This window comes from Agrobacterium tumefaciens, assembly GCF_013337285.1.
GTDB lineage: Bacteria > Pseudomonadota > Alphaproteobacteria > Rhizobiales > Rhizobiaceae > Agrobacterium > Agrobacterium burrii.
Map to the genome: position 1 here is coordinate 671,784 of NZ_SUPW01000002.1, position 208,781 is coordinate 880,564.

The 208,781-nt window shown below is 59.3% G+C and carries 202 protein-coding genes, 4 tRNA genes, 1 pseudogene and 1 riboswitch (1 of these 208 only partly in view); of the genes and pseudogenes, 112 read left to right on the forward strand and 95 right to left on the reverse strand.

Translation table 11 applies throughout. The features are described from left to right. From rpsE to rplQ, 9 genes are all read left to right on the forward strand, one after another. A protein-coding gene (gene rpsE / locus FCH38_RS09110; RefSeq protein WP_149897265.1) for a 30S ribosomal protein S5 crosses the window boundary here: on the forward strand, positions 1-199 show its end. 371 nt of this gene lie to the left of the window's left edge; 199 of the gene's 570 nt are visible here — the last part of the coding sequence; its start codon lies off the left edge, out of view; it ends in the stop codon at positions 197-199. A gap of 11 nt (positions 200-210) precedes the next feature. After that, positions 211-417 carry a 50S ribosomal protein L30 gene (rpmD, locus tag FCH38_RS09115; protein WP_003495212.1) on the forward strand — a complete coding sequence of 69 codons (207 nt, stop codon included), beginning with the start codon at positions 211-213 and terminating at the stop codon, positions 415-417. 16 nt (positions 418-433) lie between these two features. Next, entirely contained in the window at positions 434-913 is a 480-nt protein-coding gene (gene rplO / locus FCH38_RS09120; protein WP_046798172.1) for a 50S ribosomal protein L15, read from the forward strand. A 334-nt stretch (positions 914-1,247) separates the two neighbouring features. Beyond that, a complete protein-coding gene (gene secY, locus FCH38_RS09125; protein WP_149897266.1) occupies positions 1,248-2,588 on the forward strand; it encodes a preprotein translocase subunit SecY in 1,341 nt (446 codons plus the stop codon). Continuing rightward, positions 2,585-3,175, forward strand: coding sequence for an adenylate kinase (locus tag FCH38_RS09130; RefSeq protein ID WP_153514102.1), 591 nt, complete (start codon positions 2,585-2,587; stop codon positions 3,173-3,175). Before secY ends, FCH38_RS09130 begins: the two co-directional genes overlap by 4 nt. A 306-nt stretch (positions 3,176-3,481) precedes the next feature. Then, the gene (gene rpsM / locus FCH38_RS09135) at positions 3,482-3,850 is read left to right on the forward strand and encodes a 30S ribosomal protein S13 (protein WP_003507791.1); all 369 of its coding nucleotides are present in this window, start codon (positions 3,482-3,484) and stop codon (positions 3,848-3,850) included. Positions 3,851-3,988: 138 nt separating this feature from the next. Then, complete coding sequence (gene rpsK / locus FCH38_RS09140) at positions 3,989-4,378, forward strand: 30S ribosomal protein S11 (protein ID WP_003495225.1); 390 nt, start codon at positions 3,989-3,991, stop codon at positions 4,376-4,378. Between the two features lie 195 nt (positions 4,379-4,573). After that, positions 4,574-5,584, forward strand: a complete 1,011-nt coding sequence (locus FCH38_RS09145) for a DNA-directed RNA polymerase subunit alpha (RefSeq protein ID WP_003495228.1) — start codon at positions 4,574-4,576, stop codon at positions 5,582-5,584. A gap of 120 nt (positions 5,585-5,704) precedes the next feature. Beyond that, on the forward strand, positions 5,705-6,130 hold the full coding sequence (gene rplQ, locus FCH38_RS09150) for a 50S ribosomal protein L17 (protein WP_149897268.1): 426 nt from the start codon (positions 5,705-5,707) through the stop codon (positions 6,128-6,130). A gap of 64 nt (positions 6,131-6,194) precedes the next feature. Here rplQ and FCH38_RS09155 read toward each other — a convergent pair whose 3' ends face one another. The 3 genes from FCH38_RS09155 to msrP all read right to left on the reverse strand — a co-directional run bounded on the left by FCH38_RS09155 (position 6,195) and on the right by msrP (position 8,977). Beyond that, on the reverse strand, positions 6,195-7,238 hold the full coding sequence (locus FCH38_RS09155) for a ParA family protein (RefSeq protein ID WP_236776580.1): 1,044 nt from the start codon (positions 7,236-7,238) through the stop codon (positions 6,195-6,197). 135 nt (positions 7,239-7,373) lie between these two features. Continuing rightward, on the reverse strand, positions 7,374-8,033 hold the full coding sequence (msrQ, locus tag FCH38_RS09160) for a protein-methionine-sulfoxide reductase heme-binding subunit MsrQ (RefSeq protein ID WP_174373657.1): 660 nt from the start codon (positions 8,031-8,033) through the stop codon (positions 7,374-7,376). 2 nt (positions 8,034-8,035) lie between these two features. Next, the gene (gene msrP / locus FCH38_RS09165; RefSeq protein WP_174373534.1) at positions 8,036-8,977 is read right to left on the reverse strand and encodes a protein-methionine-sulfoxide reductase catalytic subunit MsrP; all 942 of its coding nucleotides are present in this window, start codon (positions 8,975-8,977) and stop codon (positions 8,036-8,038) included. A 313-nt stretch (positions 8,978-9,290) separates the two neighbouring features. Here msrP and ilvD point away from each other — a divergent pair, with 313 nt between their 5' ends. Both ilvD and FCH38_RS09175 read left to right on the forward strand, forming a co-directional pair. Then, the gene (ilvD, locus tag FCH38_RS09170) at positions 9,291-11,126 is read left to right on the forward strand and encodes a dihydroxy-acid dehydratase (RefSeq protein WP_174373535.1); all 1,836 of its coding nucleotides are present in this window, start codon (positions 9,291-9,293) and stop codon (positions 11,124-11,126) included. A gap of 433 nt (positions 11,127-11,559) precedes the next feature. After that, a complete protein-coding gene (locus FCH38_RS09175; protein ID WP_149898079.1) occupies positions 11,560-12,561 on the forward strand; it encodes a serine hydrolase domain-containing protein in 1,002 nt (333 codons plus the stop codon). 13 nt (positions 12,562-12,574) lie between these two features. Here FCH38_RS09175 and FCH38_RS09180 read toward each other — a convergent pair whose 3' ends face one another. Beyond that, positions 12,575-12,928 (reverse strand): lysozyme inhibitor LprI family protein, encoded by a 354-nt coding sequence (locus FCH38_RS09180; protein ID WP_174373536.1) that lies wholly within the window; start codon positions 12,926-12,928, stop codon positions 12,575-12,577. A gap of 172 nt (positions 12,929-13,100) precedes the next feature. On the opposite strand from FCH38_RS09180, the gene FCH38_RS09185 reads away from it, so the two are divergent. Together FCH38_RS09185 and FCH38_RS09190 are read left to right on the forward strand one after the other, a co-directional pair. Next, a complete protein-coding gene (locus FCH38_RS09185) occupies positions 13,101-14,507 on the forward strand; it encodes a DegQ family serine endoprotease (RefSeq protein WP_174373537.1) in 1,407 nt (468 codons plus the stop codon). Continuing rightward, positions 14,504-15,820: a replication-associated recombination protein A gene (locus FCH38_RS09190; RefSeq protein WP_174373538.1), complete on the forward strand. Its 1,317-nt coding sequence runs from the start codon at positions 14,504-14,506 to the stop codon at positions 15,818-15,820. The genes FCH38_RS09185 and FCH38_RS09190 overlap by 4 nt, the downstream gene beginning before the upstream one ends. 80 nt (positions 15,821-15,900) lie before the next feature. Here the strand turns inward: FCH38_RS09190 and FCH38_RS09195 are convergent, their stop codons facing one another. Further along, a complete protein-coding gene (locus FCH38_RS09195) occupies positions 15,901-16,215 on the reverse strand; it encodes a DUF1883 domain-containing protein (protein ID WP_149897276.1) in 315 nt (104 codons plus the stop codon). A gap of 241 nt (positions 16,216-16,456) precedes the next feature. Here FCH38_RS09195 and FCH38_RS09200 point away from each other — a divergent pair, with 241 nt between their 5' ends. The 5 genes from FCH38_RS09200 (at position 16,457) to FCH38_RS09220 (ending at position 22,807) form a co-directional block, all read left to right on the forward strand. Next, positions 16,457-18,271: a methyl-accepting chemotaxis protein gene (locus FCH38_RS09200; RefSeq protein WP_153514093.1), complete on the forward strand. Its 1,815-nt coding sequence runs from the start codon at positions 16,457-16,459 to the stop codon at positions 18,269-18,271. A gap of 307 nt (positions 18,272-18,578) precedes the next feature. Further along, positions 18,579-19,880: an extensin family protein gene (locus tag FCH38_RS09205; RefSeq protein ID WP_174373539.1), complete on the forward strand. Its 1,302-nt coding sequence runs from the start codon at positions 18,579-18,581 to the stop codon at positions 19,878-19,880. A gap of 316 nt (positions 19,881-20,196) precedes the next feature. Further along, complete coding sequence (locus FCH38_RS09210) at positions 20,197-21,018, forward strand: sulfite exporter TauE/SafE family protein (protein WP_149897279.1); 822 nt, start codon at positions 20,197-20,199, stop codon at positions 21,016-21,018. A 104-nt stretch (positions 21,019-21,122) separates the two neighbouring features. After that, positions 21,123-22,049, forward strand: a complete 927-nt coding sequence (locus FCH38_RS09215) for an ABC transporter ATP-binding protein (RefSeq protein ID WP_174373540.1) — start codon at positions 21,123-21,125, stop codon at positions 22,047-22,049. Beyond that, a complete protein-coding gene (locus FCH38_RS09220; RefSeq protein ID WP_174373541.1) occupies positions 22,046-22,807 on the forward strand; it encodes an ABC transporter permease in 762 nt (253 codons plus the stop codon). Before FCH38_RS09215 ends, FCH38_RS09220 begins: the two co-directional genes overlap by 4 nt. 166 nt (positions 22,808-22,973) lie before the next feature. On the opposite strand, the gene FCH38_RS09225 is transcribed toward FCH38_RS09220, so the two are convergent. The 5 genes from FCH38_RS09225 to FCH38_RS09245 all read right to left on the reverse strand — a co-directional run bounded on the left by FCH38_RS09225 (position 22,974) and on the right by FCH38_RS09245 (position 28,122). Continuing rightward, positions 22,974-23,759: an SDR family oxidoreductase gene (locus FCH38_RS09225; RefSeq protein WP_174373542.1), complete on the reverse strand. Its 786-nt coding sequence runs from the start codon at positions 23,757-23,759 to the stop codon at positions 22,974-22,976. A 24-nt stretch (positions 23,760-23,783) separates the two neighbouring features. Further along, positions 23,784-24,743 carry a sugar-binding transcriptional regulator gene (locus tag FCH38_RS09230; protein ID WP_174373543.1) on the reverse strand — a complete coding sequence of 320 codons (960 nt, stop codon included), beginning with the start codon at positions 24,741-24,743 and terminating at the stop codon, positions 23,784-23,786. Positions 24,744-24,763: 20 nt separating this feature from the next. After that, on the reverse strand, positions 24,764-26,233 hold the full coding sequence (locus tag FCH38_RS09235) for an FGGY family carbohydrate kinase (protein WP_174373544.1): 1,470 nt from the start codon (positions 26,231-26,233) through the stop codon (positions 24,764-24,766). Positions 26,234-26,356: 123 nt separating this feature from the next. Beyond that, entirely contained in the window at positions 26,357-27,313 is a 957-nt protein-coding gene (locus tag FCH38_RS09240; RefSeq protein WP_174373545.1) for a transketolase family protein, read from the reverse strand. Beyond that, complete coding sequence (locus FCH38_RS09245) at positions 27,313-28,122, reverse strand: transketolase (RefSeq protein WP_174373546.1); 810 nt, start codon at positions 28,120-28,122, stop codon at positions 27,313-27,315. The genes FCH38_RS09240 and FCH38_RS09245 overlap by 1 nt, the downstream gene beginning before the upstream one ends. 441 nt (positions 28,123-28,563) lie before the next feature. Here FCH38_RS09245 and FCH38_RS09250 point away from each other — a divergent pair, with 441 nt between their 5' ends. The 4 genes from FCH38_RS09250 (at position 28,564) to FCH38_RS09265 (ending at position 33,005) form a co-directional block, all read left to right on the forward strand. After that, positions 28,564-29,544: an ABC transporter permease gene (locus FCH38_RS09250; RefSeq protein WP_149897286.1), complete on the forward strand. Its 981-nt coding sequence runs from the start codon at positions 28,564-28,566 to the stop codon at positions 29,542-29,544. A 131-nt stretch (positions 29,545-29,675) separates the two neighbouring features. Continuing rightward, positions 29,676-30,605, forward strand: a complete 930-nt coding sequence (locus tag FCH38_RS09255) for a sugar ABC transporter substrate-binding protein (RefSeq protein WP_149897287.1) — start codon at positions 29,676-29,678, stop codon at positions 30,603-30,605. 118 nt (positions 30,606-30,723) lie between these two features. Beyond that, positions 30,724-32,202 (forward strand): sugar ABC transporter ATP-binding protein, encoded by a 1,479-nt coding sequence (locus tag FCH38_RS09260; protein ID WP_174373547.1) that lies wholly within the window; start codon positions 30,724-30,726, stop codon positions 32,200-32,202. A gap of 14 nt (positions 32,203-32,216) precedes the next feature. Beyond that, complete coding sequence (locus FCH38_RS09265) at positions 32,217-33,005, forward strand: SDR family oxidoreductase (protein ID WP_092773227.1); 789 nt, start codon at positions 32,217-32,219, stop codon at positions 33,003-33,005. A 225-nt stretch (positions 33,006-33,230) separates the two neighbouring features. Here the strand turns inward: FCH38_RS09265 and ribB are convergent, their stop codons facing one another. The 4 genes from ribB to FCH38_RS09285 form a co-directional block, all read right to left on the reverse strand. Beyond that, positions 33,231-33,872 carry a 3,4-dihydroxy-2-butanone-4-phosphate synthase gene (ribB, locus tag FCH38_RS09270; RefSeq protein ID WP_174373548.1) on the reverse strand — a complete coding sequence of 214 codons (642 nt, stop codon included), beginning with the start codon at positions 33,870-33,872 and terminating at the stop codon, positions 33,231-33,233. Positions 33,873-33,993: 121 nt separating this feature from the next. Next, positions 33,994-34,144: riboswitch (FMN riboswitch) on the reverse strand. 160 nt (positions 34,145-34,304) lie between these two features. After that, entirely contained in the window at positions 34,305-35,012 is a 708-nt protein-coding gene (locus FCH38_RS09275; RefSeq protein ID WP_174373549.1) for a TIGR02281 family clan AA aspartic protease, read from the reverse strand. Further along, the gene (locus FCH38_RS09280) at positions 35,009-35,200 is read right to left on the reverse strand and encodes a DUF1289 domain-containing protein (RefSeq protein WP_174373550.1); all 192 of its coding nucleotides are present in this window, start codon (positions 35,198-35,200) and stop codon (positions 35,009-35,011) included. The genes FCH38_RS09275 and FCH38_RS09280 overlap by 4 nt, the downstream gene beginning before the upstream one ends. A gap of 19 nt (positions 35,201-35,219) precedes the next feature. Then, positions 35,220-36,005: an adenosylcobinamide-GDP ribazoletransferase gene (locus FCH38_RS09285; protein ID WP_210267138.1), complete on the reverse strand. Its 786-nt coding sequence runs from the start codon at positions 36,003-36,005 to the stop codon at positions 35,220-35,222. Positions 36,006-36,158: 153 nt separating this feature from the next. Between FCH38_RS09285 and cobT the strand changes: the two genes are divergently transcribed. Together cobT and FCH38_RS09295 are read left to right on the forward strand one after the other, a co-directional pair. After that, positions 36,159-37,193 carry a nicotinate-nucleotide--dimethylbenzimidazole phosphoribosyltransferase gene (cobT, locus tag FCH38_RS09290; RefSeq protein WP_174373552.1) on the forward strand — a complete coding sequence of 345 codons (1,035 nt, stop codon included), beginning with the start codon at positions 36,159-36,161 and terminating at the stop codon, positions 37,191-37,193. 8 nt (positions 37,194-37,201) lie between these two features. Next, positions 37,202-37,606 (forward strand): diacylglycerol kinase, encoded by a 405-nt coding sequence (locus tag FCH38_RS09295; protein ID WP_149897295.1) that lies wholly within the window; start codon positions 37,202-37,204, stop codon positions 37,604-37,606. Positions 37,607-37,618: 12 nt separating this feature from the next. On the opposite strand, the gene pdhS2 is transcribed toward FCH38_RS09295, so the two are convergent. Then, positions 37,619-39,154, reverse strand: a complete 1,536-nt coding sequence (gene pdhS2, locus FCH38_RS09300; RefSeq protein WP_174373553.1) for a two-component system sensor histidine kinase PdhS2 — start codon at positions 39,152-39,154, stop codon at positions 37,619-37,621. A gap of 107 nt (positions 39,155-39,261) precedes the next feature. On the opposite strand from pdhS2, the gene FCH38_RS09305 reads away from it, so the two are divergent. The 3 genes from FCH38_RS09305 (at position 39,262) to FCH38_RS09315 (ending at position 41,060) form a co-directional block, all read left to right on the forward strand. Next, on the forward strand, positions 39,262-39,855 hold the full coding sequence (locus FCH38_RS09305; protein WP_153514082.1) for a thermonuclease family protein: 594 nt from the start codon (positions 39,262-39,264) through the stop codon (positions 39,853-39,855). Further along, a complete protein-coding gene (locus FCH38_RS09310) occupies positions 39,848-40,501 on the forward strand; it encodes a uracil-DNA glycosylase family protein (protein ID WP_174373554.1) in 654 nt (217 codons plus the stop codon). The genes FCH38_RS09305 and FCH38_RS09310 overlap by 8 nt, the downstream gene beginning before the upstream one ends. 70 nt (positions 40,502-40,571) lie before the next feature. Continuing rightward, the gene (locus tag FCH38_RS09315; RefSeq protein ID WP_003507846.1) at positions 40,572-41,060 is read left to right on the forward strand and encodes an Lrp/AsnC family transcriptional regulator; all 489 of its coding nucleotides are present in this window, start codon (positions 40,572-40,574) and stop codon (positions 41,058-41,060) included. Positions 41,061-41,370: 310 nt separating this feature from the next. Here the strand turns inward: FCH38_RS09315 and FCH38_RS09320 are convergent, their stop codons facing one another. From FCH38_RS09320 to FCH38_RS09340, 5 genes are all read right to left on the reverse strand, one after another. Further along, positions 41,371-42,195 (reverse strand): methyltransferase domain-containing protein, encoded by an 825-nt coding sequence (locus FCH38_RS09320; protein ID WP_174373555.1) that lies wholly within the window; start codon positions 42,193-42,195, stop codon positions 41,371-41,373. An 83-nt stretch (positions 42,196-42,278) separates the two neighbouring features. Further along, complete coding sequence (locus tag FCH38_RS09325) at positions 42,279-42,545, reverse strand: usg protein (RefSeq protein ID WP_142840668.1); 267 nt, start codon at positions 42,543-42,545, stop codon at positions 42,279-42,281. A 168-nt stretch (positions 42,546-42,713) separates the two neighbouring features. Next, positions 42,714-43,544 carry an ABC transporter permease gene (locus FCH38_RS09330; protein WP_149897299.1) on the reverse strand — a complete coding sequence of 277 codons (831 nt, stop codon included), beginning with the start codon at positions 43,542-43,544 and terminating at the stop codon, positions 42,714-42,716. Next, positions 43,541-44,344 carry an ABC transporter permease gene (locus FCH38_RS09335; RefSeq protein WP_153514079.1) on the reverse strand — a complete coding sequence of 268 codons (804 nt, stop codon included), beginning with the start codon at positions 44,342-44,344 and terminating at the stop codon, positions 43,541-43,543. The genes FCH38_RS09330 and FCH38_RS09335 overlap by 4 nt, the downstream gene beginning before the upstream one ends. 113 nt (positions 44,345-44,457) lie before the next feature. Then, on the reverse strand, positions 44,458-45,231 hold the full coding sequence (locus tag FCH38_RS09340; RefSeq protein WP_149897301.1) for an ABC transporter substrate-binding protein: 774 nt from the start codon (positions 45,229-45,231) through the stop codon (positions 44,458-44,460). Between the two features lie 341 nt (positions 45,232-45,572). Here FCH38_RS09340 and FCH38_RS09345 point away from each other — a divergent pair, with 341 nt between their 5' ends. Beyond that, positions 45,573-47,768 carry an OmpA family protein gene (locus FCH38_RS09345; protein ID WP_174373556.1) on the forward strand — a complete coding sequence of 732 codons (2,196 nt, stop codon included), beginning with the start codon at positions 45,573-45,575 and terminating at the stop codon, positions 47,766-47,768. A gap of 624 nt (positions 47,769-48,392) precedes the next feature. Here the strand turns inward: FCH38_RS09345 and FCH38_RS09350 are convergent. Beyond that, on the reverse strand, positions 48,393-49,316 hold the full coding sequence (locus FCH38_RS09350; RefSeq protein ID WP_174373557.1) for a pseudouridine-5'-phosphate glycosidase: 924 nt from the start codon (positions 49,314-49,316) through the stop codon (positions 48,393-48,395). 32 nt (positions 49,317-49,348) lie between these two features. Continuing rightward, the gene (locus FCH38_RS09355) at positions 49,349-50,290 is read right to left on the reverse strand and encodes a PfkB family carbohydrate kinase (RefSeq protein ID WP_174373558.1); all 942 of its coding nucleotides are present in this window, start codon (positions 50,288-50,290) and stop codon (positions 49,349-49,351) included. Positions 50,291-50,536: 246 nt separating this feature from the next. On the opposite strand from FCH38_RS09355, the gene recA reads away from it, so the two are divergent. The 3 genes from recA (at position 50,537) to FCH38_RS09370 (ending at position 55,014) form a co-directional block, all read left to right on the forward strand. Beyond that, entirely contained in the window at positions 50,537-51,628 is a 1,092-nt protein-coding gene (gene recA / locus FCH38_RS09360; RefSeq protein WP_174373559.1) for a recombinase RecA, read from the forward strand. 230 nt (positions 51,629-51,858) lie between these two features. Next, a complete protein-coding gene (alaS, locus tag FCH38_RS09365; protein ID WP_174373560.1) occupies positions 51,859-54,522 on the forward strand; it encodes an alanine--tRNA ligase in 2,664 nt (887 codons plus the stop codon). A 108-nt stretch (positions 54,523-54,630) separates the two neighbouring features. Next, positions 54,631-55,014: a VOC family protein gene (locus tag FCH38_RS09370; RefSeq protein WP_174373561.1), complete on the forward strand. Its 384-nt coding sequence runs from the start codon at positions 54,631-54,633 to the stop codon at positions 55,012-55,014. 73 nt (positions 55,015-55,087) lie between these two features. Here the strand turns inward: FCH38_RS09370 and FCH38_RS09375 are convergent, their stop codons facing one another. Then, positions 55,088-55,714: a glutathione S-transferase family protein gene (locus FCH38_RS09375; protein ID WP_149897309.1), complete on the reverse strand. Its 627-nt coding sequence runs from the start codon at positions 55,712-55,714 to the stop codon at positions 55,088-55,090. Between the two features lie 650 nt (positions 55,715-56,364). After that, on the reverse strand, positions 56,365-57,579 hold the full coding sequence (locus tag FCH38_RS09380; RefSeq protein WP_149897312.1) for an NADP-dependent isocitrate dehydrogenase: 1,215 nt from the start codon (positions 57,577-57,579) through the stop codon (positions 56,365-56,367). 215 nt (positions 57,580-57,794) lie between these two features. Here FCH38_RS09380 and FCH38_RS09385 point away from each other — a divergent pair, with 215 nt between their 5' ends. The 8 genes from FCH38_RS09385 (at position 57,795) to FCH38_RS09420 (ending at position 64,714) form a co-directional block, all read left to right on the forward strand. Then, positions 57,795-58,325 carry a hypothetical protein gene (locus FCH38_RS09385; protein ID WP_174373562.1) on the forward strand — a complete coding sequence of 177 codons (531 nt, stop codon included), beginning with the start codon at positions 57,795-57,797 and terminating at the stop codon, positions 58,323-58,325. A 278-nt stretch (positions 58,326-58,603) separates the two neighbouring features. After that, a complete protein-coding gene (locus tag FCH38_RS09390; RefSeq protein ID WP_174373563.1) occupies positions 58,604-59,431 on the forward strand; it encodes an RNA methyltransferase in 828 nt (275 codons plus the stop codon). Then, the gene (gene murI / locus FCH38_RS09395; protein ID WP_174373564.1) at positions 59,415-60,236 is read left to right on the forward strand and encodes a glutamate racemase; all 822 of its coding nucleotides are present in this window, start codon (positions 59,415-59,417) and stop codon (positions 60,234-60,236) included. The genes FCH38_RS09390 and murI overlap by 17 nt, the downstream gene beginning before the upstream one ends. Positions 60,237-60,628: 392 nt before the next feature. Beyond that, on the forward strand, positions 60,629-60,868 hold the full coding sequence (locus tag FCH38_RS09400) for a hypothetical protein (protein WP_153514068.1): 240 nt from the start codon (positions 60,629-60,631) through the stop codon (positions 60,866-60,868). A gap of 108 nt (positions 60,869-60,976) precedes the next feature. Continuing rightward, the gene (locus tag FCH38_RS09405; RefSeq protein ID WP_174373565.1) at positions 60,977-61,465 is read left to right on the forward strand and encodes a GNAT family N-acetyltransferase; all 489 of its coding nucleotides are present in this window, start codon (positions 60,977-60,979) and stop codon (positions 61,463-61,465) included. A 46-nt stretch (positions 61,466-61,511) separates the two neighbouring features. Beyond that, positions 61,512-62,150, forward strand: a complete 639-nt coding sequence (locus FCH38_RS09410) for a LysE family translocator (protein ID WP_153514066.1) — start codon at positions 61,512-61,514, stop codon at positions 62,148-62,150. A gap of 33 nt (positions 62,151-62,183) precedes the next feature. Beyond that, positions 62,184-63,071, forward strand: coding sequence for an EamA family transporter (locus FCH38_RS09415; RefSeq protein WP_174373566.1), 888 nt, complete (start codon positions 62,184-62,186; stop codon positions 63,069-63,071). Positions 63,072-63,199: 128 nt separating this feature from the next. Beyond that, complete coding sequence (locus FCH38_RS09420) at positions 63,200-64,714, forward strand: helicase HerA domain-containing protein (RefSeq protein ID WP_174373567.1); 1,515 nt, start codon at positions 63,200-63,202, stop codon at positions 64,712-64,714. A gap of 3 nt (positions 64,715-64,717) precedes the next feature. Here FCH38_RS09420 and FCH38_RS09425 read toward each other — a convergent pair whose 3' ends face one another. Both FCH38_RS09425 and FCH38_RS09430 read right to left on the reverse strand, forming a co-directional pair. After that, a complete protein-coding gene (locus FCH38_RS09425) occupies positions 64,718-65,290 on the reverse strand; it encodes a hypothetical protein (protein WP_236776581.1) in 573 nt (190 codons plus the stop codon). A 70-nt stretch (positions 65,291-65,360) separates the two neighbouring features. Then, entirely contained in the window at positions 65,361-66,344 is a 984-nt protein-coding gene (locus tag FCH38_RS09430; protein ID WP_174373569.1) for a TerC family protein, read from the reverse strand. A 452-nt stretch (positions 66,345-66,796) separates the two neighbouring features. Between FCH38_RS09430 and rpsD the strand changes: the two genes are divergently transcribed. From rpsD to FCH38_RS09455, 5 genes are all read left to right on the forward strand, one after another. Continuing rightward, positions 66,797-67,414 (forward strand): 30S ribosomal protein S4, encoded by a 618-nt coding sequence (gene rpsD / locus FCH38_RS09435; protein WP_046798221.1) that lies wholly within the window; start codon positions 66,797-66,799, stop codon positions 67,412-67,414. Between the two features lie 69 nt (positions 67,415-67,483). After that, a complete protein-coding gene (locus tag FCH38_RS09440; RefSeq protein ID WP_127757991.1) occupies positions 67,484-68,413 on the forward strand; it encodes a glutaminase in 930 nt (309 codons plus the stop codon). 61 nt (positions 68,414-68,474) lie between these two features. Continuing rightward, entirely contained in the window at positions 68,475-69,413 is a 939-nt protein-coding gene (ttcA, locus tag FCH38_RS09445) for a tRNA 2-thiocytidine(32) synthetase TtcA (protein ID WP_174373570.1), read from the forward strand. Positions 69,414-69,432: 19 nt separating this feature from the next. Continuing rightward, a complete protein-coding gene (locus FCH38_RS09450) occupies positions 69,433-70,260 on the forward strand; it encodes an inositol monophosphatase family protein (RefSeq protein WP_174373571.1) in 828 nt (275 codons plus the stop codon). Between the two features lie 30 nt (positions 70,261-70,290). After that, positions 70,291-71,115 (forward strand): inositol monophosphatase family protein, encoded by an 825-nt coding sequence (locus FCH38_RS09455; RefSeq protein ID WP_174373572.1) that lies wholly within the window; start codon positions 70,291-70,293, stop codon positions 71,113-71,115. A gap of 73 nt (positions 71,116-71,188) precedes the next feature. On the opposite strand, the gene FCH38_RS09460 is transcribed toward FCH38_RS09455, so the two are convergent. From FCH38_RS09460 to FCH38_RS09470, 3 genes are all read right to left on the reverse strand, one after another. Beyond that, positions 71,189-72,397: a multidrug effflux MFS transporter gene (locus FCH38_RS09460; protein WP_174373658.1), complete on the reverse strand. Its 1,209-nt coding sequence runs from the start codon at positions 72,395-72,397 to the stop codon at positions 71,189-71,191. Between the two features lie 134 nt (positions 72,398-72,531). Beyond that, positions 72,532-72,867, reverse strand: a complete 336-nt coding sequence (grxD, locus tag FCH38_RS09465) for a Grx4 family monothiol glutaredoxin (protein ID WP_174373573.1) — start codon at positions 72,865-72,867, stop codon at positions 72,532-72,534. Positions 72,868-73,014: 147 nt separating this feature from the next. Continuing rightward, positions 73,015-73,263: a hypothetical protein gene (locus tag FCH38_RS09470; RefSeq protein ID WP_174373574.1), complete on the reverse strand. Its 249-nt coding sequence runs from the start codon at positions 73,261-73,263 to the stop codon at positions 73,015-73,017. A gap of 111 nt (positions 73,264-73,374) precedes the next feature. Here FCH38_RS09470 and FCH38_RS09475 point away from each other — a divergent pair, with 111 nt between their 5' ends. After that, positions 73,375-74,523: a hypothetical protein gene (locus FCH38_RS09475; protein WP_174373575.1), complete on the forward strand. Its 1,149-nt coding sequence runs from the start codon at positions 73,375-73,377 to the stop codon at positions 74,521-74,523. Positions 74,524-74,657: 134 nt separating this feature from the next. On the opposite strand, the gene FCH38_RS09480 is transcribed toward FCH38_RS09475, so the two are convergent. The 3 genes from FCH38_RS09480 to FCH38_RS09490 all read right to left on the reverse strand — a co-directional run bounded on the left by FCH38_RS09480 (position 74,658) and on the right by FCH38_RS09490 (position 78,715). Beyond that, positions 74,658-74,891, reverse strand: a complete 234-nt coding sequence (locus tag FCH38_RS09480) for a BolA/IbaG family iron-sulfur metabolism protein (protein WP_003507909.1) — start codon at positions 74,889-74,891, stop codon at positions 74,658-74,660. Positions 74,892-74,907: 16 nt separating this feature from the next. Continuing rightward, positions 74,908-77,142: a phosphoribosylformylglycinamidine synthase subunit PurL gene (purL, locus tag FCH38_RS09485; protein WP_174373576.1), complete on the reverse strand. Its 2,235-nt coding sequence runs from the start codon at positions 77,140-77,142 to the stop codon at positions 74,908-74,910. A gap of 154 nt (positions 77,143-77,296) precedes the next feature. Further along, positions 77,297-78,715 (reverse strand): PLP-dependent aminotransferase family protein, encoded by a 1,419-nt coding sequence (locus FCH38_RS09490; RefSeq protein WP_174373577.1) that lies wholly within the window; start codon positions 78,713-78,715, stop codon positions 77,297-77,299. Between the two features lie 93 nt (positions 78,716-78,808). Between FCH38_RS09490 and FCH38_RS09495 the strand changes: the two genes are divergently transcribed. After that, positions 78,809-79,114, forward strand: coding sequence for a DUF1127 domain-containing protein (locus FCH38_RS09495; RefSeq protein ID WP_149897328.1), 306 nt, complete (start codon positions 78,809-78,811; stop codon positions 79,112-79,114). A 248-nt stretch (positions 79,115-79,362) separates the two neighbouring features. Here FCH38_RS09495 and FCH38_RS09500 read toward each other — a convergent pair whose 3' ends face one another. From FCH38_RS09500 to FCH38_RS09560, 13 genes and pseudogenes are all read right to left on the reverse strand, one after another. Next, a complete protein-coding gene (locus FCH38_RS09500; protein WP_174373578.1) occupies positions 79,363-79,767 on the reverse strand; it encodes a hypothetical protein in 405 nt (134 codons plus the stop codon). A 78-nt stretch (positions 79,768-79,845) separates the two neighbouring features. Further along, a complete protein-coding gene (gene purQ, locus FCH38_RS09505) occupies positions 79,846-80,517 on the reverse strand; it encodes a phosphoribosylformylglycinamidine synthase subunit PurQ (RefSeq protein WP_174373579.1) in 672 nt (223 codons plus the stop codon). A gap of 20 nt (positions 80,518-80,537) precedes the next feature. Continuing rightward, positions 80,538-80,780 carry a phosphoribosylformylglycinamidine synthase subunit PurS gene (purS, locus tag FCH38_RS09510; RefSeq protein ID WP_003507918.1) on the reverse strand — a complete coding sequence of 81 codons (243 nt, stop codon included), beginning with the start codon at positions 80,778-80,780 and terminating at the stop codon, positions 80,538-80,540. 55 nt (positions 80,781-80,835) lie between these two features. Next, a complete protein-coding gene (gene purC / locus FCH38_RS09515; protein ID WP_006314097.1) occupies positions 80,836-81,600 on the reverse strand; it encodes a phosphoribosylaminoimidazolesuccinocarboxamide synthase in 765 nt (254 codons plus the stop codon). A 194-nt stretch (positions 81,601-81,794) separates the two neighbouring features. Continuing rightward, entirely contained in the window at positions 81,795-82,358 is a 564-nt protein-coding gene (locus FCH38_RS09520) for an alpha/beta hydrolase (protein WP_149897333.1), read from the reverse strand. Positions 82,359-82,428: 70 nt separating this feature from the next. Then, a complete protein-coding gene (gene purB, locus FCH38_RS09525; RefSeq protein WP_174373580.1) occupies positions 82,429-83,736 on the reverse strand; it encodes an adenylosuccinate lyase in 1,308 nt (435 codons plus the stop codon). A gap of 105 nt (positions 83,737-83,841) precedes the next feature. Continuing rightward, positions 83,842-84,348, reverse strand: coding sequence for a hypothetical protein (locus FCH38_RS09530; RefSeq protein WP_174373581.1), 507 nt, complete (start codon positions 84,346-84,348; stop codon positions 83,842-83,844). 55 nt (positions 84,349-84,403) lie between these two features. After that, positions 84,404-85,081, reverse strand: a complete 678-nt coding sequence (gene rpe, locus FCH38_RS09535; protein WP_174373582.1) for a ribulose-phosphate 3-epimerase — start codon at positions 85,079-85,081, stop codon at positions 84,404-84,406. A gap of 132 nt (positions 85,082-85,213) precedes the next feature. After that, positions 85,214-86,340, reverse strand: a pseudogene (locus tag FCH38_RS09540) (ABC transporter substrate-binding protein). An 843-nt stretch (positions 86,341-87,183) separates the two neighbouring features. Next, positions 87,184-87,603: an NUDIX domain-containing protein gene (locus FCH38_RS09545; protein WP_174373584.1), complete on the reverse strand. Its 420-nt coding sequence runs from the start codon at positions 87,601-87,603 to the stop codon at positions 87,184-87,186. Between the two features lie 13 nt (positions 87,604-87,616). Further along, positions 87,617-89,128: a DEAD/DEAH box helicase gene (locus tag FCH38_RS09550; protein WP_149897339.1), complete on the reverse strand. Its 1,512-nt coding sequence runs from the start codon at positions 89,126-89,128 to the stop codon at positions 87,617-87,619. Between the two features lie 219 nt (positions 89,129-89,347). Then, complete coding sequence (locus FCH38_RS09555) at positions 89,348-90,646, reverse strand: M23 family metallopeptidase (protein WP_174373585.1); 1,299 nt, start codon at positions 90,644-90,646, stop codon at positions 89,348-89,350. 224 nt (positions 90,647-90,870) lie between these two features. Then, on the reverse strand, positions 90,871-91,338 hold the full coding sequence (locus tag FCH38_RS09560; RefSeq protein WP_149897341.1) for a peroxiredoxin: 468 nt from the start codon (positions 91,336-91,338) through the stop codon (positions 90,871-90,873). Positions 91,339-91,574: 236 nt separating this feature from the next. On the opposite strand from FCH38_RS09560, the gene FCH38_RS09565 reads away from it, so the two are divergent. Further along, a complete protein-coding gene (locus tag FCH38_RS09565; RefSeq protein ID WP_174373586.1) occupies positions 91,575-94,958 on the forward strand; it encodes a DUF3971 domain-containing protein in 3,384 nt (1,127 codons plus the stop codon). 46 nt (positions 94,959-95,004) lie between these two features. Here FCH38_RS09565 and tyrS read toward each other — a convergent pair whose 3' ends face one another. After that, complete coding sequence (gene tyrS, locus FCH38_RS09570) at positions 95,005-96,258, reverse strand: tyrosine--tRNA ligase (protein WP_153514044.1); 1,254 nt, start codon at positions 96,256-96,258, stop codon at positions 95,005-95,007. A 149-nt stretch (positions 96,259-96,407) separates the two neighbouring features. Here tyrS and FCH38_RS09575 point away from each other — a divergent pair, with 149 nt between their 5' ends. Continuing rightward, positions 96,408-97,532 (forward strand): anhydro-N-acetylmuramic acid kinase, encoded by a 1,125-nt coding sequence (locus tag FCH38_RS09575; RefSeq protein ID WP_174373587.1) that lies wholly within the window; start codon positions 96,408-96,410, stop codon positions 97,530-97,532. A 240-nt stretch (positions 97,533-97,772) separates the two neighbouring features. Here FCH38_RS09575 and FCH38_RS09580 read toward each other — a convergent pair whose 3' ends face one another. Continuing rightward, positions 97,773-98,450, reverse strand: a complete 678-nt coding sequence (locus FCH38_RS09580) for an alpha/beta hydrolase (protein ID WP_149897345.1) — start codon at positions 98,448-98,450, stop codon at positions 97,773-97,775. A 211-nt stretch (positions 98,451-98,661) separates the two neighbouring features. Here FCH38_RS09580 and FCH38_RS09585 point away from each other — a divergent pair, with 211 nt between their 5' ends. The 7 genes from FCH38_RS09585 (at position 98,662) to sufA (ending at position 105,782) form a co-directional block, all read left to right on the forward strand. Next, on the forward strand, positions 98,662-99,831 hold the full coding sequence (locus FCH38_RS09585) for a cysteine desulfurase family protein (protein WP_174373588.1): 1,170 nt from the start codon (positions 98,662-98,664) through the stop codon (positions 99,829-99,831). 198 nt (positions 99,832-100,029) lie between these two features. Beyond that, a complete protein-coding gene (sufB, locus tag FCH38_RS09590) occupies positions 100,030-101,499 on the forward strand; it encodes a Fe-S cluster assembly protein SufB (protein WP_149897347.1) in 1,470 nt (489 codons plus the stop codon). A 72-nt stretch (positions 101,500-101,571) separates the two neighbouring features. Further along, entirely contained in the window at positions 101,572-102,327 is a 756-nt protein-coding gene (gene sufC, locus FCH38_RS09595; RefSeq protein ID WP_149897348.1) for a Fe-S cluster assembly ATPase SufC, read from the forward strand. A gap of 23 nt (positions 102,328-102,350) precedes the next feature. Then, positions 102,351-103,622 (forward strand): Fe-S cluster assembly protein SufD, encoded by a 1,272-nt coding sequence (gene sufD / locus FCH38_RS09600; RefSeq protein WP_174373589.1) that lies wholly within the window; start codon positions 102,351-102,353, stop codon positions 103,620-103,622. Beyond that, on the forward strand, positions 103,615-104,865 hold the full coding sequence (locus FCH38_RS09605; RefSeq protein WP_174373590.1) for a cysteine desulfurase: 1,251 nt from the start codon (positions 103,615-103,617) through the stop codon (positions 104,863-104,865). Before sufD ends, FCH38_RS09605 begins: the two co-directional genes overlap by 8 nt. Before the next feature lie 37 nt (positions 104,866-104,902). Beyond that, the gene (locus tag FCH38_RS09610; protein ID WP_174373659.1) at positions 104,903-105,286 is read left to right on the forward strand and encodes an SUF system Fe-S cluster assembly protein; all 384 of its coding nucleotides are present in this window, start codon (positions 104,903-104,905) and stop codon (positions 105,284-105,286) included. A gap of 106 nt (positions 105,287-105,392) precedes the next feature. Continuing rightward, positions 105,393-105,782 (forward strand): Fe-S cluster assembly scaffold SufA, encoded by a 390-nt coding sequence (sufA, locus tag FCH38_RS09615; protein ID WP_149897351.1) that lies wholly within the window; start codon positions 105,393-105,395, stop codon positions 105,780-105,782. A gap of 172 nt (positions 105,783-105,954) precedes the next feature. On the opposite strand, the gene FCH38_RS09620 is transcribed toward sufA, so the two are convergent. The 3 genes from FCH38_RS09620 to FCH38_RS09630 are packed head-to-tail and all read right to left on the reverse strand — an operon-like array spanning position 105,955 to position 109,185. Continuing rightward, a complete protein-coding gene (locus FCH38_RS09620; RefSeq protein ID WP_149897352.1) occupies positions 105,955-107,163 on the reverse strand; it encodes an ABC transporter permease in 1,209 nt (402 codons plus the stop codon). Beyond that, positions 107,153-107,872 carry an ABC transporter ATP-binding protein gene (locus tag FCH38_RS09625; RefSeq protein ID WP_149897353.1) on the reverse strand — a complete coding sequence of 240 codons (720 nt, stop codon included), beginning with the start codon at positions 107,870-107,872 and terminating at the stop codon, positions 107,153-107,155. Before FCH38_RS09625 ends, FCH38_RS09620 begins: the two co-directional genes overlap by 11 nt. Before the next feature lie 14 nt (positions 107,873-107,886). Further along, the gene (locus tag FCH38_RS09630) at positions 107,887-109,185 is read right to left on the reverse strand and encodes an efflux RND transporter periplasmic adaptor subunit (RefSeq protein ID WP_174373591.1); all 1,299 of its coding nucleotides are present in this window, start codon (positions 109,183-109,185) and stop codon (positions 107,887-107,889) included. Positions 109,186-109,422: 237 nt separating this feature from the next. On the opposite strand from FCH38_RS09630, the gene FCH38_RS09635 reads away from it, so the two are divergent. From FCH38_RS09635 to FCH38_RS09640, 3 genes are all read left to right on the forward strand, one after another. Then, entirely contained in the window at positions 109,423-109,578 is a 156-nt protein-coding gene (locus FCH38_RS09635; protein ID WP_174373592.1) for a hypothetical protein, read from the forward strand. Between the two features lie 216 nt (positions 109,579-109,794). Further along, positions 109,795-110,184, forward strand: coding sequence for a hypothetical protein (locus FCH38_RS23585; protein WP_153514236.1), 390 nt, complete (start codon positions 109,795-109,797; stop codon positions 110,182-110,184). 118 nt (positions 110,185-110,302) lie between these two features. After that, positions 110,303-110,521 (forward strand): hypothetical protein, encoded by a 219-nt coding sequence (locus FCH38_RS09640; protein ID WP_174373593.1) that lies wholly within the window; start codon positions 110,303-110,305, stop codon positions 110,519-110,521. 55 nt (positions 110,522-110,576) lie between these two features. Here FCH38_RS09640 and FCH38_RS09645 read toward each other — a convergent pair. Together FCH38_RS09645 and FCH38_RS09650 are read right to left on the reverse strand one after the other, a co-directional pair. Next, positions 110,577-110,653: transfer RNA gene (locus FCH38_RS09645), tRNA-Arg, on the reverse strand. Positions 110,654-110,703: 50 nt separating this feature from the next. After that, positions 110,704-111,009 carry an ETC complex I subunit gene (locus FCH38_RS09650; protein WP_149897356.1) on the reverse strand — a complete coding sequence of 102 codons (306 nt, stop codon included), beginning with the start codon at positions 111,007-111,009 and terminating at the stop codon, positions 110,704-110,706. A 265-nt stretch (positions 111,010-111,274) separates the two neighbouring features. On the opposite strand from FCH38_RS09650, the gene FCH38_RS09655 reads away from it, so the two are divergent. Both FCH38_RS09655 and FCH38_RS09660 read left to right on the forward strand, forming a co-directional pair. After that, positions 111,275-111,351 (forward strand) — tRNA-Pro (locus tag FCH38_RS09655). Between the two features lie 366 nt (positions 111,352-111,717). Continuing rightward, positions 111,718-112,182: a translation initiation factor 2 gene (locus tag FCH38_RS09660; RefSeq protein WP_174373594.1), complete on the forward strand. Its 465-nt coding sequence runs from the start codon at positions 111,718-111,720 to the stop codon at positions 112,180-112,182. A gap of 47 nt (positions 112,183-112,229) precedes the next feature. Here the strand turns inward: FCH38_RS09660 and FCH38_RS09665 are convergent, their stop codons facing one another. Together FCH38_RS09665 and FCH38_RS09670 are read right to left on the reverse strand one after the other, a co-directional pair. Beyond that, positions 112,230-113,372, reverse strand: a complete 1,143-nt coding sequence (locus tag FCH38_RS09665; RefSeq protein WP_174373595.1) for a ceramide glucosyltransferase — start codon at positions 113,370-113,372, stop codon at positions 112,230-112,232. 215 nt (positions 113,373-113,587) lie between these two features. After that, a complete protein-coding gene (locus tag FCH38_RS09670; protein WP_035224285.1) occupies positions 113,588-113,857 on the reverse strand; it encodes a DUF982 domain-containing protein in 270 nt (89 codons plus the stop codon). A gap of 213 nt (positions 113,858-114,070) precedes the next feature. Between FCH38_RS09670 and FCH38_RS09675 the strand changes: the two genes are divergently transcribed. Next, the gene (locus tag FCH38_RS09675) at positions 114,071-114,319 is read left to right on the forward strand and encodes a BON domain-containing protein (RefSeq protein WP_052819726.1); all 249 of its coding nucleotides are present in this window, start codon (positions 114,071-114,073) and stop codon (positions 114,317-114,319) included. Positions 114,320-114,379: 60 nt separating this feature from the next. On the opposite strand, the gene FCH38_RS09680 is transcribed toward FCH38_RS09675, so the two are convergent. Both FCH38_RS09680 and FCH38_RS09685 read right to left on the reverse strand, forming a co-directional pair. After that, a complete protein-coding gene (locus tag FCH38_RS09680; protein ID WP_174373596.1) occupies positions 114,380-114,862 on the reverse strand; it encodes a DUF192 domain-containing protein in 483 nt (160 codons plus the stop codon). Next, on the reverse strand, positions 114,862-115,440 hold the full coding sequence (locus tag FCH38_RS09685) for a cold-shock protein (protein ID WP_153514034.1): 579 nt from the start codon (positions 115,438-115,440) through the stop codon (positions 114,862-114,864). Before FCH38_RS09685 ends, FCH38_RS09680 begins: the two co-directional genes overlap by 1 nt. A 192-nt stretch (positions 115,441-115,632) precedes the next feature. Between FCH38_RS09685 and FCH38_RS09690 the strand changes: the two genes are divergently transcribed. The 3 genes from FCH38_RS09690 to FCH38_RS09700 all read left to right on the forward strand — a co-directional run bounded on the left by FCH38_RS09690 (position 115,633) and on the right by FCH38_RS09700 (position 118,379). Further along, positions 115,633-116,073: a VOC family protein gene (locus FCH38_RS09690; RefSeq protein WP_153514033.1), complete on the forward strand. Its 441-nt coding sequence runs from the start codon at positions 115,633-115,635 to the stop codon at positions 116,071-116,073. A gap of 158 nt (positions 116,074-116,231) precedes the next feature. Next, the gene (locus FCH38_RS09695; protein WP_174373597.1) at positions 116,232-117,476 is read left to right on the forward strand and encodes a YcbK family protein; all 1,245 of its coding nucleotides are present in this window, start codon (positions 116,232-116,234) and stop codon (positions 117,474-117,476) included. Between the two features lie 159 nt (positions 117,477-117,635). After that, positions 117,636-118,379 (forward strand): glycosyltransferase family 25 protein, encoded by a 744-nt coding sequence (locus FCH38_RS09700; protein ID WP_174373598.1) that lies wholly within the window; start codon positions 117,636-117,638, stop codon positions 118,377-118,379. A gap of 196 nt (positions 118,380-118,575) precedes the next feature. On the opposite strand, the gene FCH38_RS09705 is transcribed toward FCH38_RS09700, so the two are convergent. Further along, a tRNA-Lys gene (locus tag FCH38_RS09705) sits at positions 118,576-118,651 on the reverse strand. A gap of 281 nt (positions 118,652-118,932) precedes the next feature. Here FCH38_RS09705 and FCH38_RS09710 point away from each other — a divergent pair. Together FCH38_RS09710 and FCH38_RS09715 are read left to right on the forward strand one after the other, a co-directional pair. Then, positions 118,933-119,679, forward strand: coding sequence for a cytochrome c biogenesis CcdA family protein (locus FCH38_RS09710; protein ID WP_149897361.1), 747 nt, complete (start codon positions 118,933-118,935; stop codon positions 119,677-119,679). Positions 119,680-119,808: 129 nt separating this feature from the next. Then, positions 119,809-120,747 carry an AEC family transporter gene (locus FCH38_RS09715; protein ID WP_149897362.1) on the forward strand — a complete coding sequence of 313 codons (939 nt, stop codon included), beginning with the start codon at positions 119,809-119,811 and terminating at the stop codon, positions 120,745-120,747. Here FCH38_RS09715 and FCH38_RS09720 read toward each other — a convergent pair. Continuing rightward, the gene (locus tag FCH38_RS09720) at positions 120,731-121,939 is read right to left on the reverse strand and encodes a UbiH/UbiF family hydroxylase (RefSeq protein ID WP_174373599.1); all 1,209 of its coding nucleotides are present in this window, start codon (positions 121,937-121,939) and stop codon (positions 120,731-120,733) included. The two genes, FCH38_RS09715 and FCH38_RS09720, sit on opposite strands and share 17 nt — an antisense overlap. Positions 121,940-122,148: 209 nt before the next feature. Between FCH38_RS09720 and pcsA the strand changes: the two genes are divergently transcribed. The 12 genes from pcsA (at position 122,149) to FCH38_RS09780 (ending at position 134,115) form a co-directional block, all read left to right on the forward strand. Then, positions 122,149-122,874, forward strand: coding sequence for a phosphatidylcholine synthase (gene pcsA / locus FCH38_RS09725; protein WP_149897364.1), 726 nt, complete (start codon positions 122,149-122,151; stop codon positions 122,872-122,874). A 212-nt stretch (positions 122,875-123,086) separates the two neighbouring features. After that, complete coding sequence (locus tag FCH38_RS09730; RefSeq protein ID WP_174373660.1) at positions 123,087-124,643, forward strand: ABC transporter ATP-binding protein; 1,557 nt, start codon at positions 123,087-123,089, stop codon at positions 124,641-124,643. Then, the gene (locus FCH38_RS09735; RefSeq protein ID WP_149897365.1) at positions 124,633-125,724 is read left to right on the forward strand and encodes an ABC transporter permease; all 1,092 of its coding nucleotides are present in this window, start codon (positions 124,633-124,635) and stop codon (positions 125,722-125,724) included. Before FCH38_RS09730 ends, FCH38_RS09735 begins: the two co-directional genes overlap by 11 nt. Continuing rightward, positions 125,724-126,644 carry an ABC transporter permease gene (locus tag FCH38_RS09740; protein WP_174373600.1) on the forward strand — a complete coding sequence of 307 codons (921 nt, stop codon included), beginning with the start codon at positions 125,724-125,726 and terminating at the stop codon, positions 126,642-126,644. Before FCH38_RS09735 ends, FCH38_RS09740 begins: the two co-directional genes overlap by 1 nt. A 38-nt stretch (positions 126,645-126,682) precedes the next feature. Further along, complete coding sequence (locus tag FCH38_RS09745) at positions 126,683-127,756, forward strand: BMP family ABC transporter substrate-binding protein (RefSeq protein ID WP_149897367.1); 1,074 nt, start codon at positions 126,683-126,685, stop codon at positions 127,754-127,756. Between the two features lie 232 nt (positions 127,757-127,988). After that, a complete protein-coding gene (locus FCH38_RS09750; RefSeq protein WP_149898092.1) occupies positions 127,989-128,723 on the forward strand; it encodes a FadR/GntR family transcriptional regulator in 735 nt (244 codons plus the stop codon). A gap of 213 nt (positions 128,724-128,936) precedes the next feature. Beyond that, a complete protein-coding gene (gene glmU, locus FCH38_RS09755) occupies positions 128,937-130,298 on the forward strand; it encodes a bifunctional UDP-N-acetylglucosamine diphosphorylase/glucosamine-1-phosphate N-acetyltransferase GlmU (RefSeq protein WP_174373601.1) in 1,362 nt (453 codons plus the stop codon). A gap of 102 nt (positions 130,299-130,400) precedes the next feature. Continuing rightward, complete coding sequence (gene glmS, locus FCH38_RS09760) at positions 130,401-132,227, forward strand: glutamine--fructose-6-phosphate transaminase (isomerizing) (RefSeq protein WP_174373602.1); 1,827 nt, start codon at positions 130,401-130,403, stop codon at positions 132,225-132,227. Beyond that, complete coding sequence (locus FCH38_RS09765) at positions 132,224-132,727, forward strand: GNAT family N-acetyltransferase (RefSeq protein ID WP_174373603.1); 504 nt, start codon at positions 132,224-132,226, stop codon at positions 132,725-132,727. The genes glmS and FCH38_RS09765 overlap by 4 nt, the downstream gene beginning before the upstream one ends. Before the next feature lie 13 nt (positions 132,728-132,740). Beyond that, positions 132,741-133,409, forward strand: coding sequence for a DUF502 domain-containing protein (locus tag FCH38_RS09770; protein WP_149897371.1), 669 nt, complete (start codon positions 132,741-132,743; stop codon positions 133,407-133,409). Positions 133,410-133,579: 170 nt separating this feature from the next. Further along, positions 133,580-133,828 carry a CopG family ribbon-helix-helix protein gene (locus FCH38_RS09775; protein ID WP_423753167.1) on the forward strand — a complete coding sequence of 83 codons (249 nt, stop codon included), beginning with the start codon at positions 133,580-133,582 and terminating at the stop codon, positions 133,826-133,828. Beyond that, positions 133,825-134,115: a type II toxin-antitoxin system RelE/ParE family toxin gene (locus FCH38_RS09780; RefSeq protein ID WP_153513975.1), complete on the forward strand. Its 291-nt coding sequence runs from the start codon at positions 133,825-133,827 to the stop codon at positions 134,113-134,115. Before FCH38_RS09775 ends, FCH38_RS09780 begins: the two co-directional genes overlap by 4 nt. 25 nt (positions 134,116-134,140) lie before the next feature. Here FCH38_RS09780 and FCH38_RS09785 read toward each other — a convergent pair whose 3' ends face one another. Both FCH38_RS09785 and recG read right to left on the reverse strand, forming a co-directional pair. Beyond that, positions 134,141-134,413, reverse strand: coding sequence for a hypothetical protein (locus tag FCH38_RS09785; RefSeq protein WP_149897374.1), 273 nt, complete (start codon positions 134,411-134,413; stop codon positions 134,141-134,143). 14 nt (positions 134,414-134,427) lie between these two features. Next, the gene (gene recG / locus FCH38_RS09790; protein WP_174373604.1) at positions 134,428-136,533 is read right to left on the reverse strand and encodes an ATP-dependent DNA helicase RecG; all 2,106 of its coding nucleotides are present in this window, start codon (positions 136,531-136,533) and stop codon (positions 134,428-134,430) included. A gap of 188 nt (positions 136,534-136,721) precedes the next feature. On the opposite strand from recG, the gene FCH38_RS09795 reads away from it, so the two are divergent. The 3 genes from FCH38_RS09795 to FCH38_RS09805 all read left to right on the forward strand — a co-directional run bounded on the left by FCH38_RS09795 (position 136,722) and on the right by FCH38_RS09805 (position 141,332). Beyond that, positions 136,722-137,033, forward strand: a complete 312-nt coding sequence (locus tag FCH38_RS09795; RefSeq protein WP_174373605.1) for a succinate dehydrogenase assembly factor 2 — start codon at positions 136,722-136,724, stop codon at positions 137,031-137,033. A gap of 3 nt (positions 137,034-137,036) precedes the next feature. Beyond that, positions 137,037-140,534: a transcription-repair coupling factor gene (gene mfd, locus FCH38_RS09800; protein WP_174373606.1), complete on the forward strand. Its 3,498-nt coding sequence runs from the start codon at positions 137,037-137,039 to the stop codon at positions 140,532-140,534. Between the two features lie 459 nt (positions 140,535-140,993). Continuing rightward, positions 140,994-141,332: a hypothetical protein gene (locus FCH38_RS09805; protein ID WP_174373607.1), complete on the forward strand. Its 339-nt coding sequence runs from the start codon at positions 140,994-140,996 to the stop codon at positions 141,330-141,332. 47 nt (positions 141,333-141,379) lie between these two features. Here FCH38_RS09805 and FCH38_RS09810 read toward each other — a convergent pair whose 3' ends face one another. From FCH38_RS09810 to FCH38_RS09820, 3 genes are read right to left on the reverse strand one after another with little or no spacing between them, the layout of a single operon-like run. Further along, the gene (locus FCH38_RS09810; RefSeq protein WP_174373608.1) at positions 141,380-142,321 is read right to left on the reverse strand and encodes an EamA family transporter; all 942 of its coding nucleotides are present in this window, start codon (positions 142,319-142,321) and stop codon (positions 141,380-141,382) included. A 52-nt stretch (positions 142,322-142,373) separates the two neighbouring features. Beyond that, positions 142,374-143,042 (reverse strand): DsbA family oxidoreductase, encoded by a 669-nt coding sequence (locus FCH38_RS09815; protein WP_149897380.1) that lies wholly within the window; start codon positions 143,040-143,042, stop codon positions 142,374-142,376. A gap of 35 nt (positions 143,043-143,077) precedes the next feature. After that, positions 143,078-144,925 carry an extracellular solute-binding protein gene (locus tag FCH38_RS09820; protein WP_174373609.1) on the reverse strand — a complete coding sequence of 616 codons (1,848 nt, stop codon included), beginning with the start codon at positions 144,923-144,925 and terminating at the stop codon, positions 143,078-143,080. 325 nt (positions 144,926-145,250) lie between these two features. Between FCH38_RS09820 and FCH38_RS09825 the strand changes: the two genes are divergently transcribed. Further along, entirely contained in the window at positions 145,251-145,907 is a 657-nt protein-coding gene (locus FCH38_RS09825) for an invasion associated locus B family protein (RefSeq protein ID WP_142840062.1), read from the forward strand. A 90-nt stretch (positions 145,908-145,997) separates the two neighbouring features. Here FCH38_RS09825 and hspQ read toward each other — a convergent pair whose 3' ends face one another. From hspQ to FCH38_RS09845, 4 genes are all read right to left on the reverse strand, one after another. Next, positions 145,998-146,327: a heat shock protein HspQ gene (gene hspQ, locus FCH38_RS09830; RefSeq protein ID WP_149897382.1), complete on the reverse strand. Its 330-nt coding sequence runs from the start codon at positions 146,325-146,327 to the stop codon at positions 145,998-146,000. Positions 146,328-146,416: 89 nt separating this feature from the next. Next, positions 146,417-147,337, reverse strand: a complete 921-nt coding sequence (locus tag FCH38_RS09835; protein ID WP_174373610.1) for a DMT family transporter — start codon at positions 147,335-147,337, stop codon at positions 146,417-146,419. Positions 147,338-147,433: 96 nt separating this feature from the next. Further along, positions 147,434-148,843, reverse strand: coding sequence for a type I glutamate--ammonia ligase (gene glnA / locus FCH38_RS09840; protein WP_149897384.1), 1,410 nt, complete (start codon positions 148,841-148,843; stop codon positions 147,434-147,436). Between the two features lie 72 nt (positions 148,844-148,915). Then, positions 148,916-149,254, reverse strand: coding sequence for a P-II family nitrogen regulator (locus tag FCH38_RS09845; protein WP_003508042.1), 339 nt, complete (start codon positions 149,252-149,254; stop codon positions 148,916-148,918). A 358-nt stretch (positions 149,255-149,612) separates the two neighbouring features. Here FCH38_RS09845 and FCH38_RS09850 point away from each other — a divergent pair, with 358 nt between their 5' ends. Further along, positions 149,613-151,103, forward strand: coding sequence for an NAD(P)H-hydrate dehydratase (locus FCH38_RS09850; RefSeq protein WP_174373611.1), 1,491 nt, complete (start codon positions 149,613-149,615; stop codon positions 151,101-151,103). A 10-nt stretch (positions 151,104-151,113) separates the two neighbouring features. Here the strand turns inward: FCH38_RS09850 and FCH38_RS23635 are convergent, their stop codons facing one another. Both FCH38_RS23635 and FCH38_RS09860 read right to left on the reverse strand, forming a co-directional pair. After that, a complete protein-coding gene (locus FCH38_RS23635) occupies positions 151,114-152,154 on the reverse strand; it encodes a GlxA family transcriptional regulator (protein ID WP_149897386.1) in 1,041 nt (346 codons plus the stop codon). A gap of 271 nt (positions 152,155-152,425) precedes the next feature. Further along, positions 152,426-152,644: a DUF1127 domain-containing protein gene (locus FCH38_RS09860; protein ID WP_149897387.1), complete on the reverse strand. Its 219-nt coding sequence runs from the start codon at positions 152,642-152,644 to the stop codon at positions 152,426-152,428. 242 nt (positions 152,645-152,886) lie between these two features. Here FCH38_RS09860 and FCH38_RS09865 point away from each other — a divergent pair, with 242 nt between their 5' ends. Continuing rightward, positions 152,887-153,825, forward strand: coding sequence for a LysR family transcriptional regulator (locus tag FCH38_RS09865; protein WP_174373612.1), 939 nt, complete (start codon positions 152,887-152,889; stop codon positions 153,823-153,825). A 51-nt stretch (positions 153,826-153,876) separates the two neighbouring features. Here FCH38_RS09865 and FCH38_RS09870 read toward each other — a convergent pair whose 3' ends face one another. Both FCH38_RS09870 and FCH38_RS09875 read right to left on the reverse strand, forming a co-directional pair. Continuing rightward, positions 153,877-154,797, reverse strand: coding sequence for a methylenetetrahydrofolate reductase (locus FCH38_RS09870; RefSeq protein ID WP_174373613.1), 921 nt, complete (start codon positions 154,795-154,797; stop codon positions 153,877-153,879). 88 nt (positions 154,798-154,885) lie between these two features. Beyond that, positions 154,886-155,662, reverse strand: coding sequence for a formyl transferase (locus tag FCH38_RS09875; RefSeq protein WP_174373661.1), 777 nt, complete (start codon positions 155,660-155,662; stop codon positions 154,886-154,888). Positions 155,663-155,852: 190 nt separating this feature from the next. Between FCH38_RS09875 and FCH38_RS09880 the strand changes: the two genes are divergently transcribed. Both FCH38_RS09880 and FCH38_RS09885 read left to right on the forward strand, forming a co-directional pair. After that, a complete protein-coding gene (locus FCH38_RS09880; RefSeq protein WP_149897390.1) occupies positions 155,853-156,014 on the forward strand; it encodes an entericidin A/B family lipoprotein in 162 nt (53 codons plus the stop codon). 106 nt (positions 156,015-156,120) lie between these two features. Next, positions 156,121-156,885: a phosphodiester glycosidase family protein gene (locus FCH38_RS09885; RefSeq protein WP_174373614.1), complete on the forward strand. Its 765-nt coding sequence runs from the start codon at positions 156,121-156,123 to the stop codon at positions 156,883-156,885. 9 nt (positions 156,886-156,894) lie between these two features. Here FCH38_RS09885 and FCH38_RS09890 read toward each other — a convergent pair whose 3' ends face one another. After that, positions 156,895-157,245, reverse strand: a complete 351-nt coding sequence (locus FCH38_RS09890) for a hypothetical protein (RefSeq protein WP_149897392.1) — start codon at positions 157,243-157,245, stop codon at positions 156,895-156,897. Between the two features lie 407 nt (positions 157,246-157,652). Beyond that, the gene (locus tag FCH38_RS09895) at positions 157,653-157,958 is read right to left on the reverse strand and encodes a hypothetical protein (RefSeq protein WP_174373615.1); all 306 of its coding nucleotides are present in this window, start codon (positions 157,956-157,958) and stop codon (positions 157,653-157,655) included. Between FCH38_RS09895 and FCH38_RS09900 the strand changes: the two genes are divergently transcribed. Next, complete coding sequence (locus FCH38_RS09900) at positions 157,957-159,360, forward strand: L-serine ammonia-lyase (protein ID WP_174373616.1); 1,404 nt, start codon at positions 157,957-157,959, stop codon at positions 159,358-159,360. The genes FCH38_RS09895 and FCH38_RS09900 overlap by 2 nt on opposite strands. Positions 159,361-159,425: 65 nt before the next feature. Then, positions 159,426-159,863: a DUF1489 family protein gene (locus FCH38_RS09905; protein ID WP_153513962.1), complete on the forward strand. Its 438-nt coding sequence runs from the start codon at positions 159,426-159,428 to the stop codon at positions 159,861-159,863. An 89-nt stretch (positions 159,864-159,952) separates the two neighbouring features. Here the strand turns inward: FCH38_RS09905 and FCH38_RS09910 are convergent, their stop codons facing one another. From FCH38_RS09910 to FCH38_RS09925, 4 genes are all read right to left on the reverse strand, one after another. Then, positions 159,953-160,558: a transglutaminase-like cysteine peptidase gene (locus tag FCH38_RS09910; RefSeq protein ID WP_046798293.1), complete on the reverse strand. Its 606-nt coding sequence runs from the start codon at positions 160,556-160,558 to the stop codon at positions 159,953-159,955. Between the two features lie 175 nt (positions 160,559-160,733). After that, positions 160,734-160,970, reverse strand: coding sequence for a hypothetical protein (locus tag FCH38_RS09915; protein ID WP_153513961.1), 237 nt, complete (start codon positions 160,968-160,970; stop codon positions 160,734-160,736). A 362-nt stretch (positions 160,971-161,332) separates the two neighbouring features. After that, positions 161,333-161,950: a PilZ domain-containing protein gene (locus FCH38_RS09920; RefSeq protein ID WP_174373617.1), complete on the reverse strand. Its 618-nt coding sequence runs from the start codon at positions 161,948-161,950 to the stop codon at positions 161,333-161,335. Positions 161,951-162,134: 184 nt separating this feature from the next. Beyond that, the gene (locus tag FCH38_RS09925) at positions 162,135-162,692 is read right to left on the reverse strand and encodes a PAS domain-containing protein (RefSeq protein ID WP_153513959.1); all 558 of its coding nucleotides are present in this window, start codon (positions 162,690-162,692) and stop codon (positions 162,135-162,137) included. A gap of 356 nt (positions 162,693-163,048) precedes the next feature. On the opposite strand from FCH38_RS09925, the gene FCH38_RS09930 reads away from it, so the two are divergent. Further along, on the forward strand, positions 163,049-163,786 hold the full coding sequence (locus FCH38_RS09930) for a rhomboid family intramembrane serine protease (RefSeq protein WP_153513958.1): 738 nt from the start codon (positions 163,049-163,051) through the stop codon (positions 163,784-163,786). 200 nt (positions 163,787-163,986) lie between these two features. Then, positions 163,987-164,421 carry a CBS domain-containing protein gene (locus FCH38_RS09935; RefSeq protein WP_149897399.1) on the forward strand — a complete coding sequence of 145 codons (435 nt, stop codon included), beginning with the start codon at positions 163,987-163,989 and terminating at the stop codon, positions 164,419-164,421. 106 nt (positions 164,422-164,527) lie between these two features. On the opposite strand, the gene FCH38_RS09940 is transcribed toward FCH38_RS09935, so the two are convergent. The 3 genes from FCH38_RS09940 to folE form a co-directional block, all read right to left on the reverse strand. Further along, on the reverse strand, positions 164,528-165,463 hold the full coding sequence (locus FCH38_RS09940) for a patatin-like phospholipase family protein (protein WP_153513957.1): 936 nt from the start codon (positions 165,461-165,463) through the stop codon (positions 164,528-164,530). Positions 165,464-165,557: 94 nt separating this feature from the next. Beyond that, positions 165,558-166,010 carry a phosphoribosyl-AMP cyclohydrolase gene (gene hisI, locus FCH38_RS09945; RefSeq protein WP_149897401.1) on the reverse strand — a complete coding sequence of 151 codons (453 nt, stop codon included), beginning with the start codon at positions 166,008-166,010 and terminating at the stop codon, positions 165,558-165,560. A 126-nt stretch (positions 166,011-166,136) separates the two neighbouring features. Further along, complete coding sequence (folE, locus tag FCH38_RS09950) at positions 166,137-166,763, reverse strand: GTP cyclohydrolase I FolE (RefSeq protein ID WP_046798300.1); 627 nt, start codon at positions 166,761-166,763, stop codon at positions 166,137-166,139. Positions 166,764-167,044: 281 nt separating this feature from the next. On the opposite strand from folE, the gene FCH38_RS09955 reads away from it, so the two are divergent. The 4 genes from FCH38_RS09955 (at position 167,045) to thrS (ending at position 170,505) form a co-directional block, all read left to right on the forward strand. Next, positions 167,045-167,491, forward strand: coding sequence for an iron-sulfur cluster assembly scaffold protein (locus tag FCH38_RS09955; RefSeq protein ID WP_174373618.1), 447 nt, complete (start codon positions 167,045-167,047; stop codon positions 167,489-167,491). Positions 167,492-167,494: 3 nt separating this feature from the next. Further along, complete coding sequence (gene yidD / locus FCH38_RS09960) at positions 167,495-167,851, forward strand: membrane protein insertion efficiency factor YidD (RefSeq protein ID WP_174373619.1); 357 nt, start codon at positions 167,495-167,497, stop codon at positions 167,849-167,851. Then, positions 167,848-168,372 (forward strand): DUF1697 domain-containing protein, encoded by a 525-nt coding sequence (locus tag FCH38_RS09965; protein ID WP_174373620.1) that lies wholly within the window; start codon positions 167,848-167,850, stop codon positions 168,370-168,372. The genes yidD and FCH38_RS09965 overlap by 4 nt, the downstream gene beginning before the upstream one ends. 129 nt (positions 168,373-168,501) lie before the next feature. After that, positions 168,502-170,505 carry a threonine--tRNA ligase gene (thrS, locus tag FCH38_RS09970; RefSeq protein WP_149897405.1) on the forward strand — a complete coding sequence of 668 codons (2,004 nt, stop codon included), beginning with the start codon at positions 168,502-168,504 and terminating at the stop codon, positions 170,503-170,505. Between the two features lie 194 nt (positions 170,506-170,699). Here the strand turns inward: thrS and FCH38_RS09975 are convergent, their stop codons facing one another. Further along, complete coding sequence (locus tag FCH38_RS09975) at positions 170,700-171,692, reverse strand: hypothetical protein (RefSeq protein WP_149897406.1); 993 nt, start codon at positions 171,690-171,692, stop codon at positions 170,700-170,702. Between the two features lie 110 nt (positions 171,693-171,802). On the opposite strand from FCH38_RS09975, the gene FCH38_RS09980 reads away from it, so the two are divergent. From FCH38_RS09980 to FCH38_RS09990, 3 genes are all read left to right on the forward strand, one after another. Continuing rightward, positions 171,803-172,384, forward strand: coding sequence for a nitroreductase family protein (locus tag FCH38_RS09980; RefSeq protein ID WP_174373621.1), 582 nt, complete (start codon positions 171,803-171,805; stop codon positions 172,382-172,384). Next, on the forward strand, positions 172,384-172,995 hold the full coding sequence (locus FCH38_RS09985; protein WP_153513951.1) for a flavin reductase family protein: 612 nt from the start codon (positions 172,384-172,386) through the stop codon (positions 172,993-172,995). Before FCH38_RS09980 ends, FCH38_RS09985 begins: the two co-directional genes overlap by 1 nt. A gap of 112 nt (positions 172,996-173,107) precedes the next feature. Further along, positions 173,108-174,262, forward strand: coding sequence for a DUF2336 domain-containing protein (locus tag FCH38_RS09990; RefSeq protein WP_153513950.1), 1,155 nt, complete (start codon positions 173,108-173,110; stop codon positions 174,260-174,262). A 3-nt stretch (positions 174,263-174,265) separates the two neighbouring features. Here the strand turns inward: FCH38_RS09990 and FCH38_RS09995 are convergent, their stop codons facing one another. Then, positions 174,266-174,700 (reverse strand): hypothetical protein, encoded by a 435-nt coding sequence (locus FCH38_RS09995; protein WP_174373622.1) that lies wholly within the window; start codon positions 174,698-174,700, stop codon positions 174,266-174,268. Between the two features lie 105 nt (positions 174,701-174,805). Here FCH38_RS09995 and FCH38_RS10000 point away from each other — a divergent pair, with 105 nt between their 5' ends. After that, positions 174,806-175,261 (forward strand): GNAT family N-acetyltransferase, encoded by a 456-nt coding sequence (locus FCH38_RS10000; RefSeq protein WP_149897411.1) that lies wholly within the window; start codon positions 174,806-174,808, stop codon positions 175,259-175,261. A 247-nt stretch (positions 175,262-175,508) separates the two neighbouring features. On the opposite strand, the gene FCH38_RS10005 is transcribed toward FCH38_RS10000, so the two are convergent. Further along, positions 175,509-176,747: an AI-2E family transporter gene (locus FCH38_RS10005; RefSeq protein ID WP_174373623.1), complete on the reverse strand. Its 1,239-nt coding sequence runs from the start codon at positions 176,745-176,747 to the stop codon at positions 175,509-175,511. Between the two features lie 231 nt (positions 176,748-176,978). On the opposite strand from FCH38_RS10005, the gene FCH38_RS10010 reads away from it, so the two are divergent. Then, on the forward strand, positions 176,979-178,712 hold the full coding sequence (locus FCH38_RS10010; RefSeq protein ID WP_153513946.1) for an ABC transporter ATP-binding protein: 1,734 nt from the start codon (positions 176,979-176,981) through the stop codon (positions 178,710-178,712). Positions 178,713-178,745: 33 nt separating this feature from the next. On the opposite strand, the gene FCH38_RS10015 is transcribed toward FCH38_RS10010, so the two are convergent. Together FCH38_RS10015 and FCH38_RS10020 are read right to left on the reverse strand one after the other, a co-directional pair. After that, positions 178,746-178,973, reverse strand: a complete 228-nt coding sequence (locus tag FCH38_RS10015) for a hypothetical protein (RefSeq protein WP_153513945.1) — start codon at positions 178,971-178,973, stop codon at positions 178,746-178,748. 197 nt (positions 178,974-179,170) lie between these two features. After that, positions 179,171-179,536 carry a VOC family protein gene (locus FCH38_RS10020; RefSeq protein ID WP_174373624.1) on the reverse strand — a complete coding sequence of 122 codons (366 nt, stop codon included), beginning with the start codon at positions 179,534-179,536 and terminating at the stop codon, positions 179,171-179,173. A 325-nt stretch (positions 179,537-179,861) separates the two neighbouring features. Here FCH38_RS10020 and FCH38_RS10025 point away from each other — a divergent pair, with 325 nt between their 5' ends. Further along, positions 179,862-181,187 carry an Nramp family divalent metal transporter gene (locus FCH38_RS10025; protein ID WP_174373625.1) on the forward strand — a complete coding sequence of 442 codons (1,326 nt, stop codon included), beginning with the start codon at positions 179,862-179,864 and terminating at the stop codon, positions 181,185-181,187. A gap of 6 nt (positions 181,188-181,193) precedes the next feature. On the opposite strand, the gene FCH38_RS10030 is transcribed toward FCH38_RS10025, so the two are convergent. From FCH38_RS10030 to FCH38_RS10055, 6 genes are all read right to left on the reverse strand, one after another. Continuing rightward, complete coding sequence (locus FCH38_RS10030) at positions 181,194-181,526, reverse strand: helix-turn-helix domain-containing protein (protein ID WP_174373626.1); 333 nt, start codon at positions 181,524-181,526, stop codon at positions 181,194-181,196. After that, entirely contained in the window at positions 181,516-181,794 is a 279-nt protein-coding gene (locus FCH38_RS10035) for a BrnT family toxin (protein WP_149897417.1), read from the reverse strand. Before FCH38_RS10035 ends, FCH38_RS10030 begins: the two co-directional genes overlap by 11 nt. A 114-nt stretch (positions 181,795-181,908) precedes the next feature. After that, positions 181,909-185,727: a vitamin B12-dependent ribonucleotide reductase gene (locus FCH38_RS10040; protein ID WP_174373627.1), complete on the reverse strand. Its 3,819-nt coding sequence runs from the start codon at positions 185,725-185,727 to the stop codon at positions 181,909-181,911. 675 nt (positions 185,728-186,402) lie between these two features. Then, positions 186,403-186,900 carry a xanthine phosphoribosyltransferase gene (gene gpt, locus FCH38_RS10045; protein WP_174373628.1) on the reverse strand — a complete coding sequence of 166 codons (498 nt, stop codon included), beginning with the start codon at positions 186,898-186,900 and terminating at the stop codon, positions 186,403-186,405. A gap of 288 nt (positions 186,901-187,188) precedes the next feature. After that, the gene (locus FCH38_RS10050) at positions 187,189-188,034 is read right to left on the reverse strand and encodes a universal stress protein (protein WP_174373629.1); all 846 of its coding nucleotides are present in this window, start codon (positions 188,032-188,034) and stop codon (positions 187,189-187,191) included. A gap of 205 nt (positions 188,035-188,239) precedes the next feature. Then, positions 188,240-189,031 (reverse strand): competence/damage-inducible protein A, encoded by a 792-nt coding sequence (locus FCH38_RS10055; RefSeq protein ID WP_174373662.1) that lies wholly within the window; start codon positions 189,029-189,031, stop codon positions 188,240-188,242. 276 nt (positions 189,032-189,307) lie between these two features. Here FCH38_RS10055 and wrbA point away from each other — a divergent pair, with 276 nt between their 5' ends. Next, complete coding sequence (wrbA, locus tag FCH38_RS10060) at positions 189,308-189,907, forward strand: NAD(P)H:quinone oxidoreductase type IV (RefSeq protein ID WP_174373630.1); 600 nt, start codon at positions 189,308-189,310, stop codon at positions 189,905-189,907. A 617-nt stretch (positions 189,908-190,524) separates the two neighbouring features. Here wrbA and FCH38_RS10065 read toward each other — a convergent pair. Both FCH38_RS10065 and FCH38_RS10070 read right to left on the reverse strand, forming a co-directional pair. Continuing rightward, positions 190,525-190,770, reverse strand: coding sequence for a DUF982 domain-containing protein (locus FCH38_RS10065; protein ID WP_046798319.1), 246 nt, complete (start codon positions 190,768-190,770; stop codon positions 190,525-190,527). Positions 190,771-190,853: 83 nt separating this feature from the next. Continuing rightward, positions 190,854-191,159, reverse strand: a complete 306-nt coding sequence (locus FCH38_RS10070) for a hypothetical protein (RefSeq protein WP_149897451.1) — start codon at positions 191,157-191,159, stop codon at positions 190,854-190,856. A 719-nt stretch (positions 191,160-191,878) separates the two neighbouring features. Here FCH38_RS10070 and FCH38_RS10075 point away from each other — a divergent pair. From FCH38_RS10075 to exoR, 8 genes are all read left to right on the forward strand, one after another. Then, complete coding sequence (locus FCH38_RS10075) at positions 191,879-192,031, forward strand: DUF3309 family protein (protein ID WP_084687064.1); 153 nt, start codon at positions 191,879-191,881, stop codon at positions 192,029-192,031. Positions 192,032-192,270: 239 nt separating this feature from the next. Next, positions 192,271-192,344 (forward strand) — tRNA-Cys (locus FCH38_RS10080). A 245-nt stretch (positions 192,345-192,589) separates the two neighbouring features. Continuing rightward, on the forward strand, positions 192,590-193,261 hold the full coding sequence (locus tag FCH38_RS10085; protein ID WP_174373631.1) for a protein-L-isoaspartate O-methyltransferase family protein: 672 nt from the start codon (positions 192,590-192,592) through the stop codon (positions 193,259-193,261). Positions 193,262-193,673: 412 nt separating this feature from the next. Further along, the gene (popZ, locus tag FCH38_RS10090) at positions 193,674-194,639 is read left to right on the forward strand and encodes a cell division protein PopZ (RefSeq protein WP_174373632.1); all 966 of its coding nucleotides are present in this window, start codon (positions 193,674-193,676) and stop codon (positions 194,637-194,639) included. Positions 194,640-194,860: 221 nt separating this feature from the next. Next, a complete protein-coding gene (locus FCH38_RS10095) occupies positions 194,861-197,704 on the forward strand; it encodes a valine--tRNA ligase (protein WP_174373633.1) in 2,844 nt (947 codons plus the stop codon). Between the two features lie 453 nt (positions 197,705-198,157). After that, positions 198,158-199,441, forward strand: a complete 1,284-nt coding sequence (locus tag FCH38_RS10100) for an outer membrane protein transport protein (protein WP_149897454.1) — start codon at positions 198,158-198,160, stop codon at positions 199,439-199,441. A gap of 268 nt (positions 199,442-199,709) precedes the next feature. Beyond that, positions 199,710-200,012, forward strand: coding sequence for a hypothetical protein (locus FCH38_RS10105; RefSeq protein ID WP_236776582.1), 303 nt, complete (start codon positions 199,710-199,712; stop codon positions 200,010-200,012). Next, on the forward strand, positions 200,006-200,800 hold the full coding sequence (exoR, locus tag FCH38_RS10110) for an exopolysaccharide production regulator ExoR (RefSeq protein WP_149897455.1): 795 nt from the start codon (positions 200,006-200,008) through the stop codon (positions 200,798-200,800). The genes FCH38_RS10105 and exoR overlap by 7 nt, the downstream gene beginning before the upstream one ends. Positions 200,801-200,845: 45 nt before the next feature. Here exoR and xth read toward each other — a convergent pair whose 3' ends face one another. Together xth and erpA are read right to left on the reverse strand one after the other, a co-directional pair. Continuing rightward, positions 200,846-201,643, reverse strand: coding sequence for an exodeoxyribonuclease III (gene xth / locus FCH38_RS10115; RefSeq protein ID WP_174373634.1), 798 nt, complete (start codon positions 201,641-201,643; stop codon positions 200,846-200,848). Positions 201,644-201,966: 323 nt separating this feature from the next. Continuing rightward, complete coding sequence (gene erpA, locus FCH38_RS10120) at positions 201,967-202,299, reverse strand: iron-sulfur cluster insertion protein ErpA (protein ID WP_149897457.1); 333 nt, start codon at positions 202,297-202,299, stop codon at positions 201,967-201,969. A 226-nt stretch (positions 202,300-202,525) separates the two neighbouring features. Between erpA and FCH38_RS10125 the strand changes: the two genes are divergently transcribed. The 3 genes from FCH38_RS10125 (at position 202,526) to FCH38_RS10135 (ending at position 208,709) form a co-directional block, all read left to right on the forward strand. After that, entirely contained in the window at positions 202,526-203,743 is a 1,218-nt protein-coding gene (locus FCH38_RS10125) for a deoxyguanosinetriphosphate triphosphohydrolase (RefSeq protein ID WP_174373635.1), read from the forward strand. A gap of 76 nt (positions 203,744-203,819) precedes the next feature. Next, complete coding sequence (argS, locus tag FCH38_RS10130; RefSeq protein WP_174373636.1) at positions 203,820-205,577, forward strand: arginine--tRNA ligase; 1,758 nt, start codon at positions 203,820-203,822, stop codon at positions 205,575-205,577. Between the two features lie 66 nt (positions 205,578-205,643). Next, positions 205,644-208,709 carry an SPOR domain-containing protein gene (locus FCH38_RS10135; RefSeq protein ID WP_174373637.1) on the forward strand — a complete coding sequence of 1,022 codons (3,066 nt, stop codon included), beginning with the start codon at positions 205,644-205,646 and terminating at the stop codon, positions 208,707-208,709. Positions 208,710-208,781: the final 72 nt, after the last annotated feature.

Here is a 208,781-nt window from a genome sequence, read left to right on the forward strand (position 1 = left end):
TGCTGTTTTCGAAACGCTGGGCGTTCATGACGTCGTTGCGAAGTCGACCGGTTCCTCGAACCCTTACAACATGGTTCGTGCAACGTTCGACGCTCTGAAGCATCAGGTTCATCCGAAGGACATCGCTGCACAGCGCGGTCTGAAGTTTGCGACCCTTCAGGCTCGCCGCGCCGCGTCCGGCAACGCTTCTGAAGAATAAGGAGCTGGATCATGGCCAAGAAAACTACTGAAGCCAAGAAGACTGTCACGGTCGAACAGATCGGCAGCCCTATTCGCCGCCCGGCAATCCAGCGTCAGACGCTGGTCGGTCTGGGTCTCAACAAGATGCATCGTCAGCGCACCCTGGAAGATACTCCGGCGGTTCGCGGCATGATCCGTGCGGTCCAGCATCTCGTTCGCGTCGTTGACGAGAAGTGAGACGGAGTAACCTATCATGAAACTCAATGAAATCAGAGACAACGAAGGCTCCTCCAAGGACCGTATCCGCGTAGGTCGCGGTATCGGTTCTGGCAAGGGCAAGACCGGTGGTCGCGGTGTGAAGGGTCAGAAGGCTCGTTCGGGCGTCGCCATCAACGGCTTCGAAGGCGGTCAGATGCCAATCTACCGTCGTCTGCCGAAGCGCGGCTTTAACAACATCTTCGGTTCCGAATATGCTGTTGTGTCGCTCGGCCGCATCCAGACCGCCATCGACGCCAAGAAGCTCGACGCTTCCGCAACGATCGATGCTGCTGCTCTCAAGGCAGCCGGCGTCATCCGCCGCGTCAAGGACGGCGTTCGCATTCTCGCCGACGGCGAGCTGAAGGCCAAGGTTGCCTTCGAAGTTGCCGGTGCTTCCAAGCCCGCACTCGAAAAGATTGAGAAGGCCGGCGGCTCTATCAAGCTTCTCGTGGTTGCAGCCGAAGCTTCCGAGTAATATATAGACTTCAGGCGCCCGGGGTTTCGTGCTCCGGGCGTCTGTGCTCCCTGGCTTATGTTGCTTTCGATCTAAATCGATTTAGAGATGCATCATGGCAAACTCTTCGCGGTGCAGCTGTTATGCGCGCCGCTTGCGGCATAAAGTGCTGCAGGGAGAGCCTCACAGTTCTTGAACTTCCGTAGGGGAGGGGATAGGACATAAAAAAACAGGGTGAGGCATGATGGCGGCGCAAAGCCGTGTTCGTCCGAAGCCCGGTTTTTGAACCGGTATCTTTTAGACCTTTCCGCATCGGTCGGTTTTGCTGGCTGGCAAGGGTCATTCGGAGAAATTTATGGCGTCCGCAGCGGAACAACTGGCTTCGAACCTGAATTTTTCGACCTTCGCTAAGGCGGAGGATCTGAAAAAGCGTCTCTGGTTTACTCTTGCCGCACTTCTCGTCTACCGTCTTGGCACCCATATTCCGCTTCCGGGCCTGAACCCCGAAGCCTATGCGCAGGCCTTCCAGGGCCAGGCCAACGGTATTCTTGGTCTTTTCAACATGTTTGCGGGTGGCGCTGTCGAGCGCATGGCGATCTTCGCCCTCGGCATCATGCCTTACATCTCCGCTTCGATCATCGTGCAGCTCATGACCTCGGTCGTGCCCTCGCTCGAAGCGTTGAAGAAAGAAGGCGAAGCCGGCCGCAAGATCATCAACCAGTACACTCGTTACGGTACGGTGCTGCTCGGCACGCTGCAGGCCTATGGCATTGCAGTCGGCCTTGAAAGCGGCAGTGGCCTTGTGGTCGATCCGGGCTGGTTCTTCCGCGTCTCCACCGTCATCACGCTGCTCGGCGGCACGATGTTCCTGATGTGGCTCGGCGAACAGATCACCTCGCGTGGTATCGGCAACGGTATTTCGCTTATCATCTTCGCCGGTATTGCCGCAGGCCTGCCCAAGGCGCTTGCCGGCACCCTGGAACTCGGCCGCACCGGTGCGCTGTCGACGCCGCTCATTCTCATGGTCGTCATCGTCGCCATCGGCGTTATCGCGCTGATCGTCTTTGTGGAACGCGCCCAGCGTCGCCTGTTGATACAATATCCGAAGCGACAGGTCGGCAACCGGATGTTCCAGGGCGATACCTCGCATCTGCCGCTGAAGCTGAACACCGCCGGCGTCATTCCCGCGATCTTCGCATCCTCGCTGCTGCTTCTGCCGGCGACGGCTGCCGGTTTCGCCGGAAACACCAATCTGCCGTCCTGGGCGACCGCGATCATTGCGTCGCTGCAGCATGGGCAGCCGCTGTTCATGGCGCTCTACGGCCTGCTGATCGCGTTCTTCGCGTTTTTCTACACGGCTATCGTCTTCAATCCGAAGGACACGGCCGATAACCTCAAGAAGCATGGCGGCTTCATTCCGGGCATTCGTCCGGGTGAGCGCACCGCGGAGTACATCGATTACGTCCTGACCCGTATCACGGTGGTCGGCGCGGTTTATCTGGTCTTCGTGTGTATCCTTCCTGAGACACTTATCGCACGCACGGGCATTCCATTAGCCCTTGGTGGTACTTCGCTTTTGATCGTTGTCAGTGTAACTCTGGACACGGTTGCGCAAATTCAGGGCCACCTGATCGCGCAGCAATATGAAGGGCTGATCAAGAAGTCGAAGTTGCGTGGAGGAAAGAGGGGACGATGAGACTGATATTTTTGGGTCCGCCGGGTGCGGGCAAGGGAACCCAGGCCAAGCGGCTGACTGACAAGTACGGGATCCCGCAGCTTTCAACCGGTGACATGCTTCGCGCTGCGGTTAGCGCGGGCACCGAAATCGGCAAACGAGCCAAGGCCGTCATGGACGCCGGCGGGCTGGTTTCCGACGATATCGTCAATCAGATCGTTTCCGAACGCATCGAAGAGCCCGACTGTGCCAAGGGCTTTATTCTCGACGGCTATCCGCGCACGGTTCCGCAGGCCAAGGCGCTTGCCGAGAACATGCGCAAGAAGAATCTTGCCCTTGATGCCGTCATTGAACTGAAGGTGGACGAAGAGGCGTTGATTCGCCGAATCGAAAACCGCGTCGCGGAAACCATTGCCGCCGGCGGCACTGTTCGTTCGGACGATAATCCGGAAGCTTTCCGCAAGCGGCTGACGGAATATCGCGAGAAGACAGCGCCTTTGTCGAGCTATTACAGCGAGCAGGGCGAGCTAGTGACGCTGGATGGCATGGCGGATGTCGATGCCGTGACCGAGGCTATCGAAAACGTTCTCGAAAAGGCCTCTGCCTAAGGCTGGGGCGGGGTGGCAAAATCTGCTGGCGATTTTCGCCCGATTTGCCACTCTCATGATCTAGCTCATCCTTTGGATAGCAAAAGAATCTTGGCGGAGCCGGTTGCTTTTTTGCGCTGATTCCGTTAAACACCGCGCCAACTCGCGACATCCCAAGCGACTGGCGCGGATTTCCCTTAGGGAAGGGAGATCCGGGTACGGTCGTTTTGACCTGTCACGGACATCAATTTTGAACTGGCGGCCCTGTTGGTCGCTCGACTGGAATCACCACTTGCCGGATGGCAACTGGAACCAAGGAGAAAAGACGTGGCACGTATCGCTGGCGTCAACATCCCGACTGCGAAGCGCGTTGTTATTGCGCTGACCTATATTCACGGGATTGGTCCGAAATTCGCGCAGGAAATCATGGACAAGGTCGGTCTTCCGGCTGACAAGCGCGTTCATCAGCTGACGGATGCTGAAGTTCTTCAGATCCGCGAAGCCATCGACCGCGACTATCAGGTCGAAGGCGACCTTCGTCGCGACACGTCGATGAACATCAAGCGTTTGATGGACCTCGGCTGCTACCGCGGCCTGCGTCACCGTCGTGGCCTTCCGGTCCGCGGTCAGCGCACGCACACCAACGCCCGCACCCGTAAGGGTCCGGCGAAGGCTATCGCTGGTAAGAAGAAGTAATTTTCCGGTTCTCCGGAAAGGGGAGGCTGGTGCAGTCCGCGCCAGCCTTTCTGAGTTTGGCGTGAAGCTCGGATACGGGTCGATCGCCGGTGTAGCCGCTGGTGTTACGGCGGTGAAGAGATCAATGAAAGGTATACAATGGCCAAGGAAGCCGCACGCGTCCGCCGTCGCGAACGCAAAAATATCACGTCGGGCGTCGCGCACGTCAACTCGACCTTCAACAACACGATGATCACCATCACCGACGCACAGGGCAATGCCATTGCCTGGTCGTCTGCTGGTGCCAAGGGCTTCAAGGGTTCGCGCAAGTCGACCCCGTTTGCTGCCCAGATCGCTGCTGAAGATTGCGCGAAGAAGGCTCAGGAACACGGCATGAAGTCGCTTGAAGTTGAAGTTTGCGGTCCGGGTTCCGGCCGTGAATCGGCACTTCGCGCTCTGCAGGCTGCCGGTTTCATGATCACTTCCATTCGCGACGTGACGCCGATCCCGCACAATGGTTGCCGTCCGCGCAAGAAGCGCCGCGTCTGACGCGACCGTGGTTCGGAAATTCCGCCTTACCTCAGGTCTGGCGGAATTTTCGTGTATCTGGCGTGTGCGCGTCGATTTCGATCGACGGACTTGCGCTCAAGAACCCACTGATGAACCACTGAATTAGGTTCCTCTCGGTGTTTTCATGCTCGGTCCGTCACGATTGGATGGTGGCGGCGAACGGAAGGTTTAAAGATGATTCAGAAGAACTGGCAGGAACTTATCAAGCCGAACAAGGTCGAGTTCACCTCGTCCAGCCGCACCAAGGCAACGCTGGTTGCCGAGCCGCTGGAACGTGGTTTCGGTCTTACCCTCGGCAACGCGCTGCGTCGCGTTCTGTTGTCTTCCCTGCGTGGCGCCGCTGTAACGGCCGTGCAGATCGACGGTGTCCTGCATGAATTCTCCTCCATCCCCGGCGTTCGGGAAGATGTGACGGATATCGTGCTCAACATCAAGGAAATCGCCATCAAGATGGATGGCGACGATTCCAAGCGCATGGTCGTGCGCAAGCAGGGTCCGGGTGCCGTGACTGCTGGTGACATCCAGACGGTTGGCGACATTGAGATCCTGAACCCCGACCACGTGATCTGCACGCTGGATGATGGCGCTGAAATCCGCATGGAATTCACCGTCAACAACGGCAAGGGTTACGTCCCGGCTGAGCGCAACCGCGCGGAAGATGCCCCGATCGGCCTCATTCCGGTGGACAGCCTCTATTCTCCGGTCAAGAAAGTGTCCTACAAGGTGGAAAACACCCGTGAAGGTCAGGTTCTCGACTATGACAAGCTGATCATGACGATCGAGACCAACGGTTCGGTTTCCGGCGAAGACGCCGTTGCCTTCGCCGCTCGCATTCTTCAGGACCAGCTGGGCGTCTTCGTCAACTTCGACGAGCCGCAGAAGGAAGCAGAAGAAGAATCGGTTACCGAACTCGCGTTCAACCCGGCGCTTCTCAAGAAGGTCGACGAGCTTGAGCTGTCGGTTCGTTCGGCAAACTGCCTGAAGAACGACAACATCGTCTATATCGGCGACCTGATCCAGAAGACCGAAGCCGAAATGCTCCGCACGCCGAACTTTGGTCGCAAGTCGCTGAACGAAATCAAGGAAGTTCTCGCTTCCATGGGTCTGCACCTCGGCATGGAAGTGCCGGCATGGCCGCCAGAGAACATCGAAGATCTCGCAAAGCGTTACGAAGACCAATATTAACAAGCAAAAAAGGCAGACCCTTTAAAGACTGCCTTTCCCCGTCAAACAGCAGATAAGTCATCTGCATGTGCCAGGAAACGGCAGGCCCTAAAAGGAAACCTGCGTAGAAGGAGAATAGCAATGCGCCACGGTAATTCAGGCCGCAAGCTCAATAGAACCGCCAGCCACCGCAAGGCAATGTTTGCCAACATGGCTGCTTCGCTCATCACCCATGAGCAGATCGTCACCACCCTTCCGAAGGCGAAGGAAATCCGTCCGATCGTCGAGCGTCTCGTGACCCTCGGCAAGCGCGGCGACCTGCACGCTCGTCGTCAGGCGATCTCGCAGATCAAGGATCAGGATGCCGTTCGCAAGCTGTTCGACGCGATCGCTTCGCGTTACGCAACCCGCAACGGCGGCTACCTGCGTATCATGAAGGCCGGCTACCGCCAGGGCGACAACGCGGCTCTCGCCGTCGTTGAATTCGTCGAGCGCGACGTCGACGCCAAGGGCGCAGCCGACAAGGCTCGCGTTGCCGCTGAGATCGCTGCTGCTGAAGCTGCATAAGGTCTGACGCCTTTGGGCGTCGTGAGTTAAAAAGCCGGGCGAGAGATCGCCCGGCTTTTTTGCGTTATAGTAGCGATATCAGATAGTCGAGTTCACGTTCGTAGTTGGTTTTTGATTGATTAACCTGAAGACGCTTTCCGTCATCCACCGAATGGAATGCTCCCACTTTTAGCTGCGGAATCGGAATACTAAGAGCGCCGCTGATGCGGCCAGCCGACATAAAATCGTCTGTAATTGCGAAGGCGTCAGCGGGATCGTCAAAATCAAAAAGATGTGGATACTCACTGGCTACTGCGTAAGCTCGCTCTATGTACATTTGAGACGCCATGTCTTTTACGCCGGCTTTGTTACTTCGTGCCCCGACCATTGTCATAACGATTGACGCAACTTTTGGAGCCGGCAGCCCGCCGGCGCGGTCTGCCCAAATATTGAAATCGCTCGTGGGGGACGAGAGCATATCCAAAGTTAATTTCAAGGAGTCGATAGAGTGTTCATCGACACGGACCGGAATGATGATTGCGTCGGATGCACACCAAGCAAGATGGGTGGCCCCTGCGTAAAACGGACTGCAATCCATTAATGCAAGTTCACAATCCTTTATTTTCATTTCCTCTTTCAGTATCTTCTCAAGACTTAAAAGAATATTTCTCGCCGCCCTCTCATTATTTGCCGCCATTGCTTGCTGCAATTGTTGGTATAGAGATGATGGAAAAGAAAAAAGGGAAGAATCTCCGGGAATGAAGTAGCTAGCTTTCCCGCCTTTGAAGCTGTCATTTATTTTGCTGATTAAGTAAGATATATCTACAGGTATATCTCCAAATGCCGGACCGAGAACGACGGGACGCAGAGCGTTTCCTATTGCTACAGAGTAGTCTTCATCCCTCATTATTACTTCGGTAAAATTTTTCTGTGGACATAAGTCGACCGCAAGAGTTGATTTAAACCTTGATAGAAGATAGGTTATGTTAAAAGAAAGAGTTGATTTACCTATTCCTCCACGTAGATTTGATACACAATAACGTTGATACTTAAAATTTCCGACCTTCTCGACGTTTTCCGCAATGGAGCGTTCGTGATTTTCTATTATTTTGGTCAAGCCCGTTGGCATTTTATTCTCCTAGGCAAATTTATGGTGCTTCGCAGCCTCACATTTTATTGCAGGTCGTGTTTAATTTTGCAAGTCTTAAGATACTGCGCAGGTTCGTCTTGGTTTCGCAGGTTTTACGTCTGAGGGGAGCTTGCACTATTTTGTAGGGCGTGGGTGGCGTAGTTGCCTACCCTTCCTATTGGTCAGTGCCCGGACGTTTGGCCGCACCAGCCGATACCCGAGCAACACCACCATCGTGCTGATATAAAACACCGGCTCCAGCGTGATTGACTTCCGCGCCAGCACGAAATGCAGCACGCCGACGATGAGCACGAGATAGACAAGCTTGTGCAACGTGTTCCAGCGGTTGCCAAGCTTGCGGATGGACCAGCGGTTGGAGGTCAGCGCCAGCGGTGTGAGCATGGCAAGTCCGGCCATGCCGAGCATGATATAGGGCCGCTTCAATATATCGCCGGCGATGGAACTGAAGACCAGCCCGCGATCGAGAACCAGATAGACGGTGAAATGCGCCAGCACGTAATAAAAGGCGACCAGACCCAAAGCACGGCGATAGGCGATGAGGTTGATGTTGAACAGGTCGCGCAGCGGCGTGACCAGCAATCCGATGCACAGGAACCGCAGCGCCCAGATGCCGAGCAGGTGCTCGAAATCCTTGACCGGATTAAAGCCGAGGCCGCCGGTTGCGGCGAGATAGAAATACCAGATGCCGGGACAGAGGCCGATCACATAGACCAGCCAGATGGCCGCCGGCTGGTAACGCTTCGGCAGCGAGGGAAGCGACAGGGCGAAGGCCATGGTCAATAGTTCGCTTTCAGATCCAGGCCGGTATAAAGGCTCGCCACATCGTCATACCCGTTGAACATCAGGGTAGGGCGGTTCTGGGTACCGAAAAAGCCGCCTTCGCCGATGCGCTGTTCCGTCGCCTGGCTCCAGCGCGGATGGTCCACATGCGGATTGACGTTGGAATAAAAGCCGTATTCGCGGGCGTTGGAGTTTTTCCAGGTCGTTTCCGGCTGTTTTTCGACCAGCGAAATCTTGACGATGGATTTGATGCCCTTGAAACCGTATTTCCATGGAACGACGAGCCGGATCGGCGCACCATTCTGGTTCGGCAGCGTTTCTCCGTAAAGGCCAACGGCCAGCAGGGTCAGCGGGTGGCGCGCCTCATCGAGGCGCAGGCCTTCGATATAGGGCCAGGACAGGGGCTGGAACAGACCGCGCTGGCCCGGCATCTCGTCCGGCCGGACTACGGTTTCGAAGGTGACGTATTTCGCGCTGCCAAGCGGCTCCACCTTGTCGAGCAGGCTTGCAAGCGGAAAACCGATCCACGGAATGACCATCGACCAGCCCTCGACGCAGCGCATGCGATAGGTACGCTCCTCCAGCGGATATTTCATCAGCTCTTCAATGCCGAATTCCTGCGGTTTGGAGACGAGGCCGTCCACCTTCACCGTCCACGGGGTGGGTTTGAACTTGCCGGAGTTTTCCTTCGGGTCGGATTTCCCGACGCCGAATTCGTAGAAATTATTGTAGCTGGTGACGGCGTCGAGCGGGGTGAGCTTTTCATCCAGCTTGTACGCGCCGGGTTTTACGGAAAGCGGCGCGGCGATCGCTTCGCGGCCCGCAAGCCCGATTGCCGCCAGCCCCGCCGCCGTGCCGAGGAAGCCGCGTCGGGACAGGTAGATATTCTTCGGCGTGATTTCGCTTGAGACGATCAGAGGCGGACGATAGGCGGACATTTCAATCTCCACAAAAGCCGGGCGCGTCGGCGATAAATCGATTATGATAGCCTATACGGCTGCTGCACAGATATGTTTCAGTGCTGTGCGTAAAAACTGCGGCCGGGCGGCACAAATCGCGCATTTGTGATGGTAAGCCACCCGCTATGTGCAGTTGGAGACAAGCGTACCGTACCGAACCGTACTGTTTTGCCCGAAGGTGACAGTGACAGGGCTTGCGGTTTGCGCTAGAAAAACCGCAAAATAGGGCAGGAGTTGTTTTGACCGCGCTGCGGACATGCGCTCTTCTGCCCAAGAGATCGAGGAAAACACCATGCCAGCCTATCGTTCCAGAACCACCACCCATGGCCGCAACATGGCGGGCGCGCGCGGCCTTTGGCGCGCCACCGGCATGAAGGATAGCGATTTCGGCAAGCCGATCATTGCCGTAGTCAACTCCTTCACACAGTTCGTGCCGGGCCATGTGCATCTCAAGGATCTTGGCCAGCTGGTTGCCCGCGAGATTGAAGCGGCGGGTGGTGTCGCCAAGGAATTCAACACGATTGCGGTTGATGATGGCATCGCCATGGGCCATGACGGCATGCTCTATTCGCTGCCGTCGCGCGAGATCATCGCTGACTCGGTCGAATATATGGTCAATGCCCATTGCGCCGACGCGATGGTGTGCATTTCCAACTGCGACAAGATCACCCCCGGCATGCTGAATGCGGCGATGCGCCTCAACATTCCCGCCGTTTTCGTTTCCGGCGGTCCGATGGAAGCGGGCAAGGTCGTGCTGCATGGCAAGACGGTGGCGCTCGATCTGGTTGACGCCATGGTGGCTGCCGCCGACGACAAGATTTCCGACGAGGACGTGGCGGTCATCGAGCGTTCCGCTTGCCCGACCTGCGGTTCCTGTTCGGGCATGTTCACCGCCAATTCCATGAACTGTCTGACCGAGGCTCTGGGCTTGTCCTTGCCCGGCAATGGCTCGACGCTCGCCACCCATTCGGATCGCAAGCGGCTGTTCGTCGAGGCCGGTCATCTGATCGTCGATCTGGCTCGCCGTTATTACGAGCAGGATGACGAAACCGTTCTGCCGCGCACCATCGCCAACAAGGCGGCGTTTGAAAACGCCATGTCGCTGGATATCGCCATGGGCGGCTCCACCAACACGGTTCTGCATATTCTGGCTGCTGCGCATGAGGGCGGTGTCGATTTCGGCATGGAGGACATCGACCGTCTTTCCCGCAAGGTTCCGTGCCTTTCCAAGGTCGCGCCGGCCAAGCAGGACGTGCATATGGAAGACGTTCACCGCGCTGGCGGCATCATGCGCATTCTCGGCGAGCTGGAGCGTGGCGGTCTCATCAATCGCGATACCTACACGGTGCATGAGGCGACGCTGGGCGACGCCATCGACCGCTGGGATATTACCCGTACCAACAGCGAAACGGTGCGCCAGTTCTTCAAGGCGGCCCCCGGCGGCGTGCCGACGCAGGTGGCTTTCAGCCAGTCATCGCGCTGGGACGATCTGGATACCGACAGCGATAACGGCGTTATCCGCTCGGTTGAGAAGCCTTTCTCCAAGGATGGCGGTCTGGCCGTCCTTTACGGCAATATCGCGCTTGATGGCTGCATCGTGAAAACGGCGGGTGTCGATGAGTCCATCCTGAAATTCAACGGTTCGGCTGTCGTTTACGAAAGCCAGGACGCGGCGGTGAAGGGCATTCTCGGCAACGAGGTCAAGGCCGGCGATGTCGTCGTCATCCGTTATGAAGGGCCGAAGGGCGGACCGGGCATGCAGGAAATGCTCTATCCGACCAGCTATCTGAAATCCAAGGGCCTCGGCAAAGCCTGCGCTCTCATCACCGACGGTCGTTTTTCTGGTGGCACGTCAGGCCTCTCCATCGGCCATGCTTCGCCGGAAGCGGCACAGGGCGGCGCAATCGGCCTCGTGCGTCAGGGTGACCTGATCGAGATCGACATTCCCAACCGCACCATCAACCTGAAGGTGACTGATGCGGAACTGGCAGCGCGCCGGGCCGAGCAGGAAGCACTGGGCTGGAAGCCGGTGGCACCGCGCAAGCGCAATGTCACGACGGCGTTGAAGGCCTATGCGGCCTTTGCGTCGAGCGCGGACAAGGGCGCGGTGCGGATTTTGCCGGAGTAACGTTTGGTCTTGGTCGTGGAGGTACTCAACCGCCCCGTCGCGCGGGGCGGCTAAAACCTGATAACAAAGGTTGAAAACCTCTCCTCCGTCATGCTCGGGCCTGTCCCGAACATCTGCAACCGGTTGATTTTACGCGGCGTTGATAGATCCTCGGGACAAGCCCGAGGATGACGTCGAATGTGACGTGAGACTTACCATCGTTCAATCAGCCGCTCTCCGAGCGGCTTTTTGCTGTCCTCAAATAGGTGGTGTGCTGCGTTCACAAACAGATTCAATTGCCTCAGAAGGTGATTCTCCATCTTCGTTCAACATTCTGTTTTGAAATAATAAATTCGAATTTATCAGCTCGCCGCCGGCCATGCCGCAGTCACATTGGAGTGATGTTCGTCCATCCGCTCTTTTCCCGGACGCAGCGATGCCTAACTTCAATCTCATGAAAAGACGAACCGCACTCGCCCTTATCGCCTCCCTGCCTTTTGCCCCGCTTGCCCGCGCGCAGACCGCCAGCAATGCCGCCAGTTTCGACCCGTTATTGAGGGAGGCAGATGCGCTTTCCAGCCTCAAGGCTGTCATCGTCAGTATTGATGGCGAGGAGATTGCCAGCCGTGCCTATCACGGCGCGAGCCTCACCGGCTCCGCCAACATCAAATCAGCCTCGAAATCCGTCATTTCGGCGCTGGTTGGTATGGCTATCGACAAGAAGATACTATCGGGTGCCGATCAGCCGATCGCCACCATTCTGCGTAGTGATTTTCCGCAAAACCCCGATCCGCGTCTGGAGAGGATCACCATTGGCAATCTTCTGTCCATGCAATCGGGTCTGGAGCGCATGTCCGGGCCGAATTACGGTCGCTGGGTTGCCAGCCGCAACTGGGTGCGTATGGCGCTGGGTTCCGGTTTTGCCGGAGAACCTGATGGTGGCATGCTTTATTCCACCGGTTCAACGCATCTGCTTTCGGCGATATTGACCAAAGCCTCCGGTCGCTCGACGCTGGCTCTGGCCCGTGACTGGTTTCGGCCGCTCGAGCGGTTTACCATCGGCGGCTGGGAGCGTGATCCGCAGGGCATCTATCTCGGCGGCAATCAGATGGCGATGACGGCGCGGTCGTTGCTGGCATTCGGCGAACTGTACCGGCGTGGCGGCGTGACGCCGGACGGTGAACGGCTGATATCGCAGGGCTGGATCGATCAATCCTGGCAGCAGCGCACCAATTCCGTCTTCAATGGTGATGGTTATGGCTATTGCTGGTTCATCAAGGAGATGGCTGGCGAGCAGGTTTATTATGCCTGGGGTTATGGCGGGCAGATGCTTTACATCGTTCCCGCCAAACGGCTTTCCGTGGTCATGACGTCGCGCGAAGACGCGCCTTCAGCCCGAACCGGTTATCGCGATCAGCTGCACGGGCTGATGGAGAATATCATTCGGGCAGCCTGACTGGCGTTGCCAGTCACAGCGGCCTGTTGATGCTTTGGAAGGCTTCTCCGAGCTTCGTCATCCGCTCCTCATAAGCTTTTGTCAGGCAGGCGACGTCAGCTGCGCATTCCTGCCGTTTCTTCAGCCACTGGCTCTGTTCGTCGCGCAGCGCATCGCGCGAGCCCATGGCCATCAGCTGGGTGAGGATGTCGAAGGTGGTGGCCATTTTCACATCCTGGTCGTTCAGGGAGCGGTTGTCGCAGATCGCCTTTTCGTCGGCTGCGAGATCAGTCTTCGTGCAATCGAAGCTGGCAGCGGCGGCGGGCGAACCGAACGTGGAGACGCAGAGTAGGAGGCCGCAGGCGAGAAAAGTCTGTTTCAGATGCATGGATCGTTTCTTTCAAGGACAATCGATGCCGATGAAACCAAAAAGGGGCGTCGGTGGTTCCAATCTCCGGAACCGGCCTGCACAGGGAAAAGGCTGGCCATCATCTTGCCGCTCTTTGCTTTACAGGCTTTGGCGTTATAACTCCATCTTACTGATGACGATGAGGAATCACATGCGAAGCGTGTTGAAGTATCTGTCCACCGGCTTTCTCGCCGCGCTCATTCTCTTGCCAGCGGGCGCTCAGGCGCAGGACAACAAGACCGTGCCGGCAAGCCAAACGGAAATGCAGCTTTCCTTCGCGCCGCTGGTCAAGCGCACCGCAGGAGCTGTGGTGAACGTCTATGCCGAGCGCGTCGTGCAGCGGCGTCTGTCGCCTTTTGCCGGCGACCCGTTCTTCGAGCAGTTCTTCGGCCAGCAGATGCCGAACCGCACGGAAAAACAGTCGTCGCTCGGCTCGGGCGTGATCGTGACCGCCGGCGGCCTGGTGGTGACCAACAATCACGTCATTGATGGCGCTGACGATATCAAGGTGGCGTTGGCGGATGGACGCGAGTTCTCCTCCAAGGTGCTGATGAAGGACGACCGCATCGATCTCGCCATTCTGCAGATCGATGCGAAGGAACAGTTCCCGGTGTTGTCGCTTGGCAATTCGGACGCCATCGAAGTCGGTGATCTGGTGCTGGCCATCGGCAACCCCTTCGGTGTCGGCCAGACGGTGACGAGCGGTATCGTTTCGGGTCTGGCGCGCAACCAGGTGACACAGGGCGATTTCGGCTTCTTCATCCAGACTGACGCTTCCATCAACCCCGGCAATTCCGGTGGTGCGCTGATGAACATGGCCGGTGAGCTGATCGGCATCAACACGGCAATCTTTTCCAAGGGCGGCGGGTCTAACGGCATCGGCTTTGCCATTCCTGCCAACCTCGTCCGCGTGTTCGTCGCTGCGGCTGAGCGCGGAGACGCCAATTTCCAACGCCCCTATATTGGCGCGACTTTCGATCCCGTGACGTCTGATGTCGCCGAGGCGCTCGGTCTGCATCGCGCCCGTGGTGCACTCGTCGTCAGTGTCGTCAAGGACGGCCCGGCGGAGAAGGCGGGTATCGAGCCGGGACAGGTCGTCACTGCCGTCAACGGTTTCGAGGTCGAGCATCCCGACGCTCTTGGTTATCGCCTGACGACGGCGGGCATCGGTAAATCTGCCGAGCTTACCGTGATGGACAAGGGCAAAGAAAAGAAGCTGACCATCGCACTGGACACGGCGCCGGAAACCGCGCCGCGTGATGAACGCCTGATCGAGGGCCGCAACCCCTTCGCCGGTGCGACCGTTGCCAATCTTTCGCCGAAGCTTGCCGATGAGTTGCGTATGCCGTCGCAGGTGACGGGCGTCGTCATCACCGATGTGAAGCGCGGTTCCCCGGCCTATCGTGTCGGTTTCCAGCCGAAGGATGTCATTCTGTCGCTGAATGGTTCGGATATCGGCTCCACGGCGGCGGTCGAGAAGGCGCTGGATGACAATCCCGGCTTCTGGCGGGTGGAAATCCTGCGTGACGGGCAGCGTATCCGGCAGTTCCTGCGATGAGTGATGACCTCTTTGCCCCGCAAGTGCCTGTCGAGGTCGCCAATCGGCGGCCTCTTGCCGATCGCCTGCGTCCCAAAACGCTGGCGGAGGTAAGTGGGCAGCCGCATCTGACGGGCGAAGAGGGCGTGCTGCGCCGGATGATTGACAGCGGCTCCTTGGGGTCGATGATCTTCTGGGGGCCGCCCGGAACCGGCAAGACCACGGTTGCCCGCCTGCTTTCCGGTGAGGCGGGACTGGCTTTCGAGCAGATATCGGCGATCTTTTCCGGTGTCGCAGATCTCAAGAAGGTGTTCGAAGGCGCGCGGACACGTCGGATGAACGGTCGGCAGACGCTGTTGTTCGTTGACGAGATACACCGCTTCAACCGCGCCCAGCAGGATAGCTTTCTGCCGGTCATGGAGGATGGCACCATCATCCTGGTGGGCGCAACCACCGAAAATCCGTCCTTCGAACTCAACGCCGCTCTTTTGTCGCGGGCGCGGGTGCTGACATTTGGTTCGCATGATGAGGATAGTCTCAGTGAACTTCTGAAACGAGCTGAGGAGGCGGAGAGCAAACCCCTGCCACTGACGGAGGAGGCGCGGGCGAGCCTGATCCGCATGGCGGATGGCGATGGTCGCGCCGTACTGACACTTGCCGAAGAGGTTTGGCGCGCGGCGAGGAAGGACGAGACTTTTGACACCGAAGGGCTGACGCGCATCGTGCAGCGCCGTGCTCCGCTTTACGACAAGGGCCAGGACGGTCACTATAATCTCATTTCGGCGCTGCATAAATCGGTTCGCGGCTCTGACCCGGACGCGGCGCTTTATTACCTGGCCCGCATGTTCGATGCCGGCGAAGACCCGCTTTATCTGGGGCGGCGGCTGGTGCGCATGGCAGTGGAGGATATCGGCCTTGCCGATCCGCAGGCGCTTGCCGTCTGCAATGCCGCCAAGGATGCCTATGATTATCTCGGCTCGCCTGAAGGCGAACTGGCGCTGGCTCAGGCCTGCGTTTATCTCGCCACCGCGCCGAAATCCAACGCCGTTTATACCGCTTTCAAATCGGCGATGCGCGCGGCCAAGGAAAACGGCTCGCTGGTGCCGCCGAAACATATTCTCAACGCACCGACCAAGCTCATGAAGGGCGAGGGTTACGGCGATGGCTACCGTTACGACCATGACGAGCCGGACGCCTTTTCGGGGCAGGATTATTTCCCGGAGAAAATGGGCCGTACGACCTTTTACGATCCGCCCGACCGGGGTTTTGAGCGGGAAATCCGCAAGCGTCTCGACTGGTGGGCGAAGCTGCGCCGCGAGCGTGGATCGCGTTAAGCGGCATTCTTCACAAACAGATTCATGTGCTTGGCAAAAAGAGTCGCAAAGCGGCGCTATCTCTTTGTTTATTAAAGAAATCAGGATGCTTTGCGATGCGGCGCGACCTGCGGCTGCGCCGGCAGCATCTTAACCGAGGATTCCGCCAGGCCGTTTTGTCCTTCGGCGTCGATTATCAGATGCCAGTGCAATGTTTCGGGAATGGTGATGCGCACCGGCGATTTTTTCGCGACGCCGCCGAGATATTTGAAGTCGAGCAATTCGGTGAAGCGCTGGAAATTCGCACCCGTCATCAGCCGGACGTTGTTAATGGCGGACAGGGACACTTCAATGACCGTGCCGGCTCGCAATTCCTTGAGATCATAATGCGTAAAGCGGAAATTCGGCCGTGCCATCGCGCGCCTCCCTGTACCCGTATTTCGGTCAAAGAGAATAGGGCCTCACGGTTAACGGCGTCTTTAAAGTCCTCCGACCCCGCTCGAAAATTGCAGCCTGTCGTGCCGGTTTCGAACGGTTTGACGATAAGGCCGATGTCTATGGAAATAATACCAACGTATAATATGTGTATTTAATAATAATAAATTTTTAGCCTTTAACATCGCCTGATCGAAGTGTCGTCAATGGTGTTGGGGGAACATGAAAAACGTCACGATATCTATGCGCCTTTATGCGCTTGTCGCATTGTTTCTGGCAATATTGACCGCAGCGCTGACGTTCAGCCTGTTCGAGACCTTCCATGAGATGGAACGTGAGCGCAAAGCCGGGCTTGCGTCGATGAACGAAACCGCGGTCGCCATTCTCGAGCAATATTATCGTCTGGAGCAGAGCGGTAGCTTGACACGGGAAGCCGCGCAGCAGCAGGCCAAGACGACGATCGCGGCGATGCGTTATGGCAAGGGTAGCGGTTATTTCTGGATCAACGATATGCATCCCAAAATGGTGATGCATCCGATCAAGCCTGAAATGAACGGCACCGATCTTACCGCCAACAAGGACCCGAACGGCAAGGCGCTGTTCGTCGAATTCGTGAACACGGTGAAGGCGGGCGGTCAGGGTTTTGTCGATTATTACTGGCCGAAGCCCGGCGCGCCGGACCCGGTCGAGAAATTCTCCCATGTCGCCGGTTTTGCGCCCTGGGGCTGGATCGTTGGCACCGGCGTTTATGTCGACGATCTGGAAGCGGTGTTCTGGAACGATGCCTATTTCAACATCGGTCTGTGCGTTCTGTCTGCCCTTCTGGTCATCGGCGTGGCTGCCGCCGTCGTGCGCAGCGTGACGCGGCCGATCGACCTGATCCGCCAGAGCATGAAGCGGATCGCCGATGGTGACGGCGCGGCCGAAATCCAGTTTGCTGACCGCCGCAACGAAATCGGCGCGATTGCCAAGACACTTTTGGTCTTGCGTGACAGCGTCAATGAGCGCAGCGCCCTGCAGGCCCGTGAGGCTGACCAGCAGCGGGCACTGGAAGAGGCGCGGCGAGGCAATGAAACGGTTCTCCGCTCGGCATCCGAACGTCAGGCCCACGCCATGACCCAGCTCGGCAATTCGCTGGAGGCGCTTGCCAATGGCGATCTGACCGTTGAGCTTGCCGATATCGGCGCGGATTATGAAAAATTGCGCATGGATTTCAATCGTGCAGTCGGCGCGTTGCACGGCGCCATCGAGGCGATTGCCCGAACCGGCCATGTCGTCAATGACAGCGCCTCCGATATCAGCGGCGCGACCGGCAATCTCTCGCGCCGGACCGAACAGCAGGCGGCGGCTCTGGAGGAGACGGCGGCGGCTCTCGATGAGATTACCGCCACGGTGCGCACGGCTTCCGAGCGGGCCAATGAGGCGCGGCAGATGGTGCAGGACACGAAAACCAGCGCCGGCCGCTCAGGCGAGATCGTTCGCAACGCCGTTGATGCCATGGGCCGTATCGAAGATTCCTCCAAACGCATCGGGCAGATCATCTCCGTCATCGACGAAATCGCCTTCCAGACCAACCTTCTGGCGCTGAATGCCGGTGTCGAGGCCGCACGGGCCGGCGAGGCGGGACGCGGTTTTGCCGTGGTGGCGCAGGAGGTGCGTGAACTGGCGCAACGCTCGGCCAATGCCGCCAAGGAGATCAAGACCCTGATCAATCGCTCTGCAGAAGAGGTTGGCGGCGGCGTGGCGCTCGTTCGTTCGACGGGCGATGCGCTGGACGAGATCATGGCGCTGGTCAACCGTGTCGACGGCCACGTCAACTCCATCGCCACGGCGGCGCGCGAACAGGCGACCGGCCTGCAGGAGATCAACACTTCCGTCAACCACATGGACCAGATGACGCAGCAGAACGCCGCCATGGTGGAAGAGACGACGGCGGCCAGCCAGACGCTGGCCGAGGAAAGCCAGCAGCTGCGCTCGCTGCTTTCCCGTTTCGAACTGGGGCATGGGGCAGGGCGCGAGGTTTCTCGGGCGGCTTGATTTATCTATATGAGATAGCGAGAAGGGCGCGGCTTTGGCTGCGCCCTTAGCTTGTTGACGGACCTTCAACCACGCCTCGTAAAATCAATCGGTTGCAGATGCTCGGGACAGGACCGAGTATTACGGCGGAGAGGTCTTCAAACTTTCTCTTCTCCACGGATGCGGCTTGGCCGGGCTTTTGCATCAGATGGACCGCAAAACTAGCCATTCGTTATTTCCGGCAACCAATAAGGTTTCGTTTACCTCATTTCTTTAAAATTTGACCTGTATTGCCGCGATTGCGGCCGCTGAAGGTACAGGTTCTCGTATGGCGTATGTTTCCCTTCCGCGTCGTCTTGTGACGTTGCTGATGATTTCCACGGTCATGGTGTCTTGTTCGGCGGAAGGCCTCGTTCCACCGGCGGAGGTGGATGGCACCACGCGTGTCAGCGCCATAAGGTCGTCGCGGCAGCAGGGCTACAGCGCACCGCCGGGTGCGGTCTACCAGGCCGAGCGGGCCGGGCAGGCCACCGATTATCCCGCAGCCGTGTCGCAGCCGATGCCGGAGCCTTACGCTTCGCAGGATCCCCTGCTGCAATCGCCGCAGGGCGGGCAGGGTTATTCCACACTCGATACCCAGCATCAGGCGCGTATGGCCGCCAGCGGTCACAGCGCCCAGACGCAGACCATGCCAGCGCAGCCCATGCAGAACCAGACCATGTCCTCGCAGTCGCAGTCGATGGCTGACAGTCAGATGGCCGAAGGCGAGGCCGGGGTGAACATGGATTCCATGCTGGGCGTGGAACCGGTTCGCGGGCTTGCGGAAGAGCAGGATGCCGATATTGCCGAGGGTGTTTCGGAGCAGCCGGTTGTGGATGGTATCGGCACCGACAATCCGGTGGCCGTCTCTCCTCCTCGCCGACAGCAGGGCGCCAGTCAATCACGGCTGATCCCGCCGCCACCGGTTGGCTCGTCTTCCCGCCGCCAGCCGGTGGAGGAGGTTGCCATGCTGATGCCAAATGATCCGATGGCGCGTGGTGGGCAAAGCAACCGGTCGTCCATGCCTCCCGGCATCATGCCTTCCTCGGAAGTTGCCTGCCGCACCGAGCTGCGCCGTCTTGGCGTCGCTTTCCGCGATGTGGCGCGTATCGCCGACGGCCCGACCTGCGGCATCGATTATCCGATCGAACTTAGCGGACTTGCCAGCGGCGTCGCCATCCGTCCGGCGGTGAAGCTCAATTGCCAGGTCACGCTCGCCTTCGCAAAATGGGTGAAGTTCGAACTCGTGCCATCCTCGCGCTTCCGTTACCTCTCCGGCGTTGGCCGCATCACGCCGATGGGTGGTTACTCCTGCCGCAAGATGAATTCGCGCTCCAGCAACCCCTGGTCCGAACATGCACGTGGCAACGCCATCGATATCGGCACCATCACGCTCAAGAACGGCAAGGAAATCGACGTTCGCAGCAAGAACTTCTTTGCCTTCCGGGAGAAAGCGCTACTGAAGGCGGTGAGGTCCGATAGCTGCAAATATTTCTCGACCGTTCTCGGGCCGGGCAGCGATCCCAATCACTGGAACCATTTCCACTTCGACCTGCGCACCCGCAAGTCGGGATACAGGCATTGCGATTAAATCGTCCTGCCGGGGTAGATTTGAAGGTTGCCGAGGGCCGTGACAAAGTTTGAAAATCTCTCCTCCGTCATCCATGGCGGCACAAAAAAAGACCGGCCCGAAGGCCGGTGAAGAAGACTGCCTTATCGGGGGGATATCGGCGTCTTTGCAAGGGCATGCAATGGGACATGGTCCCAAGAAGCGGTCCATCCGGTGCGGATTTTGCGGCAAAAGACATCGCGCCGTACTAACCTGCGGCAAACATGGCTTGCCGCCCTTTTCTGATACGCTATGAGCGTCACATGTTTGTGACAACGGCCCCCGGGAGCCTGCTTTGATGCCGCCTGTTTCAGAGATAATGGCGTTTGCCGTGGCGCTTGCGGCGGCGGGTGTGGTCGCGGGGCTTCTGGCGGGGCTGTTCGGTATTGGCGGCGGCGCGGTTCTGGTGCCGGTCTTTTACCATGTCTTCGGGCTTCTTGATGTGCCCGAGGCGGTGCGCATGCATCTTTCGCTCGGTACATCGCTTGCCATTATCGTGCCGACCTCCATCCGTTCGTTTCTGACGCATCGCCAGAAGGGCGCGGTCGATATCGACCTTCTGCGAGGCTGGATCATTGCCGTGCCGCTTGGCACCATCCTCGCATCTGTCGTGGCTGCTCACGCTTCCAGTGTCGCGCTGCGGCTGATCTTCGCCTTCATCGCGCTTGCGCTGGCCTTCCGGATGATCGTCAACCGGGCAAGCTGGCATCTCGGCTCCGACCTGCCGCAAAATCCAACCCGGTTTGCCGTCGGCACCGGCATCGGCCTTCTCTCCGGCCTGATGGGCGTGGGTGGCGGGGTGATGAACAATACTTTCATGACGCTTTATGGACGCACCATCCATCAGGCGGTCGCCACGTCTTCGGGTGTCGGTGTGCTGATTTCGCTGCCGGGGCTGCTGGGTTACATCTGGGCCGGCTGGGGTGATGCGGGGCTACCGCCATTTTCGACCGGCTTCATCAACTGGATCGCCGTGGTGCTTTTGATCCCCATTACGCTGCTTGTCGCGCCATATGGCGCGCGACTGGCGCATGCGCTCAGCAAAAAGCAGCTGGAGCGGGCCTTCGGGGTATTTCTGGTCTTCGTCGCGGCGCAGTTTTTCTACAGCGTCTACGGCTGATTTTCCCTGATCGCCGAACGCAGTGTTCAGCCCGCCGGGCTGGCATTTGCGCCTCCCACGGCCTATATGGCGTGCATCTTACTCGGTTTTTCGAAAGATTCGCGATGAATGCCATTGTTTCGATACGGAATCTGACCAAATCCTACGCAAATGGCTTTCAGGCGCTCAAAGGCGTCAGCCTCGATATCAGAGAGGGGGAAATCCTCGCTCTTCTGGGTCCAAACGGTGCCGGAAAAACAACGCTGATCTCCATCGTTTGTGGTCTCGTTAATCCGGGAGAAGGTTCCGTTTTCGTTGGCGGGCATGATGTGGTGAAGGATTTTCGCCAGACCCGCGCCCTGATCGGCCTCGTGCCGCAGGAGCTGACGACGGATATGTTCGAGACCGTATGGAACACGGTAAGCTTCTCGCGCGGCCTGCACGGGCAAAAGAAGAACCCGCAACTGATCGAAAGCGTTCTGAGGTCCCTGTCCTTGTGGGACAAGAAGGACAACATGCTGCGGGAGCTTTCCGGCGGTATGAAACGGCGCGTGCTGATCGCCAAGGCGCTTGCGCATGAGCCGAAGGTACTGTTCCTCGACGAGCCGACCGCCGGCGTGGACGTGACCCTGCGCCGCGACATGTGGAATGTCGTTTCCGAGCTGTGCACCAAGGGCGTCACCATCATTTTGACCACGCACTACATCGAGGAAGCGGAAGAAATCGCCGACCGCGTTGGCGTCATCAATGGCGGCGAATTGCTGTTGGTGGAAGAGAAAACAGCGCTGATGAAGAAGCTCGGCCGCAAGCAGCTTTTCCTCGAGCTTGCGCAGCCGGTGGAGCAACTGCCTGATAGCCTTGCATCTTTCGGTCTGACGCTTTCGGATGATCGTTGTACGCTCACCTATGAAATCGAGGACAATGGCGAGCAGGGACGCATCGCCGATCTTCTGGGCGCTCTTTCCGCCGCCAACATCCATTTCAAGGATATTTCCACGCGGCAGAGTTCGCTTGAGGATATCTTCGTTTCGCTGGTGGGAGGCCAGAAATGAATTTCGAAGCCATCAAGTCCATCTATCTGTTCGAAATGGCACGCACGCGGCGCACACTGCTGCAGAGCGTGATTTCGCCGGTCATCTCAACATCGCTTTATTTCATTGTGTTCGGAACCGCGATCGGTTCGCGGATTCAGGAGGTTGGCGGGGTTTCCTATGGCGCTTTCATAACACCCGGCCTGATCATGCTGACGCTGTTGACCCAATGTATCAGCAACGGCTCCTTCGGCATCTATTTCCCGAAATTCACCGGAACGGTCTATGAGATATTGTCCGCGCCCGTCTCGATGACGGAAATTGTCGCCGGTTATGTCGGGGCGGCGGCGACCAAGGGGCTGATGATCGGCACGATCATCCTGATAACGGCCACCTTCTTCGTGGATATCCACATTGCTCATCCGTTCATGATGGTGCTGTTCTTCGTGCTGACGGCCATCAGTTTCAGCCTGTTCGGCTTCATCATCGGCATCTGGGCGACGAATTTCGAGCAGCTGAACCTCATTCCCATGCTGGTGGTGCCGCCGCTGACGTTCCTTGGTGGCAGCTTCTATTCCATCGACATGCTGCCGCCCTTCTGGCAGACGGTCAGCCACTTCAATCCGGTGCTGTACCTCATCAGCGGTTTCCGCTGGAGCTTCTTCGAGATCGCCGACGTCAATCCGGTGATCAGCCTTGCGATGATCACGCTGTTTCTGGCGGTTTGCCTCGGTGTTGTCGCCTGGATGTTCAAGACGGGTTACCGGCTGCGCAACTGACGGCATCGGCTTTCCCCCTCATTCCTGTGCTCGTCACAGGAATCCAGCCGACGCGCGTCTGCGCGGCGGGAAGAACCCTTCCAGCCCAAGGACTTGGGCTGGCTGGATCCCCGTGACGAGCACAGGGATGAGGGAAGGTTGCTCAGCACCCATTCCCAGACAAGTCTTACGACATGATCAATCCGCCGTCGACATTGATCGTCTGGCCGGTGATGTAAGCGGCATCGTCGGAGGCCAGAAACGCCACCAGTGCGGCGACTTCGGCGGGCGTTCCGGCGCGACGCATGGGGATGTTGCGCACCCATTCGGCCATCAACTCGCCGGGCTTGTATTCGCCGAGCATCTGGCCCCAGACGCGGTCATTATAGTCCCACATTTCGGTATGGATGATGCCGGGGCAAATGGCGTTGACGGTGATGCCCTCAGGCGCCAGTTCCTTGGCGAGACTTTGCGTCAGGCCGATGACGCCGAATTTCGATGCGGCATAATGCGGGGTGTAGATGAAACCCTGTCGCGCCTGGCCGGAGGCGGTATTGACGAGGCGGCCCTTGGTGCCGCTTTCGCGGAAGCGGCGGATCGCCTCCTGGCAGCAGAGGAACGCTCCCTTGGTGTTGACGTCTAGATTGAAATCCCACTGTTCCTGCGTCAGATCCTCGATCTTTGAGATGGTAATGACGCCGGCGTTCTGGACGGAGATGGAAAGCGCGCCGATCGCGTCTTCCGCAGCGCCATAGGCGTCGCGCACCGCTGCGGCATCGCGGACATCGAGGATGACGCCATGGGTGGCTGCGCCGGTTTCGTCCGCCAGTTTTTTGGCGGCGTCATGCGTGTCCTTGTCGACAGAGGCGATGGCGACTTTCGCGCCTTCCTCGGCAAAACGGCGGGCGATGCCGTAACCGATGCCCTTGTTGCCTCCGGTCACGAATACGGATTGACCTTCAAAGCGCCTCATGTCTCCTCCTTTATGGGATTTTGGCTATGTTTGCGTGCCGACCAGTCGTTCGGCGGTGAATTTATCAGTGACGAGCACGTCGATCACGCCGGTTCGCAAGGCACCGGCAATCGCCTCGGTCTTTTTCGAACCGCCGGCCAGCGCAATGACGCGGTCGACATTGGAGAGGTTTTCCAGCGGCAGGCCGATGACTCGGTCGTCGAGCGGCGTCTTTACCGGCTTGCCGTCCTTGTCGAAGAAGCGTAGCGAGATGTCGCCAACGGCACCTGCCTGCGCGAGATCGGCGAGTTCCTTGGCGGAAAAGATGTTGCCGGAGCGGGCCAGAAGCTCCGACGGTTCGACCGCGCCGACGCCGACAATGGCGAGCGTGATCGACCCGAAGAGATCGATGGTTTCGCGCACGAAGGGATCGGCGAGCATCAAGAGCTTGGCTTCGCGCGAGGTGGCGACGCCCGGCACGGGCAGCAGCTTCGGTTCGGCCTCCGTCAGCCGCGCCAGCCGCGTGGTGATCTGGGTCGCATGCGTCTGCACGGAAGGATCGCCCATGCCGCCCAGCGTCTGGACGATATAACGCGCCTTGGCGCCCTTCAGCGGGTGGATATTTTCCACCATCTTGAAGATCGTCTGGCTCCAGCTGGAGACACCGATGATCTCGTTCTGCGACAGCGTCACCTCGAGGAAATGCGCCGCCGCTTCGCCGATGCGGGCCATGATCGCGCCGTCGCGATCTTCGCTGCAATCGACGACGATGGCTTCCGGCAGGTCGAAACGGTCGCGCAACTGGGTTTCCAGATCGCTATAGGTGCCGGGCGGCGGAATGATGCTGGTGCGGACAATGCCTTCCGCTTCGGCACGCTTCAACATGCGCGAGACGGTGGCCTGCGACAGGTTGAGATGCTGCGCAATTTCCGCCTGTCGACGGTGTTCGCTGAAATACATCTGCGCCACGCGGGATATCATTCGAAGTTCGTTGATCCTGCCCATAAGCCCTCCATGGTGAATTTTTATTCACCATTACCCGAGGTTACGGGCAAGGTCGAGCGGGCAATCGCGTCGCGCCAGACGCCGAGCCGCTGGCTGCCATCGACGGTCGAAGGCGCAATGGCATTGCCCTGACTGTTCAGCGCGGCGATGGCGTCGAGATCGCTCCAGAGTCCGAGAGCAAGGCCGGCAAGATAGGCAGCGCCAAGCGCGGAAGCTTCCGGCGCATCGCGCTGGATGACGGTGTGTTGCAGCATATCGGCGACGCATTGCATCAGGAAGCGGTTCTGGCTTGGCCCGCCATCCACGAACAGCCGTCCAAAGCCGGAAGGCGATTGTGCGCGCATGGCGGCAAAGACGTCATGGACCTGAAAGGCGATGGAATCGGTGACGGCGCGGGCCATCTGGGCGCGGCTGGTGCTGAAATTGATTTGCGAAAACAATGCGCGGGCATTCGTGTCCCAATACGGCGCGCCAAGGCCGACAAAGGCCGGCACGAAACCCGGACCTTGCGGTTCGGCCGTGGCGGCCAGTTCCACGAGTGCAGCGACATCGGGCAGGCCGAGGATATCCGCCATCCACGGCAGCGAGGCGGCCGAGACGAGAATATTGCCTTCGAAAGCGAAAGTCGGCTTGCCGCCCAGCCGCCAGGCAACTGTCGTGGTAATGCCGCGTTGCGGCGCGATGAAATGCGGCAGCGTCGTCATGACCGAGGAGCCGGTGCCGAAGGTCACCTTGCCGTCGCCGGGGTTGAAAGCGCCGTGGCCGAAGAGAGCGGCGTGGCTGTCGCCGATGGCGGCGAGGATCGGCGTGCCGTCCTTGATGCCGGGAACGCCTGATGTCACGCCGAAATCACCGCTGCTGTCGCGTAAGTGCGGCAGCGCGTTGATGTCGATGCCGAACAGGTCGCAAAGCTCGTCGCTCCAGACCTGCCGGTTGAGATCCAGCACCTGGCTGCGGGCGGCATTGGAAGCATCGCAGGCATGCACCTTGCCGCCCGTGAAGCAATGGATCAGCCAGCTGTCGATGGTGCCGAGGCGAAGTTTGCGGCCCTTCGGCGCGCGCTCCAGCAGCCAGCGCATTTTCGCGCCGGGAAACATCGGGTCGATGGGCAGGCCGGTCAGCGCCATGACGTGCTCGGAATGGCCCTTTTCGATCAGGTCTGCGCAGTCCTGCGCCGTGCGGCGGCATTGCCAGCTCAAAACCGGGCCGAGCGGTTCGCCGGTTTCACCGTCCCAGATGGTCACCGATTCGCGCTGGTTGGAAATGGCGATGGCTTCGATGCTGATGTCGGAGGGTGCTGCCGCAAGGCAGGCGGAAATCGCTTCGCGCACCGAGGCCCAGATGCGGTTCGGCTCCTGTTCCACCCAGCCGGGCTGTGGATAGGTAATGCCAACCGGCGATGAACCGCGCGCCAGTAACTCTCCGGTTTCCGAAACGAGAATGGCCTTGGAATTGGTGGTGCCCTGATCGATGGACAGAATAGCGCGCATCACTGTGTTCTCTCGTCTGCGGCGGTCATTTTCACACGGGCCTCTTCGTTTAAGAAGGTGCCCGCGTCCTAAAAGAAGTCGCCGCGCATCCGAAGACACGCGACGACCCCCTGGGAGGAGACTTTATTTTCTCTTGATCAGCACTTGGGCCGCATCCGCAATGGCTTCAGGGGCCATGCCGAATTGATCCAGCAGCCATTCCGCCGAGCCGGTATGGGCAAAGACGCCGGGAACGCCAAGGCGTTTCATCGGCACAGGAGCCTGATCGACCACGACTTCGGCGATGGCCGAACCGAGGCCGCCGAAGATCGAATGTTCTTCAGCCGTCAGGATTGCACCGGTTTCGTTCGCCGCCGCGACGATGGCCGCTTCGTCGATGGGGCGAACGGTCGCCATGTTCAGCACGCGGGCTTTGATGCCGCGGCTGGCGAGAATATCGGCGGCCTTGACGATGCGGTGGGTCAGCGTGCCGTTGGCGATCAGCGTCAGGTCGGAGCCTTCACGCAGCAGATTGGCGCGGCCGAGTTCGAAGACGTGGCCTTCGGGTAGAAGATCCGGCACGCCGACGCGCGACAGGCGCAGGAAGCAGGGGCCGGCATATTCCGCCGCCCATTTGACGGCGGCTGCGGTTTCGATGCGGTCGCATGGGGCGATAACGGGCAGGTTCGGCAGAACGCGGGTCCAGGCGAAATCCTCGATGGAGTGATGTGTCGGTCCCAGCTCGCCATAGGCCATGCCGGAGGATATGCCGATCAGCTTCACATTGGCGTTGGAATAGGCAAGGTCAGCCTTGATCTGCTCCAGCGCGCGGCCGGTGAGGAAGCAGGATGCGCCGCAGACGAAGGGCAGTTGGCCGCCATTGGCAAGGCCTGCGCCGACGCCGACCATGTTTTGTTCGGCGATGCCGACATTGATCAGGCGCTCGGGGAATTTCGACTTGAAGCCGCCAAGCTTCGAGGAACCGACCGAATCGTTGCAGACGGCGACGACCTTGTCATTGTTGGCGGCCAGCGCCTCCAGCGTTTCGGCGAAGGCGTCGCGGCAGTCATAAAGTTTGGCGGCGGTTACGGGCGCGTTCATCACAATGCCTCCGAAAGTTCTTTGACGGCAATTTCATACTGTTCCTTGCTCGGAACCTTGTGGTGCCAGTCGACACGGTCCTGCATGAAGGAAATACCGTGGCCTTTATTGGTGTGGGCGACGATGCAATGCGGCCGGGTGCCGCGATGCTCCAGTGCGGACACGACTTCCGCCATGGCGTTGCCGTTGATTTCGCTGACTTCCCAGCCGAAAGCCTCGATCTTGGGGCGAAGCGGTGCGACATCGTTGGTGTCGGCAATGGCCGCACCCTGCTGAAAGCGATTGTGATCGATGATCAGCGTCAGATTGTTCAGGCCGAATTGCGCGGCGGACATAATGGCTTCCCAGTTGGAGCCTTCCTGCATCTCGCCGTCGCCGGTCATCACATAGGTATGGTAGTCCGCACCCGAAAGCTTGGCTGCCGTGGCCATGCCGACGGCAACCGGCAACCCGTGGCCGAGCGGGCCGGTATTGGTTTCCACGCCCGGCACCTTGTTACAGTTCGGATGGCCGTTGAGGCGGGAATTCGGCTTGAGGAACGTCGAGATTTCCTCTTCCGGAATGAAACCGCGCTTGGCCAGCGTCACATAAAGCGCGCAGGCCGTGTGGCCCTTCGACAGCACGAAACGGTCGCGGGCAGGGTTCTTCGGATCATCCGGCCAGATGCGCAATACGCGGAAATAAAGGGCGGTCATGATGTCGATAGCCGACAATTCGCCGCCGATATGGCCGGCGCCCGCTTCGAAAACAGCCTGCAGGTCGCGCAGGCGGATCTGGCGCGCAATGCGCTCTAGCTCTGTGGGCTGCATGGGATCCTCTTCAAAACATGCGTGTGAATATTTATACAGCTGTTTATATAATTGCAGACTTGGCGTTTCTGTCAAGATGCAATTATGGATTCTCGTGTTTCAGCCCACGTCATTCCTTCCCGACGCGAGGCATGATTTCATGGCGGCGAGCCTCGCGGCGGCCTCGTTCCTGTACTGGTCAAAGGAATTCGGCCAGCTCAAGCCCTTGGGTTGGAAGGTCTATTTTCGCCGTGCACACCCGCACAGGCTGGATTCTTGTGGCAGGCACAGCAATGGGGTCGGCAAGCGCCAGTCTCAAGCCGCCGTGTCTTCCGCCGTGGTCCATCCCGCTATCCAAGCCTATTGACAAGCTTCTCCTAACTGGCTTATGCATGTTTCACCGATGATGAATAATTATTCTAATCGGTTTAAAAAATACAAGACAGTCACTCGGGAGGAGCCATGTCCGCGCTTGAACGCAATGAGGGGGTCACGCACACCAGAAGCCCGCTTGCCTGGTTAAGCGGTGCGACCGGACCTCTTTTGGGCCTGTTGCTGCTGTGTGTGTTCCTCACCTTCACCAGCGAAAACTTCCTGTCGCTTCGAAACGGCCTGAACATTCTCGACCAGATCACGGTTCTCGGCATCATGGCCGTCGGCATGACCTTCGTCATTCTGCTCGGCGGCATCGATTTGTCTGTCGGTTCGGTTCTGGCGTTGTCGATGATGATCATGGGCTGGACGGCCAATGTGGCCGGCATGCCCATGGGCATGGCCATCGTGCTGGCGCTGATCGCCTCTGCCGCCTGCGGTCTTGTGGTCGGTATTCTCGTGACCGCCTTCCGGGTTCCGGCCTTCATCGCCACGCTTGCGATGATGTCGGTGGCGCGCGGTCTTGCCAATATGATCACGGACGGCCAGCAGATCGTCGGTTTCCCCGACTGGTTCATGATGCTGGCGATTGACCGTCATTTCGGCGTGCTGACGGCCACCGTGTTGCTGATGCTGGTCGTGGTGCTGGTGACCTGGCTTTTCCTGCGCTTCCGCTCCGAAGGCCGTACCGTTTATGCGGTGGGCGGCAATCCGGAAGTGGCGCGTCTTGCCGGCATCAACGTGCCGCTGGTGACGATCTGCGTTTATGTCGCCTGTGCGGTTCTTGCGGGTCTTGCCGGCATCGTGCTCGCCGCGCGTCTCGACTCGGTGCAGCCCTCCAGCGGTTTCGGTTACGAGCTGGATACGATCGCGGCCGTGGTCATCGGCGGAACCTCGCTTTCGGGCGGTGCGGGCGGCATTGGCGGAACGCTGATCGGCGTGCTGATCATTGGCGTGCTGCGCAACGGCCTCAATCTTCTCAACGTTTCTCCCTTTTTGCAGCAGGTCATCATCGGTGTCGTCATCGTGCTGGCCGTGGGCGCTGAAACGCTGCGCCGCCGCAGAAGCTGAATTTGCCTGCGGACGGTGATGAGCCGTCCGTGCAAAAACCAACCCTTCCAATATGGAAGGCGTGGAAAAAGGCCGGAGGGGAGGAGGTTCGATCTGCCCCCGGTTTCAATCAACAAACGGAGGAAATAATAATGAAATTTTCACGCATTCTGCTGACATCCGCCGCCCTTCTCGCCCTGTCGCTCGGCTCTGCCAACGCCGCCGAAGTCAAGAAGATCGGCCTTGCCGTCGCCAATTTGCAGGCGAACTTCTTCAACCAGATCAAGCAGGCCGTTGAAGCCGAAGCCAAGACGCGCGGCATTTCCGTCGTCACGGTCGACGCCAAGGGCGATGGCCCGACGCAGGTCAACCAGATCCAGGATCTGCTGACCCAGAATATCGACGCGCTGATCTATATTCCGGCTGGCGCTGCTGCCGCGACCGTTCCGGTGAAGCTTGCCAAGGCCGCCGGCGTTCCGGTCATCAACATCGACCGCAATGCCGATGGCGCACCGGGCGATACCTTCCTTGCCACCGATTCCGTCGCTTCCGCCAAGAGCGTCTGCGATTACATCATCAAGCAGGCCGGTGGTGCGGGCAAGATGGTCATCATCCACGGTCAGAAGGGCACGACGCCGGAAGTGGACCGCACCAAGGGCTGCATGGAATCGGTCAAGGCCAATGCCGGCGTGAAGGTGGTTGCCGAACAGTGGTCCAACATGTGGAGCCAGGACGAAGGCTTCCAGATCATGCAGAACCTTTTGCAGGCCAATCCTGACGTCTCCATCGTCTTTGCGCAGGCCGATGGTCTGGCGCTTGGCGCGGCGCAGGCAATCAAGGTTGCCAACCCTTCGCAGAAAATCGTCGTCGGCGGTTTCGATGGCGACACGGCAGCGCTTGAAGCGCTGAAGAACGGCGTCTTCGACGTGACCGCGACGCAGCAGACCCAGAAAATGGGCCGCATGGCTGTCGAAATGGCAGTCAAGATCGTCGGCGGTGAGAAGGTGCCGGCCGTGCAGCTCTCCGATGCGACGCTGACTACCAAGGAAAACGTCGAAGGCTTTATCGCCAACCATCCCTGATATCTCTGCCCCCGCGTGTCCGTTGGATGCGCGGGGTTATCATTGTTTCGTCTTTACGCAATTCGGACGCAAAGCTGCGGCCTCTGTCCGCTGTGAATGCTCCCTGGGAGGTCCCGTCATGCGCGAGCCGGTTCTTTCGCTCCGTGGCATCAGCAAACGTTACGGTCCGCTCGAGGTTCTGAAGGCCGTCGATCTCGACGTCTATCCGGGCGAGGTGGTGGCCTTGCTGGGTGAAAACGGCGCGGGCAAGTCCACGCTGTCAGGCATTATTGCGGGGTCGCGCGAGCCGTCCGAAGGCAAGATGACCTGGCTTGGTCAGCCTTACGCGCCGGCATCGCCGCGCGAGGCGATCGACAAGGGCATCGTTCTCATCCATCAGGAGCTGAAGCTTCTGCCGGAGCTTTCCATCGCTGAAAACGTCTTCATCGGCCGCTGGCTCATGAAAAACGGCGTTGTCGACAATGCCGAGATGGTGCGCAGAGCCCAGCAGCAGCTGGCGCGCCTCAATCTTCACATTCCCGCCACCCGCAAGGTTGGCGGCCTTTCGACCGCGAACCAGCAGCTGATCGAGATCGCCAAAGCGCTGGCGCTCGATGCCAAGCTCCTGATCCTCGACGAGCCGACGGCGGCACTCGGTGGCGCGGAAACGCAGGCGCTGTTCGAGCAGGTGCGCAAGCTGCGCGCCGAGGGCGTTGGCATCATCTACATTTCCCACCGCATGGAAGAAATCAGACAGATCACCGACCGCATCGTCGTGCTACGCGACGGCGAGCGGGTGCATGAGTTTGCCGACAGCGCCACTCCGGTGCGCACCATCGTCGAAAGCATGGTCGGCCGGTCGCTGGAACGCCTGTTCCCGGCATTGCCGGAACCGCAGGACAGGGTGGTGCTGGAGGTCAAGGGGCTGACCGGCGCGAACAACGCGTTCCGCGATATCAGCTTCGGCGTCCGCGCCGGCGAAATCCTCGGCATTGCCGGCCTGATCGGTGCGGGGCGCACCGAACTGGTCCGCGCCATTTCCGGTGCCGATCCGACGAGCGCGGGTGAGGTGCTGCTGGATGGCAAGGTGCTGACGCTGAAAAGCCCGGCGGATGCCATAGAGAAGGGCATCGTCATGGTGCCGGAAGACCGCAAGCTGCAGGGGCTCGTGGTGGAGCACGAGATCGGTGAAAACCTGATCTACGCCAATCTCGACCGCGTTGGCACGGGCTGGATCACGCCGCGCATCAAGCGCGCCTTTACCAAGGAAGCTATCGCCAAATTCGGGGTCAAGGGCCGCAGCGAACAGCCGGCGTCGGATCTTTCCGGCGGCAACCAGCAGAAGGTGGTCATCGCCAAATGGCTTGCCCGCAATCCGCGTGTGGTGGTGCTGGACGAGCCGACGCGCGGCATCGATGTCGGCGCGCGCGCTGGCATCTACGATATCATCGTCGGTCTGGCGAAAGACGGCGTGGCCGTTATCGTCGTCAGCTCCGATCTGGAGGAAGTGCTGGGCGTTTCGAACCGCATCCTCGTGCTTGCGCAGGGAAAACAGGCCGGCATCCTTAACCGCGACGACGCCAACGACGTCTCGGTCATGGAACTGGCAACCATCTGAAGAAGGAAATAGCGATGTCCACCATCACGCTCAACGCGCCGAAACTGTTCGATCTTTCCGGTCAGGTGGCGCTTGTCACCGGCGCCGGTTCCGGCATCGGCCAGCGGATCGCCATGGGGCTTGCCCAGTCCGGCGCCAATGTCGCGCTGCTTGATCGCCGTACCGATGACGGTCTGGCGCAGACGGCCGATTTCATCGCCAAAGCCGGGCGCAAGTCGATCCAGATTGCGGCAGATGTCACCAGCAAGCAGGCGCTCACGGATGCAGTTGCCCGCACGCAAGCCGAACTCGGCGCGCTTTCGCTCGCCGTCAACGCTGCCGGCATCGCCAATGCCAATCCCGCCGAGGAGATGGAGGAAAGCCAGTTCCAGACGATGATGGACATCAACCTGAAGGGCGTTTTCCTCTCCTGCCAGGCCGAAGCCAACGCCATGTTGAAGAATGGCCGTGGCGCAATCGTCAACATCGCCTCCATGTCCGGCGTCATCGTCAATCGTGGGCTGATGCAGTGCCACTACAACGCCTCGAAGGCCGGCGTCATCCACATGTCCAAATCCATGGCGATGGAGTGGGTAGGGCGCGGCATTCGCGTCAACACTATCTCGCCGGGCTATACCGCAACGCCGATGAACACGCGGCCGGAAATGGTGCACCAGACCAAGCTCTTCGAAGAGCAGACGCCGATGCAGCGTATGGCGGGCGTGGACGAAATGGTCGGCCCGGCGATCTTCCTGCTGTCGGATGCGGCGAGCTTCGTGACGGGCGTGGACCTGCTGGTGGATGGCGGTTTCTGCTGCTGGTAGGGTTTGGCATGGTAGCCAGCTTCAACGGCTGATGACGTTTGAAAAGTTTACGGTCGTCATCCTCGGGCTTGTCCAGGGGATCTGCAACGTATTGATTTTGTTGACGTGTTTAGATCCTTGGGACAAGCCCAAGGATGACGTCGCGATAAGAGGTTAGGTCTACTACCTCGAATTTTACGCCCGGCTTCAGCCGGGCGTTTTCGTATTCACAATACGAGCAGCAGATCAGGCGACCTGCTTCTGCACCACGTCCTCGACAACCTCGCCCTTCAGATAAGAGACAAGGTCCTTGATCGTCACGACGAGCAGGCCGTGGCGTTCGGCGAAGACTTCGAGCTGGGGCAGGCGGGCCATGGTGCCGTCGTCATTGGCGACTTCACAGATGGTGCCGGACGGGAATTTTCCGGCAAGACGGCAGAGATCGACGGCGGCTTCCGTGTGGCCGGTGCGGCCAAGCACACCGTCCGGGTTGGCGCGCAGCGGGAAGATATGGCCGGGGCGGGCGAAGTCTTCCGGGCGGGAGTCTTCCGACACCAGCGCACGCACTGTCTTTGCCCGGTCGGCGGCGGAAATGCCTGTGGTGGTGCCCGGAATATAGTCCACCGAGACGGTGAAGGCCGTTTTGAGGGATTCGGTATTGCGCGACACCATCAGCGGAATGTCGAGGGCATCGAGACGTTCACCCGGCAGGGCAACGCAGATCAGCCCGCGCGCATGGTTCATCATGAAGGCGATCTGCTGCGGTGTGATGCTGTCGGAGGCGGCGATGATATCGCCTTCGTTTTCGCGGTCTTCGTCGTCGACCACAATCACCATCTCGCCACGGGAAATGGCGTCGATCGCGTCTTCAATTTTAGCAATGGTCATTCTATTTCAAGCCTTTCAAGGGGTTATGCCGTTTTGCGGCATTTTCGCGCTTCAAGAAGCGCCAAATATCCCTTGGGCGAACAATGCAATGCGAAGCCCACGGAGCGCGGGCGTCTTTATGCCTTGTCCTCTTCCATCCGGACTATACCGTCGGCTCCGGCCTCTCACCGGATCTGCTGACCTTCCGGCTTTGGAGACCGGAAGCGCTCGCGGGCTCCGGGACAAGTCCCGATACCGCCGGTGGGGAATTGCACCCCGCCCTGAGAACATCACCAACATAAATTATCAAATGGGAAGGAATCAAGGGGGAATGCTCTGCCGGTCCCGACGTTGGTGAAAAGAATATCCCGATTGCGTGCAAAGGGAGGTATTCTTTTCCGCGGCCAATGGCCAATCTGGAGCAGCGGGAATGATCTTCAAAAACGCCAAGGTTTAGCGGTCGCGTAACCGCAACTCATCGGTCTGCATCTGCAGCGAGCCGAGCGTCGACAGGAAGCTCATGCCGAGCAGGCTTTGGCCCAATTGGCCGTCCTGGGCGACGAGGGCGGGGATGTTGCGCCGCACGATCGGGCCGATGCCGATTTCCGACAGGGTGACGGGGGCTGCCGCCGTCCGGCCGTTGGCGGTCATGACCGGTACGGTATAGCGCAAGCTGCCCGTGTCGATGCCGATGGCGGCGGCATCCGCATTGGCCAGCACCACGGAGCTTGCGCCGGTATCGACGAGCATGTGGATGGTCTTGCCGTTAACGCCGACATTCGCCTCGAAATGGCCGCTCATCGATTTATGCAGCACGATTTCCTGTTCGCCGCCTGATGTCGTCACCACCACGGCGCGGCCGGGCATCAGGCCGCCCAAGAGCCGGTCGCCGAAGGATTGCAGGTCGTAGCGATAGAGATAGAGCGAGACGAGGCCGAGGATGATGACGAGCCAGACGGCGAGTTGCCTCATGACGGTGCCGAAGCCGCCGCGTCTGCCGGCCAGAATGCCGACCGAGAGGAGACCGGCAATGGGCAACAGATAGAGGGCCTGTGCGAATTGATCATTATCGATGCCGAAGGTGCGGCCACCGTCATGATTGACGAGAAGCAGGCCGAGACCGACGGCCAGCAGGAGGAGAACGATGGTCAGCCTGTTCATGCGGTATGCGTCTCCTTGGCGGTCTCGCTCAAATTTACCAGTCTTTGCGGCAGCGCCTGCATGATCGCGCGGCGCTTCTCGTCGCTATAGCCTGCCCAGCCGCCGATCTCCTCCAGCGTGCGGCCGCAGCCGATGCAGAGGCTGTTGGTCGCGTCGAGGGAGCAGATATGAATGCAGGGTGTTTCCATGATGATCTATATCAGGCCGTCATGCCGCAAGGGCAAGGGCGACGAGAGTAACGATCTCCGTGATCTGCTGGCAGGCGCCGATGGTGTCGCCGGTATGACCGCCGATCTTGCTGGCGCAGAGCCTGCCGAACAGCATGGCGGACAGGCAGGCGACGACAAGAACGGCCGCTATCGACAGCAAGGGCAGGGCGTGCAGCGTGAAGAGCGCGAAGAGCAGCAGCCCGGTCGCAAGCGCGATGTTGCGCTCGATTTTGCCGGGCTGGCCGGCGTTGGCGGCGATGCCGGAGGTCTTTGCGGCGGGCAGGGCCTGCCAGTGCCACACCATCAGGGCGCGGCTCATCACCGCTGCTGCGATCAGGCCGGCGGCGGCTGTCTTGGCGGGCAGGGTCTCGATCAGCGATGCGAGTGCCGTGGCGCGCAGCGCGAACGAGAGGATCATGGCGATGGCGCCATAGCTGCCGATGCGGCTGTCCTTCATGATCTCAAGCGTTCGCGCCTTGTCCTTGCCTGCGCCGAAACCATCGGCCATATCGGCCAGCCCGTCTTCGTGCAGCGCACCCGTGATGAGCGCCGTGAGCGCGATGGCGAGCCAGCCGGTGAGCTGCGGCGAGGCATCGAAGGCCGCGAAAATCACCACCAGAAAAGCGGCGGGCAGGGCGATCAGCAGGCCAGCAGCCGGAAAGACGCGGGCGGTGCGGCGCATCGAGATGCCGTCGCCATCCCCGAAAAAGCGCGACGGGACCGGCAGGCGGCTGAGAAAAGCAACGGAATGCACGACATCTGTTATAAAATCCCCGGCCTTCATGCTCTCTCCGTTGTCGTCACTGCATTTCCGGTTGTTCCGGGGCGCATCCGCGATTATGAGAGGCGCAACAAAGACCGATTTGCCGGAAAACACAAGTTCCGGACGCGCGCGCCTTTTGCGCGCGCCAACCCGATGACGAGAGAGACCGATACCATGAGCATGAGCGGATTGCCCTTCGATGATTTCCGCGCGCTGCTGCGCGAGCTTCCCGGCCCGGATGCGCACGCGCTGGTGGCGGCCAAGGAGCGCAATGCGCAGCTGACCAAGCCTGCCGGTTCGCTCGGTCGCCTGGAAGAGATCGCCATGTGGCTTGCCGCATGGTCCGGTCGTTCGCCTGCCGTTACCCGCCCGCTGGTGGCGATCTTCGCCGGTAATCATGGCGTCACCCGCCACGGCGTGACGCCTTATCCGACGTCGGTGACGCAGCAGATGGTGGAGAATTTCGCGGCGGGCGGTGCTGCGATCAACCAGATCTGTGTCGCCAACGATCTTGGCCTCAAAATATTCGACCTCGCGCTCGATTACCCCACTGGCGACATCACCTGCGAACCCGCCCTTTCCGAGCGCGATTGCGCGGCGACCATGGCCTTCGGCATGGAGGCGATTGCCGGTGGCACCGATCTTCTTTGCGTGGGTGAAATGGGCATCGGCAACACCACGATTGCGGCGGCGATCAATCTGGCGCTTTACGGCGGCACCGCCGAAGAGTGGACCGGTCCCGGCACAGGCTCGGAAGGCGAGGTCATGGCCCGCAAGATCGCGGCGGTGAAGGCTGCCGTCGAGTTCCACAAGGACCACCTGTCCGACCCGCTCGAAATCATGCGCCGCCTTGGCGGGCGCGAGATTGCGGCGATTGCCGGTGCCATCCTCGCCGCCCGCGTGCAGCGCATTCCCGTGCTGATCGACGGTTATGTGGCAACTGCCGCTGCCGCTCTCTTGAAGGCCGCCAATTCTTCGGCGCTCGACCATTGCCTGATCGGCCATGTCTCTGGCGAACCCGGCCATCTGGCAGCCGTCGAAAAGCTCGGCAAGACGCCGCTTCTGGCGCTTGGCATGCGGCTGGGTGAGGGCACGGGTGCGGCTCTGGCCGCCGGTATCGTCAAGGCTGCGGCTGCCTGCCATTCCGGCATGGCGACCTTTGAAGCGGCGGGTGTGGATACCCACATCAGCCCCCGTACCGATCATTGAGGTCAAAGATGGACGCGACGCCGCACAAGAAGCAACCCGAACCCGTCTTCCGCAAGGAGAAGGGCTGGCGGCATCTGTTCGCTGCGGCCCGCTATTCCGTGCAGGGACTGGGCCGGCTGTGGCAGGAAGCGGCGTTCCGGCATGAGGTTCTGGCTTTCGGCGTCGGGCTTACCCTGCTTCTGGTCGTCGGCGCGCCGTTTGCGCATCTCCTCGTCTTTACGGTTTTGATGCTGCTGCTGTTTGCGGTCGAAGCGCTCAATACCGCGATCGAGGAACTGGTGGACCGCATCTCGCCGGAAATTTCCTCGGTCGGACGACATGCCAAGGATCTCGGCTCCTTCGCCGTCTTCTGCCTGTTGATGGCGAACGGATTTTTTGTGCTTTATTCGCTGGTGACGACGCTGTTCTTCTGAGGCGTTAAGCCCTTATGCGAAGGACCGGCGGCGCGGCTGGATCGCGTGGGTTTCTTCCACGGCCGGCAGGCTCTGCAATACGCGTTTTGCCGGCAGGATGGCGATGCCTTCGGTGCCTTCGCGCAGCTTCGATTTCAGGATGAACTGGCCGTCATGCTTGGCGAGAATGGCCTGAACGATGGGCAGGCCAAGCCCGGTTCCCTGTTCGGCGCTTTTAATGGCGATCGATCCCTGACCGAAGGCGGACAGGACAATCGGAATTTCGTCCTCGGGAATGCCGGGGCCGTTATCCTTGATCGACACATATTGCCCGCCGCCCGCCGTCCAGCCCGCTTTCACAAGAATTTCGCCGCCCTGGGGCGTGAATTTCACGGCGTTGGAGAGAAGGTTGAGGATGACCTGCCGGATCGCTTTTTCATCCGCCCAGACCTGTGGCAGGCTGCCTTCGAACTGCTGCGAAATCCTGATGGTCTTGGCGCGGGCGCGAAGCTGGATCATGCCGATGCAATCCTCGGCGATTTCCAGCATCGAGATGGATTCCTCATTGAGATCATAGCGACCGGCCTCGATGCGCGACAGGTCGAGGATTTCGTTGATGAGATCGAGCAGATGCTGACCGGAGCGATGGATATCGCCGGAATATTCCTTGTAGAGCGGATTGTTGAGCGGACCCAGCACTTCTGACGCCATGACCTCGGAGAAGCCGAGAATGGCGTTGAGCGGGGTGCGCAGCTCATGCGACATGGAGGCGAGAAAACGCGATTTGGCCAGATTGGCCTCTTCCGCGCGCCGCCGCGCCTCATCCGAAACCGAGTTGGCGACTTCGAGTTCGGCGATCAGGTCGTCCTTTTCCGTCTGGGAAGAGAGCAGTTTGACGCTGGTCTGGTAGAGCCGGCTGGTGATGCGATGACAGAACAGGATCGCCATGCCGAACATCAGCGCAAGGCCGAGATCGAAGGGACTACGCGAGATGGCCGAGGTGACGCAGAGCGCTGCCAGCACTGGCAGGAAAGTCATGAACGTCGCCCGCCGCAGCATGAAATTGGCCATGGCGGTCAGCGAAAGCGCGATCAGCAGCGTTGCGCCCTTGAAGAAGAGAACGAGCGTCGGGTCGTTGCGCACCGGTTCGGCCAGTGCGAACATGGCCCATGCGCAGCCGATGAGGATCTGCATGCCGAGGAAGAGATTTCTCCAGTGCTGGAGATTTTCGGCCGTGATCTCCTGTTTCGCTGCCCGTTTTGCCAGTATCAGCGACATGGCATGGAAGCTCAGCGCAGCCAGCGACCAGACGATCAGGCCGATGTCACGGGTGATGTAAAGGCCGATGATGGAGGCGAGTACAATGAAGAGCGGCATGATCATCGCGCCCTGAAGGGCTTCGGCGATGTGCATGGTCAGCATTTCGCGTTCATAGGCGTCACTTCCGCCAGCACCTTGCTGCAGGCGTTCACGCGTCGTCTTCACCGTGTCGAAAACCGCCTTGTTGCGGTGTTTTTTCGAGCGGTCGACGATGATCTTGTCGGTGGACGTGCTGACGCTTTTACTCATTGTTACAACGCAGGTGACATGAACCCTTGCAGGCTACGCTTAAAATCTTAAGAAGATGCTGCCGTGAAAGGATTTGTTTGCCATTTCTGACAAGGGTTTGTTGTTACATGGGACGAAACGGAGGCAGGCGCAGGGGTTTTTCGGCGTTCCGCGACGGCGGGCTGTTTCTTGCTGCGGTTTTTCTCGGCATCCTGATTGCCGCCAAGCTCGATCAGATCAACAGCGAGACCTATGGCGGCCGTTTCTTCGTAATCGACGGCGATACGCTTTCAAAGGGAGAAGAGCGGTTTCGTCTGCTGGGCATCGATGCGCCCGAACTGTCGCAGACATGCCGGCGGGGCGCTGAGACCTGGCCCTGCGGGGAGGAGGCGCGCCGTGTGCTGCAACGGCTGGTCGTGGCGCAGAATTTTTCCTGTTCCGGCAGTTCGAGGGACCGTTACGGGCGGCTGCTCGTTTATTGCGCTGCCGGCGGCAGGGATGTTTCGGCGGACATGGTGTCGGCGGGTTTTGCCGTCGCCTCCGGTTATTTCCAGTTTTCTGGCGAACAGGCGGCGGCGCGCCGGGAGGCGCGGGGCATCTGGGCGGGAGAATTCGAAAAACCTTCGCAATGGCGGCGTGAGCACCGCGCAGCGGATATCGAGACACCGGCGGCCGGTTTCCTGACCGTCATCCGCCATCTTCTGGGATGGTCGCATGGCTGAGCTGGTCCAATCCATGCCAAGGTTTGATGATGGGCTGGATGAGTTGCGCGGCGAGATTGCCCGCTGTCGCATCTGTCGTGACGCGCCTGTCAGGGGCATGACCGATTGCCTGCCGCATGAACCGCGGCCGGTGGTTGTCATGTCGAAGAAGGCCCGCATCCTGATTGCCGGGCAGGCGCCGGGGCTGCGTGTGCACGAGACGGGACTGCCCTTTAATGACGCTTCCGGCGACAGGCTTCGGCAATGGCTGAATGTCGACCGCGAGACCTTTTATGATCTCGACCGCTTCACCATCGTGCCCATGGGCTTCTGTTTTCCGGGTTATGACGACAAGGGCAGCGACCTGCCGCCGCGGCGCGAATGTGCGCCTGCATGGCGTGAGCGGGTGATGCCGGCGATGCCACAGGTGGAGCTGATCCTTGCTGTCGGCCAATATGCGCAGGCTTTTCATCTGGGCGAAAGGCGGCGCAGAACCATGACCGAAACCGTGCAGAACTGGCGCGGCTACCTGCATGCCAATTCCGGCCCCGGCATTTTACCTCTGCCGCACCCCAGCTGGCGCAATACCGGCTGGCTGAAAAAGAACCTGTGGTTCACGCAGGAGCTGCTTCCGGTTCTGCGACAACATGTGGAAATGCGGCTTTAGTGAAACAATTTTCTGTTTTTCTGCGAAAATTAGTGTATTGAAAGGAAATTAATTCAGGAGGGTAGACGCATTGGATCGCCTAGACCGTAAGATTTTACGCATTCTGCAAGAGGATTCCACGCTGGCCGTCGCTGATCTGGCGAAAAAGGTCGGACTTTCCACGACGCCCTGTTGGCGGCGTATCCAGAAGATGGAAGAGGACGGCGTCATCCGCCGGCGCGTGGCGCTGCTCGATCCGGTCAAGGTCAACACCAAGGTCACGGTTTTCGTCTCCATCCGCACGGCCTCCCATTCCATCGAATGGCTGAAGCGCTTCTCCGAGGTGGTTTCCGAATTTCCGGAGGTCGTCGAATTTTACCGCATGAGCGGCGATGTCGATTATCTCCTGCGCGTCGTCGTTCCTGACATTGCGGCCTATGACGCCTTCTACAAGCGGATGATCGCCAAGATCGAAATTCGCGATGTTTCTTCGGCCTTCGCGATGGAGCAGATCAAATATACGACGGAACTGCCGCTTGATTACATGCTGCTGGATAATCCCAAATCTGGCGAGGAGTGACGCGCCGCTCATCCGGTTTTTGAGCAATGCCCTTTCCGGTTGCCGGGGAGGGCTTTTTTATTGCCGCGACGGAAAGTCGAATCTCTTCAATCGGCTGGGCGATCTTGATGAGATATTGATTCAGCACGGCGGAGTTGGTCGCATTGGGTCGAGCGGACGCCACTTGTTTCTTCTCCCCGCCGGGGAGAAGTCCGCGGCAGCGGGATGAGGGGGCAAGGGTGCGGTTTATCGCTGGCGTTGCCCCCTCATCCGACCCTTCGGGCCACCTTCTCCCCGGCGGGGAGAAGAAATATGCCGAAATGCCGAGTTATCAGCCCTTGAGCTTGGCAATCACCAGATGGCCCGGTGTCGGGTTGCCGTCCTGCATGCGGACATTGATGTCGGTGACTTCGATGATATCGAAACCCGTCGCCGCCAGCCTTTCGCGGACATAGTTTTCCGCATGGGCGAAACGGTGGTGCGGGCCGACCATGTAGGGGCGTCCGGCGAGGATGGCTTCGTCCAGGGTTTCCGACGAGAAGATCAGCAGGCCGCCGGCATTGAGGTTTTCGGCGGCACCGAAAAACAGCGGTTCCAGCGCGCCGAGATAGGGCAGCACGTCGGTTGCGGTGATGATATCGAAGGGCTCGTCGTCATTATCCTCAAGGAAATCCTCGGCTTCGGCGACGTAAAGCGTCTCGTAAAGGTCCTTCTCATGGGCCAGTTCGACCATGTTTTCGGAGATATCGATGCCGGTGATGTCCTCAGCCATGTCGCGCAACGCTTCGCCGGTGAGGCCGGTGCCGCAGCCGAGATCGAGCAGGCGCTTGAAGGGGCCGAGATTGAGCGTCTGCAAGCGCTGGCGCACCATCATCGGCACAGCATAACCGAGTTGTTCGACAAGAATATCCTCGAAGGCTTCGGCGTGCTGGTCGAACAGGGTTTCGACATAGGCGTCGGGTGCTTTTGACGGCTGTTCGCCCCGGCCCATGGCGGCGATGCGCACGGCGGCACCGCCGTGATCTTCCGGGTCGATGGCCAGAACTTCCTGATAGGCTTTTACCGCCGCATCCACATCGCCGGCTTTTTCAAGCGCAAGCGCGCGGTTATAGGCTTCGGCAAGCGCTTCTTCGTCGATTTTCTGGTTCTTCGTCATCGTGCGGTATCCATAACGTCTTCAGTTGACGTTTGCTGTAAGCCGCAACGGTGGTTGGCGCAACGTTTATGTGGGAACAGTTTTCAGTGGATGATGAACTCCCCTTTCAGCGCGCGCCATTCCTGCGCCGAGATTACCTGCCGGTGCACGTAGCGGACGGAGTGTAGCGGTCCGTCGAGCTTTTCCTGCCAGAATTTGAGGAAACCGTGCATTTCGGGAAAATCCGGGGCGAGATCGTAGTCCTGCCAGACATAGGTCTGCAGAACCAGCGGATGGTCCGGCATGCGGTAGAATATCTGGGCGGTGGTGAGGCCGTAGCCTCTCAGCATCATTTCCATGTCCTTGTTCATGACGGCGGTTCCCGTTTCCATGATTGCCGATCACAGCGTTGCCGCTGTATCTGACATGGGAACACGACAGGGTTAATCCAACCTTGCCAAAGCCATGGGCTGTCACAAAATAGTTATATTTTTCAAAATGTTGGCAGCCTCAGTTGATGAGTGCTGCCAAGCTTCGGCCTAACGCTTGAGGTGGCGCGTCAGGCGGGCTTCCAGCCAGGCCCAGACATGTCTCAGCGTCTCGACGATCGTCAGGTAGAAGATCGCGGCCCAGAGATAGGCCTGATAGTCGAATGTGCGGGAAAAGGCGTAGCGGGTCTGTCCCATCAGGTCGAAGACCGTGACGATGGAGACAACTGCTGAACCCTTGATCATCAGGATGATCTCATTGCCATAGGGACGCAGCGCGACGATCAAGGCCTGCGGCAGGATGACCTTGCGGAAGGTGATGAATTTCGAAATGCCGAGCGAGGCCGCGCCCTCATGCTGGCCGAGCGGCACGCTGCGGATTGCGCCGCGCAGGATTTCGGCCTGATAGGCGGCGGTGTTGAGGGTTAGCGACAGCAGGCCGCAATACCATGCCTCGCGGAAGAACCACCACAGACCAACGGCTTCCAGTTGCGGGCGAAAGCTGCCGAGGCCGTAATAGATCAGGAAAAGCTGTGCCAGAAGCGGCGTGCTGCGGAAGACGTAGACATAGGCATAGGCCAGTGCGCCGAGGATGCGGTTTTTCGACATGCGTGCGAAGGCAATCGGCACCGAAAGGATTGCGCCGAGAATGATCGAACTGCCGACCAGCGTGATGGTGGTGATGAGGCCGTCTATATAACGCGGCCCGTAGCGCTCGAACTTTGCCCAGTCCCATCCTTCGATCATGGCGAAGAGCAGCCCGGCGGCGAGTAGCAGCCAAAGCGTGATGACGGCGATGCCGACGATACGCGATATGTTGAGCGGTTTGTCTGCAATGGCCGGGGCAGGGCGCGGCGGGATGAGTTCCTGGATGTGGCTCACCGGCTTACCTCCGACTTGCGCGACCAGCGATCGATGAAACCGATCCCGATGGAAGAGAGAAGGGCCAGAATAAGGTAGAGCAGGCAGGCGATGCCGTAGAAGAAGAAGGCTTCCTTGCTGACGCGGGCGGCGATGCCGGTCTGGCGGACGATATCGGCAAGGCCGATGATGGAGACGTAGGAGGTGTCTTTCAGCAGGATGACCCAGAGATTGGTCATGCCGGGGAGGGCGATCCTGACCAGTTGCGGTATAATGATGAGCACCATGGTGCGGCCGCGAGACAGGCCAAGGGCGTGGCCCGCCTCATATTGACCCTTGGGAATGGCCTTGAAGGCGGAAAGCAGCACTTCGGAGGCATAGGATGAAAACACCACTGATAGCGCGACCATGCCGGCCACGAAGGCGTTGATCTCGACCGGCCCGGTGATGCCGACGTAACCTGCCATCGATTGCAGCAGCATCTGAATGCCGTAGTAGACGATGAAGAGCGTCAGCAGTTCCGGCAGGCCGCGGAAGATGGTTGTATATATGCCGGTCGCCAGCCGCAGCGACTTTTCCTCCGACTGCGCCGCAAGCGCGATGAGGAAGCCGATCAGCAGCCCGACGGGCAGGGTGGCAAGCGCCAGCGAGATCGTGACCTTGACGCCGAAAGCGATTTCATCGCCCCAGCCTGCGTCGCCACACGCAACAAGGGTGCCGTTTCCGAGAAGCGAGAAGAGACCGACCGGACCGCAAAATGGGTCGAGAAGTGTCGAGACATAGGTCCAGAACGCACCTATGGCGGAAAATGCTCCGCTCATGCCAGTTTTCCCCCGCGGTCTTAAGCCGCCGTGATTGTTATAGTGACGTTTTCAAACAAAAATGGCGGAAGGGCAAGCCTTCCGCCACCAGATTTCAACAGACGTCGTGCCGGTTACTGGCCGTAAACGTCGAAATCGAAGTATTTCTTGTTGATTTCCTGATATTTGCCGTTGGCGCGAATACCGGCGATGGCGGCGGTGAATTTATCGGCGAGCGCCGTGTCACCCTTGCGCACGGCAACGCCTGCACCGTTGCCGTTGATCTCGACGTCAACCGGAAGCGGCGTCAGGATCTTGCAGCACTTGCCGGCGTCCGTCTTCAGCCATTCCGAAAGCACGACGATATCGTCGATGACGGCGTCGATACGGCCATTGGCGATGTCGAGCTTATATTCGTCGGCGGTCGGATACATCTTCACATCGGCATCCGGAAAATGCTTTTCGGCATAGTTGGAGTGGGTGGTGGAACCCTGTGCGCCGAGCGACTTGCCCTTCAGGTCGTCGACCGACTTGATCGGCGAATCCTTCGGCACGGCGATGGCCGGCGGGGTGTTGTAATATTTCTTGGAGAAGTCGACCTTCTCGAGACGCTCTGGCGTGATCGACATGGACGCGATGATGGCATCGAACTTCTTGGCCTGCAGGGCCGGAATGATGCCGTCCCAGTCATTGGTGACGAAGGTGCATTCGGCTTTCATCTCGACGCAGAGCGCCTTGGCGATGTCGATGTCGAAGCCGGTCAGCGTGCCGTCGGCTTCAAGATTATTGAAGGGCGGGTAGGCGCCTTCGGTGCCGATGACGATCTTGTCCTGCGCAAGGGCGGCACCTGAAAACAGCGAGATGGCGGCAATCGATACGGCTGCGAGCAGACGGGTGGAAATAGGCATTTCGATCCTCTCTTTTGGTCGTTCATCCGCAGTCTGTTGTTGTTTTCAGTGCGGACGCCTTGAGCGCAGGGCACGGCGGGATGTTTTTTGTTTCCCGGGGCCTTCAGCGCTTGCGGCAATTATTCATCCGGTTGGTCAAAAAATGCAACTGCAATATTAGTCACCGCGATTGTGCCGCAGAGCTTTCACGAAAACGCCTTGATCTGTTCATTTCCGGTACACAAGGCTTTGGTCATCATGGGAACCGAAGTGTGTGGCAGGCGTTGTCCAGCGCCTGCATGCGCAGCCGGGACGTCGCGATAGCGCGCGCCGATAAGACAAGGCAAATGAGGAAGCACCGAATGCTGAAGAAGAACACATTGCTGACGGGGGTGGTTTTCCCCCTCATGTCGCTGGCAATCGCCGTGGAGCCGGCCTCCGCCGGTTTTGCCGGAGCCGCGCGGGCGCAGGCACAGATGCCCCAGACGCAGAGCCCGATGATTCTGGCGCAGGCGCAGCCGGAAGGGCAGGTCGCCGAAGAACAGAACCCGGAAGAACTTCTGCGCAAGCAGCGCCAGCAGGCCGAAGAGGCGCAGCCCAAACCTGAACCCAAGGCTGAAGCCCCCGCCGAGCCGCGTCCTGAGCCCAAAGCTGAGCCGAAGCGCGAGCCTCAGCGCGAACCAGAGCCCAAACCCGAACCAGAGCCCAAGCGTGAACCGGAGCCGAAACGCGAAGCTCCTCCGGAGCCGAAGGCCGAGGCGCGTCCTGAACCAGCACCTGCGGAACAGAACGCAGAAGAACCTGCACGTCGCCCAGAACGTGCCCAGGAGCCACAGCCGGAAGGCGAACCGAAGCCCGCCCGCAAGCGCCCCGAGCCGGCACCTGACGCAGCCCCTGCCGAGCAGGCACCGAAGGAACGTCCGCGCAAACCTGAGCGTGCCAAGGAGCCCGCGGCCGAAGAGCCCGCCAAGCGTCCTGAATCAGCCGAGCCAGCAGCAAAGCCGCCGGTAGAAGCGCCTGCGCCGAAGGCTGAGCCGGCCGAAAAGGCGGTTCCGGAGAAAAAACCAGCAGCGCCTGAACCCGCTGCCAAGGAAGCACCCGTTCCGACCGAAGCGCCGACACCGGCACGTCCGCCGGCACCGGAGGCGCAGCCCAATCCTGCTCCCGGTCAGCAGCCTTCTGAAAAGCCGCCGGTCGAAGGACAGGGCAAGACCGAGCCCGCAGCCCCGCTGCCCGGCACGCCTGCGCCTGTGCCAAACGGCGCGACCACCGGACAGGCACCTGCCGGCGAGCCCGTGCCCAATCAGGTTGCCATTCCGCAGACCGAAGCACCGCCAATGACGAAGCAGGAGCTGGACAAGGCCAAGGCGGTTGCCAAGGACCCATCCAAGACCGCCGATACCGTCATCCTGCCGGTGGACAAAGGGGCGGCCGTTCTCGACAGCGACAAGGAAGTGGAACGCTCCGGCAACAATCAGGCCCGCGAGCAACGCCGCCGCGAGCGTGAGCAGGCCGGTGACGTGAAGGTTCCGACATCAGACGCCGAAGCGCAGCGCGCCGGGGCTGCCGAAGGCAAGGCCCCGCCGCCGCCCGTGAAGATGGAGGCCATCACCTCCCAGCAGGGCGAGCGTATCGACCGTCGTCCGCAATATGAGCGGCCGGAAGGCGTGCGCGAATGGCAGCCACGTGAGGGCCGCCCGCGCGACCGGGATCGTGACCGCGATGCGCCGATCATCCTGCAATTCGGCGACCGTGTCGTGGTGCGTGGCGATGACAATCAGCGCTTCATCCGTGATGGCGGCGAGCCTTATTACGAGCGTCTGCCGGGCGGTCGTGTCCGCGAAACCGTTGAACGTCGCGATGGCACCCAGGTGGTGACGATCCGCAACCGTTATGGCGACGTCATCCAGCGCTCGCGCATCGATGATCGTGGCCGCGAATATGTGCTGTTCTATGCGCCCGAGCTGATGGACGAGCCTGACCGCGATTACGTTTATCGCGATCCCGGCCTCGACCTGCCGCCGATGCGTCTGCGCATCCCGGTTCGCGACTATATCATCGACACGTCGAGCGATCCGGACCGCGATTATTACCGCTTCCTGGAGCAGCCGCCGGTCGAGCCCGTAGAGCGTGTCTATTCGCTGGATGAGGTGCGTTATTCGGCCCGTATCCGCGACAAGGTGCGCCGTATCGACCTCGATACGATCACCTTCGCCACGGGAAGCTCCGACATTCCGATGGCGCAGGCCCGCTCGCTGCGCAAGGTGGCGGATGCGATCAACAAGGCGCTGAAAAAGAACCCGGCGGAAACCTTCCTGATCGAAGGCCATACGGACGCTGTCGGTTCGGATGAAAGCAACCTCGTGCTTTCCGATGAACGCGCCGCCTCTGTCGCTAACGTCATGACCGATGTCTACGGCATTCCGCCGGAAAACCTCGCGACGCAAGGCTATGGCGAGCGTTACCTGAAGGTCCAGACGCTCGGCCCGGAACAGCAGAACCGCCGCGTCACCATCCGCCGCGTCACGCCGCTGGTGAAGCCGGTCGCCCAGAACTGATTGGGTTGAGGAACTGAAAAGAAAACGACCCGGAAAGCTTGCGCTTTCCGGGTCGTGGCATTTATTCAAACCACATCGATATTGTGGTTGCCCACGGCCTTAGAACCAATTCGAAAACGGCAAAAATCGCAAGAATGATTAGGCTGGATACGACCTGCCTTAGGTAATAACCAAGTTGGATATCATAAGCGGTGAAAAGCCATTTTTCGACGATCGAGTAAAATATGAGGGTTAAAATAACGACAGGGATTAAATAATATTCGGGCATCTTCTTCTAATACGTTTCGGCTAAGCGCTATCGGCGTCAATAAAATCAGCATGTGGTATTTTATATTCTAGATCGAAGTATAAGGACATCTCGCCCGAGATGTCGTCAATCATTTTTTCTGTTTTGAGACGGCCAACGAAATTGAATGCGATGAACGGATTAGTGGCGGACGCGATGTCCGGCGAGACTGGACAGCACCCTGCCGTGAAAGAATTTCATCAATCCATATACAAGAAGGGTCAAACCACAAAAAATCGGCACTGTCGCAGACAGTGCCGACCTGTTTTCCCGTCGTCCGCTATGGTCGAAAGGCCGTTGGCTTCAGCTTTTTAGCGTTTTCATGACTACTGCGCGGATCAGTCCAGCGCCACTGCGATCTCCGCCGCCAGCCGTGCATTGTTGCGCACCAGCGCGATATTGGTCTCGAGGCTGCGACCATCCGTCAGCCGGAAGATATCGCCGAGAAGATAGGGCGTGACCGCCTTGCCGGTGATGTCGTCGCGCTCGGCGTGGGAAATGGCGCGGTTGATGTAGATGTCCATCTCCTCGCGCGGGATTTCGTCTTCTTCCGGCACGGGATTGGCGATGAGCATGCCGCCATCGATGCCGAGCTGTTCGCGGGTCACCTGGAAATTGGCGATCGCCGCCGGGCTGTTGAGCGAAAGCGGGCTCGCCAGGCCGGAGGAGCGCGACCAGAAGGCGGGGAATTCTTCCGAGCCGAAGGTGACGACCGGCACGCCGTTGGTTTCGAGAACCTCCAGCGTCTTCGGGATGTCGAGAATGGCCTTGGCGCCGGCGCAGACGACGATAACGCCCGTCTTGGCAAGCTCGGTCAGGTCGGCGGAGATGTCGAAGGTCTCCTCCGCGCCCTTGTGCACGCCGCCAATGCCGCCGGTGGCGAAAACGCGGATGCCGGCGCGGGCGGCGGCTATCATCGTCGCAGCCACCGTGGTGGCGCCGGTGCGGCGTTCGGCAATTGCGAAGGCGATATCGGCGCGCGAAACCTTCATGGCGTTGGTGGTCTGGGCCAGTGCTTCCAGCTGGTCCTTTTCCAAACCGATATGCAGGGTGCCGTGAATGACGGCGATGGTGGCCGGAACCGCACCCTGATCGCGGATGATCTGCTCGACGCTTTCCGCCATCTCGATATTGCCGGGATAGGGCATGCCATGGGTGATGATGGTCGATTCAAGTGCGACGATCGGCGCGCCGCGCTGCTTGGCGGCGGCAACCTCTTGCGAATAAACGATGGGCAGGAGCGGGGAGATGGGGCGGGTCATTCTGTTTGTTCCAGGTTCTCTAATAAACGGGTTCATGCCAGCATTTCTGCCATGGGGACAAGCCCCAACATCGTCTCGACACTGTCTTTTGACAGGTCTTGGGCAGTGGCGAAAGGCGATTGCACAGTGATGGCTGCTGCTGCCGCGCCCACTCGCAGGGCTTGCGCGATGGTTTTACCCTCGGTGATCGCCGCGAGATAACCCGACGCCATGGCGTCGCCGGCACCGGTCACATCTTTCACTTCGCGAATGAGGGGAGGGTTGAGGGTTGCGGTTTCCGTTTCATTAAAAGCCACCACCTCACTTGCACCGCGGGTAACGACGCCGCCGGCAAGCCCGGCCTGGCGCAGAATGTCGGGCCAGTCGCGGACATTTTCCGCCGTCTGGCCGGTCAGTGCGCGGGCCTCCGCCTCGTTCATGAAAAGAATGTCGATATCGGCAAGCGCACCCTTCAGCTTCACCGCCTTGGCGGGTGAAATGGCGATGGCTGCCAGCGGCTTTTCGCAGGCGCGGGCGATGAGGCCGAGTGCGGTCAGCGTGTCTTCCGGCAGATTGGCGTCGCAGAGCAGAAAGTCGCTCGCAGTAATCGCCTCGCGCACGGAGCGCACTTTCAGGCGGCGTGGGGTGAAGAGCCTGTAGAGGTCCATATCGGCAAGGGCGATGACCAGATTGCCGTCGCGCTCCAAAATGGCGGTATAGCTTGGCGTGCGGCGGTCGAGGAAAATGAAGGGCGTGTCTTCGACGCCTGCCTGCCTTGCCGCTTCCGCCACCGCTTCACCAGTCACGTCGCCGCCGCGTGGCGCGATGATGCGGACGGCAAAACCGAGCCGGGCAAGGTTGCGCGCCGCGTTGAAACCGCCGCCGCCTGCCTCTTCCATCCACGAGCCGGGATTGCTGGCGCCTGGTGCTGTTTCCGTCTCGATCATGCCACGCCTGTCGATATGCGCACCGCCCAGAACGAGTATTTTCTTCACGCTTGCGTTTCCCTCTTTCACGGATCGAAAGGCACCACGATTCGGCCGGATCCTGTATTCATCCACCTTTCTATCCGGTTTGGGGCGATTGGCCGGGTCGGAAAAAACAAAGGCAGAACAAACCACTTATCGTTATTTGTTTTCAATATGCTGGCCGCGCCTTGCGAAATGAGAACAAATAGAGTACATACCATTTCAATACTGCTTCATTGCCTGCGTGGCTTCAATAACCTAAAGGTGTTTCGGATGGCACAAAATTCTTTGCGTCTCGTAGAGGATAAATCGGTGGACAAAAGCAAGGCACTGGAAGCGGCTCTCTCCCAGATCGAACGCTCGTTCGGCAAGGGATCGATCATGAAGCTCGGTTCCAATGAAAATGTGGTTGAGGTGGAGACCGTTTCGACGGGTTCGCTCAGCCTCGATATCGCGCTCGGCATCGGCGGTTTGCCGAAGGGGCGTATCATTGAAATTTACGGCCCGGAAAGCTCCGGTAAAACGACGCTGGCGTTGCAGACGATTGCGGAGGCCCAGAAAAAGGGCGGTATCTGCGCTTTCGTGGATGCCGAACACGCGCTCGATCCGGTCTATGCCCGCAAGCTCGGCGTGGATTTGCAGAGCCTCTTGATCTCGCAGCCGGATACCGGCGAACAGGCGCTGGAAATCACCGACACGCTGGTACGTTCCGGTGCGGTCGATGTTCTCGTCATTGATTCGGTGGCGGCGCTGACGCCGCGTGCGGAAATCGAAGGTGAGATGGGCGATAGCCTGCCGGGTCTTCAGGCCCGTCTGATGAGCCAGGCGCTGCGCAAACTGACGGCGTCGATCTCCAAGTCGAAGTGCATGGTGATCTTCATCAACCAGATCCGCATGAAGATCGGCGTCATGTTCGGTTCGCCGGAAACGACGACGGGCGGCAACGCGCTGAAGTTCTACGCCTCGGTGCGCCTCGACATTCGCCGCATCGGTGCCGTCAAGGAACGCGAAGAGGTTGTCGGCAACCAGACGCGTGTGAAGGTCGTCAAGAACAAAATGGCGCCGCCCTTCAAGCAAGTTGAATTCGATATCATGTATGGCGAAGGCGTTTCCAAGACCGGCGAGCTTGTCGATCTCGGCGTGAAGGCCGGTATCGTCGAGAAGTCCGGTGCATGGTTTTCCTATAACAGCCAGCGTCTGGGGCAGGGGCGTGAAAATGCCAAGTCCTTCCTGCGCGACAATCCGGATACGGCAAACGAGATCGAGCTGGCGTTGCGCCAGAATGCCGGTCTGATCGCCGACCGCTTCCTGCAGAATGGCGGTCCTGACGCCGGCGAAGGCGACGACGGCTCCGACGAGGGCTGATGTATTTCGCGAAAGTCCTGATGTCGCCGTCCGGGGATGTCGCGAAACTGGTATAGTTCAAAAGGGCCGTGTGATTTCCCGTCGCGCGGCCCTTTTTGTTTGCCTGTGCGCCTTCACGCGCCTGCATGGCTGGACAGGGCAGGATGTGGACGATAAAAGCCATTAATTTTGCAATATAGCCATCCTTTGTGATGGCAATGATGGACTCCAGCTGTGAGCGGTGTGTGGGCATGAGCGGTGTAAATGAAATTCGGTCGACCTTTCTCGACTACTTCAAAAAGAACGGACACGAGATCGTGCCCTCCAGCCCGCTGGTGCCGCGCAACGATCCGACGCTGATGTTCACCAATGCCGGCATGGTGCAGTTCAAGAACGTCTTCACCGGTCTTGAAAGCCGTCCTTATTCCACGGCCGCTTCGGCGCAGAAATGCGTGCGCGCCGGCGGCAAGCATAACGATCTGGACAATGTCGGTTATACCGCCCGTCACCATACCTTCTTCGAAATGCTCGGCAATTTCTCCTTCGGCGATTATTTCAAGGAAGAGGCGATCACCCACGCCTGGAACCTGATTACGAAGGAATTCGGCATCGACCGCAATCGTCTGCTGGTCACGGTCTATCACACCGACGACGAGGCCTTTAATCTCTGGAAGAAGATCGCCGGTTTCTCCGACGACCGCATCATCCGCATTGCGACCAGCGACAATTTCTGGGCGATGGGCGATACCGGTCCCTGCGGTCCCTGTTCGGAAATCTTCTATGACCATGGCGATCATATCTGGGGCGGCCCGCCCGGTTCGCCGGACGAAGACGGCGACCGGTTCATCGAAATCTGGAACCTCGTCTTCATGCAATATGAGCAGCTGACGAAGGAAGAGCGCATCGATCTGCCACGCCCGTCGATCGATACCGGCATGGGGCTGGAGCGCGTTTCGGCACTGCTTCAGGGCAAACATGACAATTACGATACGGATCTGTTCCGCGCGCTGATTTCCGCTTCCGTCGAGGCGACCGGGGTTCCGGCCGAGGGCGACAACCGCGCCAGCCACCGGGTCATTGCCGATCACCTGCGCTCGTCCGCCTTCCTGATTGCCGATGGCGTTTTGCCGTCGAGCGAAGGTCGCGGTTACGTTCTGCGCCGCATCATGCGCCGCGCCATGCGCCATGCCGAGCTTTTGGGCTCGCGCGAGCCGCTGATCTACAGGCTGTTGCCTGCACTGATCCAGCAGATGGGCCGTGCCTATCCCGAACTGGTTCGCGCCGAGGCGCTGATTTCCGAGACGCTGAAGCTTGAGGAAACCCGTTTCCGCAAGACGCTGGACCGCGGCCTGTCGCTGTTGTCTGACGCGACCTCGACCCTGCACAAGGGTGATATGCTGGACGGTGAAACCGCCTTCAAGCTCTACGACACCTATGGTTTCCCGCTCGATCTGACACAGGACGCGCTGCGCGCCCGCGAAATCGGCGTGGATATTTCCGGTTTCACCGATGCGATGCAGCGCCAGAAGGCGGAAGCCCGCTCGCACTGGGCCGGCTCCGGCGACAAGGCGACCGAAACCGTCTGGTTCGAGCTGAAGGAGAAGCTCGGCGCAACTGAATTCCTGGGATACGACACCGAAAGCGCCGAAGGCGTCATTCAGGCGATCGTCAGGGATGGCAAAGAGGTGGACAGCGCGGTCGAAGGCGAGACGGTGCATATTGTCGTCAACCAGACCCCTTTCTATGGCGAGTCGGGCGGCCAGATGGGTGACACTGGCGTGATCGTCGGCGACAATGGCGCTTTTGACGTTTCCGGCACGCAGAAAAAAGGCGAAGGCCTGTTCGTACATTCCGGCACGGTTTCCAAGGGTGGATTGAAGGTCAACGAGGCCGTGCAGCTGACGGTCGATCACGATCGCCGCTCGCGCCTGCGCGCCAACCACTCCGCAACCCATCTGCTGCATGAAGCGCTGCGCGAAGTGCTCGGTACCCATGTGGCCCAGAAGGGTTCGCTGGTCGCGCCGGAGCGCCTGCGCTTCGACGTTTCGCATCCCAAGCCGATGTCGGCCGAGGAGCTGAAGGTCGTCGAGGATATGGCAAACGAGATCGTGCTGCAGAACTCGCCGGTCGTCACCCGCCTGATGAGCGTCGATGACGCCATTGCCGAGGGCGCCATGGCGCTGTTCGGTGAAAAATACGGCGACGAGGTTCGTGTGGTGTCGATGGGCACCGGCCTTCATGGCGCAAAAGCCAACCGTCCCTATTCCGTCGAACTCTGCGGTGGCACCCATGTGGCGGCAACCGGTCAGATCGGCCTTATCCGCATTCTCGGTGAAAGCGCCGTCGGTTCGGGCGTGCGCCGTCTGGAAGCCGTCACCGGTCAGGGCGCGCTTGCCTATCTGGCCGAGCAGGACGAGCGGGTGAAGGCTCTGGCTTCGTCGCTGAAGGTTCAGCCGGGCGACGTGCTGTCGCGTGTCGAAGCCCTGCTTGACGAGCGCAAGAAGCTCGAGCGTGAGCTTGCAGATGCCCGCAAGAAGCTCGCCATGGGCGGCGGTTCGTCGGATGCTGGCGCAAACGAGGTCCAACAAGTTGCAGGCGTCAATTTCCTCGCCAAATCCCTTGCTGGCATCGATGCCAAGGATTTGAAGGGTCTTGCCGATGAGGCCAAGGCCACTCTCGGTTCTGGCGTCGTGCTGCTGATTGCGGTTTCCGAAGACGGCAAGGCAAGTGCTGTCGCCGCCGTGACCGAAGATCTGACGGCCCGTTTCAGTGCCGTCGATATCGTCCGCACCGCTTCCGCCGCACTTGGCGGCAAGGGCGGCGGCGGTCGCCCGGATATGGCGCAGGCCGGCGGCCCGGATGGTACCAAGGCGCAGGAGGCCATCGAAGCGGTGGCCGCGGCACTGGCGGCCTGATCTTGAAAGATTGAGGAAGGCGGGGTTTTACCCCGCCTTTTTTAATTCTGCGCTGAGGCTTGCGAGAGATGGCATGGACCATCGAGCGCTGAAGACGGGGAGGAAGGCATGCGCTTTGTAAATCCCATCCCTTTCGTGCGCGATATAGACCGCTCCACGGCGTTTTATCGTGACCGGCTCGGCCTCCGAATATTGCGTGACTTCGGGAATTTCGTTCTCTTTGAGGGCGGCTTCGCCATCCATGAAGGGCGGTCGCTCGAGGAGACGGTCTGGCAGACGCCATCAGAGGCGGAAGAGCCATATGGCAGGCGAAACCTGCTGCTGTATTTCGAGCATGCGGATGTCGAGGCGGCTTTTCGAAATATCGCGCCGTATGTCGAGCTTATCGATCCTCTTGAACCGCAGGCTTGGGGGCAGAGAGTATTCCGCTTTTATGATCCGGACGGCCATGCAATCGAGGTCGGAGAACCACTCGTTCAATCCGATGAATAGACCCGCCGCAAAGATCGACCCTATGGGCGATTTCGGACGGGCCACCGTCGTTCTTCGCAATACCGTAGGACGATTATCCCGTCGCCTGTAAATCCCTCGCCGCGTCTTCATCAAGCTGGGCAGCGCGCTTGAAGGCCGGACGTTCGGTGAGATGCGCCATGTAGTCGATGAAGGCCGGGCGTTTTTCGATCGTGCCGAAGTGTAGTCCCCAACCGATATGAGCACCGACATAAACATCGGCTGCGGTGAAAAGATCGCCGGCGATGAAGCGGTTTTCACTGACGGCGCGCTCAAGCGTGTTCATCACATCCGCATAGCTGCCGCAGCCCGCCATACGCAGTTTTTCCTTCGGCACTTCGAAACCCATCGCCTTCATGCTGGCCGCCATTTCCAGCGGACCGGCGGCAAAAAACATCCAGCGGTAATAAAGCCCGCGCGCCTTCGGCGTCGGCGCAAGGTTCGCGCCGGGAAAGGCATCGGCGAGATAGGCGCAGATCGCAGCGGCCTCGGTGACGATGGTGTCGCCGTGTTTGATGGCCGGCACCTTGGCCATCGGGTTTATCAGCCGGTAGGCGGGCGATTTCATCGAGGTTTCGAAACTCAATATTTCCGTTTTATACGGAACGCCCACTTCTTCGAGCATCCAGCGCGCGATGCGTCCGCGCGACATGGGATTGGTGTAGAAGATCAACTCACTCATAGTCCTGCCTCCCCAAGCAAAATCGCCGCAGCCTCATGGGGAAACCCTGCGGGTCCCTCACTGGCGCGGTGTGTTTTTATAATCCGCAGCATCATTCTCACGTTCCTTGAAGATCGCACTGACGCTGCGGTAAGTTTTGACTGCGCCGGGTAAGTTATCTTAAGTAGATGCTGTTTCAGCTTTGTCTTATTGTTGTGCTGGCCACGGCACGGTCCAGAATCGAAGTCTGCGCCTAGTGCAACGTCTAATCAAGATACTGTGAACAAAAAAAGAAAACCGGGCGTTGCGGCCCGGTTTTCCAGTTTTTCCCACATTTTTTCTGATGCGGCCCAGATAGAAGGAGCTTATGCCTCTGGTCGGGTTGCTCAATCGGGTAGCGGCGGCAGAAGCCGGTGATGATGCGGCGCTTGGGACGTTTCTGGCGGAAAAAGGCCCCGTGACCACGTCATGCCGAAGCTTGAGGTGTATTTTGAGGCGCTGAAAAACGCGGTTTCATATGCGCTGATACGCTGGGCGCAATCGGTCTTCCAGCGCAGGAGGAGATGAGGGCGCGCTCGGCCCATGCCGCGGCGCTGACGTTTCAGCTTTATGGCGCAAAGAAAAAACCCGGCGCGCTGAGGCCGGGTTTTAACGTCACTGAGTGAAGAGGCTTAAGCCGCCATCGCCGTCTTGAGGTTTTCGTCGATCTTGTCGAGGAAGGCGGTGGTGGAGAGCCAGGGCTGGTCCGGACCGATGAGCAGGGCCAGATCCTTGGTCATGAAGCCGCTTTCGACGGTGTCGACGCAGACGGTCTCGAGCGTTGTCGCGAACTTTGCGAGTTCGGCATTGTCATCCAGCTTGGCGCGGTGGGCAAGGCCACGGGTCCAGGCGAAGATCGAGGCGATCGAGTTGGTCGAGGTTTCCTGACCCTTCTGATGCTGGCGATAGTGGCGCGTTACCGTGCCGTGTGCAGCTTCCGCTTCGACCGTGCGGCCATCCGGAGACAGCAGAACCGAGGTCATCAGGCCCAGCGAGCCGAAGCCCTGCGCAACCGTATCGGACTGCACGTCGCCATCGTAGTTCTTGCAGGCCCAGACGTAGCCGCCGGACCACTTGAGCGCGGAAGCAACCATGTCGTCGATCAGGCGGTGTTCGTAGGTAATGCCGACTTCGTCGAACTTCGCCTTGAACTCGGTCTGGTAGACTTCTTCGAAGATATCCTTGAAGCGGCCGTCATAGGCCTTGAGGATGGTGTTCTTGGTGGACAGGTAAACCGGCCATTTGCGCATCAGGCCGTACATCATGGATGCGCGGGCGAATTCGCGGATGGATTCATCGAGGTTGTACATGGCCAGTGCGACACCGGCGCTCGGGGCGTCGAAAACGTCCTTTTCGATGACCGTTCCGTCTTCACCGACGAATTTGATCGTCAGCTTGCCCTTGCCGGGGAACTTGAAATCGGTGGCCTTGTACTGGTCGCCGAAAGCGTGGCGGCCGACGACGATCGGCTTGGTCCAGCCGGGAACGAGGCGCGGAACGTTCTTGCAGATGATCGGCTCGCGGAAGATGACGCCGCCCAGAATGTTGCGGATCGTGCCGTTCGGGCTCTTCCACATCTGCTTCAGGCCGAATTCCTCGACACGCTGCTCATCCGGCGTGATCGTGGCGCACTTGATGCCGACGCCATGCTTCTTGATGGCATGCGCCGCATCGATGGTGACCTGGTCGTTGGTGGCATCGCGGTTTTCAACCGAGAGGTCGTAATATTCGATGTCGAGATCGAGGTAAGGCAGGATCAGCTTGTCCTTGATCAACTGCCAGATGATACGGGTCATTTCGTCGCCGTCGAGATCGACGACCGGATTGGCTACCTTGATCTTTGCCATGAATTCCTCACCTTCGAAGCTGTGGCGCCTGTTGACGCCGGTATTCGGAAAAATATCCGGTCGGGCTATAGCATCGCGAGCGTCTGAGGCAAAGCCATGGGGGGCGCTTTTTTGGCGCACCGCAATAACGCTTTGCGCATTGCCAAACCACAATGCCGGAATACAGTCAGGCGAATCGCTTCGCCCGCGTGTCGGGCCTATCCCGGGATCACATCATGCGGAATATTCTGCTTCTGACTGCCGCCGTCCTCTTTTCCCACAGCGCCCTTGCGGCCGGGCCTGCCGATCCCGTTCAGAAGGTGATGGATATTACCGTCAAGAACTGGTCCGGTGATGCCGAGAACTGGAAATACATTTTCGATGAGGACATGCTGACCAGCCTGTTCAGCAAGGATTTCGTGACGCAATATCGCGAAGCATCCAAGAAGCCGGCCTACGAGGCGGAAAGCGGCGAGACCGGCGATCCCTTCGGTTACGATGTGGTCACGAACTCGCAGGACGGCTGCCCGCTGGCCGATGTTTCGGTAACGCCGGGTGCCGTGAAGGATGGCGTGACGGATGTGACGGCGAAGTTCAAGCTCTGGGCCTGCATGGACGAAGCGGAGATGAAGGCGACGGTCGATGAAGTGCATTTCGATGTTATCGAGGAAGACGGGCGGCCGGTGATCAGCGACATTCACCGGGTCGGTGACGAGGGCCGGGATTCGCTGCGCGAAGAGATGGCGACGATCATCAAGGGGGAGTGACGGTCGAGTTTTGGCCGGTCGAGAGTGATGCGAGGCTTCGCCACACTCCGCGTCATCCTCGGGCTTGACCCGAGGATCTATTGATTTCAACGGGTTATGGATCCTCGGGTCAAGCCCGAGGATGACGGGTTAGCGGTTTTGCTCTCATCTTCAGCAAACTTGAGCGGGGTGTGCGCTCCCTCCGACTTTGATTTTCGCGCCGATCTGTGCCAGTGAGGCGCGCTTTAGAGCATCGGGCTAAAAATCGATGCGGCGCTTCAAGAAACTGGAACATGACGATGGCAGGCACTAACAGCGAGCTTGAACTTCTGGCGGAAGGCCCGGCGATCATTCTGGTCGAACCGCAGCTCGGCGAAAATATCGGCATGGTGGCGCGGGCGATGGCCAATTTCGGCCTCTCCGAATTGCGTCTGGTCAATCCGCGTGATGGCTGGCCGAGCGAGAAGGCGCGCGCCGCCGCCTCCAAGGCCGATCATGTCATCGATGGGACAAAGGTGTTCGAGACGCTGGAAGAGGCGATCAAGGATCTCAATTTCGTTTATGCCACCACCGCGCGGGAGCGTTACGGGTTCAAGCCGGTGCGCGCGCCGGTGACCGCCGCCGCGACGCTGCGGACAAAATTCAAGGCTGGCGAAAAGACCGGCATCCTGTTCGGGCGCGAGCGCTGGGGGCTTTCCAATGAGGAAGTGGCGCTGGCTGACGAGATCGTGACATTTCCGGTCAATCCCGCCTTTGCCTCGCTCAACATCGCGCAGGCCGTGCTGTTGATGTCCTATGAGTGGATGAAGTCAGGCATGGACGATCTGGACGAGACGCTTTTCCAGTCCGTCGAGCAGCGGCCTTCCACCAAGGAGCAGGTGTTCGGCCTGTTCGAACATCTCGAGGAAGTGCTGGATGCGCGCGGTTATTTTCATCCGCCCGAAAAAAAGCCCAGAATGGTCGACAATCTGCGCGCCGTGATGTCGAGACGCGGGTTTTCCGAGCAGGAAATCAGCGTTTTCCGTGGTGTGCTCAATACGCTCGACCGTTTTCCCCGCCGTTGGTCGAAACAGACCGGCAGGGTAGAACCGGCACAGGAGATGGGGGAGAATGCTGAAGACGAGTGAAGCGGCGGCCGATGTGCTGAAACCGGTGCTGGTGTTCGATTCCGGCATTGGCGGGCTGACCGTGCTGCGCGAGGCGCGCGTGCTGATGCCCGAACGTGGTTTCATCTATGTGGCCGACGATGCGGGTTTTCCGTATGGCGGCTGGGAAGAAGAGGCGCTGACGGCGCGTATTCTTTCGCTGTTCGAAACGCTGCTTGAAGATTACAGCCCCGAAGTTTGCATCATCGCCTGCAACACCGCCTTCACGCTGGCCGGGGCCGATCTTCGGGCGCGGTTTCCCGACATGACCTTCGTCGGCACCGTTCCGGCGATCAAGCCGGCTGCGGAGCGCACCCGCTCCGGTCTCGTCTCCGTGCTGGCGACGCCCGGCACCGTCAAGCGGGCCTATACGCGCGATCTCATCCAGTCCTTCGCCACACAGTGCCATGTCCGTCTCGTGGGCTCTGAAAATCTGGCGCGCATGGCGGAAAGCTGGATCAGGGGTGAGCCGGTTTCGGACGCAGCGGTGCTTGCCGAAATTGAGCCCTGCTTCATCGACAGCGACGGCAAGCGCACCGATATCGTCGTTCTCGCCTGTACCCACTATCCCTTCATGGCCAACGTGTTTCGCCGGCTGGCGCCATGGCCGGTGGACTGGCTCGATCCGGCCGAGGCGATTGCGAGGCGCGCGCGCCATCTTGTGCCGCTGCCGCAGGATGCGGAACATCCAGATGGTTTCGACTTCGCCGTCTTCACGTCAGGCAAGCCGGATTTCGCCACGCGGCGGCTGATGCAGGGTTTTGGCCTCAGCGTTTCGGCGGTCTGAGTTTCACGGTCTTAGTTGCTGTTGTATTTTTGCATCTGTTCCGCTTGATTTTTGCAATTCGAGATTGCGACCACTTGCCGCGTCCGGCATCTCGTGTAAGATGCCTCTCGTCTGTAATCGCTATAAAAGGAGGCGTGGAATGACTGACAATTTTAATATGCGCCTTAACGGCATGTCTGGCACTTCCGGCATGGTCATCTGCGGTTATATGCCCCGAGGCATCACCCTCCGATAAGGCTTATTGCCTGATTTCCTTGCCGTTTGGCACTTTCACTTCGTTCGACATCTGAAATTGTGCGTTCGCGTGGCTCCGTTGCTGCGCCCGTCGTTCCAGCATGTCGTTTTCCATCGATAAAGGACCTGGCCGCTTCGCTGCGCCGGGATGGATTTCCATGCAGAAAAATCAACCATTGGTAGCATATGCGCTGCCGGATGCGGTCGACCGCTTGTTCGTCACGTTCGGCGTCTGGAAAACCCTAAAAGCGGTTCTTGTCGCGGCAATGGTGCCGCGTACGCCGCCGACGGATATCGCTGATTTACCCGGCCGTCTGCTGGATGATATCGGCCTCCAGCCCTCTGAGCGGAAGGTGCGTCGGGACTGGGCGCCACCTTACTGGGCGCCGCGGTTTTGATTGGGGTAGCTGTGCTTCGCCGGCCTGTAAGGTTCGGCGAAGCTGTCTACCGGTTTTATGAAACCGTCACGATCCCGTGCTTTCGTCGTGTTTTTGGAGTGGAATTTTATGCGAATCCGAAAAGTCGTGGCGACCGATATCGAGCTGCTTTGCCCTGTATTTGTCGATATGGAGCGGCATTACGAGGGGGCCGGCGCGATTGGCGAGGCGGCGGTGCGGACCCGTCTCGGACGATTTTTACACTCCAGCCACGGTATCATGCTTGTTGCTGCCGATGACGGCGCTTTGGGTATTCTCTCGATGTTCGAGATGTTTCCCGGCGTGGCGTTGCGGCCGGTCTGGTTCATGAAGGAACTTTACGTTGCAGAATGGGCGAGGGGGCGTGGTGTCGGTGAAGCGCTGATCCGTGAGGCGGCAAAAATTGTCGTCGAACAGGGCGGTTCGCGGCTCGATTTCACCACCGGTCGCGACAATAGCGGTGCGCAACGGTTTTATAACCGCGTTGGCGCAAACGAGGTGGAGTGCGTTTTCCTTCGCTTCGACGAGACTGCGCTTGCGCGTCTTGCCGAGCAGGAAACGGAGCTCTTGCCAGAGTAAGATTTCCGTGGCTTGCTCACCGCATTGAGTGAAGGGAGATTTCATCATGCCGTTGGAGAACTGGCTGGCCTTCGTGGCCGCATCCGCCATCATGCTCGCCATTCCGGGACCGACGATCCTGCTGGTGATTTCTTACGCGCTCGGTCATGGCCGCAAGGCGAGCACGGCGACGGTAACAGGTGTCGCGCTGGGTGATTTTACCGCCATGACCGCCTCCATGCTGGGGCTTGGGGCGCTGCTTGCCACATCGGCGGCGCTGTTCACCGGCCTGAAATGGATCGGGGCGGCTTACCTCATCTATCTCGGCATCAAGCTGTGGCGTTCGCCGGTCAGCGGCGAAGGCGCGGATGGCAAGGGTGTGACGGGCCGTGAAAGGCCGCTTAAAATCTTCCTGCATGCCTATATCGTCACGGCGCTGAACCCAAAGAGCATCGTGTTCTTCGTGGCCTTCCTGCCGCAGTTTCTGGTGCCGACGCTGCCCTTCTGGCCGCAGGTGCTGATTTTCGAAGCGACATTCCTGGTGCTTGCCACCTTGAATGCAGCGCTTTATGGACTGCTGGCAAGTGCCGCCCGCAACACGATCCGCAAACCGAAGGTTCAGCGCATCGTCAACCGCACGGGCGGCGGTCTCCTGATTGGTGCCGGTCTTGTCGCCTTCGCATGGAAGAGGACTGCTGCATCGTAAAGGCTTCGTGAGAGCCAATACCGGATATACAGCATGGCATTGCCGCATATACTTCTCGCCCTGATCACCGTGTTTTTGTGGGGCTTCAACTTCGTCGCCATCAAGATCGGCGTCACCGACATGCCGCCTTTGTTCCTGACGGGGTTACGCTATCTCTGTGCGGCCGTGCCGTTGGTTTTCTTCCTGCCGAAACCGAATGTGCCGTGGCGGCATATGATCGTATACGGCATGGCGATGGGCTTTTTTCAGTTCGGCCTGCTTTATCCGGCCATCAAGCTCGGCCTGCCCGCCGGGCTTGCCTCGCTGGTCATGCAGTCGCAGGCGTTTTTCACGCTGGCGCTTGCCGTCGTGTTCCTCGGCGAGCGGCCTTTGCCCTCGCAGGTCATGGGCGCGGTCATCGCCTTCGGTGGGCTGGCCGTGATCGGCGCGGAGCGCATGACGATGGCGGCCTTCGTGCCGTTGTTGATGGGCGTCGGCTCGGCGATCGCCTGGGCTGTCGGCAATATCGTCAACCGGCGGATCGGTCAGGTGAATGCGGTCTCCTTCGTCGCATGGACCAGCCTTGTGCCTGTTCTGCCGCTGGTGGCGCTTTCGCTTGTCGTGGAAGGACCGGGCGCGATTGCCGAGGGTCTTGCCAATGCGACGGCGACGACGGCTCTTGTGGTCGTTTATATGGCCTATGGGGCAACGATTGTCGGCGCGGGCATCTGGAGCTATCTGTTTTTGCGGTATCCGGCCGGAACCGTTGCGCCGTTTTCGCTGCTGGTGCCGGTGGTCGGTTTCATCAGCGCCTATCTCGCTTTTGCGGAGCATATCACCCTCTTCGAAGTGCTGGGCGCCGGGCTGGTCATTCTGGGCCTGGTACTGAACGTATTCGGACGCCGCATCGCCCTGTCGCGGTTGTGGACCCGGCCTGCCTAGGGGCCGCACGCAATTGCCTGTGCATTATCGGGATGTGACAGACGCAACCGGCGTTTTTTTGGTAAAGAGCATGTTCGGCCGCCGCCAAGGGAATCGGCCGTATCAGATGCAGCACGAGGAATTGAACATTGCAGGTCGGCATCGACATGGGAACTCTATCGGGCGGGCAGCAGGCCAAGCTCGATATTGAGGAATTGCTTGCGACGCGTTTGCTGGTTCAGGGCAATTCCGGTTCCGGCAAGTCGCATCTTCTGCGCCGGCTGCTGGAACAATCGGCGCAATGGGTGCAGCAGGTCATCATCGATCCCGAGGGCGATTTTGTTACGCTGTCCGACAAATTCGGCCACGTGGTGGTGGATGGCGAGCGCACGGAAGCCGAGCTTGCCGGCATCGCCAACCGCATTCGTCAGCATCGCGTCTCCTGCGTGCTGACGCTCGAAGGCCTTGATGTCGAACAGCAGATGCGGGCCGCAGCCGCCTTCCTCAATGGCCTGTTCGATGCCGATCGCGAATTCTGGTATCCGGTGCTTGTCGTGGTGGATGAGGCGCAGATGTTTGCGCCCTCCGTCGCCGGCGAGGTGACGGAAGATGCCCGCAAGGCGTCGCTGGGGGCCATGACCAATCTGATGTGCCGTGGCCGCAAACGCGGGCTTGCCGGCGTCATCGCCACGCAGCGATTGGCCAAGCTCGCCAAGAACGTGGCGGCGGAAGCCTCGAACTTCCTGATGGGCCGTACCTTCCTTGATATCGACATGGCGCGCGCTGCCGATCTGCTCGGCATGGACCGGCGGCAGGCGGAAATGTTCCGCGATTTGCAGCGTGGCAATTTCGTGGCGCTCGGCCCGGCGCTGTCGCGCCGCCCGCTACCCATCGTCATCGGGGCGGTGGAAACCTCGGCGCGCTCCTCTTCGCCGAAGCTGATGCCGCTGCCGGATGCACCACAGGATGTGGAAGACCTGATCTTCACGCCTGACCCGGAAGAGTTCACGCGCGCCGCCGTGCGCCGCACGCCGCCGGCACCACGCCCGACCACAGATATTCTTGCAGAATTGTCCCGCTCCACCCCCGCCGCCGTCGGCCCCTCCACGGACCAGCCACGCGCCGGCCAGGTTGAAATGACGCCGGAGGACCGTGAGGAGAAGATTACGGCCGTGCTCGTCGAAATTCTCGACGATCCGCAATCGGCCTATCGTACCGACGCCGTGCTTTATCAGGACTTTCTGGTGCGCGCCCGTATGCGCCGCATTCCCGGCACGCCGATGACGCTGGCGGAATTCCGCCGGCAGGTGGCGATTGCCCGCTCCGGCGTGGATGCGGCGATGGCGGCCAGCGAAGGCTGGGAAAAGGCGCTGGAGCTGTCGATGTCGGTTTCCGACGATCTGCAGGGCGTTTTCCTGCTGCTGGTGAAGGCGGCGCTGGGAGAGGAGCCTTGCCCGTCAGACGCCCGTATCGCCCGTGCTTATGGCACCCATTCTGCCCGTCGCGCGCGGCGCCTTCTCGGTTATTTCGAGGAGAAGGAACTCGTCGTGGTGCATGCCGATTTCTCCGGAAAGCGCATCGTGGCTTTCCCCGATCTCGACGCAAAAACCGCACCCGGCGATGCGGATGCGGCGGAGGATGATGCAAGGCTTGCGGCGGAGTAATCGCTATTCTGCAAAAAGCCGCATTGCGGAGCCGATTGTCGTGTAGAGACCGACAAGGCTGAGGGCCAGGATGCAAACCAAAGAGACGATCACCAATATCGAGGTCATGCGATGCGACCGTTGATAGGGACGAGCGTCGATATCCGTTTGTATTGGAAGGATGTGGGAGAGCTGCGCCGCGGTCCACCCGCTGCGTTCGAATTCCGGCGAAGCGATAAACTCCGCCAGATGCCGTTGCCGTCTCATGGAAGAGGGCAACTGCGCCAGAAAGCGTTGCGGTTCGCGCCTGTCATTTCTTGAGAGGAAGATATCAATCGCTTCCCGGAAGCGCTCGTCCCTTGCGCCCGAGCAGAACAACATACGCCCCGCTTCGATGAGATCATTCATCTCAAGCAGCACTTCGCCATATTTTTGAAAGAGCGCCAGATTGACTTCAGGATGGCTAAGCCTTCCTTGAAGGATTTCCTTCGCACGCCAGAATTTCTGTTCGGAAATGGCCTGATCTACGGGTTCAAAGGTCATTTTAACGCAATGAGTTTCTATATTGGAGCAAATAGATTTTCGTCTCGGCAGCAATAGTATGAAGTTTATATTTTCACTATCAAAAAAGAAAGAGGAGGCGTCACCGCCTCCTCCTTGCTCATCACTACTCGACAGCCTTCACTTCTTTCCGCGTCGCAATCAGCGAACCGATGATGCCGGTTGCGAGGATGGCGACGGTGACACCGAGCGAGACGGCCGGCGGGATCTTGGCGATGCCGAGCATGTCCGCGACGAAAATCTTCGAGCCGACGAAGACCAGAACCGCAGCCAGCGCATATTTTAGATAAGCGAAGCGGTGGATCAGGGCGGCGAGCGCGAAATAGAGGGCGCGCAGGCCAAGGATCGCGAAGATGTTCGAGGTGTAGACGATAAACGGATCGGTGGTGATCGCGAAGATCGCCGGGATCGAATCGACCGCGAAGATAAGGTCGGCGATTTCGACCATGATGAGCGCCAGAAACAGCGGCGTCACGAAGGTCTTCAGCTTGCCGGTGGTTTCATCCGTCTCCTTGACGAAGAATTTCTCACCATGCAGCCTGTCTGTCACCGGCAGGCGGTTGCGCAGGAATTTCAGGATGCGGTTGTTGCCGATGTCGTTCTCGTCATGGTCGGAGGAGAACAGCATCTTGAGGCCCGTGAAGACAAGGAAGGCCGCAAAGATATAAAGCACCCAGTGGAAGTTTTCGACGATGGCAGCACCGCCGGCGATCATGATGCCGCGCAGAACGATGACGCCGAGGATACCCCACAGCAGCACGCGGTGCTGATATTGGCGGGGAATGGCGAAATAGGAGAAGATCATGGCGATGATGAAGATATTGTCCATCGCCAGGCTTTTTTCGACCACGAAGCCGGTGACATATTCCATCGCCGACTGCTGGCCGGACTGATACCAGATCCAGCCGCCGAAGGCCAAGCCGATGGCGATGTAAAAGCCGGACATCAGCAGGCTTTCACGGATGCCGATTTCCTTGGAGTTCTTATGCAGGACGCCGAGATCGAGCGCCAGGAGGCCAAGGACGAGAGAAATGAAGACAGCCCACATCCAAGTGGGGGTACCGAGAAAATCGTTGAGGAGGAACTCCATCAGTCAACCTTTAGCCGGACGAGGTTGGCTTTGCGGATGGGGAACGTGTGTCAAGAATATACGTGGGCCCCAACCTAAAGAAACTCGACATCACGTGTTGTCCGGTAACACGTCAGAGGGGCCCGAGTTCTGATCACGATGGGTAGGTAGGTGGCCACTTATCCTTTTCAAGGGCAGGCTTGAGAAAAAAAGCGGCGGGCGTTGTTTGACAAATTTGTAAAACGTGTTTAGAAGCCGCCCCAACGCCGGGCAGTGATGTCCGGTGTGTTTTGTTGGTTGCCTTGCAGTTTAATAGCTGACGTTTGGCGGTCAATATCACCGACATGTCCCGTGGTTTCTCCATTTGCATGTGAGAAGCCTGTCAGAGGCCCTGAAACGGGCTTCAGAGGAGGGCGTGTTTCCTTAAACCGGTTTGGTAACAGACCGGCATAACCTTTTGAGAAGGAAATACGATGAGCAAGCGCGAATCGGCCAAGTACAAAATCGACCGCCGCATGGGCGAAAACATCTGGGGTCGTCCGAAGTCCCCGGTAAACCGCCGCGAATACGGCCCGGGCCAGCACGGCCAGCGCCGCAAGGGCAAGATGAGCGACTTCGGCACGCAGCTGCGCGCCAAGCAGAAGCTCAAGGGCTACTACGGCGAACTGCGCGAAAAGCAGTTCCGCGCCACCTTCGACGAAGCAAACCGTCGTAAGGGCGATACTTCTGAAAACCTGATCGGCCTGCTCGAGTCGCGTCTGGACGCCATCGTCTACCGCGCCAAGTTCGTTCCGACCGTTTTCGCATCGCGTCAGTTCATCAACCATGGCCACGTCACGGTCAACGGCGTTCGCGTCAACATCGGTTCTTACCGTTGCAAGGCTGGCGACGTTATCGAAGTTCGTCAGAAGTCCAAGCAGCTGGTTACGGTTCTCGAAGCCGTTCAGCTCGCTGAGCGTGACGTTCCCGACTACATCGAAGTCGACCACAACAAGATGGTTGCGACCTACGCCCGCGTTCCGTCGCTTTCTGACGTTCCGTACCCGGTCGTCATGGAACCGCATCTGGTCGTCGAATTCTACTCGCGTTAATCGACGCGTTTCAGTATTGAGAAAGCCGCCCCTCGGGGCGGCTTTTTTGTTTGCTGGGGAAGGCTTTGCATGCAGGACATTCAGGCGATCGTCGATTCCATTTACGACAGCATGCTGCCGCGGCTGGGTGAGGGGAAGGTTGCGGATTACATTCCCGAACTTGCCAAGGTCGATCCCAACCAGTTCGGCATCGCCATCACCACCGTCGATGGAACCACTTATACGGCCGGCAATGCACTTGTGCCGTTTTCGATCCAGAGTATCTCCAAGGTCTTCATGCTGACGCTGGCGCTCGGCAAGGCCGGTGAGACGGTGTGGAACCGGGTGGGGCGTGAACCTTCAGGCTCTTCCTTCAACTCCATCGTCCAGCTGGAACATGAGCACGGTATTCCGCGCAATCCCTTCGTGAATGCCGGCGCGATCGTGGTGACCGATATCGTTCTTTCCGGCCACCAGCCGCGCGAGGCGATCGGCGAGCTTCTGCGCTTCGTGCGTTACCTCGCGGACGATGATACGATCAGCATTGACGATACGGTGGCGAAATCCGAGCAGGCGACGGGTTTCCGCAATTTTGCGCTTGCCAATTTCATGCGCTCCTTCGGCAATCTGCATCATCCCGTGGAACATACGCTCGGCGTTTATTTCCATCAGTGCGCACTCTCGATGACCTGCGCGCAGCTTTCCCGCGCCGGCCTCTTCCTCGCCAATCGCGGCCGCAATCCCCTGACGGGTCACACCGTGGTCTCCGACCGCCGCGCAAGGCGCATCAATGCGCTGATGCTGACCTGCGGCCATTATGACGGATCGGGCGATTTCGCCTATCATGTCGGCCTGCCGGGCAAGAGCGGCGTCGGCGGCGGCATCATGGCCGTGGCGCCGGGCAATGCGTCGATTGCGGTCTGGTCGCCGGGTCTCAACAAGGTCGGCAATTCGGCGCTCGGGTCACAGGCGCTGGAATTGCTGGCGACGAAAACCGGCTGGTCGGTATTCGGGGCTTGATATTGCCGGCGGATGGGGGCATTGCCTGCATGAAGAACGGCAGTCGTGCCGGAGCGAGCGGATGATGAACATTCTCACCAAGATCGATGATTTTGTAGATCAGGCCGGGGCCGACCAGATCGGGGCGGATCAGGACGCGTCCGAGGAAAACGGCAGCTCGCATCCCCTGTTCGACAATGCTCCGCGTTCGGTCTCGTTCAACAAGCTGCGCAAGCGGCTGCTGCGCAATGTGCGGCAGGCGTTTGAAGATTTCGGCATGCTGAACGGCCAGAAGCGCTGGCTTGTCGGTCTTTCCGGCGGCAAGGACAGCTATGGTCTTCTGGCGCTGCTGCTCGATCTGAAGTGGCGCGGCCTCTTGCCGGTGGAGCTTGTCGCCTGCAATCTGGATCAGGGCCAGCCGAATTTTCCCAAGCACGTCCTGCCGGAGTATCTGGCGAAGATCGGCGTGGCCCATCGTATCGAATATCGCGATACCTATTCAATCGTGAAGGAAAAGGTGCCTTCCGGCGGCACTTACTGTTCGCTCTGTTCGCGTCTGCGGCGCGGCAATCTCTACCGCATCGCGCGGGAGGAGGGCTGCGATGCGCTGCTGCTTGGCCATCACCGCGAGGATATTCTCGAAACCTTCTTCATGAATTTCTTCCATGGCGGCCGGCTGGCCGGCATGCCGGCAAAGCTGATGAATGACGAGGGCGACCTGATGGTCATGCGGCCGCTGGCCTATTGCGCCGAGGACGATATGGCGAAATTCGCCGCCGCGATGGAATTCCCGATCATTCCCTGCGACCTCTGCGGCTCACAGGACGGGCTTCAGCGCAATGCGATGAAGGAGATGCTGGCGGATATCGAAAGGCGCATGCCGGGCCGCAAGGACGTGATGTTGCGGGCGCTTGCCCATGTGAACCCGTCGCATCTGCTCGATCCGAAGCTTTTTGATTTCTCGGCGCTTGCTGTCACCGGGGCGTCACCTGAAGAGCGTAGGGAGGCCAGCCCTCCCTGATGAAGAAGTGCCCCGCGCCATGAGCCTTTCCGACAAAGATATCGAATTCCTCGTTTCCACCGTCGCCGCTGCCGGCGCGAATGAAATTATGCCCCGCTTCCGCAATTTGAGCGCAGGCGCGATCTCCGAAAAGACCTCCGCCGTCGATCTCGTCACCGAGGCCGATATTCTGGCGGAAAAGGCGATTACCGCCGCGCTGCTTGCACGGTTTCCAAAGGCCCATATCGTCGGTGAAGAGACCTATGAGGCGGACCCGTCCGTCATCCCCGCTCTTGCCGATGCGCCGCTTGCCTTCGTGATCGATCCCATCGACGGCACGTTCAATTACGCCTCCGGCTTTCCCGCTTTCGGCACGCTGCTTGCGGTCACCGTCAAGGGTGAGACGGTGGCGGGTATCATCCACGATCCTGTCATGGGCGATACCATCGTCGCGCTCAAAGGCGAGGGGGCCTACCTCAATCGCAAGAACGGCTCGCAGGCCAGGCTCAAGGTCGCGGATCCCGTGCCATTGTCCGAAATGGTCGGCATCTTTTCCTGGGGCCACAGCCATGAGGATCGCCGTCCTGTCATTGCCGCCAATATGGCGAAGATAAAGATGGCGCTTTCGATCAATTGCTCGGCGCATGAATATTGGCTTGCCTCAGCCGGCAAGCTGCATTTCATCGGTCATGAAAAGCTGATGCCCTGGGATCACCTTGCCGGTGTTCTCGTCCATCAGGAGGCGGGTGGCTATACGGCCCGTTTCGACAACACGCCCTACCGGCCGGGACAGACGGCAGGCGGCATCCTGTCGGCACCCGACAAGGAAAGCTGGAAGATGCTGCGACGGGAAATCGTCGCCTTATAAGATTGATGCTCAGACAGAAGGATATCGCCCATGGCCATCGAACTCGACATCGCCTCTCTTGCCAATGCGCTTCAGGAGGCGGCAGCAGTGGAAATCCTGCCGCGGTTCCGTAATCTGGGCGAAGGCGACGTCAGAATAAAGACCGAAGCGATCGATCTCGTCACCGAGGCCGACGAGGCTGCCGAGCGGCTGATCCGCGCCCGCGTGCAGGACATCATGCCTGATGCACTGTTCATCGGTGAAGAGGCGGTTGCGGCTGATCCGTCTCTACTCGGCAAGCTTGCCGACGCCGATCTTGCCGTGGTGGTCGATCCGATCGACGGCACCTTTAATTTCGCTTCCGGCCTGCCGTTGTTCGGCGTGATGATGAGCGTCATCTCCAAGGGCGAGACCGTTGCCGGCCTGATCTTCGATCCGATGGGCAATGACTGGGCGATTGCCGAAAAAGGCTCCGGCGCATGGCTTTGCGCCGCCGATGGCTCGCAGACGCAGATGTCGGTCGTGACAGCGCCGCACCTGTCGCAGATGGTCGGCATCGCCAATACCGGTTATTTCGATGTGGAGACACGCCGCAAGATTTTGATGAACCTTGCGGATGTGCGGCTCTTCACGAGCTATCGCTGCGCGGCGCATGAATACCGCCTGTTCTGCGGCGGCCACATGCATTTCCTGATGTATAACAAGCTGATGCCCTGGGACCATCTAGCCGGCACGCTGCTTTCACAGGAAGCAGGCGCTTATGCCGCCCGGCTTGACGGTTCGCCTTACCTGCCCCGCCATGTGGATGGCGGGTTGCTGCTGGCGCCGGATCAGGAGACATGGGAGCTGCTGCGCGAGAAGATTTTTACGGTGTGATAGCCGCTCGGCTGTATTCAACAAAGAGGGCGCGGAACAGAATTCCGCGCCCTTTTTATGTGTCCGTTGCCCGTTAATGCGTCGGCTTGTTGTGGGCCTGAAACAGCACACCCTTTTCACCGATCAGCACGAAGATCAAGCCGATGATCGAGACGACGAAGAAGCCGGCCACCATCGGTAGCGCCGTGCCGTCGAAAGCCTGACCGATGCCGGCACCGATCAGCGAGCCGCCGACGGTTCCCATGAAGCCGATGACGGAGGAGGCCGTGCCGGCGACATGGCCGAGCGGCTCCATGGCCAGCGAGTTGAAGTTCGAGCCGATCCAGCCGAACTGGAACATGGCAAATGCGAAGAACACGATGAAGATGGGGAAGGGCATCGGCTCCGGCCCGAATATCTGCACCAGCAACCACACGAAGGTGATGGCGATGAAGCCGAGCAGCGATCCGTGCGACAGCTTGCGCATGCCGAACCTGCCGACAAGCCTTGCATTGATGAAGGATGAGAAGGCCATGAACAGGGCAACGCCGGCGAAGGCCGCCGCAAACCATGCGCCGAGGCCATAAATGCCCTTATAGACCTGTTCAGCCGAATTGATGAAGCCGAACAGCGCGCCGAAGATGAAGGTGCTCGAAAGCGTGTAGCAGAGCGCGATACGGTTGGTGAGCACGATCTTGAAGCCGCCAAGCACCGAGCGGGCGGTGAAGGGACGGACATCGTCGGGATGCAATGTTTCCGGCAGGCGGAAATACATCCAGGCCGTCACGACGACGGCGATGCCGGCCATGAAGGCGAAGATCAGATGCCAGTTGCCGAAGAACAGCACGATCTGGCCGGTGCCGGGTGCGATGACCGGGACGACCATGAACACCATCATGATCAGCGACATGACTTCGGCCATCTGCCGGCCGCCATAGATGTCGCGCACGATGGAAATGGTAATGACGCGCGTTGCCGCCGAACCGATGCCCTGAATGAAGCGCAGGACCAAAAGCCCGGCAAATGACGGCACGAAGACCACGGCAATGGCTGAAACGATGTAGATCGCCAGCCCGACAAGCATCGGCGTGCGGCGTCCGAAACGGTCCGAAATCGGGCCATAAAGAAGCTGGGCGATGCCGAAGCCCAGAAGATAAGTGGAAATGACGTATTGGCGGCTGTTTTCATTGACGACGCCCAGGGATGCGCCGATTTCCTGAAGACCGGGCAGCATGATGTCGATGGCGAGCGCATTCAGCGCCATCAGCATCGCGGCCAGCGCGATAAATTCCGTGCGCCCCATCGAAATGGTGCGGGAGGTGGATTGTGAAAGTTCTGTCACAGGATTGCCCCAAAAAGAACGGCAAAGGCGTTGCATGAAGCAACGCCTGGCATAAATTTCTGACAATCAGGGTGGGCCGGATGAACCGGCCGAAATCAGGCCGCGCCGCGGACGCTGATACCCTGTTCTTGGAAGTGGGCTTGCAACTCGCCGGACTGGAACATCTCTTTTACAATGTCACAGCCGCCGAGGAATTCGCCCTTGACGTAGAGCTGCGGGATGGTCGGCCAGTTGGAATAGTCCTTGATACCCTGACGGATGTCGGCATCGGCAAGCACGTTGATGCCTTTGTAGTCGACGCCGAGATAATCGAGAATCTGTACCACCTGACCGGAAAAACCGCACTGCGGAAATTGCGGGGTGCCCTTCATGAAAAGAACGATGTCGTTGCTCTTCACTTCACTGTCGATCATGTCGTTAATGCCGCTCATAGGCTTATTCCTTTCACATGCGGTTCAAGGCCGCTGCTTTCTGTTCGTTCCTAAATAACATGTCGCCGCGCGATTTCCACCCGTCGGGCGGAAAAAATGCAACAGTGTTGCAGTGCATGACACGCCAAAAAAGTGGTTTGCGGTGCCTCAGCGATGTCTCTGCCGGCTGCGGGCGGCGGCGGTGCGTCTTTTGCTCACCTGTTTCTTGGCCGGCTTGCTTTTGGTCGCGCCACCGAGCGCGGCTTCCAGAACGGAACCGACGATGCCGCCGGCGAGGGAGCCGGTGTTTTTTGTCCGGCGTGTGCGGCGGGTTTTGCGGATACCGGTCTTGGTGAGGATTTCAGACAGCGCGCCCTTGACGACGCCGTTGAGCAATTGATCGACGATGCCAGACAATTTTTCCCCGCCAATAAATAAATCATATTTCCGTCGTGATTTTTACTATACGTGCATCGCCCACTGTATCAAGCGATCCTTTCGGGTGTCTCCAGCCCTGAAGGTTTAAGCATGCCGACCGTCAAGTCTCGACTTGTTCTCTATTTTCCCGGTTTCGATCCGCTTGACGCGGCCGCCCATCACCTGCGTTACCAGCGGGCGGCGGCGCTGGCCGGCAAGACATGGGATGTCGGCTATGCGGTGGGGGGGCTTGAGACTACGTCGGCGGGTGAAGCATTCATGGTAGAGGCGTCGGCTGGTGACTGGCGGACGCGCTCCACGATCTTCATCTACGATCATAATGCGGTGATATCGCGCCTGCGGCATGCGCCCGTCTGGCGGCAGATCGGGCTGGGCTTTGCGGCTGCGGCCGGTATTGTCGCGGAAGGCGGGGCAGGGCGGTATCTTCGCCACGCCTGGCGGTTCGGCCTATTCTTCATCTTCCCGTTCCTGCTGATGCTGGTGGGCGGTGCGCTTGCTGTGGGTATTGCCCTGTCGCCATGGCTGTTCAGTTTGCCGCTCTGGTTGCTTGCGATCAGTCTTCCCGCCGCCACCTTGTTTTTCGTGAAGGCGTTTCTGCCTTTCGCGGAGCGGTTTCACACGTTGCATCTTTACGCCGACTGGCGGTTTGCGCTGGCCGTTGGCCGTGATGAGCCGATTGCCCGCGACTGGATCGAGGAAAAGGCGGCGCTGGTTCTCAAGGCGCTGGAACAACCTTCGGAGGAGGTTCTGGTCGTGTCGCACAGCATGGGGGCCAGTCTGGCGCTCGCCGTGATCGGTCGCGTGCTGGAACTGAAGCCAGAAGCGCTCAATGGCCGCAACCTGTCTTTCGCGACGCTGGGCGGTGCTGCCCTGCAATGCGCGCTGCTGTCGAGTGCGGACAGGCTTCGTGAGAGCGTGGGTAAGATCGCTCGTCACCCGGAAGTGACATGGTTCGATATTCAGTGCCTGACCGATCCTATCCACCTCTACCGGTGCAACACCGTGGCCCTGACCGGCCACAAAGACGCACCGCAGCCGAAGATCGTGCCGATCCGTTTCAAGCATTCGCTTTCGCCGGAGCGTTATAAAAAGAACAAGCGCAACTTCCTGCGCATGCACCGGCAATATGTTCTTGGGCCGGATCGCAGATCCGGTTACGATTTTACCCTGCTGACCGCCGGGCCTTTGCCGGCCGCGACCTTCGCCGATCTGGATTCACAGAGCCCGCCTGCCTTATAAGCGGCGTTTGCCATTCCACCTGATGTGAAAAGGCCCGCGTGAGAGTGTCACGCGGGCCTTTGATTTAGTCCGGAGCCTTTATGCGTCGGCGGGACAGTGAGACTGTCTCGCCGGAACCGCTTTCCCGGCCGCAATCATTCGGGAGCCGAGGTCTGCAGGGCAAGGGCGTGCAGAACGCCGCCCATATTGCCCTTCAGCGCGTCATAGACCATCTGGTGCTGCTGCACGCGGGTCTTGCCCTTGAATGCTTCCGCAACGACTTCCGCCGCGTAATGATCGCCATCACCGGCCAGATCGCGGATCGTGACCTTTGCCCCGGGAATTCCCGCCTTAATCATGTCTTCAATGTCGCCGGGTTTCATGGGCATGGTGTTTCTCCTTAATTCATTCTGCGGCGAGCAAAGTTTCGCCGTCCATGAATTGAGGGAACCACGATTCATGGGCCAAGTGCAATTCTTTAATCTCGACGGCGCGCGCCGTGCCCAGCTTTACGCTTGCACCACCGGTGACGCCGATTGCCGTGCAGGAAACGCCGGCTGCCTTGGCAGCCGCCTGCACCTTGTCGAGATCGGTCTTCTTCACCGTCAGGACATAACGGCCCTGATCTTCACCATAGAAGGTGAGGACCGGATTATGGCCTTCGACCGCATCGATCGTCGCGCCGATGCCAGAGGAAATCGCCATTTCGGCAACCGCAAGGGCGAGGCCGCCCGAAGAGCAATCGTGCACGGCGGTGGTGAGGCCTTCGGTGATGAGACCACGGACGAAATCGCCATTCTGCTTTTCAGCAGCCAGATCGACATGCGGCGCCGGGCCATCGGTGCGGCCATGGATATCACGCATGTAAACCGACTGAGCGATGTGGGTGCCGAGACCGGCAGGCGCGCCGATGAGCAGCACGACTTCGTCAGCGGCGGCAAAACGGATGCGTGCCATGCGGCCCCAATCCTTCAGGAGGCCAACGCCGCCGATGGTGGGGGTGGGCAGGATCGCCTGGCCATTGGTCTCGTTATAGAGCGAGACGTTGCCGGAAACGATCGGGAATTCCAAGACGCGGCAGGCCTCGCCGATGCCCTTGATGGCGTGGACCAGCTGGCTCATGATCTCGGGCTTTTCCGGATTGCCGAAGTTCAGGTTGTCGGTGGCCGCCAGCGGCAGAGCACCTGTCGCGGTGATGTTGCGCCAGCATTCGGCGACCGCCTGCTTGCCGCCTTCGAAGGCATCGGCCTCGACATAACGCGGCGTTACGTCGGAGGAGAAAGCGAGCGCCTTCTTGTCGTGGCCTTCGACGCGCACCACACCGGCATCGCCACCCGGCAACTGCAGGGAATTGCCCTGGATCAGCGTGTCATACTGTTCGTAAACCCAGCGGCGCGAGGAGTTATTGGCCGAACCAATGAGCGACACCAGCGCATCGGCTATATCGGCTGCGGGAATGTCGGTTTCCGCCAGAGGTGCCGGCACCTTGGCGGGCGTCCATGGGCGGTCATATTCGGGAGCCTCGTCGCCGAGTTCCTTGATCGGCAGGTTGGCGACTTCCTCGCCATTGTGAATGACGCGGAAACGCAGATCATCGGTGGTCTTGCCGACGATGGCGAAGTCCAGACCCCACTTGACGAAGATCGCCTTTGCGACTTCTTCCTTCGAGGGTTCGAGAACCATGAGCATACGCTCCTGGCTTTCCGACAGCATCATTTCGTAAGCCGTCATGCGCTCTTCGCGCACCGGCACGGCATTGAGGTCGAGTTCGATACCGAGATCGCCTTTGGCGCCCATTTCGACGGCGGAGCAGGTGAGGCCGGCGGCACCCATGTCCTGAATGGCGATGACCGCTCCGGTCTTCATCAGCTCAAGGCAGGCTTCCAGCAGGCACTTTTCGGTGAAGGGGTCTCCGACCTGAACCGTCGGGCGCTTTTCTTCGATGGATTCGTCGAATTCGGCAGAAGCCATGGTCGCGCCGCCAACGCCGTCACGGCCGGTCTTTGCGCCGAGATAAACGACCGGCAGGCCGACGCCCTTGGCTTCCGACAGGAAGATCGCATTGGACTTGGCAAGGCCGGCTGCGAAGGCGTTGACGAGGATATTGCCGTTATAGCGCGGATCGAATTCCACTTCGCCGCCGACAGTCGGCACGCCGAAGGAATTGCCGTAACCGCCGACACCGGCGACGACACCGGCCACGAGGTGGCGGGTCTTCGGATGATCGGGTGCGCCGAAGCGCAGCGCATTCATGGCGGCGATGGGGCGGGCGCCCATGGTAAAGACGTCACGCAGGATGCCGCCGACGCCGGTCGCGGCACCCTGATAGGGCTCGATATAGGACGGGTGGTTGTGGCTCTCCATCTTGAAGACGACGCAGTCGCCGTCATCGATATCGACAACGCCGGCGTTCTCGCCGGGGCCTTGAATGACGCGGGGTCCCGTGGTCGGCAGGGTCTTCAGCCACTTCTTGGAAGACTTGTAGGAGCAGTGCTCGTTCCACATGGCCGAGAAGATGCCAAGCTCGGTAAAGCTCGGTTCCCGTCCGATCAGGTCGAGGATACGCTGGTATTCGTCGGGCTTCAGCCCGTGGGATGCAACGAGTTCCGGGGTGATCTTGATGGAGTTTGAGATAGACATAGGTCTCACGCGGTTCGAGCCGAGGAAAGTTTCCGGTTCTTTAGCGCAAGAGGCTGGATCGTGCGACAGGAAAATGCGCCGCTTTGCCCGCTAATTGGCGGTTTGTGCCGATATTAGCGACCTGCAGGTGGTGCCCGCAGGGCCGTGGCAGGGATCAGGCCACGCTTTCATAGCCGGCTGAACCATTATCGAGCAGGTGACGAAGAATGCTGAAGCCGTGTGTCAGTTCCTCGCGGCTGGAAGGGCCGGAAAAGCTGATGCGGACGCGATGGAAGACCTTTTCCGTTCGCCCGGCCTTGAACTCGTCCTCGTCGTCGATCAGCACGCCCTCCTTCATCGCCGCATTGCGGAAGGTGCCGGAAAGCCAGGGTTCAGGCAGCCGCAGCCACAGGAAGGCGATATCGGGCAGCGAGTTGAAATCCAGCCCGGCAAAGACGCGTCTGGCGATCGCCTCGCGCTGGTTGATCTCGGCGATACAATCCTTGCGGATGTCATCGGCGTCGCCGCTATTGACGAGACGTGCATTCAATTCGGCGAGCATGAAGGGCAATCCACCCGTCATCATCGAATGGGAAATCCGGATACGCGAGGAATATTGCGCCGGGCAGGCGACCCAGCCGCCGCGGACACCGGCGGCGACGGATTTCGACAGGCCGCCGACCACGAAGGTGATATCGGGCGCGAATTCGGCGATCAGCGGAATCGCCTCGCGGGTCATCGCCCCATAGAGATTGTCTTCCACGATCCATACGCCGTATCGGCGGGCGATCTCGGCAATGGCGCGGCGGCGTTCTTCCGGCAGGGTGGCGCAGGTGGGGTTCTGGCCTGCTGACATCAGGAAGATCATTTTCGGGTGCTGCTGGGCGCAGACGCGTTCGAAATCGTCAGGGACGATGCCGTTTTCGTCTACTTCCACCAGTGTCACCCGCCGGCCTGCAAGCCCGGCACTGCGGCTGATATGGGAATAGGTCAACGGTTCGAAGACGATGCGGTCCCCCGGCGCCGTCATCGCCGTCACCACGCTCATCACCGCCGCATGGGCGCCGAGCGTCGAGACGATATTTTCCGGCTTTGGCGACCAGCCGTTCTGGGAAAGCCAGCGGACACCCGCCATACACCAGTTATCGGGGAACGAACGGGCGTAATTGGTGATGTCGCTGGTGTGCTCTCGGGTGACGGCCTCGATGTGCCTGGCGATCAGCGCGCTCTGGCCGACATCCGGTGCCGCGGTCGTGTTCAGCCGGAATTCGGCGCTGGCGTCTATGGCGTGGCGCGTGCTGCCAAAGGCTGCTGCCACCGGTTCCAGTCGCGACGAGGGGGCAGGGGTCTTGCGCTCGTTGACATAGGTGCCGCGGCCGACCTCGCCGCTGACGAGACCACGTTCATGAATCAGCGCATAGGCGCGGCTGATTGTCCCGATTGTCACGCCGAGATCATAGGCGAGATTGCGCTGCGGCGGCAATTTTGCGCCGGCCTGCAACACGCCGTCGGAAATCGCGCACTCGATGCTGTCGGCAAGGCGGAGATAAATCGGGCCGTTGCCCGCTGCGATGTCAGGAAGCCAATTTGTCATGGTGACAATTTATGCATTGTATCTGTCGGTAAGTCAATTGTATTTATTGGCTGCATTCAACGGTGACAATCACACGGAGACAATAGGTGCAATATGCGCAAGATGGATCAATACCTTTCGACAGCGGATACGCTTTATCCTGATGGCTACGAACGGGAACGCGTGTTCCGCGATGCCGGCGACATGGTCGCACCGGCGCCCTTTCCGGCCAAGATCGCCCGCACGCTTATTGGTCGCCTGATTATGGGCATGTCGCACTGGCAGCAGAAACGACGGGGGCGGCTCGCCTTGCGGGAACTGCCCGACGATCTTCTGGAGGATATCGGCGTTACGCGGGACGAGGCCTTGAAGGAGGCCGCGAAATCGCAGCTTTTCTCCTGGCCGTCGCGGTCTTTGTAATTTTTGTCGAAGAGCGGTGCCTTCTTTCCCCGGTGCCATCAAGCCATTCGGCAGCCCGCCACGCCACTCCCAACCGGCGTCGGCGGGTTTTTTTATGCGTTTACACGGGGATGCAGGCAAACGGCCAAAACAATTCTCCGTCATCCTCGGACGTGTCCCGAAGATCTGCAACATATCGATTTTGTTGACGTGCTTAGGCCCTCGGACAAGCCCGAGGATGACGTTCTTGGCGTAGATATATGCCTAAATCAGCAGCCCTTGCCGCCGTTCGCCCAGCGCTTGACATCGGTTGAGATGCGGCCGGAGATGGCCTCGTTCATCGCGGGTCCGAAAGCGTCAAGCTTTGCCGGATTGCCTTCTGCCTGAACGACCAGCATGGGGCGCGATTCCGGGCTGTTGCGCGGTACGAGCAGGATGCGCGGACGGCCGGAGAAGGAGTTGAGTTCCGGGGCCAGACGATAGGCCTTGAACGCCGCATCGCCCGATTTGAACCAGCAGGCATTTGCGCCAAGAGCAATCCGTTCCATCGTCGGCAGGGCCGCACGGGATACGGAGGCGGCCGGCTGCGGTTTCGGCTGGCAGGCGGCGAGCGCTACTGCTGCGAGCAGCAATCCGGTGGCTTTGTAGGCATTGTGGCGAAGAAGACGAGGCATCAGGTCATCCAGAAGAGAAGCCGAAACTTAGCCGAAAGCCGGCATTAAAAAAGGCGGGCTCAAAGCCCGCCCGGTCTGTCAGGCTGCGATGACGCCGAGTGCGGAGGCGAAGAGGCCGCGGCCATCATTGCCGCCATGGGCGGCTTCGATGAGGTTTTCCGGATGCGGCATCATGCCAAGCACATTGCCCCTGGCGTTGATGACGCCGGCAATATCGTTCATCGAGCCGTTTGGATTGGTGCCTTGCGCATAACGGAACACGACCTGGCCGTTGTCTTCGACGGACTTCAACTCATCCGTATCGAGGAAGTAATTGCCGTCGTGATGGGCGACGGGGCAGCGCAGGATCTGGCCCTGGTCATAGGCGCGGGTGAATTCGGTGTCGTTGTTGATGACTTCGAGCTTCACTTCACGGCAGACAAATTTCAGCGAGGCGTTGCGCATCAAAGCACCCGGCAGCATGCCCGCCTCGACCAGAATCTGGAAACCGTTGCAGACGCCGAGAACCTTGACGCCCTGTTCGGCCTTTTCGCGAATGGCCTGCATGACCGGCATGCGCGCCGCAATCGCGCCGCAACGCAGATAGTCACCATAGGAAAAGCCGCCCGGAATGACGATCAGGTCGACATCAGGAATATCCGTTTCCGTCTGCCAGATGGTGACGGGCGCGCTTCCGGAGATTTTCGTCAGCGCGGCGATCATGTCGCGGTCGCGGTTGAGGCCGGGAAGTTGGACGACAGCGGATTTCATGGACGGCGGCTCCTTGGGCTTCAGAGAATGGCGATGGCGTAGTTTTCGATGACCGTATTGGCCAGCAGCTTTTCGCACATTGCCTTCAGGTCGGTTTCGGCCTTGGCCTTGTCGGCGCCTTCCAGTTCCAGATCGAAGACCTTGCCCTGACGGACATGGCCGACGCCGCCGAAACCGAGGCTGCCGAGCGCGCCTTCAATTGCCTTGCCCTGCGGATCGAGAACGCCGTTCTTCAGCGTAACAGTCACCCGTGCCTTGATCACCTGATCTTCTCCTGATTTTACCTTGCGGTGTCGATATTACTTCACGAGGCCGATATTACTTTACCAGGACAGGGCCGGTGCCGCGGATCGGTTCGTTTTCATTGATGATGCCGAGACGGCGCGCCACTTCGGAATAGGCTTCCACAAGTCCGCCCAGATCGCGGCGGAACAGGTCCTTGTCCATCTTTTTCTGGGTCTCGATGTCCCAGAGGCGGCAGCTGTCCGGTGAAATCTCGTCGGCGAGAATGATGCGCATCATGTCGCCTTCGAACAGACGGCCGCATTCGATCTTGAAATCGACGAGCTGGATGCCGACGCCGAGGAACAGGCCGGAGAGGAAGTCGTTGACGCGGATGGCAAGCGCCATGATGTCGTCAAGCTCGGCGGGGTTGGCCCAGCCGAAAGCCGTGATGTGCTCTTCGGAGACCATCGGGTCTTCCAGCTCGTCGGACTTGTAATAAAACTCGATGATGGAGCGCGGCAGGACCACGCCTTCTTCGATGCCGAGGCGCTTGGACAGCGAGCCGGCGGCGACATTGCGCACGACGATCTCGAGCGGGATCATTTCCACTTCCTTGATCAACTGCTCGCGCATGTTGAGGCGGCGGATGAAGTGAGTGGGAATGCCGATCTTGTTCAGATGTGTGAAGACGTATTCGCAGATACGGTTATTCAACACACCCTTGCCGTCGATGACTTCGTGCTTTTTCTTGTTGAAGGCGGTCGCATCGTCCTTGAAGAACTGGATAAGCGTGCCTGGCTCCGGACCTTCGTAAAGGATCTTGGCCTTGCCTTCGTAAATACGGCGGCGACGGTTCATGATAGCAGGTCTCTTGGTTGACGCCGATTCTGGCGGCGTTAAGTTTGGTCTTTGAAGCGGTCCCTTAAAGGAAAAGACTGCATTCTACAATGAGGCGCGCCGATCTTCCCTTCAATTCTTGTGTCGGGCCATGAAGCAACGACGTCAGGCATGGAACGGCCAAGGCATGACATGGCGCGCCTTTGCCCGGATCGTCAGGTCTCGGGCGTCTTCAGGCGGCTCAGGAACTGGGCAAACACCATGCCGCCTTCGGGCCACGGGCCATGGCCGGACTCGGCGTTGATGTGGCCGGACATGCCGGCATCCACCAGCATCGAGCCCCAGGCGGCAGCAATGTCGTCGGCATGTTCGTAAGTGCCGAAGGGATCGTTGCGGCTGGCGATGGTGATGGTCGGAAACGGCAGCGGATCGCGCGGATAAGGCCCAAAGGTCATCAGGTGTTTTGGCCGGATATCCGGATTGGCGACATCGGGTGGGGCGACAAAAACGGCACCTGCGACCTTATGGGCGATCTCAGGCAGAGCATGGATCACGGTCGGCACACCGAGCGAATGGGCAACCAGCACGACGGGCTTGGTAGCGGCGTTCACCTCTTCCACCAGCCGCGCCACCCAGTCTTCCTTCACGGGCTTGGTCCACTCGGCCTGCTCGACCCGGCGCGCGGTGGATAGCTTGCGCTCCCAGCGGGTCTGCCAGTGGTCGGGGCCGGAATTGGTGTAACCGGGTACGATGAGGATATCTACTTCTGAAACTTTCATGCGCCCATATCTGTGCTTTGATGCCGTCGCGATCAAGACCGCGACGGCATTAACTTTGGAGACCCCAAAATTACGCCTTGCCGAAGACGCGGGCGAAGATCGTGTCGACGTGCTTGGTGTGGTAACCGAGGTCGAACTTTTCGCGGATCACGTCTTCAGGCAGCGCTGCGCGCACTTCCTCGTCGCCCAGCAGTTCCTCCAGGAAATCCGCGCCCTGTTCCCAGACCCGCATGGCGTTGCGCTGTACCAGACGGTAAGCGTCCTCACGGGAAACGCCGGCCTGTGTCAGCGCCAGGAGAACGCGCTGCGAATGCACGAGGCCGCGGAACTTGTTCATGTTCTTCAGCATGTTGTCCGGGTAGATCACCAGCTTTTCGATGACGCCGGCAAGGCGGTTCAGCGCGAAATCGAGCGTGACGGTCGTATCGGGGCCGATGGCGCGCTCCACGGAGGAGTGGCTGATGTCGCGCTCGTGCCAGAGAGCCACGTTTTCCATGGCCGGGACGACGGACATGCGCACCAGACGGGCAAGGCCGGTCAGGTTTTCGGTCAGCACCGGGTTGCGCTTGTGCGGCATGGCCGACGAACCCTTCTGGCCCGGAGAGAAGAACTCTTCGGCTTCCAGAACCTCGGTGCGCTGCATGTGGCGGATTTCGATGGCGACGTTTTCTATCGATGAGGCGATGACGCCGAGAACGGCGAAGAACATGGCGTGACGGTCACGCGGGATGACCTGCGTGGAAACCGGCTCCGGCGTCAGGCCAAGCTTTTCGCAGACATGTTCCTCAACGCGCGGGTCGATGTTGGCGAAGGTGCCGACCGCACCGGAGATTGCGCCGGTGGCGATCTCGGCGCGGGCATTGACGAGGCGCTCGCGGTTGCGGTGCATCTCGGCGTAGAAGCGGGCGAAGGTCAGGCCCATCGTGGTGGGTTCCGCATGGATGCCGTGGCTGCGGCCGATGCGCACCGTGTCCTTGTGCTCAAAGGCGCGGGTCTTCAGGGCGGCAAGCACGCGGTCCATATCGGCAAGCAGCAGATCGGCGGCGCGGACGAGCTGAATGTTGAACGTGGTGTCGAGCACGTCGGAGGAGGTCATGCCCTGATGCACGAAGCGGCTGTCGGGACCGACGAATTCGGCGAGATGGGTCAGGAACGCGATGACGTCGTGCTTGGTGACGGCCTCGATCTCATCGATGCGGGCGACGTCGAAGGTGGCGCTGCCGCCCTTTTCCCAGATCGTCTGGGCCGCCGATTTCGGAATGACGCCGAGGTCGGCCAGCGCGTCACAGGCATATGCCTCGATCTCGAACCAGATGCGGAATTTTGTTTCCGGCGACCAGATGGCGACCATTTCCGGTCGGGAGTAACGAGGGATCATGGCAATGACTTTCTTCGTAGAGAGGATTGGCTTCGTAGAGAGGCTTGGCTTTGCGGGAGTTTTGCTGCCCGTTTAGCAAAGTGTTCCGGTAATCTCAATCTAAAGCTACATGGCTCGATGCGCCCGTCGGCAAAGGATTGCGCCCGCCAGCGCCAGCGGAACGACGGCAAACGGAAAATAGAGGCCGAGGCCGAGAATGCAAAATTGGTAGATCGCGCCGAGCGAGGTGAATATCTGCTGGAAAAACCAGATGCGCGAAAAGGCTGGCGCGTGCCACTGCGCATAAAAGATGCGGTACTGGAAAGCGAAAAATGCCGCTGCGACCGCCAGGGTGAAGAATGCGATGGCGAAGCAGCTTGCCGCAAAGCGCAAGGGCAGGCTGGCAGAGGCGGGCAGGGAGCGCAGCGCCACCATGGCCAGCGGCCAGCCGAGAAGGCCGCCGCAGAAGAACAGCAGAGTGATTTCGGCGGCATGGTCGGTTTCCAGCCGGTTTCGGAGATAGAGACCGAGAGCGGCGGTGGCCGCCGAACAGACGGCCCAGACAAGCGGGGCGAGGAGCGGGAACAGCGATGCCGATATTGTATTGCGGAAATCCTGCCTGTCGCTGTCCATCAAGCCCTCATCCAAACGCCCCGTCGTCCTGCTTCCGGCGTGTTCGCTGCGTGGATCAGGACCTTCCGGCCTCTGCCGCCGTGCGCAACAACGATACCGTCTTGCGGTAGTCTTCGACGCCATCACCCTTGAAGACCGCTGAGCCGGCCACCAGCGCATTGGCGCCGGCGGCGATGATCGCGCCGGCTGTCTGCGCCGTGACGCCGCCATCCACTTCAAGTTCGATCGGCCGGTCGCCGATCATCGCCTTTGCGGCGCGAATCTTGTCGAGCATGGCGGGAATGAATTTCTGGCCGCCGAAACCGGGATTGACGCTCATGATCAGGATGAGATCGACATCATCAAGCACGTTTTCGATGACGGAAAGCGGCGTGGCGGGATTGAGCGTCACGCCGGCCTTCCGGCCGAGTGTACGGATTGTCTGCAACGACCGATGCAGATGCGGCCCGGCCTCCGCATGCACGGTGATGCTGTCGCAACCGGCCTTGGCGAAGGCTTCGAGATAGGGATCAACGGGGGCGATCATCAGGTGGCAATCGAAAAAGGCATTGCTGTGCGGGCGAAGCGCCTTGATAACATCTGGCCCGAACGAGATATTGGGGACGAAATGACCGTCCATGACGTCGAGATGGATCCAGTCGGCACCCGCTTCCGTGACATCGGCGACCTCCTGTCCGAGCTTGGCGAAATTGGCAGCCAGGATCGACGGGGCTATCCGGATGGGCAGGGACATGGGGCAAACTCCTCTCGACGCGTTGCGTAAGCTGCCTTTAGCATCAAGTATCCGGGTTTGAAACGGCCTGCCGCGCGGTTGCCGGCGGTTTTCAGTATCGCGTCTTCAAATTTCCCGTAGCAACGGCTCTACCTATTGTTTTTCGGCTTTGTCCGCCGGTTCGAAGCGCTGGCCGTTCCAGCGCTGCAGACGGTAGGGATTGTCCGAAAGCTCGTGCGAGGGATTGAAACCCAGATCGCCGATCACGGTTTTGAAGGCGGTGCCGGTCGCCAAAATTTCCGGCGCGGGTTTTGACTGCGCCTGCGCCGCTTCCGCGAGCGCTGCTGTCAGTTCTGCGGCCGCATAGGCGGGCAGAACATAGCCTTCCGGTTCGATGCCGGCGGCGCGCAATTCACCGCTGACGGCCTGTGCCGATGGCAATGTGTCATAGGCCGGGCGGGTGATGGCGAGCACATTTGCCGTGAGTGCTACGGGGGCGTTCGCCGCATTCATGGCGTCACCGCTCATGATGGTGAGGGGAATGTTCTCGGAGCTGGCATCCCGGGCGACAATGGCAACATCGTTGCGTTCCGCGCCGATGAAGACATGGGTGATGCCGGTTCGCGCCAGCCGGCGCACCAGTGCTACCTGCTGTTCCTGGTTGGGGCGCATCGTGTCGGTGAAGGTGGGTTTCAGCCCGTTTTCCTCCAGCTTCGAGCGAATCCTGTCGACGAGTTCGCGGCTGTAGATCGTACCGTCATCCACAAGTGCGATCGAGTGTCCTTTCCAGTCGCGCAGGATGATTTCCGCTGCCCTTTCCGATTCGGCCCTTTCCGAAGGGGCGAGGCGGAAAAGCGGCCAGCCGTATTTCAAAGCATCTTCCATCAGGATAGGTGCGCGGCTGGAGAGCGTGATGGCCGGGATGGCGGCCGCCTTCAGCGGCGGCAGAACGTCCTTGAGCGTTTCGGTGCACAGGAAACCGATTGCTGCGCTGACCTTGGCGGCAACAAGGCCATCAGCAACGGCGCCGCCGCTGCCATCTTCGCAGCTTTCATGGATTTCGACGACATCAAGCCCAAGTTTGGCGGCAGCGGCCTTCGCACCCTGCCGTACCTGCTGCCCCAGAAGCTCATATGGCCCGTTCTGCGGAGCAACAATGCCGATCGACGCCGCGCTTGCTGAGCCCGCAAAGGCAAAACCGGCGATGATCGTTAGCAGGCGAAGTGAAAGCATGACGTGCGCGAAATCCTGTTGTCCCGCTTGATGTTTATCGGCAACAAACGGTTTTCCAAAGGAAAAATCGCCGCAACCCCAGCATAATCGCATATCGTGCTGCGCGAGGCGACAGTTTGCATCGCCAGTTGTCCGATTCAGGGAAGCAGGGTCTCAAGACACGTTGGGGTTGTTTCTATCCAATATAATTGCGCGCTACTGTCTTCATGGCGGATTGATTTTTGCGGATCGGCAAGTCGCTCTTGCAACGTGCGAAGGAAGAAGTATCTCCATTGCTTGTTGAGAGGATTTTTACTTTATAAAACTGTAACATCCGGTGCGTATAAGCACAGTTTAGCAATGGCATGTTTGCCGTTTTGCCCTTTAAAGTGCAGATGCGAAATGTGCACATTTTATTTTCATATATTTAAATTATTGATATTTAACGTAAAAATTCACGTTTTCCGTCTTCCGTTGATTTTTCTTCGTGTCTTTTTTCGCATTTGCGAGAAGATTTGCTTGACGGAAAGTAAATGTTTAGCTTAGATATACGTGTTTCAGGGGACGACTGAAATTGGCTGTAACAAGCCTCGGAAAGTGTTCCGATTATAAGCACTGCCAGACTATATTACATTCTATATTATATTATTTTCATTACGTATAAACCGCTTCGGGAAACTGGGGCGGTTTTTTACATGAAGCTAATTTAAGCAATTTAAAATTGAATTTGAAAAGCTTCACGCAAAGCTGTTCTCTTATTATTATATTTTCCGAAAAGAAATCGCTCTGCCGGATTGCCTTCATTGTAGGCAGGCGAGACTGCCGCCATTTTCGACCCTCCCGTTCCGGATTGACAGACCAGCGTCACCTGCGGCGGCGGCGCGCTTGTCGGTCCCTTATTCGGCTCTGTTTCAGGATTTCAGGGCGGCCAGCGCGTCTTTCGCGAAGGCGGAAATGGGTGCGGGAAGATTGTCGGGATAAAACCAGCCGATATCGGAAAGCTTGTCCGGTTCGGTCAATGCCGGCTCGCCGTGCGTATCGTGGGCGACGAAGATCAGCGACACCCAATGGTGCCGCTCTTCGGTGTTGATATATTCGCTGTGACAGAGAAATTCGACCTTGCCGATTGTCAGCCCGGTTTCTTCTTCGGCCTCTCGCCTTGCTGCAGCGAGGGAGGATTCGAGGTGATCCACCTTACCGCCCGGAATACTCCAGTATCCGGCTTCCGGCGCTTTCAGGCGCCGGCAAAGAAGCAACTGGCCATCGCGCAATATCGCAAGGCCAACGCCGACACCCGGAAAATCGAGCCCTGGTTTGATTGTCGGCGTCATATTGGTACTGGCCTCAACCCTTGGCGTTGGCCACGATCAGCATGAAGGCGGGAATGTCGTCGCCAAAGCCGACAGGGGTCGGGCCATCATCATGGTCGCGATAGTGGCGGCGGCGCTCGCGGTTGTCGTCATTGGCGTGCAGCGGATTACGGGTATTGCGGTCGGAATTGCGCGGCGTCTTTTCCGGTCTGCGTTCTGCTTTCACCTTGTCGTCTCCGTGAGCCACGATCTCGGTAACCGCAGCGGATTGTGCATCCTGATTGATGTTTTCGACCGGCGACGTGGCCGTGTCGCGACGGTTTCTGTCGCGGCCCCTGCCGCCACGTTCCTTGCTACCTCTGCTGCTGCGGCCGGAATTGCTCTCAAAGCTTTCCATGGGCGCGGGGAGAGTGGAAAGGTCACCGCTCAGCCACTCGATCTTTTCGCCGATCAGCTTTTCGATCGCGTCGAGATATTTCGCGTCGCTTCTGGTGACGATGGTGAAGGCCTTGCCCGAACGGCCCGCACGGCCGGTGCGGCCAATACGGTGGACATAGTCTTCAGCATGGATGGGAACGTCGAAGTTGAAGACGTGGCTGACATCGGGGATATCAAGTCCGCGCGCTGCAACGTCAGAGGCGACGAGCAGCGTCAGATTGCCGTCCCGGAAGTTCTGCAGCATCGTGGTGCGCGAACGCTGGTCCATATCGCCATGCAGTGCGCCGACGGAAAAGCCGTGACGGTCGAGCGAACGGAACAGTTCTGCGACATCCTTCTTGCGATTGCAGAAAATGATGGCGTTCTTGAGTTCGGCCTCTTCGGCGCGGACGAGATCGCGCAGGACCGCGCGCTTCTCATAGTCCTTGTTATGCGCAGCCACGATTTGCTGGGTCACGGTTTTCGCTGTGGAAGAGGGCTTGGCGACCTCGATACGCTCGGGGTTCTGAAGGAAGCGGTCGGCGAGCTTCTGGATTTCCGGCGGCATGGTGGCCGAAAAGAACAGCGTTTGCCGGGTAAAGGGAATCATCTTCACGATGCGTTCGATATCGGGAATGAAGCCCATGTCCAGCATGCGGTCGGCTTCGTCGATGACGAGGATTTCCACGCCGGTCATCAACAGCTTGCCGCGCTCGCAATGGTCAAGAAGGCGGCCGGGGGTGCAGATGAGAACATCGGCGCCACGCTCGAGCTTGCGATCCTGATCTTCAAACGAAACGCCGCCGATAAGCAGGGCGACGTTCAGCTTGTGATTCTTGCCGTATTTCTCGAAGTTCTCCGCCACCTGCGCTGCAAGCTCGCGGGTCGGCTCGAGGATCAGTGTGCGCGGCATTCTGGCGCGTGCGCGACCCTTTTCGAGCAGGGTGAGCATCGGCAGCACGAAGGACGCGGTTTTGCCCGTACCGGTCTGTGCGATACCGCAGATATCACGCTTTTCGAGAGCGGGCGGAATGGCGCCAGCCTGAATGGGTGTCGGCGTCGTGTAGCCGGCATCTGCAATAGCGGAAAGAACTTTTTGGCTCAGGCCAAGATCAGAGAATGTTGTCAAAGGAAGAACTTTTTCCGTTCTGGTTCGGTAAGAACACCTGCGTGCCGCTGCGACACTTGCAAAGACTTGGCGCGGGGATATGCCCAAATTGCCGGAAAGTCAAGGAAACAACGGGAAATGCGCGCGAAACGTCGCGGTTCTGACGAGGCTTTTTGGCCTGTGGCGCGGTTTCGGCCGATTTATCGTAAAAAGCGCAAAAAAAGCGTTAAAATAGGGCCATCATTTTAGATAGGTTTTCAGCTCCGCCCCGGCGACCAGAAACCGCATCGGATCGACGGGCGTATCGTTGCGGCGCACCTCGTAATGCACATGCGGACCGGTCGAACGACCGGTGCTGCCGGCGCGGCCGATTATATCGCCGGCCTCGACTTTTTCACCGGCCTTAACGAGGATCGCGGAGAGATGGCCGAATCGCGTCGAGACGCCCTGACCGTGATCGATCTCGACCATATTGCCGTAACCGCCGGAATTTTCCGCCACCGTCACCTTGCCCGCGCCGGTGGCTTTGACGTCCGCGCCGGTTTCGGCGCGAAAGTCGATGCCGGTATGCAAAGCGGGCCGCCCCAGAAACGGATCCATCCGGTTACCGAACCGGCTGGTTATCGTTCTGCCGGGAGCGGGGTTGCCGAAGGGCAGGGCGGTTGCGGTTTCCTTGACGATGTCCAGCCGGTTCAGCGCATTGTCGAGATTGGTCAGCGACAGGTTGAACGGGTCGGTTTCGCTGCGTTCGGGCGCCGCATAGGGACCGCCGATATCGTCCGTGCCGCTTTCGTCGATTTTCAATCCGGCCTGCCGGATGATGTCCTGCATCGCGCTTGCCTTGTCTTCGGCATCGTTGGTCAGCCTGGCGATGCGCGATATCTGCTGGCGCTCGATATCCTTCAGCGAAATTGTCACTTTGGAAAATACCCGATCGGCCCGGTCCGACGGTGTTTCGCCGGATTGAGGCACGTAGGCGGCGCGTCTATCGGTTGCGGCGGGCTCTTCCCGCTGCGACTTGCGCGGCGCCATCAGCGTTTCAATTGCTGAAAGTCCGCCCGTCAGGTCGGCGCGTTTTTCCGGCGCCATGGCGTTTGAAAGGGAAGAGGGCGCGGCCGGTGTGGCGGCGATGCCGGAATTTTCGGCGCGCTCCAGCAACTCGCTCATGCGCCCGTGTCTGGAGGTCAGTGCCGCCTGCTGTTCCAGCAGCTTTTCCACTTTCTTTTCAACAACCTGCTGGTCAAGCAATTGCCGGGAGGTGACGCGGTCGACCTGCGCCCTGAGCGCTGCGATACGGTCTTCATAATCATTCTGCATGCGGGTCTGGCGCGCCATGGTCGCACCTATCAGGTCGTCACGCAGGATAAGGTAGCCGGTGGCGCCGAGATAGCCGAGCGAAAACAGGCCAATGGTGCAGCCGGCAAGAGCGGCCATCCACGGCCGAATGGTCATATGCCGAACCTTCTCGCCGCTCGCCAGAATAAGGACGTGCTGCGGCCGCTTTTTGCCGAATACCCGGTTTTCCGCTGTATCAGTCAAAATCTCTCTCCGGACTGGCCGATTTCTCACAGGAAATCATAATTCGTTAAGGTTAACGAAGTTTTGCCGGAAGCAATTTTCAGCGCTTGTGTTGCGTTGCCGAGAGCGGTTTTGGCTGTGGCTGACGGCGGTCAGCGAGCGGCAAAAGGACGGCGTCAGGCCGGCCTCGCCACACCGCGCCGCGAGATGATTTTGAAAGGGGGCGTCACACGACAGCTTCGCCTTTAGAGTTTGCGTGCAGCCTCAAGCACGGCCTGTGCGTGGCCCGCAACCTTCACCTTGTTCCAGATTTCCGCGATTCTGCCGTCCGGCGCGACGAGGACAGTGGTGCGTTCGACACCCATGTATTTCTTGCCATACATGCTTTTTTCCTTCCACACGCCGTAAGCTTCGAGCGCCTTTCTCTCCTCGTCGGAGGCCAGCATGACGGACAGCGCGTGTTTTGCGGCAAATTTGTCGTGGCTTTTGACGCTATCAGGGGAAATGCCGATGACGACGGCATTGGCGGCCTCGAATTCGCCGCCCAGCGCGCTGAAGTCGATCGCTTCTGCGGTGCAGCCCGAAGTATCGTCCTTCGGGTAGAAATAGAGAATGACGGCCTTGCCTTGAAGTTTGGACAATGTCACCGTTCCTTCACCGTTGCGGGGCAAAGTAAAATCCGGAGCAGGGCTGCCAATCGTCAAGTCTGTCATAATCTACCTTTCTTTCGCCGGGATGTTGAGTGAAAGTCGCCACATTCGATATATAGCGAAACCGCGCGTCGTCCAGATCACGATTGAGATTTCAGGCCGAATTCACCTGTAATCTGAATCGTCATCTGGGTTAAGGAACTTAGAGCGGCGTTCCAGACGAAAACCGCTTACACTTTTCGCCATCCCGCTGCGGTGTTGCGGCGAAACAAAAGCTATTCAGGGGCAAGCACGGGCGTATGGCTGAAGTCAGGGGTGAAAAGGTCAAGTTTGGCAGGCGCGATATCATTGCCCTGCACGATCTCCCTTCGGCACAGGCCGAAGATCCCATCATCGTGCATTGCCCGGCACCGCGTTCCATGGCGCGCGCCTTTATCAAGATTTTCGCGGCTCTCTTTGTGCTGGCCTTCCTCTCCATCGGCGGCATCATTGTTTCCGTCGAGACGGGATCGATCGACAAGACGCTTTCCAGCCAGGCGCAACAGGCGCTGGAGAGGGCGCTTGGGCCGCACTACAGCGCCCGGATCGGGTCGTCTGCCATACGGTTCTCCACCGGGCTGCGGCTGGCGCTGGTGGCTGAGGATGTGGATATCGTCGAGAAGGAATCCGGCCAGCATCTGAGCCGGGCGCGGGCGATCGGCATGGCGCTCGATCCGCTTGCGCTGCTGATCGGCCGCATCTCGGTGCAAAGCCTTGAAGCCGACGGTATGGAACTCGATACGGCGCTTTTGCCCAAGGGCAACGGTTTTGATCTTTCCAATATCAAGCTCGACGCCGTACCGCAGCAATTGCAGGGGGCGTTCCAGCAACTCGACAAACTCGCCCAGGCTTTCCTCAGCAGCGGGACCGAAGAAATCGATATTTCCAGCGTTTCGCTGCATCTGCCGCCCGGTGAGCTTGGAAAGCCGCGCACCATCGAGATACGCGAGCTGTCGCTGACACCCGACCAGCAAGGCGGTTATTCGCTTGATGGCGAGACGCTGTTTAACGGTGAAATCGCCAGCGTCTCGCTCAAGACATCGGGATCGGGCGGTATGATCGATGGCTTCCAGGCCCGGATCGACGGTTTTGATATCAGCCCGTTCCTTGAAAAATTCGATCCGGAAGGCAATCTGCACGAGGGGCTGAACGTCAAGACCGGTGTCAGCATCGTCGCCCGCCGCGCCGTCGAAGGGCATGAGCCGAGGCTCGACGTCGCGGTCGGCATGGGCAATGGAACGCTTTTGATCGGTGGCGAGGCGCAGCCATTTACGGCGGGCACCGTCAATGCGCGCTATGATTTTCAAAAAAGCACCCTTGTGATCGAAAATTCGCGGGTGGATCTGGGTCGAACCATCATTCCGGTCACAGGCGAAATCAGGGATACGGAAGAGGGTTTCGGTCTTTCGCTGCGGATAGACAACGGGATTGCCTCATCCGAGGCCTCTGGTGAGGAGCCGGTTTCCTTCAACGTGAAGGCGGATGGACAGTATACGGCGGCTACAAAGCAGCTTGAGGTGCCCTCGCTTTACGTCAGCGGCCCGCTGGGAGACATGGCGGGATCGCTGAAACTCCGCTTCGGAGTAGGGTCGCCCGAAATCAGCTTCGTGGGACAAATCCCGAAAATGGAGGCTACGGCCGTCAAGCAGCTCTGGCCGTTCTGGATGGCGCACAAGCCGCGTGAATGGGTGGTATCCAACCTTTATGGCGGCACGGTCACCAATGGCTCTATTGCGGTCTTCATTCCACAGGGGCGGATGTGCGGCCCCGGTTGTCCGCTGGTGCTCGGCGAAAGCGAAATGCAGATCCGCTTTGATATCGACGATACGCGGCTCAACACCACCGGCGATATTCCACCGCTGCGTGATGTCGATGCGCATTTCAATATGGTCGGCGGCGGCATGACCGTCGACATTGAGCGGGCGACATCCTATTTCCCGTCCAACCGGTCGCTTGCGCTGGAGAATAGCCGGTTCCTCATCTCCAACGTATATGACAAGCCACTGCTTGGAAATGTCGAGTTGAATGTTGCCGGTGCGGCCGACGCCGTTGCCGAGCTTGCGACGCTGAAGCCGATCAACGCGTTGAAGGATACGCAGTTCAAACCGGAAGATTTCACCGGTGACGTGAAGGCCAGTGCGAAGCTGACCGTCGGTTTGCTGTCCAGCCAGAACCCGCCTGCGCCGGTGTGGACGGCCGATCTGGACCTGAAGAACCTGTCGCTGACGAAGCCCTTTGCCGGCCACAAGGTGACGGCACTTGACGGTTTCATGGCGTTGAACGACCGGCAGCTCAAGCTTCAGGGCAAGGGCCGTGTGGACGACGTGCCGATGGATATCGAGATGACGGAGCCGGTGCGCAAGAACGGCGATGTCCCCCCGACGCTTTCACTAAAGGCGACCTTGAACGAAACGCAGGTCGCCAAGCTTGCGCCGGAACTGTCTTCGGTTCTTGGTGGTACGACGGTGCTGGAAGTCGATGGCGCGGATTCGAAACGTCAGGATATCCGGCTCGATCTGACCAAAGCGTCGATCATTCTGCCAGGGCTTGGCTGGAGCAAGGGCATCGGCATTCCGGCAAAAGCCGCCTTCACCACCGAGACGGTGGATGGCCGCACGACGATCAGTGATTTCTCCCTCGACGGGGACGGTTTCGGCGCAGCCGGCGATATTGCCTTCAGCAAGAACGGGCTGATTTCAGCCGATCTCAGCCGTGTGCAGCTGTCGCCCTCCGACAACTACGCCGTTTCTGTCGCGGCGTCCAAAAACGGCTATATCATCAACGCCTCGGGAAAATCGGCGGATGTCCGGCCGTTCCTTTCGAAACTGCGCAGTTCTTCCGGCAGCGGTGACGGCACATCGCGCTCGCAGCCCTCGCTTGCCATCAAGACGCAATTCGACAAGGTTTATGGTTTCAACGACGAAATCCTTGGCAATGTCAGTTCCGATATCAGCGTGCGCGACGGCAAGGTGCGTTCGATCGATTTTCGCGGCGTGACCGGCAACGGCCAGGCGGTGGTGGCGCAGACCACCAATCGCGGCGCGACGGGAACCGTGACGCTGACCAGCAGCGATGCCGGTTCCCTTGCCCGTTTCGCCAATATCTACAGTCGCATCCGCGGCGGCCTTCTCAATCTGGCGCTGACGACCGCCAATGGCAGCGACTGGAGCGGTTCGCTGGACCTGCGCAATTTCGCCGTGGTCAACGAGGCGAAGTTGCAGGACATCGTCACCACACCGGCGGGTGACGACGGCAGGAGCCTCAACAATGCAGTTCGCCGCAACATCGATGTCAGCTCGGAAAAGTTCCAGCGCGGTTTTGCCCGGCTCGTTTACGTCAATGGTTCGGTTGCGGTGGAAAACGGCGTGGTGCGCGGCGAGCAGATCGGCGCGACCTTCCAGGGGCTCTTGAAGGACCAGAACGGCCGCATGGACATGACCGGCACCTTCATGCCTGCTTATGGCCTGAACCGTCTGTTCGGCGAGTTGCCGTTCATCGGTATCATTCTCGGCAACGGCCGCGACCGGGGCCTGCTCGGCATCACCTTCAAGCTTTCCGGCCAGACTGACCAGCCGAAGCTGACGATCAACCCGTTGTCGCTGATCGCGCCGGGTGTTTTCCGGCAAATCTTCGAGTTCCAATAAAAAGGGCCGCTTTCGCGGCCCTCGATAACAGGTTTGGTGCGAGCTTTTACGCCGGGCGAACCAGAACATGCTTCTTTTTGCCGACCGAAAGCTTGATGACGCCGTCGCCGGTCACTTCACCGGTGCCGATCATCTGGCGCTCATCCGAAACGCCCTGGTCGTTGATCTTCACCGCGCCGCCCTGAACGTGGCGGCGGGCTTCGCCGTTCGAGCCGGCAAGGCCGGCGCGGACGATGAGCGACAGGACGCCGACGCCGGCTTCGAGTTCGGAGGCCGGAACCTCGATGGAGGGCAGGTTTTCAGCCAGCGCGCCTTCCTCGAAAGTCTTGCGCGCGGTTTCAGCAGCCTCTTCGGCTGCGGCGCGACCGTGCAGGATCGCCGTTACTTCCGTTGCGAGGATTTTCTTCGCTTCGTTGATTTCCGAGCCGCCAAGCGCTGCAATGCGGGCGATCTCATCCATCGGCAGCGTGGTGAAGAGCTTGGCGAAGCGAACCACGTCCGCATCTTCTGTGTTGCGCCAGTATTGCCAAAAATCATAGACCGGCAGCAGATCCTTGTTCAGCCACACGGCACCTGATGCCGACTTGCCCATCTTCGCACCCGAAGAGGTGGTCAGAAGCGGCGAGGTCAGCGCGTAAAGCTGCGGTGTCCCCATGCGGTGACCGAGGTCGATGCCGTTGATGATGTTGCCCCACTGGTCCGAGCCGCCCATCTGCAGCCGGCAACCGGTGCGCTGGTTCAGCTCCACGTAATCGTAGGCCTGCAGGATCATGTAGTTGAATTCGAGGAAGGACAGCGACTGTTCGCGGTCGAGACGCGTCTTCACGCTGTCGAAGGACAGCATGCGGTTGACCGAGAAATGGCGGCCGACATCGCGCAGGAATTCGAGGTAGTTCAGGCCGCGCAACCAGTCGGCATTGTTGATCATCAGCGCCGGGTTTTCCGCGCGGTCGTAATCGAGGTAGTTGGCGAAGACATGCTTGAGCGAGGTGATATTGTCCTCGATCATGTCGATCGTCATCAGCTTGCGGGCCTCTTCCTTGAAGGAGGGGTCGCCCACCATGCCGGTGCCGCCGCCCATCAGCGAGATCGGCTGGTGACCGGTCTTCTGCATCCAGTGCAGCATCATGATCTGGGTGAGGTGGCCGACATGCAAACTCGAGGCTGTCGGGTCATAGCCGATATAGGCGGTCACGGTTTCCTTGGCGAACAGTTCGTCGAGACCCGACTCGTCGGAGATCTGGTGAATGAAGCCGCGCTCGTCGAGCGTGCGGAGGAAATCGGACTTGAACCTGGACATGACCTTTTTCTTTCTGGTTTGATCTTTGCTGTCATTGAAAGCCAATGAACGCCGGGGGCTTTACCATTGTTTTTTGAAATGTGCACCCGTTTCGGCCATGAATATGAGGATTCACGTCATCATGATTCGATATTGCAAGGGAGCGGCGCGTGGGCGAGGTCAAAACGGCAATCGGGCTGATGAGCGGCACATCGATGGACGGTATCGATATCGCCCTGTTGCGCACGGACGGCGAAAGCGTGGTCCGGCACGGGCCGAGCGGTTATTTTCCCTATGATCCCGGTCTGCGCGCCATCTGGCAAAAGGCGCTGGTCACGGCCAAATCCATTCGTGAACGGCGTGAACGCCCCGGCGATCTTGGTGACGCCGAGCGCAAGCTGACGCTTGCCCATGCGGCGGCGGTCAAATCCTTTCTCCATCGTCACCGGCTTCAGCCTGGCGATATCGACGTCATCGGTTTTCACGGCCAGACGGTGCTGCATCGGCCGGACGAGGCGCTGACGGTGCAGATCGGCGACGGCGCGCTGCTGGCGGAAGAAGTTGCCATCGATGTGGTCTATGACATGCGCGCCAATGACATGGCGCATGGCGGGCAGGGCGCGCCGCTCATTCCAGCCTATCACATGGCGCTTTCCGCCAATCTGCCGGACGGGTTTGAAACGCCCGCCGTTTTCGTCAATATCGGCGGTATCTCCAACCTCACCTATATCGGCGAGGGCGGCCGGCTTGCCGCTTTCGACAGCGGCCCCGGCAATATGCTGATCGACCAGTGGATCGAGGCGCATACGGGGAAAGCCTTCGATAAGGGCGGCAGAACGGCGGCGGGCGGCAGCGTCGTTTCCTCGCTGGTGAAGCGCTACATGGAAAGCCCGTTCTTCTCGGCCAATATCCGCCGCTCGCTCGACCGCAGCGATTTTGTGCCGCCGCAGAAGGGTGAGGTGTCGCTTGCTGATGGCGCGCGCACGCTGGCGCATCTGACGGGTGCGGCGATCCTCAAATCGGCAGGCTATCTGCCGGAGGGGGCGAGGACTTATGTGGTTTGCGGGGGCGGGCGGCTCAATCCGGTCATCATGGAAGAGTTTGCGAACCTTGCTGCGAAACAGGGCGCGAAGGTCATCGCGGCGGAAGAGGCGGGTTTTGATGGCGGGGCGATGGAGGCGGAGGCCTGGGCCTATCTGGCGGTGCGCTCGCTTAAAGGTCTGCCGCTGACCTATCCCGGTACGACGGGGGTGAAGGAGCCGGTGACGGGTGGGGTTTTTGTGCGATCCCCATGAAGATCATAATATAAGACGGTGGGTGGGGCTTACCCCCCTCTGTCCTGCCGGACATCTCCCCCACAAGGAGGGAGATCGAATCGTGGCGACCTTCCGGCCATCTTTAACCTAGCAGTGTAGTCGAGGAGCAGGCCCCTTGCCGATCTCCCCACCTGTGGGGGAGATGCCCGGCAGGGCAGAGGGGGGTAAGCCCCACCCGCCATCGATAACCGTGACCTGCCTAAACTATACGCCCCAAAATCACCGAATACGCTTCGCTGCCGGTTCCGGCACCAGCTCACCATTCAGGCGACGGTCGAGATAATCCTCGCATTCGCCCATCAGCTCATCCACCTTGCCGTTGAAGAAGTGGTTGGCGCCGGGAAGGGTGCGGTGGGTGATGAGGATGCCCTTCTGGGTCTTCAGCTTTTCGACCAGACCGTTGACGTCCTTTTCAGGCGCGACCTTGTCGGCATCGCCATTGATGATGAGGCCGGAGGACGGGCAGGGAGCGAGGAAGGAGAAGTCGTAGGTGTTGGGCTGCGGCGCAATCGACATGAAGCCTTCGATTTCCGGGCGGCGCATCAAAAGCTGCATGCCGATCCAGGAGCCGAAGGAATAACCGGCGACCCAACAGCTTTTCGAATCAGGATGCAGGCTCTGCACCCAGTCGAGAGCGGAAGCGGCGTCGGAAAGCTCGCCCGCACCGTGGTCGAACTCGCCCTGGCTGCGGCCGATGGAGCGGAAATTGAACCGGAGCGTCGTGAAACCACGCTTCTGGAAAAGATAGAACAGCTGATAGACGATCTGGTTGTTCATCGTGCCGCCGAACTGCGGGTGCGGATGAAGAATGATCGCTATCGGCGCGCTCTTTTCCTTGGAGGGTTGATAACGGCCTTCGAGGCGACCCGCAGGGCCGTTAAAGATGACTTCGGGCATAGGTACTCCGGTCGTGTTTTTTCATTCTCCAACCGCATTCTTCAGATGAGAAGACTTGACGAACTGTGTCATCTTTTCTAGAACGCAGTTTAGAATAATTCGAAACTTTGCGTGTGCTTAAGCACTCGGGTCGTGTCATAAGGCAAGCGCAACTGTAATTTCAAGAAAAATGCGTTTTTGCGCATTGAAGATTGGATAAAGCCTCACCGCCATGACGGTTTTGACGCGTACATATATGGACTTTAACGCCACGGCGCCGCTTTTGCCCGCCGTGCGGGATGTTCTTGTGTCCGCGCTCGAGGTTGCCGGCAACCCGTCCTCCGTTCATCGGGAAGGGCGCGCGGCCCGCGCCGCCATCGAGACTGCCCGCCGTGAGGTTGCGGCGCTTGCGGGTGCGCAGGCTGCCCATGTCACCTTCACCAGCGGGGCGACGGAAGCTGCCAATCTGGTGCTGACACCGGAATTCAAGATGGGGCGCGCTCCTGTCCGCTATAGTCGTCTTTACGTCTCCGCCATCGAGCATCCCGCGTTTCGCGAAGGCGGACGGTTCGCCAAGGTTGACGTTACGGAAATTCCCGTTACGTCAGTGGGCGTGATTGATCTTGCGGCACTTCAAGCGCTGTTGTCTTCCCACGACACGTCCACCGGCTTGCCGATGGTCGCCTGCATGCTGGTGAATAATGAGACGGGCATTCTTCAACCCGTGGCGGAAGCGGCGCGGCTGGTGCATGCGGCTGGCGGATTGATGGTTGTTGACGCCGTACAGGCCGCTGGACGGGTTCCGCTCGATATCAATGCTCTCGATGCCGATTTTCTCGTCATCTCATCCCACAAGCTCGGTGGTCCCAAGGGCGGCGGCGCTCTCATTTCGCGCGGCGAGGTGATGATGCCGAAGCCGCTGATCCATGGCGGCGGGCAGGAAAAGGGACATCGCTCGGGTACGGAAAATACCCTGTCCGTCATCGGTTTTGGTGCCGCTGCCGCTGTTGCGGCCCGGAATGTGGAGATTGAAGCGGCGCGTCTTGGCGCTCTGCGGGCACGGCTGGAAGACGGCATGCGGATGAGTGCGCCTGACGTGATCATTCACGGCGAGGATGTTGCCCGCGTCGGCAATACCACATTTTTCACTCTGCCGGGCCTGAAGGCGGAGACGGGGCAGATCGCCTTCGATATCGAAGGTATCGCGCTGTCTGCCGGTTCGGCCTGCTCATCCGGCAAGGTGGGGGAAAGCCATGTGCTGAGCGCGATGGCGCGCGATCCGAAGCTCGGCGCGCTCCGGATTTCGCTTGGCCATGCGACTGACGAGGCGGACATAGAACGGACGCTTGCGGCGTTCACGAAAATTGCCGGGCGGCGCAAGCTTTCCGGTCAGGCCGCGTAAAATGCGGCAAAGAATTGCGGAATCGCAAATTTCCGCTTGCCGGGATGTGTGAAAAGCGCCATCCCGCACCTACATGGGTATAAGCTCCGCCCCGGCTGACGGCTCGGAACGATTTGCCCGAAGATCAATAAGGCGGCTTTCCGCCTTGATACGTTGACAAGCCACCGGACCTTGGCTCCGGCGAGATTGGAGAACGACATGGCAGCGGTTCAGGAAACGATCGATCAGGTACGCCAGATCGATGTGGACCAGTATAAATACGGCTTCGAGACAAACATCGAAGTCGACAAGGCCCCCAAGGGCCTTTCGGAAGAGGTGATCCGCTTCATCTCAGCCAAGAAGCAGGAGCCGGAATGGATGCTGGAATGGCGTCTTGAGGCTTACCAGCGCTGGCTGACGATGGAAGAGCCAACCTGGGCGCGGGTCAATTACCCAAAGATCGACTTCAACGATCTCTATTATTACGCTGCGCCGAAAAGCACGCCCGGCCCGAAGTCGCTGGACGAGGTCGATCCGGAGCTGCTGAAGGTTTACGAGAAGCTCGGCATTCCGCTGAAGGAACAGGAAATCCTCGCCGGCGTCGAACAGCGCAAGGTTGCGGTGGATGCCGTGTTCGATAGCGTGTCCGTCGTCACCACCTTCAAGGCGGAACTGGCGAAAGCCGGCGTGATCTTCATGTCGATTTCCGAAGCGATCCGCGAATATCCTGACCTGGTGAAGAAATATATCGGTTCTGTTGTTCCGCCGACGGATAATTTTTACGCGACGCTGAATACGGCTGTCTTCACCGACGGTTCCTTCGTGTTCGTGCCGAAGGGTGTTCGCTGCCCGATGGAGCTTTCCACCTATTTCCGCATCAATGAGAAGAACACCGGCCAGTTCGAGCGCACGCTGATCATCGCCGAAGAGGGGGCTTACGTCTCCTATCTGGAAGGCTGCACCGCACCGCAGCGCGACGAGAACCAGCTTCACGCCGCCGTGGTCGAACTCGTGGCGCTTGACGATGCCGAAATCAAATATTCGACCGTCCAGAACTGGTATCCCGGCGACAAGGACGGCAAGGGCGGCATCTACAACTTCGTGACCAAGCGCGGCGATTGCCGTGGCGACCGCTCGAAGATTTCGTGGACGCAGGTGGAAACCGGCTCGGCGATTACCTGGAAATACCCGTCCTGCATTCTGCGCGGTGACGACAGCCGTGGCGAATTCTATTCGATCGCGGTTTCCAACGGCCATCAGCAGATCGACAGTGGCACCAAGATGATCCATCTCGGCAAGAACACGTCGAGCCGCATCATTGCCAAGGGCATTGCTGCCGGTTTTTCGGAAAACGTTTATCGCGGTCAGGTCTCGGCTCACCGCAAGGCGACCAACACGCGCAACTTCACGCAGTGCGACAGTCTGCTGATCGGCGACAAGTGCGGCGCGCATACCGTGCCTTATATCGAGGCGAAGAATTCCTCGGCGCATTTCGAGCACGAGGCGACGACGTCGAAGATTTCCGAAGACCAGCTGTTCTACTGCCTGCAGCGCGGCATCCCGGAGGAAGCGGCGATCGCGCTGATCGTCAACGGCTTCGTGAAGGAAGTCATTCAGGAACTGCCGATGGAATTTGCCGTGGAAGCGCAGAAGCTGATTGGCATTTCGCTGGAAGGTTCGGTCGGCTGATCTCCGTCCAAATACGCAATTGAGTGCGCGATATTCGCGCACCTTCGCCCACACAATTCTTAGGATAAATCCATGCTTGAAATCATCGACCTGCACGCAAAGATCGCCGATACCGAAACCGAGATTATCAAGGGCCTGAACCTGAAGGTTGCCGCTGGTGAAGTTGCCGCCATCATGGGGCCGAACGGTTCCGGCAAGTCGACGCTGTCCTACATCCTGTCGGGCCGCGAAGACTACGAAGTCACCTCCGGTGACATTCTTTACAACGGCGAAAGCATTCTGGAACTGGATGCTGCCGAGCGTGCGGCCAAGGGTATTTTCCTAGCCTTCCAGTATCCGGTCGAAATTCCGGGCGTCGCCACCATGCAGTTCCTGAAGGTTGCGATGAACGAGCAGCGCAAGGCGCGCGGCGAGTCCGAGCTGACGACGCCGGATTTCATCCGCCGCGTCAAGGAAGCCGCTGGCGATCTGAAGATCGACATGGACATGCTGAAGCGTCCGCTGAATGTCGGCTTCTCCGGTGGTGAGAAGAAGCGCGCCGAAATCCTGCAGATGGCGCTTCTGGAGCCGAAGCTCTGCGTTCTCGACGAAACCGATAGCGGCCTCGACATCGACGCGCTGAAAATCGTGGCTGACGGCGTCAACGCGCTGAAGTCGCCGGATCGCGCCGTCGTGGTCATCACCCACTATCAGCGTCTGCTGGATTACATCGTACCGGACAGCGTCCACGTCCTCTACAAGGGCAAGATCATCCGTTCGGGCGACAAGGCTCTGGCGCTTGAACTGGAAAACAATGGCTACGCCGACATCATCGGTGAAGCGGCCTGATTGAAGGCCAGGAGGTGATGTCCATGAACATTCAAGCTACCAACCGGCTGACGCCAGCGGAAACCGCGCTGGTCGACGCCTATACCGCCAAGTTCAGCGAGCTGCCCGGTGACGGTGCTGTTGTCGCTGCCCGCGACGTGCTGTTCGACGATCTGAAGACCGGTGGTCTTCCGACACGCCGCATCGAGGCGTGGCACTATACCGATCTGAAAAGCCTGCTGCGTGCCGTTCCGGAAGACCGGCCCGCGCCGGTTATAGAGAAGCATGCGCCGACGGTTGCCGGCTCTCTGGTTGCCTATATGCAGCATGGCACGGCCGATATCGGCAAGATCGAAGACGTCAGCATTTCGCGCTTTGCCGACAGGCTGCTCGACGGTTCCGCCGCCGCAGGCCTTGCGGAAGCCAGCAAGGACGACGTGATTGGCCGCATCAACGGCAGCTTCGTGCGTGATGGTCTGGTGCTCGACATTCCGGCCGATGCCGATATCGAAAAGCCGATCGAATTGCAGGCCGTCCATGGCGCGGGTCAGATTCACAGCCGCTTCCCGGTCCGCTTCGGCAAGGGTTCCAAGGCAACCGTCATTGAGCGTCACCTTTCGGTGACTTCGGATGCTGCTTTCGTTTCCTCCGTTACCGACATTGTCATCGAAGACGGCGCGGAAGCGACGTGGATCATCCTGCAAAGCCAAGGTGCGGCCGATATCCATCTCGGCCAGCTGCGCATGAAAATCGGCGCGGATGCCAAGGTTCGCATTTTCATCATCAATGCCGGCGGGAAGCTGGTGCGGCAGGAGCTACGCATCGACGTGGAAGGCGAGGGCACTGACCTCATCGTTCGCGGCGTCAACCTGTTGGGCGGCGAAACGCATACGGACGTGACGATGGTTCTTGGCCACAACGTGCCGAACACGACCTCGACGGAAGTGTTCCGCAACGTGGTGTTCGATCGCGCCAAGGGCATTTTCCAGGGCATGATCCGGGTTGCGCCCGATGCCCAGAAGACTGATGCGAAGATGGCCTGCAACACGCTGCTGATGTCCGATGACGGGGAGTTCTCGGCAAAGCCTGAGCTTGAAATCTTCGCTGACGACGTTCAGTGCGGTCACGGCGCGACGGTTGCCGATATCGACGACAACCATCTCTATTACCTGATGGCGCGCGGCGTGCCGCGGGCCAAGGCGCGGGCAATGCTCGTCAACGCCTTCGTCGCCGAGATCGTCGAGGAACTGGAAGAAGAAAATCTGGTAGAGGCGCTGGAGGCCATCATCTCCGGCTGGCTGGAACATCATGCCTGAGAGCGAACGCGCCGCATTGGCGGCCCCTTATGACGTCGATACCGTGCGCAAGGATTTTCCGATCCTGTCGCGCGAGGTCTATGGCAAGCCGCTGGTCTATCTCGACAACGGCGCGTCCGCTCAAAAACCGCGGGTGGTGATCGATGCCGTTTCGCATGCTTATGCGAACGAATATGCCAATGTGCATCGCGGCCTGCATTTCCTCTCCAATGCCGCAACCGACGCCTATGAGGCGGCGCGCGAAAAGGTGCGCCGTTTCCTCAACGCCGGTTCGGTGGACGAGATCGTCTTCACCAAATCCTCCACCGAGGCGATCAATACGGTGGCCTACGGTTACGGCATGCCCAAGATCGGCGAGGGCGACGAGATCGTCATCTCGATTATGGAGCACCACTCCAACATCGTGCCATGGCATTTCATCCGCGAGCGGCAGGGCGCCAAGCTGGTCTGGGTGCCTGTTGATGATGACGGCGCGTTTCACATCGAGGCTTTCGAAAAGAGCCTGACGGAGCGCACCAAACTCGTCGCCATCACCCATATGTCGAATGCGCTCGGCACCATCGTTCCGGTCAAGGAAATCTGCCGCATCGCCCATGAGCGTGGCATTCCGGTGCTGGTCGACGGTAGCCAGGGTGCGGTTCACATGCCGGTGGATGTGCGCGATATCGATTGCGACTGGTATGTCATGACCGGCCACAAGCTTTACGGTCCCTCGGGCATCGGCGTGCTTTACGGCAAGGCGGACCGGTTGCGCGAGATGCGGCCGTTCCAGGGCGGCGGCGAGATGATCCTCGACGTCTCCGAAGACAATGTGACCTATAACGAACCGCCGCACCGTTTCGAAGCGGGCACGCCGCCCATCGTGCAGGCGATCGGGCTTGGTTACGCGCTTGACTATATGGACAATCTCGGCCGTGCCGCGATTGCGGCACATGAGGCCGATCTTGCGGCTTACGCGACTGAGCGGCTGCGCGAGATCAATTCGCTGCGCATCATCGGCAATGCGCCTGACAAGGGCGGCATCTTCTCCTTTGAGCTTGCGGGCATCCATGCCCATGACGTCTCGATGGTGATCGACCGGCGCGGCGTTGCCGTGCGTGCCGGCACCCATTGCGCCATGCCGCTCTTGAAACGGTTCGGTGTCACCTCCACATGCCGGGCATCGTTCGGCCTTTACAATACCCGCGCCGAAGTAGATCGTCTTGTTGAGGCGCTGGACTATGCGCGCAAATTTTTCGCCTGATATCGGCATAGATGAGATCAGGATTGAGGATCAGACCATGACTGCGGAAGCCACTGCAAAGACACCCGATGCGACCGAAGAAACGGCAAAGCCGTCTTCCATTCCGCCCGAGGAACTGGCGCGTCTCAGCGACGACGTGATCTCGGCGCTGAAAACCGTCTACGACCCGGAAATCCCGGCCGATATTTTCGAACTCGGTCTGATCTACAAGATCGACATCGAAGATGACCGGATGGTCAAAATCGTCATGACGCTGACAGCGCCCGGCTGCCCGGTTGCCGGCGAAATGCCGGGCTGGGTGGAAAACGCGGTTGGTGCTGTCGAAGGCGTTTCCGGCGTTGACGTGTCGATGACATTCGATCCGCCGTGGACGCCGGAACGCATGTCGGAAGAAGCGCAGGTCGCCGTCGGCTGGTACTGACGCGATTTTGACAGGTGTCATCTCTTGATGACACTGTCAGGCGCACTTAAATTGAATTCCATAAGCATCGAGCCTTGAACTCGATTGTCGAAGGAGAATTAGGCCCATGGGCTTTGCGATCATGACCATGACCGGGGCTGCCGCCTCGCGCGTTAAAGCAATCGTCGATAATTCCGGTCCGGATGCCAAGGGCGTGCGCGTCGGCATCAAGAAGGGTGGCTGCGCGGGCATGGAATATACCATCGACCTCGTGACCGAAGCGGATGGCAAGGACGATCTGGTTGAATTCGATGGCGCGAAGGTCTGGGTTCAACCTTCCGCCGTGCTCTATCTGCTCGGCACGCAGATGGATTTCGAAGTGACCAAGATGCGCTCCGGTTTCACCTTCAACAATCCGAACCAGACATCGGCCTGCGGCTGTGGCGAGTCGGTTGAGCTGAAGCCCGCCGATCTGGCGGCGCTGGCGAAGCAGCGTGAGGCTGAGGCCAGCGTTTAATTTGATGCGGCTTCCACCACACCCTCGACGTCATCCTCGGGCTTGACCCGAGGATCCATCCCCGTCAAATTTTATGAGACGTTCTTAGATCCTCGGGTCAAGCCCGAGGACGACGGAGGAGAGGTTTTGCTCCACTCCCGCATGAATCGACTGCCGCCTGAAATCCCATCCATCACTCGTGCCTGAGCGCCTCGATCGGGCTTAAACTCGCCGCCCGCCGCGCTGGAAAATAGCCGAAAATCACTCCAATCGCCGCCGAAAAGGCAAAGGCGAGGAAGATAATCGACGGGCTGGTGACGAAGGGGACGTTGAGGAAGCTGACGACGCTGTAAGCCAGCCCGAGGCCGGTCAGGATGCCGACGAGGCCGCCGAAGGCCGACAGCATGACGGCTTCCACCAGAAACTGCGTCAGCACCTGTTTTTCCAGCGCACCGATGGCGAGGCGAATGCCGATTTCGCGGGTGCGCTCCGTCACAGAGACCAGCATGATGTTCATGATGCCGATGCCGCCGACCAGAAGGCTGACGGCCGCGACCGCGCCTAAGAGACCGGTCAGCAGCGTCGTTGTGCCGGTCATGGCCGAGGCAATCTGCGTCATGTCGTTGACGGTGAAATCATCCTCGCGGCCGATGTTGATGCGGCGGCGCTCGCGCAGCAGGTTCTGCAGGTCGCTCTGCACCTTGGCGGTTGAAACGCCATCCTGTGCCGAAACCATGATCGAGGAAATGGTGGTGGTGCCGCCGATGCGCCGCTGATGAATTTTCAGCGGCATGATGATCGTGTCGTCCTGATCGTCACCGAGACCGGATTGGCCCTTTCGAGCCAGAACGCCAATAACGGGACAGGAGATATTGCTGACGCGGACCGTCTGTCCCACCGGGTTTTCCGCGCCGAACAGTTCCTGCCGCACCGTTTCGCCGATGATGCAGCCGATCTGGCCGCCGCGATCTTCTGCAGGCTGGAAATCGCGGCCGAGTGCGATGGTCCAATCCTGCGCGATCAGGTAATCATTGGTGGTGCCGATGACGCTTGTCTGGTGGTTCTTGCCGCCGAAAATGACCGTCGCGGCGGAGCTGCGGTTTTGCGGCGCGACGGCGCGGATGCCTGATATCTGGTTGCGGATGGCCTCGACATCGCGGTCATCGAAACGTTTCGCCTCTGTGCTGGCGCGGCCGGGGCCGAACTGGCCGGGGCGCACGAACAGCATGTTGGTGCCGAGCCGCGACAATTCCGATTTCACCTGCTCCGTGGTGCCATTGCCGATGGTGACCATGGCGATGACGGCTGCCACACCAATGACGACGCCGAGCACGGTGAGGAAGGAGCGCAAAAGGTTACGGCTGATGGCGCGCAGCGCCAGACGCGACGTTTCAAAGAACATCGGAGCTCTCCTTTTTGTCCACAGCGCTATCGGAGGCGAGATGCCCGTCGACGAAGCGCAGCAGTCGCCCCGCATGGGCGGCGATATCCTCTTCATGCGTGACCATGACGACCGTGATGCCCCTGTCGCGATTGAGCGCCGTTATCAGTTCCATGATCTCGTTGCTGGTTTTCGTATCAAGATTGCCGGTCGGCTCGTCGGCCAGAAGCAGGGCAGGGCGGGTGACAATGGCCCGCGCAATGGCCACACGCTGCTGCTGGCCGCCGGAAAGCTCCTGGGTGGTGTGATCCTCGCGGCCCTTCAAACCCACCTGTGCCAGTGCCTCCATGGCACGAGCGCGCCGTTCAGACGCCTTCATGCCGCGATAGACCAGTGGCAGCTCGACATTTTCCACCGCTGAGGTACGCGACAGAAGATTGAAGCCCTGAAACACGAAGCCCAGCATGTGGCGGCGCAACAGCGTCAGGTGCTCATTGTCGAAGCCGCTGGTCGGCACGCCCTGAAACAGATATTCGCCAGCTGTTGGCACATCCAGACAGCCGATAATGTTCATCGAGGTAGATTTGCCCGAGCCTGACGGCCCCATGATGGCGACGAATTCCTTCTCGTGGATCGACAGGCTGACGCCATCGAGCGCGCGAATGGTTGCTTCGCCGCGGCCATATTGCTTGACGACGTTGCGGAATTCAATGAGCGGCGGCTGTTGCATCAGGTTTTCCTCCGTCAGCCGGCGTTGCGGGCCGTTGCGTCGGTAATCACCAGATCATCGGCTTTCAGTTCGCCTGATTTTACCACGGTATGCTGGCCGTCGGTGGAGCCGGTTTCGATGGCGACCGAGACCGGATTGTTGTTGCGCAGCACCCAGACCGTTCTTTTGCCCGTCGCGGCCTGACCCGCATCGCGGTTCTGCGACCGGCCCATGCGGGGCGGGCGGAACAGGCTCATCAACCCGCCGCCACGGGAGGCGGATTCGCGCGGCGGCGTATAACGAAGCGCCGAATTCGGCACCAGAAGCGTGTCCTTGATTTCCTCGACGATGATATTGGCGGTTGCCGTCATGCCGGGGCGAAGCAGCAGCTCCTCATTATTGACAGTCAATATGCCCTTGTAGGTCACGACATTGGATACGGTTTCGGAGGCGAAACGCACGGTTTCGATCTCGGCCGGGAAGCTGCGGTCGGGATAGGCATCGACATTGAATGTCGCTTTCTGCCCGGTCTCGACCTTGCCGACATCAGCCTCATCCACCGAGACCTGCAATTCCATGTGGCGCAGATCGCCGGCGATGGTGAAGAGAACTGGGGCGTTAAGCGAGGAGGCGACAGTGGCGCCCGGATCGACGCTGCGGGTGAGGATGACGCCATCGATGGGCGAAACGATCTTGGCCTTGCCGAGATTGACCTCGGCGAGCCGGAGGTCTGCCTCGGCTGAAAGCACGGTCGCCTCGTTGACCTGCAGCGTGGCGGCAGCGGCATCATGGCTGAACTGCGCCGCATCCAGATCCTGCTGGCTGGAGACCCGGTTCTGCACGAGGGACCGCAGACGCTCCATGGATGTCTTTGCCGAACCAAGATCGGCGCGCGCCTTCAGCACGTTGGCCTTGGCGGAGGCGAGCTTGGCGCGGGCGCTCTGCACGTCGGCCTCCAGCTTGTTGGTGTCGAGTTCGGCCAGAATATCGCCGGACTTTACCGGGGTATTGTAGGTGACGTTGACCTTGCGCACCGTGCCGGACAATTCGCTCGATATATCGACCTGATCGGTTGGCTGGACCGAGCCGGTGGAGGTGACGATAACGGAAAGATCACCCTGTTTTGCCGGTTCGGTGACATAATTATAGGCGACGCCTGCGGCACGCGACTGGTAATAATAACCGAGGCCGCCGCCGATCAGCACGATGGCAGCCACGACATAAAGATACCGACGCGATTTCTTCTTCCTGCCGGATCTGTTCGTGCCCAGAATCTCCCGCAGATCGGGCTGGCTGTTTTCCGTGTCACGGCCTTGGCTGTTGGCGTCATTCATTCTCGTCACCTGCAAAATTCAAAACACCACAGGGGATTGTCGCCACCCCGTGTTTTCCGCTCGGTCCATTGCTATTTGTATTCCTCTGATTGTGGGAAGTGACATAGCTTGCCCCAAGGGTGAAGTGAAAACTTGGTAATATTTATGATAGTTCTGGTCTGTTAGAGATAATTCCGGAAAGGCCGATGCCACCTGTACGGCAGAGGCTTCAGCAGCGACATTCAGGACGATGATAGAATGAACGACAATGTGGTGAAGTTCCGCAAACCGGTGCCGCCGAAAAAACCGCGCGAACCGCTGGGGCCGAAAGCGAAGAAGGCGCTGACGATTGCGGTTGTTATCGCGTTTTTTGTGGCGGCTTGGGGGTATTTCACGCTGATGGGGCAGGGGTAGGGCGAGAGGGCCGGCGTTGCGCTCTTGCTTGGGTAAGGCGCAAATATGCAAATCGGCTAAAGCGGGTGTCTCTGGAGACGATTAGACTTACGGGGTATCGCCGCTGATTTTAATGATGGTTATTAGCCCGAAGCGGTCAAGTCATTAGCTGTTCAAGCTTCATCATGATAAGTGACTACGCATCGCCAAACTCACTTTTTCAGAGAGATATTCTTAATGAAGTGCCTGCGAATCTATGCCTCACCAGATGGCGAGTCTCATTTCGATGAAATCGAATTGCCAACAACGAAGGGATCAGTTCATCCCGACGCCGTTCCATTTGATGTGACTGCCAGTTATCCCGCCTCTCGCGTCCGGATTACCCACATCCCGGCAGGAATGAGAGAAGTTGGCTGGCATGGAGTGCCCGAGCCGGTCCTTACGGTTAGGCTTGACGGTTCCGTTGAGTACGAGACCAGCGACGGGGAGGTCCGCCATGTGTCAGCGGGTAGTTTTGTGCTAGTCGCAGACACACATGGCAGAGGCCATCTTTCGCGACATTCTCCAGAAGCCCAGACCGTCATTTGGATTTCATTGCCAAACGGTCTTGAACTTCCTTCGCAGTAATTACTGTTTCTGGCGCAACACCACCCGTACGATAATTTGCTGTCGCGGCTGTAAAAGCCACTTGCCAGCGGGTTCATACCCAATACCCTTATCAACACGGCTAAGGGAGGTGGGTTACATGAGCGACTTTCGCAACAGTCTGTTTTTTCCGATCACGCTCTTGATTTGCGGGGTGGCCGCGTTTTTTCTCTTCCTTTACGTGACTGGCCACGATCCGGATGAGCGACCTCTGACCTTGGTCGAGTGGATTATAGGCGGAATGCTGATCGGACCGGGCTTTGGTTATCTCCTGCGATGGAGAAAGATTAGGAATAGCCGAGGTGCAAGCCCGGACTGATATCGTGTCTGCGATAGGATCCAAACCCGTTATCTATGGAGAATGTGAGAAGCGGTGGCGACCCCTGCAGGATTCGAACCTGCGACATTCGACTTAGAAGGTCGACGCTCTATCCAGCTGAGCTAAGGGGCCGTTGTGCCGGGCTATGTTGCTCCGGCTGAAAATCGTTCAGCGTGTCTTCTTCAGTGCGTCCAGGGCTGGGTGCGGCTGAAACGGAAATTGTCGGTGTAGGATACCACCTTGCGGGTCGCTTCCTTCGGCAGGATGACGCGGTATTCGATGCCCTTGCGCTGCGCGTAGGCTTCGGCCTGTTCCTGTGTTTCGAATGTCAGCTTGACCTGCTGCTTCATGTCGGAACTGGAGGTGTATCCCATGATCGGGTCGATCTTGCGCGGAACTTCGGCGTCGAATTCCAGAACCCAGACATTGGTCTTCGCCGTGCCGGATTGCATGGCGGTTTTTGCAGGGCGGTAAATCTTCGCAGACATGTCGAAACTGCTCCGGTTGGGCGGCGGGGCGTAACACCCCGGATTATTCTTCACGTACCTGAATAGAATAACCAAATCGTGTCAGGAACGCTGAATTTGGAATGGACTGACTTCCTGTGAGAGTCAAGATGATTATCCCCTGCTTTCCGTTGGCGGTCTTGCCGCATCATCACCGTGTTCTGCCAATCACGGTAATGCTGAACAAAGATGAATTTCCCTGTTGCGGACTTCATATGAACCGTGTATTCCCCAGCCATCGCCTCGGCGGAGTGTAGCGCAGTCTGGTAGCGCATCTGGTTTGGGACCAGAGGGTCGGGAGTTCGAATCTCTCCACTCCGACCATTTTCAAAATCCCCTTTTATCAGTGCTTTGCATTGCTTTCTTCAAGCGATGTATTCAGTTGCGTTTTCGGCTTGTCGATCCTGTATCCGAGCCCCCTTCGGCGTCGGCCGGTTACCTCTCAATTTCCCCATAAACCCGCAAGCCCGATGTGTGCGGGCGTGCGCCGCGCCGTCTCTATCAACTGTTCGGCGCTCCTCTCTGAGTGGCTGCATTCGGTTAAAAGCAACTTATTCGAATATCTTAAATAATAGTAATTTAATTTTTTATAATATATTTAAGATTGTTTTCTGTGAATATTGATATTATTTATTCGAAATACTACTTTTATTGCTGCATGTATTAAGCGTTTTTATTTTTGGAGATATAATGTTTAAGTTTATTTTTACTATTTCAGCCGCCGCTTTGCTTTCGTCTTGTGGCTCCATTACGCGTGGAACCGAAGAGGCGGTGACGATCATTTCGGAACCGCCGGATGCGGTTATCACCACATCGCTCGGGCAATCATGCCCTAAGTCTCCATGTACGCTGGTGGTCAAGCGTAACCAGAGTTTGATCGCCCATGCTGAAAAGCCTGGCTACGAAAAAGGCTCTGTCGCCATTAATACGAAAATGAGCGGCAAGGGAACGTTGGGTTTGGCCGGCAATGTGATCGCCGGAGGTTTGATCGGTGTCGCCATTGATGGCGCGACCGGGGCGGGGCTCGACCATTATCCCAATCCCGCGACGATCGTGTTGAAGCCGATTTCGATTTCCAAGGCAAAGCAAAAGCCGGTGACAAAACCGAAGCCCGTCAAAACTGCTCCCGCCAAGCCGTCCGTTCCGACGTCGTGAAGATAATCTGCGGCTCGCCATCCATGGCGGGCCGCCTTGGTCTCAGATCAATCCGCCGAAGGCCCGGCCAAAGTGCTCTCCGCCGTGCCTATCGTCATGACATTGCCGCGCCAGGCCACGGCGCTGCCGATCCAGCTGCGCGCCCAGACGACGGGCATGATCATATCCCGGGCGATCATGGCGGGCAGCGTATAGAGGGATAATGGCCAGCGGTTGAGCGCTGCGAGCACCAGTTCCGGGACATACATGATGGCAAGCACGGCAAAAGCGGTGATGGCGAGGTTCATGTCCATCATCGCAGCGGCAGCGAGCGCGAAGAGCAGCGGGGGAAGCGCGCCGGTGAGGATTTCCGGTGCGAAATATTGCGGGAAGGTCACGCGCCTCAGCCGCGCCCAGCGGGTCTGGCGCGACCAGATTTCACTGGGATGGCGCTGGCCGAGCGGCTGTTCGAAAGGCGGCGTGACCAGATGCACCCTGCGGCCGGCGTTTCGGACCAGTTTGGTCGAGGCGGCGTCTTCGGCGATTTCGGCGGCGAGCGCGCGGATGCCGCCATGGTCTTCAAGGAAGGGTTTGTTCCACAACATCGACTTGCCCTGCGCGAAACCGATGCCGATCGCTTCCGCCGCATATTGCCAGCGGCCCTGCGAGCCGTTGAGGAAAGCGCATTCCACATGCGCCCAGAAGCCCGCCGGACGTGAGCCGAGGGGCGGCGAGCAGACCAGCCCGCTATCCGGCCGCCAGGCCGACATCATGGTCGCTACATAGGATTTCGGCATCAGCACGTTCGAATCGGCAAGGATGACCCATTCATGCCGGGCGGCGCGCCAGCCCTTGACGCAATTGTTCAGTTTCGGATTGGCGCTGATGCGGTCGTCGCCGATGAGAACCTGTGCCGAAATCGTCGGGAAGGCAGCACTTGTCCGGCGTACCTCATCGATCACCGGATCGAATTCATCGGCAACGCAGAACAGCAACTCGTAGTCCGGCCAATCGAGTTCGAAAGCCCGCGACAGCGTCAGCGGGGTGAAGTTTTCCACGCCGCGCAACGGCACCACGATAGAGACCGGCGGCCTTTGCCGCACAAGCACGTTTTCCGTGTCGCGCCGCCTCAGGCGCCAGCCGGCCAGAACGATGCCGAGAAGATTGAAGGCAAGCAGCAGAATTGCGCAAAGGGCAAAGACAGTTTCCATGCTGGCCAGTTCCACTCCCTAGCTTGCAGCGGTTCACCCGCCAACCGATTCCATGGAATTCGTCTTTGCCGATTATAACGTTTAGGTGACAGTTACATGTCATCATCGGCGGGCGGGCAGGCTGCGTGGCGCGGGAAAAGGCGCTTAAGCATCTGGCGTATCGCAAAGAAAAGCCCTTCGTGGAGAAGGGCCCAATCGTCACCATGGCATGAACTTTAGTGGATGTTCAGAATATGCGCGTGACTGCTTGCGACGAGAAACGATTCTCGGGCTTTTTCGATGTCGCACCTGCCGGCGATAGCATCGAGGCAGTTTCTGCGCGCTTCTTCATATTCCGGCCCATGTTCTTCCGGCCAGCGGTACATCAGCATGTCCAGCGCCACCAGCGGGCTGTAGATTTCCACGGCGACGCACAGCGGCAGGTGGATCGCCACCGGCTTCATCCACGAGGCGTGGTGACACGGCTCGGTTCTGTTTATCAGCATATCATTCTCCTCCCTGTTTCAAGTGCCTTGAGGGCTGTTCTCTCTCCCATGCGCGTAATGCCCGCCTCACGAAATGGTTCCCGATCACCTAAAATGTGATCGATTGGGGGGTTCCAATTTTCCAAGATGAATGGAAGATGAACGAAATGATGAACCGGAGATGAACGAAACCGCTATTGGCGCGTTGTAATGTCCATAAGAAGGAGAACGCACATGTTCAATCTGTCAGGCATTCAGGAGAGCTTTTTTGGAGACCGCATGGCTGGCGTATGCCAGGCGATCACCTCGGCGCTCGCCTTCGAAACGGGGCTTGAAAAGTCGCGTATTTCCGCAAGCGTCGAAAATGACGTGATCTATCTTGAAGGCACGGCCGATTCTGTCGAGGCGATCGATATCGCCATCAATCTTGCCGCATCTATTTCCAATTGCCGGATTTTGAGTCATATCGAGCCGGTTTACTGAACATTGCACCGGCCGGGCGAAACATCGTCCGGCTCATTCAGATGCAATAACGCGGCAATGTCATTTCCGGTTGCCGATTTGCCCGCTGCGGACCATATCGCCCGGCTTGATGCCATAGCGTTTTGCGGTGCCGCCATTCAACTCGAGCACAAATTTGACCGGACCACGGGAGCTGATGATCGCTTCCGAGTGTGGAACCGCGTTTTCATGAATGTGGGTGATTCGCCCGTCGCGGGCGATGAACAGCATGTCGAGCGGGATGAGCGTGTTGCGCATCCACATGGCCACGTCGCGTTCCTGCCCGAAATCGAACAGCATGCCGTTTTCCAGCGGCATGGATTTGCGGAACATCAATCCCTGTTCGCGCTGCGCATTGTTCACCGCCAGTTCCGCAGTGAAGTCTTGGTTTTTTCCTGAGGTGGTTTCTATCGTCAGCGGCTCGGACGTGAAGGTCTGTTGCTGAGCCTGCGCGGTGCCGGCGAGCGTGAAAAAAAGAAGCGCCATCACGGCGCTCTTCACGATATTTCCCAACAGGGCGGTCATCAGTGCGACATCCCGATTGAGACGGGGTTGTCGGGGTGGATTTCCGCCGCCATCAAGCCCTTGTCGCCATCACCGAAACGCACCAGCACAACCTGGCCCGGGCGAAGTTCCGTCAGGCCGAAACGGCGCAGCGTTTCCATATGCACGAAAATATCTTCGGTTCCTTCACCGCGCGTCAAAAAGCCGAAACCCTTGGTGCGGTTGAACCACTTGACGATGACGCGCTCAAGTCCGCTCGACGCCGTTACCTGCACATGGGTGCGCACCGGCGGCAGCTGCGAGGGGTGAATGGCGGTCGACTGATCCATCGACAGGATGCGGAAAGCCTGAAAGCCACGGTCGCGCCGCTGGATGAGGGCGACGATTCGGGTGCCCTCCAGAATGGTCTGGTATCCATCCCGGCGCAGGCAGGAAACGTGCAGCAGCACATCCTGCATGCCATTATCCGGCACGATGAAGCCGAAACCCTTGGCGACGTCGAACCATTTCACGACGCCGGTGATTTCGGTCAGGTCGACGGCATCGCCCGAAAGGTCCTCGACATCGACTATCGTTTTCGATGACATCCTATCAGCCATATCCTGCCAACCCCTCAAATACGCGCCATACACCGGTCAACTGATTCCTGTTTACCAGATTAACATCTTGGTAACGGTTTCACGCAAGCCCTAGTTTTTGATTTGCGTAGCTGCTTTTATGTCGCCGTCCTTGTCTGGGGCTTGCCATCATGCGTTTAACGGCTCCGGACCCTTGTATTGGAGAGGAATATAATGCGGTATCTGCACACGATGGTTCGCGTCAAAGACCTTGGCGAATCAATGAAATTCTATTGCGACCTGCTGGGTCTCGAGGAAATACGCCGAATCGAAAACGAAAAAGGCCGATTCACTCTGGTGTTTCTTGCAGCGCGCGATGACATTGCTGCGGCTAAGGAAAAAAAAGCGCCGAGCCTCGAACTCACCTATAATTGGGACACCGAAGATTACACTGGCGGCCGCAATTTCGGCCATCTGGCCTATGAGGTCGACAATATCTACGACTTCTGCGCCAGGCTTCAGCAGAATGGCATCGTGATCAACCGGCCGCCGCGTGACGGGCACATGGCCTTCGTCCGTTCGCCTGACGGTATTTCCTTCGAGATTCTGCAGAAGGGCGAAAGCCTCGCACCAGCCGAACCGTGGATATCTATGCAGAATACCGGTTCCTGGTAAGGGATTTTCCCGGCCAATAGCGGCGTTTTCGGGCGCTCTTGCCTTGTCCCGACGGGATGAGGCATAGTCCGCGAATCGAAACGGTCCGTCCCGTTTGGGAAAAGCACACGATTCCGTTCCCGTGCTGCTGTTGGAAATGCAAGATACGGAGGCCACCCATGAAAACTGTCGAGGGCGCGAAAGGACGCGTTTCCTGTCAGCGTCTCGTCATTGCGGTTTCGCTGCTGGGGCTTTCCGGCTGCGTTTCGGCGGTGACGGATGACGAGATGGCCGCCAATACCAAAAAGCCGGCAATTGCCGCACAACAGCATCCGCAGACGGCCGCAGCGGCCGTCGCCGCGCCTGCGGCTGGCGCTCAGCCGGGGCATTATGTTGACCCTGCCGTTGCATCGGCGTCCGGCGGGGCCATGCCCGTCCAGCCGCAGACATCGGGTGGCCCGGCGCAGGTTTATGGTGCCGCCGCCGATATTGGCGGGCTGACGACGCAGCCCACGGCAATTTCCGCCGGTACATCCAGCATCTATTCCACCGCCCGCGCGGCAGTGCCTTCGGTTGCGACGGATGGTTCCGCCGCCGCGCCATCGCAGCGGATCATCCCCGCCGTCAGCAGCGTTTATTCAGCGCCGGCGCAGCCGCAACTCCAGCCGCAACCAGCCTCCGCGCCAGTTCCGCTACCGGTAGCGGAACAGCATAGCGAAAACCGCCAGTCTGTTCCGACACCCGCACCACAACAGCTTGCAGCCGCCGCCGCTGCGCAACCCGCAGCAAACGCGGTGCCCGCAGGTGAGAAACAGGAAAGCGAAGGCACGGGCGTAACGCTTGCGGCATTTTTCGCCGGCGCCGCCAAAAAACGGCTGCCGAAAATGATCGAAAACGGTGCCGCTGCAAATACCGAGGTTGCGGCGCTATCGGGCGCAGCGGACCGGACGATGGGTATTGCGCTTTCCGGTCGCTCGATGATGTCTGAGGAATTTGACGATGCGCATCTCGAAGATGAGGATGACCAGCCCACCGGCCTGATGAAGCTTGCGTCGCTCTCCGGCCTGACCCGTGTTTCCCCCAATGGTCTTTTCCTGCAGACGGATAATGTCGAAGTCGGCTGTTTCAAGCCGGAACTGGTCCGCATGATCAAGGACGTCGAGCGGCATTATAACAGCCCGGCCATCGTCACCTCGGGCTATCGGCCGCCAAAGGGCGTGAGGCAGGGTTCCAAGCACTATACCTGCGATGCCGCTGACATCCAGATCAAGGGCGTCTCCAAGTGGGAACTTGCCACCTATCTGCGTTCCCTGCCTGAGCGCGGTGGCGTCGGCACCTATTGCCACACCGAATCGGTTCATATGGATACGGGCGAGCCGAGAGACTGGAACTGGCGTTGCCGCCGCACTGCCGCGCGCAAATAAAAACCAGCGACTCCATGCGTTTCGGGGCTGAAACTTCCTGCCCCGTAAATCCCGGTATTCCGCCTGACGAGATGGCGCCTTTTCGGTGTGCGAATGGACGTCGCACGCGCCTTGCTATAGGAGACGGTCTCCCGTCTTCATGCGCATGGTGTGTTCTGAATGCTGCCGATTTCCACTTTCCCCATCTACATCATTTCCATTGCGCGAGCGCGGGCGCGGCTTGAGAAGATGCTGGAGGGCGCTGTCGGGCTCGGGCTGGATCTGCGCCCGGTGGAAGGTGTCGACGGCAAGACTGTTCCACCCGCCGAATGGACGGATTTCGACCGGCGCGGTTTCGAGCTGCGCAATGGCCGCCATGCGCTCGCCGGTGAATATGGCTGCTATGCCAGCCATATAAAGGCACTGGAGATATTCCTTGCCACCGATGCGCCGGTGGCTGTCATCGTCGAGGACGATGTTGCCTTCACCCCGGAGTTTTCGGAACGGGTCCAGGCAATGGTTGCGATAATGCCGGAAAACGCGATCGTCAAACTGACCAATCATCGCCGCAGCGGTTTCAAGAGCCGGAAAACCAGCGCGCTTGGCGATACGCTTGGCCGCTGCATCTATGGCCCGCAGGGATCATCCGCCTGCTACATCATTTCGCGGGGCGGGGCGGAGCGCTTTCTCAAAACGGCAAGGGTGATGACGCTGCCTTTCGACCGCGCCCTGGAATGCGGCTGGGGCTATGGCACGCAAGTTTATGTCACCGACAAGGATTTCCTGCCATTCGGCGACCCGGACACGCTGGTCGGCACCCGCGCCGAATATCGCGGCAGCAAGTTCGCCCGCATCAAACGGATTCCGGCTTATCTCTCGAGCTTCTATGACAATATTGCGCGGTATATTTATGTCTATCGTTAGCGTGGCGGGCAGGGCTGTTCACGCGCAGGCTGCATGATCGGGTTTCACCTTAGAGCCTGAATTGGCGAAAGAACAATGAGACGGGCGCGGTTATTTCTGCGCTCCGAAATTGCTGGCGCAGATGTCCAAGACACGACGACGCCAAGCTCTCTGTATCGACAAGTCTCTGTAAATTAACGGGAAAATAAATCTGAGGTGGTGAGAGCGCAGGGATTCGAACCCTGGACCTACTGATTAAAAGTCAGTTGCTCTACCGGCTGAGCTACGCTCTCCCGTGTCGGGGCTGATTTGCCCTTCGGAAGTGCGCGGAACATAGGTAGAGCGATCCGTTCGGTCAACCCAAAAAAAGCGCTTTCGACAATCAATCTGGTTTTTTTTGTCGCACCCCCAAAAAGGTGATTGGAGAGAGGGGGCGGCTGGGGATAAAACCGGCTTCAGGCGTGTCGGGCAAACGGGTGAAATCGTTTTGCAGCAATGACATGCACGAAAATGAAGCGTGAAGTGCGGGCGAATCTTCAAAATCGCGGCGGCTTTGCGGGATGCGGAGTTCTTCTTGTCGATTGCCGATATTTCCCTGTTCAGCGCGCTCCTGGCCGGCGCTCTTTCGTTTCTGTCGCCCTGTGTGCTGCCGCTGGTGCCACCCTATCTCTGTTATATGGCCGGTGTTTCCGTCGAGCAGTTCAAGACGGAGGAGACCGCGCCGCGGCCGGAGATTCGCAGGGCCGTGATGTTCTCGGCTTTCTTCTTCACCCTCGGTTTCGCTACTGTTTTCGTGGCGCTGGGGGCAGGCGCCTCGACGATCGGCACGTTGCTGCGACAGAATCTCGATATTCTCGCCAAGATCGGCGGTTTCATCATTATCCTCATGGGCCTGAATTTTCTCGGCGTGTTCCGCATCGGCCTGTTTTCGCGCGAGGCGCGGTTTCAGGGGGCGGGCAAACCGGCCACGCTTTCCGGCGCCTATGTGATGGGCCTTGCCTTCGCCTTCGGCTGGACGCCCTGTATCGGTCCGGTTCTGGGGGCCATTCTCGGTGTTGCCGCGTCGCGTGAAACGGTTGGTGACGGCGCGATGCTGCTTGCGGTCTATTCGCTCGGCCTTGCCGTACCGTTCTGGATTGCGGCGGCATTTTCCGGTTCCTTCATGCGCTTCCTCGTGCGCTTCCGCCGCCATCTCGGTCTCGTCGAAAAGGTGATGGGTGTGCTTTTGGTGCTTACCGGTATCGCTTTCATGTCCGGTTTTATCACCAATGTGGCGATCTGGTTCCAGGAGACCTTTCCGATCCTGATGAAAATCGGCTAAGCCTCTCGCGGACTTGGAGCATTTCCGCTTTTCTCCGAAACGCGAAAACGCTCTACCTCTTTGTTTTACGCATTTTCCGGACGTAAAACCGCGACGCACTTTTGACGGAAATGCTCTTGAGGAACGACCGTGGCTGATATCGTTGGATTGCTGTTGCCGTTTTTCGGCCTGATCTTCATCGGTTACGGCGCGGCGCGGATAACAAAACAGCCGGTCGAGGCGATGGGCTGGCTGAACACCTTCATCATCTATGCGGCCTTACCGGCGCTGTTTTTCAAGCTGGTGTCGAAAACGCCGGTGGAAGAACTGGCGCGCATGGATTTCGTGGCCGCCAGCCTTGCCTGCACCTATGGCATTTTTCTGCTGGTGTTCCTGATCGGCCGGTTCGTCCGCAAGAACAGCCTCGCCGAAACGACGATCCAGAGTTTCGCGGCAAGTTACGGTAATATTGGTTACATGGGACCGGGGCTTGCGCTTCTGGCGCTTGGCGAAAAGGCGGCAGTGCCGGTGGCGCTGATCGTCTGCCTTGAAAACGCCGCGCATTTCATCGTCGCGCCGGCGATGATGGCGGTTGCGGGCGGCGACAAGCGCTCGGCTGGAAGGCTTGCGCTGGATGTGGCGCGCAAGGTCATTACCCATCCGTTCATCGTCTCGGTGATTGCCGGATTTCTCGCCGCTTCGCTGTCATGGCAGCCGCCGGAGGCGGTGCAGCGGCTTGTCGATTATCTGGCGCAATCGGCAGCGCCCTGCGCGCTGTTTGCCATGGGCGTGACGCTGGCGCTTCGGCCGATGAAGCGCGTGCCGGTGGAGATCAGCTATATCGTGCCGGCCAAGCTGATCCTGCATCCGCTCGCTGCCTATCTGGTCCTGTCGTCGCTCGGGCGGTTCGAACCGGTGTGGATCTATTCCGCCGTTCTGCTTGCTGCGCTACCGACCGCGACGAATGTCTTCGTTATCGGTCAACAATATCACGTCTGGCAGGAGCGGGCGTCGGCAACGATCCTGATTTCGACGCTGCTGTCGGTCTTCACGCTGACCGGCGTGGTGTATTTCATCCAGCCTTTTTGAAGCTGCCGAACAGCAGCGAGGGCAGGGCCTTCAGCCCGCGCCCCGGCTCGATGCCTTCGCGCATCACCATGCTTCTGAGCGTGCCGATGCCGGAGAGGACATGCAGACCAGCCGCGCGCGCCATCTGCACCGGCAGGAAATCGGAAAGCAGCGAGCGATTGAGGAGATCGACACTGAGGGTGCGGGTGTAGACATCCGCCCGTCGTTTGCGGTCGAAACTGTTGCCGGCGTCCGCCGCAATCGGTCGGTCGGAGACGGCGCCCAGCAGTTCCGTCAGAGCGATAATGTCGCGCAGGCTGAGGTTCAGCCCCTGCGCGCCGATGGGCGGAAAACCATGCGCCGCCTCGCCGATCAGGGCCACGCGGCCCTTGCCGAAACGATGCGCCGTCATGGAAGACAGCGGCCATGCCTGCACGCTGTCCTCCACGGTAACAGCGCCGAGCATGGATTGCATGCGTTCCTCGACCTTCAGGCTCAAGGCTTCCAGCGGCAGCGCCGTCAGTTCTTCCGCCTGCTGTGGCGTGACGACCCAGACGAGGCTGGAGCGGTCGCCGGGCAGGGGAACCTGTGTGAAAGGTCCGGTCGGCGTGTGGAACTCCGTCGAGACATTGCCGTGCGGCCGGCTGTGGCCGAAATTCAGGACGATGGCGGTCTGCGGATAGGACCAGGATTTGACGCCGATGCCCGCCGCATCCCGCACCATCGATTTCCTGCCATCCGCGCCGATCAGGAAATCGGCGGAGAGCGTTTCACCATCGCCAAGCGTTACCGTGACGCGGTCGTTGCCGACGTCGATCGTCCCGGCCACGGTGTCGAGGCGGGTGATATTGTGTTCCTGTTCGACAGCTTCGCCAAGCACGCCCAGAAGCGCTTCGTTGGGAATGTTCCAACCGAAGGCGTCGAGCCCGATTTCGGAGGAGCGGAACTGCACCGTCGGCGCGCGCAGCAGGCGGTCGGTGCCGTCGATGATCTGCATGGTGGAAAGACGAGCGGCGGAAGGGGCGATGCGCGACCACAGGCCGAGACGGTCCATGAAACGGATCGACTGATCCATCAGCGCCGTGGTGCGCCGGTCCTTCCTGTCGCTTGAAGGTGCGATGAGCGCCACGTGGCGGCCGGCCCGGGCGAGTGCTATGGCCGCGATCTGGCCCGCAAGTCCCGCACCGGTGATGGCGATATCGAAGTGTCTCATGGTCCTGATCCGTTGTTATTTCCAGAGCATCATAGAGGCTTTGCGCAGGTAAATCCACTTGGACGCCGCAACATCCGGGCGCAAACATTCGTTGGTTGCGCCACTATATTAGTCTTAGGATAAGCGGATTGAGCCGGTTGCAAAGCGTGGTGAATGGCCGCATACCGGAATGAACAGGGCGGATAAAAAGCGGGGCGCAGACGCTGACCATGAAAATTTTCAACTACAAGCGTGTTCCCTACGCGGAAATCCGCGCCTTTTCCGTGCATATGCTGACGGCATCCGGTTCGTTCCTGGCTTTTCTCGGCGTCGTCGCGGCTGCCGAACACCGTTTCGTCGATATGTTCTGGTGGCTGGGGCTTGCGCTGCTGGTCGATGGTATCGACGGACCCATCGCCCGCAAGGTGCGGGTGAAGGAAGTTCTGCCCAACTGGTCCGGCGACACGCTCGACAACATCATCGACTACGTGACCTATGTGCTTCTGCCCGCCTTTGCGCTTTATCAGAGCGGCATGATCGGCGAGCCGCTATCCTTCGTTGCCGCCGGCATGATCGTAGTGTCGAGCGCCATTTATTATGCCGATATGGGCATGAAGACGGATGAATATTTTTTCTCGGGCTTCCCGGTGGTTTGGAACATGGTGGTTTTCACCCTGTTCGTTCTGGATGCCAGCGCCACCACGGCTATGACCGTCGTTACCGTTTCGGTGTTTCTGACGTTCCTGCCGATCAATTTCCTGCATCCGGTGCGGGTGAAGCGGCTGCGGCCGCTCAATCTGGCTGTCGTGTTCGTCTGGTGCGCGCTCGGGGGTTATGCATTGCTGATGCATTTTGAAACGCCGACATGGGCGGTGATCGCATTCACGGCGAGCGGCATCTATCTTTATTGCATCGGGGGAATATTGCAGTTTTTCCCTGCGCTCGGCGCGAAATAAGAAAAAGGTAAAGCCGTTTATTGCTTGTGCAAATTGCATTTAAGCAACTGCTTTTTATGTTGTGCGCAGCAGCAAAACAGTTATCAATAAATCATGGTCGCGCAGCATTGCATACGCATTGCCACGGGATTGGGAACAATGACCACGGTTGTTAAAAATGCTTCGAAGAAGGCATGGACGGCCGGTGAAAGAGGGAACTCGTGACTGGAACTTTGGCGCCAGAGGCCGTGCCTCTCCTGTCCGTTCGCAAGCTGACCAAGCTGTTCGGCAATTTTGCCGCCTGCAACGGCATCGATCTTGATATTGCGCCGGGCGAAATCCATGCGCTTCTGGGTGAAAACGGCGCGGGCAAGTCCACGCTGGTCAAGATGCTGTTCGGCGTCCTTGCGCCGACAGAAGGCGACATCATCTGGCAGGGCCAGCCGGTTTCCGTGGGCTCGCCCAGCGAGGCCCGCAGGCTCGGTATCGGCATGGTGTTCCAGCATTTTTCGCTGTTCGAGGCGCTGACGGTCGCTGAAAACATCGCCCTTTCGCTCGATCCGAAAATTTCTCTGAAGGAAATCACCAGGGAAGCGGAAACGCTGTCGCGGGCCTATGGCCTGCCGCTCGATCCCAATGCGCATGTGGCCGATCTTTCGGTCGGCGAGCGCCAGCGCATCGAGATCGTCCGCGCCTTGTTGCAGAACCCGCGCCTGATCATTCTTGATGAGCCGACCTCGGTTTTGACGCCGCAGGAGGCTGACAAGCTGTTCGAGACGCTGGCAAAGCTGAAGGCCGAAGGCCGATCGGTGCTGTATATCAGCCACCGCCTCGAAGAGGTGCAGCGCATCTGTGATCGCGCCACTGTCCTGCGTCACGGCAAGGTGACGGGTGCGTGTGATCCGCGCAAGGAAACGCCGGCATCTCTGGCGCGCATGATGGTTGGCAGCGATGTCGCAAGCGTTTCGCGGGCAACGGGTGAAGCGCTTGGCGCGCCGCAGATTGAAGTCATGGCGCTTTCGGTCGCGCCGCGCACGCCTTTTGCCGTGGCCTTGAAATCGATTTCCATGAATGTGCGCGCCGGAGAAGTGCTGGCGATTGCCGGTGTGGCCGGCAACGGGCAGGGCGAACTGTTCGACGCGCTTTCGGGCGAATATCCCGTCTATAATAATGACGCCATCCATCTGCGCGGCAAGGCGGTTGGCCGCATCGGCATCAATGGCCGCCGGCTGATGGGTGCTGGTTTCGTGCCGGAGGAGCGCCATGGCCATGCCGCCGTTCCGGGCATGAGCCTTTCCGACAATCTTTTGCTGGCGCGGGCGCGCTCCGACCGCAAGGCGTTTCTGACGGGCGGTTTTCTGCGCATCATCCGCGGCTCGGTCATCAAGACGGCGGCGCGGCGCATTTCGGAAACCATGGATGTGCGCAAAAGCGGGGCCGATCCGCTGGCGGGATCGCTTTCCGGCGGCAACCTGCAGAAATTCATCGTCGGGCGCGAGCTTGATCGTCAGCCGGCGGTGCTGGTGGTCAACCAGCCGACCTGGGGTGTGGATGCCGGTGCTGCAAGCCGTATCCGCCAGGCGCTGGTCGATCTCGCCAAGGCCGGCTCGGCCGTCATCGTCATCAGCCAGGATCTCGATGAAATCTTCGAGGTCGCCACCAATATCGCGGTCATTTCCGACGGCAAGCTCTCAGAGGCCCATCCGGTGGAAGATATGACGCTTGAAAAGATCGGCCTGCTGATGGGCGGCATCCATACACATTCGGGAGCCGCCCAGCATGCGCATTGAGCTTGAAAAACGGGCAGGCGTCTCGAAGCTATTCACCCTGCTTTCGCCGCTTCTGGCGCTGGTGCTGACGCTGCTCGTCGGCGCGATCATGTTCGCCATGCTTGGCAAAAATCCGGCCCACGCGCTTTACGCCTTTTTTGTCGAGCCGTTGCTGGAGGTTTGGTCGCTGCATGAGCTGGCGATCAAGGCCGCACCGCTGATCCTGATCGGCGTCGGCCTGTCGATCTGTTATCGCTCCAATAACTGGAATATCGGCGCGGAGGGGCAATTCACCATCGGCGCGATTACCGGTTCCATCCTGCCGGTGCTTTATCCCGACTGGCATTCGCCGCTCATCCTGCCGTTGATGATGGTGATGGGCGCTGTCGGCGGGGCGCTTTATGCCGGTATTCCGGCGCTGTTAAAGACGAAGTTCAACACCAATGAAATCCTCGTCAGCCTGATGCTGGTCTATGTCGCGCAGCTCTTCCTCGACTGGCTGACGCGCGGCATCTGGCGCGATCCCGGCGGTTACAACTTTCCGCAGACAAAGGCATTCAACGACAGCGCCGTTTTGCCGGAAATGCTGGCGTCGGGCCGGGCGCATTGGGGTTTCGTTTTTGCCATCGTTGCGGCCATCGCGTTGTGGTTCATGATGCGCTACATGCTCAAGGGCTTTGAAGTTACCGTGCTTGGCCAATCGGCGCGGGCCGGGCGCTTTGCCGGTTTCTCCTCCAGCCGCATGGTGTGGTTTTCGCTGCTGCTATCGGGCGCGCTGGCCGGGCTTGCGGGCATTTCGGAAGCTTCCGGTTCCATCGGCCATCTCCAGCCCAGCATTTCGCCGGGTTATGGTTTCACCGCCATCATCGTCGCCTTTCTCGGCCGCCTTAATCCGCTTGGCATCATCCTTTCCGGGCTGGTGCTGGCGCTGACCTATCTCGGGGGTGAGGCGGCACAGCTTTCGATCGGTGTGTCGGACAAGGTGACACGGGTGTTTCAGGGGCTGATGCTGTTCTTCGTTCTGTCCTGCGATACGCTGATTTTCTACCGCATCCGGGTCGTTTTCGCCGGCAAGGCGCATCACAAGCAAGGAGCGGCATGATGGATATGCTTCAGGCCATTCTCCTAACCGTCATCACCGCCGCGACGCCGCTAGTCATCGCCGCTTCGGGCGAGCTGGTGGTGGAGCGCTCGGGCGTGCTCAATCTCGGTGTTGAGGGCATGATGATCATGGGCGCGGTCTGCGCTTTCGCGGCCTCTCATATGACGGGTTCCCCCTATCTCGGCATTCTGGCCGGCATCGCCTCCGGGGCGGTATTTTCGCTGCTTTTCGGTTTCCTGACGCTGACGCTTGTCACCAACCAGGTGGCGACGGGGCTGGCGCTCACCATTCTCGGGCTTGGCGTTTCCGGCATGCTGGGTGAAAGCTTTGTCGGTCTGCCTGGCATCAAGCTACAGCCCATCGTGTTTCCGGTTTTGTCGGAAATCCCCTTTTTCGGTCCGCTGCTGTTCCGGCAGGATCTGATCTTCTACATGTCCATCGCGCTGGTCTTCGGTATCGGCTGGTTTTTGTTCAAAAGCCGCGCCGGGCTTAAAGTCCGCGCCATTGGCGACAGCCATGCCTCGGCGCACGCGCTTGGCATCAACGTTATCCGCACGCGGTATCTGGCGGTCATGTTCGGCGGCGCCTGCGCCGGTCTTGCAGGCGCCCAGCTGTCGCTGGTCTATACGCCGCAATGGGTGGAAAACATGTCGGCCGGGCGCGGCTGGATTGCGCTGGCGCTCGTCGTCTTCGCCTCCTGGCGTCCGTGGCGCCTGCTGGCGGGCGGTTATCTGTTCGGCGCTGTCACCATCGGCCAGTTGCACGCGCAGGCCTTCGGCATCGGCGTGCCGTCGCAGCTGCTTTCGGCGATGCCTTATCTCGCAACTATTGTCGTGCTGGTCATCATCTCGCATAATCGCCGCACGACCTTGATCAACACACCGGCATCGCTGGGCAAATCCTTCGTGCCGGACAGGTGAAGAAGAATCCTCAAATCTCCAAACCAACAGGGGTAAAAATGAAAAAACTGGTCATCGCACTCGCCGCTTCCGTCGCGGCCCTCGGAGGCGTCGTTTCCTCCGCTGAAGCCGCCGACGCCAAGAAGGTCTGCTTCATCTATGTCGGCAGCCGCACCGATGGCGGCTGGACACAGGCGCATGAAATTGGCCGCGAAGAGCTGCAGAAGCACTTCGGCGACAAGATCGAAACGCCGTTCCTCGAAAGCGTTCCGGAAGGCCCGGATGCCGAACGCGCCATCGAGCGCATGGCCCGTTCCGGCTGCGAACTGGTGTTCACCACCTCCTTCGGCTTCATGGATGCGACCGTGAAGGTTGCCCAGAAGTTCCCCAAGGTGAAGTTCGAGCACGCCACCGGCTTCAAGACCGCTGAAAACGTCGCGACCTACAATGCGCGCTTCTATGAAGGCCGTTATATTCAGGGCCAGATCGCCGCGAAGATGTCGAAGAAAGGTCTCGCCGGCTACATCGCTTCCTTCCCGATCCCGGAAGTGGTGATGGGCATTGACGCCTTCGTTCTCGGTGCACAGTCGGTTAACCCGGACTTCAAGCTCAAGGTCGTATGGGCCAATACCTGGTTCGACCCCGGCAAGGAAGCCGATGCCGCCAAGGCACTGATCGACCAGGGCGTCGATATCCTGACGCAGCACACCGACACGACAGCACCGATGCAGGTTGCAGCGGAGCGCGGTATCAAGGCTTTCGGTCAGGCATCCGACATGATCAAAGCCGGTCCCGAGACACAGCTGACCGCCATCAAGGATACCTGGGGCGCTTATTACATCAAGCGCACGCAGGCTTTGCTTGACGGCACCTGGAAGTCGGAATCCATCTGGGATGGCCTCAAAGACGGCATCCTGACCATGGCGCCCTACACCAACATGCCTGACGACGTGAAGAAAATGGCTGAGGACACCGAAGCCAAGATCAAGTCGGGCGAGCTGCACCCCTTCACCGGCCCGGTGAAGAAGCAGGACGGCTCGGAATGGCTGAAGGCTGGTGAAAAGGCTGAGGACAAGGTTCTGCTTGGTCTCAACTTCTACGTTGCCGGCGTGGACGACAAGCTGCCGCAATAATTCTGCGTGCCGGCACAGGCCGCCAATTGGACCGCGTATGAAATTCATGCGCGGTCTTTGTTATTTTTATCTGTTTTGCCGTGTGAACGAAGTTTGGCTTTGCTTTTCACGCGCGTTGATGTTTTTCACTGTATTCTACGTTGAAAATCGTGGGCCTGACCTGGAATATACAAGCCATACGCGATTTTCACCTCGTCAACCGAACGGGAGGACATGACACTTGCAGCGCGGAATGCTCGATGCGGCGATCGGTTTTCGAAAGCTGCGGACAAATCATGCACAGGTCGTTCACAAGCTCGGTCTCGACATCGTGTCCGGCACCTTCAAGACGGGCGACATCCTGCCCGGCGATGCCGAGTTGATGGAGCGGCTGAAAGTATCCCGCACGGTGTTGCGTGAAGCGATGAAGACGCTGACCGCCAAGGGCATGATTTCGCCCAAGGCGCGCATCGGCACTCGGGTGACGGAGCGCGAAAGCTGGAACATGTTCGACAGTGAAGTGCTTCTCTGGCACTTCGAGGCAGGCGTCAGCGACGAGTTCCTGCTGCATCTCTATGATATCCGTCAGGCTTTCGAGCCCTATGGCGCGGGGCTTGCCGCTCTCAGGGCAAAGGACGCCGATATCGCCAAGCTTGCCGCTTACGCCAACGAGATGGGCAATACGGCCTATTCTAAAGAGAAGCGGGCGCTGGCGGATATGAATTTCCATGTGCTCATCACTGAAATGTCCGGTAATCCGTTCATGCGCACCGTCGGTTCACTGATCAAGGCAGCGCTGGCGGGTATTTTCCGGATGAGCAACCCGGAAGCCGATCCCAATGAGATTTCCGATGTATCCGCCTCCCATTTAAGGCTGGTCGAGGCGTTTCGTCTGCGCGATGAGGCCGCGGCGCGCCGCGAAATGGGCAGGCTGATTGAAAACGGTCGTCAGCAGGTATTGGAATTCAACGCCCGTCACCCGCGCTGAACAGATCACGCCATACCGCCGCTGATCACGTTTGATGAAAATCGGCATGGAAATTTGGTGTGGATTTGCATGGTTTCTTAAGTGGGCCGCCGTTATAGCAATGCCGGAACGCAATTACCGATGCGCCTGTCTGTTCAACCGGCTGGCGTAAAGTCAAACACATGCCACTGTCCCGGCTGCCCTTGTGCCCGGAGATAGGGTGTTGGAGGTCTTATGGAGCGCAGCTCTCTAGCCGTTATTCTCGCAGCGGGCGACAGCACGCGCATGAAGTCGTCGAAATCCAAGGTGCTGCACACGGTTGCCGGGCGGCCGATGATTGCGCATGTGGTGGAGGCTGTGGCTGGATCGGGTGTTGGCGCGGTGGCGCTGGTGGTCGGGCGCGATGCTGACAATGTTGCCGCGGCCGCGAACCTTAGGGGTCTTCAGGTTGAAGCTTTCTTGCAGACGGAGCGCAAGGGCACCGGCCATGCCGTTCTTGCCGCACGCCCAGCCATTGAGCGCGGTTTCGACGACCTGATCGTCGCTTATGGTGACGTGCCGCTCATCACGTCCGCGACGCTTGATCGGGCGCGTGAGGCGATTGCCGCCGGTGCCGATGTGGCCGTGATCGGCTTCCACACCGAGCGTCCGACCGGTTATGGCCGGTTGCTGGTCGAGAATGGCGAGCTGGTAGCGATCCGCGAGGAAAAGGACGCAACCGACGAAGAACGCAAGGTGACCTGGTGCAATAGCGGCCTGATGGCGATCAACGGTCGCAATGCGCTTGATCTGCTCGACCGGATCGGCAACGGCAATGTGAAGGGCGAATATTACCTCACCGACATCGTTGAAATCGCCCGTTCGCTCGGCCGTCGCGCCGTGGCCATCGATGCGCCGGAAACCGAGCTGGTCGGCTGCAACAACCGTGCCGAACTGGCTTTTATCGAGAAGTTGTGGCAGGAGCGCCGCCGCCATGAGTTGATGGTGGAGGGTGTTTCGATGATCGCGCCCGAGACGGTTTTCCTCTCCTTCGATACGAAGATCGGGCAGGATGCCCTGATCGAGCCGAATGTCGTGTTCGGTCCCGGTGTGACCATCGAGGCGGGTGCCATCATCCATTCGTTTTCGCATCTGGAGGGGGCTCATGTTGCTGAAGGTGCGATGGTCGGTCCTTTTGCGCGGTTACGTCTGGGTGCCAACCTGCATGCCAAAGCCAAGGTCGGCAATTTCTGCGAGGTCAAGAAGGCGGAGATCGGCGAGGGCGCCAAGGTCAACCATCTGACCTATATCGGTGATGCCTATATCGGCGCCGGCAGCAATATCGGTGCGGGCGCCATCACCTGCAATTACGACGGTTACAACAAGGCCGAAACGCGGATCGGTGCGAACAGTTTCATTGGCTCGAACTCGTCGCTGGTCGCTCCCGTCACCATTGGAGAGGGGGCTTATATAGCCTCCGGCAGCGTGATTACCGATGACGTGCCTGATGATGCGCTGGCTTTCGGGCGGGCGCGTCAGGAGGTTAAGCCGGGCCGCGCAATCGTGGTACGCGAGCGGGCGAAAGCGCTGAAGGAAGCCAAGAAAAAGGCCTCTTGAAAGACGTTACCGAGCGATACCGAAAGTGACCGGCGGGATAATTGCTGATTTCGGAGAAACGGTTAGTAGTTTCGGCGAAGAGATCGCCGTCTGGAGAAATATATGTGCGGAATTGTCGGAATTGTCGGAACCCAGCCTGTTGCTGAACGGCTTGTCGATGCGCTGAAGCGTCTCGAATATCGCGGTTACGATTCGGCTGGTGTCGCCACCATCGACAATGGCGCGATGGACCGCCGCCGGGCGGAAGGCAAGCTGTTCAACCTGGAAAAGCTGGTTTCGGAACAGCCGCTGCCGGGTGTGGTCGGTATTGCCCACACCCGCTGGGCGACGCATGGCGTACCGAACGAGACCAATGCCCACCCGCATTTCGTTGAAGGCGTTGCCGTCGTCCATAATGGCATCATCGAAAACTTCTCCGAACTGCGCGAAGAACTGACAGCCGAGGGCGCGACCTTCACCACCCAGACCGACACCGAAGTGGTGGCGCAGCTTCTGGCGAAATATACCCGCGAAGGGCTTGGCCATCGCGAAGCGATGCTGAAGATGCTGAACCGCGTTACCGGCGCCTATGCGCTGGTCGTCATGTTTCAGGATGATCCCGGCACGCTGCTTTCGGCGCGCTCCGGCCCGCCGCTGGCCGTCGGTTATGGCCGTGGCGAAATGTTCCTGGGGTCCGATGCCATCGCGCTGTCACCCTTCACTAACGAGATCACCTATCTGGTGGATGGCGACTGCGCCATCTTGACCCGGCAGGGTGCGGAAATCATCGATTTCTCCGGCAAGCCGGTGAAGCGCGAGCGGCAGATTTCGCAGGCGACGGCCTATGTGGTCGACAAGGGCAATCACCGCCACTTCATGGAAAAAGAAATCTACGAGCAGCCGGAAGTCATTTCCCATGCGCTCAGCCACTACGTGGATTTCGCCTCCAAGACGGTGAAGGATGCCGACAAGGCTATCGACTTCTCCAAGCTTTCCGGCCTTGCCATTTCCGCCTGCGGCACGGCCTATCTGTCCGGGCTGATCGGCAAATACTGGTTCGAGCGTTATGCCCGCCTGCCGGTGGAAATCGATGTCGCCTCGGAGTTCCGCTACCGCGAGATTCCGCTCGTGCCGACGCAGGCCGCGCTGTTCATTTCGCAATCGGGCGAAACCGCCGATACGCTGGCGGCCCTGCGCTATTGCCAGCAGGAAGGTCTGAAGATCGGCGCGGTGGTCAATACGCGCGAATCGACCATGGCGCGCGAATCGGATGCGATCTTTCCGATCCTCGCCGGCCCCGAAATCGGCGTCGCCTCCACCAAGGCCTTCACCTGCCAGCTTGCCGTGCTTGCTTCGCTGGCCGTTGCCGCCGGCAAGGCGCGTGGCACGATCACACCCCAGCAGGAAACCGAACTGGTTCGCCATCTCACCGAGATGCCGCGCATCATGAGCAAGGTTCTCAACAGCATCCAGCCGCAGATCGAGGCGCTGTCACGCGATCTGTCGCGTTTCAAGGACGTGCTTTACCTCGGCCGCGGCACCAGCTTCCCGTTGGCGCTGGAAGGCGCGCTGAAGCTCAAGGAAATCTCCTATATCCACGCTGAAGGTTATGCCGCCGGCGAGTTGAAGCACGGGCCGATCGCGCTGATAGACGAGAACATGCCTGTTATCGTCATTGCGCCGCATGACCGCTTCTTCGAAAAGACCGTGTCGAACATGCAGGAAGTGGCAGCCCGCGGCGGCCGCATCATCTTCATCACCGACGAGAAGGGGGCTGCCGCCTCCAGGCTCGAGACCATGGCGACGATCACCCTGCCAAATGTCGACGAGCTGATCGCGCCGATGGTCTTCTCGCTGCCGATCCAGCTGCTCGCCTATCACACAGCCGTCTTCATGGGCACGGATGTGGATCAGCCACGCAATCTGGCGAAATCGGTGACGGTGGAATGATCATTCGGCCGGAACAGCAGGGTGATGAAGAGGCGATTGCTCGCGTTACGGAAGATGCCTTCCGTGACGTCGATCATAGCGACAAGACAGAGCATCTGATTGTCGAGCGGCTGCGCAAGGCGGGCGCGCTAACGGTTTCGCTGGTTGCCGAGGACAGCGAAGGCATCGTCGGCCATATCGGGTTTTCGCCGGTGACGCTCACCAGCGGCGAAACCGGCTGGTTCTGTCTTGCGCCGCTCTCGGTCACGCCGGATCGGCAGGGGCAAGGCGTCGGTTCACGGCTGGCGCGCGAAGGGCTTGCCGCGCTGGAGCGCCTGAATGCCGCAGGCTGCGTCGTCGCGGGCGATCCGGACTATTACGGCCGCTTCGGTTTTCGTCCTGTTGAGGGCTTAAGCGCTGAGGGGATTCCTGACGAATATTTCACAGTTCTTCGCTTGCATGGCGGAACTCCATCCGGCATTGTCGGTTTTCATCCGGGTTTCGATAGCGTCAACGCTTAATGCCGAACGGTAAATGACTGATATTCCAGTAAAAATTTCATTCGCAGCCCGTCTGCGCAACAGCTTCCTCACGGGCGTCCTTATCCTCGCGCCCGTCACCATCACCATGTGGCTGGTGTGGAGTTTTCTGCAGTGGGCGGATAGTTGGGTTAAGCCTTATATTCCCGCCCGTTATGATCCCGAGCAATATTTCGATGTGGCAATCCCCGGCTTCGGCCTGCTGATCGCCGTCGTTGGCATCACCCTCATCGGTTTTCTCGGCAATAACCTCATCGGCAAATGGATCGTCGGCGTCGGTGAATCCATTCTCAACCGCATGCCGCTGGTGCGGCCGATCTACAAGAGCATCAAGCAGCTGTTCGAATCCGTTCTGAAGGAGCATGCGAACTCTTTCAAGAAGGTCGGCCTGATCGAATTTCCCTCCTCCGGCACCTGGGCGATGGTGTTCGTATCCTCGGAAGTGAAGGGCGAGCTTGCCCATCGCTTCAACGAGATGGGCCAGCAGATGGTCGCCGTCTTCCTGCCACCCACCCCTGTGCCCACTGCGGGCTTTCTGCTGTTTGTGCCGAAAGACAAGATCGTGATGCTGGACATGACGCCGGAGGACGCGGCTAAATTGCTGATTTCCGGCGGTCTGGTGGCGCCAGATTTCACGCCGCCGAAGGTGATTGCGCCGGTTTAGATATTGAGGCCGTGCTCGTTGCGTCTGTTACGGATGTCCGCATGGCTATTTCCCGTGTTCATTCTCTAGCGGGAAAATAGTCGGCCTAATGGGGCATATTAGGCTATAGGCGGAACCTTGACGAACCAATGTGGTTCACTAATAATCTTTGTGAACCAAGAGAAGCCGCGATCATGACTGCATTCACAGTGCGCTTGCCAGACGAGGTTGCTGACAAGCTGGACCAATTGGCGGAAAAGCTTGATCGCTCGCGGTCCTATATGGCGACGCGGGCGATTGAGGACTTTGTTGCCCGTGAAGAGTGGCAGCTCGCCGAGATCGAGGCCGGTTTGGCGGAGGCGGATCGCGGCGAGTTTGGAACGCCTGATGATCTCGCAAACATTGTCGGAAAATATGTGAAATCCTCCCGGCCGTCATGAGCGATCGGAGAATTCTTTGGACTTTGCGGGCGCTGCGACGGCTTGATGAAATCGGTGCGCATATCGAAAAGGACAATCCAGCCGCCGCGGCTCGCGTTATTTCCCGTATTGTCTCCGCGGTCGATATGTTGGTGGCGCAGCCGGCGATGGGGCGGGTCGGGCGCATCAGGGGAACACGGGAAGCCGTACTTCCTGACATTTCCTACATTATTGCCTATCGCGTCGGCCGGAATATCGAGATTCTGACGGTCATTCATACATCGCAACGATGGCCCTCTGCATTTTAGCCAAAGGGTCTCTCAGACGCGTCGATCAATCCTCATCATCCAGATCGTCCGTCTCAATAGCCGTGCTCGTAGCATGAAAAACAGGAACGAAAAGCCGCATATAGACGAGCCGCACGCTCCAGCCTTGCTCCAGCGCCTCTGCCCATGCCTTCTTTCGGCCGGGCTTTTTGAAAGCCTTGCCTATCGCCTTCTTCTCGCTTTTCGCAAAGGTCTCCGGCTGCAAGGTGTTCTGCGGCGAGCAGAGCGCGTAGCCCTTGCGGAAGGCGGGTGGTGGGCGGCGTGGGTCGATCATGTTCATGATGGTCAAAACTTTCAGCCGGCGTGCAGGAAGCGGATCGCTTCGTCGCGGCGGTGCAGATAGAGCAGGGTGCGCAGGCTGTCGCCGCGTGGTCCTGTCAGTTCGGGGTCGCGCTCGATGACATAGGCCGCGTCCTTGCGGGCGATTTCCAGCAGGTCGGCATGCGCCTCGAGGCTGGCGATGCGAAAGCCCGGCGTGCCGGACTGGCGGGTGCCGAGCAGTTCGCCTTCGCCACGCAGCTTCAAGTCTTCCTCGGCGATGAGGAAGCCGTCCTCGCTGTGGCGCAGGATGGAGAGCCGGGCGCGGCCGTTTTCGCTGAGCGGCCCCTTGTAGAGCAGGATGCAGGTGGATGCCTCGTCACCGCGTCCCACCCGGCCGCGCAGCTGGTGCAGCTGGGCAAGGCCGAAACGTTCGGCGTGTTCGATGACCATGATGGTCGCATCCGGCACGTCGACGCCGACTTCCACCACCGTCGTCGCCACCAGCAGCCGGGTTTCGCCACTCTTGAAAGCGAGCATGGCGGCGTCTTTTTCCGGGCCGCTCATGCGGCCGTGGATAAGACCTATATTTGGGCCGAGCATTTGCGACAGAACCGCATGCCGCTCTTCCACCGACATCAAATCGGACTCTTCCGTCTCCTCCACCAGCGGGCAGATCCAGTAGGCCTTCTTGCCGTCCTTCAAAGCGGCGCGCAGCCGCTCGACAATGTCGCCGATGCGTTCGGTGGGGATTGTCACCGTCTGGATGGGTTTGCGGCCGGCGGGTTTTTCGGTGAGCTTCGACACGTCCATGTCGCCGAAGGCGGCCAGCACCAGCGTGCGCGGAATGGGGGTGGCGGTCATGACCAGCATATGCGGCGTGATGCCCTTGGCGGTGAGCCGCAGGCGCTGGTGCACGCCGAAACGGTGCTGCTCATCCACCACGGCCAGCACGAGGTTCTTGTAAGCGACGCTATCCTGAAACAGCGCGTGGGTGCCGATGACGATCTGCGCTTCGCCGGACGCCACGCGTTCCTCGATCTCGCGGCGCTCCTTGCCCTTGGTGCGGCCGGTGAGAACCTCGACGGTGATGCCAGCTGTCTGAGCGAGTTTGGAGATGGTGGAGAAATGCTGACGGGCGAGGATTTCAGTCGGGGCCATCAGCACCGCCTGTCCGCCGGCCTCCACGGCTGTCGCCATGGCCATCAGCGCAACCAGCGTCTTGCCAGCACCGACATCACCCTGCAGCAGCCGCAACATGCGGTCTTCGCCGGCCATATCGGTCAGGATATCCTTTACCGCAGCGCTCTGGCTTGCCGTTGGCGAGAAGGGCAGCTGTGCGAGGATTTTTGCGGCGATATCGCCCTTGGCGCGGATCGGCTGGCCCGCCACTTTACGAATCCGCTGGCGCACCAGCGCCAATGACAGCTGTCCGGCGAGAAACTCATCATAGGCAAGCCGCCGGCGCGCCGGGGCCTGCGGTTCGATATCGGCGCTGTCGCGAGGATCGTGTAGCTCGCGGAAGCTCGAGGCGACATCGCCGAAACCCTGGCGGGTCTTCAGCGTTTCGTCGATCCATTCGGGAAAGACCGGCAGCTTTGAGAGCCCGCTTTCGATTGCCTTGCGCAGCACCTTGGCAGACAGCCCGGCGGTCATGGGGTAAACGGCTTCCACCAGCGGCAGGTTTTCCGCCTCAGAGAGTTTCACCATGAAATCTGGATGCACCATGGAGGCGCGGCCGTTGAACCAGTCCACCTTGCCGCTGACGAGAACCTCTTCGTCCACTGGCAGCGCCTTGGACAGCCAGTCACCCTTGGCGCGGAAGAAGGTCAGCGCCAGTTCGCCGGTCTCGTCATGCAGGAAAACCCGGTAGGGCGCGGAACGATTGCCCGGTGGCGGCGGCTGGTGGCGGTCAACACGTCCCTGAATGGTGACAATGGCGCCGGGGGCCGCGAGTGCAATGCCGGGGCGGTTGCGGCGGTCGATGACATTCGACGGCGCGTGAAAAAGAAGGTCGATCACGCGGGTATCGTCGGCGCTTTCCCGGCCAAGCAACTTCGCCAGAAGATCGGCGAGCTTCGGCCCCACACCGGCGAGGGTGGAAACCGAGGCAAACAGCGGATCGAGAATGGCCGGGCGCATGGCGCACAAAATCGGGGAAGGGGAGACGTTATGCAAGAGTTGAGCCCCGACAAAGGCGGGTTATCACCGGCAGATTTTCATCGCCGTGGCATTATTTCGATAAAAACCGGTTCCCAAGCGTTCGCCTCCTGTTCTATAGGAGGTCGCAGTCAACATCCTGTTGAATAGCCAACCGAAAGGTGAATGCGATGACTGGACTGGTGCGCACGAGTGCCGACCTCGATCCGAGACGCAGGCGGATCCTTTACCGCTGCTGGCACCGGGGTATTCGCGAGATGGATCTGGTGCTCGGGCAATTCGCGGAAGACCATATCGCCACGCTTTCCGATAGTCAGCTCGATGAACTTGAGGTCATCATGGCGGAAGAGGATAACGACCTTGTGCAGATGGTGACGGGCGCGCAGCCGGTGCCGGAAAAATTCCAGACCCCGCTGTTTGAGAAGATCGCTTCCTACCGTCCCGATTTCGATCTCGTCACAGCAGAAACCCTGAAGGCCTGAAACATGATAGCCGGATTCGATGCAAAGCTGGTAACGTCGGCCGATACGCCGCTGACCATCGGAAATGTGCCTTCCGGCATGGAAGCGCTGCTGCTTGCCGATATGGCGCGGGCAGGCACGTCGGTCGCCTATGTAATGTCGGATGGCCAGCGGGCCGCCGATCTCGAACAGGTCCTCGGTTTCGTCGCGGCTGACATTCCTGTCATGACGCTGCCGGCGTGGGATTGCCTGCCTTATGACCGCGTGTCACCGAGCGCAGACACTTCGGCGCGGCGGCTTGCGGCACTCTCTGGTCTCATCGCCCACGCGAAAAAGCCGCATCCGGCTATCGTTCTCGTCACCGTCAACGCCATGCTGCAGAAGATGGCGCCGCGGGATATCATTGGCAACCTCGGCTTTTCGGCCAAGCCCGGCAACCAAATCCGCATGGAAGAGATTGCCGCACGGCTAGAGCGCAACGGTTTCGACCGGGTGGCGACGGTGCGTGAAGTGGGTGAATTCGCCGTGCGCGGCGGCATTCTGGATGTTTTCGTTCCCGGCACCGAAGAACCGGTGCGGCTTGATTTCTTTGGCGATACGCTGGAAAGCATCCGCACCTTCGATCCGGCCAGCCAACGCACCATCGCCCAGGCCCGCTCGCTCGATTTGAACCCGATGAGCGAAGTGACGCTGACGCCGGACACGATAGGCAGGTTCCGCAAGAATTACCTGTCGCTGTTCGGCGCTGCGACCCGCGACGATGCGCTTTACCAAGCCGTGTCCGAAGGTCGCCGTTATGCCGGCATGGAGCACTGGCTGCCGCTGTTTTACGAGCAGCTGGAAACCGCCTTCGATTATCTGAAGGGTTTCCGCATCGTCACCGACCATACGGCGCGGGAGGCGGCGAAGGAACGCTCCAAGCTGGTGCTCGATTATTACGAGGCGCGACGGGCATCAGGTGAGACCAAAGGTTCCACGCAGGGCGCGCCCTACAAGCCTGTATCGCCGGGGCAGCTCTATCTCGATGGCAAAAGCTTCGATGCGATGCTCGCCGCTGCCAATGCGGTGCGTCTGACACCTTTCAACGAGCATGACAGCGAAGGTCATCCGGTCGCGACTCTGGATGCCCATGTCGGCCCGCGCTGGGCGCGGCCAATGAGCGAAAGCAATAGCGAAGAACGGATCAATGTTTTCGATCTGGCGGTGAAGCATATTGCCGAGCGCCGCGCCAAGGGCTGGAAGGTGCTGATCACAGGCTGGTCGGAAGGTTCGCTCGACCGGCTGTTGCAGGTGTTGAACGAGCACGGGCTGGAAAACATCAAGCCGGTGACGGCGCTGAAAGAGGTGGAGAAGCTCGGCAAGGGTGAGGCGGCCGCGACGGTGCTCAGCCTCGAAGCCGGGTTTGAGACGGGGATGCTGGCTGTCATCGGCGAGCAGGATATTCTTGGCGACCGTATGGTGCGCCGCTCGAAACGCCGCAAGCGCGGCGCGGATTTCATCTCGGAAGTGGCGGGGCTGGACGAGGGCTCGCTGGTCGTCCACGCCGAACATGGTATCGGTCGCTTTGTTGGCTTGCAGACCATCGAGGCGGCGGGCGCGCCGCGCGCCTGTCTGGAACTGCATTACGCCGACGACGCCAAGCTGTTCCTTCCCGTCGAAAACATCGATCTCCTGTCGCGTTATGGTTCCGATGCGGCAGAAGCCACGCTCGACAAGCTGGGCGGTGGCGCGTGGCAGGCCCGAAAGGCCAAGCTCAAGAAGCGGCTGCTCGACATGGCCGACGAGCTGATCCGCATTGCGGCGGCGCGTCTGGTGCGCCATGCGCCGGCGCTGGTTGCGCCGGATGGGCTTTACGACGAATTCGCGGCCCGCTTTCCCTATGACGAGACCGAGGATCAGCTGACCGCCATCGAGGCGGTGCGTGAGGATCTGGGCGCCGGGCGGCCGATGGACCGGTTGATCTGCGGCGATGTCGGTTTCGGCAAGACCGAGGTAGCGTTGCGCGCCGCGTTCCTCGCCGCCATGAACGGCGTACAGGTGGCGGTGGTGGTGCCAACCACGCTGTTGTCGCGCCAGCATTTCCGCACCTTTTCGGAACGTTTTCGTGGTCTTCCAATTCGCGTGCAGCAGGCTTCGCGGCTTGTCGGCACCAAGGAGCTGGCGCTTACCAAAAAGGAAGTGGCTGACGGCAAGACGGATATCGTCGTCGGCACCCATGCGCTGCTGGGCGCGGGCATCAACTTCGCCAATCTCGGCCTGCTGATCATCGATGAGGAGCAGCATTTCGGCGTCAAGCACAAGGAGCGGCTGAAGGAACTCAAAAGCGACGTGCATGTGCTGACGCTTTCCGCGACGCCCATTCCACGCACCTTGCAACTGGCGATGACTGGCGTGCGCGAGCTGTCGCTCATCACCACGCCGCCGGTGGACCGCATGGCGGTGCGCACTTTCATTTCGCCGTTCGATCCGCTTGTCATCCGCGAAACGCTGATGCGCGAGCATTATCGCGGCGGCCAGAGCTTCTATGTCTGCCCGCGGCTTGCCGATCTCGCTGATATCCACGCCTTCCTTCAGTCGGATGTGCCGGAGCTGAAGGTGGCGGTGGCGCATGGGCAGATGGCGGCGGGCGAACTCGAAGACATCATGAATGCCTTTTATGACGGCAAATACGATGTGCTGCTATCGACCACCATCGTCGAATCCGGGCTCGACGTGCCGACCGCCAACACGCTGATCGTGCATCGCGCCGATATGTTCGGCCTTGCCCAGCTTTACCAGCTGCGCGGTCGTGTCGGCCGTTCCAAGGTGCGGGCCTTTGCTCTGTTCACCCTGCCGGTCAACAAGGTGCTGACGACGATGGCCGAGCGGCGGCTGAAGGTGCTGCAATCTCTGGATACGCTGGGGGCAGGGTTCCAGCTGGCGAGCCACGATCTCGATATTCGCGGTGCTGGCAATCTGCTTGGCGAGGAACAGTCAGGCCACATCAAGGAAGTCGGCTTCGAGCTTTACCAGCAGATGCTGGAAGAGGCCGTGGCGGAAGTGAAGGGTGACGAAGAGGTGCGTGACAGCGGCTGGTCGCCGCAAATCTCGGTCGGCACCTCGGTGATGATCCCGGAAGACTATGTGCCGGATCTGCATCTGCGCATGGGCCTTTACCGCCGTCTCGGTGAACTTGCCGATATCGGCGAGATCGACGGTTTCGGCGCGGAAATGATCGACCGTTTCGGCCCGCTGCCGAAAGAGGTGCAGCATCTCCTCAAGATCGTCTACATCAAGTCGCTATGCCGCACCGCCAATGTCGAGAAGGTGGATGCCGGGCCGAAGGGCGTCGTCGTGCAGTTCCGCAACAAGGAATTCCCCAACCCGGCGGCGCTGGTCGGTTATATCGGCAAGCAGGGCTCTATGGCGAAGATCCGCCCTGATCACAGCCTGTTCCTGAACCGCGATCTGCCAACGCCGGAAAAACGGCTGGCGGGGGCGGCGATGATCATGACGCAGTTGGCGGAACTGGCGCGGTCCTAGATTGGGGGCGTTAGGGCATTGAGAGTGAGCCGAAGGTGGGTGGGGTTTACCCCCCTCTGCCCTGCCGGGCATCTCCCCCACAAGGAGGGAGATCGGCAAGGGGCGCTACCGCCACTTCATTCTCAAGCTTCGAGATGGGCGAGACCTTGCCGCAGATCGATCTCCCTCCTTGTGGGGGAGATGCCCGGCAGGGCAGAGGGGGGTAAGCCCCCCGCCTTCGGCCCGCTGTCAATAAACAACCTCCCGAAAACCAACACCTAAAGCACATCCGGACAAACGGAAATTGAAACATCCTACATCCATCTGCTTCATGAACCTCCCAGCCCCGACGCTCCGCAAACATTACCGGGATGTAATGAAACGGACATGCGCCGGTAGCTTCAGCGGGCGTAGTCTTATCCCCATCTCCTGCATTGCGCCGAATATGATGCGCAAGCCGGACGACGAAGGAGCAAGACAATGTGGACCAGGATGAACAGGTTCGCCTCCGCAGGTCTGGTTGCTTTGACAATTGCGGGCACCACAATTGCCACCACCAGCCAGGCGGAAGCACGCAACCACTTCGGACACGGGCATGGCGGCGGCGGCATTGCCGCAGGTATCGCCGGAGCCATTATCGGCGGTGCTATCATTGCCGGGGCGCGGCATTCCTATGACGGCCCTTATTACGGCGAGCCATTTTACGGTCCGCCAGTCTACGGCCCTCCGGTGATCTATCGGCCGGCATATCCGAGCTGCCACGTCGTCTGGCGGCAGAATAGCTGGGGCGATATGTACCGCGCGCGCGTCTGCTACTGAGCTTTCGCCGCCAACCGCAAAAATAGCCATGGAAGAACGCGCCGGACCTAAAGGGTTCTGGGCGCGTCTTCCGGTGTGATGCCGACTGCGACGTTCTGGTCGGTGGCGGCAATCGAGGCCGGCATCGGCACTTTTCGCTGCTTTTCACGGATGAGCGTCAACATGCCGGAACCGACGATGAGGGCGATGCCGACCAGCATCCAGCTGTCGATATGGTCGCCGAAGATCAGGTAACCGAAGAAGATGGCCCAGAGCATCTGGCTATATTGCGTCGGGCCGATCATGGCGGCAGGCGCATAACGGGCCGCATACATGATCAGCACATTGCCGACCGCTGCAAACAGGCCGTAACCGGCCAGAAGCAGCCATTGTTCACCGCCTGGCAGAACGAAGGTCGGGATCATGGCAACGCCGCTGATCGCCAGACAGCCCAGCACGCCGGCGCCATAAAGCGACAATTTCTTTTCCGACGGTCCCATGGCGCGGAAGATCACGATGGACAGCGCGCCGCTCAAACCACCAAGGATAGCGCCGAGATGGCCGATGCCCAATTCACGGAAACCCGGCCTCAGAATGATCAGCACGCCGACGAAGCCGATAATGACCGCCGACCAGCGCTTGATGCCGACCTGTTCCTTCAGGAACACCACCGACATGATGGTGACGAAGGAAGGAAGCAGGAAGATCAGCGCAAAAGCTTCGGCCATGGAGAGGTGCGTGAAGGCTGTGACGCTGCCGACCGCTCCGATGCCGGAAGCAAAAAAGCGGATGAGCCAGAGCGGGCGGTTGGTCGTTTTGACGATATCCGCCCAGCGGTCGTTGCGCTTGCGGATGAAGGGCAGGGCGGCGAGGCCGAATACGGCGCCGAAGAAGGCCGATTCGATCGGTGAAATCTGGCCTTCGATGAGTTTAACGCTCGCGTCACTCCATGCGTAGGCAGCGAAGGCGGCAAAGGCAAGCAGAATGCCTTTCAGGGTCTGGTCCGACACGGGAAAACACCAACAGTTTATCGGTTAGGGTAAGCTGCCGGTGGTTTGACCGTCAGTTCATCGCTTTATGCTCGTCCGCCTTGATTTTTGCAATATCCCGCAATGCAGCAATCAATACGTCAGGCGTTTGTGCACCGCTGATGGCGTATTTCTGGTCGAGGATGAAAAACGGCACGCCGGCGACACCCATTTGCTGCGCTGCATCAATTTCGGCGACGACCGTATCCTTGTCCGCGTCGGATGCCAGAAGCCGCGCCACCACCTTGGCGTCCATGCCAGCCTTCTCGGCCACGTCGGTCAGCACGGCATGATCGCCGATATTGCGGCCTTCTTCGAAATTCGCCTTGAATAGCCCGGTGACGATCTTTTCCTGAACGTCGCGGCCTTCGGAATGCGCCCAGAGCGACAGGCGGTGTGCGTCGAGCGTGTTCGGGCCGATCTTGATTGCATCAAAATCATAATGGATGCCGACTTCCTTGCCGAGCTGCACCAGACTGGCATGCGCTTGCTCCAGACGCTCCTTGCCGAGCTTTTCCTCAAGCGCGGCCTTCTGGTCGACGCCCTCAGGCGGATAGTCCGGATTGAGGCGATAGGGGCGCCAGTTCACGTCGACGCTGATCTCGTCCTGCACCTCGGCAATGGCAAGATCGAGCCTGGCCTTGCCCAGATAACACCAGGGGCAGACCATATCCGATACGACGTCGATGACGATGCGTTCCATGGTTTTATCTTCCGTTGTGTGGACCGGTGAGGGGGTTATTGCGCCCGCGCATCCCACCAGGTCTGTTTCTGATTGCCTGATATCGGGGTCATATCCGGGCGGTCGATATATTTCCAGCGGGCGATCCACTGCGCGCCGATGTAATAGAGCGGAATGATATAGTGGCCGGCGACCAGCAGACGGTCGTAACCGCGCACCGCCGCCTGGAAATCCTCCGTCGAGCGGGCCTGTAGCAGGGCCTCGATCATGCGGTCTATGTCGGGGCTGGCCGCACCGGCATAGTTGAAGCTGCCCTGCGCATCGCGCGACAGCGAACTCCAGCGGTTGAGCTGCTCCGCGCCCGGCGAGAGCGAGGAGGGCAGGGAGCGGATGATCATGTCGTAATCGAAGCTGTTCGAGCGGGCCTGATATTGGCCGTCATCGACCGAGCGGATGCCCATGGCGACGCCGATCAGGTTGAGGGAGCGCTGATAGGCAAGCGCTATGCGCTCCTGCGCCGGGTTCTGCGTCATGATCTCGAAGGCGAGCTGACGGCCATTGGCGTCGGACATCCTGCCATTTTTGATGCTGTACCCGGCCTCTTTCAGCTTATCGACGGCCAGTTTCAGCACCTTGCGGTCCGCACCGGTGCCGTCGGTGGTCGGCATGGCATAGGTTCCCGCCAAAAGCTCCGGCGGCATGGTTTTCGCCGCGTCGCCCAGCAGCGCAAGTTCGCGCGCATCGGCGGCATTGCCATAAGCGCCGAGCGGCGAATTTTGCCAGTAGCTCTGGGTGCGCTTGAAGGCGCCGCCCAGAATGTTCCTGTTCATCCACTCGAAATCGAGCGCGTAGGACAGGCCCTCGCGCACCTTCTCATCGGCAAAGACGGCACGGCGGGTGTTGAACACCAGACCGAACATGCCCGATGGCAGGCGCGGCTGGAACACATCCTTGACGACATCGCCGCGATGCACGGCGGGAAAATTATAGGCCTGCCCCCAATGCGAGGTATCGGAGGTGCCGTTGATGGCATCGCCTTCGGGATAGATATCGATATCGCCCTTCTTGAAGGCCTCGAACATGGTGGTGACCTGCAGGAAATAGGTGATGCTGATCTCGTCGTAATTCTCAAAGCCCAGCTTGCTCGGAATATCCTTGCCCCAATAGTCCGGGTTCCGCTCCCAGGTGATTCGTTCTCCCGGCCGCAGCGTCTTGATTCGGTATGGACCCGAGCCGACAACCGCGCCGAGGCCCGCCTGCTCGAATTTTTCCGGGTCGATCGCGTGTTTCGGCAAAATGGGGGTGGAGGAGGCGAGAATGAGCGGCGTTTCGCGGTTTGCCCTGTCGTTGAAGGTAAAACGGACGCCGTGATCGCCGATTTTTTCCATCTTTGCCACGCCGTCCAAACGGCTATTGAAGGGCGGGCGGCCTTTTTCCTTCAGGAGGTTGAAGGTGAAGATCACATCGTCGGGCGTTACCGGCTCGCCATCCGACCATTTTGCCTTCGGATTGATGTTGAACTGGGTGAATGTGCGTTCCTCGTCCCACTCGACGGTTTCGGCCAGCAGGCCGTAAAGGCTGAAGGGTTCGTCGCTGGAGCGCTGCATCAGCGGTTCGTAGAGCAGATTGCCGAATTCCGGGTCCCAGACGCCGCGTGCGGTGGTGCGCATTCCCTTGAGGACGAAGGGATTGAGGCTGTCGAAGGTGCCGACGACGCCATAGGAAATGCGACCGCCCTTTTTTACGTCCGGATTGACATAGGGGAAGTGCCGGAAGTCTGCCGGCAGCGCCGGCGTGCCGTGCATGGAAATGCCGTGAAGCGGCTGCGCCTGGGCGCTCCCGGCGGGAAGCAGGGATGAACCCAAAAGAAACAATGCGGGGATGAGGGCCGCAAGGTTGCGCATGTTATTATCCTGTCTCAACTGTCCGTCCGATTTATCATGATGATCGGTTTATCGTCATGATTTGGCTTTTTCGTTATGATTCTGGCAAATATGTAGCACAGGCCCTTGGCGGGACCCATGCGAGGGTGGGAAATCTTGGCCCACCTCAAGAAAAAGTTAAAGAAGTGCTGGATATCGCCGCGATCGGCATGTAACAGGGTGGCCGGAAGAGACGGGTCACGCATTTGCCTCATTTAAACGACAGTTGAACGGGCAGAAGGATACCGCCATCGGCGAGCAGGACTTGCGGTTCTGTTCTGGCAGACATTCAGGAGACGGAACTCTTATGATGCAAAAGGCAAACACATTCACCCGGACGGCTCTGTCCGCTCTGGTCCTTTCTCTCGGCGCAGTGTCCGCTCCGGCCATCTCGCAGGCACAGGATGCAGCTCCCGCCGCTCAGGGCGCTGGCGCTCCGCCGCTCGGCTGGTTCAAGACCTGCTCCAAGCAGGAAGACAACGATGTCTGCGTCGTGCAGAACGTGGTTCTTGCCCAGAACGGCCAGATGATCACCGCTGTCGGCCTCATCACTGTTGAAGGCAAGGTCAACCGCAAGCTGCTTCAGGTTTCCGTTCCGACCGCGCGTCTCGTGCCTCCCGGTGTGATGATGCAGATCGATGGCGGCAAGGGCCAGAAGCTCGATTACGCCGTTTGCCTTCCCGACAAGTGCACGGCCGAAGTTCCGCTGACGGACGCCATGATCGCTTCCTTGAAGAAGGGTAGCGAGGTGGTCTTCACCTCCATCAATTTCCGCCGCGCGCCGAACCCCATCAAGATCGCACTCTCCGGTTTCACCGGCGCTTACGACGGTGCTGCCATCACCCAGTCGCAGCTGGCCGAAAGCCAGCGCAGCCTGCAGGAAGGCATGCAGAAAAAGGCCGAAGAGGCCCGCAAGAAGCTCGAAGCCGCTCAGGACGCCGCCAAGACCGCGCCGAAGCCCTGATCGCTCCAGCAGCGTCAAGAATGACAAAACCGGTCTGGCGACAGACCGGTTTTTTTATGCCTTGAGATGTGGGGCGTTACTGGAACCGCGTCAGTGGGCGGTTGACATCTTCGGGCGCCATTCGCCGTTCGGCGCCTTGTCGAACATGCGGCCGATATTGGGGTTGCGGAGCGGCGTCTCGTTTTCATCATGGACAAGGTTCTGCTCGGAAACATAGGCGACGTATTCTGTCTCCTCGTTTTCCGCCAGAAGATGATAGAATGGCTGGTCGCGCTCGGGCCTGATATCGGCGGGAATGGCGTTCCACCATTCCTCGGTATTGGCATATTCCGGGTCCACGTCGATGACCACGCCGCGGAACGGAAACACCTTGTGGCGGACGATCTCGCCAAGCGTGAATTTTGCGTCTCTTTGTTTCATGGCATGAACTTCCTTTCCCACTAATAGTTGGGTGCCCAGCAGGAAATATCAAGGGCTAGGGGCTATCAGGCTGTTTTGCCATCCGCCGCTCAGGCCTTGCGGCCGATCGGCGCGGTGGCGATGACGACACCGCCGGTGACCAGCACGATGCCGATGGCATGGTAGGTCTCGAAGCTCTCGCCAAGAAAAAACGTTGCCATGAGGATTGATACCGGCGGCATCATGTAAAGCGTGATGCCGGCCGTCGCGGGGCCAAAAACGCGCACCGTATGGGTGAAACAATAAAAGGCGAGCAGCGAAGCGAAGAGGATGATGCCGCCGATCTTCGCCCAGGCCATTGATGTGGCGGGCAGCATTCCGCCCTGCGCCAGTTCGAGGGCCGCCGGCGGCAGAAGCACCAGCGCGCCGGAGAGCGCAATCAGTCCGAAAAGGCTGAAGGAGGCCATCTGCCGGGCCGCGGGATCACGCAGCAACACCGAATAGATCGCAAAGGCGATGGCTGCTGTCAGTATGGCGAAATCGCCGATGTTGAAATTCAGGTGCCACAGAGCGGACATATCGCCCTTGAGCACGATTGCGGCCACGCCGGCAAAGGCGATGATCATACCTGCGACTTCGAGCTTTCTGATGCGGCGGCCCTGAAAGATGCGCTGGAACAGGATGATGAACAGCGACGACGTCGTGTAGATCAGCGTGCCATTGGCAGCTGTCGTCATGGTCAGGCCCCAATAGACCACGCCGCCGCAGATGCCCATGCCGAGAATGCCGAGTATGAGCCACAGCAGCGTTTTGTGACGCAGGAAATAAAGGCAGTTGCGCCAGTCGGCGATCATGAAGGGTGCGATGATGAGGGTCGATCCGATCCAGCGGATGAAGGCGGCGATGAAGGGTGAGACCTCGCCGACGACGCCACGGCCGAAAATGACGTTGCTGGAGAAAAAGAACGGCACAGCCAGAAAGATGAGCCAGTCCGTGAGGCGGGTTTGCTGAGTGGCTGGCTTGTTCGACATTGTTCGCGATTATGGCTGGGCTTCAAAAGAAAACGGCGGCCTCCGGAGAGGCCGCCAGGCTGGAGTGGACACCTTGCAGAGCGTCCAGATGACGACTTAGGCCGAATAGTACATGTCGAATTCGACCGGATGCGGGGTCATTTCGAAACGCATGACTTCCTGCATCTTCAGCTCGATGAACGAGTCGATCTGGTCGTCGTCGAACACGCCGCCAGCGGTCAGGAACTTGCGATCCTTGTCGAGGCTTTCCAGCGCTTCGCGCAGCGAACCGCAGACGGTCGGGATCTTCTTCAGTTCCTTGGCAGGAAGGTCGTAAAGGTCCTTGTCCATCGGCTTGCCGGGGTGGATCTTGTTCTTGATGCCGTCGAGGCCAGCCATCAGCATGGCCGCAAAACCGAGATAGGGGTTCTGGGTCGGGTCCGGGAAGCGGACTTCGACGCGCTTTGCCTTCGGGTTGGAGCCGAAGGGGATACGGCAGGATGCCGAACGGTTGCGGGCCGAATAGGCCAGCAGAACCGGCGCTTCATAACCCGGCACCAGACGCTTGTAGGAGTTGGTGGTGGGGTTGGTGAAGGCGTTGATGGCCTTGGCGTGCTTGATGATGCCGCCGATGTAGAAGAGGCAGTTTTCAGACAGGCCGGCATATTCGTCGCCAGCGAAAGTCGGCTTGCCGCCCTTCCAGATCGACTGGTGCACGTGCATGCCCGAGCCGTTATCGCCGAAGATCGGCTTCGGCATGAAGGTTGCCGTCTTGCCATAGGCATTGGCGACCTGGTGCACGACGTACTTGTAGATCTGCATCTTGTCGGCGCTGGAGACCAGCGTGTCGAACTTCACACCCAGCTCGTGCTGTGCGGCAGCCACTTCGTGGTGGTGCTTTTCGACGACCACGCCCATTTCCGACAGAACCGTCAGCATTTCGGAGCGCATGTCCTGCAGGCTGTCGATCGGCGGAACCGGGAAATAACCGCCCTTGACGCGCGGACGGTGGCCGAGGTTGCCGGTTTCATAATCCGTATCGTCGTTGGACGGCAGTTCGGATGAATCCAGCTTGAAGCCGGTGTTGTAGGGGTCCGCCTTGTACTTCACGTCGTCGAAGACGAAGAATTCAGGCTCGGGGCCAACGAATACGGTGTCGCCGATGCCGGATGCCTTGAGGTAGGCTTCGGCCTTCTTGGCGGTGCCGCGCGGGTCGCGGTTATAGGCTTCGCCCGAGACCGGGTCGAGAATGTCGCAAAGGACGACGAGGGTGGACTGGGCGAAGAACGGGTCGATGTGGGCGGTGGCCGGATCGGGCATCAGCACCATGTCGGACTCGTTGATGGCCTTCCAGCCGGCGATCGAGGAGCCGTCGAACATGACGCCATCGGCGAACATGTCTTCGTCGACGCACACCACATCCATGGTGACGTGCTGCAGCTTGCCCTTGGGGTCGGTAAAGCGCAGGTCCACGAACTTGATGTCGTTATCCTTGATCTGCTTCAAGATATCGTTTGCGGTCGTCATTTAAACGTTTTCCTTGAGTGTGATGATGACGAGGTGAAACCCAAGCCTCCCCGGCTTGAGACCCGGTTCTGATTATATGGCGTCCACGCCTGTTTCACCGGTACGGATGCGGATGACTTCCTCGATATTGGAAACGAAAATCTTTCCGTCGCCGATACGTCCGGTCTGGGCCGCATTGCGGATCGCCTCAATGACGGCTTCCGCATTCTCGTCCGCCAATACGACTTCGACTTTCACTTTCGGCAGAAAGTCCACGACGTACTCCGCACCGCGGTAAAGTTCCGTGTGGCCCTTCTGACGACCAAAGCCTTTTGCTTCCGTGACCGTGATTCCCTGAAGTCCGACTTCCTGAAGGGCTTCCTTCACTTCATCGAGCTTGAAAGGCTTAATGATCGCTTCGATCTTTTTCATGAGAAAATATCTCTCCGCTTCTCCCGTTAAAGCAGGTAATTCCCGCTCTGCCACAAGAATGCACGTATTGTGCCAGATCGGAAGCGGGCTTGAAGAAAAAACTTCGCTCCCCCGGCTTTCCGGCACAAAATGCATTCGCTTTTGGCGGTTTTCCAGCGAATTTCTCTCGGAAATCCGAAAAATCCATCCGCATTTCTGTTGATTTGTATTATTTTAGCAATCTCGTATATTTTTAGTTCCTGCGCAGGTGTTTTGTTGGTTTGTTTATATTTTATGCATTTGACTATTATTTGGTCGTGGCGATCTGCTTATTTTTGTATCGATTGCCTTTCCGGCGTTTTGAAGGGATGATCGGCCCATGACATCCCTTTCGCAGCTCTTCCTGATCGACCCGGTTGTGATGGCTCGCATCGATGCGGCGGCCGGGCAATCCGGCATTCCGCTTTACGACCTGATGGAACGGGCGGGGCAGGCGGTTGCCGCCTCGGCGCTGCGCCACTATCCGCAGGCGCTGCGTTTCGTCGTGCTTTGCGGTGGTGGCAATAATGGCGGAGACGGTTATGTGGCGGCGCGGGTGCTTTTGCAGAGCGGCGCGGCCGTTGCGGTTTATCATCTTGGCGATACTGCCGTGCTGAGGGGCGATGCGCGAACGGCATTCGAGCGGAGCGGGGTGACGCCACTGCCGCTTGCGGCCTATGCGCCTCTTTCCGGTGACGTGGTTATCGATGCGGTTTTCGGGGCTGGATTGTCCCGTGATGTTCCAAGCGAACTTGCCGATGTGATCGAGGCGGTGGCAAAGGCGGGCGTGCCTGTGCTTGCCGTTGATCTGCCTTCGGGCCTCTGCGGCCGGCGCGGCGTGCCTCTCGGTGCATCGTTCAGGGCGCAGCGCACCGTGACCTTCATGGCGCGCAAGCCCGGCCACCTGCTGATGCCGGGGCAGGAACTGTGCGGGGTGCTTGAGGTTTTCGATATCGGCATTCCCGCCCGCATTCTTGCCGCCCATGCGGGATCGGTGGCGGAAAACGATCCGCTTGTCTGGCGGCACGCCTTGCCCCGCGCCGATATGGAAACGCATAAATTCCGCCGCGGGCATCTGACTGTCTTTGCCGGACCGGCGCATGCGACGGGTGCAAGCCGCATGGCGGCGCTTTCGGCGCTGAAGGCGGGGGCGGGCATCGTGACTGTTGCTGCCCCGAAGACGGTGCTCGATGTGCTGTCCATGACGCTGACAGCCGTGATGAACACGCCTATGGACGATGCCGATGATCTGCGGCTGTGGCTGGATGACCGGCGTCACGGTACTTTCGTTCTCGGCCCGGGTTTCGGCGATTTAGAAAAAGCGCGGCAGTTCGTGTCGCTGCTTGGAGACAGGGCGGTGGTGCTGGATGCCGATGCGATCACCGCTTTCAAGGATTGCCCGGAGACCCTGTTCGAGCACGTTACATCCGGCACAGGCAAATTTGTGCTGACGCCGCATGAGGGCGAGTTTGGGCGGCTGTTTCCCGATCTTGCCGCTGACGCTGCGTTGAGCAAGGTCGAGAAGGCGCTGGTTGCTTCGGCGCGCAGCGGTGCGGTGCTGGTCTATAAGGGCGCGGACACGGTGATCGCCGCACCCGACGGCCGGGCGCTGGTCAACAGCAATGCGCCGGCGAGCCTCGCAACGGCTGGCTCCGGCGATGTGCTGGCCGGCATTGTCGGTGCGCTACTGGCGCAGGGAACCCCCGCCTTTGAGGCGGCGGCTGCCGGTGTCTGGCTGCATGGTGAGGCGGGTAGCCGAGCGGGCGTTGGCATGATGGCAGAGGATTTGGCCCATGCGGTTCGGCCGTTCGTGGAAGCCTTGACGTCTTAAAGCCGCGTCTTCAATGCGCGGCTTTGCCTCCCTGGCTCGCCATCGCCATTCGCGACGCGCTGATCAGCATCTTGCGCTCGGCCCGTTCCTGCTGCGGCGTGCGATTATAGATTTCGCGATAACACTTGGAGAAATGCGAGGCCGAGACGAAACCGCAGGCGACGGCGACTTCGACGACCGGCATGGCCGATTGTACGAGCAGGTGACGGGCGCGGTCGAGGCGGATTTCGAGATAATAGCGGGCGGGCGACCGGCCCATTTCCTGACGGAACAGGCGCTCCACCTGTCGGCGCGACAGATCGGCGGCATCGGCTATGTCAAGCAGCGACAGCGGCTCGGCGAGATTGCCTTCCATCAATTCGATGATCGACAGGACCTTGCTGTTCTGCACGCCGAGGCGGGCGCGCAGCGGCAGGCGCTGGCGGTCATTGGGGCTGCGCACCCGGTCGGTCAATTGCTGTTCGCAGACGCGGTTGACGAGGTTTTCGCCGAAATCCTGGCCGATCAGGCTCAGCATCATGTCAAGCGAGGCCGTGCCGCCGGCGCAGGTGTAGATATTGCTGTCGACTTCAAAGAGGTCGGCATAAACTTCCACCTGCGGAAAGGCTTCGGAAAAACCCGGCAGGTTTTCCCAGTGGATCGCGCAGCGCTTGCCGTTCAGCAGGCCAGCCTGCGCAAGGATATGGGCGGCGGTACAGAGGCTGCCGATGGCGATGCCGCGATTATAGGCTTCGCGCAGCCAGGCATTGACTGACTTGTTGATGTGCTGATCCACATCGATGCCCGAACAGATGATTGCCATTTCTGCGCGGTTCTCGCCGGTCACATACCGTCGCTCGTCGGCGAGACAGGTGTCGACCTCGAGACAGATGCCGCTGGAGGACATGACCTTCTGGCCATCGAGCGAGGCGATGCGCCATTCATAGGCCTGATAGCCCAACATTCGGTTGGCGATGCGAAGCGTTTCAACCGCTGCGGCAAAGGGCAGCATGGTAAATTGCGGAATGAGAAAAAAGACGATTGAGCGTTTCTTCTGGGAGTTCCTGCTCATTTGCCCGTGCTCCGTTGCGAATACGCAATTCCTCCCTTGGAATCGGTCTTCTGGATGTCCTGTTTCCGACATCTTTAACGAAAAATACGCCGTGGAATCGGGCCTGTCAAAAAATCGCTTTTGAAATATGCAAAATTTGCGACAAGCCTTTTAAAAAGGCGTCGTGTCGCATGTAAAACAGGCAGGCTTTTTTACGCCGTTGCCGGAGCGTATTGGCACGGGAAGGGATGGCTCGCAAGTCTTAAAACGTCTGCGAGCCACCGGTCAGAGGTCATTTGCGAATGGCGCTTGTGCGGTAATTGTCTGTCGTCGGCCATCCGATATCCTTCAATGTTTCAGGCGGCAATGCCTCAAGTGCGCGCAGCATCCGTGCACGACGCCATGATCTGTAAAGAGCAGAAACGTGGCCTGACAGGCGGTGAAGCCAGCCACCGGAAGAGGGACGATGCGCAGAGCGGTTCGCCACCGGGAGATAATGTATCATGGTCATGTCCTTGATCCTTTCCTGAACCACGATTGATTTGCGCCTTCGATATGCGCCTGCATATTTCATCAAACAAGAGAATGAATTTCATATCATTCATCAATTATCGGAATGATTTGCTGACCTGTCCTGCCAGATGCGCGTCGTCACATAAGGGGAGTTCGGCGCTTCATTCCAGCGGGACTTTTTCGGCCCTTGTCATTCGATGTCCCGGATGGTGCGCGCTTGTTGACATTCAATCAAACGAAATGATATCCATCTATAAATCAAAATATTTGAAGGTGCGTGCCATGACCGTGACTTTCCGCCAACCGCTGCCGTTGCTGGATAACGACATATTGAGAACCTTCGTCGCGATTGCGGAAACGGGAAATTTCTCCACTGCCGCGGAAGTGGTGTTCAGGACGCCCTCGGCCGTTTCCATGCAGATCAAGAAGCTTGAGGAGCAGTTGAAGACGACGCTATTCCTGCGCGATGCCCGCTCGGTGACATTGACCGCGCATGGCGAGACGCTGCTGACCTATGCACGCCGCATGATCGCGCTCTCCAATGAAGCCGTGTCACGTTTCGTCATGCCCGAGCTTTCCGGTGTGGTGCGTCTCGGCGCGCCGGAGGATATCGGTGAGCGTGGCCTGCTGCCGGGCATTCTCAAGCGCTTTGCCGAGGCTTTCCCCGGCATCATGATCGACGTCACCATCGATTCCAGTTCCAATCTCTACAAGCGCATGGACGAGCAACGGCTTGATCTTGCCCTCGTCAACTGTGCCTCGCATCCGCTCAGGGATACGGGTGAGGTGTTGATGCGCGAACGTCTCGTCTGGGCGGGTGCAAAATGCGGCACCGCCTATCTGCGCGATCCGCTGCCGATTTCGATCTGGGAAGAAGGCTGCATCTGGCGTTCGGAGGCGATCAATTCTCTGGAAAAGCGCGGGCGCAATTTCCGGGTGGCCTATCTCAGCGGTCATACGATGGCGCAGCGCGCGGCGATTGCCGCCGATCTTGCCATCGCGCCGCTACCGCGATCCTATGTGTTGAATGACATGGTCATTCTGGGCGACAAGGAAGGACTGCCGGAACTCGGCTGTTTCGATATCCGCCTGATCATGGGCGACAAGGCGTCGCGTCCGGTGCTTGCAGTGGCAGAAAGCATTCGCAGCGCCTTTGTCGAGGTTGCCAAGGCGGCGTAACATGGCAGGGCCTGCGCGGCCTTAAAGCCGGGCGCACAGGCAGTCATGGTGTCAAACCGCAACGGAATCCGGTGATGCCGAACGGTCTGCGTCGCCGGTTTGCCAGCTTCCGCGCTTGACCAGCCAGTCGGCCGAATTCTGCAAGCCGCCAAAGGGAAAGACGTGAATTTGCCGGATCGGCCCTTGCGGATTGGCCTGCCAGTGCCGCTCGATCGGTCCGACGACGCTTTCCGGCGAATGACCCTTCGCCAGTGTCGTGAGGGAGAGTGCGTTTTTCTTCAGATAGGCAATGGAATTGCCGACACCGCAAAGCGCTGCATATTTCAGCAGCGTCGTGATCTTGGCCGGACCGGAAACGCCGATGTGCACCGGCAGATCGATGCCTGATGCGATAAGCCCTTCCGCCCAGGCGATGAAACGGGCTGCATCGAAACCGAACTGGGTGACGATGCGCATCGTCGCATCGCTTCTTTGCGCAAAATCACGCTTCAGCCGCAGCGCGGCAATTGCCGTCTCCTCGCTGAAATCCGGGCTGCCCTCGGGGTGGCCGGCGATTGCGATCTGGCTTATCCCATAACGGTCGAAAATGCCTGACGACAGCATATCCATGCTGGAAGCGAAGGGACCGGCCGGCCTGTCGACGCCGCCGCCGACAACCAGCACATCCGATACGCCGGCTTCGCCCGCCAGCCGCTTCACCTGTTCCTCAAACTCTGCGCGCGACGGGATGCGCCGCGCCGCAAGATGCGGCACTGGCTCATAACCCAGATCACGCAGATGTCTCGCCGCATCGACAAGCTTCACCTGTGAGGCTGCGCCGGTGTCGGTCAGATAAACACGCACGCCCTGCGGAAAGAGACCGTCAAGGCTTGCCGGGCCAAGCACCTGTGCGGGAGAGGCTTCGATGGAGGCGGGGATGATGGAGGAGGCGGAAATATCGGGCAATTTGTGCATGATCCTTTTGATTATCATGCACCGTTTTTTCGGTGCCGTCTGTGCCTGATGCGGCAAGACAGCCCTGCATCTGCGACGAAGCTTGGCAACACGGTGCAGCGAAGAATCACCATATCCGTTTCGTCAGACCGTTCCACAGCCAGGTCCAGATCGTCGGCGGAAAGCGCAGTGCCGATTTTCCGGGGGAGGGCGGCTGTGGTGCGAGGCTGCCGGACAATGCGTCTTCCACGGCGCTGACGGCGATATCCACCGAGGCGGCGGTGAGAAGCAGCGGATAGGTGGCGATGGTGTCTGAAGGCGAGGGTTTCAGCCGTTTTTCGTAAAGCGTGGCGCCGGTATCCACACCCTTATCGACCAGATGTACGGTTGCGCCGAAATTGCCGCGGTCCTTTTCCACCAGCGCCCAGTAGCCGCCCATCTGGCCGCGATAGGCGGGATTGATGCCGGCGTGGAAATTGATAACCGGGCATTGCAGGGCCTCAAGCGTTGCGGGCTTCAGAAGTCGGCAGGAAATGGTGAAGATCGCCGCCGGTTTCAGCAGATTGGCGGCCTTGTGGCATTCCTCGTCGTTCAGCGAGGCAAATTGCGTGACGGGAACGGCTTGGCCAAGTTCGGCGGAAAGGCCATGCTCGGCGATAATCTCGTGGCTTCTTTTAATCGTGAAACGTTTGCCCAGCCGGGATGCGACCATCGTTGTCATCTGGCCGGCGGCGACAATCCAGCCGAGCCGACGCGCCCGCCGCTTGAGAATTTCCGATTTGCTTTCCGGTTGCTCCACGAAGACGTGGATATCAGGAAAGCGGGCGGCCAATGCATTGATCATGACATTGGGGTTCACGCCGCCTGCCGTCATCACCAGAAGTCGATTGTTGATGTCAGTCATATCATCCACGGTATTTTCCTCAGCCATGATCCAGGTGTGGAGTTTCCCTCGTGAACTTCAAAACCCTGTTAATTTTCATCGACGGGATTTTTTGAAATGCTGCTGGAACCGATTTTCGGGACTCACGTTATTGTGACGCATATCACATCGGCGCTTGCCTTGGACGGCAAGTCATAGGGGAGTTATTTCAATGGTTACACGCATTCTTTCGACCGTTTTCGTGGCTTTGTTGACCGTCGTGACGCTCAGCTCTTGCGGCAACACCATTCGTGGCATGGGCCGGGATACGGCGAATGCCGTTGATGCGACGCAGGACGCCGGCCGCAATGTGGACCGCGCTGCCCGCCGCTAACGGCACTCCCCTTAAAGTCGAGGCGTTACCCTGAAACAGGGGTGACGCCTTTTCTTTGACTGAATTTCCCTGCGAATGTTCCCCTGACGAGAATCACGGGGTGGGCATGAACGGATCGATGAAAAGACTGGCGAAGCTGCTGTTGCCATTGTTGCTGCCGTTTTCGGCGCAGGCCGGCGGGCCGGCGGATTTTTGCAAAAGCATGGACCATGCGGGCGGTCGCTACACTGTGTGCAGTTTCGACCCGGCAAAGAACACCATCCGGATTTATGATCGCGATCACGTCTCCGGGCAGGGGTATCGCTCCTTCGCCGACCTGTCGTCCGCGCTCTGGCGGCAGCATATGTTCAGCATCTTCGCCATGAATGGCGGCATGTATCATTCCGACTATTCGCCAGTTGGCCTGTTTGTCGAAAATGGCGTGGAACGCTCATCGATCAGCACCCGGGGCGGCTGGGGCAATTTTCACCTTCTGCCGAATGGTGTGTTTTATCTCAAAGGCACGACGGCCGCCGTGCTGGAGACTGAGGCCTATCTGGCGGCAGACCCCAAGCCGGATTTCGCCACCCAGTCGGGGCCGATGCTGGTGATCGACGGGCAGCTGCATCCGCGATTTCTGCCCGACAGCGACAGCCTGAAGCGACGCAACGGCGTCGGCGTCTCCCGCGATGGCATGGTGCATTTCGCCATTTCGGAAAATACCGTGCGCTTCTACGATTTTGCCACGCTGTTTCGGGATGTGCTGGATGCGCCCAACGCGCTTTATCTCGACGGGACGATTTCGAGCGTCGATATTCCCGCGATGAAGCGGCGCGACATGCTATTTCCCATGGGGCCGATCATCGCCGTCATCGATAGGGTGCCGGACTAACCGAACAGATCAGATCGGCGCTTTAGGGTAGGCTTTTTCAAGTCCCGCCGATGCCGTCAGCCCTTTGCGGAAGGCCAGATAAGCGGGGTGCTGGCTGGTTCTGGCAGTTTCCGCGAGGCGAATCTGCAGGCGGGCAGGGGCATTGACGCCAAGCCATTCACCGGCAGCTTCCAGCTTCAAACTGTTCAGGAAACGGGCATTGGCCTGCTGGTCGAGATAAAGATTGAGGCCGGCCAGCAGGTTTTCATCCTGCAAGGCGTTTTCCATCAGCAACGACACCCATGCCTTGTCCTCGCTTGCAAGCGAAGTCAGTTTCGAAGCGACCGTTTCGCGATCGGGAAAAGAGGATGCCTGCTGCATGTAGTGAGTCCCGTTGTCGTTATCCGTCGTGGATAAAGCAGAGGTGTTGTGCTTTCAAGGCGCGGCGACTGCGGAATAAATTCGACTGTAACGTGTTGGCGACGACAGTTTTCAACAGGTGTTTGTGCAAAAGCTTTAAATAACGGTTACACTTTAGCCTAAATTGAGGCGAAGACCGAAATGCCGGTTTTGGAAGCCACGCCCTAACACCTTGTTTTTTCATGTACCTATGCGCGGGGCGAATGGCAGCCCGTCGAAAAAGCCTTCATTTAGCCGCTTTTTGCATTTGCCTTCGTCGTCGGATTTTAATAAATGCTTCTTCCAACGGGCCGGGTCTTGAAGATCCCCCGGAGAGTGAATAGCTGGAGTAATCATGGAAGAAACCGCTCAGAAATCTTGCTGGGGCGTTACCTTGCGCGCACTTGCAGGCTTTGCCGCTTTTCTCGCATTGACGTACATTTTTGGCAGCCCATAAGCACTTCTCCTGAATTGACTGGTTTTGAAAACGGCGCGGTCTCCTCTGGAAACCGTGCTGTTTTCGTTTCTGCGACCTGCATGTCGCAGCCGCAAAAGCCGGTGACGCTCTTCGTTCTTGCCGAAGCGCCGGATTTCTCCGAAAATCCCGACAGATTTTGCATCCGATGCTGCGGTGGCGATCTGTCGCGGCTTTGGATATGGTGATGGTGGAATCCATCAGTCAGGAAAAACTTCATGTTTCTTTCGGTCTTTGACGTCTTCAAGATCGGTATCGGTCCTTCAAGTTCCCATACGATGGGTCCGATGACGGCGGCCAACCGCTTTCTGGCGCTGATCCTCAGCGATGAATGGCCGCGCCCGGCCGGTGCCAGCGTTTCGCGGCTGAAGGTCAGCCTGCACGGTTCGCTCGCCTTTACCGGCATCGGCCATGGCACAGGGCGTGCCGTTATTCTCGGCCTGACCGGCGAGCGGCCGGACCTCGTTGATCCCGACGCCATGGATGCGATCATCGAGACGGTGGAAAAGGCCGGCACGGTTACGCCGCCGGGACATCCGGCCTACGAATTCCGGGCAGCCGAGGATCTGGTGTTCGACAAGAAGAACCCGCTGCCCGGCCATGCCAATGGCATGACCTTCTCCGCCTTCGACAATCAGGGCAGGCTGCTGATCAAGCGCATCTATTATTCGGTCGGTGGTGGTTTCGTCGTGACCGATACGGAACTGGAGGCGATCAAGCAGCGCGGCAAGACCATCGATAATGGTCCGCGCGTGCCCTATCCCTTCGCCTCGGCAAAGGAAATGCTTGATATGGCGACCCGTTCCGGCCGCACCATCGCCCAGATGAAACGGGCGAATGAGGAGACGGTGGTTTCCCGCGACGAGTTGAACGACCGGCTCGACCAGATCTGGGAAGCGATGGACGGCTGTATCGAGCGCGGACTGAAAGTCGACGGCATCATGCCGGGCGGCCTGAAGGTGCGCCGTCGCGCCCGTTCCATTTACGAAAAGCTGAATGCGGAATGGCGCAGCAACCGGTTCAATCCTGTCATGGCGAATGACTGGCTGAGCGTCTACGCCATGGCCGTGAACGAAGAAAATGCCGCCGGTGGCCGGGTGGTCACCGCGCCGACCAATGGTGCGGCGGGCGTCGTTCCGGCCACTGTCCGATATTTCCGGCACTTCCATGAGGATGCGACGGTCGACGACGTGCGTGACTTCCTGCTGACGGCGGCGGCGATTGGCGGCATCATCAAGCACAATGCCTCGATTTCCGGCGCGGAAGTGGGCTGTCAGGGCGAAGTCGGATCTGCGGCGGCCATGGCGGCGGCGGGTCTTGCGGCGGTCATGGGCGGCTCGCCCGAGCAAATCGAAAATGCCGCTGAAATTGCGCTTGAACATCATCTTGGCATGACCTGTGACCCGATTGCCGGGCTGGTGCAGGTGCCCTGCATCGAGCGCAATGCGCTGGGTGCGGTGAAAGCGGTGACGGCGGCGTCGCTGGCGCTGAAGGGTGACGGCCAGCATTTCGTGCCGCTCGACGCTTGCATCGAAACCATGCGCCAGACCGGCAACGACATGAGCGAGAAATACAAGGAAACCTCCACGGGCGGCCTTGCCGTCAACGTTGTGGAGTGCTGAGCGGGCAGGGCGGCCGGCATCGTCCAGATGCTTGACGCCTGCCGCAAAAAGGCATTGATAGGGATATGCCTTTACATCTCATCAAACTTTGCGTTGGCGCGGATTCACTCCAGGATTTAAGAGACTGGGTCGCGCAACGCTCGCTGACCGCCATGGCCGCAGGTCTGGAACCGCACAGCGTGCACACCACCCGCATGATCCCGAAAAGGTCCGAGGAATTGCTGGAAGGCGGCTCGCTCTACTGGGTCATCAAGGGGCAGGTGCAGGCGCGGCAGAAGCTTCTTGATCTCCGTTCCTTCAAGGGCGACGACGGGATTACCCGCTGCGATCTCATTCTCGGCCCCGAAGTGATTGAGACATCACCTGCGCCGAAGCGGCCGTTTCAGGGCTGGCGTTACCTCAAGGACGACGAAGCGCCCCGCGATCTCGGTGGCGGTGGTTTCGGCGGTGAGGACATGCCATCCGACCTGAGGCGTGAACTTGCCGAGCTTGGCCTGCTCTGACGCTTGCAGCTCTTTACGACAATGAAAAAGCCGGCCTCCCTGCGGAGCCGGCTTTTTCATTTGGGGAGACGGTAGTGGGGTAGCTGGTGTTATCGGATGCCGCCAACCGCATTGGTGGCGCGGCCATCCTGAATTTTCACCCAGCGACCCGGATTGGCGGTGTCCTGGCGCTTCAGGTAGGTATATTCGGTTTCCGACCAGTTCATGACCTTGTTGCGCATGTTGTCGAGTACGAAATCGCCGCGGTCGGTACGAACGGTCAGAACGGCATGGCCTTCGCCATTCGGCTGCAGAACGACGGTGATAAGCAGGTTAGAAGCCGAGAAGCCCTTGTTCATCAGCATCTTGCGCTTCAGAAGCACGAAATCTTCGCAATCGCCAACCGTGGTGGGGTATGCCCAGCGCTCTTCAACGCCGTAGATTTCCATGTCGGTCATCGGCGTGATCGTGGTGTTGGCGGTGTAGTTGACGTCGAGCATCGCCTTCCAGCGCTCTTCGGTCAGCTTCATCGGGCCGGTGTCGACCGAGGTCGCCTGGCATTCGCTCTGATAGGTCTGGCAGAATTCATAGTGGCCGATCGGCGGGTTGGCCTTGCCGATGACGCGCATGACGGCGGCCGGCGACGCGCTGGCCTGCTGGGCGAAGGCGCTGACGATGAATGCGATCAGGACGAAAACGATACGGTTGTTGTTCATTGCTTGTCTCCCCGTGTTGAGGAGACATTCGCAGGTATATTTTGACCCGGCGGAAATTTGCGAGAGGCAATTTGAGCTTAAATTTCAGCAAATTAGCTGTTATTTTGAACTGTATTTGAGTCAAATTTTACGGGTATTCGAAGCAAATTTTATTACAATTTTACGGATCGCGGCCTTAGGTTTTTGGTAGCCATTTATGCCGCTGTATTGAAAGCGATTTTCCGTGTGGGGCGATTTTCACAGCCGCGTGAAGTGTTCGGGAGAAGCCGGGCAGGGGAGCGGATTTCCCGTTTTGGGATGGATGTTTCAGGTTGGGACGCCATGAAAAAGCGGCGAAAAAAACTTCAAAAAACTGCTTTTTTTTTCCGGAAAAATGTTTTGGGCGGGCGCTTTGCGTTTCGATCTGCGCCATACCGAGCCGAAATCGATGGGTTTGGTGCGCGACCACCGCGCATCCGGACGGGTGGAAGTGAAGGCTGGGACGATATCCCGCGCTTAAGTGTTTCAATCTCGCCGTGTCGCCGTTGCATCGGAAGCCCGTCGAAACGGATTGACGCGACGGAGGAGACTTCTCCGAGATCAAGGGTCTAGTTGGCTGGTTTCTAGCGAAAGGCCGGACGAGGGAAGAAAAGCCGCAACAGATGCCCCGTCAATACCGGGCGCGCACCGCCGTCGCACATTCAGTGAGACGGAGGTGGGGCGTCGGGAATGGTGGGCATTCCTTAGATTATGGATTTTCGGCTGTTAATGGCTGCGCAGGTGTCGAGGCGGCGCTTAGAGAAATTCGATCAGCGCGTCGGGCGACTGGACGCGGTCGAATTCGACTGCGACGCCTTCCATGAAGTGGCGCACGATCTTGCCGCTCATGTTCTTGCCGAGCTGGACCCGGCTGCCGAGCGGCGGACGGTTTTCGACTTCGATTGCCGCACCGGACAGGGAAAGGTCGATCAGCCGGCAGGAGATGAGCACGCCATCTTCCAGAACCAGATGTGCCTTGGCATTGCGTGGCGTCAGTCGGTCGTGGCGTCGGTCTTCCGGCAGGCCGAGCAGTTGGCGCTTGGCGATCCATGCCAGCTGGGCCGCGAGTTTTTCCCGCTTGCGCTCCGGCGCATTGATGGTGATGACGAAGCCGGAGGCGGTGAGCGACGTTACCGAGCCTTCGATCCGGCCGATGTGCTGGAGATAAGCGATGACGCGGTCACCATTGCGGGCCATGCCCGAGCAGGTGAACTGCGCTCTTTCGGCGGTCATCTCGGTTGCGGTGCAATCATATTCTTCATGGTCGGGCAACATGAGGCGGCCGGAAAAGGACACGACGACGGCGTCGTCGAGGGAGACCTCTTCAACCGGACGCAGGATTTGGGCAGTGTTGACCGAACGAGATGAAAACATGGACAGCGCAATTGTAACGGATGATGATGACAAATCTCTACTCTGCGCGGGTTAACAGACTGTATTGCTTGATATCTACAATTCTTACGATCGGCGATATCGTTACAGCTTTGACCTATTTTCAGCAAAGATTCCGGGTTGCAGGGCGCCATCCGTCCTCACATTGAAGGAGGAACGGGCCCCGTCAACAGCTCCCCGCGAATGGTGTGAAAGCCGTAAGCGTGTTTTCCGAATATTGCGTCTGCGCGATATCCATCTGCAGCAGGCGGCTGCTCTTCATCCAAAGGCAATTGATGGGGGTAGCGAATTCGTGACGCGGATGTGCCGGAAGCAAGGCCCCGAGCAGCCGCGGGGCGGCGCCTTCGTCCGTGCGCAGCGGCAGCAGCAGCATCTCGAATGCCAACGGGGCTGCGCCGAAATCATCCTCCGCCTCGACATCGAAGACGACTGGCAATTGATGTTGCAGGATGCCGCGCGCGACGCGGCAGGGGAAAACGGCTTTTGCCGCCGGCCACAGTTCCGAAAACGGGCGGTCGCGCAATTCCCGACCAAACAGGTCGCAAATGCGCGTGCCGGCGAGGCGGAAGAAGGGCGCTTCCTCTCCCTTTTCCGTCAGGATGAAGAGATCACCCAGATGATGTTTCAACCTTGCGGGATCGATGTCTTCGCGACGGGGCGCGGGTCTGTTGCCGCGCAGCTCGTCCCAATAGTTATATATGTCCAGTCCGGCCATGCTTTTCATAGCACCGTTCTCCATGTTCGCTTTTGGGACATCATGTCCATCCGAACGCCTGTATGTGGAGGTGTAGCGATTTTCGTGCCAGCCGGTTTTGTTAAGGTTAACAAAGGGTTGATATTGCGCGGCGACAAAGGCCGTGGCATCGGTGCGGCCATGTCGGGGACAAGCTCCGGTCAGCACAATTGATGGCAGCGCTCGTGACTTTACCGCGTCGCCGCAAGCCGGACTGCCTTTGGCGGCGGCGCTCGAACCGGCTCTGGTTTTGGCGTCGTTGCCTGAAAGGCAGGACGGCTTTTTTTTCGTCCGGGCTTCCTATATTGCTCGGAAGATAGAAATTTCGACAAGACAGGGATGCGATCATGTCCTACGGGGACGGCGAACGGCCGCCGGTTTCGGAAACGCCGGAGCCGAAAGACGACACGAACAATCCCGTCTTCAACCTGCCGCCGCTTCTCGTCGGCATATTGGCGGCGCTCCTGGTTGCTTATGTGGTTCCTGCCTATCTGCTATCGGAGGATGGCAGCAACTGGTTCATCTTCACCTTCGGCTTCATTCCGCTGCGGTATGCCGTGCCTTTCTCCCAGCAGGGTCTGGAATGGCTCTGGACGCCGGTCAGTTATTCTTTCCTGCATGGCGGCATCGAACATATTCTGTTTAACGGATTGTGGTTGATGGCCTTCGGCGCACCGGTTCTGCGCCGGATCGGAACATGGCGCTTCGTGCTGTTATGGTGCATTTCCGCCGCCGTTTCGGCCTTCGGCCATGCGGCGCTGAACTGGGGCGATGTCACGGTGCTGATTGGCGCGTCCGGTGTTGTTTCGGCACTGATGGGAGCAGCCTGCCGTTTTGTTTTCCCCGCCCGTGGTGGCTACAATGCCTCTTTCGGCCATCTGATGCCGCGGCAGGGCATTCTGGAGGCGCTTTCCAACCGCACCGTGCTGATCTTCACGCTGATGTGGCTGTTCGGCAATGTCCTGATTGCAGTCGGGATACCGCTGTTTGGCGATGTCGGTGGTGAAATCGCCTGGGACGCGCATGTCTTCGGGTTTCTGCTGGGTTTCCTGTTCTTCGGCCTGTTTGATCGCCCGTTGCGCTAAAGCGGGCCGAGCAGCGGCCCGCCACGGCTTGTGGCAGCGCATCGAAGCGATCACGCTCCTTGTCGGCCATGGCGCAAATTTGCTTGGGCGCGTCCCATCCGGGATTGCATTCACACGGGCCTCAGCGCACCATGGTTCATGATTTGCAACCGCCGGGGGAGACTGCGGCGTGCTGTGATCGCTGAAAAGAGGAGGAAGGCATGGCAACATTCGTAAAAGATCTTCTCGACCGCAAGGGTCGGGACGTCGTGACTGTAGGTCCGGAGGTCAGCATCGGCGAGGCAGCGGGAACGCTGCATGCGCACAAGATCGGTTCGGTCGTCGTGACGGATGCCGATGGCGTCGTTCTCGGCATTTTCACGGAACGCGATCTGGTGAAGGCCGTGGCGGGCCAGGGCGCCGCTTCTCTCCAGCAGTCCGTTTCGGTGGCCATGACCAAGAACGTCATCCGCTGTCATGGTAATTCCACTACCGACCAACTGATGGAAATCATGACAGGCGGGCGTTTCCGCCACGTTCCGGTCGAGGAAAACGGACGTCTCGCCGGCATCATCTCCATCGGTGACGTGGTGAAGGCGCGGATCGGCGAGATCGAGGCCGAGGCCGAACATATCAAGGCCTATATCGCCGGCTGAAACCTTGCGCCGGGGGCAGGGCATTTCCAGTAGCGAATTAAGCAGGAGGTGTTCTACGTTTCCGGCGCGGTACAATTGCCTGACAGCCTTATCGGCGGCCTTTATCTCAGCGCCGGAACGCCTGCTGCATGCGCTCCAGCTCGGGAATACGGGCGCGGGTTTCCTGATATCCCCTGTCGATGGCTTCGCTGGCGCGATGGAATTCCGACAGGCCGATATCGTTGATGCGTGGATGCAGCATGAGGTCGGGCGGATCGCCGGCGAGGCGCGAGCGTGAAATCCGGTCCTGAATGATGTTGAAGGCCTGCACCATGACGCCCGGCAGGCCGGGACGCGGCGCGCTCTCTACGGGCGGAGCGGAGCCTGCATGTGGGGAGGCTGCATGCTTGACCACGGCGGAACGGCCAAAGAGATCGTAATTGAGATTGACGGCAACGACCAGCGCCTGCTCATAGGCCCGGCAGACCGAAACCGGCACGGGGTTGACCAGCGCGCCGTCGATCAAAGTGCGGCCATTGCATTGCACCGGTTCGAAAATTCCCGGCAGTGCATAGGATGAACGAAGCGCGGTGACGAGGTCGCCCTGATGGATCCAGACCTCATGGCCGGTGCGCAGTTCCGTGGCGACGGCGATGAAGGGATGTTCGAGGTTTTCGACGCGCAGGCCTTCCAGATGCTCCTGCATGCGCTTGGTCAGCCGCATGCCGCCAAACAGGCCGCCGCCGCCGATCGTCAGGTCGAGCAGGCCGGCAATGCGGCGCATCGTCAAAGATCGGGCGAATTCTTCCAGTTCATCGAGCTTGCCGGCGAGGTAACAACCGCCCACCAGCGCGCCGATCGACGTGCCGGCAATCATGCCGATCTTCACGCCTGCCTCATCCAGCGCCCGCAGGACGCCGATATGGGCCCAGCCGCGCGCGGCCCCGCCACCAAGCGCCAGCGCGATGCGGCGCGTATCGACGCGCTCGGTGACGATGGGCGGCTCCATGTATTCGGGGTTTCCAGCCGCGAGCTGATTGCGACGATTTCCCCATCCCAACATGATCGCACTCCCTGCCAGTTCCGTGAGGCTCCGTCCTATCCCCGGAACCTGCTATATTGGTAGCAAATTGGTGCGGCCGATGGAAGCCGGCCGTTTATGTGCCGGAATAGGTGGTTGCCGGATCGAAATGGCGAGTATCGTCGGTGATTTTGGTCACGGCATTGCCATCAGACATTTCCACGGTGCGATAAAAGCAGGAGCGGCGGCCGGTGTGGCAGGTCGCATCATGGCCGGCGACGGAGACCTTCAACCATACGGCGTCCTGATCACAATCGGTGCGGAATTCCTTCACCGTCTGCAGGTTGCCTGATGTTTCGCCCTTTTTCCAGATCTTGTCACGCGAGCGGCTGTAATAATGGGCGATGCCCGTTTCCAGCGTCAGCGACAGGGCCTCTGCATTCATATGGGCGACCATCAGCAACTCGCCGTCGCGAGCGTCGGTTACCACGGCGGTGACGAGGCCGTGGGCATCGAATTTCGGCGAAAAAAGGCCCGCGTTTTCGAGCACTTCCTTATCCGCAGGCGCGGATGGAAAGGGAATGGACATGATAACCCCGGAAACTGAACTGGCGGAATGATCAGAGCGGCGAAAGAACGGAATCGATTCCGCCGCTCTAGGTCTTATCTGATCACCGGATTTTCCGAAAAACGCGCTGGCGATTCGGTCCGATGCCTAGCGGTTCCGCACCATGGTCATGAAGCGGACCTGCTCGGCCGGGTCGTTCTTGAACGTGCCGGTGAAGCTGGTGGTCAGCGTTGTCGACCCCTGCTTGTTTACGCCGCGCATGGACATGCACATATGTTCGGCGTCGATCATGACGGCCACGCCGCGCGGCTTCAGCGTTTCCTCGATGGATCTGGCGATTTGCGCGGTCATGTTTTCCTGCGTCTGCAGGCGGCGGCCGAATATTTCGACGACGCGGGCAATCTTCGACAGGCCAAGCACGCGGCCAGCCGGAAGATAGGCGACGTGCGCTTTGCCGACGATCGGCACCATATGGTGTTCGCAATGGGAGAAGAACGGGATGTCGCGCACCAGCACCACATCATCATAACCGCCGACTTCCTCAAAGGTCGTGCCGAGCACGTCCTGAACATTCAGCTCATAACCGGCAAAGAGTTCGCGATAGGCCTTGGCGACACGCTTTGGCGTATCCAGAAGTCCTTCACGGGCAGGATTTTCTCCCGCCCAGCGCAGAAGAACGCGTACTGCTTCTTCCGCTTCCGCCTGGCTTGGGCGGGCCTCGGCCACGTCGGGTTTTGTGCCAGCGCCGGGGAAATTCTTCACGATCGCATCCATTTCGTCTCTCCCGATGCGGGTAAAGGCCGCACCTGAACTCGTTTTTCATCGCGAACTCGTGTTCGCAGTTGCTGCTATCTGGTTGTTTTACAGCATTTTGGCAAGGCCGCCGCTGATAATTCGGTATCGAAGCCGTTAATTTCATCATGGCTTGATGTCCAGAAAGCTCGTTAGCATATAATGAGAATGAAGGGCAGGAAAGCTTCACTGCGACAAACGCTGTGTTTGGAAAATATGACCTGTCCCGTTTTGGGCATTTTGAGCGCGCCGGACACCTGACGATGGATGACATCTATAATAACCGCATTCTGGACTTTGCCGGGAATATTCCGCTGATCGGCGTTCTTGAGGATGCCGATGCCAGCGCCGAAAAACACTCGCGGCTATGCGGCTCGAAACTCAAGGTCTATCTGAAGGTGAAAGACGGCATCGTGACCGGATTTTCGCACGAGGTTCGTGCCTGTGCGCTTGGTCAGGCCTCGGCCTCCATCATGGCCCATCATGTCATCGGCGCTTCCAGCGGTGAAATCCGAAAGGCGCGGGAAGATATGCTCGCCATGCTGAAACAGGGCGGCGAGGGGCCGACGGGCCGTTTTGAGGATATGCGGGTGCTTTCCCCCGTCCGGGACTTCAAGGCACGCCACGCTTCCACCATGCTGACTTTCGAAGCGGTGGTCGATGCGCTCGACCAGATCGAAGGCCGGCCGGTCCTGAATGTTGCGGGTTAGACGATGTGCGGCGAACCGGACTGCCGGCATCAAGAGACGGCGAGGGCCGGGCAATCCCGTAACTGGGGCGGGACCTTTGCCAAAACGCCGGGCCGGCTTTTGGGTGTCGGTTTCATCAGGCTGTATCAGCTGACGCTTTCCGGTTTCATCGGCAATTCCTGTCGCCATATCCCCACCTGTTCGGAATATGGTTATGAGGCCATCGCCCGTCACGGACTTTGGCCGGGCGGCTGGATGACGCTGTTTCGTGTGGCGCGCTGCGGCCCGGGCGGTACCAGCGGGCTGGACCCGGTGCCGGAGACGCTGGGCGAAAAGAGGCATTGGTGGACGCCGTGGCGTTACTGGAACCTGCCCAGATGAGCGAGTATTTGGCTCTGCTGCACAGCATCGTTCTTGGCGGCGGCAAGCGGCTTGTGATGGCCGATCTGCGGGCAATGGCGGAGGAACTGGGATTTCAGGACTGCAGGACGCTGGTTGCGACCGGGAATCTGGTTTTTCGTGCCGAGGCTGGGCCGATACCGGAATTCGAAGACCGTCTTGAGCGCGCCTTCGAAAAGCGGTTCGGCAAACATGTCGATATACTTGTTCGGGCGGGCAGCGACTGGCTGAAACTGGCGTCGGATAATCCGTTTCCGCACGGCAATTCTCCTGACGTCTGCATTCGGGTGATGCGGCAGCCACTTGGCGAAGAGGTTCTCGGATTACTGGAGAAATATCGTCAGCAGGAAAAGATTGCCGTGGTCGGCGGCGAGCTTTGGATCGATTTTCAGGGCAAGCCGAGCGAGAGCCGGTTGCTGTCAGTATTGACCACGAAAAGGCTTGGCATAGGCACAACCCGCAACGCCAATACCGTCAACGGGCTGGCGAAAATGCTCGGGTGAAACACCGTTCACCTTTGACTGGAATGGCAAAAGCCTTTATCAGCCTGCCTGCCCATTATTATCATTCGGGCGATTATTATTCCAACACCACCCGCATTCGTTGGCGGGACTGGACAGGAGAATTCGACAATGTCTGAAGCTGTTTCCCTTACATTTCCCGATGGTTCCGTGCGCAGCTACCCCGCCGGTACGACTGGCCGTGAAGTCGCCGAATCCATCTCCAAATCGCTTGCCAAGAAGGCTGTCGCCATTGCGCTTGATGGCACCGTGCGCGATTTGTCCGAGACCATCACCGATGGCAAAATCGAGATTGTCACGCGTGAAGACGGGCGTGCGCTGGAGCTTATCCGCCACGATGCCGCGCACGTCATGGCTGAAGCCGTGCAGGAACTGTGGCCCGGTACGCAGGTAACGATCGGCCCGGTGATCGAAAACGGTTTTTACTACGACTTTGCCAAGAACGAACCTTTCACGCCGGAAGATCTGCCGAAGATCGAAAAGCGGATGAAGGAAATCATTCAGCGCAACAAGCCGTTTACCCGCGAGGTCTGGTCGCGCGAGAAGGCGAAGGAAGTCTTTGCCGCCAAGGGCGAGAACTACAAGGTCGAGCTGGTCGATGCCATTCCGGCAGGCCAGGACCTGAAGATCTATTATCAGGGTGACTGGTTCGATCTTTGCCGTGGCCCGCATATGGCGTCCACCGGGCAGATCGGCACGGCCTTCAAGCTGATGAAGGTGGCTGGCGCTTACTGGCGTGGTGACAGCAACAATGCGATGCTGACGCGCATCTACGGCACCGCCTGGGCGACACAGGAAGAGCTGGACAATTATCTGCATGTTCTGGCTGAAGCTGAAAAGCGCGACCACCGCCGCCTCGGACGCGAAATGGACCTGTTCCATTTCCAGGAAGAAGGTCCGGGCGTCGTGTTCTGGCACGGCAAGGGCTGGCGCATGTTCCAGACGCTGACGGCCTATATGCGCCGGCGTCTTGCCAACACCTATCAGGAAGTCAACGCGCCGCAGATTCTGGACAAGTCTTTGTGGGAAACCTCCGGTCACTGGGGCTGGTATCAGGAAAACATGTTCGCGGTTAAATCCGCCCATGCTTTTACCCATCCTGATGATGAGGAAGCCGATCAGCGTGTGTTTGCGCTCAAGCCGATGAACTGCCCCGGTCACGTCCAGATCTTCAAGCATGGCTTGAAGTCTTACCGAGAAATGCCGGTTCGCCTTGCGGAATTTGGCAATGTCCATCGTTATGAGCCATCGGGTGCGCTGCATGGTCTGATGCGTGTTCGCGGCTTTACGCAGGATGATGCGCATGTCTTCTGCACGGAAGAGCAGATGGCGGCGGAATGCCTGCGCATCAACGACCTGATCCTCTCCGTCTACGAGGATTTCGGTTTCAGTGAAGTCGTCGTCAAGCTGTCCACGCGCCCGGAAAAGCGCGTCGGTTCCGACGATCTCTGGGATCGCGCCGAAAGCGTGATGCTGGAGGTTCTGAAGACCATCGAGGAGCAGTCCGAAGGCCGCATCAAGACCGGCATCCTGCCGGGCGAAGGCGCTTTCTACGGGCCGAAGTTCGAATATACGCTGAAGGATGCCATTGGCCGTGAATGGCAGTGCGGCACGACGCAGGTGGACTTCAACCTGCCGGAACGCTTCGGCGCCTTCTATATCGACCAGAATTCCGAAAAGACGCAGCCGGTGATGATTCACCGCGCCATTTGCGGCTCGATGGAGCGCTTCCTCGGTATCCTGATCGAGAACTTCGCCGGTCATATGCCGCTGTGGTTCGCACCGCTGCAGGTCGTAGTCGCCACCATCACCTCGGATGCAGACGATTACGGCCGCGAAGTGGCCGAAGCGCTGCGCGAGGCGGGCATGGTGGTGGAGACCGATTTCCGCAACGAGAAGATCAACTACAAGGTCCGCGAACATTCGGTGACCAAGGTTCCGGTCATCATCGTCTGCGGCCGCAAGGAAGCGGAAGAGCGCACCGTCAACATCCGCCGCCTCGGTTCGCAGAACCAGACGCCGATGTCGCTGGAAGATGCGATTACCAGCCTCGTGGACGAGGCAACGCCGCCGGATGTCAAGCGCAAGCTTGCGGCGAAGAAGCAGGTTGCTTGATGAAAATGACGGCCCCCTCGGGGGCCGTTTTCGTTTTTGGGTGAGGGGCGCTAAAAGCTCTCTGCACGTCATCCTCGGGCTTGACCCGAGGATCCATTCTCACCGCCGAACTGTGGATCCTCGGGTCAAGCCCGAGGATGACGCGGAGTGTGATGGGATTTCAAGGCACTTCGTCTCTGAACAGGCAGCGAAACCTACTCAAAATCCCCGGTCATGTCTTCCGGCGCCTGATCCTTCATCAGCACTTCCACATCGGAATCCCGACCGGACGTAACCTTGAAATTGCGCTGGAAGACCTTGTCCTTGTTGCGGGCGATGGCGGTATATTCGCCTTCCGCCAGGACCATGGTCGAAAAGGCGCTGACACTTTCATTCACCACGTCGCCGCCGCCGTTCAGCACCGACCAGGCGGTGTCGGCAATGGCCTCACCGCCCTCGTCGGAGACAAGCTTGAGGGTGATCTGTGCTGCCTGATGCTGAAGCGTCGCTTCGGTGAGTTTGCCGGCTTCCACCTGGATATCGGCGCGCACGACGGCATTGACGTTGCCGTATTCGGAAACCACGTGATAGGTGCCGGCATTGAGGCGAACGACGGTATTGGGCTTGATGTCGGCCATCACCAGGCCGCGCTCACCGTCCGGGCGGGCATCGGAGGAGTAGACCGAAAATTTCAGCTGGCCGCCGGAAATCTGCTTGTCGGACCCTGCGACCGCATTCAGCACGAAACCGCCGGCATCGAGAATAAGCACCTGCTTCTGAACGTTGCCTGATGTCGGAATATTGAGTTTCTTGGTGACGCCGGCGCGGCCGAAGGCGACGTTGACGAAATATTCGCCGGGCACCAGATGGAATTCCGCCGAGCCGCCCTCCGAGCTTGCCAGCATCGGCAATTTGCCATCGGCACCCGGAATGGGGCTGAAGACGCGCCAGGACAGGCCTTCCTTCACCGCTTCGCCGCCGCTCGTCAGCTTGGCTTCCATGGCGATATCGCGGGCAGTGCTTTCTGGGGCATTGGGTGCTGTTGGCGCGGTGAAAGCATTGAGCTTCGGCATTTTCGGCGTGCCGCCCAGCTGCTTGAAGTCTTTAAAGGCGTCCTGCGAAAAAGCGGCTTGTGATAAAACGCCGAGCGCGGCGCATGCAATGGCCAGACGTGTCGCGAATTTGGCCGCGAATTTGATTGCCGACATTTTCGATACCGATTGACTTCTAGAATTTCCCGGATCACTTCAAAACCAATGCCATGGCTATTTCAAGGCCCATAATTTCGCGATGACAGCAGAATGGAAGATTTTTGATCATGACCAGCGATATCAAGCTCCTCGACTACCTCAAGGTTCGCCGCTCCACGCCCGCTTTGCAGCTTGCCGAGCCGGGGCCTTCGAAGACGCAGATCGAGGAAATCCTGCGGCTTGCCGTGCGCGTGCCTGACCATGGCAAGCTCGCCCCCTGGCGTTTCGTGGTTTATCGCGGTGAAGATCGTGTGCGTCTCGGCGAGGTCGCGCTCAGGATCGCGCTTGAGAAAAACCCGGAACTGGATCTGCAGCAGCAGGATGCCGAGCGCGCCCGCTTTACCCGCGCGCCAGTCGTCATTGCCGTCGTCAGCACCGCCAAGCCGCATTTCAAGATCCCGGAGTGGGAACAGGTGATGTCGGCCGGTGCGGTCTGCCTCAATGTCATCTTCGCCGCCAATGCAAGCGGATATGCCGCGAACTGGCTGACGGAATGGCTTGCCTTCGATACGGCCTTTCTGGCGGAAATCGGCGTCAGCGCCGAAGAGAAGGTGGCGGGTTATATCCATATCGGCTCGACGACATTCCCGCCGGTGGAACGGCCGCGTCCGGAGCTTGCTGATATCGTCACCTGGGTCGGGGACGTCTGATGTTTTACACCACCGACACCAACCGGCATGGCCTGCCGCATGATCCGTTCAAAGCCATCGTCGCACCGCGGCCAATTGGCTGGATCGGCTCGAAGGGCAGGGAGGGCGTGCTGAACCTCTCGCCCTATTCCTTCTTCAACGCGATTTCGGACCGGCCGAAGCTTGTGATGTTTTCCTCCAGCGGCCGGAAGGACAGCCTGCGTAATGTCGAGGAGACCGGTGTTTTCACCGCCAACCTTGTCAGCCGCCATTTGATCGACCGGATGAATGCCTCTTCCGCGCCGGTTGCTTACGATGTGGATGAATTCGCCCTTGCCGGCCTGACTGCCGTTGACGGGAAGGTGGTGGATGCGCCCTTTGTGGGCGAGGCGCTGGCGGCGCTGGAATGCCGCGTGACCCAGATTCAGCAACTGAACGATATCGACGGAAAGCCATCGGAGTCGTGGATGGTGATCGGTCAGGTCATGGCGATCCATATTGATGATGCGATCATCCGCGATGGCCGCATCGATATGGGGCTTGCGCGTCCCGTGGCGCGCATGGGCTATATGGATTACTGCGATGGCGGCAGCGATGTATTCCAGCTGCAGCGTCCCTCTACTGCGCCGTAAATATATTCCTTCGCCGGCAAGGGTTAAATTTTATGGTGAACCAAACGTAAACCATTTGCGCCTAGAGTTTTATACATGGTGGCGGCGATGATGCCGTCATCCATTGTTGCGAATGTGTTTCGAGGCTCAGGTGATCGTACAGGCATTTCTTCGCTGGTCTGAAAAGGCTGGATCGACCGAGCGGGCGAAGGCCGCCAATGCTCTCGGCCGTGCCTATCTGCATTCCGACATGGCGCGGGAAAACCGCGATGCTGCCTATATGGCAATGACCTATCTGCTCGACGATCCTTCGCCGCGTGTGCGGCTGGCGCTTGCCGAGGCGCTGGCGGATGCTACCGATGCGCCGCGTGCCATTCTCGTTTCACTTGCCGAAGACCAGCCGGAAATCGCCTGCACGGTGATTGCCCGTTCGCCTGTTCTCACCGAAGCCGATCTGGTCGACCTTGCCGGGCGCGGCGAGAGCCTGACGCGTGCCCTCATTGCCGCAAGGCCGGGTCTGCCGCGCGGGGTCTGCGCTGCACTTGCCGAGGTCGGCGACCTCTCGGAAACCATCATTCTTCTCGAGAATGACGACGCCTTCATCACGCCGTTCTCGCTGCGGCGCATTGCCGAGCGCCATGGCTGCGACGCCGATATTCGCGATCTCTTGCTTTGCCGTGAGGCGCTGCCCGCTGATGCGCGGCACCTTTTGATGGCGCGTGTCAGCGAAGCTCTGGCGGGTTCGGCGCTGGTTCATGCGCTCATCGCAGGCAACCGCGCCGACAGTATTTTCCGCGAGGCGGAGGATTCCGCCACCATCCTCATCGCAGCAGCCGTTTCTTCGCCCGAATTGCCGGCGCTGGTGGAACATCTGCGCCAGAGGCTGGAATTGACCCCGGCGCTGCTCATCCATGCCGTCTGCTCGGGCCGGCTGGAATTTTTCACGGCGGCCATGGTCAATCTCTCCGGTCTCGAAGACCGCAAGGTGCGCGCCATCCTGGCAACCGGGCGGCCGCACGCGCTGAAGGCCCTGTTCCAGTCGATCGGTCTTTTCGGCGACGTCGTTGACGTCTTCATCGAGGCGACGCTGATGTGGCGGCGTGCCGCCCGCTCGCAGCTTTCCGAGGCGGCAGCCTCCGTCTCCGCCGAGTTGCTGGCGCATTTCCGCAACGTCAACGGTTCCGAAACGTTGTTCGAACTGCTGCATGCCGTGCGCAAGCTGGCGATTGCGGAAGAACGGCAGAAGGCCCGGTATTATGCCGAGGCGCTGACGGTTGAGGCTGCCTGAGTTTTATTTCTCCAGGCGTTTGGCAATCCACGAATAGCTGTTTTCGACCACTCTGACCGGCGTGCCCAGCAGATGCTTTATGCCTTCGGTAGAAGGCAGGATGCGGCTGACGCGGCTGATTGCCCGCTTGGTGAGGCTCTCTTCTTCCTTTGGCGTCACCTGTTCCATCGCCTGTTGCGTTCCCGCGGGTGCCGCAGCGGCAGGGGGCTGTGCGCCGGGAGCGTTACCCGCCGTCTGGGGCGTTTGCTCGTCCGGTGTCTGGCAGACGGCCACCACGACCGGATAGGAGGCATTGGCGTAACGTTCCAGCTCCTTTTCCGACACGGCGTCGCAAAGCTCGATGCTGGTCCAGCGCTGCTGCGAGGTGGCGAGGTAATGGCAGTCGGTGGCGCTGTCGTCGCAGCCAAGGAAGGTCATGAGAACGAGGGCTGTTTTCATGGGTGTGTTGCCTCTGTCGGGAAATCTGTTCTAGAAACTCATCTATCCGGATTGCAGTGACATTACGACGAAATACGCATTTTTTGAGAGAAAGCAGGCATCGCATTGGCCATCGAAATCAAACTTGAAACACCCCGGCAGGAAGCGGTTCTGCGCCTCATTGATCTTTCCAATGCTTACATGGCGTCACTTTATCCCGCCGAGAGCAACCATCTGGTCGATATCGGCCTGCTGGAAAAGGACAATGCCTCGTTTTTTGTGGCGCGCCATGAGGGGCGTGTCGTTGGATGCGGCGCGCTGGTGGAAGCGGGCGACGGTACGGCGGAAATCAAGCGCATGTTCGTTGATCCCGACGCGCGGGGATTGCGGATCGGCAAGCTGATCATGGATACGCTTGTTGCGCGCGGCATCGAACTTGGCCTTACCGCCATCCGGCTCGAAACCGGCATCAGCCAGCCGGAAGCGATCGGTCTTTACCGCAAGGCGGGGTTTGTGGAGATCGAGGCCTTTGCGCCCTACAGGCCGGATCCGCTCAGCATGTTCATGGAAAAGGCGCTTTAGGGGCCGGGCGCGGATTCGAATGGTTCGGGGATGAGGAGGCGTCGGCCGCAGCATCAGCCCCGCGTCACCCCGGACCAGATTCGGGGTCTGTTGCGATCAAGTCCCTGATCGCGAAGACACGTTGTGCACGGCGCAGACGCGCCGTGGCTTGATGCTGGATCAGGTCCGGCATGACGAAGAAGAGAGAATCGACTTTGGCCTGCCATCTGGCGTTTCAGGCAATCGCCCTTCGCCGCAGGCTTCAGCATCAAAACGCCGCTTTTCGAAACGCCGTCGTTTCGTCGCTTTCGTCTTCACGCGAGATGGCATCTGCGACCGGGTCGTCCTGCGTGGGTGGCGGGGGCGGGGTCTCTGTGCTTACGGCGGCGGAGATTTCCACTTCACGCACCCATTCGCGCCAGATTGCCACCAGCAGCGCCATCAGCACCGGGCCGATGAACAGGCCGAGGAAACCCATGGTCTTGACGCCGCCGACGAGACCGAAAAAGGTCGGCAGGAAAGGCAGTTTGATAGGTCCGCCGACGAGTTTCGGGCGGATGGTCTTGTCGACGATGAAAAGTTCGACCGAACCCCAGACGAACAGCGCCAGACCGTAAGCCGGGGAGCCGCTGGCGACCAGATAGATCGACACCAGCGTAAAGGAGAGCGGCGCGCCGCCCGGAATGAGCGCCATGACGCCTGTCAGCACGCCGAGCGTGACGGGCGAGGGCACGCCGGCAATCCAGTAGGCGATGCCGAGGATGATGCCTTCGCCGATGGCGATCAGCGTCATGCCCGTGACGGTGGAGCTGATGGTGGCCGGCACGACGCGGGAGATGCGCTCCCAGCGTGTCGGCAGGATGCGCTCACCGACGAGATCGACCTGACGGGAGAAGCCGGCGCCGTTGCGATAAACGAAGAACAGCGCGATCAGCATGAACAGCAGGGTGAGGACAAGGTGGAAGGCACCGTTGCCGGCGGCAAGGATCGCCCGGTAGATATTGCCGATATTGGCGCCGCTGACGAGCTGAATGACTTCACCGATGGCGCCCGGCGTACCGATATATTTCACCCATTGTTCGCCGAGCCAAGGGCCTATGCCGGGCAGCGCCGCGATCCAGTCCGGTACGGGAGCGCCCGCCTTGTTGACATGCACCGCCCAGCCGAACCATTCGCGAATTTCGCTTGCCGTATAGGAAGCGGCGATAAAGATCGGCACCACGAGAAAGGTAAGGATGAGGACGATGGCGATGGATGCGCCGAGGGTGGTGTTGCCGCCCACCTGTCGCAGAAGCCGCGTGTAGACCGGCCAGCTGGCAAAACCGATGACGAGGGCGGCGAGAACCGGAACCAGAAAGCCGTGGAAGAAATAGGTGCCCGCAAGCGCGACGAGAACGAGCAGCCAGCGCGCAGCCGAGATGGGCGGGATCAGGGCGATCCGCGTCGGACTGGCGGGACCAAGCCATCTCGGTTCGCCACTCTGCTTACGACTGTCATTGTTACTCACGGCAGGCTCTTTCTCGCATTCTCCCCCAAAGGGGTGCATTCACTCTGTCACACCGATACATATAAGTGCAATATAACCCGATCACATTACCGTTGTGTGTTTATTGCCGAAGCTGTTGAACGATTTTGGTAAAAATAGAACATCGGTCTTGGCGCGCGCATTGAAATATGACAATTGAACTCCCGTTTTCTGCGGCGCGAATTTTGCCGCGCCCGCTCTCCAGGTCATGCCATGCTTCGCCGTTTCTTCGCCTATTATCGTCCCTATCGCGGTCTCTTCATCCTCGACTTTTCCTGCGCGGTCTTGTCGGGTGTGCTCGAACTCGGTTTTCCAATGGCGGTGAAGACCTTCGTTGACGTGCTTTTGCCGGGCGGTGAATGGGCAATCATTCTTGCCGCCTCGGTGGGTTTGCTGGTCATCTACGTGCTGAATACCGGGCTGATGGCGACAGTCACCTATTGGGGACATATGCTCGGCATCAATATCGAGACCGACATGCGGCGTCTGGCCTTCGATCACCTGCAAAAACTCTCCTTCCGTTACTTCGACAACCAGAAGACCGGCCATCTGGTCGGGCGGCTGACCAAGGATCTGGAAGAGATCGGCGAGGTGGCCCATCACGGGCCTGAGGATCTGTTCATCGCCATCATGACCTTCATCGGCGCGTTTCTGCTGATGATGTCGGTCAATGTGCAGCTGGCGCTCATCACCGCCGCCGTCGTGCCCGTCACCGCCTGGGTGACCAGCCGTTACGGCGGCCGCATGACGCAGAACTTTCGTGCGCTTTATGGTCGTGTCGGGGATTTCAACGCCCGCATCGAGGAAAATGTCGGCGGCATGCGGGTTGTGCAGGCCTTTGCCAATGAAGACCACGAGCGCGCGCTGTTCGAGAAGGACAACCAGAAATACCGCCGCACGAAGCTCGACGCTTACAAGATCATGGCGGCCAGCACCTCGCTGAGCTATATGAGCATGCGCCTGACGCAGATGATCGTGATGATCTGCGGTGCATGGTTCGTCATCAACGGCGACCTGACGGAAGGCGGCTTCGTCGGCTTCCTGCTGCTGGTCGGCGTGTTTTTCCGCCCGGTGGAAAAGATCAATTCGGTCATCGAGACCTATCCGAAGGGCATTGCCGGTTTCCGCCGTTTCACCGAGCTTCTGGATACAGCGCCCGATATCGTCGATGCGCCGGATGCGATCGATGCGCCGGCACTGTCCGGTGCCATCGAATATCGCAACGTCGGTTTCGGTTATGCCGAGGGCAAGCGGGTTCTCGACAATATCGAGCTGAAGATCAGCGCCGGCGAGACCGTGGCCTTTGTCGGTCCGTCGGGTGCCGGCAAGACGACGCTCTGCTCGCTTCTACCGCGCTTTTATGATGTCACCAGCGGTGCGATCACCATTGACGGCATCGATATCCGCAAGATGAAGCTTGCCTCGCTGCGTAATCAGATCGGCATCGTGCAGCAGGATGTCTTCCTGTTCGGCGGCACAATCCGCGAGAATATCGAATATGGCCGGCTTGGTGCGTCGGATGCGCAGATCATGGATGCGGCGCGGCGTGCGCGGCTGGATGGCGTCATCGAGGCCATGCCGCTTGGGCTCGACACCGTCATCGGCGAGCGCGGCGTGAAGCTTTCCGGTGGGCAGAAGCAGCGCCTCGCCATTGCCCGCATGTTCCTCAAGAACCCGCCGATCCTCATTCTGGACGAAGCAACCTCGGCGCTCGATACGGAAACGGAGCGGGCCATCCAGCAATCGCTGACGGAGCTTGCCAGGGGCCGCACGACGCTCGTCATCGCCCACCGGCTGGCAACGATCCGTGATGCCTCGCGCATCGTGGTGGTGGACCAGACCGGCATTGCCGAAACCGGCGCGCATGCCGAGCTTCTGGCTGCCAAGGGCCACTATAGCCGGCTGCACGAGGCGCAGTTCAGCGGGCATCTTGCAGGCCTCAGCTGAGCTGATTGAGAGCGGCGCTTTCTGCGCTGCCGCTTATCCGCCGTTTTCCGCTGCCTGTTCCTCGACGATGCCGGGATTGGGTTCCGGCTTGCCGGGATGGCTGGTGACGAGATAACCCATGGCGACCGCGGCGGCGACCACGAAGAGCAGCACGATGCCGCTGATCGTCATCAGCCAGTCACGCGGCCTTCTATGTGCCATGATATATCTGGGCCATCGCCTTGGACGGTTCGCCAGGCTGAATTTGCTGCCGTCTTGCATGAACTTCCCCGGAACTGGATTGCTTCCTGAAAGATAACGCAGGTGCGTGCGCCGCTGTTCCGCACCGGCAGGGGCAGGGGTGATGACAAGGCCGTGAGGGCGCTCACCTGAACGGCCGACCCTTGTCATCAAAGGCCGGGCATCGAAAACGGAATGATGCCCCGGCCATTCTTCAATTTACAACGGAGACGGCCGGATCAGGCGGATTGCACCGCGATGCGGTTTCCTTCGCTATCGGAAATTTCGGCGACGAAGAGATTGTCATCGACCGGCGTTTTGGGAAACAGGATTTCGCCGCCCTGCTGCACGGCTCTCTCAAGCACATCGTCAATGTTCTTCACGCTGAGATAGATGATCGCCCCGTCTTTCGTCGGAACATAGGTCTCACCCTCGGCAAGCGCGCCGCTTGCCCCATCCTTGCCTTCCTCGAAGGGGAAATAGGCCATCCTGTTGTCGTGGATCGTGACGATTTCCGCAAAGCGCACATCAAAAACGGCGCCGTAGAAACGCATCGCCCTATCAATATCAAGCACGGGAATTTCGACATGGGCAATCAGGTTCACGCGATTGTTCCTTCTGAAATATGTCCGAAGTCTATTGGCTATCTGTGTACACGCCACGACATCGATGCTGTCAATGGCCAGACGCAATCGGGCCGCTTGGCCACCTGAAAGCCGGCCTTTTCTCGCGTGGGCTGATCCCGCCGGTTCTTATGCGGCGCTTTTGATCCCGTCGATTCGAGGGCATCCGGCGAAGTGATCCTTGCGGCGAAATGCCCGCAATCCCCTGCAATAATACAAGGTCCAAAAGCCCGCTTGCCAGCCCATGCAGTTTATGCGAATGATTTGCAATTGCATAAACTCAATTTCCCAATTGAAAGTTCTTGGAATGGACAAGCCAGTCTTTGGATGGCGGCGGAATGGCGACGATCTGTCGTTGTCCGACGTGCACGGTTCGATCAAGGTCAAGCCGAATGCCGGCACGTTTCGCCGGGCGATGGCCTTTTTCGGGCCGGGATATCTCGTTGCAGTCGGTTATATGGATCCCGGAAACTGGGCGACATCGCTCGCCGGCGGCTCCAAGTTCGGCTATACGCTGCTCACCGTGGCGCTGGTTTCCAACATCATGGCGATTGTGCTGCAATCGCTCTGCGCCCGTCTGGCGATTGCTTCCGGCCGCGATCTCGCCCAGGCCTGCCGTGATGCCTATCCAAAGCCCGTGGCGATGCTGCTGTGGGTGCTGGCCGAAATCGCCATTATCGCCACCGATATTGCCGAAGTCATCGGCACGGCCATCGGCCTCAACCTGATTTTCGGCATTCCGCTTGAACTCGGTGTTCTCATCACCGCGCTTGATGTGTTCCTGATCCTTTATCTGCAGAAGCTTGGTTTCCGCTGGGTGGAGGCGATGGTCATCACGCTGCTTGGCGTCATCGCCGTGTGTTTCGCCATTCAGGTGGCGCTTGCCGACCCCGACTGGGGGCAGGTGATCCTCGGTTTTGCGCCGACGACCGAGATCGTCACCAATCCGGACATGCTGTATCTGGCGCTCGGCATTCTCGGCGCCACCGTCATGCCGCATAATCTCTATCTGCATTCGGGCATCGTGCAGACCCGCGAAATCGGTGAAACGCTTGCCGAAAAACGCGAGGCGCTGAAATTTGCGACGCTCGATTCCACCATCGCGCTGATGTTCGCTCTCACCATCAACGCCTCGATCCTTATCCTTGCAGCAGCGACCTTTCACAAGACGGGGCAGACCAATGTCGCCGAACTTGGTGAAGCGCATAATCTGCTCGCGCCGCTGCTGGGTCTCGCGATTGCGCCGACGCTGTTCGGCGTAGCGCTTTTATGCTGCGGCATCAATTCCACGGTCACGGCGACACTTGCCGGCCAGATCGTGATGGAGGGGTTCCTCAAGATGCAGCTCGCCCCCTGGCTGCGCCGTCTCATCACCCGCGGCATCGCCATCATCCCGGCCGCCGGCGTGACCATCTTTTATGGCGACAGCGGCACGGCGGAACTGTTGATCCTGACGCAGGTGGTGCTGAGCCTGCAACTCTCTTTCGCCGTCTTCCCGCTCGTGATGTTTACCGCCGACAAGGCCAAGATGGGCGAGCTGAAAGCGCCGTTATGGCTCTCGGCTTTTGCGTGGCTGATTGCGGTGGTGATTGCGGGGCTGAATGTGAAGTTGCTGGTGGATTTTATGGGGTGAAGCTGGTCAGGCCGCGCCCTTACGGAGCGCGGCCGCCGTTCCCTCGGGATCGACGGCAATGACTTTCAGATAGGCGCGGGCCGGTTGATCCGGCTCGCTGCGACCCTGTTCCCAATCCCGCAAGGTGCCGAGTGGAATATGATAGCGCGCAGAAAACTCTTCCTGCGTCAGCTTCAGCGCCCGGCGGATGATCTTGATGCGGGACATTTTCTTGGCAACCGCGAACTGTTCGGCGGATAGGGGCGGATTATCGGGATCGGCAAGCGCGTTTGTTTCCGCTTCTTCGTCGGTCATGGCGTGAAGACGGACCCAGTCGGTTTGATCGGTTTTACCAGCCATTCTCGTTATATTCCTTACGCTCTACGCGTGTCGCTTTTCGTGCGGAGATGATGCGGATCGTTTCGCTTCGTTCGGTATAGATAATGGTGAGAACCAATCCGTTGCCCAACCCCACTATACGCCGCCGGACTTCACCATAATTTGCCGAACGGTCTTCCATATCTACGGCGAACGGATCGTCAAAAACGCTGCGGGCGCTTTCAAAACTGACGCCATGTTTGGCGAGATTGGCTGACGCCTTATGTGCATCCCATTCGAAATATAACATTTTGAACTACGGGTTTCCAGTAGTGCAATAAATAAAACATCAAAAACAATAAGGGCTCTTTCATATCTGAAAGAGCCCTTAAAACTAATCATTTTTTGGTGTCTAAGCTAACACTCAGCTGCAACCGCTCGTCGCACCACAAGTATCGCACTTCTCACAAGTGCCGTTGCGCACCATCGTGAAGTTCTGGCATTCCGAGCACATGTTGCCCGTATAGCCCTGTGCGATCGAGCGCATGCGGCGTTCGTTTTCCTTCTTCTTGGCTTCCGCCTTGGCTGATGCAGCGTCTGCGGCGGCCTTGTCGGAGAAGAGGGCGGTGGCGGTCTGCTGGGATTCCTGAACCACCTCGTCGATCACTTCTTCGGCGATCTCTACCGCCAGTTCCTTGGCGCGCTCTTCATAATCGCGCTTGAAGGAGACGATTTCCGACGTGGTGATGGCGACGGTCGGTTCCAGCTTGCGGGCGGCGGAGCCGGCGAAGGAGGTGACGTTGGCGGAGCCGCGGGCAGGGGCTGCCGTTGCCGAACCCTTGGGCTCGGAAGCGGCGCGGTCGCCTTCGTTGCTCGATACCAGCGTCGGCTTGTAACCGCGTGTCCAGCCGGTGGAGAGCAGATTGGTCTTGCCTTCCTGGATGCCCTTGCCGAGTGCGGTGTTGGAGAAGTCGGACGTATCGACATGGGCAAGATCGTGGCGGCCGAGATAGGAGACGGCGAGTTCACGGAACACGTAGTCGAGGATCGAGGTGGCATTCTTGATCGCGTCGTTGCCCTGCACCATGCCGGCCGGTTCGAACTTGGTGAAGGTGAAGGCCTCCACATATTCTTCCAGCGGTACGCCATATTGCAGGCCGAGCGAAATGGCGATGGCGAAGTTGTTCATCATCGCCCGGAAGGCAGCGCCTTCCTTGTGCATGTCGATGAAGATTTCGCCGATGCGGCCGTCACCGAATTCGCCGGTGCGCAGATAGACCTTGTGACCGCCGACGGTTGCCTTCTGGGTATAACCCTGACGGCGGTTCGGCAGCTTTTCACGCTCGCGGGAAACACGCTCGATGACGCGCTCGACGATCTTTTCGGTGATCGTCACGGCCTGCTGGGCGAGCGGCTGCTGGATCAGTTCCTCGACGAAATCTTCTTCGTCGTCATCTTCCACCAGCGAGGCGTTGAGCGGCTGGGAAAGCTTGGAGCCATCGCGGTAAAGGGCGTTGGCCTTCAGCGCCAGCTTCCAGGACAGCATGTAGGCTGCGCCGCAATCTTCCACCGTCGCGTCATTCGGCATGTTGATCGTCTTGGAGATCGCACCCGAGATGAAGGGCTGTGCCGCCGCCATCATGCGGATATGCGATTCGACCGAGAGATAACGCTTGCCGATCTTGCCGCAGGGGTTGGCGCAATCGAAGACGGGCAGATGCTCGTTTTTCAGGAACGGTGCGCCTTCCAGCGTCATCGCGCCGCAGACGTGCACGTTGGCCGCTTCAATGTCCTTCTTGCTGAAGCCGAGATGCTCCAGCAGGTTGAAGCTCATATCGGAAAGCTGCTCGTCGGAAACCTTGAGCGTGCCCTTGAGGAAGTCGGCGCCCAGCGTCCACTGGTTGAAGACGAACTTGATGTCGAAGGCGCTTTTCAGCGCGCCATTGACGGCTTCGATCTTCTCATCGGTAAAGCCCTTGGCGCGCAGCGTCGAGGCGTTGACGGCAGGAGCCTGGTTGAGATTGCCGTGGCCGACAGCATAGGCTTCGATTTCGGCAATCTGGCTTTCGGAATACCCAAGCGAACGCAGGGATTCCGGCACGGCGCGGTTGATGATCTTGAAGTAACCGCCACCGGCGAGCTTCTTGAATTTCACCAGCGCAAAGTCGGGCTCGATGCCGGTCGTGTCGCAATCCATGACGAGGCCGATCGTGCCGGTCGGCGCGATAACGGTGGTCTGGGCGTTGCGGTAGCCGTGCTGTTCGCCAAGCGCCAGCGCCTTGTCCCAGGCGGCGGTGGCATGGGTGATAAGGTCCTGATCCGTGCAATCGGCATGGATGAGCGCGACCGGGTTGACCGACAGGCCCTCATAACCATCCGACAGGCCATGGGCGGCGCGGCGGTGGTTGCGGATGACGCGCAGCATGTTGTCGCGGTTCGGCGCAAAGCCCGGGAAGGGGCCAAGCTCACCGGCCATTTCAGCCGAGGTGGCGTAGGAAACACCGGTCATGATGGCGGTGAGCGCACCGGCAATGGCGCGGCCCTCATCGCTGTCATAGGGAATGCCAGACGACATCAGCAGGCCGCCAATGTTGGCGTAACCGAGGCCGAGCGTGCGGTATTCATAGGAGCGCTCGGCGATCTGGCGCGACGGGAACTGCGCCATCATCACGGAGACTTCGAGCACGACGGTCCACAGGCGCACGGCATGTTCGTAATCGGCGATGTCGATGCGCTTCGTCTTGGCATCCTTGAACTGAAGCAGGTTCAGCGAGGCAAGGTTGCAGGCCGTGTCGTCGAGGAACATATATTCCGAGCACGGGTTGGAGGCGCGGATCGGGCCTTCGGCCGGCGAGGTGTGCCAGTCGTTCATGGTGGTGTTGAAGTGCAGGCCCGGATCGGCCGACGCCCAGGCGGCGTGGGAAATCTTTTCCCAGAGGTCACGGGCCTTCAGCGTCTTCATGACCTTGCCGTCCTTGCGGGCGGTCAGGTTCCAGTCGCCGTCATTTTCGACAGCGCGCAGGAAGTCATCCTTCAGCGATACGGAGTTGTTGGAGTTCTGGCCTGACACCGTGAGGTAGGCTTCCGAATCCCAATCCGTGTCGTAGGTCTTGAACTGGATGTCCTTGTAACCCTGTTCGGCGAACTGGATGACGCGCTTGACGTAGTTTTCCGGCACCATGTCCTTCTTGGCAGCGCGGATTTCGCGCTTCAGGGCAGGGTTCCTGGCCGGGTCGAAGCAGTCACCATTGTCAGCCTCGCAGTTGACGCAGGCCTTCATGATCGCCTTCAGGTGCTTGGCGACGATCTTGGAGCCGGTGACGAGGGCGGCAACCTTCTGCTCCTCGTTCACCTTCCAGTCGATATAGGCTTCGATATCCGGGTGGTCGGCGTCGACGACGACCATCTTCGCCGCACGGCGGGTGGTGCCGCCGGACTTGATGGCGCCGGCTGCGCGGTCGCCGATCTTGAGGAAGCTCATCAGGCCGGAGGACTTGCCGCCGCCGGAAAGCTTTTCGCCTTCGCCGCGCAGATAGGAGAAGTTGGAGCCGGTGCCGGAGCCGTATTTGAACAGGCGGGCTTCACGCACCCACAGGTCCATGATGCCGCCTTCATTGACCAGGTCGTCTTCGACGGACTGGATGAAGCAGGCATGCGGCTGCGGATGTTCGTAAGCGGATTTGGACTTTGTCAGCTTGGCCGTGAAGGGGTCGACATAGAAGTGACCCTGGCCGGGACCATCGATGCCATAGGCCCAGTGCAGGCCGGTGTTGAACCATTGCGGGCTGTTCGGCGCAACGCGCTGGGTGGCGAGCATGTAGGCAAGCTCGTCGCGGAAGGCGAGCGCATCTTCTTCGGTCGAGAAATATTTGCCCTTCCAGCCCCAATAGGCCCAGGTGCCGGCCAGACGGTCGAAAACCTGGCGCGCATCGGTTTCCGAACCGTAACGCTCGGCTTCCGGCACATCCTTCAGGGCTTTCTCATCGGCAACCGAGCGCCACAGGAAGGAAGGAACATCGTTTTCCTCAACCTTCTTAAGCACCTTCGGCACACCGGCCTTGCGGAAATATTTCTGCGCCAGAACGTCGGTCGCCACCTGGCTGAACTGCGCGGGAACGTCGATATCCGCCAGACGGAACACGATGGAACCGTCGGGGTTCTTGATTTCACTGACGGCCTTGCGGAAGTCGATTTCCGCATAAGGCGATTGGCCGGGCTTCGTGAAGCGACGTTCAATGCGCATGGTTTCCTGTCCTCGTCCATTGGGCGCCCGGCAAAGGGCGCAAAAATCCGGTCCCGCCGTGCGATGTCTTCGCGCAGCCGGTTGTTGCCGATCTGAAAGGGATGTTCATCCTTGGATGCGATCCCTGTATCTCGTGGCTTATACGGCTGCAAGCATAGTGTGGAATACTAAATATAGTATCAACAGCTTCCTGAAGCCAGTCCCCGCGTCATGTTTTTGGCGGTCCTCGAAAGACACGCAAAATCCGCCGGCGAACCGCCCCCTGATGGCCGGGACGCCCTTTTTGGACTTGCGAGCTGAGATTGAAAGGAACCGGCCTCGTTACTCTCCGGTCCGTTGCCGCCGCAACATAACTGTCACTTTCCTCTCGTGGCATAGATTCGTCAAGCCATAGATTGAAACCGTTTTTTAACCACAAGATATTGTGTGAAGTGCCTGTGGAAAACGGGGAAAGAGAAAGCCCTCAAAAAAATCAGTGACTTGGCGAGAGTATTTGAAGCTTGCGTGGGGCTGGTTTCCGCAGCGGAAAGTCAAAACCCCGCATTTCCGGGGTGAGACATAAAGGCGACAGTGCGGTTTTTCCGTGTTTTTCCGCCGTCGTCAAAAAGGTGGTTTCAAACAAAAAGCCGCCCCGGCGGGGACGGCTTTTCAGGTTTTTTTTGTTGCGGCAGACGATCAGCCGCGCGATCCCTTGGCGATCGGCTCCTGATAGGTGAAGCCCATGTCCCAGGGAAAATAAATCCAGGTGTCCTGGCTGACTTCGGTCACGAAGGTGTCGATGGTCGGCACACCCTTCGGCTTGGCGTAAACACAGGCGAAATGGGCGCGCGGCAACATTTCGCGCACTTCCAGCGCGGTCTTGCCGGTATCGGTCAGATCGTCAAGCACGAGCACGCCATCGCCGCCATCCGCCGCCAGTTTCGGGTCAACGCCCTTCAGCAGAACCGTGTCGCCCTGATTGACGTAGTCATGACGGGTGGCGATGCAGACCGTGTCGATCAGGCGGATGTTCAATTCGCGGGAAATGATGGCCGCCGGCACAAGGCCGCCGCGGGTAATACAGACGATTGCCCGGAACTCTTTATCGAGACCGGCAAGACGCCAGGCAAGCGCGCGGGCGTCGCGGTGAAACTGGTCCCAGGAGACGGGAAAGGCTTTATCGGGAAGGGACATGTCGTCTACCATCTGGTCAAAATTGTCGATGGCTTTGGCTAATAGCCGCAAGACGGGCAAAAAGGCAAGCTTTGCGCGTGAGGCGCGTTGTTTGAATTGGATATTGCCGCCTGTTTCTTCTCCCCGCGGGGGAGAAGGTGGCCCGAAGGGTCGGATGATGGGGAAACGTTACCGGATTTCGGAGAGTTTGCCCCCTCATCCCGCTGCCGCGGACTTCTCCCCGGCGGGGAGAAGAAACAAGCGGCATACACCCGGTCCACGCGGGATGCCGAGGGCGCTATGCGCGTTTTAGCGCGACAGCAATGTTAGCGCCGTCATGGAATCGAGCAGGGTGCGCGTCACACCGCCAAACAACAGTTCCCACCAGCGGGAATGGCCATAGGCGCCCATGACCAGAAGGTCGATGCTGTGGTCTGACAGGCGGTTTTCGATGGCCGCCTGCGGCGAGACGCCGGCGATTTTTTCCTGCGAGGTGACCGTGACGTTGACGCCGTGGCGGGCAAGCGTTGCGGCCAGTTCCGCGCCGGCGAGGCCCGACGACTGCGTTTCGCTCTCGGCCTGATCGACGGAGAAGATCTCGACGCTTTCGGCTGCTTTCAGGAAGGGCAGGGCGTCGAAGGTGGCGCGGGTCGCCTCACGCGAGCCATTCCAGGCGATCAGGACGCGCTTGATCGGTTTGGCGACGGTGAGCACATGCGGCACGAGGAGAACGGGGCGGCCGCTTTCATAAAGAAAACCGTCAATGTCCGAGCGGCTGTCGGAGAGCGCCGAAGAACTGCTCTGGCGGGCGACGATAAGATCGGCGCAGCGGGCGCTGTCGATTGCGGGTGCGGAGGCATAACCCACCGATGTGATGAAACTGCGCCATTCATGCGAGATGCTGTTGGCAGACAGCGTGCGCTCGAAAAGGGTTCCGACATCTGTGGTTTCCTTGTGCGCCACGTCCTGCAAAGCCTGCACGGTGGCGGGATCGGGAATTTCCATCGGTGCGACGAGCGGAACGGCGGCCAGCGTTTCCATGTGCAGGCCGATCACATGGGAGGAAAACTGGTCGGCAAGGCTTACCACAAATTCGCCGAGCTTCTGCGTGTTCGAAACATTGTCGACCACTGTCAGTATCGTTTTGTAACCCATTTTTCTCTCCTCGGTGACATATCGTTTTCAGATCGTTCTGGCTTTTCTTCGAATCGCCAGAGCGATCTAAGTCTCTGTTTTACGCATTGTCCGGACGGAAAAGCTGTTCCGCTTTTCCTGGAAATGCTCAGGGGGGAGAGTGGCCGCCTTTACAGACCGCCACCTTGATTTTGGTCAAACCTTTTCGTCTCAAGCCTTTTCTCACTCAGGCGGTTGCATCACCCTTGCTGGCTGCCAGTCTTTTTTCTTGGCCGATGGTTTCGATCATGGCCGCAACCGCCTCGGTTGCCGCCTTCAGCACGCCGGCGTCGCGGGCGCGCACGACGATCTCCGTCGAAAAGCGCTGCCCGTCATATTTCGGGTAGGAGCCGATGCTGGTTTCTGGATGGGCTTTCTGGACGGCCGTCAGCGGCGTGCCGATATCGCCCTCCCCATAGGGCGAGCGCACCGCCTGCGACATGACCTTTGCACCGGTTCGCAAGGTCGGCAGGACATTGTCGAGCATGGCCTGAAATACCTGCGGCACGCCGGCCATGACATAAACATTGCCGATGACGAAGCCGGGGGCGACGGAAACCGGATTGGCGATATGCGCGGCACCTCTTGGCATGCGCGCCATGCGCTTGCGCGCTTCGGTGAATTCCATCTCGCGGACGCGGTACATGTCACCCAACAGGCGCAGCGCCTCGGCATCGTGTTCGCAGGGCAGGCCGAACGCCGCTGATACCGCATCCGCGGTGATGTCGTCATGGGTCGGGCCGATGCCGCCGGAGGTAAAGACGTAGTCGTAACGGCCGCGCAGCGCATTCAGCGCCTCGACGATCTGCTCCTCCTCGTCGGCGACGATGCGCACTTCCTTGAGGTCAATCCCGGACATGGTGAGGACATCTGCGAGATGTCCGATATTCTTGTCCTTGGTGCGGCCCGACAGCAATTCATCGCCGATGGCGAGCATGGCGGCGGTGACAACGGAGGAGGTGGAGGAGGGATTGGACATGGTTGCACTCGTCATCTGTTTCCCCCGACGTTAGCCCCGCTACTGATGAATGCAAAGCAGTTTTGAAAAAATGTCCTTTTGTAAATGGTTGACATTCCGGTTTTCCGTTCACTCATGGTGAACAGTGCGTATGCCAATCCCCGGCTGGCGGGATGAGGGGCCGTGGGCTAGGTTTCGTCACACACATTTGACGGGTCAACGCCGATGATCATCGAGTTTTTGAAGAAGCTTCTGGCCGGCACGCCGGAAACAGTTCCAACAAAGGAAACGAAGAGAATGACGAAGGTTCTGGTACTTTATTACTCCGCCTACGGCCATATCGAGACAATGGCCTATGCCGTCGCCGAAGGCGTCAAGTCCACCGGCGCGGAAGCCGTGGTCAAGCGCGTTCCCGAACTGGTCCCGGAAGAGGTCGCCAAGGCCTCCCACTTCAAGATGGATCAGTCGGCCCCGGTGGCGACGGTGGAAGAACTGGCCGAATACGACGCCATCATCGTTGGCGCCGGTACGCGCTTCGGCACGGTCGCCTCGCAGATGCGCAATTTCTGGGACCAGACCGGCGGCCTGTGGTTCAATGGCAAGCTGGTAGGCAAGGTCGGCTCGGCCTTCACCTCTTCCGCCACGCAGCATGGCGGTCAGGAATCGACCATTCTCGGTTTCATTCCCACCTTCCTGCATCACGGCATGGCCGTTGTCGGTCTGCCCTATGCTTTCCAGGGCCAGATGGGCGTCGATGAAATCAAGGGCGGTTCGCCCTATGGCGCCTCCACCATCACCGATGGTGACGGCTCGCGCCAGCCTTCCGAAATCGAGCTGGAAGCTGCACGCTATCAGGGCGCGCATGTCGCCAAGCTGGCCGCCAAGATTTCGGCCTGAGCCTGGAGCATTTCCAGTAAAAGTGCGTAGCGGTTTTACGTCCGGAAAATGCGTAAAAACAAAGAGCTGGAGCATTTCCGCATTTCGGAGAAAAGCGGAAATGCTCTAAGCGATTGAAAAAAAGAAATGCGGCCCAAAAGGCCGCATTTTCTGTTCCGGCATCTTACGTCGCCGGTCCTGTGACGAGAGGATTTTTGCGCCGTGTCAGATCGGCAGGTTGACCATGAAAAGGCAGCTTGCGACCACGAAGCCGAGCATCGAGATTTCGAGAAAACCGTTCAATCCATCACGCATTTCAATCCTCCTTGTTGATCGGAAAGAGAACGGACGGAGCTTATTGCGGTTCCATAACAGAAGAATGAAATTTAGAGATTTTTAACACGCTGCCATTGCACGCGGCGGCGGGCGTCACTTTGCTGCTTCAGCCGGTGACGACGAAGGCCACGACGAGGTGGCCGAGAAGGCCGATTGCCAGGCAGGAGAGAAGAAAGATGAACAGGGCTTTTTTCATGTTTCCGGAAGCTTCCATCGGTTTTTATCCATCGAACCTGTTGTCTTGAAGTTTCAGCGCCACAGGGCACATCTTATCGTTTTGCGGCAGGCGAGCCATTCTCCCGTCAGGCCTTGAAATCAAGGCCCGCTTCGATGGCGGCGGCGAGGAAGGCCTTGCGCGCATCTTCCGGCTTTTTCCGGCCGGCATCGACGGCGGCGCAGATGAGCAGCGCCTTGTCCAGCGCATCGCCGTCTTCGATCGGCCAGTCCTCGATCAGCGCCCAGGAAGCGGCCTGCGTGGTTTCGATGCTCGTATATTCGCCCGGCGTTTCAAACGCGATCAGGACGGGTTTTTGCCAGCGCGTATTCATCGCCTATCCGTATTGTTTGTCGTGCCCGGCTCTAACCGAAGCGGCCTGAATGCGCAATCCGTTTCGGTCCGGCCGTGGTGCGATCAGTCGTCGCGTCCAAACAGCCAGTCGCGAATGATCCGTCGGTCGATAAGTTCCAGCGAGCGGTCGGGCGCGATCCGGTAGGTTTCCACCGCCCTTGTGCTGCCGTCGATACGGAATTCGTGGCTGAAGGTGCTGCCGATCGGCGATTTCGTCAGCTTTGTGCGCGGCTGGCCTCTGTAAATGATGCTGCCGGGGATTGGTGCGACATAAGGCGCCGGTCCGACGTAGGGGCCTGGTCCGACGGTCGTGCATCCCGTTAGCGCGAATGTGAGCGCGATAGTGGCCGATGATAGGAGCGTTTTCATCCTGTCCTCCGAAGTGCGTCTGCGAAAACGATATGGAGGCGCAGCGGTTCCCGGCAGGCAAGAAGATGAAGGATTATTCGTCCCGTCTATTTGCTTTTTGGATTCTGAATGTCGCGCGCGACCCAGCGGAAGAAAGCGTAGACGAGGAGGCCAAAGATGAAAAGCGGGATAAGGTTCGCAAAACCGGACATATGATTCTCGTTTCTCCCTCCCGGTCCGGGGTCTAGCCGGAGTGAAACCGGCAAGGCAAGAGAAGCGAATATCACCATCGGTAAAATATCCGTGTGTCTGCAGGGGAATTCGTGGTTCGCCGGGAGGGGGCGGGAGAGATCTGGCGCACTGCCAGTGATGCCAGATCTCTCTGTCTCCCGCCAGTTTCAGGGTACGGGGGACTTGTTATAGTGTAACTAACAACCGCCAATGGACATAGGCCGAGAAATTACCACGAATAAATCGCTGCCATCGCCGGTCATAGAAGTCCCAGACCTTTGACCTTTAGACCCACGCCGTTTCAACGCTCCCCGCCTGATATATTTATCCGGCAAATTATTTTACCCGACGGGCGGACGCAGTCCTCAGCGCAGATAGCGCTTTAACCCTTTGAAACGGCTAGGATGCTTTTTGGGTGGCAAGTTGCAGCAGGGGAACTGGAGGGAACCTTTTTCATGCTCCGTCATTGAATCAGGCAGAACACACATGCCAATAGCGGAGGGTTAAACATGCTCGGCACCATCCTCGTCATCCTGCTTATTCTGTTCCTGATCGGCGCACTGCCAAGCTGGGGTTACCATAATTACGGTTATGGCCCGTCGGGCGGCCTGGGGCTGGTTCTGGTTATCATCCTGATACTGGTTCTGCTTGGGCGGATTTGATCGATCACCCTTAAGACTGAGCCAATGCCCGCACTGCCGCCATTGCGGCCGATGCGGGCATTATTTCTTCTGAAATATGAGGGAGATACAAAAAATCACGCAATCTTAATCCCTTAGCCGAGGGGAGACTGCATTGAGCTCATCCGGCCGGAAAAAACACCACATTCGGAACGAACCCTCTTGCGCCCAAAATGGATTCGTTCTAAATGCCCGCCATCGCTCGAATGAAGAGCGTGTGAGGCCTCGTGGCGGAGTGGTGACGCAGAGGACTGCAAATCCTTGTACCCCGGTTCAATTCCGGGCGAGGCCTCCAAATTTTCCACAAAATTGCAGATGTCGTCTTGAACATATCTCCCGCTTTTCGGTGATTGACCGTCTTTGCTGTTTCAAAAAATCCCTGTCATTTCGCTTTTTCCCCCACATCCCACTCACCACGCTTGAAAGCGCGCGCCTTGGCAATTATGAGATTATCCAAAGGTGAGGGGAGACCCGCGCCGTTTTGAGCTTTTGGAGCCGAGGCTTCCCGACCGGCGTCCGTGAAATTGAGGCGATAAGGACATGATGGATTTCGAAACCGCGCGCGCCAATATGGTCGACAGCCAGCTGCGCACGACTGACGTGACTTCGCATTCGGTGCTGAGGGCGTTTTTGAGCGTGCCGCGCGAGGCTTTCGTGCCGGCGGGCGTGCGGCAGATTGCCTATGCAGACGAGGATATGCAGATCTGTCCGGCCCGCGACGGCCGCCCGGCGCGCTACGTCATGAAGGCTTCGCCGCTGGCGAAACTGCTGCAGCTTGCCGCCGTCTCCAAGGAAGATGTGGTGCTGGAAGTCGGCGGTGGTTCCGGTTACGCGGCTGCCATCCTTTCCCAGCTGGCCGGTTCGGTGGTTTCGCTTGAATGTGACGAAGCGCTGGCGGCGCAGGCAACCGAGACGCTGGCCTCGCTTGGATATGACAATGTTGCTGTCGTGACCGGCGATCTCGAAAAGGGTTATGCGGGCGAAGCGCCCTATGATCTGGTTTTCGTCAACGGTTCCGTCGAGGAAGTGCCGGCGGCGCTGACCGATCAGCTGCGCGACGGCGGACGTCTGGTCGTTGTTGTCGGATATGGCAATGCCGCAAAGGCCACTGTCTACCGCCGTGATGGCAACAGCACATCGGCTGCAAGCTCCTTCAACGCCTCCATCAAGCCTCTGCCCGGTTTTGCCAAGGCGGCAGAATTCGTTTTCTGATCCATCGACATCGTATTCGCCGTTTACGCCGGGGTGGCCCTTCCGCCCCGGCGTTTGTTTTTTGCGGCGCCTGCAGGCTGCGCCCCGCTTGCTCTGCGGCAACGCCTTGACAGCCTGTTCTCACAAAGCTGTGCATCACCGTGAAACTTGTCGAATCAGTGATTTAGTTCCTGACTATGCTGCCCTAGACTAAGGGTGATTCGGGGTGTGCGTATTTCTGCCCCGCATGATCCTGCAACAGGGACGACAAAAACGCCCGGCGGTTTTGTCTGAACATGTTTCAGAGCATCGGCGCGACAGCCGTCTTCGGTTGTCATGGACGCGATGTAAGAATTGAACAGGTGCGAAGCGCTATGTCCGGTATCCAGAGGGATACGGCCTGAGCGCACAAGAGTGGAAACCGGGGATTGATATGGCTCAGCCAAGCGTAGCGCGTGAACCGTCCATGGAAGAGATTCTGGCGTCGATACGTCGGATCATCGAAAGCAACGAGCCGGGACCTGCCGGTGCGTTTTCCGGGCAGTTGCCGCCGGTCTATGACGATGAAGACGATGCCGCCGGTGAAGCGGCCTTCGTGACGGAGCCCGTCAGCCCGCCGGCCCGCGTTCCCCCCGCCGCAAACCAGGCCTATGGTGCGCGGCCCGCACAGGATTTTTCTCAGGATTATTCGTCGGCTTCCGAAAGGCCGATGCCGGAACAGCTGGAAATCTCCGCCGAGAAGACCATGTCGCTGGCTGATGTCGCAGCCCGTGTTCGCGCCGCCGCCGACCGCAACGCCGCAATGGGGCCACAGGCATTCGCCGCGCAGGCGCAGCGTGGGGCAACAGAGCCCGCACCGGCTGCGCCTGCTGCACCTTCCTCGAGCGTAATACCGGCTGAACGTCCGGCGCCGCAGCGTCCGACGGATGTGCGGCCGCTGATGGCGGCAACCGCCGCCGCCGCCGGCGAACAGGCCGTGCCTTTCGCTGCCGAGGATCGCGCCGCCGCCGCTGCCATCGAAAATGCGCCGTTTGCCGAGAGCCCTTTTGATCAGCTTGCGTTGCGTGGCGCGATCGAAACGCCGCTGGTCAAGGAGCATTTTGAAATCGGAGTGAACCAGCCTGCCGTCGAGATGCCAAAATTCGAGCCGGTAGAGCAGGAAACCGAGAGCGCTTTGTCGCTCAATCTTATTTCCGCTGCCGCCGGCGCGCAGATCGCGCGTTCCTTCAGCGAACTTGCGGAAATCTTCGACGGCGTCGAGCGCCGCTCTATCGAGGATCTGGCCGCCGAGATGCTGCGCCCGATGCTGCAGGACTGGCTGGAAGACAATCTGCCGACTTTGGTGGAACGTCTCGTGCGCGAGGAAATCGAGCGCGTCGCGCGCGGTTCGCGCCGCTAAGTTTTCTCCGGCTGCCTGTCGCAAATGCGCCGGGCCATGACGAAACAGGGGCCGCTCCGGCATCGGGGCGGCTTTTTTGTTGAAGATGAAGGCGTTATCGGGGCATAGTCATCTGCAGGGTCGCTCAATCGGCGGCTTAAGCGGGTCGGTTTCTGTTGACTCTCGACCATCCATCCTTATTTAAAAAATCCACACAAGAACTCTAAAATTCAGGTCAGGAAATGCTCGAGAAGACCTACGATTCCGCAGCCGTCGAACCGAAGATCGCCAAAGCATGGGATGAGGCGAATGCCTTCCGTGCCGGCGCCAACGCCAAGCCGGGTGCGGAAACCTTCACCATCGTCATACCGCCGCCGAATGTGACGGGCTCCCTGCATATGGGCCACGCGCTCAACAACACGTTGCAGGACATATTGGTCCGCTTCGAGCGCATGCGCGGCAAGGATGTGCTGTGGCAGCCGGGCATGGACCATGCCGGCATCGCCACCCAGATGGTGGTCGAGCGCAAGCTGATGGAACAGCAGCTTCCGGGCCGCCGTGAGATGGGCCGCGAGGCGTTCTTGGAAAAGGTCTGGGAATGGAAGGCCGAATCCGGTGGTCTGATCTTCAACCAGCTGAAGCGCCTTGGCGCGTCCTGTGACTGGTCCCGTGAGCGCTTCACCATGGATGAGGGGCTGTCGCAGGCGGTTCTCGAGGTTTTCGTCACGCTCTACAAGCAGGGCCTGATCTACAAGGACAAGCGCCTCGTCAACTGGGACCCGAAGCTGCAGACCGCGATTTCTGACATGGAAGTCGAGCAGCTGGAAATGAAGGGCAATCTCTGGCACTTCCGTTATCCGCTGGAAAAGGGCGTGACCTATCAATATCCGGTCGCTTTCGACGAGGAGGGCAAGCCCACCGAGTTCGAAACCCGCGATTACATCGTCGTCGCCACCACGCGCCCGGAAACCATGCTGGGCGATACCGGTGTTGCGGTGAACCCGGAGGACAAGCGTTACAAGGGCATCGTCGGCAAGCATGTCATCCTGCCGATCGTTGGCCGCAAGATCCCGATCGTTGCCGACGACTATGCCGATCCGACGGCTGGAACCGGTGCGGTCAAGATCACGCCAGCGCATGATTTCAACGACTTCGAAGTCGGCAAGCGTTGCGGCCTGCGCGCCATCAACGTCATGAATATCGATGGCACCATTTCCATCAAGGAGAACGAGGATTTCCTCGAGGGCCTCAATCATCCGGCCGCCCTGCATGGCGCATGGGATCGTCTGGAAGGACAGGACCGCTTCTTTGCCCGCAAGGTCATTGTCGAAATCTTCGAGGAAGCCGGTCTGCTGGACAAGATCGAGCCGCACAAGCACGTGGTGCCGCATGGCGACCGTGGCGGCGTGCCGATCGAGCCGCGCCTGACCGATCAATGGTGGGTGGACAACAAGACGCTGGCCCAGCCGGCGATTGCCTCGGTTCGCGAAGGCCGCACCAATTTCGTGCCGAAGAACTGGGAAAACACCTACTTCCAATGGATGGATAACATCCAGCCCTGGTGTATCTCGCGGCAACTGTGGTGGGGCCACCAGATCCCGGCATGGTACGGCCCGGACGGGCAGGTCTTCGTTGAAAAGACCGAGGAAGAGGCGCTGCAGGCGGCCATCCAGCACTATATCGCCCATGAAGGCCCGTGGAAGGCCTGGGTCGAGGAGAAGCTGGAGAACTTCAAGCCGGGCGAAATCCTCATCCGCGACGAAGACGTTCTCGACACCTGGTTCTCATCGGCGCTCTGGCCGTTCTCGACGCTTGGCTGGCCGGAAGAGACCCCGGAACTGGCGCGTTATTATCCGACCAATGTGCTGGTCACCGGCTTCGACATCATCCCGTTCTGGGTGGTGCGCATGATGCAGATGGGTCTGCATTTCATGAAGGACGATGCCGGCAATCCGGTCGAGCCGTTCAGCACGGTCTACATCCACGCGCTGGTCCGCGACAAGAACGGCCAGAAGATGTCGAAGTCCAAGGGCAACGTCATCGATCCGCTTGATCTCATCGATGAATATGGTGCGGATGCGTTGCGTTTCACGCTCGCCATCATGGCGGCGCAGGGTCGCGACGTGAAGCTCGATCCGGCGCGTATCGCCGGGTATCGCAACTTCGGCACCAAGCTGTGGAACGCCACGCGTTTTGCCGAGATGAACGGCGTGAAGCGCGATCCGCACTTCCTGCCCGAAACCGCATCGCTGACGATCAACCGCTGGATCCTGACCGAGCTTGCCAATACGGCGCGCGATGTGACGGCCTCGCTTGAGAACTTCCGTTTCAACGATGCCTCCGGCATTCTCTACCGTTTCGTCTGGAACCAGTTCTGCGACTGGTATCTGGAACTGCTGAAGCCGGTCTTTGGCGGTGAGGACGAAAAGGCGAAGACGGAATCACAGGCCTGCGCGGCCTATGTTCTGGATGAGATCTACAAGCTGCTGCATCCCTTCATGCCGTTCATGACGGAAGAGCTGTGGGCGCATACGGCCGGTGAAGGCGAGGAGCGGGATGACCTTCTTTGCCTTACCGACTGGCCGGTGCCGGAATTCCGCGACGATGCTTCGGCTGCGGAAATCAACTGGCTGATCGATGTCGTATCGGGCATCCGCTCGACACGCGCCGAGATGAATGTGCCGCCGGGTGCGACTGCCTCGCTGGTGGTCGTCGGCGCCAACACCTCCACCGAAGCGCGGCTTGACCGCCACGCCGCCGCCATCCGGCGCTTAGCGCGGGCCGATGAAATCCGCGCCGGGGATGTCGCGCCGAAGGGTTCGGCCCAGATCATCATCGGTGAAGCCACGGTCTGCCTGCCGCTCGGCAACCTTGTCGATCTCGCAGCTGAGAAGGCCCGTCTTGAAAAGGCGATCGGCAAGGTGGATGCGGAAATGGAACGTATCGACAAGAAGCTCTCGAACGAAAAATTCGTGGCCAATGCCGATCCGGAGGTTGTGGCCACTGAACGCGAACGCAAGGCGGAACTCGAGGTGCAACTGACGAGCCTGAAGACCGCCATGCAGCGGGTGAACGAGGCGGGATAGCCCGCCATTGCCTTTCCAACAGCAAAACGCCCCGTTAATGCGGGGCGTTTTTTTGCCTTCTGTCAGGTTTAATTTCTTTTCATTGCTGCGTTGCAGCGGCGAATCATTTTCGGGAAACAGTGCGATTATTTCATCGCGATCTTCGGCCGGATAATCCGGAAAAGCGGAAAAAAACCAATAAAAACGGTCTGATAAGCGGGTTTCTTCGGGAAAATGCGACTGTGGTTATTTGGCGACATTCTCGTTGGGTTTGGCAATTTGTTTCGTTTTGTGTCAATTTTTTCGAACGGATTAGAAAAATAGCCTAAAATGATTATATAAGAAGCCAGACATAAAATTCTTACGTAAAAAAATCGCCGCATTTATGCGACAGCCGGAAACTGCGACAGATTGTCATTTGCCCTTTAGCGTTTCACTCTATCCTCGATCACATTGCCTTGATTGGGGAGAGAGATGGCAAAAACTGCAATTTTTCGCGGCGCGGTATGTTTCGTAGCCAGCATCGCGGCGGTCACGCCTTCACTGGCCGGCGGCCTTGAACGCGGCGGTTACAATATCGACCTGCTGTTTGATCCGTCCGACTATGTTCTCGATAGTTCGGCCACCTTCGTTGCGCCGCAGCGCAAGGTTGAGAATGCACGGGACAATCCGCTGAAAAGCGGGGGGGCGTTGCCGGCATCCTGGTCGACCACCGCAGACGATTCCGAAAACTACTGGTCGACACGGGTGGGCGCCAAGGCAGCCATCGGCGATTTCGGCGACTGCATGTTCGATTATTCGCAGCCGTGGGGCGCGGATCTCAACCCCGGCATCTGGCAGGGATCGAGCTACAATATCGAAACCAAGGTCAAGTCGCACAATTACGCGACGACCTGCCGAGTGAAATTCGATCTCGGCAAGGGTGATTTCTCAATCATCGGCGGCGGTTTCTATCAGGAACTCAGCGGCTACAAATATCGTCAGGTCGTTTCCCCGACAGCGCTCGGTCCCGCCTATCCTTCACTTTATTCCGGTGTCGGTAAACTGGAGATGGAAGGTGACGGTTGGGGATGGCGTGCGGGTGTCGCCTACGAGATTCCGGAAATCGCTTTCCGCACCAGCCTCGTCTACAACAGCGCCGTCGATCATGACCTGAACGGCACGGTCGACCTCAGGAGCCTTCCTGCGGCCGGCAGCCCGGCTCTCGTCGCTTACGGCGGTAAAGTCACGCCGGTTTACGGCTCGGTCTCCATGCCTGATAGCATTGAGCTGAAGGTGCAGTCGGGTATCGCACCGAACTGGCTTGCTTTCGGTTCGGTGAAGTGGACGGACTGGAGCCAGATTCAGGTCGTGCCTTTCTGCCAGGTCGGTGTTGCCTCCTGCGTTGCCGGTGTAACCTCGCTCACCACGCTCGATCTTTATTATCGTGACGGCTGGACGGTGACCGGTGGTATTGGCCACAAGTTCAACGATCAGTGGAGCGGCGCCGTCAGCCTGACCTGGGATCGTGGCACATCGACGGTTATCGGCACACAGACCGATACGTGGATGATTGGCACCCAGGTCGTCTATTCGCCCACCCCGAACCTCGAGTTCAAGATTGCCGGTGCTCTCGGCTTGCTCACCTCGGGTGAATCTTCGATCAGCGGCAGCCGTTGCAGTTCTGGCAGTGCGGCAACCTGCGGCGATGAGGTAGGCTACAGTTTTGGCAACGATCTCGTCGCCGCCATCTCCACAGGTGTGAAGGTCAAGTTCTGACGCCATACTTCTGCTGATGCTAAAATAAAGGTCCGGTTTACCAACCGGGCCTTTTTTCATGCCCGACTATGATTCCTTCTCGATAAAATTTTCTAGGCCAGAAGTTTTGTGACGATTTGGCAACACTTTTCTGCAAGCTTGGAGCCGCGTTGGAATGTGAGCATATCTGTCCATTTCCCGCCACAAACAGAGTGCTTGGCTTCTGTTTATGGACGCGGGAATGAAAGAACATGCAGGCGTTTGATGTGGATCTCTGGAATTGCGACAAGTGAAAACGGGTTTGGATTCAGGGTTTAAGCAAGTAATACGGGAATTTGGTCCGGATTTTTTGTTTGGCGCTGATCGGCAGATGGTGAAACGCCGTTATATTGCCGGAAATTATGCCTATATCTGTTTCACTGAAAATTTGGAGCAATTACCGCAAGAGGCCACCGGCAGTGCGCTGGAAAGTGCTGCCGGAAAGACGCAGTGTGTTCGAAAAATCGCGACCCGGCGGGGTTCGGCTTTGCAGTATTCCGCAAGTATTGGCTATATGCCGGGAAGAGTTATGAGAAGTTCGCCGAAATGCTGAAATGTGAAGCCAACGTTTTAAAGCCGCTCCTTATGGGCATGTTGCTTGCGTCGCTCGCAATGCCTGCCGCGGCTTTTGACATCAATGCGGGCGTGACCAAGGAATCCGGCCCCTTCGACCTGTTCAAGTTCGGCTTCAAGGCCTACAAGAACGGTAACAAGGGCGAAGCCGTCGAGGCCTATCGCTACGCGGCTGAAAAGGGCCATACCGGTTCGCGCTGGGCGCTTGCCAATATGTACGCCTTCGGTGATGGCGTCGCCAAGAACGACTTCGAAGCTTTCAAGATTTACAGCGAGATCGCCAGCCAGGGCGTCGAACCGGGTTCCGAGGATACCGGCTTTTTCGTCAATGCGCTGCTGTCTCTGGCCGACTATTACCGGCACGGCATTCCCGGCAGCCCGGTGAAAATGGACCTTTCACAGGCCCGCCAGCTTTATTTTCAGGTGGCTTCCACCTTTGGCGTTGCTGAAGCGCAATTCCGGCTGGCGGAGATGATTCTGGCCGGCGAGGGCGGCCGGACCGATGTGCAGCAGGCCAAGAAGTGGCTCAATCAGGCGCGCAAGCACGGCCATGCCGGCGCCATGTCGATTTTCGGCAATCTGATCTTCCAGGAAGGCCAGGCCGCGCAGGGGCTGGCCTTCATGACGGCGGCGCTCGACAAATGTACGGCGGTGGACTGCACCTGGATCCAGAGCCTGCAGGAACAGGCATTTTCACTGGCGGGCGAGAATGATCGCCGCGCGGCCATCGCGATGGCGCAGAACATGCAGATCGACGATTCCAATTAAGATGATGTCAGCTGAGGCGAATTCTTGTCGTCTGAGGAGAGCCGGTCAGTCGACCGGCCGAAAATCGAAATAACCGCAGACCGGCACGTGGTCGGACGGTTTTTCCCATGCCCGCACGTGTTTTTCGATGCTGACCGATTGCAGCCTGTCGGCCGCTTCCGCCGATAGCATCAGATGATCGATCCGGATGCCGTTGTTTTTCGGCCATGCGCCGGCCTGATAGTCCCAAAAGGAATATAGTCCGGCTTCATCTGTGGTTGCACGGACAGCATCGGTGAAGCCCAGATTTTCCAGCTTGCGGAAGGCCGCGCGCGTCTGCGGCAGGAACAAAGCGTCACCTTCCCACACGCGTGGGTCGTGGCAATCGAAGGGCTCGGGGATGACGTTGTAATCGCCGGCCAGAATAAGCGGTTCCTCCAGCGCGAGGCGATCTTCGGCAAAACGGCGCAGCCGTTCCATCCAGGCGAGCTTGTAGGGATATTTGACCGGATCGTCAGGCGGATTGCCGTTCGGCAAATAAAGCGAGCAGACGCGGATCGCGCCACCGTTAACGGAGAACACGCCTTCGATGAAACGCGCCTGTTCGTCGGCATCGTCACCCGGTAGGCCGCGATTGACCTCGTCCGGCTTCACTTTCGAGAGCAGGGCGACGCCGTTGAAACCTTTCTGGCCGTGGGTCTCGACATGATAACCGAGCGCTTCCAGCTCCAGGCGGGGAAAGCCCTCATCAACCGACTTGATTTCCTGAAGGCAGGCGATGTCGGGCGATGAATCCTTCAGCCACTGGCAGAGGTTTTCGATACGCGCCTTGACGCCATTGATGTTCCAGGTGGCAATCTTCATCGGAGTTTCCCTTTTGTGAGGGTACTTTTACCCGATGCAAAGGCGATTGCCACCGTTTTTGGAATGTGGTGGTGAGGATGTGGTGGATAGAGATGAGGCTGGTAGGGCAGACCAACGGCAGGGGAGGTGCCGCTGCATTGCCGACCCCTCATTCCTGTGCTTGTCACAGGAATCCAGCCGACGCGCGTCTGCGCGGCGAGGGAGTTCTTTCAGCCCAAAGACTTGGGCTGGCTGGATCCCTGTGACAAGCACAGGGATGAGGGAGGAGAGAGATGTGGGTCACCTCAAAGCCAAGAGCCCAGCCGGAGTTATGGCCGTTTCACTCAGATCGAGAAGCTGGTGCCGCAGCCGCAGCTTGCCACCGCATTGGGGTTCTTGATCTGGAAGGACTGGCCGAGCAGATTATCGACGAAGTCGATTTCGGAGCCGGCCATGTAGATGACCGACATGCTGTCGATCAGCACTTTGGCGTCGCCGCGCGCAATCACGATGTCGTCATCCGCGGGGTCTTCCGCCAGATCGAACTTGTAGGAGAAGCCGGAGCAGCCGCCGCCTTCCACCGAAACGCGCAAGGCCTGCTTGCCCGCATCCGCTGCGACGATCTGTGCTATCCGCTTCGCTGCGGCTTCCGAAAGGGTAATGTCTGTGTTTTCCATGTCGTTCCTCGTGCCGGGGTCAAGAACCGGAGAGCAATAGTCCTGTCGGCGTCATTATAAACCGGTCAAATAAACGGTCTATAGCGATGTTCGCAACGGTCTTTGCCGCGATGATGCTTTGCGCCGACCTTTGCGATAGGTATGAAGGGTGGATGAAAAGGTCAATGGTCAAGGCTCAAGGAAGTCACAGCCGACGTCATGGCCAGACAACAGTACGGGTGAATGCATGATCATAGACCAGCGCGCATTGGGTTTTGGAAGTGGCGAGAGGGCGATTTTCGCTTCCGATCCATGGAGCACGCGCGGGCGTCTTTTTGCCGAAGAGGGAAGCCTGACGCGTTCGGAATTCCAGCGCGACCGGGACCGCATCGTCCATACGACAGCCTTTCGCCGGCTGAAACACAAGACGCAGGTTTTCATCAGCCCTGACGGGGACCACTACCGCACCCGTCTTACCCATACGATCGAGGTAGCGCAGATTGCCCGTGCGCTCGCCCGCGCGCTGAAGCTGGACGAGGATCTGGCGGAAGGCGTGGCGCTGGTGCATGATTTCGGCCACACGCCCTTCGGTCATACCGGGGAAGATGCGCTGGATGCGGTGCTGTTGCCCTATGGCGGTTTCGACCACAATGCCCAGTCGCTGCGCATCGTCACCAAGCTGGAGCGTCGCTACGCCGAATATGACGGCATCAACCTGACATGGGAAACGCTCGAAGGGCTGGTCAAGCACAATGGCCCGCTGGTGAATGCCAAGGGTGAGGGCGTCAAGGGACCGGTTCCGCTGCCCATCCTCGAATATTGCGAGTTGCAGGATCTGGAGATCGGCAGCTATGCCAGCCTTGAGGCGCAGATGGCGGCGATTGCCGACGACATCGCCTATAATACCCATGATATAGATGACGGGTTGCGCGCCGGTTATCTCACCTTTGAGATGCTGGAAGAGGTGCCGTTCCTGAGTGGTCTTATGGCCGAGGTGCGGGGAAAATATCCCGTGCTCGACAAGGAGCGTTTCGCCAATGAGATCATGCGTCGCCAGATCACCCATATGGTCGAAGATGTGATCGGGGTTGCGCAGAACAACCTTGCTCGCCTGAACCCGCAGAGTGCTGCCGATATCCGCGCCGACGATTTCACCGTTGCGACCTTTTCGCCCGAGATGGCCGAGACCGACCGGCAGATCAAGAAGCTGCTGTTCGGCCATATCTACCGGCACCCGGAAATCATGCGCATCCGGGCTGGTGCGACGCAGATCGTTACCGACCTTTTCCACCGTTATATGGAGACGCCGGCGGAGATGCAGAGTCACTACTGGGTGGACAGCATTTCCGGCATGAGCGAGGCCGCAAAAGCCCGGCATGTGGGCGATTATCTGGCCGGTATGACCGATAGTTATGCACTGCGCAGCCACCAGCGGCTGTTTGACCACACCCCCGATTTGCGATAGGGCAGCGGGCGATCGCGAAGCCGACCCGGTTATGACGACCGGACATAAACAGAAGCCCTTCGCGCAGGTTGGAACGATGAACATTTTTGCTGATTTCGATACCAGGATCAAAAACGCGCTCGAGACCCTCGATATCGTGAAAGAGAACCGCGACAAGGTCGATTTCAGTCGAATTACCGTCGAGTCCCCGCGTGATCTGAGCCATGGTGATGTCGCAACCAATGCGGCGATGGTGCTGGCCAAGCCGCTCGGCACCAATCCGCGGGCGCTCGCCGAACTCATCGTGCCGGCACTTCAGGCCGACGGTGATGTCGACAGCGTCAATGTCGCCGGTCCCGGCTTCATCAATCTCAAGGTCTCGGTCGGTTACTGGCAGCGTCTGCTTGCCGACATGATCGGCCAGGGCATCGATTTCGGCCGCTCGAAGGTCGGCACGGGCCAGAAGATCAACGTCGAATACGTCTCCGCCAACCCCACCGGTCCGATGCATGTCGGCCATTGCCGTGGCGCCGTGGTGGGTGACACGCTGGCGAACCTGCTCGCATTCGCGGGCTATGGCGTGACCAAGGAATATTACATCAACGATGCCGGTTCGCAGATCGACGTGCTGGCGCGTTCTGTCTTCCTGCGTTACCGCGAAGCGTTGGGTGAAGATATCGGTTCCATTCCTTCGGGCTTCTACCCCGGCGACTACCTCGTTCCCGTTGGCCAGGCGCTGGCGGATGAATATGGCATCAAGCTGCGCGCCATGCCCGAGGAAAAGTGGATGCCGATCGTCAAGGACAAGGCGATCGATGCGATGATGGCGATGATCCGCGAGGATCTTGCGCTTCTCAACGTCCGGCATGACATCTTCTTCTCGGAGCGCACGCTGCATGAGGGCAATGGTGGCCCCATTCTCTCGGCCATCAACGATCTGACCTTCAAGGGCCATGTCTACAAGGGCACGCTGCCGCCGCCGAAGGGCGAATTGCCTGATGACTGGGAAGATCGCGAGCAGACGTTGTTCCGTTCGACCGAAGTAGGCGACGATATGGACCGTGCGCTGATGAAATCGGATGGTTCCTACACCTATTTCGCCGCCGACGTCGCCTATTTCAAAAACAAGTTCGATCGTGGTTTTTCCGAGATGATCTATGTGCTCGGCGCTGACCATGGCGGTTATGTGAAGCGGCTGGAAGCGGTTGCGCGCGCTGTCTCCGAGGGCAAGTCGAAGCTGACCGTGCTTTTGTGCCAGCTCGTCAAACTGTTCCGTGATGGCGAGCCGGTGAAGATGTCGAAGCGCTCCGGCGACTTCGTCACGCTGCGCGATGTTGTCGACGAAGTGGGTCGCGATCCGGTGCGATTCATGATGCTCTATCGGAAGAATTCCGAGCCGCTGGACTTCGATTTCGCGAAAGTGACCGAACAATCGAAGGATAATCCGGTCTTTTACGTGCAATATGCACATGCCCGCTCACAGTCGATCTTCCGGCAGGCGCGGGAAGCGTTTCCGGGGCTTGCTCCTTCTGCGGAAGACATGGCGGCCTCTGTGGCTTTGATTAGCGATATCAACGAGTTACAGCTGGTTGCGAAGCTTGCCGAATATCCGCGTCTGATCGAATCGGCGGCCCTTTCGCATGAGCCGCACCGGCTTGCTTTTTACCTCTATGATCTGGCCAGTTCCTTCCATGGACACTGGAACAAGGGCAAAGACCAACCGGAATTACGTTTTATTAACGATAAAAACCGAGAATTGAGCATTGCCAGACTTGGGCTGGTGAATGCTGTCGCAAATGTTTTGAAGTCTGGCCTTACGCTTTTGGGAGCGGACGCACCTGACGAAATGCGATAACATATCACCATTATTTGCTCACAATACGCTGGCAAGAGCTGCAATGCGTAGATGGTGGAACACGTAATGGTCGAAAAAAATGTCGCGTATAACCGGGACGCCCGGTCCGAAGGGTTCGCTGACAACGATCCTCTGGCAGAATTGGCGCGTATCGTCGGTTTCGATGAGCGTCCTTCGCATGCGGGTTCTGCGGCTGCGCCAGCCTCTGCCCGCCGCGAACCCGAATTTAATCTCGAAGACGAGTTGCTTCGGGAGTTCGAGGTTTATGATGCGCCGCACGCCGATCCCGTGGTTCTTGATCCGGCAAACGATGTTCGTGCGGGCATCCACCCCAACGATTTCATGCAGCGGGTCGAATCTGTCTTCGCCCGCCGCGAGCCTGAGCTTGAGCCCGCTGCCGCGCCCGAGACGCAGTACGCGCCGGAGCTGACGCACGCCCCCGAGGAAATGGCGCAGCCGCTTCCGGAGGTCGATAACGCCTATATTCACAATTACGTCGAAACCTCGACGCAGGACATTCGCGCGGATTTCCGCGACGACGCCGGTGCGTTTGCAGAAGTTTTCGATGTGCATTCGCACCAGCCGCGTGCCGCCGAGCCGATGGATTACCAGCAGGTCGCCCAGCATGCCGCATGGGAAGAGTCGCAGGCAGCAGAGCCGGCAAAGCCCGAATGGCACGCCATGCCGGAGCTTCCGGCCGATGTTTCGAGCAACGTGTCGTCTTCCGCTCACGGTTATGTACCGGAGCCGCAGTCCTTTGATCTTGCCGACGAGGTAGAGATCGCGGTTGCTGAGGAAGCACCTGCACCGGTTTCCGTGCGTCCGCCTTCGCATGGCGGCCGTTCTTCGCTGGAATTTTCCAGCCTGCGCCTGCCGCTTGCCAATTTCGGTGCACGTCGCGATGTTTCGTCCGCCGATCCGCGACGGGTTGAGCCGAGGTCCGAACGGCAGCCCGCTGCCCAGGTCGAACCCGCGCCAGCGCTGGCGCCTGCCATCATTCAGGCGGAAGAGACCGCGCCTGCCTTCACACCCTCGGTCGCGGAGACCTTCACGCCTGCTGCGCAACCTGTGATGCCTCCGGTCGCCCAGCAGCCGGCTGCGACCAATCTGTCGGCGATGGACGAGCTGATCTACGACGTTGCGAAATATTCCATTCCCGGTCGCGGCGAAGAGCCGGTCGTGCAGTCCGCGCCCGTCGTTCAGGCGGCCAGGATCGAGCCGCCGGTGGCTGTCGCAACGCCAGTTGTGGCGACGCCCGTTGCCGCATCGTCCGTGCGGGCAACGCCGGTTGCCCCTGCCGTATCCACGGCACCTGTTCAGGAACTGGACTTTGCGGATTTCGCCGGTTTCAACGACGATGATTTCGAGCTGGCGCTCGACGATCTCGACCTTGATCTCGACCTGTCGGAAATCGCTGAAGCCGAGGTTGCTCCTGCGCCTGCGCCCCAACCCGTTCACCAACAGCCGGTTGCTCCGGTGGTGGCCGCTGCGCCCCAGCCGGTGAGGGAACAGCCGGCGCCTCAACCGCGCGCCGCAACCGTGTCCGCGCCCATCGCGATGGCAGCTGCGCCCGCTCAGCCGCGCCCGGCCGTCGCCGCGCCGCAGCCGGCCGAGCCGCAGACGCTGGAAAGCCTGCCTTTCGATCCTTCACAGATCGGCGAGACGGAAGAACACCCGGAAACCATCATCGAGATGGATGTTCCGGAATTGCCGGTCGGGGTTTTCGAACCCAAGCCAGCGCCGCGCCGTCACGAGGAAGATCTCGATATCGATACCGAGCTTGCGACGCTGTTTGCGCCTGCAGTTGCCGGCGGTCTTGACCGCCACAAACACGCGGAAAACCGTGCTGCTGCCCCGCAGGCGCGCGCCGTGCAGGCTCCGGAAGACGCCGATGAATTCGAGCGGGCTCTGGAAGAGGACTTCCGCCGCTCCATGCAGGAGGCTGCGGCGTCCCGTGGCAATGCATCACGTGATGCCGAGAATACCTATGTCGATCATCAGGCGGCCTATCGCGACGAAGATGAACGCGGCGGTCGCCGCTGGATCATGCCCGTGGCAGCTGCCATCGGTCTGGTGCTTATCGGTGGTGGTGTTTACGCGCTGATTTCCGGCGGCTCCTCCAGCACCGGTTCGAATGGCGCGCCGGTCATCATTTCCGCCGACAACGATCCGATGAAGGTTGTGCCGGAAAATCCGGGCGGCCGCGTCGTGCCCAATCAGGACAAGGCGGTTTATGACCGTGTTGCCGGCGGCAGCGCAGCCGATCCGAAGCAGCCGGCGCTGATTTCCAGCAACGAACAGCCGGTGGATGTGGTTCAGCGCACGCTGATCCCTGAACAATTGCCGCTTGAAGGTGAAAACGACGCAGATATGGAAGCCGCCGGCACACCGGTTGGCGAGACCGAAGATCCGCGCCTGCTTTCGCCGGAAGAAAAGGCGGCTCAGAACGAAGGTGCTGGCGCAACGGGCGTTTCGCCGCGCAAGGTCCGCACCATGATCGTCAAGCCGGATGGTACGCTGGTCGCCCAGGAAGTGGACGCACCGGCAGCCCAGCCGCCGAAGGCCGACAAGGTTGCAGAGCTTGCCGCACCGCAGACCGCCAAGCCGGGTGAGGGCGCTCCCGCCGTCATCGCTGCTTCGCGAGTTCCGGTGGCGCCCGAGCAGGCTGCAAAGCCGCAGGTTAACACGCCTGCTGCAGCGTCTACGCCGGCCTCGCAGTCTGCAGCGCCGCTTCCTTCGGCGCGTCCGTCTGCCCAGCCTGCCAATGTGGTGGCAACGGTTACCAATCAGGGCAATGTCCGCCCGGCAGCGACCACTCCGGCCCAGCCGCAGGCTACGCAACAGCAAACGGCTGCCGCAACACCTGCCGCAACCAGCACGCCTTCTGCCGGTGGTTACTACATCCAGATCGCGTCGCTGCCGAGCCAGGCCGAGGCCCAGAAATCCTACCAGAACATGTCGGCCAAGTTCGGTTCGGTCATTGGTGGACGCGGCGTCGACATCAAGGCGGCTGAAATTGCCGGCAAGGGCACATTCTACCGTGTCCGCATCCCGGCCGGTGACAAGAACGAAGCCGTGGCGCTTTGCGAGAAGTTCCGCTCGGCCGGCGGCAGCTGCCTGGTGGCACGCTGATAGCGGCCGATCTGGCTTCGTGACGATTGGGGCTGCCGAGTGAGGCAGCCCTTTGAAATATCTGGACCTCCT

What these genes read in the sequence shown, in the direction of transcription:
- rpmD (WP_003495212.1), top strand. Translation starts at nt 211, where the DNA reads ATGGCCAAGAAAACTACTGAAGCCAAGAAGACTGTCACGGTCGAACAG.
- rplO (WP_046798172.1), top strand. Translation starts at nt 434, where the DNA reads ATGAAACTCAATGAAATCAGAGACAACGAAGGCTCCTCCAAGGACCGT.
- secY (WP_149897266.1), top strand. Translation starts at nt 1,248, where the DNA reads ATGGCGTCCGCAGCGGAACAACTGGCTTCGAACCTGAATTTTTCGACC.
- FCH38_RS09130 (WP_153514102.1), top strand. Translation starts at nt 2,585, where the DNA reads ATGAGACTGATATTTTTGGGTCCGCCGGGTGCGGGCAAGGGAACCCAG.
- rpsK (WP_003495225.1), top strand. Translation starts at nt 3,989, where the DNA reads ATGGCCAAGGAAGCCGCACGCGTCCGCCGTCGCGAACGCAAAAATATC.
- FCH38_RS09145 (WP_003495228.1), top strand. Translation starts at nt 4,574, where the DNA reads ATGATTCAGAAGAACTGGCAGGAACTTATCAAGCCGAACAAGGTCGAG.
- rplQ (WP_149897268.1), top strand. Translation starts at nt 5,705, where the DNA reads ATGCGCCACGGTAATTCAGGCCGCAAGCTCAATAGAACCGCCAGCCAC.
- FCH38_RS09155 (WP_236776580.1), bottom strand. Translation starts at nt 7,238, where the DNA reads ATGCCAACGGGCTTGACCAAAATAATAGAAAATCACGAACGCTCCATT.
- msrQ (WP_174373657.1), bottom strand. Translation starts at nt 8,033, where the DNA reads ATGGCCTTCGCCCTGTCGCTTCCCTCGCTGCCGAAGCGTTACCAGCCG.
- msrP (WP_174373534.1), bottom strand. Translation starts at nt 8,977, where the DNA reads ATGTCCGCCTATCGTCCGCCTCTGATCGTCTCAAGCGAAATCACGCCG.
- ilvD (WP_174373535.1), top strand. Translation starts at nt 9,291, where the DNA reads ATGCCAGCCTATCGTTCCAGAACCACCACCCATGGCCGCAACATGGCG.
- FCH38_RS09175 (WP_149898079.1), top strand. Translation starts at nt 11,560, where the DNA reads ATGAAAAGACGAACCGCACTCGCCCTTATCGCCTCCCTGCCTTTTGCC.
- FCH38_RS09180 (WP_174373536.1), bottom strand. Translation starts at nt 12,928, where the DNA reads ATGCATCTGAAACAGACTTTTCTCGCCTGCGGCCTCCTACTCTGCGTC.
- FCH38_RS09185 (WP_174373537.1), top strand. Translation starts at nt 13,101, where the DNA reads ATGCGAAGCGTGTTGAAGTATCTGTCCACCGGCTTTCTCGCCGCGCTC.
- FCH38_RS09190 (WP_174373538.1), top strand. Translation starts at nt 14,504, where the DNA reads ATGAGTGATGACCTCTTTGCCCCGCAAGTGCCTGTCGAGGTCGCCAAT.
- FCH38_RS09195 (WP_149897276.1), bottom strand. Translation starts at nt 16,215, where the DNA reads ATGGCACGGCCGAATTTCCGCTTTACGCATTATGATCTCAAGGAATTG.
- FCH38_RS09200 (WP_153514093.1), top strand. Translation starts at nt 16,457, where the DNA reads ATGAAAAACGTCACGATATCTATGCGCCTTTATGCGCTTGTCGCATTG.
- FCH38_RS09205 (WP_174373539.1), top strand. Translation starts at nt 18,579, where the DNA reads ATGGCGTATGTTTCCCTTCCGCGTCGTCTTGTGACGTTGCTGATGATT.
- FCH38_RS09210 (WP_149897279.1), top strand. Translation starts at nt 20,197, where the DNA reads ATGCCGCCTGTTTCAGAGATAATGGCGTTTGCCGTGGCGCTTGCGGCG.
- FCH38_RS09215 (WP_174373540.1), top strand. Translation starts at nt 21,123, where the DNA reads ATGAATGCCATTGTTTCGATACGGAATCTGACCAAATCCTACGCAAAT.
- FCH38_RS09220 (WP_174373541.1), top strand. Translation starts at nt 22,046, where the DNA reads ATGAATTTCGAAGCCATCAAGTCCATCTATCTGTTCGAAATGGCACGC.
- FCH38_RS09225 (WP_174373542.1), bottom strand. Translation starts at nt 23,759, where the DNA reads ATGAGGCGCTTTGAAGGTCAATCCGTATTCGTGACCGGAGGCAACAAG.
- FCH38_RS09230 (WP_174373543.1), bottom strand. Translation starts at nt 24,743, where the DNA reads ATGGGCAGGATCAACGAACTTCGAATGATATCCCGCGTGGCGCAGATG.
- FCH38_RS09235 (WP_174373544.1), bottom strand. Translation starts at nt 26,233, where the DNA reads ATGCGCGCTATTCTGTCCATCGATCAGGGCACCACCAATTCCAAGGCC.
- FCH38_RS09240 (WP_174373545.1), bottom strand. Translation starts at nt 27,313, where the DNA reads ATGAACGCGCCCGTAACCGCCGCCAAACTTTATGACTGCCGCGACGCC.
- FCH38_RS09245 (WP_174373546.1), bottom strand. Translation starts at nt 28,122, where the DNA reads ATGCAGCCCACAGAGCTAGAGCGCATTGCGCGCCAGATCCGCCTGCGC.
- FCH38_RS09250 (WP_149897286.1), top strand. Translation starts at nt 28,564, where the DNA reads ATGTCCGCGCTTGAACGCAATGAGGGGGTCACGCACACCAGAAGCCCG.
- FCH38_RS09255 (WP_149897287.1), top strand. Translation starts at nt 29,676, where the DNA reads ATGAAATTTTCACGCATTCTGCTGACATCCGCCGCCCTTCTCGCCCTG.
- FCH38_RS09260 (WP_174373547.1), top strand. Translation starts at nt 30,724, where the DNA reads ATGCGCGAGCCGGTTCTTTCGCTCCGTGGCATCAGCAAACGTTACGGT.
- FCH38_RS09265 (WP_092773227.1), top strand. Translation starts at nt 32,217, where the DNA reads ATGTCCACCATCACGCTCAACGCGCCGAAACTGTTCGATCTTTCCGGT.
- ribB (WP_174373548.1), bottom strand. Translation starts at nt 33,872, where the DNA reads ATGACCATTGCTAAAATTGAAGACGCGATCGACGCCATTTCCCGTGGC.
- FCH38_RS09275 (WP_174373549.1), bottom strand. Translation starts at nt 35,012, where the DNA reads ATGAACAGGCTGACCATCGTTCTCCTCCTGCTGGCCGTCGGTCTCGGC.
- FCH38_RS09280 (WP_174373550.1), bottom strand. Translation starts at nt 35,200, where the DNA reads ATGGAAACACCCTGCATTCATATCTGCTCCCTCGACGCGACCAACAGC.
- FCH38_RS09285 (WP_210267138.1), bottom strand. Translation starts at nt 36,005, where the DNA reads ATGAAGGCCGGGGATTTTATAACAGATGTCGTGCATTCCGTTGCTTTT.
- cobT (WP_174373552.1), top strand. Translation starts at nt 36,159, where the DNA reads ATGAGCATGAGCGGATTGCCCTTCGATGATTTCCGCGCGCTGCTGCGC.
- FCH38_RS09295 (WP_149897295.1), top strand. Translation starts at nt 37,202, where the DNA reads ATGGACGCGACGCCGCACAAGAAGCAACCCGAACCCGTCTTCCGCAAG.
- pdhS2 (WP_174373553.1), bottom strand. Translation starts at nt 39,154, where the DNA reads ATGAGTAAAAGCGTCAGCACGTCCACCGACAAGATCATCGTCGACCGC.
- FCH38_RS09305 (WP_153514082.1), top strand. Translation starts at nt 39,262, where the DNA reads ATGGGACGAAACGGAGGCAGGCGCAGGGGTTTTTCGGCGTTCCGCGAC.
- FCH38_RS09310 (WP_174373554.1), top strand. Translation starts at nt 39,848, where the DNA reads ATGGCTGAGCTGGTCCAATCCATGCCAAGGTTTGATGATGGGCTGGAT.
- FCH38_RS09320 (WP_174373555.1), bottom strand. Translation starts at nt 42,195, where the DNA reads ATGACGAAGAACCAGAAAATCGACGAAGAAGCGCTTGCCGAAGCCTAT.
- FCH38_RS09325 (WP_142840668.1), bottom strand. Translation starts at nt 42,545, where the DNA reads ATGAACAAGGACATGGAAATGATGCTGAGAGGCTACGGCCTCACCACC.
- FCH38_RS09335 (WP_153514079.1), bottom strand. Translation starts at nt 44,344, where the DNA reads ATGAGCGGAGCATTTTCCGCCATAGGTGCGTTCTGGACCTATGTCTCG.
- FCH38_RS09340 (WP_149897301.1), bottom strand. Translation starts at nt 45,231, where the DNA reads ATGCCTATTTCCACCCGTCTGCTCGCAGCCGTATCGATTGCCGCCATC.
- FCH38_RS09345 (WP_174373556.1), top strand. Translation starts at nt 45,573, where the DNA reads ATGCTGAAGAAGAACACATTGCTGACGGGGGTGGTTTTCCCCCTCATG.
- FCH38_RS09350 (WP_174373557.1), bottom strand. Translation starts at nt 49,316, where the DNA reads ATGACCCGCCCCATCTCCCCGCTCCTGCCCATCGTTTATTCGCAAGAG.
- recA (WP_174373559.1), top strand. Translation starts at nt 50,537, where the DNA reads ATGGCACAAAATTCTTTGCGTCTCGTAGAGGATAAATCGGTGGACAAA.
- alaS (WP_174373560.1), top strand. Translation starts at nt 51,859, where the DNA reads ATGAGCGGTGTAAATGAAATTCGGTCGACCTTTCTCGACTACTTCAAA.
- FCH38_RS09370 (WP_174373561.1), top strand. Translation starts at nt 54,631, where the DNA reads ATGCGCTTTGTAAATCCCATCCCTTTCGTGCGCGATATAGACCGCTCC.
- FCH38_RS09375 (WP_149897309.1), bottom strand. Translation starts at nt 55,714, where the DNA reads ATGAGTGAGTTGATCTTCTACACCAATCCCATGTCGCGCGGACGCATC.
- FCH38_RS09380 (WP_149897312.1), bottom strand. Translation starts at nt 57,579, where the DNA reads ATGGCAAAGATCAAGGTAGCCAATCCGGTCGTCGATCTCGACGGCGAC.
- FCH38_RS09385 (WP_174373562.1), top strand. Translation starts at nt 57,795, where the DNA reads ATGCGGAATATTCTGCTTCTGACTGCCGCCGTCCTCTTTTCCCACAGC.
- FCH38_RS09390 (WP_174373563.1), top strand. Translation starts at nt 58,604, where the DNA reads ATGGCAGGCACTAACAGCGAGCTTGAACTTCTGGCGGAAGGCCCGGCG.
- murI (WP_174373564.1), top strand. Translation starts at nt 59,415, where the DNA reads ATGCTGAAGACGAGTGAAGCGGCGGCCGATGTGCTGAAACCGGTGCTG.
- FCH38_RS09400 (WP_153514068.1), top strand. Translation starts at nt 60,629, where the DNA reads ATGCAGAAAAATCAACCATTGGTAGCATATGCGCTGCCGGATGCGGTC.
- FCH38_RS09405 (WP_174373565.1), top strand. Translation starts at nt 60,977, where the DNA reads ATGCGAATCCGAAAAGTCGTGGCGACCGATATCGAGCTGCTTTGCCCT.
- FCH38_RS09410 (WP_153514066.1), top strand. Translation starts at nt 61,512, where the DNA reads ATGCCGTTGGAGAACTGGCTGGCCTTCGTGGCCGCATCCGCCATCATG.
- FCH38_RS09415 (WP_174373566.1), top strand. Translation starts at nt 62,184, where the DNA reads ATGGCATTGCCGCATATACTTCTCGCCCTGATCACCGTGTTTTTGTGG.
- FCH38_RS09430 (WP_174373569.1), bottom strand. Translation starts at nt 66,344, where the DNA reads ATGGAGTTCCTCCTCAACGATTTTCTCGGTACCCCCACTTGGATGTGG.
- rpsD (WP_046798221.1), top strand. Translation starts at nt 66,797, where the DNA reads ATGAGCAAGCGCGAATCGGCCAAGTACAAAATCGACCGCCGCATGGGC.
- FCH38_RS09440 (WP_127757991.1), top strand. Translation starts at nt 67,484, where the DNA reads ATGCAGGACATTCAGGCGATCGTCGATTCCATTTACGACAGCATGCTG.
- ttcA (WP_174373570.1), top strand. Translation starts at nt 68,475, where the DNA reads ATGATGAACATTCTCACCAAGATCGATGATTTTGTAGATCAGGCCGGG.
- FCH38_RS09450 (WP_174373571.1), top strand. Translation starts at nt 69,433, where the DNA reads ATGAGCCTTTCCGACAAAGATATCGAATTCCTCGTTTCCACCGTCGCC.
- FCH38_RS09455 (WP_174373572.1), top strand. Translation starts at nt 70,291, where the DNA reads ATGGCCATCGAACTCGACATCGCCTCTCTTGCCAATGCGCTTCAGGAG.
- FCH38_RS09460 (WP_174373658.1), bottom strand. Translation starts at nt 72,397, where the DNA reads ATGGGGCGCACGGAATTTATCGCGCTGGCCGCGATGCTGATGGCGCTG.
- grxD (WP_174373573.1), bottom strand. Translation starts at nt 72,867, where the DNA reads ATGAGCGGCATTAACGACATGATCGACAGTGAAGTGAAGAGCAACGAC.
- FCH38_RS09475 (WP_174373575.1), top strand. Translation starts at nt 73,375, where the DNA reads ATGCCGACCGTCAAGTCTCGACTTGTTCTCTATTTTCCCGGTTTCGAT.
- FCH38_RS09480 (WP_003507909.1), bottom strand. Translation starts at nt 74,891, where the DNA reads ATGCCCATGAAACCCGGCGACATTGAAGACATGATTAAGGCGGGAATT.
- purL (WP_174373576.1), bottom strand. Translation starts at nt 77,142, where the DNA reads ATGTCTATCTCAAACTCCATCAAGATCACCCCGGAACTCGTTGCATCC.
- FCH38_RS09490 (WP_174373577.1), bottom strand. Translation starts at nt 78,715, where the DNA reads ATGACAAATTGGCTTCCTGACATCGCAGCGGGCAACGGCCCGATTTAT.
- FCH38_RS09495 (WP_149897328.1), top strand. Translation starts at nt 78,809, where the DNA reads ATGCGCAAGATGGATCAATACCTTTCGACAGCGGATACGCTTTATCCT.
- FCH38_RS09500 (WP_174373578.1), bottom strand. Translation starts at nt 79,767, where the DNA reads ATGCCTCGTCTTCTTCGCCACAATGCCTACAAAGCCACCGGATTGCTG.
- purQ (WP_174373579.1), bottom strand. Translation starts at nt 80,517, where the DNA reads ATGAAATCCGCTGTCGTCCAACTTCCCGGCCTCAACCGCGACCGCGAC.
- purC (WP_006314097.1), bottom strand. Translation starts at nt 81,600, where the DNA reads ATGAACCGTCGCCGCCGTATTTACGAAGGCAAGGCCAAGATCCTTTAC.
- FCH38_RS09520 (WP_149897333.1), bottom strand. Translation starts at nt 82,358, where the DNA reads ATGAAAGTTTCAGAAGTAGATATCCTCATCGTACCCGGTTACACCAAT.
- purB (WP_174373580.1), bottom strand. Translation starts at nt 83,736, where the DNA reads ATGATCCCTCGTTACTCCCGACCGGAAATGGTCGCCATCTGGTCGCCG.
- FCH38_RS09530 (WP_174373581.1), bottom strand. Translation starts at nt 84,348, where the DNA reads ATGGACAGCGACAGGCAGGATTTCCGCAATACAATATCGGCATCGCTG.
- rpe (WP_174373582.1), bottom strand. Translation starts at nt 85,081, where the DNA reads ATGTCCCTGCCCATCCGGATAGCCCCGTCGATCCTGGCTGCCAATTTC.
- FCH38_RS09545 (WP_174373584.1), bottom strand. Translation starts at nt 87,603, where the DNA reads ATGACGCCGACAATCAAACCAGGGCTCGATTTTCCGGGTGTCGGCGTT.
- FCH38_RS09560 (WP_149897341.1), bottom strand. Translation starts at nt 91,338, where the DNA reads ATGACAGACTTGACGATTGGCAGCCCTGCTCCGGATTTTACTTTGCCC.
- FCH38_RS09565 (WP_174373586.1), top strand. Translation starts at nt 91,575, where the DNA reads ATGGCTGAAGTCAGGGGTGAAAAGGTCAAGTTTGGCAGGCGCGATATC.
- tyrS (WP_153514044.1), bottom strand. Translation starts at nt 96,258, where the DNA reads ATGTCCAGGTTCAAGTCCGATTTCCTCCGCACGCTCGACGAGCGCGGC.
- FCH38_RS09580 (WP_149897345.1), bottom strand. Translation starts at nt 98,450, where the DNA reads ATGCCCGAAGTCATCTTTAACGGCCCTGCGGGTCGCCTCGAAGGCCGT.
- FCH38_RS09585 (WP_174373588.1), top strand. Translation starts at nt 98,662, where the DNA reads ATGACGGTTTTGACGCGTACATATATGGACTTTAACGCCACGGCGCCG.
- sufB (WP_149897347.1), top strand. Translation starts at nt 100,030, where the DNA reads ATGGCAGCGGTTCAGGAAACGATCGATCAGGTACGCCAGATCGATGTG.
- sufC (WP_149897348.1), top strand. Translation starts at nt 101,572, where the DNA reads ATGCTTGAAATCATCGACCTGCACGCAAAGATCGCCGATACCGAAACC.
- sufD (WP_174373589.1), top strand. Translation starts at nt 102,351, where the DNA reads ATGAACATTCAAGCTACCAACCGGCTGACGCCAGCGGAAACCGCGCTG.
- FCH38_RS09605 (WP_174373590.1), top strand. Translation starts at nt 103,615, where the DNA reads ATGCCTGAGAGCGAACGCGCCGCATTGGCGGCCCCTTATGACGTCGAT.
- FCH38_RS09610 (WP_174373659.1), top strand. Translation starts at nt 104,903, where the DNA reads ATGACTGCGGAAGCCACTGCAAAGACACCCGATGCGACCGAAGAAACG.
- sufA (WP_149897351.1), top strand. Translation starts at nt 105,393, where the DNA reads ATGGGCTTTGCGATCATGACCATGACCGGGGCTGCCGCCTCGCGCGTT.
- FCH38_RS09620 (WP_149897352.1), bottom strand. Translation starts at nt 107,163, where the DNA reads ATGTTCTTTGAAACGTCGCGTCTGGCGCTGCGCGCCATCAGCCGTAAC.
- FCH38_RS09625 (WP_149897353.1), bottom strand. Translation starts at nt 107,872, where the DNA reads ATGCAACAGCCGCCGCTCATTGAATTCCGCAACGTCGTCAAGCAATAT.
- FCH38_RS09630 (WP_174373591.1), bottom strand. Translation starts at nt 109,185, where the DNA reads ATGAATGACGCCAACAGCCAAGGCCGTGACACGGAAAACAGCCAGCCC.
- FCH38_RS09635 (WP_174373592.1), top strand. Translation starts at nt 109,423, where the DNA reads ATGAACGACAATGTGGTGAAGTTCCGCAAACCGGTGCCGCCGAAAAAA.
- FCH38_RS23585 (WP_153514236.1), top strand. Translation starts at nt 109,795, where the DNA reads ATGAAGTGCCTGCGAATCTATGCCTCACCAGATGGCGAGTCTCATTTC.
- FCH38_RS09640 (WP_174373593.1), top strand. Translation starts at nt 110,303, where the DNA reads ATGAGCGACTTTCGCAACAGTCTGTTTTTTCCGATCACGCTCTTGATT.
- FCH38_RS09650 (WP_149897356.1), bottom strand. Translation starts at nt 111,009, where the DNA reads ATGTCTGCGAAGATTTACCGCCCTGCAAAAACCGCCATGCAATCCGGC.
- FCH38_RS09660 (WP_174373594.1), top strand. Translation starts at nt 111,718, where the DNA reads ATGTTTAAGTTTATTTTTACTATTTCAGCCGCCGCTTTGCTTTCGTCT.
- FCH38_RS09665 (WP_174373595.1), bottom strand. Translation starts at nt 113,372, where the DNA reads ATGGAAACTGTCTTTGCCCTTTGCGCAATTCTGCTGCTTGCCTTCAAT.
- FCH38_RS09670 (WP_035224285.1), bottom strand. Translation starts at nt 113,857, where the DNA reads ATGCTGATAAACAGAACCGAGCCGTGTCACCACGCCTCGTGGATGAAG.
- FCH38_RS09675 (WP_052819726.1), top strand. Translation starts at nt 114,071, where the DNA reads ATGTTCAATCTGTCAGGCATTCAGGAGAGCTTTTTTGGAGACCGCATG.
- FCH38_RS09680 (WP_174373596.1), bottom strand. Translation starts at nt 114,862, where the DNA reads ATGACCGCCCTGTTGGGAAATATCGTGAAGAGCGCCGTGATGGCGCTT.
- FCH38_RS09685 (WP_153514034.1), bottom strand. Translation starts at nt 115,440, where the DNA reads ATGGCTGATAGGATGTCATCGAAAACGATAGTCGATGTCGAGGACCTT.
- FCH38_RS09690 (WP_153514033.1), top strand. Translation starts at nt 115,633, where the DNA reads ATGCGGTATCTGCACACGATGGTTCGCGTCAAAGACCTTGGCGAATCA.
- FCH38_RS09695 (WP_174373597.1), top strand. Translation starts at nt 116,232, where the DNA reads ATGAAAACTGTCGAGGGCGCGAAAGGACGCGTTTCCTGTCAGCGTCTC.
- FCH38_RS09700 (WP_174373598.1), top strand. Translation starts at nt 117,636, where the DNA reads ATGCTGCCGATTTCCACTTTCCCCATCTACATCATTTCCATTGCGCGA.
- FCH38_RS09720 (WP_174373599.1), bottom strand. Translation starts at nt 121,939, where the DNA reads ATGAGACACTTCGATATCGCCATCACCGGTGCGGGACTTGCGGGCCAG.
- pcsA (WP_149897364.1), top strand. Translation starts at nt 122,149, where the DNA reads ATGAAAATTTTCAACTACAAGCGTGTTCCCTACGCGGAAATCCGCGCC.
- FCH38_RS09735 (WP_149897365.1), top strand. Translation starts at nt 124,633, where the DNA reads ATGCGCATTGAGCTTGAAAAACGGGCAGGCGTCTCGAAGCTATTCACC.
- FCH38_RS09740 (WP_174373600.1), top strand. Translation starts at nt 125,724, where the DNA reads ATGGATATGCTTCAGGCCATTCTCCTAACCGTCATCACCGCCGCGACG.
- FCH38_RS09745 (WP_149897367.1), top strand. Translation starts at nt 126,683, where the DNA reads ATGAAAAAACTGGTCATCGCACTCGCCGCTTCCGTCGCGGCCCTCGGA.
- FCH38_RS09750 (WP_149898092.1), top strand. Translation starts at nt 127,989, where the DNA reads ATGCTCGATGCGGCGATCGGTTTTCGAAAGCTGCGGACAAATCATGCA.
- glmU (WP_174373601.1), top strand. Translation starts at nt 128,937, where the DNA reads ATGGAGCGCAGCTCTCTAGCCGTTATTCTCGCAGCGGGCGACAGCACG.
- glmS (WP_174373602.1), top strand. Translation starts at nt 130,401, where the DNA reads ATGTGCGGAATTGTCGGAATTGTCGGAACCCAGCCTGTTGCTGAACGG.
- FCH38_RS09765 (WP_174373603.1), top strand. Translation starts at nt 132,224, where the DNA reads ATGATCATTCGGCCGGAACAGCAGGGTGATGAAGAGGCGATTGCTCGC.
- FCH38_RS09770 (WP_149897371.1), top strand. Translation starts at nt 132,741, where the DNA reads ATGACTGATATTCCAGTAAAAATTTCATTCGCAGCCCGTCTGCGCAAC.
- FCH38_RS09780 (WP_153513975.1), top strand. Translation starts at nt 133,825, where the DNA reads ATGAGCGATCGGAGAATTCTTTGGACTTTGCGGGCGCTGCGACGGCTT.
- FCH38_RS09785 (WP_149897374.1), bottom strand. Translation starts at nt 134,413, where the DNA reads ATGAACATGATCGACCCACGCCGCCCACCACCCGCCTTCCGCAAGGGC.
- recG (WP_174373604.1), bottom strand. Translation starts at nt 136,533, where the DNA reads ATGCGCCCGGCCATTCTCGATCCGCTGTTTGCCTCGGTTTCCACCCTC.
- FCH38_RS09795 (WP_174373605.1), top strand. Translation starts at nt 136,722, where the DNA reads ATGACTGGACTGGTGCGCACGAGTGCCGACCTCGATCCGAGACGCAGG.
- mfd (WP_174373606.1), top strand. Translation starts at nt 137,037, where the DNA reads ATGATAGCCGGATTCGATGCAAAGCTGGTAACGTCGGCCGATACGCCG.
- FCH38_RS09805 (WP_174373607.1), top strand. Translation starts at nt 140,994, where the DNA reads ATGTGGACCAGGATGAACAGGTTCGCCTCCGCAGGTCTGGTTGCTTTG.
- FCH38_RS09815 (WP_149897380.1), bottom strand. Translation starts at nt 143,042, where the DNA reads ATGGAACGCATCGTCATCGACGTCGTATCGGATATGGTCTGCCCCTGG.
- FCH38_RS09820 (WP_174373609.1), bottom strand. Translation starts at nt 144,925, where the DNA reads ATGCGCAACCTTGCGGCCCTCATCCCCGCATTGTTTCTTTTGGGTTCA.
- FCH38_RS09825 (WP_142840062.1), top strand. Translation starts at nt 145,251, where the DNA reads ATGATGCAAAAGGCAAACACATTCACCCGGACGGCTCTGTCCGCTCTG.
- hspQ (WP_149897382.1), bottom strand. Translation starts at nt 146,327, where the DNA reads ATGAAACAAAGAGACGCAAAATTCACGCTTGGCGAGATCGTCCGCCAC.
- FCH38_RS09835 (WP_174373610.1), bottom strand. Translation starts at nt 147,337, where the DNA reads ATGTCGAACAAGCCAGCCACTCAGCAAACCCGCCTCACGGACTGGCTC.
- glnA (WP_149897384.1), bottom strand. Translation starts at nt 148,843, where the DNA reads ATGACGACCGCAAACGATATCTTGAAGCAGATCAAGGATAACGACATC.
- FCH38_RS09845 (WP_003508042.1), bottom strand. Translation starts at nt 149,254, where the DNA reads ATGAAAAAGATCGAAGCGATCATTAAGCCTTTCAAGCTCGATGAAGTG.
- FCH38_RS09850 (WP_174373611.1), top strand. Translation starts at nt 149,613, where the DNA reads ATGACATCCCTTTCGCAGCTCTTCCTGATCGACCCGGTTGTGATGGCT.
- FCH38_RS23635 (WP_149897386.1), bottom strand. Translation starts at nt 152,154, where the DNA reads ATGAGCAGGAACTCCCAGAAGAAACGCTCAATCGTCTTTTTTCTCATT.
- FCH38_RS09860 (WP_149897387.1), bottom strand. Translation starts at nt 152,644, where the DNA reads ATGACCATGATACATTATCTCCCGGTGGCGAACCGCTCTGCGCATCGT.
- FCH38_RS09865 (WP_174373612.1), top strand. Translation starts at nt 152,887, where the DNA reads ATGATATCCATCTATAAATCAAAATATTTGAAGGTGCGTGCCATGACC.
- FCH38_RS09870 (WP_174373613.1), bottom strand. Translation starts at nt 154,797, where the DNA reads ATGATAATCAAAAGGATCATGCACAAATTGCCCGATATTTCCGCCTCC.
- FCH38_RS09875 (WP_174373661.1), bottom strand. Translation starts at nt 155,662, where the DNA reads ATGACTGACATCAACAATCGACTTCTGGTGATGACGGCAGGCGGCGTG.
- FCH38_RS09880 (WP_149897390.1), top strand. Translation starts at nt 155,853, where the DNA reads ATGGTTACACGCATTCTTTCGACCGTTTTCGTGGCTTTGTTGACCGTC.
- FCH38_RS09885 (WP_174373614.1), top strand. Translation starts at nt 156,121, where the DNA reads ATGAACGGATCGATGAAAAGACTGGCGAAGCTGCTGTTGCCATTGTTG.
- FCH38_RS09890 (WP_149897392.1), bottom strand. Translation starts at nt 157,245, where the DNA reads ATGCAGCAGGCATCCTCTTTTCCCGATCGCGAAACGGTCGCTTCGAAA.
- FCH38_RS09900 (WP_174373616.1), top strand. Translation starts at nt 157,957, where the DNA reads ATGTTTCTTTCGGTCTTTGACGTCTTCAAGATCGGTATCGGTCCTTCA.
- FCH38_RS09895 (WP_174373615.1), bottom strand. Translation starts at nt 157,958, where the DNA reads ATGAAGTTTTTCCTGACTGATGGATTCCACCATCACCATATCCAAAGC.
- FCH38_RS09905 (WP_153513962.1), top strand. Translation starts at nt 159,426, where the DNA reads ATGCCTTTACATCTCATCAAACTTTGCGTTGGCGCGGATTCACTCCAG.
- FCH38_RS09910 (WP_046798293.1), bottom strand. Translation starts at nt 160,558, where the DNA reads ATGAACAACAACCGTATCGTTTTCGTCCTGATCGCATTCATCGTCAGC.
- FCH38_RS09915 (WP_153513961.1), bottom strand. Translation starts at nt 160,970, where the DNA reads ATGGCGCAGATCGAAACGCAAAGCGCCCGCCCAAAACATTTTTCCGGA.
- FCH38_RS09920 (WP_174373617.1), bottom strand. Translation starts at nt 161,950, where the DNA reads ATGTTTTCATCTCGTTCGGTCAACACTGCCCAAATCCTGCGTCCGGTT.
- FCH38_RS09925 (WP_153513959.1), bottom strand. Translation starts at nt 162,692, where the DNA reads ATGAAAAGCATGGCCGGACTGGACATATATAACTATTGGGACGAGCTG.
- FCH38_RS09930 (WP_153513958.1), top strand. Translation starts at nt 163,049, where the DNA reads ATGTCCTACGGGGACGGCGAACGGCCGCCGGTTTCGGAAACGCCGGAG.
- FCH38_RS09935 (WP_149897399.1), top strand. Translation starts at nt 163,987, where the DNA reads ATGGCAACATTCGTAAAAGATCTTCTCGACCGCAAGGGTCGGGACGTC.
- FCH38_RS09940 (WP_153513957.1), bottom strand. Translation starts at nt 165,463, where the DNA reads ATGTTGGGATGGGGAAATCGTCGCAATCAGCTCGCGGCTGGAAACCCC.
- hisI (WP_149897401.1), bottom strand. Translation starts at nt 166,010, where the DNA reads ATGTCCATTCCCTTTCCATCCGCGCCTGCGGATAAGGAAGTGCTCGAA.
- folE (WP_046798300.1), bottom strand. Translation starts at nt 166,763, where the DNA reads ATGGATGCGATCGTGAAGAATTTCCCCGGCGCTGGCACAAAACCCGAC.
- FCH38_RS09955 (WP_174373618.1), top strand. Translation starts at nt 167,045, where the DNA reads ATGGATGACATCTATAATAACCGCATTCTGGACTTTGCCGGGAATATT.
- yidD (WP_174373619.1), top strand. Translation starts at nt 167,495, where the DNA reads ATGTGCGGCGAACCGGACTGCCGGCATCAAGAGACGGCGAGGGCCGGG.
- FCH38_RS09965 (WP_174373620.1), top strand. Translation starts at nt 167,848, where the DNA reads ATGAGCGAGTATTTGGCTCTGCTGCACAGCATCGTTCTTGGCGGCGGC.
- thrS (WP_149897405.1), top strand. Translation starts at nt 168,502, where the DNA reads ATGTCTGAAGCTGTTTCCCTTACATTTCCCGATGGTTCCGTGCGCAGC.
- FCH38_RS09975 (WP_149897406.1), bottom strand. Translation starts at nt 171,692, where the DNA reads ATGTCGGCAATCAAATTCGCGGCCAAATTCGCGACACGTCTGGCCATT.
- FCH38_RS09980 (WP_174373621.1), top strand. Translation starts at nt 171,803, where the DNA reads ATGACCAGCGATATCAAGCTCCTCGACTACCTCAAGGTTCGCCGCTCC.
- FCH38_RS09985 (WP_153513951.1), top strand. Translation starts at nt 172,384, where the DNA reads ATGTTTTACACCACCGACACCAACCGGCATGGCCTGCCGCATGATCCG.
- FCH38_RS09990 (WP_153513950.1), top strand. Translation starts at nt 173,108, where the DNA reads ATGTGTTTCGAGGCTCAGGTGATCGTACAGGCATTTCTTCGCTGGTCT.
- FCH38_RS09995 (WP_174373622.1), bottom strand. Translation starts at nt 174,700, where the DNA reads ATGAAAACAGCCCTCGTTCTCATGACCTTCCTTGGCTGCGACGACAGC.
- FCH38_RS10010 (WP_153513946.1), top strand. Translation starts at nt 176,979, where the DNA reads ATGCTTCGCCGTTTCTTCGCCTATTATCGTCCCTATCGCGGTCTCTTC.
- FCH38_RS10015 (WP_153513945.1), bottom strand. Translation starts at nt 178,973, where the DNA reads ATGCAAGACGGCAGCAAATTCAGCCTGGCGAACCGTCCAAGGCGATGG.
- FCH38_RS10025 (WP_174373625.1), top strand. Translation starts at nt 179,862, where the DNA reads ATGGACAAGCCAGTCTTTGGATGGCGGCGGAATGGCGACGATCTGTCG.
- FCH38_RS10030 (WP_174373626.1), bottom strand. Translation starts at nt 181,526, where the DNA reads ATGGCTGGTAAAACCGATCAAACCGACTGGGTCCGTCTTCACGCCATG.
- FCH38_RS10035 (WP_149897417.1), bottom strand. Translation starts at nt 181,794, where the DNA reads ATGTTATATTTCGAATGGGATGCACATAAGGCGTCAGCCAATCTCGCC.
- FCH38_RS10040 (WP_174373627.1), bottom strand. Translation starts at nt 185,727, where the DNA reads ATGCGCATTGAACGTCGCTTCACGAAGCCCGGCCAATCGCCTTATGCG.
- gpt (WP_174373628.1), bottom strand. Translation starts at nt 186,900, where the DNA reads ATGTCCCTTCCCGATAAAGCCTTTCCCGTCTCCTGGGACCAGTTTCAC.
- FCH38_RS10050 (WP_174373629.1), bottom strand. Translation starts at nt 188,034, where the DNA reads ATGGGTTACAAAACGATACTGACAGTGGTCGACAATGTTTCGAACACG.
- FCH38_RS10055 (WP_174373662.1), bottom strand. Translation starts at nt 189,031, where the DNA reads ATGTCCAATCCCTCCTCCACCTCCTCCGTTGTCACCGCCGCCATGCTC.
- wrbA (WP_174373630.1), top strand. Translation starts at nt 189,308, where the DNA reads ATGACGAAGGTTCTGGTACTTTATTACTCCGCCTACGGCCATATCGAG.
- FCH38_RS10065 (WP_046798319.1), bottom strand. Translation starts at nt 190,770, where the DNA reads ATGAATACGCGCTGGCAAAAACCCGTCCTGATCGCGTTTGAAACGCCG.
- FCH38_RS10070 (WP_149897451.1), bottom strand. Translation starts at nt 191,159, where the DNA reads ATGAAAACGCTCCTATCATCGGCCACTATCGCGCTCACATTCGCGCTA.
- FCH38_RS10075 (WP_084687064.1), top strand. Translation starts at nt 191,879, where the DNA reads ATGCTCGGCACCATCCTCGTCATCCTGCTTATTCTGTTCCTGATCGGC.
- FCH38_RS10085 (WP_174373631.1), top strand. Translation starts at nt 192,590, where the DNA reads ATGATGGATTTCGAAACCGCGCGCGCCAATATGGTCGACAGCCAGCTG.
- popZ (WP_174373632.1), top strand. Translation starts at nt 193,674, where the DNA reads ATGGCTCAGCCAAGCGTAGCGCGTGAACCGTCCATGGAAGAGATTCTG.
- FCH38_RS10095 (WP_174373633.1), top strand. Translation starts at nt 194,861, where the DNA reads ATGCTCGAGAAGACCTACGATTCCGCAGCCGTCGAACCGAAGATCGCC.
- FCH38_RS10100 (WP_149897454.1), top strand. Translation starts at nt 198,158, where the DNA reads ATGGCAAAAACTGCAATTTTTCGCGGCGCGGTATGTTTCGTAGCCAGC.
- exoR (WP_149897455.1), top strand. Translation starts at nt 200,006, where the DNA reads ATGCTGAAATGTGAAGCCAACGTTTTAAAGCCGCTCCTTATGGGCATG.
- xth (WP_174373634.1), bottom strand. Translation starts at nt 201,643, where the DNA reads ATGAAGATTGCCACCTGGAACATCAATGGCGTCAAGGCGCGTATCGAA.
- erpA (WP_149897457.1), bottom strand. Translation starts at nt 202,299, where the DNA reads ATGGAAAACACAGACATTACCCTTTCGGAAGCCGCAGCGAAGCGGATA.
- FCH38_RS10125 (WP_174373635.1), top strand. Translation starts at nt 202,526, where the DNA reads ATGATCATAGACCAGCGCGCATTGGGTTTTGGAAGTGGCGAGAGGGCG.
- argS (WP_174373636.1), top strand. Translation starts at nt 203,820, where the DNA reads ATGAACATTTTTGCTGATTTCGATACCAGGATCAAAAACGCGCTCGAG.
- FCH38_RS10135 (WP_174373637.1), top strand. Translation starts at nt 205,644, where the DNA reads ATGGTCGAAAAAAATGTCGCGTATAACCGGGACGCCCGGTCCGAAGGG.